Raw genomic sequence first — 230,686 nt, 5'->3', positions numbered from 1 at the left:
AATTTGCGGAATCATGGAAATGGATGCAGGATCATAAGAAGCCCCAGTTGCCGAATGCATCAGCATTAGTGAAATAATGAACCATAATGGTGAAAATCCACTAAAATAAAAAATTGGAATGATCAGCATCAATGAAGCCCTTGTTATATCTGCGGAGAACATCCAGAACTTAAGAGTTTTTGGCTTCATAAAAGGTGAAATCAACGGTGCTATTAAAGCTTGTGGAAGAAGGGTGACAGCTATTAGCATACCTGTTCCGACAGCCCCTTTTCCATCTAAAATGAGAAACCACAAAATAGAAGTAAAAGCAAAGCTGTCTGCGGTTATTTTCACCATTTTAGAGACAAACAGAAAGGAAAAATTTCTTTGCCACACAGTGGAGCCACTATTCATTCCTCAAAAAATCCCCCTTACAAAAATCCCTCATTTTTACAGGCTCTCACCAAAGCATATCCTATATTTGGTTTCTTGGTCAATGTAGGAGAGGAATAATTTAAGAAACATTAAGGTAAAAAAGGGAAAGATTTCATTACCCTCTTAAAAAGCTCTCTTTTACAGAGAGCTTGTTTGCAGGTGTTAAATCAATCTTTTAATAATTCATCATCTAACCAAATAGAAACAATTCCCTCGTCTCCATAAGGTTCAATTAGTTCGTCCTCCAGACTTAAAATAAAGTCCTCAAAAGAATTTGCTATAAGATAAAAATCTTTTTCTGGGTTTCTAAGCTCATGATCCCAAAATAATACTTTGCCATTGTCTAAATCTAAACAAATTTCATTCCCTCCGGGAGAACCAGCAATTGCAATGATTGTTTCAGGAAATCGATCAGAATATGTTTCAATGATATCCATGATATTGTCAATATCGTTTCGCAAGCCGTAAAAGGACTCTAATAATTGTGTCTCATCATTTATCCCCATCCATGGATCTTTTTCAATTGGTCTATAACAAACATCAAACTCCACGTCATCGTTTGTTTTTCTACTCTAATGAACATCCTCCGTATTTAGCTAAAAACTTTTTATAATTTGAATGAAGTTTTTTACCAAGCTTCTTTTCAAGATCTTCAATTTCAATATTAGAATTATTATTGCAATCCTCATTTATATTAATTGAAAACTCTTTCATTTTTTGTTCAATCTTTTCAAAACTCATTAAATGACCTCCTCTCAAATCTGATACTTAAACCTACAGTAGGAACTAAGCAAAAACCTCACCCTCTAATAAGGATGAGGCTGTTTTGATCACTCTTCATCGTCCCAATCTTCGTCTTCTTCCCAATTTTCTTTAGACTCCTTAAGATCTTCCATGAAAAACTCTAGAAAATTAGTTGCAACTACATCTCCGTAACCTGCATCATTAGCCCATACAATTACAGGACACTCTCCGTCTTCCATTTTATTTGTATCGAGGCAATAGGAGAACTCGTCAACATACTCTATTACAACTATCCCATCAGGTAAATCATAATACTTCCTATAATCTTCAGTTTGCTCTACAACATAGGCCCCCTCAAGGTCATATCCGATTATTTCCACACCGGAAATTCCACCTGAGCCATAGTTTTTTAAAAACCATTTATAACTCTCTGGAAGATCGACATTAAGTTCGTTTTCAATAATTTTAACTTTTTCTTCAGAAACTCCTCCAGTAAAAGTCGCATGATCTTTGTTGTCTTTTTCTTTTATGAATTTTTCCACCTTAGAATAATCCATTTTTTCATATCCTCTGCCAGGGGGAATTTCAACTCCCATTTTTCGTTAAGCTAAAACAATATAATATTTGTCGTCGTCCATAACTTTAATTAGAAATTCTTCCAATGAATCTGCTATCTTTATATCATCATAATAAATTGGATTGTTTTGCTCTTCACTTAATTCAATTAATAATAACGCACTTTCATTCGCCTCAAAAAATATTAACTTATCTTCTTCAAGATCCTCATAAACTTCGATGTCAGGATAAAATTCAAAATCATTAGTTTTCAATCTAGCATCTCGTATTGAAGATGGCCCCATAATCCGATTGATGTTATATTCTGATCTTTTTAGAAAACCATACCCTACTTCCAATAGAAACTTCCGTAATTCAATAGGCATCTTTAATCCCAATGTTTCTTCTACCTCTTGTATTTCTTCCTCACTTACCGGATAAAATTGATTTTCTTGATAATCTTTAATAAAATCGTATTTCATTTTATTTACCCCCTTTAAATAATTTATTCGCAGGTGACCCTGTACCATGGATACCAGATTGATGTTCATTTGGAAATTTAGCAGGGGGTATATTCCACCACTCATGTTCTCCGCGAAAGCTATTTTCAATTATATGATGTGTTCTTCTAACTGGCCATGATACGATTTCTAATCCCAGTTATCTATTGCTTCTTGAAAACTGTCTTGTAAATACTCATCAAAATTAGAATATCTTTCAATCTTCTTTTTGCTTATGGCATCCCACCTTATTACACAGTGATTTTCTTCAGTATTGAGACAATAAACAAATTCGTCCACATTTTCAATAACTAAGTATTTATCAGGCAGACCAAAATTTCTAAATCTTTCGGTAGCATCAACTACTGAAGCATATCAATTCCCCTCTACTCCTAAGACCTCAACCCCACATATACCTCCTGAGCCATATGCTTTAACAAACTCTTTATATTGCCGTGGAAATTTGCACCCTAGTTTTTCTTCAGCCCTCGAAATATCTTCATCGGGTATTGCTCCGAAAAAATCACCTTTTTCTACATATGCATTTATCATCATTGAAATTTGAGCATTCATTTTCAATTCTCACCTCAGTCATTATTCCCCGCTCTCCAGCTCCAATATTTTATTCTAAAGTTATTGAATTGTTTGTCTAATATTTTATCATTACTAAAACTATCACCATTTTTTTAATCCATGTAAAATCTTTTTGTATTCATCGTGTAGTGGCTATGATTTCAACCATGACGCTCGCTCCTTATGTGAAGATGATGACCATCATCATCGGATTTTTCTCGATTTAAACAAAAAAGCACTCAATCAAAGATTAAGTGCTTGAGATTTAATATATTATTCTTCCTCGTACCAATCTTCTTTAGCTTGATTTAAATATTCCCATAAAAACTCAAGGAAGTTAGGAGCCTTTTGGTGATCATATCCGCTTTGATAAACCCATGTAACTACAGGACATTCTCCGTTATCCATTTTTTGTGTATCTAAGCAATAAGCAAATGCATCTACATCAACGACTACTACAATGTGATTTGGTAAGTCATAGAGCTCCCTATAGTCTTTGGTGAACTCTACGACTTCAGGGGATACAAGTCCATGACCCAATATTTCGACGCCAAAAGAGCCGCCTGAGCCATAGTTTCTTAAAAACCATTTATAACTTTCAGGAAGAGTGGTTTGTAAGTCATTTTCAATTTTTTTGATTTTTTCCTCATTAATTCCTCCTGTAAAATCATGGGGAGTAGCATGTTTGTTTATAAAGTCTATAATTAATTCCTTAGTATTCATTGAGATCCACCTTTCAAGCTCTTTTCATATTGTTCAGCTCTCCACATCCAGTATTTTCTTCTGAAACTATCGTATTGTTGTTGCAGTTCAGGATTATTTCTAAAACTATCCCCCTTCTCCACTAATTGGTGTAGTACTTTATGGTATTTTTTATGAGTGGTATGAAGTATCTCCAACATCGTACCTGGCTCTTTTTGTATTAAATGATGTAAATTAATTGGTTTGCCATCTTCCCCTATGGGCGCTTTTCCGCTTTTCATTAATTCTAAATTAGTTATATTTTTATTTGGATGCTTCATGTTGAAGTCAATGTTTTTAAGTTGATAAATTCTTCTGTCAACATCTTTTAAGTTTCCTTTTGGTTTTACTTTACCTTTAACTTCAACTGCATTGTACTTCTCTTTATTTAACCATGGTACTGAGATTTTACCACCTGTAAACGGTTTTCTGCTTATATCAGAGACTTTCTTCGCAAACTGAATAAGACTGTCTTTTATTTGCTCCCCATTAAGTGCATGATAAGGAACTTTACCTCCGCCAGCAAACTGAACTTGCGGCGCAAAAGGGTTGTGTATTTGAATCCCTTTTATGTTTGAAGCAACCCTTTGCATCGATTTCTTGAAAGACGCTACGCTTTTTTCAAAAGCTTGTTTCGATACTTTTTTAGAAGCTTTAGTTGCTTTGGCAGCGACTTGCCCTACCTTCCCCGCCTTGGCAGCTTTTGCTGCTTTGTCAACGCCTTTAGAGCCGACAATCGATGTCCCGACCATTCCAACGGCATAGCTAAACCATCTGGCTTGGGTGTAAGAATCACCATTGACGACATCTCGCTGATACGAGTCTTCAATTCCCTTTTTTATAATATTGAATGTGACATCAGGATGATGAAGCGTAAAGTTAATGCCCTCAATCGTTTCGTCTGCGTGAACGACCATGTCCCATAGGCCTACAGCAGTGTCGACGGCTGCATTTTTAAGTCCTTCAGCACTTCCTTTTATTGCGTTGCCAAAATTACGAGCGCCTTCAATTTGATTGAAATATCGCTGTTGCCAAGGGGAAAGGTTTTCGTAGCCAATTTCCGTGGCCATCTCATAAAACTCTGAAGCTGTTGAAAAATTGTAATCATCAAGCTTCTTCTTTAGTTTAGAAATTTTATTATCCTGTTTGCTAACTTCGCTAACTTCTTTTTCGAGCTTCGATCTCTTATCCAGCTTATCCAACATGACGCCCATCGCTGTGTCTTGTCCACCACGCAAAGCATCCATTTCATCCGGTTTTAAAATCGAACCTTTTTGGTAGCCGGTAATTTCAATTTTAGGGCCTGTATACATTTTTTCAAGCCTGCTTATGTATCTCTGCATCGTTTCCAGGTCGTTTTCAGCGGTTTTAAGAGCGCTTGTTTGTTCGCGATCAAAAGTGTACAGCTTTTCAATTGTCTGACTGATTTCCTTTAATGCTTTTCGATTTTGTTCATGAAAATCGCTGTCATTCAAATCAGGCAAATCGACAATATGGCTGACCTTCGCAATTGTAGCGTTGGTCTTGGAAACCAAATGCTTGGTTGTTCGATCAGCAGCATTTAAGCCATTCTCCAGTTCGTGTTCGAGGAAGGTTTGCGAAATAAATCCGTTGTGGTTTGGTTCAAGAGAATTTAGTGCGCTTTTCAATTTCTTCAGCGTGGAACTGTATTCCTCTATAAAAGTATCATAGAACTGTAGAAAAGGAGTGTGGCACTCCTTATAAAATGCACGAATTGCGTCTCCGCCTTTTCCCTTTAAAGCATCATCAAGTGATGCGATATCCTCAACGCTTTTTTTGACTTGAGCAAATTCGTCTGATTGTTGTTTTAATTGTTCCAGGGTTTGATCAATGGCTTTGTGCAGCGCCTGAACATCCAGAGTCTTCATGGCACTCTCCTCTAATACTAAAGTTACAATCATTTTAGAGTTTACCACTTTATAGAAGGGAATTGGGGAATAAATCCTGATCATCCATGAAAATGAATCCTTGGAATTAGGATAAAAAACCTATTCAAAAAAGACGACCAGAAATCCGATCGTCATGTTCTATAATAATTTTCCGCTGTGTAATATCTCCACTCCCAAAATGGCTGCCCATGACACATAACATATCGGTCTAAAAATATCTCAAAATTTAAATCGAGAGGCTTATACTCAAGACCATCCTCAAGTAGATAAAGGTAGTTGGGATCTCCTTCCTTGAGCCTGTCTCTGTCAATCATTAGGTCGCACTCTTCCAGCAAATGTCCAATTGGAATACCGCTAACATCCTCATACAATTCTTCATCTTTTAGTTCTGTGTCGATTTCGTTGAGGTTAAATAAATGCAGACCTCCGCCAATATTCACTCCATCTAAAAGAATATCAAAAATTCTAGCCCCATTATGTAAAGTTAAGAATTTTTGATAATCATCAGGAAGAGTTAATTGATGATGTGATTCGAAAGCGCGTATATCGTTTTGGGAAGCTCCGCTGTCAGAGAATGTGACAAGAGCATCTGTAATTTCACCTTCAGAGCCAAGGCTCCTAATGACTCCATGCACCTCTATTTGTAGAGGAAACAAATTGCTCGGGATTCCGTAATCATCATAAGTTTCTATTAAGTATATCCAAAAATTAAGGTTATTTTTATTTAAAGGTTTAGGGGTAAACTGCAGCAAACCAATAGCTGCATGAAATAGCCTCCTTGCAAATCTCACCCCGACTTTCACGGTGCAGTCTTATCCTCAAATGTTTCCTCTGAAGCACAACTAAATCACTCCAGAAATATAATATCTTTTATTTTTGCTCTAAATCTTTGCTTTTCACTTCCTTTAATATCTCCCTAAGCAACTGTTGAGTTTCTTCGTTTTGTTTGCGATTTATCTTGTTTTCCTTTATCAATACGATCATGTAATATAAAAATAAAATGATAGCAGAAAGGATAAGCAAATTAGGCAGCAGCACACTTAACATTTAATATAAACCTCCTCTTAAAAGATGCCAGTCAAACGATATGAACACTTTTTTTCCATTGAATATCTGAACCCCTTTTTTGCTTGATGTGAACAGTTGCACTTTGCCGCATTTTAAAAACTTGTTTACATAAAACGACTTACTCAAGCGGCGGTTACTGATCACATCAATTTTTAAAATGGAGTTTTTTTATTTCTTCAAATTTTGACAAAAACAGGGCAGGTCTTGTTGAAACCTGCGCTTTCCCGAGAAATAATTGTGCGGTCAAACCAATTATTTATTTTTGTTTGCCTTTTCTGTAGATCAGCCATCCGGCCAGAATGATCAAAAGGCCTGATGCGTCATAGGCAAGGTCGAATAAGAGGCGGTTCGGGCTTAGCGGGTTGACGTGGTGAATCTGAAGAAGATGATGATTGATGATGCCCTCAAGGAAATTAAACCAGCCCGCCCCCAGCAAAGAGGCTCCCCAAAAGATGTGCTGCGGCCGGCTGCTGCTCAGGTCACCTCTGTTCCACAGCAGGATCCCGCCGATAAAAAGGATGACGAGCGAAAACAGATGGAACAGTCCGTCGCTCATAATTTGGTGAGAGCGGTCTGTGTCCATGTACACGCTGTGCCATTGAAGCAATTGGTGAAAAACGATGCCGTCGATCATGGCGATGATACCCACACCGAACAGAAAAGGTCCCCAAAACGCTTTTTTGTTTCTCATATGATTTGTCCTCCTTTTATTTGCTAATCTGTTATGTACCCGCCGGCTTAAAAGATCAAACCGGTTATGTTTACATTCTCTCCCGAAAGCGATTATCCTCTTTTTACCATATAAGTATTTAAAAAGCTGATCCGAAAAGGTGTCTTCATTCCTTTCAGATCAGCTTTTTTATTTATGAAAGGCGGGAAGCCCGCACACGTTTTGTTTCCATTTCGTTAATGGTAAGTGTCTCAGGGTCAATTACGACACCGTAATCTTGCAATGCTGATTCAATGCTGACAAACTCGTTGAAGACGTCGTCCAGCACCTTTTCCGGTTCACGTTCCAGCGGATTTCCCCAGCCTCCGCCGCCTGCACGGTAAAATTGGATGATGCCGCCCGCAGGCATTTTGACTTCAAAAGCGGTTTCCGCGATTTCTCTGGCTTCGTCTGTTCCATACCCGACGATCACCTTGTTGCTTGGTGCATCGCCAGCTCCGCAGAAGCCTTTTGTTGTATTTCGGACCCCTGCCATCATGACGCTTGTGCGGCTTTCCTTTAAGTGCTGGATCTGAACATCCAGCCCGGGGGTTCCTCTCCATCGGCCTGCACCCGTAAAATCGCTCGTATATTCATGCTTTAATACACGGCTCGGGTATTGAACTTCAGTCATTTCAATCGATGGAAGAATAACTCCTGTCATAACGGGAGGATAAAGCCCCCATCCGTCCGTTTCGTATGCAGCCCCCGCACCGCCGGTATAGCCGTAAAAATTCAGGTTCACCCACGGCTTCCCGTCGTCGTATTTTCCGTGAGAATAGGCGAGAGGAAGCTTATGGGCGTTCACTCCGACGCGTTTTGGCGCACATTGGGAAATGGCCTGAAGAACAGCTTCGGCTATTTCTGCTCCTACGCACGCAGTCGCGTGTCCGCACGGTGCCGGCAGCTGCGGGTTCACAACTGTTCCTACAGGCGCAGTTACTGTTACCGGATTCATATATCCTTCATTGATCGGAATATCCTCATCACAGCAAGTCGAAATACCGACAAAAGCAAAAGAAGTCGTATTTGAGAGCGGACTGTTGATGAAGCCCTTTACTTGCGGAGAGGAGCCGGTAAAGTCAATGTGAAGATCGCTGCCTTTGACAGTCACCGTTGCGCGAACCTTAATATCGCGGTTGCCTTGAAAGTCGTGGTCAGCAAATGTTTCACCGACATAGGTGCCGTCCGGCCAGCTGGTGATTTCATCGCGAACCCTGTTTTCTGTATATTGAATCCGGTTGTCAATGGCCGTAATCACCTTTTCGGCGCCATACTTATCCAGCATCGTTTGGATTCGGGAGGCAGCGACCTTGCATGCCCCGATCATCGCATTTAAGTCGCCTTCAAGCCAATGGGAAAGCCGGTTGTTTGCAACGATTAAATCGAACACATCCCTGCGCTTTTCTCCCCGCTCATAAATTTTTAATGGCGGAATCCGCAGGCCGTCATGCCAAATGTCTTTTGAGCGCGGATTGTACCCTCCGGCAACCGGACCTCCATTATCGGCCATATGGCTTCGGACAGCAGGGAGCAGGATCGGCTTGCGATTATAAAAAACCGGCATGACGATTGTCCAGTCAAGGCTGTGTGAGCCTCCATGATACGGATCATTCACCAGAAGAATATCTCCGGGGTGAAGATCGTACCGAAAGGCGTCCAATAAATGGTCAACTGCGCCTACTACCGCATAAAGGTGCAGCGTACAGCCCGGGGCTTGCGCGACGAGGCGCGATTTTTTGCCGGAAAGGTCAAAGACGCCCGTCGTAAAATCGTGCGCTTCGTTAAACAATGGGGAACGGGCCGTTCTCGTAACAGTGGCGCTCATTTCCCTGGCAACCGCATCAAGAGAACCGCCGACCACCTGTGATAGAATAAAGTCCTGATTAATCATAGCTGCTCCTCCTTTTGAGAGTACGTAAAGACGAGGAGCTCGCCTTTTTTCACATGTTGGTTTACCGTGCTTTCATAAAAGATTTCGTCATGATCTCCCGTTCTTGACAGAGACCCGTATTCTCCCCTTTCACTAAAAGGCAGAAGAAGGTTGAAATAAATATCGTCCTCCTGGTTAAGCAGAGACACTTTCATTTCCTCCCCACTGTCCGTCCACTCCCGGGAAACCATTTTAAAACCGTGGTAAAGCTCCAATTCCTCTGCAGAGACAAGCATCCGTTGGCCAAATAAAGCAGGCGGCCCGAAGCCATTTGAAGCTGAAGGATACCCGGGCGCCAGAACGATTGATTTCGTTTCAGCTTCCGCGCCAAGCTCCGGATAAAAAACGGCCTGCGGACCTGTCCCGTAAATCGGCGGAAATTCTTCATTCGTCCCTTGTCCGTTTTGAATGGCTTTATATACCGCTTCAGCGATGAAATGGCCGGTAATGCTTGGAGCTAATGCTGTCGCTGCAGGAAATTCCGGATCCAAAATCGTTCCCAGCCTCGTCTTCGTTTGAAAAGGTTGAAGCGTTCCCTCGTTGATCGGTATTTCATCGGCAATCCTCGCCAGGAACGGCCAAACGGCAAACGCCTTCGTTAAAGCGGCAGGCGAATTAACCGGCTTTACGGATTGCGCCGATGATCTGCTCAAATCGATCTCAACCGCATCGTCCTTCTTTGAGATTTGCACATGAATTGTACTCTTGCTTCCTTTGGAAACTTCAAACTCCTGGACAGCGCTCATTTCAGTTTCAGGCAGGTGAGAGACATGATGCTCAACCCTTTTGCGGCTGTATTCAAACATGCCGTCGATCGATTCGGTCACTGTTTTTTGGCCGTAGCTGCCAAGAAACGTTTTCAATTGCTGTTTGGCGCCATGCAAACATGTATACATCGCTTCCAAATCCGCTTTAAAAGAAGCGGGCACCCGGCTGTTTGATAATAAGAAACGAAGAATATCGGTCTGCAGAACACCTTGCTTATAAAGCTTCACCGGTGTAATTCTGATATTTTCCTGCCAAACTTCAAATGCATCGGGATGGAAGCCGCCCGGATACTCGCCGGCCAAATCGATCATCTGAGCGCGGACAGCGGGGAAGAGTACGAGCTCCCCTTCAAGGAATAACGGCGCCGCCATGGTGAGCGACTGTCCTTTCGTTCCGCCGCTGTATGGATCTGCGACGAGCAACACATCTCCATCTGCGATATCAAATGAAAAATAGTCGAACAGATTTTCCACGCTTTCTTTTAAGGCGAACAAATGTTCAGGCTCATATTGATGTTGAACCGCGATTTTCAGCTCATTCGTAAAAATCGCTGTAGCAAATGCCCGGTCTTGCGAAAGCAAAGGAGAACGGGAGATTCGCTGCAAATTATCCCCGACTTCTCTGCCGATCGATTGCAGCTTGCTATAAAGAATTTGAGCTTGGATCATGCATTTCCACCTCTAGTCGCCTGTTGAGAGTGCTTTACTTCAATGACACAGTTGCGGTAAGAATCGATTAGCGCCTCATGTCCCGGATAAACAACAATGGTCGTACCCCATTGCTCAATGATGGCAGGACCGACAATCAAGTTGCCCGGCTCAAGCATTGATCCGTTGAAAATAGGCGTCCTCGTCGGTTCGATGTCAAAATACATCTCGCGTTCACCTGTTTTCGCTTTTGAAGAGTCCTCCTGCTCAAACGGCTCCTCCTTAAGCTTTAACGGCTCTCTGACCCCAACCAGGTCAAGGCGGAGATTTAAAATTTCAATGTCGTGCTCGGGATCTTTATGGGCAAACATTCTTTCATGAAGGTCATGGAAATCTGCCGCCGTTGCTTCAAGATTCAATTCTGTAATTCTCCGCGTCCTCGATTTTACCGGTACGGTGACTTCATGGACTTCCCCGGCGTAGCGCATATCGATAAAGCGGCGGGTTTCATATTGATTGGTGACCGACTGGCCTCCAAGTTTTTCGCGGGCCGTCTGTTCCATCTTTTCAAAATCGGCATTCATCGCTTGCAGATCAACGTTTTTCAGACTTTCAAAGCGTGTCCTGAGCTCCGTTACTTTAAGGTTTGCTGCCACATCGCCGAGCGCACAGAAGACCGGGGCAAGGGACGGAACAATAACGGTTTTAATGCCGAGGTCTTCCGCCTGCTTGCCTGCATGGATGGCTCCGGCGCCGCCGACAGCCATTAGGGCGAAATTCCTTGGATCATGACCCCGTTGTGTCGTCACAAAGTGGACTGCATTTGACATATCGCTATTGACGATTTGTGAGATCGCAAGAGCGGCTTCCACTGTCGAAATTCCGAGCGGTTCGGCAATTCGTGTGCGGATCGCCTTTTCAGCCAGTGAACGGTCAAGCTTCATTTCTCCGCCTAGAAAGTTATCAGGGTTAATATAGCCTAAGAAAACATTCACGTCCGTAACTGTCGGTTCTTCTCCGCTTCTTCCGTAGCAGGCCGGCCCCGGATTGGAGCCTGCGCTTCGCGGGCCGACTTGTAAAGCTCCGCCGCTGTCAATCCAGGCGATACTTCCGCCGCCGGAGCCGATCGTGTGAATATCCATCATCGGCAAGGCAACCCGGTATCTGCTGATCCAGTTCTCAGTCGTGATTGCCGGATTTAACTTTTCGATAACCGAGACATCGTAGCTTGTTCCGCCCATGTCTACGGTAATGACGTTCTCGTAGCCCGATTTTTCTCCGATAAAGGAAGCAGCCGTCACTCCTCCGGCTGGACCTGAGAGAAGGCCTCCTGCGGCAAATTTTCCGCTTTGAATGACATTTTGCACCCCGCCGTTAGATTGCATGACAAACAGTTCTCCGGCAAATCCGGCTTCGCGAAGCCGTTCGTCAAGATGGTTCAAGTAGCTTTGCATGGAAGGGCCGGTAAACGCGTTGACAATGGTCGTGCTCACCCGTTCAAATTCCCGAATCTGCGGCAGCACTTCATATGATAACGATACAAACATGCCGGGAGCTTCCTCATGAATAATCTCTTTAACGCGGATTTCGTGCGAAGGATTCATGAAGCTGAACAGAAAGCAAACAGCAACCGCCTCGATCCCCTCTTGGATAAACCCGCGGACTGCCCGGCGGACGGCTTCTTCATCAAGCACAGTTACGATATTTCCCGTATGATCCAGTCGTTCAGGAATCCCCACACGATACCTTCTTGGGACAATTTGATAAGGGGCTTCCAAGCGCGGAGAAAACACGCTTTCTTTGTACGCGCGGCGGAATTCGATTTCGTCCCGAAAGCCTTCCGTTGTGAGAAGCCCCACCTTTGCTCCGTTATATTCCAGCAAAGCGTTAGTGGCAACTGTTGTTCCATGGACCACCAATGGACTGTTGGCTAACAGATCCTTTAAATCTATTCCGATGATTTCAGCCATTTTTTTAATCCCGTTCATGACACCATCAGACTGATCAGGGGTTGAAGGCGTCTTCGTCGAAACCATTTTCCCTCCCTTGTTGACAGCCACTAAATCTGTAAACGTCCCGCCGACATCAATTCCAAATACCCATTGGTTTTTTTCATTCATCATTGAAAACCTTTCCTCCTTATCCGCTTAAAAACCAGACGATTCCTCTGTCGCTTCTCCGATTTCGTAACGGAGATTTAATTTTGTGAAAATAAATGTAAAAACGATATAAATCAAAAATGCAAGTACAGTAGAGTTAATCGGTCCGATGCCGAACGTTACCTTTGAAGCGGTAAAACCTCCGATGATCACCGAAAGAATCGCCGCAACATTCAGCTTCGAATAAGTTGTTCCAGCCCCGAATCGATATTGTATTTTCTTGATGACAGGTGCTGTGATCCAATGATCGGCGATCATCACTCCTGCGATCGGCGGAACATACAAACCTAAAAATGTTAAGAATGGCACAAACATATTTTGGACACCTAATAATGCAATGATGATGCCGATCACGCCCATGATCGCCACAAGTGCTTTCTTAGGAATGTTCACAACATTGCGAAGCCCCAGAGATCCGGTATACAAATTGTTATCATTCGTCGTCCACTGTGCAAAAACGATGATGAAAAATGCCAAAAATCCAAGCCCGAGCTTGCTCATCGCGGCAGGAATATTCGGTGTTGACCCGATATCCGGAACATTCGCAGCAATGGCCATTGCCGCTCCTGCAACAAGACAGAAAACACCTCCAAGGAAATAACCGACAGACGCACCTATTCCTCCTGAAACCGCTCCTTTTGCATATCTCGTCACATCAGGAAAAACAACCGCACCTAATGCAGCATTTCCAACTACGATTGTAATTCCGGCAAATATCGTCATAGGGTCCCCTGTCGGATGAAACGTCAGCAAGTTATGCCAGCTTCCAGAATAATTGACAGCACTCACGATGCCCCATATAGAAAAGATGACGACTAAAGGTACAGCGATAAAGCTTAAAGCGGCAAGTCCGCGATATCCTATAAAAGCGGTAAGGATCATTAACATACCGCCCCAAACGATGGCGACTTCAGGCTTTGCAAGCCAAACACCCGGAAACATTTCAGAAATGGTCGTGCCGAAAAAAGCAACCTGCCAGCCAAACCAGCCGATTCCCAGCGTCAGCGCCAAGACGATTCCAAAAAGGCCCGATCCGTAGCGTCCAAATGCCTGACGGGCAAGAACAGTTGTCGATATTCCGTATTTTGCACCCATTACACCTTGAAAAAAGCCATAGACCGCAATAATCAGCATACCTAAGACGGCAGCCAAAACGGCATGCGCAAAATTCAATCCCTGGATCAGCGCTCCTCCAGTCACAATCGTCGACAATGAGATAATCCAGGCACAGCTTGTAATCGTAATATTAAAAATCGATTTTCTCTTATTTTCAGGCACTGATGTAACAGCAAAATCATCAGCATTTGTATAGGAAGGTTTTTTACTGTTGTTTTCCATTTTCATGCTCCTTCTTTTCATCATGTAGGTTGTTACACCATATTCGTATCAATCGTTACCCCTCGTTTTAACGTATTGCCGATTGTACATGCCCTTTCAGCAGAGGTGATTAATTTCTTTTTATAGTCGGTCGGAAGATGCTCGGGCAATTTGACGCTAACCGTACATTTTTCAACACGGGACGGGCCATCGGGCGCTTTAGCGGCGGAAACAGAAACTGAAAACTCATCCTCCTGCACCTCTATGCCGTCCCTTTCAAACATCCTTTGCAAAGAAATGGTGATACACATCCCTAATGAAGCTTCCAACAGTTCAATCGGCGAAAGGCCGTCTGAATTCGGAGTGAAAGATCCCTTGGCCTGCATACCGGCTTCATGAAAAATCCCAAACTCTCCATTCGTTTTTTGAATAATAGACAAATTTAATTCCTCCTTTGGCCAATCAGCCCGAAAAATTCAAAATGAACCAATTCTTCAGTCATTTCATCAACCGAAAACTTAGGAACATAATTCAGATCATGCTTTGGCCCAAACAGCCATTTTGATAGTGTGCCCAACACAAGACTTGTTAACATGGTGGCCTGCAGATCAGTATTATGGGAGGAATTTAGCATGCCAAGCTCTGTAGCCCTTTGGATATTCTTTTTAAATGCTTGTTCAACACTGATCAGCGCCTCTTCGATTGCCTCCCTGATTTCCGGATCGGCGCCTTGTCCCTTGACTAATAAAAACGTCATTAAGTGTCGGTTCTCCTGTGCAAACGTAAAAATTCTTTTCATAAGGGCTGTCGTGGATTGGATCATGTCATCTGTAAGAGCAAACGTCTGCCTGTAGCCTTGATGAATGGCTGCAAGAAGGTTTTCTTTCCCCTTGTCTATGATTTCCTTGGCGATTTCTTCTTTGCTTTTGAAGTGCCAGTAAAAAGTTCCCTGTGCAACGCCGGCCTGTTTTACGATGTCTGAAATTTTTGTCGCGTGATATCCTTTCGTAGCAAAAATCTCAAGCGCAATATGTAGCAATTCCTCTCTTGTATCCGTATTTCCCAAGTGTTTCCCTCCTTACCCTGAATCTCGATTGACAAGTCAGTCAGTTTTAGGGCCGTTATTCCTATTGGATTTGTAAGAATAATCTTATACAATGTTCTTTTCCTAGTCAAGTTGCTAACCTTTCCATTTTTCGCGCAATTGCAAAATATGAGCAAAGTAAAACCTCTATTTCATTCTTTCATCCCTCTCACGGCCACTGGATCAAACGGCTTTCGGTTTATTTTTTCAAGAGATTTGCAGTTTCATCGACTAATTCTAATAACGTTTTTTTATGATGTGATGATGAAACTTTTAGACAATCTAATTCCCGCAGCCTGGAATAAATGTCTTTCCGCTCATTTTGGAGTTCGCGTATGGCTTGTATCTCGGCATTGTTCAGTTGTTCCAGTCTTAATCGGAGCGCCTCTCTTTCGTTGAACACGTTCCCACCCCCTAACAAAATATTACTTGTAGTTTATAGGACTTTTTTCAGTTTAACAATTCTTCTTTCTTAAAAATTTGCGTGTTCGATTTGGATGAGCGGAATTTTGCCGGGATTCCAACTTACTTTTTATGGAGAGATTTTACGGCTTTGAACACGAGGAACCGGACTTGAAAAAACCAAAGAGAACTCAGCCGGAGCCCTCTTTGGTTTTTTTATCGCTACAAGATTATTTTCATAAAAGAAAAATGATATAGATACAAAGCTGCAAATTTTGAATTCTTTTCATCAATCAGCACTTGCATCATGAACTCCTTTTCGCCAAAATACAAAGTGTCCCTCAAAAACAGCAAGACTTTCAGCTTTGAAATAATCGTTCCAATTACCGCAAAAAGGAGTTTTTAAAAATATGATCATTTTAATACTAATAGCCGGCATTTTGGCCGGAATGGCCATTCCTGTTCAAACCTCAATTAATTCACGGCTGGGCATGAAGATCGGTTCGCCTTACGGGGCGGCGGCCATATCTTTTTTTGCCGGGACGCTTATCCTGCTCATTGTCGCCTTAGTGACAGAGCGCCATTTTTTGTCTATCATCGGACTTCTCCCTTCCATCCCCTTGTGGATCCTCATTGGAGGCGGATGTTTAGGCGTTTTTTATTTAACTTCAAATATTTTGTTGCTTCCGCGCCTTGGATCAGCACTGACGGTTGTTGTCACTTTGCTTGGGCAGATGGTGATGGCTCTGGCCATCGATCACTTCGGATGGTTTCATATTCCCGTTCATGAATTAAACTTTCCAAGAATCATCGGCATTTTGTTCATCATCTCCGGGGTTTTCATTATCAAAAAATATTAATAGCAAGGGAGTTTATCACCAATGAAAAACAACACTATGAACGTTTTTCTTTACATGATGCTCGGGCTTTTTGCCGGAATGGCATCACCGATTCAAACATCTATTAATTCAGAGCTGAGAAATGCTCTCCAATCACCTTTTATCGCTTCACTTATTTCGTTTTTGGTCGGAATGGTCATTCTTCTCTTTCTTACGTCGATCATTGAACATCGGCGGTTATTTCATTTAAACAATTTACATACAGCAAAAACCTTTATCACGGGCAGCCCTTGGTGGCTCTGGACTGGCGGAATACTTGGCGTCATCTTTATTACATCCAATATTTTACTTTTGCCGATTGTCGGAGCGTCGCTTACTGTTGTTTTGGCTTTAAGCGGCCAAATGATCATTGCCCTCATCATCGATCATTTTGGATGGTTCGGAACCCCCAAACACCGCTTGAATGTGCAGCGCATGCTGGGAATTGTCCTGATGATCACGGGAATTATCATCATTCAGCATTTTTGATGCCAGCCATTTTTGCACCTTCTGCCTGCTGGAATTCAGGCATTCGTTTTACTTGACAGCATTCACTTTAAAATGAATAAAAGGGCGGACACCGCCCTTTATTTACAGCAAGTTAGTTTACATAAAACATTTATAGTAAACCTATTTTAAGCAAATAAAAAAAGCCATTTTATTCAAATGACTTAAGTGAAGTGCTGCAATTGCCGTATGCAAGTAAGAAAGTTTTAAACCACACTCCTCAAAGTGGGTGTCTGCAGAAACGTTCCTGTCGTCCTTTCGAGGAAGGCATGACATTCCGGTTCCGATATAAAACTCCCTATTACAGCTTAAAGGTTAAAACTTAATTATCATTACGTACAATGCAGCGTAATTGAATTATATGATAAAAACATTCAAAATGCAACCTCTTGCCTGAAGAGAATATGACGCTCTATAATAAGTTGAATATTTACAAAATTCTGCAATCTTGTGGCGATCGTACAACCCTTCACGTCCATCTGTTCATAGACTGTCTATTGAGGTGATGTCTTGTGGTAAAAATTTTTATCGATCCCGGCCATGGCGGGACTGATACAGGTGCTTCAGCTAATGGTTTGCAAGAAAAACAGTTAACATTGCAAACCGCCTTGGCTTTAAGAAACATGCTGCTGAATGAATATCAAAATGTTTCAGTCCTGTTGAGCAGGACAAGCGACCAAACCGTCAGTCTGACGCAACGCACGAACGCCGCGAACAGCTGGGGAGCGGACTACTTTCTATCGATTCACATGAATGCCGGGGGCGGGACAGGTTTCGAGGATTACATTTATCCCGGCGTCGGCGCACCTACCACCACCTATCAGGATATCATGCATGAAGAGATTTTAAAAGTTGTCGATTTCAGGGATCGCGGCAAGAAAACGGCCAATTTTCATGTACTAAGAGAAACAGCCATGCCCGCACTCCTTACGGAAAATGGCTTTGTAGACAATACAAGCGACGCCGAGAAACTGAAGTCTTCCGCGTTTATTCAATCCATTGCCAGAGGCCACGCCAACGGACTCGCAAGGGCATTTAACCTTTCCAAAAACGCCGCAGCTCTCTATAAAGTGCAGATCGGCGCTTTCAGGACCAAAGCCAACGCCGATTCGCTTGCCGCTCAAGCGGAAGCGAAAGGGTTTGATGCCCTTGTGATTTACAGGGACAGCCTTTACAAAGTGCAAATTGGCGCTTTTTCTTCAAAAGAAAATGCCGAAGCGCTCGTTCAGCAAGCCAAAAACGCCGGATTTGACGCTTTCATTTACCAGGAATAGGGACAATCATCAAGAAAAGCCCGCGATCTGTCTCGTATAGATCGCAGGCTTTTTTCATGCTTTTGCAGCTTTACTTTGAACCGCCGGCTTTTGCGTTTGATTCGATGCATGGCTGTTCAACACCATTCCGATAATCACAAGAGCCATGCCGCTCCATGAGATGGCACCAGGAAGCGGACTTGAAAGAAGCAAAATTTCACCAGCGGCAGCAAACAGCACTTCAAACGATTGTGTGGCCTCGACAGCCCCTAATTTTCGCATATCCCCTTTTACAAGATCGGTTGCGGCAAAGAACAGCACAGTTGCGCATATTCCGGAAAAGACAGCCACCAAACCTGACTGAATGACTTGTCCCCGGCTGGGCGCACCCGCCGACGCCAGCCCGTACAGCGAGAGGATCAGCCAAAACGGAAGGCTTGCCAGCGTCATCCCCAATACCCGCTGGTAAGCATCAAGGCGCCCGGCGCATGCTTCCATCATTTTCCTGTTCCCAAGCGGATATGCAAATGAAGCCAACATAACCGGCACGACGCACAGCAGCATCTCATGCAAAGAAAGCTGTGCCGCATGCTCAGCCTGCATCAGCGCCACCCCGATTAAAATGATAAACGACATCGCCAGCCCTTTATAGGGAATTTTGCCCCTCATCTGTACGGGACCTGTTTTTGTTTGGATGGTTTCGTAAAAAAGCGGCGCCAAAAGGGAGCCGGAAATAATCGTGATTTGCCATGTTCCTGCGATCAGCCAGCCCGGCCCGTAAGCCGCCGCAAAACAGAGCGGCGCATAAAAGAGGCCGAAGCCGACGATGCTCCATCTCAGCCAAATGCCCGGTGCTTTTTTGATTTCCTGAAAAAGCTCTTTTACGTTCCCCCTCAGCCAAACAATGACAAATAAAAGAGGCGCCATAAAGATAAATCTTAGCGATGCGCTCCAGATCCAGCTTCCCCCTTCAAGCTCCATCGCCCTGTTTAAAACGAATGTAAAAGCAAAAAAGAAGGCTGCAAAAACGCCCAGTATAATCGGCCTCACAATCCCCTCACTCCTTTTCCTGATGTCCGGCCAATCGGTCTCCGAGACTGAGCCAGTTTTCCTCGGCAAGCCTGATGGCCGCATCCCGATCCCGCTGTCTGCAGGCATCGATGATGTTCTGATGCTGTTCGACAGATTTCAAGCTGCCGATCGAGGAAAACTGAGACATCTCAAGGCGGTAAATTTTTGAAGAAATTCTCTCCAATGCCCGGGTAATTTCCGGGTTTTTTGATGCTTGTAAAAACACCTCATGAAAAGCAGCATCCGATTCGATTGCTTCGATAATGTCTTCTTTTTGAATCGCTTGCTGCAACGTTTTGTTATGCGCCTCCAGTTGATCAAGGTCTGAATCCGTTAAAAAAGGAAACGACAGCTTGACAGCCAGCGCATGCAGTGCTGCAGTGACTGTAAAAGCATGTTCAGCTTCCTCGCGATTTAACGGTGCTACACGTGTTGCTGAACCCGGAACAGTTTCAACAAGTCCTTCATCTTCCAGTCGTTTGAGCGCCTCCCTGACAGGTGTGCGACTGATGCCAAACTGCTCTGCAAGCTCCTGATCATGCAGGCGCTCCCCCGGCTTAAGTTCTAAATGTACGATGGTGCGCTTCAGCGTTTGATACACTTCTTCCCGAAGCGAAATTCGTTTGATTCGTTTAATGTTATTTTTCATCATAAAACCAATATATCGGATTTTGGTTTTATGCACAACTAAAAAGAGGTTAGATTTTATCTAAGCTCTCAGATTGTTGACAAAATCCCAAAACGGCTTATAGTTTTAGGATTTTGTCATCCTTTAACCTCCTTCACTTTAGCGGCGTATTTTCTTTTCGCCTGGCAATCTTTGCAGATGCCGTACAGTTCCAATCGGTGATGTGTCACTTTAAATCCGGTCATCCGTGCCGCAACGTCTTTCACTTTCTCAAGTTGCGGACAATGAAAATCGACGATCTTTCCGCATACTTCGCATATGACATGCTCATGTTCCTCTAGAGCCAGATCAAAGCGAAGCGGTTCGGTAAACCCCATTTCTTTTATAAGGCCCTCTTGTTTAAAATAGCGGATAGTGTTGTATATCGTCGCTGTACTGACGGCAGGATATATCTCCCTCAATGATTGTTGAATTTCAGCTATTGTGGGGTGGTTCCTGTTTGCTAAAAAATAATGGTAGATGGCCAGCCGCTGCGGCGTCATTCGAATGCCTTTCCGTTTAAGCTGTGCCATCGCTTCCTGCTTTACATTCGTTTCGTTTTCCATACCTCTTTCGTCACTGCCCCTTTTTCCCTTGAATCTTCCGATATTCTTTACCCGGCGGCCTTAGAACCGGAGCGCTTTAGGTGTGATGTTCATTTAGTAAACGTTCTCCTTGATCCGATCGAGCGCCTGCCACGGCATCAGGGCACAGTTATGACGGGCACGCAACGGATGGACGCCAATCAGGGAAACGGCATCTCCCAGTAGATCCTCTGCCGGTTCTTCTCCTTTTCTGATCATATTCTCCATCGCTTCCCGCATTAGCCCGGCTTCTTTTAACGTCTTTCCTTTTATCAGTTCAGTCATGATTGATGAGGAAGCCATGCTGATGCTGCACCCATCTCCGATAAAAGCTGCGTCTTCGATCTTTTCATCTTTAATGTCGATAAACAAAGTCATCACATCACCGCACGTTGGATTTTTGTAGTGGACGTAATTCGCGCCGTGATTATCGATTTTTCGAAAATTTCGCCTGTATCTTGCATGATCCATAATGACGGACCGATACAGCTCTTCCAGTTTCGGCATGAAATGATGCTCCTTCCCTGTTGAACAGTTTATTTTGGTTGAAAGAACAAACGGATTCAGTTATACTCCTGTTGTTAAATCGTAATTATTACGATTTAATGATAACCGATCAAGCAGCTCATCGCAAATGAAAAGACACAATGAAGCTGCCTCTTCTAATAAAGAGGCAGCTTGGTCAAACGCAAAGGGGGAAGGATTTATTATGAAGGAGCCAGACCGCATTCAACTCGATTCTTTTCAAATGACAATTTTATCTGACGGAGCATTTCGAGTTTCAAGGGATTTCTTTTTGGCGGGAGGAGACCCTCATGAAGCAGAACATTATCCTGAAGAATTTGAAGTAGCGCTGAACTTTATCTATCTGGAAACGAACGGAAAACGGATGCTCATTGATACGGGATTTGGCGAAACAGGCGGACAAGAAAGCGGATACTTGATTCATCACCTGACACAGGCGGGAATCAAGCCTGATTCCATAGACTATGTCATTTTGTCACACAGTCATTTAGATCATACGGGAGGTCTTCTGAATAACGGGAAACCCGCTTTTCCAAACGCTGTTCATCTGATCAGTGAAGCAGAATGGCTGTACGCAAAACAAACGCCGGCTTCTGAACAGTTTCGCATTCTTTCCGCTGTCCGGCCGCTTCTGAAGCTGCTGATAGAAGATACCGAACTGCTTCCCGGACTGAAGCTGATCCATACGCCCGGACATACACCTGGACACCTGACGATTGAATTACAGACAAAAGACGGGGTCTGTCAGATCACCAATGACGTATTTCATATTCCCGAAAGCATTTCCAATCCAAAGCTGCGGGTTTCGCTTGAACATGACCCTATAGAGGGAGAAAAGACAAGAAGACTGCTGGCCCGGCAGGCTTATAACGGACAGGTCCTGCTCCACGGGTGTCATTTCCCCTACCCTGGTTTCGGGTTAATCGAAAAGCAGGGCTCACTTTTTCAATGGAAACCTGTCCAATATGAAAAGAAAACTCGCTGAATCAGCGAGTTTTCCAATTTAAACTAAGATATCAACGACAAACTGTGACCAAGATTCAAGTCTGTCATAGACGCTTTTTTCTTTCAGATCACTGGCTTTCATCCACCGGCCGGCAATCTGCTCCTTTTCTTTGACTTCAACGTGTGCACCCGGTTTTAACTCAAGCGCTGAAAGGATTCCGATATGTACTTTTCCGACGCTGTTTTCATCATCATTAATCAGTCCAAGCGTCACCATTTTTTCTTTATCTGATTCCTCAATCAGAAGCTCTTCATCAAGTTCACGGTCTGTGTTTAACTTCAGAATATCGGAAAAGTCAAGCCCTTCGGCAAAGTTCATGTGGCCGCCGAAGCCGAGTGACAGCTTGTTGTGAAGCCGCGCTTCCCCTCCGCCTTCGAGCCGCTCGTATACAAATATTTCGTCTTCTCTTTTGATGACAACATAAGGGATCGGCTGTTTAAACGCAGGATCTTCTTCGGCGTCTCCCCTTCTCATTTCACTGAAGTGCTGTTCAATATGCGCCATGATCTTCCCGACCTTCTCACCGTCGCTGTTGACGCCTTGGAAGGTCAGCGTTTCATTTGCAAATACGTTTTCCCGCGGGACCACGAGAATGATTTCATCCATTTTTCCCATTGTATCCGTTTCCTCCTCAAAGTGAAAAGAGCAGATTCGTTCTGCTCTCATTTTGCCGTGTATCTATAACTGAAAGGCGGGGCTTGGGCGCGGATGCGCCCTTTTAGCCCGGCCGGCTTACTTATCGTCAAAGTAAAAATCGTCGTCTCTTAACGGTTCAACTGTTGCTTTTTTGTAGCCGTTCCCTTTCATTGAGAAGAAGTCGTGTGACTTCGTTTTCGTATTCAACCCGTTCAACACGATCGGATTGATCTCTTCTTCTTCAAAATAAGCTTCAAAGCCAAGGTTCATCAGCGCTTTGTTGGCATTATAGCGGATGAACTTCTTCACGTCGTGTGAAAGGCCGACCTGGTCGTACAGATCTTCTGTATATTCAAGCTCATTTTCATAAAGCTCTTTCAATAGATCAATGGCAAACGCGTACAGCTCTTCTTTTTTCTCAGGTGTCTGCTGATTGTAAATCTCCTGAGCGAGCAGGCCGACATAGACGCCGTGAATCGCTTCGTCCCGCAAGATCAGGTTGATGATTTCGCCGCTTTGCATCAGCTTGCCCTGTCCGTAAAAATAAAGCGGGTAGTAGAAGCCGCTGTAGAACAGGAAGCTTTCTAAATAAACGGATGCGACCATCGCTTTAAACAGCGAGATTTTATCGCCCTGGCGGATTTTCTCATAGAGTCCGACAATGACCTGAGCTTTTTTCTGCAAATATTTGTTTTGTTTAACCCATTCAAAGACTTCGTTGATCGTCTCTGTCGGGGCAAGCGTCATGAAAATGTTTGAATAGGACTTGGCGTGGACCGCGTTTTCCATCATCGCCATGAAGTTCAGCACCGCTTTGCGCTGATGCCCTTCCACATGCTCAGCGACAAGGGGCATTCCCGTGTTCCCCTGCTCTGTATCGAGAAGCGTCAGCCCCGCGAGCACCTTCATATAAGTGTCCTGTTCATTTTTACCCAAGTACTTCCATGTCAGAAGATCTCCATTAAGCGCAATCTCTTCCGGAAGCCAAAATTGCTTCACATTTTGGTTGTAAAACATTTGGGTAAAATCATCTTCATGCTTTGACCAGTTTGCTGCATCATAAATTTTCGTCACTTTCGCATACTCTCCTTTAATCAAACGACACAAGAAAGGCAGCCTTCTTGCCCTGTATCCTTCGTTCTTGCATAGTAAAGTGTTTTGATTCCTTTATGGTGGGCATAAAGATCGATCCGGTTCAGATCGCGTGTCGTCATTGTATCTTTCAGGAACAATGTAAAGCTTATGCCTTGGTCAACGTGCTGCTGAATCGTCGAGATCATGTCGACAACTCTGAACATGTCCATATCATACGCTTCTTTATAGTAGAACCAGTTGCTTGGCGCAAGTCCAGGCATCGGATAGTACGTCTTGGAGTTGCCGTAGGTTCTTTCTTCAATCCGCTCCATGATCGGCATGACTGATGCCGTGCTTGACTGTACATATGAAATGGACCCGGTCGGTGCGATGCACAGTCTGTAGCTGTGGTACAATCCGTGTTCTTTGACAAACTGTTTCAGCTGCTCCCAGTCTTCTTTTGTCGGAATGTGCATGCCTTCAAAAAGCTTGGCCACTTTTTCGAATTTAGGCGAGAAATCTTGTGTCACATACTTTTCGAAGTATTCACCCGTTGCGTAAGCCGAACCTTCGTAGTTATGGTACGTCTCACCTTTTTCTTTGGCGATCTCGGCAGACCGTTCAATCGAGTAAAAGTTCATCATCATAAAGAAAGTGTTCGCGAAGTCCCTCGCTTCCTCACTTTCGTAGGCGATATTGTTCTGTGCCAGGAATCCGTGCAGGTTCATCGCTCCAAGGCCGATGGATTTCATCGCTTTGTTCGCTTTTTTGACCGCCGGTGCGTTCGTAATGTTTGTCGTTTCAGAAACGTGCGTCAGCGAGTCGGTTGCAAGCTTAACCGTCTGCTCAAGCGATTTGTTTTTCATGACGTTCAAAATGTTCAATGAACCAAGGTTGCAGGAGATGTCAAGGCCGATCTCATCTTCTTGACCGTAGTCTGTGTATGAAGAAACTTGTGAAGCCTGAAGAACCTCCGAGCAAAGGTTGGAAAATTTAACCTTGGAAATATGATTGTTCGCATGCGCGTTGTTGACATTGTCTTGGAACATAATGTACGGATACCCGGATTCCGATCTTAACATCGCAAGCTTTTCGAGCATCTTGCGCGGGTGGATTTTTTCTTTTTTGACGCGCGGATCTTCCACAAGCCGGTCGTACATCTCGTTCATGTCCATTTCATCGAGGTGCTCGCCGTACGCTTTATAAACGGTGTGCGGATAGAATACGTATGCCGCTTTATCCTCTCTTGCAAGCTCGATGAATTTATCTGGAATGACAACCCCGATGGACAATGTTTTCACCCGGACATCCTCATCAGCCGAAATCTTCTTCGTATCGAGGAAATCGTTGATGTCGCGGTGGAAAATGTTTAAGTACGCAGCGCCTGAGCCTTGTCTTTGTCCCATCTGATCAGCGTAGCGGAATGCGTTGTCAAGAAGCTTCATCACGCCGACGACGCCTTTTGTCGCGTTTTCGACGTCTTTGATCGCTTCGCCTTTCGCACGCAGTTTTGAAAGGTTTAACGATACGCCTCCGCCGAGCTTTGACAGCTGCATTGAAATATCAATCGCTCTCGAGATGTCGTTCAAGGAATCATTGACTTCCAGGAGGAAGCAGCTGACCAGCTCTCCGCGGCGTTTGCGGCCGGCATTTAAGAATGTCGGCGTGCTCGGCTGATACTCCTGGTTGATCATCATTCTGACGAATTCCTTCGCCTTCTCCTTATCCCCGTTTGCAAAAAATAAAGCTACGATAGAAATTCTGTCTTCATAGCGTTCAAGAATTTTTTTCTTGTCGTTTGTCTTCAGCGCATAGTCATTGTAAAACTTAAAAGCGCTCATAAAGGACGGGAATCTGAATTTTTTAGCGTAAGCCTCTTTGAACACTTCCTTGATTTCTTCGAACGTGTAGCGGCTTAAAAACTCTTCTTCATAGTAGTCATTCTTGATTAAGTAATCGATTTTCTCTTTCAGATCATGGAAAAATACCGTATTTTGGTTGATATAGTCTACAAAATAACTATGTACAGCTTCTTTATCTTTATCAAACTGGAATTTCCCGTCTTTTTGGATCATGATCTCATTGTTTAACTGGATCCATTTTGGCACTTGATTTTGTGACAACTCTTTCTACCTCCTGAGTAAACAGTTCAACGTCTTTGGCCGTCCCGCTGAGTTCAAATTTGCCGAGAATCGGAACCTGATACTGCTTCGAGATTTTTTCTGCGCTTTTCGCAAAATTGTCTCCCCACACTCTGTTTCCGCTTGCCGCAACTCCCAAAAGAAGATGGGCGTTTTTCTCAAGAAACATCTCAGTCGTTTTCGGAACTTCCCCAAACCCTGTCGTGTACGTGATCAAAACAAACGGTTCGTCTAGATACTCCTCTGTGCTGACTTTCCGTTTATTGCGAAAAGGCGTCTTATCCACAAAGCGCTGAACGTTTCCCGTTTTTGAATCAAATACGATCTGAATCATCATTATCACGACCTAGTAAAATTGTTTCCGAGTCTTTCAACTCGAACCTTACACAATATATAGTATACTATCATTCAAGAAAACACAATATATTGTGCTCAGGTTGATGAAAGTTCACAATTTGCTTCAGCTTAGGAGGCCTAAGGCCAAAGAAATATGAGTAGAATGAGAGCCGTTCGCTCATCCTACTCACAAACCGAAATCTATCATAACACGAAAAAAATTGAGTTAGTAGACTAGACTTTTTCGCTTATTTTTTGTAAGTGTCACAGCACTTGTTCTCGCATACCTCTTTAATATCGGCTTCGATGCCGAGTTCCTTAAGAACCGACTGAACAGCCGTCATGATCGACGCTTCCCTGACAAGTTCTTTTCCGTTGACGAGAATACTTGTGCCGTATTCATAGCAGGAATCATCTTCACACGTCTCTTCCCAATGGTTGATGACGATCTTAGGTTTCATTGTTCGCTCATTCCTTTTCATTTTCAAACTGAATTGATGTAAACACTACTTAGTTTAGCGATTAGATGCCGCTTTGTAAATTTGAATGCCTCGGTCTTTCACAGAACGTGATGACGGCGGCGTTTTAGACAGGATGTCCGGCAATTGGCCGCCGTTCCTTTTATTCCCTGACTCCTGCTCGGCAGGATCGGCAACGGCCGCGGTTGATTGTAAAGTCGCTTCGAAAACGACAAAATCCCAAAACAGTAAACTGTTTCAGGATTTTGTCAGGCAATCTGAAAAAACCATGCCAGGCATGGTCTTTTAGCCGTAAATCGCTATTCGAGTTCGAGTTGAACGTTTTTTTGCGGTGCAAACGTGGAAATGGCGTGTTTGTATATAAGCTGCTGCTTTCCTTCCGATTCAATCAACACTGTAAAGTTGTCAAATCCTTTTACTTGTCCGCGCAGCTGAAATCCATTCAGTAAAAAGACCGTGACAAATGTGCTTTCTTTCCGAATCTGATTCAAAAACTGATCTTGAATATTTATCGATTTCATGTTTCTGGTCCTCCTTGTTTCTCTATACCATACTGTTTCGATTAAAGTTCGAGCTTTCCTGCTATGTAAGTGAAAATTTCCTGTTTTTTCTGTTCGATATTGACAGGGGGCGTCATGTCATACCAGGCGACATCCATTTGATTTCTGAACCATGTCAGCTGTCTTTTGGCATAGCGTCTCGAATTCCGTTTCAACGTCTCAACCGCCTCTTCCAAGGACGCTCTGCCTTCAAGGTGCGCATAAAGCTCTTTGTACCCGATGGCCTGAACAGACTGGCAATTTCTTATGTTTTCATCATAAAGCTGTTTCACTTCATTCAGCAGCCCCTCATCCATCATCTGGTCTACGCGGCTGTTGATCCTGTCATACAGCACTTCCCGCTCCATCGTCAAACCGATGAGAGCCGTGGTGTATAAAAGCTCTTTCCGCTGTCCTTCCATATGTTCGGACATCGTTTTTCCTGTCGTATGGAAAATTTCAAGCGCCCTGATGACCCTGCGTTTATTGTTTGGATGAATGGCTTTAGCCGCTCCCGGATCGCGCTCTTTCAAAAGACAGTGAACATATTCGGCTCCCCTCTTGTCAGAGAGCGCCTCCATCTCCGCCCGGAACTCAGGGTCGCCCGCTTCCTCTGTGAATGAATAGTCATAAAGGACAGACTGGATATAGAGCCCGGTTCCCCCGACAATCATCGGAAGCTTCCCTCGCCTGCCAATCTCTGCGATTTTTTGTCTGACGATCTCTTGATATTCAGCAACCGAGAAAGATTCCGTCGGTTCTTTAATATCGATCAAGTGATGCGGAACCCCGTTCATTTCTTCTTCTTTGATTTTTGCTGTGCCGATATCCATTCTTTTGTAAATCTGCATCGAATCTCCGCTGATAATTTCCGCATTCAAATGCTCGGCCAGCATCACGCTTAATTTTGTTTTACCGACAGCGGTCGGTCCGATCAAAACGATGACCGGCGGTTTCGTTTTATTCACTGCTGATCACTCTCTTTAAACAAGCTCCTCCCATTATACCATTTCACGTTCAAAAACACCCATTTCATTTTACCCGTTTTCATTGTTTTCCAAACATTCCCTCACCACCCTATCGGCTCATTCCCCACGATTTCTCTTGTGGAACCCTTAAAAGTATGCCGGTGCCTCTCCTTTATACCATCGCTTACATACACGACTCCGCCAAATCTGATCGGGGGAGCCGAAGAATATGCCAGATAGGTCGTGCCCCCGATTTCATGATAGTGCGTGCCGTCCGCCCGCGGGATCGCGGGCCCCGTAATCCCGTAATACCTGTGGTAATGTCCCTTTTCGAAAGAAGTGATGCCGGAATAAAAATGAACGTGCCCATCTGTATTGCTCCCGTTTGCCGGCTGGGAAAAGCCTTCAATTAGGTGGTAATGGCCATTGGCAGTCGATGTTCTCGCCCTGTAGGCGTGGGCATGGGGAGGCGCTTTTGACCAATCCGACTGATACAGCGTCATGTTTCATTCACTCCTTTTTAAGGGCGGCTTCACTCAAAAATACGACGGGCGCCCAAGCAAAAACGGCTGGGCAGAATACAGTGATGTTAGTCAGGTTTCATTTTATTATTGGAGGGATTTTTTTATGAATCATTTCGAGCATTCTCATGTATATGGCGACGACAACCAGCGCATCATCGGCAGACCTTTCTTTGGCGGACCTTTTGGGCGCCCGTTTTTCGGCCCGCGTCCGTTTTTCGGTCCGGGCCCCTTCTTCGGAGGTTTTTTGGGCGGACTTACTGCCGGAGCGCTTCTCGGCCCTTGGGGATATCCGTATCGGCCGTATCCTTACTATCCTTTTTTCTGACAGATAAAGGCTCTTCCAGGGGCCTTTTTACATAACTTTTTTCTTGACTTAGAACTTTTGCATCAATTAAGATGGATTTTACCAACCGGTTAGTAATGCGGGTTTTTTTTATGTCTAAAAAAGAAGAAATCTTTGAAGCGGCCTCATGACGATTGCGGAATAAACCTTTAACACTTTAAAATCGTTTATGGGCTGCGTTTTTTGATATTCGAATGAAAACTGACTTTGTACAAGCGCCCTTGCTGCGGCAGCATTTCTTAAACCGCAGCGTGAGTTGTGTGAAAAGAGCGCTGGCAAATGGTCAAAGTCTTTTGTTTCAATTGGAACTGCTGGCTGACGAAGAGAAAGCTCTCCTTTTGAATCATGGAATAACATCGATAGAGGAGGATTTCGTATGATTGCAGGCTACATTTTTCTACTGATCGCCATCTTGTCAGAAGCGGCGGCAGCCGCCATGCTGAAAATATCTGACGGGTTCGCGCGCTGGCGGCCGTCGGTTCTCGTAGTGATCGGCTACGGTCTCGCATTTTACATGATGTCGCTCACATTGCAGGTCATCCCTCTAAGCCTCTCCTATGCGACTTGGAGCGGAGCGGGCACCGTTCTGACTGCAATCATCGGCGTCTTGTGGTTTCAAGAAAAGCTGAACCGGCGAAATATCGCCGGCATTATTTGTCTCGTGTCAGGCGTTGTCCTGATCAATCTGTCATAAGGAGGAGAATGTCATGAAAGGCATGATCTTTTTGGCGGCTGCCATTTTGTCCGAAGTATTCGGAAGCACGATGCTGAAGCTGTCAGAAGGCTTTAGCGCCCCCCTGCCCGCTGCCGGTGTCATGATCGGTTTTGCGGCTTCTTTTACGTTTCTGAGCTTTTCATTAAAAACACTGCCTTTATCTGCGGCTTATGCGACTTGGGCCGGCACCGGGACGGCTTTGACAGCTGCGATCGGGTATTTTATATTTCAGGAGCCATTCAATCTCAAAACTCTTATTGGGCTTGTATTGATCATCTGCGGCGTCTTTTTGCTCAATTCAAAGCATGCTGACGCCGCAGATCAAAAGGCTCAGCTCACGATCGAAATCTAATCCGCTTTGGAGACGACAATCTTCGGCTCTAATTCAATGGCGACATTGCCCTGAACCGCCCTTGATATCATACAGGATGTCTCCGCCTTTTCAGCCAGTCTTTCGGCAAGTTGGACTTCTTTTTCCGCCGCTTCTTTCGGAAGGCGGATCAGAGGTCTGTGAATGATTTTTTCGTACGTAAACACCCCGCCTGTCACATCGACAACAGCCTCGGATTCCATCGTCAGGCTCTCTTTTTCCAATCCGCTTCTTTCCATCATGGCTGCAAGCGTGATGATATAGCAAGTCGCAGCGGCACCGAGCAGCATTTCGTCAGGGTTTGTCCCTGCCCCCGGACCGTCCATTTCCTTTGGAATTGAAATTTCTGTTTTTAAATTCCCGCTTTCAATCCTTCCGATGTCGTTACGTTTTCCAGGCCAGTCTGCCTGAAGGTAAAAATGATGTTTAGCCATAAAAAATACCTCCTTTTTTTATCCTGCTTTAAAGTCTACCGGTATTTGACCTTTCTGTCTGTTGATTTGCCTAAAAAACCGGTAAACCGTGACAGCCGTCTAACACACGGGGTATGAGCGGAACATAGAATACAACGAAAATCCGCGCAAGAAAGGACGAAAAAAAATGGAGAATGCAGAACATTTACAGCAGACACCAGCTCCCGAACAGCATATGCATATCCCCCAGTATCAGCACGCCGAAACAGCCGTGCACCACATCAAATGTCCGTTGTTTCCGCACTTGAAACATAAGACGTTGTGCACAGTTGCGCCGTTTGTTCATTACGGTTTAAATGAAGCGCAAGCCACTTCCTATCACCACGCCATGGAGGAAGTAGCGGCAATGGCTTATTTAATGGGCATGGGTATGGACCCTCACTTGGCCTACTGTACAGTTGAGTCATGGGAAATCAACGAAACATTTTATTAATTAGACTGAACGGTCAAAAATAAAGAGAAAAGACCGTTCAGTCTCAGGAACGAGTTAAAGCAGACGCCAGCGTCCGGCGTGTTCATTGGCGAAATCAGCCAGTGAACGCGTTTTTTTCCCGTGATGCGTTCCACTGTATCTGTGATGCGGTTTTCTTTGCCATTCTTGATTTTCCTGTCTAATTCCGACATGAAGCCGGCATAATCGGGAGATAATCCTGCTTTTATATACCTTTCCCTCAAAGCGGACACTCCGACATTGACATGCCTGATGTCGCGGCCTGCCGCTCTGCCGATGATTGCCGCGGCTTCAGCATAACTCAAGGCTTTCGGCCCGGTCAAGATATGGCTCGTATTATGCGGCTTTTGATCAAGCAATGCGCGCACAGCCACTTCAGCAATATCGTCTGCATCTATAAACCCGACTTTGCCGCTGCCTGACGCCGTGACGATTTCATTTTTCTTCCGAATCGAAGCGCCATGCTGATGGTCAAAATTCTGCATGAAATATGAAGGCTCTAGCACCGTCCATTCAGGAACATATCGCCTGACCGCGTGATGAAGCTTCCCAAATACGGGTCCGTCTTCATCAATAATTGCAGCGCTGAGCAGAACAATGCGGCGGACGCCGAATGCCGCTGCCATTTCCAAAAACGGGACAACGAGCGGTGACGGTTCGAATACACCGACAGGCGCAACCAAATATAATGAGTTCGTGTTTTTTAATGCGTCTCTGTAAGTTTTTTGATCATTCCAGTCAAAATACACATGTTCCGTTCCGGCCATTGCAGGCATTCTCCGGCTTGCGATCCGGACGCCGGCCCCCCGAACGTACAAGCCGTTTGGCGATTCGGCTTCCAGTCGTGCCGGTTCCGCCGGTAATCAATATTTTTTTCTCCACTTTTATCACTCCTTGTTAGGTCATTAAAAAGCCTGCAGCCGTCCTCCGAGCGATTCGATGACAATCAAAGGATTCCAATAATCTTTGTAGTGGACAATTTTGCCCTCTTTCATGTTTACAAGGCTGATGTACTGTTGGTTATAAGGAAGACCCGTCTCGCACACCGTGCCTTCACATTCAAATTCGACAGCCGCATTGCCCGTATTTGCCATTTGATGAATAGTGGGTGCTGTGAAGCGGACAATATCGATCTTTTTGGGAAAATCCTTTATATATTCGTAAATCGCCGACTTTCCTTCTATTTTTTTAGGAAAACCTGGCGGTGCATATGGATGCTCAAACACCGCGTCTTGATCCCAAAGCTGTATCCACTTTTCCATATCCTTTTCGAGCATCGACTGCAAAAATTGTTCGGATCACACAAATTCTTTCCCCCATTCTTTTTTGACCATTCGGTCTAAAATAGTAATAAAAACGAGCGGCAGCCCATCTTCCCTTGACGAAAAAATTCTTTAATCAAGAACAGACAGGCTGACATCGATCAAATCCTGAAGGGCGTCAAAGTCCCCCGTTAACTTCGCCTGAAACGTGAGCGACAGCCGGGTTTGATTTAAAAAACGGGCAACTGCTGAAAGATCTTGGCCGCCCTTCTTTAGTTCCCCCTGTGACTCGGCCCGGACAAGCGCTTTGTAAAAGGCGGTTTCCAGCTGCTTTGTCTGCTTATCAAAGTATTCGGCAACCTCTTGATCACGGGGAATTTGTTCAATTGCGCTGTTGATGATATAGCATGCCTTTGAGCGCTCGGGGTCTTTCAGAGCTTTTAAGCTTTCCTGAAAGATCTGCCGAACCGATTGCTTCACTGAGCCGGGGCTTTCAAGCCTGGCGATCACTTGAGCATTTTTATCATCAAGATATCTTGTAAGAGCGGCTATAAACAGATCCCGTTTCGTTCCGAATGTATTGTACAGACTTTGCCTGGCAATTCCCAAGCGGCTGAGCAGCTCTTGCATCGATGCGCCTTCATAGCCGAATTGGCCGAAAACCTCCATTGCTTTATGAAGGACGAGGGCGGTATCGAATTCTTTGCTTCTTCCCAAGCCTTTATCACCTCCTTTATTTGAACAGTACACTTTTTAGATCGATCAGTCAAGAATTATCCGCTTCACGGACCTATTCACCGTTCCGATTGAGAAAATCGGCGCATGATCCTTCAGCGCCGGTCATAGACATAGCATAAAACCCCTGTCACATACAGAGGAACAAAAGGAAGTGTGCCCGTTGTTTATTTATACGGTTCAGCCGGGAGATTCATTATTTGTCATCGGTGCCAGGTTCGGAATTTCGATTGACCAGATCCGATTGGCAAATGGGTTGGTCGAAACAAACATTGTCCCCGGACAGGCTCTTTTAATACCGCTTTATACATATACTGTTCAGCCGGGAGACAGTTATAACTCGATCGCCCGCCGGACGTTTGTATCCGCCGAAGCATTGCAAAAAGCAAATCCGTCTGTAACGCCTGCCAATATGAGGCCGGGGATGAAAGTGAAATTCCGGAATTGCCGAAAAAACCGATCACCGCTTTAGGATATTACACATTGAGAAACCCCAGCTTAGACCAGGAATTGATTCATAATTTTGTCCCCTACGCCACATATCTGGCATTTTTTGAATACCACATTTCAAGCGACGGATCGTTAAGCGAGCTGAATGATTCACCGGCCGTACAAACGGCCTGGAGGCGGCGCGTTCCTCCCCTCATGACAGTCACCAATCTGACAGAAGCAGGCTTTAGTCCGTCTCTTGCGCACCGCGTATTAAATCAGCCTGCCGTAAGAAACCGACTCATCGACAATATTGTTCAAACGATTTCCAGAAAAGGATATGCAGGCGTCAATATTGATTTCGAACAGATTGTGGAGGAAGACAGAGATTTATTTTCAGGTTTTCTCCGCCTGCTGAAAGAGCGGCTGAAGCCTTCCGGTTATGTGTTGACGGTTGCCGTTCCGCCGAAAACAAATGAAAATATCGCCTGGCTGAAAGGATATGACTATGGCGGAATCGGCGCAGTGAGCGACCTTGTCTTTATCATGGCATACGACTGGCACCACGGAACAAGCGAGCCCGGCCCCGTCGCTCCCATCAATGAAGTCCGGCAGACGATTCAATTTGCCCTTCGCCATATTCCAAAAGAAAAAATCATTCTCGGCTTTCCGCTTTACGGCTATAACTGGACGCTGCCCTATCAGCCTGGTGCCGTATACCCGGGAATCGCCAACCAAGACGCCGTTCAGCTCGCCATGAAGCACCAGGTACCGATTCAATATGATACAAAGTCTGAGTCCCCTTTTCTCCAATACACAGATGAACAAGGCAGAAGGCACATCATATGGTTTGAAGACGCACGCAGCATCGGAAGAAAACTGCAGCTCATCATCGAATACGGACTTGGCGGCGGCGGTGTCTGGCAGCTCACGCTCAGTTTTCCGCAAGGAACCTGGCTCTTGACCAAATTCTTTCGCGTCAGAAAAGCCTGACAGCAACATGTAATTTATTGTAAAACAGCAAACAGAATAATCCCTCTAACAAACCTTGATACTAATGATGTGTCCTTCACACAATAACAAATCTGAAAGGAATGTTTGCAATTGAATAATGGGATTCATGAAACATTGGAACTGCATGAGCTGTTAATGTTTAAAAACCTTTGCCTGACTAAGTCATCAACAATGACGGGAATGGTGCAGGATCAAGAGCTTCGCGACATCTTGGAACGGGATGCTTCCCAAACAAAGCATCAGATCGAGCATTTGCAAGGTCTGCTGTCAGTTAGAGGTGAAAATATATGAACGAATTCATCCAAAACATGACAGGAATGGGTGCGATGACTGAACAAGTGATTGCCACCGATTTTTTAATCACGGCGAAAACCGGTGTCAAAAACATTGTCACAGCTATCACAGAAACATCTTCTCCAGAAGTGCGCGAAACGCTTAAGCAGTATTTAAACGACGCGATTGACACTCATGAACAGATTGCAAACTATATGATGTCAAAAGGTTATTACCATCCTGCCAATTTATCTGAACAAATTCAGGTTGATACCAAAGCTGCCGAAACGGCTAAAGACCTTCCGCAACTGTAATGAAAACGCGTGAATCCCCCGCAGTCCTACGCGGGGGATTCTTATTTAAACGGTTTCTTCTTTTTTCTCATCATAATCAATGACTGCCTTTGGCAGAGCCGTATATTTCGCCCAGTAAAATACCGCAATCGATCCTGCTGCGATCAAGATTAAATCGATCGGCGTTCTCAATAGGCCCAGGCCGTTACCGAATGAGCCGAGATACGACAAAAACAAGAGCATGACATAATAACCGACAATCCACCAGCTTGATTTAAGCTGCTGCGCAAACGAAACATCATCTTGGGGAACATATTTTTTACACGCACAATAAACGGCAAACATCACGAGCTGCGATCCGAGCAGCCATGACACGGTGTTCCAGCCTGACCAATAGACGATATACGACGCAAATATGAAGGAGACAGGAGCAATGACAGCCATCCCCTTGATTTGCAGAGGCTTGTTGAGCTGCTTGGCATTCACATTCAGCGCTGCGGCTGAAACCGGAGCGATCGCATAGGAAAGGATCAGGGCTACAGAGCAAACATTGACGAGCGCGTCCCAAGACGGAAAAGGAAGCGTCCAAAAAACGGCGAGTGCAAACGACAGCCACAACGACGGACGCGGAATTCCCGTCGATTTATTCACCTTGGCAAACACTTTGAACAATGTGCCGTTCCGCGCCCATGCATAAACCAAGCGCGACGTCGTATTCAGAAAAATATTGCCGTTTCCGCCGGGTGATAAGATCGCATCCAGAACGACAAGAGTGGCAAGCCAGCCCATCCCGAGAAGGACCGCGATGTCTTTGAATGGAAGAGAAAATTCCTTGCCGATCGCTTTCCAGCCGTCATTCAGCATATCAGTCGGAATGGCTCCGATAAACACCACTTGCAGTATCGTATAAATGCAAGCCGAAACAATGATGCAAATCAGCAGAGCAACCGGGATGTTCCGCTGCGGATTTTTCACTTCACCGGCGACCGAAACGATCGGATGAAGACCGAGGTACGCGAACATTACCCCGCCGGTCGAAATGGACGCCTGCACCCCGCCAAAGCCAAACGGGGCAAATTCTCCCGCAAAGTTGGCCGACTTAAAATGGAATATCAACACGACAATGATTGTCAAAGGAACAAAATATTTAAAAACCGAAATAATTAAATTTGATTTCGCAAACGCTTTGACACTCCAATAATTGAGTAAAAAGAACAAACAAAGCAGCACAAACTGCAAAAGCCAGCCGATAATCGTCGGCGATTCAGAACCTTTTATCGTCAAACCGGGAAACCAATAAGCCACGTATTGCCTGACAGCGGTCACTTCGATTGAAATCAGGCTTGTATAGGCAACGATCGTGATAAATGAAATCAAGTATCCGACAAGGTGGCCGTGGGTATAAACGGGATAGCGGATAATCCCGCCCGTCCGCGGCAAAGCAGCTCCAAGCTCGGCATAAACGAGTCCGATTAAAAGGATAATGACACCGCCGATAATCCACGAAAAGCTTCCCGCCGGCCCGGCTTTTGAAGCGACATTGCTGACGGCAAACAGCCAAGCCGAGCCGAATATCGCACCCATGCCGATCAAAATCAGGTCAAGCAGAGAGATCGTTTTTTTGAAATTGCCCTGATTTGACAAATCACTTCCTCCTTTTTAATACATTTAATAGAAGGTAGTATGTTCAAAAAGCGCCTCTGTATACTTTTCCCGCTTCCTTTCGGCTCAACAAAAAACCCGGGGATTTCCCGGGTTCCTTCATATGGTTATTTCACTCCTGCCGGTGCTAAAAATGCCTCAATTTCATCTGCGGCTTTCTCGGCCCCTCCTGCTTGTTTAATGTGCTCTTGCATGTCCTTTACGCGTTTCAGGACATCCGGGTTACCGTCCGTCTGGGAGACGGCTTCCCGCAATGAAGCAACTGTTGTGTCCTCCGGCTGCAAATGCTTGCCAAGCCCGAGTTCTTCGACGCGGCGGGCAGTGATTTCCTGTTCAGGCATTTGTGGGACCGCAACAAGCGGTACACCGGCATTCAATCCTTCCATCGTACTGTTCATACCCCCATGGGTGATGAAAAGCTCCGCTTTCTTCAGGATTTCAAGCTGTGGAACCCGCTGATGAATTGAAAAGTTATCAGGTATGTCGTCAAAGCTTTCAGGATCGATTGTCGTGCCGACAGCCATGATCACCTGCCACTTCGTGTCCCTGAATGCTTCTATGCACATATGATAAAATTCCGGCCAGGCATTGAACGCCGTCCCTAAAGAAATCAGCATGACAGGACGGCCGCTGTCCGAAATAACCGGCGTGTCTTTTTCCTGAAACTTGCGTTTGGCTAGAGAAGGACCGACAAAAGAGAACCGTTCATCAAACGTTTCGCCGTATGGCTGAAAAGCACGAGGCATAAAGACAATGTTCAATTTTGCCGGTTCGAACATCTCTTCAAAACTAAATGACGGAAGATTCTCATTTTTCAAAGCGGCTTCTTGCTCAGGCGTGAGCTCGATCTTAAACTCTTCAGACATTGATTTGAATGAAAAATGTTCGTTCTGTGCATATGTAGAACAAAGGCGAACCGCCTCTATTCCAAACTTCTCAGCCAGCATTTTTCCCGCCATGGCCATAAAGTCAAAAAGGATGAGGTCAGGCTTGTCATTCTCATAAAGCGCTTCAAGCTGAGGAAGAACCTCCTCCATTTCTTTCATAAACATCATCGGAGCCTGCGTCATATCTTTTTTATTTTTCATCAGCTCCCGAATTTGCTGCGGATCGATATTTAAAGTTGAGCGGTAGTTGAGCGGCTCTGCCCCAGTTTCCTCAACAGCTTTCACAAACTCATCCGTTACCGGATATGTTACCCGATAACCGCGTTTGACAAGGCTTGCAGTTAAAGCAAGCGTCGGATTAATATGCCCGTGAGCGGGAATATTAAAAATCGCGATATGTTTTTGGCCCATTTTTTAACCTCCCGTTATTTTTCGCTTCATAACAGTAACGATGATTTTAAATCTCTTTCACTATGTTAAACAACATATTATAGATAATAAAGGAAAAACCCTTCAAAATTAAATTAAAATTAAAAAATACTAATATAGTCCTTCTTCTCACAAAAAAACACCAAACTTTAGCCCTTAGTTTAAGGCCGCACTCGACTTTATTCCCCTTTTCGTTACTGCCGACTTATATTTCAATCGTTTTATAACAAAAAACATCCGTCAAAACAGCACTCGTTTTAACGGATGTCATGAAATTGCCATATTTTAAATTTAGTTTAAATTATTCTGTAAATGATGGTAAATACAAAAAAATTTTTATAATGTTATTTTGTCGCGTTTCCTGCTTCATTTCCTTTCAAAACTATCGTTTATCGTTTCCTTCTCATCATAATTAGATATGAAAGGACTGTTGTTATTGGTATATACAGCGGAACATCTTGATGATTATTTAATGGAACAAGCATCCAACAATCATTTTCACGGCAGCATTTTGCTGGCAGACTCAAACGGTATTCTGTTATCGCAAGGATACGGTTATGCTAATTGCAAGGACAAAGTGAAGAATAAACCGTCTACACGCTACCAAATTGCTTCGCTGACAAAGCAATTCACAGCCATAGCGGTCATGCAGCTGCAAGAAAAGGGGCTGCTTCGTACAGATGATCCGGTACAAAACTATTTAGAAGGCTATCCCAACGGCGACAGCATTACCATCAAACATTTATTAAGCCATACGTCCGGAATTCCTGATTTTCTAGAGGAAGAATTGCTCGATATTGAGCTGGAGCGCGCACCGTTAGACCAATTTATCGGCCGTTTTATCGACAAGCCGCTCGAATTTCGCCCGGGACAAAGGTTTAATTACAGCAATTCAGGATACATACTGCTCACAAAAATCATTGAAACAATCACAAATGAAGCTTATGGAGACGTCATTCAACAATTGATCTTTGACCCTTTAGGCATGAAAAACTCCGGTTTCTTCGCTTCTCCGGAAGATATTTCGCCCACAGTCGGATATTTATGCCTGAATCGCGAAATGATCAAAGCGCCTATCGTATACGGCTACGGGGAAAGACGGGCTCTATTCAACCGTTGAAGACTTGTACTTATGGGACAGGGCGCTTTACACTGAAAAGCTTGTCACAAAAGGCGCTTTGAAAGAAGCGCTTTACAGCAGTGTCAAAAAAACGGCTTTTGCAGCCGAAGGCCCTTCTCCGGCACTCATTCAAAACAATTCGATCGGATACGGATGGTTTATTAATCATCAAAACAAGTATAAAATATGGCATGATGGAGAAATCCACGGTTTTATCAGCTCGATTAACCGATACATAAACGAGAAAAAAGTGCTGATTATGCTCAGCAATTGCAACCTGTCAAAAACAGACGAGATTTTGGCAAACTTGGAACAAGCTTTATTGCAAATGTAGAAGTTAAAAACAAAGAAAGGCAGCGGGAGCGGTATGATCAGAAAACTATTCACTATCCTCATCATGGCAAGTATCATCGCGGTCGGATTCGTCTGCAAAGATTCCTGGCTCGGCGTCATCAGGGACGGAGGCGTTTATTCGGTGCTATTCAGCATGCTGCTTGTGGCGGCCTGTGTATTTTTCCCGATCGTCCCGTTTGCGCTCATTGCCGGATTAAACGGCGCTTTGTTCGGAATCGCAAACGGCGTGCTGATCACGCTGACAGGGTCGATGCTCGGCACCATGCTCTTGTTCTTTCTCTCACGTTACGGATTCAGAGATTTGGCTCGCAAACGCTTAACGAAATACCCGAAAATGAGCGAATATGAAGCCTATTTTAACCAAAATGCTTTTACAGCCGTACTATTGGGCAGACTGATCCCCGTTATCCCCGCCGTTGTCATGAATATTGTCTGCGGTTTAAGCAAGGTGAAATGGGCTGTCTTTTTCGCGGCTTCGACACTTGGAAAAATCCCTAACGTTCTCGTCGTCTCTATCGCAGGTGCCAATTTCAGTGAAAACAAGCTGATCTCTATCGGTGTCTACGGCTTATACATGGCGATCATAGCGCTTGTCATCTACAGAAAGTATCCCCATCTGACTCAAAAACATAAAGAGACAAAACAGACAGGGAAACCTTCTTGACCCGCTGAGGCGGCAATTATAGCCGCCTTCGTTTTTCGGTTGAACGTCAGCCGATTACAACAGCCGTACCATATCCGATTAGTTCGGAGGTACCCTGGCCTGCAGATAGTTCGAACCTTAGACCGACGATCGCGTTTGCTCCGAGTTCTTCAGCTTGATTCACGAGCCGTTCCCTCACAGCTTTTTTCGAATCCTCAAGCATTTGGGTGTAATTTTTTAATTCTCCGCCAATGACCGACTTCAATCCTGACAGAATATCTTTTCCGATATTCCGCGACTGAACGATGCTGCTGGTGACAAGCCCTTTGACTTCGACGATATTTTGATTCGCGATTGTATCTGTTGTGACGATGATCATTAATATCCTCCCTTTTCCTAAACTTACTAGCTACCATACCATATCCGCCGGAAGCGTGCAGTTATTTATCCATCATATCGGCTGGATTTTTAAAATGTTAAGTTTTTCATGCAAAGTTTCACCATGCTGCATAGAATTGAGGTAAACGATGTATAAAGAGCGGAAGAAAGAATGACAAGAGCACGCTCAGATACTAATATTTGTGATTACACAATTGATGAATTTACTGGAAATAACCATGTACTACTATGAAGTTAAAATAACCTTTCTGGAAGTTGATTATATCAATTGTCCAGTTTATTTTGATACAGATAGCAGGTTTGCATCAACTGAGGAAAGAGAAAAGTATAGGAGACAATACCAGCTTGAAAAAGAAGATTTAATGATTGTCTTTGATTTTGATGTTTCAAACACTTTTTATTATCTGTCAAGTTTCGAATTTGAAATGGGTCTGCATAAACTGCAGCTCAATAGAAGGATGATTCACAAAACTGAAGCTTCTATTCTTTTTTTCCTAACTCTCATTTATGTTCCACTTCAACACTCTTTCATCCCAGTTGATTCTTCTTCCACTTTCTTATTTTAGTCCTGAAGCTTTTAAATGGAGCCACAGAGTTGATGTGGATAAACCTTATAGCAGGCCACTTCGGGTTTTCACCTGTCCAATTCAAAGTACCTTGGGTGAATAATTCTTCATCCGTGAGCGTATCAATCCAAGACTGAAGTTGTGACTCTGCTTTCTTGAATTCTTGGCGAAGCTCGGTTAACGAAAAGTGAGCATACAGATCGTAAAAAGATTGATAAAGAGCCCCCAATTGGTTCCATTTATAATGAGGAGAGGGAGTTATAACGGTTTTCCCCAAGCGCTCATCCCTGTCCCAGCTCATCAACAGGTTTAACCATCCGAGCTGATAAGCAAGGATTTCCCCTGGCGTTCGATCTACATCTCGATCTCGAACATCTCTAAACTGATCGGGGATATCGTCAAACTCCCCATCTAGTAACAAATAGCGCTTATGAATTTCTTCTTTTAAATGTTTCTTGGACTCGTACACCCTAATCCCTCCTTGATATCAACTATAGTGTACACGAATTGTCCGCCTTATTTTAAAACAAATCATGAACTTTTAATAAATAGCAGTTTGCGAGATTTCCCTTACATTGCATGTATATTGAATTTATTCGACTGTTCCCGCTTCAATATGAGGTAATGTGAAGCAGCGCCCTTTCACCTGCTCGAGAATATGCAATAGTCAGTCCGTCAATTTCAAAGGTGCCGATGCTTCTTTTCATCCTGTTTCAGAAAATCCATACAACATAAAAAACGGCTGGGCTGTCCCGCCCAACCATTCGAATATGTTAAGATTTTTTGCGTTTGCAAGTCCATAAATATAGCAATCCGCCAGCCAATACAAAGACTGTGAATATGGCAAACGAGCGGCTGAATACAGCGCTTTCGGCATTGTCCATTGACGGAAGCGCAGAATAACCGAACCCGTGCATTGCCATCAAGCCTCCTGCAAATGCGACGCCTATTCCTTCAGATAAAAAACAGGCAAAATTCAGCATCCCCATTCCAGCGCCTGCAGCCTCTTCTTCCAAGCTTTCTGCGGTACTGTTGGAAATCGCCGTTTTTACAAATGAAAGACCGCCGAATATAAACACGAGCATCATCGTCATCAACCATGGTGTCCGGTCACCGAACTGTGCCGCGGCCGCCATGGTTGCTAAGATCAATAACCATCCAAGAGTAAAAACAAACCGGCTGCCGAAGCGATCTGTCAGGGCTCCCCCCGCGACACCGAAAAAGATAACGCCCACACTACCCGGAAGCATGATGCCGCTCCCGATAATATCGGCATTTAAACTGAACAAGACTCTCATCATATATGGAACGACAGAGACGATTCCCGCAATGCTTCCCAATACGATACATCCTGCCAAAACGACGCCTATATATCTGCGGTTCTTGATTAAAGACCGGTCAATAAAAGGATGTTCCGCATATCGGGTATGAACCGCAGCTCCAATCAAGCAAAAAATGCCCGCCGCTAAATAAAAGACATGATACAGCGATATATATACAGCGAACATCACAATGCTGATTGTCAGCAGTCCGATCCCAATGATATCCAGATTTGCTTTTGCAGCGGCTTCAGCAGGCATATTTCTGAGGAAGAAAGGAATCGACATCAGCACCGCCATCGGAAGAAGGAACAGAAACGACCAATGAATATGATGTACAATCATTCCGCCGATAGCCGGACCTATTCCTTCACCCATTGCCACCAGTGATCCGACAAGGCCGAACGCTTTGCCCCGGCCCTCCGGACGGACATAGCGTGTAATGATGACCAGGATAAGCGCGGGTACAGCGGAAGCCCCGGCTCCTTGAACAAAGCGCGCAAAGATCACGGCCGGGAAATAAGACTGAGCTGAAAGACCTATTAACGAACCTCCGCCATAGATGATTAGTCCGGCCACAAACAGCTTTCTGACACCGTACATATCAGAAAGCCTGCTGTAAACGACCGAACCGGCAGCAAAAGAAATGATAAAACTCGTATTCACCCAATTTGCCGCGGCAGGCGACACGCCAAATTGATTTTTTATATCCGGCAATGCAACATTAAATACGGTTTCGTTCATCACACTGAAGAAAGCGACAAAGCTAAGCCACCAAAACGCCTTCTTTTGATGCTTAAAGGACTGTATTTTATTGTTTTTCAATTGAATGATACCCCCAAAATTATAGGGGAATCACGCAGTTTATAGGGTTAATGATGCGCTTTCCCCTCAAATGTTAACCCGTTTATTTTTTTGCACTTCATCATTCATGCGCCTCCTCATATTTGATTTTTAAATTATACAATTGATCAACAAAGGGATCAATGTAAGGAACATAAGCTGAACTTTTACATTGCAAAAAAAGGCCAATGAAGAATACCGGTGCAGTACCCTTCATTGACCTTTATTCGTGACATACTGAGCAAGCCAGCCTTGTACTGTGCTTTTCCGAAAGCTTAATCAAATTCCCTGTTTAATAATTTTTTCAGTTCCTTTTTTTGTTTTTTCGATACGAGGATATACAAAATATCGCCTGATTTAATTTTTGTTTCTCCGTGCGGCGTGACCAAATCCCCGTTTCGAATGATCGCATTGATCAGGGCATCTTTCGGAAAGCTGATGTCTTTCAGTGCCTGCCCGGTGATGGCTGTTTGGTCATCGACTTCAAATTCGATAATTTCGGCGTTCGCCTTGCCGATGGAAACAAGCTCCAGCGAATGCGGCGCTTCGACTTTCTGCGGCCCGTTCAATTTTAATTTTTCTGCGAAGACCGATATGGTTGACCCTTGGATCAAAGCCGATGTTAAAACGACGAAGAATACGACATTGAAGACCAATTGGCTGTTTTCAAGCCCCATCGTCATGGGAAATGTTGCGAGAACGATCGGAACGGCCCCTTTTAATCCGGCCCACGACAAGAAGATTTTTTCGTTAAAATGAAAGCCCATTTTGATGGTCGACAGAAAAACGGCAACCGGCCTGGCGATAAAAATTAAAATCAGCGAAAGCAGGAAGCCTTTGAAAATGATGTCGAAAGATAAAAATTGGGCAGGAAAAACCAATAACCCCAGAATAATAAACATCAAAATCTGCATCATCCAGGCAAAGCCTTCATTAAACCTGAAAATAGAATGTCGGTAAGTCAAATCTTGATTTCCGATGACAAGCGCAGCAATGTAGACGGCAAGCAAGCCGCTCGCCCCGATGACATCTGTAAGACTGTAGGTAAGAAGCGCAAAAGCAAGAGCAAAGATCGGATAAAGTCCGCTTGAATCCAAGTTGATTTTATTGATGGCAAAGCTGGCGAACCGCCCGAGTAAATATCCGAGCAAAAGCCCCATTCCCATCTGCCAGAAAAATGAAATCACAAGCATGAAATAAGATGAATGATCAGCCGTCAGCAGCTGGATGAGCGATAAAGTCAAAAACATCGCCATCGGATCATTCGTCCCCGACTCTGCTTCCAGTGTGGAGCTCAATCTGTCTCTAATATTCTGGCCTTTCAAAACGGCGAATATCGCGGCCGCATCTGTAGAACCGACAATCGCTCCGAATAAAAAGCCTTCTATCCAGGAAACATTAAAAATCAGTTTGGCCGCAACCGCAACCACACAGGTGGTCAGCAAAACACCAATCGTTGCGAGCGACAATGAAGGAACGGCGACCGCTTTGATTGAAGACCACTTTGTTTGCAGACCGCCTTCAAAAAGGATGACGACGAGTGCGATAATTCCGATCAGCTGGGCTAGCTCGGGATTATTAAAATAAATAATTCCGAGACCGTCGCTCCCCATGATCATCCCGACAATCAAGAACAAAACGAGAGCGGGCACTCCGAGCCTAGTCGAAAATTTCGTTGTCAGTACACCGATAATCAGCAATAAGGCCGCTAATAAAATAAACTGCTCCATATTAATGTGTTCCAACCATTTATCCTCCTCCCAATCTTAACCGATACTGGTGCTGTTCCCCGTTCTTTTACCCGAACAGGCACCTTCATAAAACGTATGTAACAAACGATGTTCGTGTATGCTCGTGTATGGGACCGTCCTTCAGCCTTCACTCTGTCCGTGAAACTTTGTGCCTGCAATCGCAATAATCCCAATAATGATTGCGATTGGAATCCAAATCACGGCAAACGGATGCGCAGGCTCAGCAAGTGCGGCAATGACGGCCCCCAGGCAATAGAGCACAATCGTCAAAGCGCGAAGCCATGCGTCCTTATGGATGACCTTTTGGTCGTTTTTGCTGAGGAACCGTTTTGTCACATCTTCGAAAAAGTTTGCGAGCGTCCCCGTTAGGACAGTAGTAGAAATACCTGCAATGCCGAGCTTTCTGGCTGCTGTGGTCTGAAGCCCCATCGCCATGCTTAACAGCAAGATCAAAAAGTGTGGTGAACTTTCATAGAAAGTCAGACAAGCAAATAGAAGCAATACGGCTGCTTCAACAGCAAGTGCAATCGTGACGCCTGACGGCCAGAACGATTTTTCCTGTTTTCCGACAATGGCTGCTGAAATAATCACGCCGATGATAAATCCGAACAATGCGATCAGCGAGTACACGGCGGTCGCATGAAGAGAATTGCCGATTGATAATCCTAACAGTACGATATTCCCGGTCATATTAGCAGTAAATACGTGACCGATACTTAAGTACCCAATCACATCTACAATACCTGCTGTCAAACAGAGAAGTAAAAGCATGATGTTTCGATCATGAGCAGCATTCAATGTGATTCAATCCTTTCGAAGCTATTCTGCCCGGCGGCATGTTAAGCCATTCAATCCGGTATGTCATGAGCCTTTCCTAAGGGAAAACTCGTTTTGGGGGCTTTTTTATTGTTAGAAAAAGAGGGGTTCTTAACGAAAAAATGCGGGCGATCCGATCATGCACCTCAGCAAAACACTTATCGCTCATCGTGTTACATCTGCAATTCAATTGTATCATAAGCATTAAAATTTTTTATAAATGAAGTTCTTAAAAACTTGTTTTTAATAAATGGGAACTCATTTCTTACTGTTAAGAAAGCAGCCGACCGGCGTTTATTGCATGATCCGTCTGTTTGCCTAAATAAAAACGAACGAGCCGCCTTTTAAAAGCGACTCTTCCCCATTCCTTCAATACTTGCAAAGTTCATGTTACACGCGGGAGGACTGATTCACTTCATATGCCGCCCGTATTCCCGATTCAATCGCTCCCTGCATCCACCCGTGAGTGAGGGAAGCGTGCTCCCCGGCGAAATACACCCTTCCCTCAGGCATAGGAATATAAGGATACAGCTCCAATTCCTGACCAGGTTCGAAAGCTGTAAATGCTCCCGCTGAAAAAGGATTTTGTGTCCAGCTGAAAGAAGCGCCTGATACAAACTCAGAATACACGATATTTCCATATATTCTCGCTAAATTTTTCAGCGTATAGCGGATCCGCTCTTCTTCCGGCTGACTGTCCCATATCAGCGCTTCATCAGCCCACGTATAGCTCGCTAAAATAACAGCATGCCCGTGTGCCCCTATGCCGCTGCTTGGGTAATATGAAAAGCGAATCGGCAAATCGGTAATGGATCTGCCGCCGCGCTGCCCGACTCTTTCCCAAAACCTGCTCTTAAATTCAATTCCTATTTTTGTCGCGGCAATATAGTTAAGCTCCCGAATCGCTCTCCGCTTATGATAGGAAAACGAATCAAACGGCTCAAATGTTACAAATCGCAAAGCTGAAAAAGGAATTGTTACGATTACGAAATCACTTGTCAGCGCTGAATGTTCTGCCGACTGTTGGTGGATACAATGGGCTGTCACCTTGTTTTCAGTTTGAGATATTTTCATCAATTTTTGACGGTATAAAATATCGCCCTTCAATTGCGGAAGAAAAGCTTGCGTCAGCAGGTCCATGCCGCCTGTAATCTCATAGAAACGAGACGGCGATGTAAAAAAGATCGATTCCCTCAATACTTCGACAAGTGACAATCCCATGTACGCTTCCATGTCCAATAGCACACCAATCATATCAATGGCGCCGTGTGAAAAATGAGTGTTGAGAAAAGAGCCTAACGATTCGTTTCTGTATTGTTTTTCAACAATACGCCAATTTCTCGCCGGATCTTGGCTGATAAAATTGAGGATAGGCTGCAAAGCAGTAAGCATCAGCTGTTCAGCCGTTTTTCCCTGCTCATGGGGAGCAGCGGGGAATCTTAAAACACCCGGATGTCTTTCAAACTCATGAAGACGGGTTTTCACGCCGTTGACGTAAAGAATATCCATGGGGGTTCTGTTGATAAACTCATTAACAGGCAGATTAAATTTCTTAATGTATTCCATCGTTAAAGTATGAATATCGGGGATGCGCATCGGACCGGCATTGAAATACAGCCCTTCGCTAAAGGGCGCACGGGAAGTAAAAACACGTCCTCCCGCTCTGTCATTTCCTTCCACAATCGTCACTCTGTGCCCGGCACTCTTTAATAAAGACGCTGCGACAAGCCCGGACAGCCCGGCACCAACGATCATTATATGCTTAGGATACTGTGTTGTTTGAAGGCCGTTCCTGATGATATGAAGCATGTCTCCCTCAGTTAATTGAAAATTCAATTTACTCAGCGCCCTTTTAGGTGGATTTATTGCATTATATTCCGTTTAAAAGACGCCAATCACCATTTTCATCCTCTCTGCACGAAGACTCCGCATGAGGGCGCAGTTGCAAATGGATCAACTATTTTTAAAAATGTAAATCAATATCCTATACCGAATTTATAAAGTGACATAGGATAAACTATGTATCTTTAGGGAGGTGAAACATATGAGCGGAGGTTACGGATACGGAAGCGGTTTTGCTTTAATTGTTGTCCTGTTCATTCTCTTAATCATCATTGGTGCCAGCTGGTTCGGCGGTGGTTATGGAGGCTATTAAGTAAGTTCTAAAATAGTTCCGTTTTAAAAGCAATAACCTATGACCTTCTCCTTATTTTACATGTTCTCCCCTCTTGCTTATCGTTATTGACGCCATTATGAAAGGCTCTTTTTAAAAAGAGCCTTTTTTTAATACAACACAGGAAAACGCGCCTCTATTTAGCTTCACTTTGCTCCAAAGAAACCCTATTTTCCCCTATGCTTTTGTTTCGCTTTTTGCTTTCTGAGTAAATACTTTTGTTCTTTTTTCTTTTCCCGCTGCTCTTTTGTCAGCCGCTGTTTCTTTCGTTTTCTTGCATCCAGCTCTTGTTTTATCGCTTCTTGCGCCTTATGAGACACACCGGCATTTTTCAATTCTTTAGACACTTGCCGCTGCAGCCTTTTCGGATTTATTTTGCGCGGGCGGCGGGCGGCCAGCCCAACTCCTTCCTGTTCTGCATGTGACAGTGCCTGTAAAAGTTGATGATGAACAAAATGCAATACTTCCGAATCCTTCGGCTCTTTGCCAAACAAATGCCGGACGGCTCTCAGCTTACCTTCAATCACAACTTCAATGACTCCTATCCAAAACTGACCATCATAGTAAACCGTTAATTTCATAACGATTCCCTCCTCCATCAACATGTATTTCAGAGAATGACGGACATCCCGAGGAGGGGAAGGTTACTGGCATGATCAATCATGCATCCGGACTACCAACCGAATCGTGTTTTTTCATTCTCCGCTAAAAATTTTATCAATTTTTCCAGTTTAGGAAAAGGGGTAAAGTGCTTTTATATTCAGTACAATAATATAATGCAATCCCTCCCTTGAGCCAGATAGGCTCTCAGAACTTCTCACTGTAAAGGTGCGGCTGGATAGAAGCTGCTCAGATCTCATTGGCACCGTTTAACCTCTTCTATTTGCGTTTGACTTGAAAAAGAGATAAAATGATTTACAAATCGTAATAATTACGTTTTGTTCCGCCGTATTGAAAGAGAGACCATATAAATAAACAACCAAAGGCGGCAAGAGAAGGCTGAAATATAGAGAGCTTGCGAAAGGAGTGAAAAGCTCAAGGTGACGAAGAAATACTGCGGAGCTTATCCCACCGTCTCCCCGGTTATCGGTATCACCTTTCGGGACAGTTATCGACCGGGGCTTGCTTAGTTCTTTATCATTTTACCGTTTGCAAATCGTAATAATTCTGTTTTATTTGGAGGAAAGATACATATGGCGACATGGGATTTAAGTAATATGAAACATCATATCTTTATCTGCAACGGCAGCAGCTGCAATCGGGTCGGAGCTGAGGAACTGACTCAAGTGATTCGGCAAGAAATCTCCGAGCGGGAACTTGACGATGTCATTCATACAACGCGCACGCGGTGTAATGGAAGATGCCAAGATAAATGCGTGGTCATCCACTATCCGAAAGGAACATGGTATAAAGATTTAAAACCGGAGGATGTCCCCCTCCTGATTGACTCGCTTTTTACCAATGAAGATTATACAGAAAAAGCGAGCCATTTGTATGATGGCCAACGTTTCGAGCGTTCATCTGGCGTCATCGCCGGGATTCCAAAAGACAAAGAAAAAGTAATCAAAGTATCGAAAAAATTGTAAATGAGGTCGAATGATCATGCCTTTAACTAAAAAGAAAATTCCTATCACCATCCTCACTGGATATTTAGGCGCCGGGAAAACTACACTTTTAAATCGAATACTTACAGAAAAACACAATCAAAAGATTGCGGTTATTGTCAATGAGTACGGAGAAGTCGGGATAGACAATCAGCTCGTCGTTGATTCTGAAGAAGAAATTTTGGAAATGAACAACGGCTGTATCTGTTGCACGGTCCGCGGAGATTTGATTCGTATTTTGCGAACTCTCGTATTCTCAATGGATCAAGGGAAAGTTGCATTTGATCGGGTTTTAATCGAAACAACGGGACTGGCTGACCCAGCACCTGTAGCCCAGACTTTTTTCATGGATGAACTGCTGTCCGACATATTTGAAGTTGACAGCATCGTCACGGTAGTAGACAGCAAGCATGTCACCAGACATCTGGATGATCAGGATGAAGCTCAAGAACAAATCGCTTTTGCTGACGTCATCATCCTCAATAAAACAGATTTAGTATCAAAAGACGAACTTATATCCTTGGAGCAAAGACTTGTCAACATTAATCCTGCGGCTAAGAGGCTGCATGCCAGAGATTGCAAGATCAATTTAAAAGATATACTGGGGATCAATACGTTTGACGTCAATCGAAAACTTGAAATCGACCCTCATTTTCTAGAGGATCATCATCACCACCACCATGATGATAAAGTGTCTTCTATTGCTTTTCGGGAAGAGAAGCCTCTTGATTTGGCAAAAGTGGATCATTGGATGAGTTATCTCGTACGGGAAAAAGGAGAAGATTTATTACGTTATAAAGGGATCCTTTATATTAAAGGGGAAGAATATCGAATCGTATTCCAAGGGTTGCATATGCTGTTTTCAGGACGTCCGGATCGGAAGTGGAATGAAAACGAGACAAAACAAAGCGAACTTGTTTTCATTGGAAAGGACTTGGACAAAGAGGAACTGGAGCGGCAATTTAAAAATTGCATAGCGAAGTGATATTTCTCGCTTTGTTGGGTCTCTCTTTGCTTAATAGAAAGAGCCGAGATTTGATTTTGCAAGTCTTTTTCGAGGGCAAAATGAGTTTTTAAGCAGGTCATTGCCTGCTTTTCTTTTTGTTCTTATAAGGACTTGCCTGCGTTCCCGCAACTGTCGCGCGATAGTTTACAGCCGCCCTTCCTTTGAATCTGACGACACCTTCGATACATCCGGATAAAAACACTTAAGGTAAAGGTGCGTCTCACAGTTCTAGCCATTAAAAAAGCAGCTAACCAGCTGCACAATATTTGCAAAAAATCATCGTCCGTAGGCTCTCGTATAGGATTCTGGTATTCATGTCCATTTTTCTTGCTTTGTATGACAAAGGTGAAAGGATAAAAGCCCTCCATTTTGTCGGATTTTATTAAAAACCTTGAAAGATAGTTTCCTTTCAAGGTTTTTGAATTTTGCCTTATTCGGTTATTTCTATATAATGATTCATATTTTGAAGTTCTTCATACCTGATCTGTAGACCGTCAGTTCCTTCAAGTAGAGTAGACACATATCCAGTTATATCTACTTCTATTTCATCCGCATCATCTGGTTCAATAATTTCTGGATGTGAACGAACTTCCAGGGTATAGCCTTTTTCTCCTCCAAACCCCTGAATCACTACCTGAAATCCTAAAATTGGATTTTCTATAAAAACAGCGGGCACTTCTTCATAAATTTGTTCCTCCATACCGCCAAAGGGTATTCCTCCAAATAATTTAACTGAAATTATTCTTGCTAAATCATCTATATCCTTATTCGAAGTAATTGGAATTAAACATTTAAAATACGGATATTTTTTTTCCATCTAACATTCTCCTATTCATCTTTTAATATTTTGCTTCCTTTTGTAAATTTACTATTATATTCTTCTTGAGTAAATATTCTAAAGGTTAATTTATCAGGTCTCCCTTTTTTATCTGTTTTTCTTAATCCATCTAAAGAGTTTTTTAGAGTTTTATCTAACTCTTTTTGTATTTTCCTGATTTCCTTTATATCGGTACCAGCCCTCCATTTTGAACTTGATGGAAACTTTGAGGCTAATTTATCACTAACAATGAAAGCATCAATATCGAAATCCGTAGGGTCAAATGGAGCGTTTCCCTTATGCGGTCCTTTCTGCCCTGTAGCCAATGAGCCTCTATAACCAACTTTAGCATTTGGATCAATTTCTTTAATTTTCTTCACTGCAGGACTCATTTTGCTTTGAACGGTATTCATAATTTCTTTTCTAGTTTGAACCTTCTCCGCCCCTTTAACACCTTTTTCAGCCTTCGCAACTTTCTTTCCCGCTTCTTCACCTTTAAATAACTTGAAGCCGCGCTTTCCGTACTTAAATGCCTTTCCGAAAGGGGTGACATTCAATGCGGCCATCAAACGGTCACCATTACCTTTAACGATTTCACCTGTCGCAAGGTCGTATCCAAACGCTGCTCTTACTCCATCATACACACCTGTAAATTCCATCGCTGTATCGAAATATTTAGCAAAGTCGCTTTTTTCCACATTCTCTGGAAGGGTGTAGGCGGGTTCGATCTTAACGATTGTATCCCCATCTATGTATGCCCGGTAAAGCGTATCGTTAAATACTCTATAATCTTTTTTTAGTTCATTCAATTCCTCTTGAGTGTACTCTTTTTTGGAAACCTTTTGTGTCGCCAATTTTTTTAATCGATCTGGATCGGCGAGAGTGTTTACGTCAGCATCTTCTTTGTCTCCGACTTTTTTCAACATGGCACCCATCGCTGTTTCTTGATTTCCGCTCAGGTTATCCATCTCATCCGGCTTTAAAATCGAACCTTTTTGGTAGCCGGTGATTTCAATTTTTGGTCCGGTATACATCTTTTCGAGCCTTGAAATGTATTTCTGCATCGTTTCTAGGTCGTTTTCAGCCGTTTTGAGGGCGTTTGTTTGCTCGCGGTCAAACGCATGCAGCTTTTCAAGAGTCGTGCTGATTTCCTTTAACGCTTTCTGATTCTGTTCATGAAAACCGCTGTCATTCAAATCCGGTAAATCTACGATATGGCTGACTTTTGCGATCGTGGCGTTGGTCTTAGAAACCAAATGTTTCGTTGTGCGATCAGCAGCATTTAAGCCATTCTCCAGCTCGTGTTCGAGAAAGGACTGGGAAATAAATCCGTTATGGTTTGGTTCCAGGGAATTCAATGCGCTTTTCATTTTCTTCAGCGCGGAACTGTATTCCTCTATGAAAGTATCATAGAAATGTAGAAAAGGGGTGTGACATTCCTCGTAAAAGGCGCGGATCGCGTCGCCGCCTTTTCCTTTTAAAGCATCATCAAGTGATGTGATGCCGTTAACGGCCTTTTTGACTTTGGCGAATTCGTCTGATTGATGTTTTAATTGTTCCAGCGTTTGATCAATGGCTTTGTGCAACGCTTGAACATCCAGAGTCTTCATAGCATTCTCCTCTAATACTAAAGTGACATACCTCGAAATATTTTACCACTTTATAGAAAAGAATTGGTGAAAAAAACCTGTCAATCCATGAAAATGAATCTTTGAGATTAGGTCATTAAACCTATTTGTTAAGGGGGTGATATACATAAAAAAAGCCGCTAATTAAACGGCTAAAAGGATATTCCAAAAACTCATTTTTAGGTTAAACAACAAAATAATGATTGGGTGCGCTTGTGATGTTTCTTGAAGCTGTGTTCATATCATCGTTGTTCGAAAAATGACTGAGAAAGCCAAGTCCAATTATCATAATCCCTAAACCGACCTTCATTTTAGACTTCATACAAACATTCCCCCTTCAATATTTGCTTTTGAGCATAGACCATCTTTTTAAGACAGATGAGACTATCCTCTGTTTTTCCATTATAATCTAGATAGGTGCCGGCTAACAATGCCAGCTCTTCCAAATACGGAAATCCTTTGCTTGTTTCCAGTCGATTGAAAATTTTAAAAAGCGATGCAGTTTCACACCGCTTTATATAAAGTGACTCGAGAGCTTCAAAAAGGCTTATAAACAGATGATCTTTAAGCTCCACAGCACTTCTAAGCCCTGTTCGGTAATAATCCTTGGCTTTATCATACTTATTTTGTTTGAAATTGATTAGCGCCAAGTCGTGGTATGCTTGCGGCAAATTTTTTGATTTATATTGAATTAGAGCTTGTTCAATATATCTTGCAGCCTTATTTAAGTTGTCCATTTTGTGATAGCAGTTGCCAAGGTTATAAAAAGCAGAAGCGTATATCTGTCGATTTTTCTTTTTTAATAGTTCTGCGCCTCTAAGTGCTTGATTTAGATGTGGAAGAGCCTTTTCATGATTCTCTAAATCATCATAATTCCCAGCAATGACAAAATGACACTGAATTAGGCGAACAGAATAGAGTTCATATTTTTTGTAAATGTTATATGCACGCTCTGCAAAGTACATCGAAACGTGGGTCATTTTCATATGGTAATAGACTTCAGCCATTTTAAAGTAAAATTCCGCTTTTTCAATCGTATCTGATATAGCAGGAAATTGACGTTCCGCTTTTTTATAATAAGTAATTGCCTTCGTATATTTTCCATTCCTAAATTCGTACATCCCTCGAAAAAAATGATAATAATACGTAAGCATATGATCTAATTTTCGTTTATTCCCTTCAATTCTCTTCAAATATTCTGATAATTCCATCTGTTTTTCACCCGAAGGTGCTATATATTCAATCATTATACTGTGGCGGAAAGCCATCAATTGATAATAGATTAGTAAATCCTGATCTTCTTCCATAACCTCTATATCCCTTTCAATTTCAGCTTTAAGCATTTCGGCGTCTGTCACATTGAATTTTTGAATATGCTGGTGCCACTCCGTAATTTTCATCCCCACTTCTGCAGATGAGATTCTATCCAACCTTTTCACCCTTCCCTTAACTATACTAATGATGTAAATTTTAACAATATTTCATCATTCGAAAAAGACGTTCGGGCCACCGCAATTAAATTTTCGGTTCCTCCCGCAACAGCAATTTGAGAAAGGAGTTAGAACCATTGATTTAATGGGGGCGATTTTAGGAGATTAAAGTTAGATGCTATTGCGGCTTTTTAAAAGGGAGCGCTATATAATCCCAAGAGCTGTCGAAAAATTGTAAATGGCTCGCCGTTTGACCAGATAGTATTTGTCCTTTTTCAACCCCATCTCCATATCAATCTCAATGTCCTTTATTTTTTTGGAGAGCAACAGGCTGAGAATTCATATACTTCTACCTAATCATAAACTTTATATAATGGACTTTTTTAAACGGTGAAGATTGCACCACCTAGGCAAATATACAATTATGTATAGACAAACTTCCAGTCCAAAAATAGTTGAATATAATTCTTTATTATAATTCGTAAGATAAAAAGGAGTGATAGGGCTTGTTTTATGATCAATATCCTGTAAACCCGTTTTCCCTCCCATCTTTCCATCGTCCATTTGGAATTGAATCCAGTACCTATGTTCGGAATATGCGAGCATTTAGAGATCTTGACCACCTTCGCAGAAATATTGTTCGTTTATTAAGCAGGATGGGGTATGTATTAGTCAGAATTGGAGTGGATCAATTTAATAATCTAGGAGTTACAGGTCAAAGACCCGGTACAGCTTACCAAGAGCTATGTGAAATCTGGATTTATCATAAACACCTTGAGGGCAGAAGTTACGAGGAAACCGTTCTTGCTGAATGTACTACTGATGAAGAGGCTAAAAGACATGTCGATCAGGTTGTCGCCGCACTACAGGGAATGGTTCGCCCTATAGAGCCTTAATTGATATGTGATTCATTAAAGTAGAATTACATTCAAACCATACAACATTAGGGGAAAAGGGCCGACAAAGCAGAATAGAAAAAGTCCACCATTTTGTCGGCTTCAATCGAGTGCTGAAGCTGTTGAAAAAATGAAGAAAAATAGCAATGGGCTTTCAGTCTTCTACTATTTTTTTCATTTGACATCAGTAGAATTCTCATTAACCTAGCTTGAAACATCAGGAAGCCGCAATTATCACAGCACCCGCGATGAACATATCGTATCAATTACTGAATTCCATGCTGTTGAGGTAGGATCAATAATTTTAAAATGTTCCACATCTGGAAGCACAATTAATCTAACATTACTGCCTTGTTCGGTTGCCTTGAAATAGTAGTCCTTGCTTAACTTTATTGGAACATGGCGATCCTTCACTCCATGAATTAAAACATGATCGGTTTTTATCGGCAACAACTCAATTGGAGAAACAACTTTATAGCGTTCAGCTACCTCTTGTGGTGACCCACCCATTAGTGCGGATACATGACTTTTCATTCCTTTTTCTTCGTGAAATTTCCACATTTTTTTTAGGTCTGTTACTCCAGCCAAACTTATTACTTTGTTGATAGACACAAACAGCTTATTAAACATTTGATCTGATTTTGTTTCAGTTCGAGAGGCTAGCCAAAGTGCTAAATGAGCTCCTGCCGAATGACCAATAACAATTACACTTGACAGGTCTAAATGATAAGATTCCTTTACCTGTGACAGATGATTTATAGCATCAATTACATCGTTAAATGTCCCTTTCCAACCTCCTCCTTCTTCCCCTACTCTGCGGTACTCAATGTTCCAAGTGGCATATCCCCTACTAGTTAAATCCTCAGCGATAGGATTATTTTCTTCTAAGTCATATCTCGACTGCCAAAAACCCCCATGAATCATAACAACTACTGGGCAAGGCTCTTTCCTTTCAGGCACCCGTAATACACCATATTGCGAGTGATGTTGCCCATAAGATATTTTAACTTTATTAGACATCATTCTCCTCCCCCTTTACGTGAGGCATCTGCAAAAGATCCGAAAGCACCCCATCCGCTCGATGCGAAATCGAGCCGGGCTATAGCTGTAGATAAGCTCTTATACTAATGAGTTTCTATCTCCATCTTCAGTTAATTGCGCCATCTTCATAAACAGCAGGAACGATAATTCCTTTTTTAGTTAATCCTTATCTGTTATAAAACCATTCACTTCGTCTAACCATTCTGCGTCGTAATGTTCTTCCTGAAAGTCGTGATCTTCATCAATCAAGGCATCAAAAAACTATCTGAATTTTTCGATTTTTACATTTTGAAAAATGTCACCATATAGCCTAAAACCATCGATTATGTCATCTTCGACTAGATTTTCATCCTTAAAGTATCATCTCTACTTGGCCCTTTCTAAATTTGTTCATGAAATCCGCTTGGAACTTCGACTATAACTAAATATTCAATGTCGATTATAGTACTTTTAAAGCCATACGTCGGCTGAACTTATTTAGCAAATATGTTCTTTTCCAATCAAAAACTGGTATTGGAAAGGCCTTGAACATACAAACTCGAGTAACTTTGGGGAAGAACAAGGGTTTCACGTTGCCGAAAAAGCAATCACCGGCTAAAAAAATCAATCAGTGTTTCAGATTAATGACTGAAGCGGACTCCTAAAGAGTCTGCTTTTTTGTTCTTAACAGCCCTCAGATAAACCCGAGAGCTGTCGTGAGTTTGTAAATTGCCCCGCCGTTTTATTTGATAGTATTGATCATTTTAAGGCCACCTCTATATAAATCTCAAGGAGCCTTTTAATCCTTCACATTGCTTTTCATTAACCATTCTACTTCCGTTAATTCTTGTTTTTGAACGTCTTTTGTGTGTTTTTTTGTGAAATGGGCTTTAACAGCTTCTTCGTTTTCCCAAATCTCCCAGAGCATGATTTTACGTTCTGATGGTTCAAGGGGATAAGCATGGAATTGAATGCACCCTTCTTCTTTGTTCGTTTCTTCCTCAAGTTTTTTGAATTCCTTCATTATTTCATTGAGGTCTTTATCACTGATAATTTTTAAGCATGCCGTTATGTAATGCATACAAATTCCCCCTTCAAATCATTTCATAGCTTTTCATTATAACATTTTCTCGAAAAATGAAAACAACTGCGAAATTTGTCTAATGGCTGCCTTATGGGTTTCCACTAAAAAAAGGGCTTCATCTCAAAGAGAAGTCCTTTTTTATTTAAATCCCTATCTTGAGAATAACCGGACGAAATACGTGCCGCTTCTTAATGTTCTTCTTACAGACGGCAAGATTTAAAGCAACCCGTCTAAAAGTGGTCAAAATGTGGCCAATAAAATGAAAATCGCTCACAGCCGTTGAAGTATCAAGGGTTGTGAGCGATTGGAAATTACATGACCCGCTTAAACATCTTCTCCATTTCATATGTCGAGTAGTGAATGATGATCGGGCGGCCGTGCGGGCATGTGAATGGGTCGGATGTTCTGCGCAACTCATCGAGCAGGGCGGTGATTTCGTCGTCCCGCAGATGATGGTTGGCTTTGATGGAGCCTTTGCAGCTCATCATGATTGCGGCTTCTTCGCGCAGTTTTTTGATGTCGATCGTGCGGTCATCAAGGACTTGCTGAATGATGTCTTCAATGATCGTCGTTTCTTCCCCTTTTGGAAACCAAGTCGGGTGGCATCGGACGATATAGCTGCCGGCGCCGAACGATTCGAGAAAGACGCCGACTTTGGCTAAATCGTCCAAGTGCTGGTCGATCGTCAGCGCTTCATTTTTTGAATAATGGAATGTCAGCGGCACAAGCATGTCCTGGACTTCCGGTTCGACCTCTCCGACTTTTTCACGGAAATACTCGTATTTGATCCGCTCCTGTGCGGCGTGCTGATCGATGATGTACAGCCCGTTTTCATTTTGGGCGAGAATGTAGGTGCCGTGCATTTGGCCGATCGGATACATGATCGGCACCCTTTCTTTTGGCGTCTCTTCGTCTTGGACGTTTTCGCCTGCCTGTTCCGGTTCTGATTGTACAGTCGGTTCGGCTTCCGGCGTATACTCTTCAGCTCCGGGCCATTCAGGCTCGGTGTCTTGCATAATGCTTTCTTCTCGCTCTGCAGGAGCGGAAGGGGGCGGGTCTTTGACAACCGAGCTTAATTTCATCGCCGAAAACGATGGCTCTGGCTTATATTCTCGTTCAACATCAGGATCAGAAAGAGGTGCCGGCTCTCGTACCTGGTCGAAATCAAGCTTTTGCTGCTCTGGTTTATGGATCAGAGGTGCGGTTTTTTTCGGAACTTGCACGCTCGGAATGAGCTGCTGCTGTTTAAAGACGTCTTTGATGGCGTCGCGAATCAGTTCGTGAAGCTCCGTCTCTTTGCTCAGCCTGACCTCCAGCTTTGACGGATGCACGTTGACATCCACAAGCAGCGGGTCCATGTTGATTTCAATGAACGTAATCGGATGGCGGCCGATCGGAAGAAGCGTATGGTAGCCCTCGTGGATCGCTTTCACGAGCGGAAAGTTTTTAATGTATCTGCCGTTGACGACAGATGACATGTAATTTCGCGATGCGCGCGTAATTTCAGGAAGGGCGATATAGCCTTTCACTTCAAAATCAAGAGATCTCGCTTCAAGCGGGAGCATTTTTTTGGCAACCGCCGTGCCGTAAATCGCCGCAAGCACGTGGCGGACATCGCCGTTTCCGTTTGTCTGCAGAAGCGTTTTCCCTTGATGACGCAGCCTGATCGAAACTTCCGGGTGGGCAAGAGCGATTCTGTTGACCACATCTGTAATGTTTCCTAGTTCCGTATGGATCGTTTTCATGTATTTCAGCCTTGCCGGCGTATTGAAAAACAGATTGGTAACTGTAATTTCGGTTCCTCTGCGGCTTGACGCTTTTTGCTCGGAAATGATTCTTCCCCCCTGAAGCGTCAAATGGGTGCCTGCTCCTTCTCCGGTGCTCGTTTTAATGCTTAAGTGTGAGACAGACGCGATACTTGGCAAAGCTTCTCCGCGAAATCCGAGCGTTCTGACGCGAAACAGGTCGTTTTCGTCTTTGATTTTGCTTGTGGCATGACGCAAAAAAGCTGTTCTGCAGTCTTCTGCATCCATCCCTTCGCCGTCGTCAAGCACTTTAATCGAGGCGAGACCCGCTTCTTCAACATCGATTTCAATCACGGAGCTGTTCGCATCGATGGCATTTTCGACAAGCTCTTTGACGACCGACGCAGGCCTTTCCACTACTTCACCCGCCGCGATTTTATTCGATAAATCGTCAGGCAGCTGAACAATTTTTGCCAAGTTGGGTCACCTCTTTATTACTTTAATTTTTTTTGCAGCCTGTACAGTTCATTCATGACTTGTATAGGCGTCATATCGAGCAGATCCATCGTTTTAAATTCAGCTAAAACAGCCTGCTCTTTTTTAGAGAGCTTCGTCTCTTTTTCTTTCGGCTTGTCCGTTTCAAAAAATGACAGCTGGGCCGGTTGATCTGCAACAGTTGCCGCGACTTCTTCCGCCGCCTCTTTTACCGTATTCGGAGCCGTTGATGGAGCCGCTTCTTTGGCGCCGGATTCAAGCTCTTTCAGGATCGTTTTCGCCCTGCTGATCAAACCGTCGGGCAATTCGGCCAGCTGCGCGACATGGATACCGTAGCTTTTATCTGCTGCGCCTTCTTTTATCTGGTGAAGGAAAACGACCTTTCCTTCGTATTCTTCCGCACGAACGTGAATATTCTTCAAGTCGGCAAGCTTTTCTTCAAGGGACGTTAGCTCGTGATAGTGAGTGGAAAATAAAGTCTTCGCGCCGATGTGCTCGTGAACGTACTCGATGATCGCCTGCGCAAGCGCCATTCCGTCGTAAGTGGACGTACCCCGGCCGATTTCGTCAAATAGAATCAAGCTGTTTTTCGTCGCATGAACGATCGCATTTTTGGCTTCAAGCATTTCCACCATAAACGTACTCTGTCCGGATATAAGATCATCCGCAGCGCCGATTCTTGTAAAAATCTGATCAAAGATCGGCAGCACCGCTTTTTTGGCAGGAACAAAACAGCCGATCTGCGCCAAAATGGAGATCAGCGCCATCTGTCTCATATACGTGCTTTTTCCTGACATATTCGGCCCGGTGATTAAAAGCATTTGTCTGCCCTTGCCCATTTCGCAGCTGTTCGGGACGTAAGACTGGCTGTCCATCACCTTTTCTACGACTGGATGCCGTCCGTCGATCACCTGAACGACGTCCTCGGAAAACTCCGGTTTAACATAGTGGCGGTTTTCGCTGATCGTCGCAAAACATTGGAGCACATCAAGCTCGCTCATCATTTTTGCCAGCTGCTGCAGGCGCGGGATATATTCCTTCACCCTGCTGCGAAGCTCGGAAAACAGCTCATACTCCAGCTCGCAAATATTGTTTTCCGCTTCGAGAATCAGCGCTTCTTTTTCTTTCAGCTCCGGCGTGATGTAGCGTTCTGCATTGGTCAGCGTCTGCTTCCGTTCATAGCGGCCTTCTTCAAGCAGATGGATGTTGGCTTTCGTCACTTCAATATAATAGCCGAACACCTTGTTAAAGCCGACTTTTAAAGAGCGGATTCCCGTGTACTCGCGTTCCTGCTGCTCAAGCCTTGCGATCCAGTCCTTTCCGTTCTTGCTTGCGTCCCTGTATTCATCCAGCTTCGCGTGATAGCCGTCTTTGATCAAGTTCCCCTCTTTTAATGAAAGAGGCGGATTCTCGTATAGCGCATCTTCCAAAAGATTCAAAAGATCGCCGCACGGATCGATTTTCTCGGCGCGCGCTTTTGCTTTCGGATGGTCGAGGGAGCCGACAAGCTGTTTGATGGCCGGCACTTGTTTCAGCGATTCCTTCAGCTGGATCAAATCTCGGGCATTGACATTGCCGTAAGCGACCCTTCCGGCGAGCCGCTCGAGATCGTATACTTCCTTCAGCCGTTCGCGCAAATCTTCCCGCTCAAACAAATGGGCGATCAGCGTTTCGACAATTTCCTGGCGCTCTTCAATCTGTCCCTTTCTGATCAGCGGCCTGTCGATCCATTGCTTTAACAGGCGCCCTCCCATTGCCGTTTTCGTTTCGTCCAAAAGCCAAAGAAGCGAGCCTTTTTTGTTTTTCGAACGGATCGTTTCCGTCAGCTCGAGATTGCGTTTCGAATACAAATCGATTTTCATCGCTTCTTCGAGCTCGTAAGCCTGAACGTTTTGAAGGTGGTCAAGGCTTCTTTTCTGCGTCCGCTTCAAGTAGACGTAAAGCCTCATAAACGTATCGACAAGCTCTTTGGACGCCAGACCGTTCACAATGTCAGGCCATTCATCTGCTTGTTCATCCTCGAAAGAGATCGTGGCGCCGCAGCGCTCTTTCAACAGCGCGACGTCTTTCTCGTCAAGGTTGCGGCTGACGACGATTTCCCTTGCTCCGACAGAGTAAATCTCGGAAACGACATCATCAAGCCTTTCGATAATCGTCACTAAGTTCTCGCCCGTCGTCAAATCAGAAAAAGCGAGCCCGTATGTATGCTGAAATTCACTGACAGAGGCGATAAAGTTGTTTTCATTTTCATGAATTCCTTTTCCGTCCATCACGGTGCCGGGTGTGATCAGCTGCACGACTTCCCTTTTGACGACTCCTTTGGCCGATTTAGGATCCTCCACCTGCTCACAGATCGCGACTTTATAGCCTTTTTTAATGAGCTGTTCGATATACGAAGAGCATGAATGATAAGGAACCCCGCACATCGGGATTCTTTCGCTCGATCCTCCGTCTCTGCTCGTCAGCGTGATTTCGAGTTCCTGAGACGCCTTTTTTGCATCTTCAAAAAACATTTCATAAAAGTCTCCAAGACGAAAAAATAAAAAGGCATCCTGATACTCTGCCTTAATCTTTAAATATTGCTGTATCATAGGCGTGTAGCCTGCCATATTTAATCCCTCACTATGTATAAACGTTTCTATTGATTCCAACACTCATTATACCATAAAGATTCATGCTGAAAAAAAAAGAAACTAGGGCGGTGTTTCCCTAGCTTCCTTTTATTCTTCTGGATCTCCGACCAAAAACTCCGGATTGATGTCCTCAAGTTCTTCATCAAGTTCTTCTTCCCACGCTTCTTCCTCATCGCTTTCCGTCCAATCAGAATTGACCTCAACGACGACCTTTGTCTCGCCGACAACCTCTGATAAAAATTCCCTTTCCGCCTGTACCACCACTTTGTTTCCGTTCGGAGAAATGGTCACTTCAAGGCAGTTCGGCTGCTGAAGCACCTTCGCAATCACTTCGTGTTCATCATCTAAGTAATTTTTGTCGCGATACCGGAGCTTAATAACATCAACATAGGAAACGCGTTCTGTCACAACTTCGGTTTTGGTGTTGTCCGCATATGAATACCAGACGTTGATATCATATGTCCCTTCAATTTCCACGGTTTTTCCGATTTTTTCGGCGTCATACTTATGATTGATAATCCAACCGCCTAAAATACTGGTTGGCTTTTGCGAAGGAGAGATTGTATGAGTGGACTGAGTGAATTTCCGGCCTTTCGCGACCACCGCTTTGGTAATAATTTCCCTGTATTCAGACATTCGGTCATGCCTCCTTGTTTTTCCTCGTATTATCCTATGCTGGGCATTCGTCTAATGTGCGTTCCTTGAGAAATCAAAATAACATTCCCATATAATGAATCTGTTTAAGTGTATGCAGATAAAAGGATAAACTTGACTTAAATCAGAAAAGAAAAAGACAGACCGAAAACCGAATCTTTTCAATAAGCCGTCGCGGCGGGAAATTGTATAAAAAAATGGCGCCTTAAAAGGCGCCGCCAAATTATAGAGAACAGCTCGGTGATGAATTTTTTACTCTTGAACCGGTCTCGCCTTTCAGCAGGTCTCCCCCGGTTGATGTGATGATCTCGTTTGTCACTTGGTTTGATATTGTATGCGCGACGAGCTGCAGAAGGTCGTTGACTTCCATTTGGGAGTCTCTGAACTCTTGAATGATCGGAATCTCGTCAAGCTCTTCCTGAAGCGCGTCAATCTTTGCTTCCGTTTGTTTAAGCGCTTCGTGCTTTTCATAATGTTTAAAGTTGACGGCTTGCTTTTGCAGGGCTTTGATTTGATTGATAATACCCGTTATTTTGGCATTCTCATTAATCTGTGCCTCCGCTTTTTTGAAAAAGTCGACTTCTTCCGTTTCGGCAATCATTTTTGCGAGCTCCCGCGCTTTTGCAACAATCTCTTTTTTCGTATAAAGCGTCACTTTATTTCACCTCGATTGCTTCTCCTACCATTTCTCCGTCAAGCGACCAAGTTTTCGCCTGGTGGATTTTCACGTTGACAAGCTGGCCGATCGCTTCTTTTGGTCCTTTGAAGTTGACAAGCTTGTTTTTCCGAGTATAGCCGGCAAGGATATCAGGGTTGTTTTTACTTTCACCCTCTACTAACACTTCGACAACCTGCCCCTCATATTCCTTCATTTTCTTCGCGGAAATTTCGTTGACCACTTCATTTAATCGCTGAAGCCGTTCTTTTTTCACGCGCATCGGAACATTGTCTTTCATTTTTGCAGCAGGCGTTCCTTCGCGAGGCGAGTAGATGAACGTATAGGCGCTGTCAAATTCAACTTCTCTGTATAAGGAAAGCGTTTCTTCAAATTGCTCATCAGTTTCGTTCGGGAAGCCGACGATAATGTCTGTTGTTAAAGACGCGTTCGGCATCGCTTTTTTAATTTTGGCGACAAGCTCGAGATAGCGTTCCCGGTCGTATTTGCGCGCCATCAGTTTCAAGACATCCGAGCTTCCGGACTGAACAGGCAGGTGGATGTGGTCCAGAAGGTTCCCGCCTTTTGCGAGCACCTCGATCAGATGATCGTCAAAATCACGCGGATGGCTCGTCGTGAAGCGGATTCGCGGAATATTGATTTTGCGGAGCTCATCCATCAAGTGTCCGAGTCCGTATTCCATATCCTCGAAATCTTTGCCGTAAGCGTTGACGTTCTGTCCGAGAAGCGTGATTTCTTTATAGCCTTCAGCCGCAAGTCGTCTCACTTCCTGAATGATTTCTTCGGGACGTCTGCTTCGTTCTTTTCCTCTTGTGTACGGCACGATGCAGTACGTACAGAACTTGTCGCAGCCGTACATAATGTTGACCCAGCCTTTAATTTTGCCGGTGCGGACTTTCGGAAGGTTTTCAATGACATCGCCTTCTTTAGACCACACTTCGATGACCATTTCTTTTGACAGATAAGCTTCTGACAAAAGTTCCGGCAAGCGGTGGATATTGTGTGTGCCGAAAATCAGATCCACGAACGGATGTTTCTTTAAAATCCGGTTGACGACTGATTCTTCCTGGGACATACATCCGCATACGCCAAGGATCAAATCCGGATTGTCTTTTTTCAAAGCTTTTAAATGGCCGATTTCACCGAATACTTTGTTTTCCGCATTTTCGCGAATGGCGCATGTGTTTAACAGAATCACATTGGCATCTTCAGTCGAATCGGTCGGCTCATAGCCGAGGGTCATGAAAATACCGGCCATGACTTCTGTATCGTGTTCATTCATCTGGCAGCCGTATGTGCGGATGTAGAACTTCCGTCCTTCACCCATCCCTTTGTACTGCTCGGAAATTTTAAAATCGCTATGGTATTTAACCTCTTCTTTGCCGCGTTTTTTCGCATCTTTTAAGGAAGGCGGAACATAAACAGCTTCGAAGTACTTGCTGTAATCCTTCTCGGATTTTTTGTCCGATGGATTGACCTGTCCGCTTTCAATGCGCTGTTTCTCATTCATGTTTTTGATCTCCTTTCAAACAAAGCTCCACTCTTCAGTATAAAGGTTCTCGGTTGTCAGCACAACCCAGAACCCATCATTGTACACTAACTGAAAATGATTATCAATGGTTATTTGCTTTGTTGAAAAAGAAATCGACGAGTTTAAAGCAGACCCGCTTTTTTGGCGCCGGTTTCAATGATTTCAAGTGCTTTATCGAGCTCTTCTTTCGAATGCTGGGCGGTCATGATCGTTCTGATCCGCGCTTTGCCTTTCGGGACGGTCGGAAATACAATGGCCTGCGCAAATAAACCGAGCTCGAAAAGCGTGTTTGAAAAGCGGCATGCTTCGGCTTCATCACCGATCAAAATCGGCGTGATCGGCGTCTCGCTCTTAATCAGCGGGAGGCCGATTTTTTCAAGCTCTTTTTTGAAGTACGAAGTATTGTCCCAAAGTTTTTTAATCAATGAAGGTTCCTCCATCAGCACATTGACCGCTTCAATGCATGCCGCAGTGACGGCCGGCGGATGGGAAGTACTGAAGAGAAACGGTCTGCCTTTATGCTTTAAATAGTCGATCAGCACCTTGGAACCGGCCGCATAGCCTCCTAAAACACATATCGCCTTGCTGAGCGTGCCGACTTGAATGTGAACCTTCCCGTCCAGCCCGAAATGGTGAACCGTTCCGCGCCCGTTCTCGCCGAGAACGCCGGACGCGTGCGCATCGTCGACCATGACAAATGCGTCATACTGTTCAGCGAGCCGGACGATTTCGGGAAGCGGCGCGATGTCTCCGTCCATCGAAAACACGCCGTCTGTAACGATAAGCCGCATTCTGTAATTCATTGATTTTTTTAAAATCTTTTCTAAATCTTCCATGTCCGCATGCTGATATACTTTTTTGCCCGCTTTGGTAAGTCTGATGCCGTCAATGATGGAAGCATGGTTTAATTCGTCTGAGATGACGATATCATCTTTGGTGAGAATGCTTGAAAGAATGCCTTGATTTGCGGTGAAACCGGACTGGAATACGAGTGCAGCTTCAGTGTTTTTAAATGAAGCGAGCTTCTTTTCAAGCTCATCATGCATGGTGAATGTTCCGGCTATTGTCCGGACCGATCCCGTTCCAGCTCCGTACCGTTTGACCGCCTCTTCGGCCGCTTTTTGGAGGCGCGGATGAGACGTCAACCCGAGATAGTTATTGGATGAAAGCTGAATGATGTCTTTTCCTTTCATTTTGACAGTTGATCCTTGCAGCGATTCGATGATCGGCAGTTCCTGAAAAGTTCCGTTTTCTTTCATTGTATCAAGCTCGGAAGCTAAAAAATTAAATTCCTTCATATCTATCTCTCCTTTCACGGTATCAATACGACTTTTCCGCATTGCCCTTTTTTCATCAATTCAAAGCCTTTTTCAAACTCTTCCATCGGGAAACGGTGGGTGATGACAGGCTTGATTTGAATCGTACCGGACTGGAGAAGACCGCTGACCTGCCTCCACGTTTCAAACATTTTGCGGCCGGTAATTCCCTGAACCGTTAATCCTTTAAAGACGATATCATTTGTCATGTCGATGCATACGGGATGCTCAGGCAGACTTAAGACATGAACCCGCCCTCCGTTCGCAGCCATTTTTAAACTTTGGCGGATGGCCGTAGGATGGCCTGACATTTCGCAAACCAAGTCCGCCCCTTCACCGTCCGTTAAAGCGCTTACATTTTTGAGCGGATCTTCTTTTTCAACGGAGATGATATCGGTTGCCCCCATTTGCAATGCAAGGTCAAGCCTGTATTCGTTTTTATCGATGGCGATCACCTGTGATGCGCCTGACGCTTTTGCAACTGCCACGGCCATCAATCCGATCGGTCCGCAGCCGACGACAGCGACTTTCACTCCAGCCGTCATTCCCGTCAGAACCGTATGCACGGCATTTCCGAGCGGTTCTTGAATAGAAGCAAGATCCTCAGGCATGCCGGCCGGGTTTTTCCAAATGTTTGCGGCAGGCACTTTGACATATTCAGCAAAACAGCCGTCTGTATCGACACCGAGAATCAGCGTTTTTCTGCAGACATGCTCTTTTCCGGTCAAACACGGCAGGCACTTTCCGCAAACGATGTGCGTTTCTGCCGAAACATACTCCCCTTCTTGTACCGCAGTCACATTTTCCCCCACTAGAACAACCTCGCCGGAAAATTCGTGGCCAAACACATAAGGCGGTTTCACCCTGCTTTTCGCCCATTCATCCCAATTATAAATATGGACATCGGTTCCGCAAATCGATGCGGCTTTGACTTTGATCAGCACCTCGTGTTTGTCGATCTTCGGTATCAGGACGAGCTCGAAGCTGGCGCCCGGCTCCCCCGGCTTCTTGATAAGCGCTTTCATATTTCCGTCCAAGATGAACAGACCCCCTTTGCAAAATCGCTTTACAAAAGGATTGTAGCACGATAATTCATATTGGTAAACACCTGTGTCCTTCTGAGAAAAACAGATGAACACCCTCTGAAAAATGTATGATATTTTTTTAAAATGGGATGCGGCTGAAGAAATTTTGAAAGAGAAATCCGTCGACTTGACTTGGTGTATATGAGCGCTGCAGCGCTTCGATCAGATTCCCGTAATCTTTGTGGGCTTCCAGACCCGGAATGCCCCGGTCGATGCCGTCAAAATCAGATCCGAATCCGATATGCCGCTCGCCTCCCAAAGAACAGACATGGTCAATATGCGAGAGGATATCTTTGATCACAGGCGTTTTTCCGTTTCTCACGAATTCAGGGACAAATGTCAAGCCGATGACGCCGTTCTTTTCAATAAGCGCTTTAATTTGATCGTCTTTTAAATTTCTCGGATGAGGGCAAAGGCTGTGCGTATTCGAATGAGAGGCGATCGGATACGCTGCCGTTTCAACCGCATCCCAAAAGCTTTTCTCGGATAAATGGGAGAGATCGGTCCATGCCCGGTTTTTGTTCGCCTTGCGAATCAGCCTTTCCCCGTAAGAAGTCAAACCTGCGTTTCTTTCTTCTAAAGCGCCGTCTGCGAACGTATTGGCCCAGTTCCACGTCAGGCCGAAACTTCTGACTCCGAGCTGAAAAAAGATGTCAAACAGCCTTAAGTTTTTTGAGATCGGCTCACAGCCTTCCATCGTTAGAATGATGCCGGTTTCATCGCTTTTGAGCTTGTCGATATCGGCTTTATGTTTGATCAGTTTGATCCGCTTGTACTTTGCAATTTTTTCGTGAAACAGCCGGATCTGCACGAGCGCCATTTCAAGCCTTATTGTATCGGGTACGGTTTCGGGCAGAAAAATCGCCAGACACTGCACTTTCGCCTTTCCGTTTAAAAGCGCCTGAACCGGCGTTTGCAGCGACGGGTCGCTGTATTCATTGAGTTTCGGATTTTTCCAAAGCTTCAGCAGCAAATCAGAATGGGCATCAAAAATTTTCACGTTCATCCTCTCCCGGCTGCATTTTTCAAAAACGGCCAAACCAAAAACAACCCGCTTACGTGAAAGTAAGCAGGTTGAAGCATTTGAAAAAGAGTGATTTTTCTATCAGCGAGGCTCTACGATTAGCTTAATCGCTGTTCGTTCTTCACCGTCAATTTGAATGTCCGTAAACGCCGGAATGCAAATCAGATCGACACCGCTCGGCGCTACAAATCCCCGTGCAATCGCTACCGCTTTAACAGCCTGATTTAATGCTCCGGCTCCGATTGCTTGAATTTCTGCAGCTCCTCGTTCCCTCAAGACTCCTGCGAGCGCACCTGCGACCGAGTTTGGATTTGATTTTGCTGAAACCTTTAATATTTCCATTCCTGCTCCCCCTTAAGTTTACAATGGATAAGTGAGTGTTCATTAGAACAATCATTATTAGATGTTGCTATTTTCAAAGCCATCCCCTTTTAATTGCTTTTCAAAAATAGCAGGGTACCTTCCATTTTTACTATATTCACTATAGGACCGGGATATTCCTGCTTTCCTTTTAATATTTTTCTAAAATGATTTTCTGTTCAGTTATTCAAAAAACATGTGGTCATCATTGATTAATATCCGGTCAATTTTAACGGCTTTCTTGCTCTGTTCGTCGATGTCAATGACAACTCCGCTCAGTGTTGTGCGGCCTTCGGCAATTTCAAAACGGACGGGCAGGCTCGTTTTAAAACGCTTGATAATCGTCTCGCGGTCGACGCCGAGAATCCCGTCGTAAGGCCCTGTCATCCCCACGTCTGTTATATATGCCGTGCCTTTCGGAAGAATGCGGTTGTCGGCTGTCTGAACATGCGTGTGCGTTCCGACAACCGCTGACACGCGGCCGTCCGTATACCAGCCGATCGCCTGCTTTTCGCTTGTCGCTTCGGCATGAAAATCGATAAAAATGAACGGTGTTCTTTTTGACGCTTCTTCTATTAATTCATCAGCTTTTCGAAAAGGGCAATCGATCGCAGGCAGAAATGTGCGGCCTTGCAAATTGATCACAGCCAGTTCCTTTGAACCGTTTGTTTTTATGTATGTGATGCCTTTTCCAGGCGTGCCTTCGGGAAAATTGGCGGGTCTGACGATCTGCGGCGCGTCATCAATAAAATCAAATATTTCCCTTTTATCCCATGTGTGGTTTCCCATTGTGAGAACGTCGGCTCCCGCTTGAATGAGCTGGTGGTATATTTTTTCGGTAATGCCTTTTCCGTGTGCCGCGTTTTCTCCGTTGACGATGACGGCGTTCGGTTTATATTTCAGCTTCAGCTTCGGCAAATAGGTTTTGATCATGTCTCTGCCGGGCGAACCGACAACATCTCCAATAAATAAAATTCTCATAATTTGACCCTTTCTTTTTTAAAATAGGTTTTAATCATAGTGTTACACAAGGAAACAAAAAAATAAAGTGGCGCATTCGCACCACTTTATTTTGCGTATTCAACGGCTCTCGTTTCCCTGATCACGGTTACTTTGATGTGTCCAGGGTAGTCAAGCTCGTCCTCGATTCGTTTTCGAATATCACGCGCCAAACGATGGGCTTCAAGATCATTGATTGAGTCAGGTTTGACCATGATCCGCACCTCTCGTCCCGCTTGTATCGCGAATGATTTTTCAACACCTTCGTACGATTCAGAGATTTCTTCCAGCTTTTCAAGCCTGCGAATATAGTTTTCGAGCGTTTCGCTTCTTGCGCCAGGTCTTGCGGCGGACAGCGCATCGGCTGCGGCCACGAGCACGGCAATGATGGAAGTCGGCTCCTGATCTCCGTGGTGAGATGCGATACTGTTGATGACAACTGGATGCTCTTTATACTTGGTGGCCAGTTCCACACCGATTTCAACGTGGCTTCCTTCCACCTCATGGTCAATCGCTTTCCCGATATCATGAAGAAGTCCTGCCCTTTTTGCGAGCGTCACGTCTTCTCCGAGCTCTGAAGCCATCAAGCCTGTCAGAAACGCCACTTCCATTGAATGTTTCAGTACATTCTGTCCGTAGCTCGTTCTGAACTTCAAGCGGCCGAGGATTTTGATTAAATCGGGATGAAGACCGTGAACTCCAACTTCAAACGTCGTCTGTTCACCCATTTCGCGAATGTAATCATCCACTTCACGGCGGGATTTCTCAACCATTTCTTCGATTCTGGCAGGATGAATGCGGCCATCCTGAACGAGTTTATCAAGAGCGATCCTGGCTGTTTCACGCCTGATCGGATCAAATCCTGAAAGGATAACGGCTTCCGGCGTATCGTCGATGATCAGATCGATCCCCGTCAATGTTTCCAATGTACGGATATTACGTCCTTCACGTCCGATAATGCGGCCTTTCATCTCATCATTTGGAAGGTTGACAACTGAAACCGTTGTCTCGGCCACATGATCTGCCGCACAGCGCTGTAAAGCCAATGAAAGAATATTTTTCGCTTTTTTATCAGCCTCTTCTTTCGCTCGATTTTCACTTTCTTTCATCATGATCGCGATGTCATGGGAAAGCTCGTTTTCAACCCGTTCCAGAATGATTTGCTTCGCTTCATCTCGCGTCAGACTTGAAATACGCTCCAACTCTGACTGCTGCATACGAATCATTTCATCCACTTTGCTTTCCATCTCTTCAATATGTTGTTGTCGTTCATTCAGAGAATGATCTTTCTTCTCCAACATCGCTTCCCGTTTATCTAATGATTCATCTTTTCGGTCAAGGTTCTCTTCCTTTTGAAGTAAACGGTTTTCTTGTTTTTGAAGCTCATTTCGTCTTTCACGAACTTCTTGTTCAGCTTCTATCCGAAGCGTATGAATCTCGTCCTTTGCTTCAAGAAGGGCTTCTTTTTTCAACGCTTCAGCATCCCGCTTTGCGTCTCCAAGAATTTGTTCGGCTGCATTTCGCGCACCTGAAATTTTTGCTTCGGCAATGATTTTACGAACATAGTAGCCAACAACTAAACAGAATAGGCTCAGCAAAATGGAGATGAGAATTGCTAAAGGATTCATAACTTTCACCTCCTCTTGCTATGAACTTGTCTTGCTAAAAGTAAGTGTCGGCATGTACATTGTACTTCTTCTCAACATACAGAACCTTCACAGGGAGTGAAGCGGCTTCACAGCCCTTGTCAAGTTTAAATGTTTATCAATCATGTTAAGAAAAACAAGTGATACAATTTCATTGTAATTGTGTGGGAAATACTTGTCAAGCTTACGGTCTTAACGTTTCTGGATTAAACGCCTTTTCAAACCGCCCGGATGAAGGAGATGGATAAAGGAGCTGCGTCTGAATGCGCAGATGAAAGGAAAAGGCCGCCGATCGGGTCGGCAGCCTTTCACATGTTTCATGATTAAAATTCGAGTTCTTCCTGAGCTTGGGCATCGTCTTCCTGCGCAGGAGCAACGCCTCCAGTATCCAAACCGTAGTGCTCCCGGATCTGCTCTTGAATCATCAAAAGGATGTCCTTGTTTTCTTTCAGGAACTGTTTGGCGTTTTCACGGCCTTGTCCAAGACGTTCCTCCTGATAAGAGTACCATGCACCGCTCTTTTGAACGATGTCAAGCTCTGTTCCGAGGTCGATGATTTCCCCTTCTTTTGAAATCCCTTCCCCGTACATAATGTCCACTTCGGCCGTCCGGAACGGAGGTGCCACTTTGTTTTTCACGACTTTGATTTTCGTCTTGTTCCCCATGACATCGTTGCCTTGTTTCAGCTGCTCTGCGCGGCGCACTTCAAGACGGACAGAAGAGTAGAATTTCAGCGCTCTTCCGCCTGGTGTCGTCTCAGGATTTCCAAACATGACGCCGACTTTTTCACGAATCTGGTTAATAAAGATCGCGATGGTCTTCGATTTATTGATCGCTCCGGAAAGCTTACGAAGCGCTTGAGACATCAGTCTGGCCTGCAAACCGACGTGGGAATCCCCCATGTCTCCTTCGATTTCAGCTTTCGGCACAAGCGCTGCCACAGAGTCGATGACAACGATATCCACCGCTCCGCTTCTGACAAGAGCTTCGGCGATTTCAAGCGCCTGCTCGCCCGTATCAGGCTGTGACAGCAAAAGCTCATCAATGTTGACACCCAGCTTTTGTGCATAGACGGGGTCGAGCGCGTGTTCGGCGTCGATAAACGCCGCCTGTCCGCCCTGCTGCTGAACTTCGGCAATCGCATGAAGCGCCACCGTCGTTTTACCGGAGCTTTCAGGCCCGTATACTTCAATAATCCGGCCGCGCGGGTATCCGCCCACTCCAAGAGCCGTGTCGAGCGCTAAAGAACCGCTCGGAACTGTTGAAATTCTCGTTTCAGTTTGTTCGCCCAGTTTCATAATCGAACCTTTACCAAACTGCTTTTCTATTTGTTTAAGCGCCATATCTAAGGCTGCCTGACGATCACTCATTCTATTTTCCTCCTTTATCACTTCCGCTATATCTACTATACCTTGTTTGCACGGATTTGCCAAGAAAAAAGCGAACGCATATTCGATTTTTTAAGAGGAAAAAATCGATCTCCTAAAATGGAATGACCTTTTTCATAAGAAAGATATTCCGAAAATCCGGTTTCCGCTTATTTTTCCATCATTTTCAGCAACAGATGGCAGCCGTATTTGGCAGAACGCTTTCGCACCGCAGACCTGGATCCGGCGAACTGAAATTCGAACGCTTCTTCAGCCTGGTCCTTCACGGAGATGCCGATAAACACCTTTCCTGCCGGATGGCCTTCTTGCGTATTCGGCCCGGCTACTCCAGTAAAGCTGATGCCGATATCGCTTCCTGTTTTGACTCTGATGCCTGCGGCGAGTTCTTTTGCACATTGCGCGCTGACCGCACCGTAGCGCTGCAGCGTGTCTTCGGCAACGCCGGCCGCTGAAACTTTCAATTCGTTTGTGTAGCAGACGGCGCCGCCTTTGAAATATTCCGAAGCGCCGCTCATTTCCGTCAGCCAGCTGGAAAAAAGCCCGCCTGTAAAGCTTTCCGCAGCAGCCAGGGTCATTCCCTTGCTCCTGCATGCTTTCGCAAGCTCTTCTGCAAGCGATGTATCATCATACCCGTAAAAGAACTCTCCGACCCGCTCCATGATGAGGTCTTCCGTTTCTTTTAACAAGCGGTTTGTCTCCTCCGGATCCGCATGCTTTGCCGTGAGTCTGAGCGTGACTTCCCCGTCGGCCGCAAGCGGGGCGATTGTCGGATTAGTCTGCGCATCGATGAGATCTTCCAAATCGGTTTCAAGCTGGGATTCTCCGATGCCGAAGAACCGCAGCACCCTTGACACGATCTTTTCCTTCGAGCCGAGCTTTTCCAAAATCAGCGGCTTCGCTTCGTTTTCAAACATCGGCTCCAGCTCTTTCGGAGGTCCCGGCAGGAGCATATAAAAGCGCGATTCATGCTCAAGCAGCATTCCCGGCGCCATCCCGAAGCGGTTCGGCAGAACATCGGATCCTTCGAGGATCAGCGCCTGTTTGCGGTTGTTCGGCGACATCTCCCGGTTCGTTTTTTTGAAGTAATCCTGAATCGATTCGAAGGCTTCATCGTCGAGCTGAAGAGGGCGCCCGACAACTTCAGCGATCGTTTCTTTTGTCAAATCGTCTTTCGTCGGTCCAAGGCCTCCCGAAAAAATGATGAAGTCAGACCTTTGCTGTGCTGTCTGAATCACTTGTTTAAGGCGTTCCGGGTTGTCTCCCACCGCCGTGTGATAAAAGACGTTAATGCCGATTTCGGCCAAATGCCTGCTGATAAACTGAGCATTTGTATTAGCGATTTGTCCGAGCAGAAGCTCAGAACCGACAGCGATAATTTCCGCTTTTCTTTCCAACTTCATTGTTTCCACTTCCCCACGTTTAGTTCGATGTTTTTAAAGCATCCCAGTTTTTAGCGAAATAATCCCATCCTGATACGACTGTGAAAAAGACAGCCACCCATAAAGCAAGCGAGCCGAACGGGAAGGATACAAGCTCAAATGGAAGATTGTGAAGCAAAAGAGCAGAGATAGCGATGATCTGAGCCCATGTTTTCACTTTTCCAAGCATGTTGGCCGCGACAACTTCCCCTGTTCCCGCAAGGACGAGCCGCAGTCCCGTTACGGCAAATTCCCGGCTGATAATGACAATGGCCATCCAGGCCGGAGCAAGATGGTAATGCACCAGAATAATTAAAGCGGAAGACACGAGCAGCTTGTCTGCAAGCGGGTCAAGAAATTTTCCAAAGTTTGTGACAAGGTTCAGCTTTCTCGCATAATAGCCGTCAACCCAATCGGTGACAGAAGCAAAAATAAACAACAGTGCGCCGATCAAATGGGTGACCGGAATCGACTCGCTGCCGAAGGAGACAGCCCCCCAGTGAAACGGCACAAGCATGATGACCATAAAAACAGGAATTAATGCGATTCTAGAAAGCGTGATTTTATTCGGTAGATTAAACATAAAGGTTCCTCCAGATATGTATGTTTTCCTATTGATGATGAACGCAAGAAAAAGTCATCTGTGCAATTAAGATGACTTTTCCTCCTTTTTATTTTGAATCGTTATGTTTTGTGTCATCACAGTCTTAGGATCGAGCTTGTAAGAAAGAACTTCTCCGTTGATTTTAATTTCAACGCCCGGCGCATATCCGATCCGCAAATCAATTTGCGATTGATCGGTAATATTCTTTTGAAAGGTTTCTCCTTTTTTCATCATTCCTTCTTTAAGGGAGCTTCCTTTCTCGTCGCGCACCCTGACCCATGAGTTTTCGTTTGCCTTTACTTCAAGCTCCAGCTTGTCGGATCCTGATACTTCATAAGTTGTGGAAGAGCCTTCGCTTGCGGTCGCTTTCATGGTCAGCTTGTCGTTCTCATCAGACTGCTGATCCTTTTTTTCTTTGTCGCCTTCAGCGCTGTCTTTCTGCGCATCCGTGTTCTGTTGATTTCCCTTTGTCAGCGGGGAATCTTTTGAGACGTCATACTTGCTTTGCGATTCCTCTGTCTTAGGCTCTTCAGCCTGCTGGTTGCCTCCGCCGTTTACAGCCTGAACGATGACGTAAATGATCGCGATCACAACGATAACGCCGGCTGCCACAAGCAGGGTAGGCAAAAGTTCAAGCGCTTTTGAGGCAGACTTGGGCAGCTCTCTCTGCGGCTTGATTGAAGAAAGCTTCTCAGAAACCTCATCATTGTAAGAATTAGGGATATCTTTTTTAAACTCTTCAAACAAGAGCTCCGAGTCGAGGCCGACAGCTTCGGCGTACTGCTTGATAAAAGCCCGCACATAAAATTTTCCCGGAATGATATCATAGTTTCCTTCTTCAAGGGCCGTTAAATACCTTTTCTGGATCTTTGTGGCCGCCTGAAGATCGTCCAATGACATCCCTTTTTCCTCTCTGGCTTCTTTCAGCCGATTTCCTAGTTCAGTCACAACAAACACCTTCCATTTTAAAAATCAAAGCCGGAAAAACCTGAATGGTCAAACATCTGCGGTTCTTCAGCATGTTCATATGTAATCACCTCATCGGGGCTGTTACGCAATTCGATGATGTAATCAAAATCGTCCATCGTATATTCCGTATTTTGCACGAAAATGTCCGGATGCTCGACAACTTTGGTCGCCGGCAGCCGCATGATCTCACTGACGAGCTGCAAATGGCGTTCAGATCCTCTTCTCGTCGACACAATGCCGTCCAAAATGAAAACATTCTCCGGACTGTACTCATCGGCAATCAGCTGGCTTCTGATCGTTTGCTTCAGCAGTGTCGAAGAAACAAAAAGCCACCTTTTGCTTGCACAGACGCTTGAAGCGACAATTGATTCCGTCTTGCCGACGCGGGGCATTCCCCTGATCCCGATCAGCTTGTGCCCGTCTTTTTTAAACAGCTCAGCCATAAAATCGACAAGCAAGCCAAGCTCGTCGCGTTCAAACCGGAATGTTTTTTTATCGTCTGCATCCCGCTGGATATAGCGGCCGTGCCTTACAGCGAGACGGTCGCGAAGCTTCGGCTCGCGGAGCTTCGTCACTTTAATCGTATCCATCGTGTTCAGAATCGATTCCAGTCGCTTAATCTGATCTATATGACGGCATTTTAACAAGAGGCCTCTTCTTTGAGTATCGACGCCGTTAATGGTCACAATATTAATTGAAAGCATCCCCAATAAAGAGGATATATCTCCCAGAAGTCCGGGACGGTTGACTTGTATTTCATATTCTAAGTACCATTCGAGCTTTGCCAAATGATAACCTCCCTACCCATCATCGTGGCAAAAATTTACCTTCCTTTATCATAAAGCATTTTGTCTCAATTAGAAAGCAGAATGTTGTGATTAAATAAGAAAAACGTCCGTTTCCCAGAATCGGGAAAAACCTGCTGTAACAGCGCCTGGATGATGTTTACCCTATCGGGGTGGAAAGCAAACAACAAAAGCGGTGCCGCCGACAAAGCCGCGCCTATAAAAAAGAGAGAGTGAACACACTCTCTCCTTAATGCGAGCTGTTGTTTTCAACAAGCTTAACCATCACATTCGCAATGGCGCGCTGCTCTTCTTCTGAAGCCACGCTCCAAAGGTCCGCGAGCACTCGTTCTTGATGGTTTTTTGAATCAACCTCACCGGCCAAATAATCGCCGATCTCATATGCGAGATCTGAGATGGTTTCGTTTGACATTCCTCTTTCTTGGGCATAGTTCAAACGGTCGCCCAAAAAGTTTTTCCACTGATCCCAATTATCCAGTACGGACATATCAGGCCCCTCCATTCTCTTGAAGTTACAGCCTTATTATTCTCTGGGGAACCGCAAACTATACATGTTTTTAACAATGCCAGCCGCCATTAACTGACAAAATTTGACCCGTGATATAAGATGCCTTAGCAGAGAGCAGAAACAGCACGGCGTCCGCAACCTCTTCGGCTTCGGCGAGCCTTCCCATCGGAATCTCATCGGCGATCATCTCTTCTTCCTCTTTTGAAAACGAGCCCATCATCTTTGTTTTCACAGCGCCCGGAGAAACGGCGTTGACTCTGATGCCGCTAGGCGCAAGTTCTTTTGCGAGGGCTTTGACAAACACATTTTGCGCGCCTTTTGTCATGCTGTATAAAACTTCGCACGACGCCCCTGTTTCACCCCAAATAGAGCTGACGGCTACAATTGCGCCGGATTTTTTCCTGATCATCGCCGGCAGCAGATTCCTCGTCAGCAGAAACGGGCTTGAGACATGGAGCTGCACCATGTCCTGCACAGCCTCATCAGTCATGTCTGTCACAAGCCCGCGGAAGCTTTGACCGCTGTTTAAGACGATGCCGTCAAGCGCCCGCCCGCCGATGGAAGCGGAAACGGCTTTTGCGCCGCCGGGATCGGACAGGTCGCCGTGAATGATTTCGGCGTGAATGCCGTATGTATGTGACAGCCTTTCTGCAAGTGCTGCGGCTGCCTGCTCATTTGTATGGTAATGGAGGAGAAGATCATACCCGTTTTGCGCCAGCTTTTCGCTGATGCTTTGCCCGATTCCGCCGCTTGCACCGGTGATAAGAGCGAGTTTTGTCATACTATGTTTCCACCTTTCCGTTAAAAAGAAGAAAGGTTCAGCGTGCATCGGAAAATGTCCTGACACGCTGAACTTTCAGACCTTGCTTTATGATTTTGGAACGACTTTGCAGACGGTGATTCTGTCTTCTTCGATTTCTTCCTGGATGACGCGGTGAACGTCCTCAAGCGTAATCGATTCGAGTACGGTGACGATATCAAACAGACTCGTCTCCAGAAAAGCGTACCGTGTAAACTGGTTGGCGATATACTCAGGCGAATTCATCGATTTTAAGAAATTGCCGATTTTTTTCTTTCTAGCCAGCTCCAGCTTTTCGGCTGTGATCGTTTCTTTCGCCTTGAACAGCACTTGTTTCAGCTCCTCGGCAAGCTTGTCGGGCTCAGGCGTATCACCGCCGACAGAGACGAAGCCAAATCCGTGTTCTTCAGTATAGTCATAGCTGAATGTCTCATCGATATACCCTTTTTCATAAATTCTTTCATAATCGCTGGAGCTTTTGCCGAACAGGCACTCAAGGATGAGGTTGATGGTCAGCTCATGCTTCAGCAGGGCTTCTCCCGTATTCATCGGATGAGCGCTTTTTAAACCGACGAGGCATTTTGAGCTTTGAACATTCATTTTAATTTCCTGTTCTTTTTTGAATACGGCTCCAGGCTCTTTAACTTCTTTGCGGACGATTTCAGGCTGGTCTGTATACGGCTTTTTCTGCTGGTTTTCGCGGACCTGGCGGATGATCGCCTCGGGATCGACCGGACCGACGACAAACAGCAGCATATTGCTCGGGTGATAGAACGTCTCATAGCATTCGTACAAAAGGTCTTTTGTAATATGAGAGATGCTTTCGATCGTGCCTGCGATATCAATCCGGACAGGATGCTCCTGGTACATGTTTTCGATCAAGCCGAAAAACAGACGCCAGTCTGGGTTGTCGTCATACATGTTGATTTCCTGTCCGATGATGCCTTTTTCCTTCTCAACCGTTTTTTCCGTAAAGTAAGGGTCCTGCACAAAATCGACGAGCGTTTCCAAGTTTTCTTCCACGTTGGACGTGCTCGAAAACAGGTAGGCCGTTCTTGTGAAGGAGGTAAACGCATTTGCCGAAGCTCCCTGCCTGCTGAATTGCTGAAAAACATCGCCGTCTTCTTTTTCGAAGAGCTTATGCTCCAAAAAGTGTGCGATTCCGTCAGGCACACGGACCATTTCTTCTTTTCCGAGCGGGACAAACTGATTGTCAATCGATCCGTATTTTGTCGTAAAGACCGCATATGTCTTGTTAAATCCTTCTTTCGGAAGAACATAGACATCGAGGCCGCCAGGCATTTTTTCGTAATATAATGTTTCCTTCAGCTGTTTAAATTCGATCGTTTTCGTCAAGATGCTCCCTCCGTCCCTTTGAGAAAGTACGTTGTATCCAAATCGATTTTCTTCCCGACTTCGATGATCTCGTCTTTTGTGACGTTGTCGATTCGTCCCAGCCAGTCTTCCAGGGAAAATTCGGTTTGGGCGGCAGCCTGCTGATAAATAAATTCGACTAAGCCGTACGGTGTATCAAGCGTTTCAAGAATCTGGTTTTTAATGACGGCTTTCGTCTGGTCGATCGCTTCTTCTGTAAAGCTGCCTTTTTTCATTTCCTGGAACTGCTCCTTGATGATGTCGACGGCTTTTTGATAATTGCCGACTTCAATCCCCGACATCACCATCAACAGCCCTTTAAAGCTTTCGATTCTGGAAGCCGCATAATAGGCAAGGCTGGCCTTTTCCCTGACATTAATAAACAGCTTTGAATGTGAAAATCCGCCAAACAAGCCGTTAAACAGCTGAAGCGCCGGATAATCATCATCCGTAAAATACGTTCCCGTCCGAAATCCCATGTTCAGCTTGCCTTGCTTGACATCCGCATCCTCGACGACTTCCTGAGGCTCCTTTGCGCGGATTTGCTCAAGCTTGGGAACGGTTCTCAGCTCGCGCTCGTTTACTTCGAAGTATTTGGAAATGTACGAATTCACCTGCTGTTCATCCACATCTCCAACGACATAAATGTCGAGCTGGTCTTCTGTGACCGCTTTTTGATAAGCTTCATACAGGCTTTGAGACGTGATGCCGTCTACATCATCAAGCTCTCCGTTGACGTGAAGCGCGTATGGCTCATCTTTGCACATCACCTGAATCAGCCTCAAATTTGAATAGCGCATTTTGTCGTTATAAACCGCCTGTATTCTTTGCTTTAGTGTGCGTTTTTCCTGAGACACGTACAGCGGCAGAAAGGACCCGTCTTCAAGCGCCGGCGAAAAAATGATCTCTGATAAAAGCTCGAGCCCTTTTTCCAGAAGCGGTGTCTGATCCTTTAAAAATTTTTCGTTTGCGATATCGAGCCTGAATGTAATGACATGCATTTCCCCTTTTTTGGAGAGGTCGCATGATACGGAAGTGCCGTAAAGTTCATCAAGATACGTTCTGAGTTCTGAAGTTTTGGGGCGGGTGCCCGTTCCCCGCAAAAGCACATGCGGAAAAAGCGCCCTCTCTGTCACATCCTCCTTTGTTAAAGGAGCAAGCATTTTAAAAATAATCGAGACGGTTTTGAATTTTTCCGTTTTGACGATGTGGCTTGTCAATCCGCGGTGCTTTCCTTTTATTTCGTTAAGGTATGTCATATAGAACCTCCTTCGTCCTTGTTTATATTATGTATTATGACCACATTTCAGCATATGCGCTTGGACTGTATGGTTGTAATTATATCAACTGGAGGAGATTTAAGGAAACTAAAAACCTTATCAAAAAGACGGTGCAGATTTACACCGTCTTTGCCGCTTCACTTTCGTCTTCTTTCGGGTCGATATTAAACAGCACAAGCGCTAAGGCGGCTAAACCGCACAAAAGCGATACGATGAATATCAGCCAATCCGCATTTGTCATCATATAGGCGAAAACCGGCGGTCCGAGCGCAACCCCGATAAACCGCATACTGTTGTAAAACGAAGATATCGTGCCGCGTTCTTCTTTTTCAATTCCCTCGGTAATCAGCGCATCCAAAGAAGGGAGTGCAATCCCGATCCCGATACCGCCGATGGACATAAATAAAAACAGCGGGTAAAAGCTGTGGTTCCACCACAAACCGGCAAACGACAGAGACAGCAGGACCATGCCGGTCAGTACGCAGGCCTTCATCCTGATTTTGTCGTTTCCGATTAGCTTTCCGGCAAGGTAGGAGCTGACGGAAAGGAAAAGCAGCGGAATGCTGAGAAGCGCTCCTTTTGCAATCCCGTCAATTTGATGCTGCTTCTCCAAAGTATCCGACAGGTAGAAGAGAACCCCGAATAAAAGAAACATAATGATCCCGCCGATGACAAAAATGGAAACAAGCCATCGTCCTTCCCGTTTAAATATCTCCTGTACGTTTTTTGCGAAGTTTTTTAATGTTTGCTTTTCATCATCTTTGTCATTCGGTTTGGGAACAAAGAACAAGACGAGAAAAAAGCTCGCGAGAGACACGACCGGAATAAACCAAAATGGCATGTACCAAACCCAAGATGCTAAAAAAGCCCCTAATATCGGGCTTAATACTTTACCGGCAGTATTGGCCGTCTCTATATCTCCGAGTCCCGCGCTGATTTCTTCATCATTTTGAAAAAGATCGCCGATAAACGGCATGACGATCGGCGCTGCGCCGGCTGATCCGATTCCTTGAAGAACGCGCCCGGCTAAAATCATCGCAAACGGATCTTTGAAAAAAGTTGAAGCCAAACCTGCCAGAGCTCCTCCAGCTCCCGCGATCACAAGACATGGGAGCATGATCTTTTTTCTTCCGAACCGGTCTGACATATAGCCGGTAATCGGGATGCATAAAATCGCCACGATTGAGTAAACCGTGATGATCAGCGACACTTGGAACGAAGAAATGTTTAATTTTTTTTCGATCACCGGCAAAACCGGAATCAGCATCGAATTGCCTAGCGTCATCACAAGCGGGACCGAAGACAGCGCAACAATGCTTTTCATGTCTTTTTTTCTGCTCAACTTTTTTCACCCAATTCATCAGTATTTCCATCTGTTATTGTTCCGTGATGCGGGCTTATTTATGTATGGGCGCTAATGGGCAAAAAAAAACAGCCGCTCCTAATCGAGCGCCCGTATATCAAAAACGTTTTCTGACGACGTGAAATCTGAATTTATCGGCCCGAAAATAGTTTAAAGAATATAAAACGGGCTTATCGTTTTGGTCATAATGAGTCTGTTTGAGCAGAAGCAAAGATGTTTCAGGATCGCATTCGAGAATTTGAGAAATGGTGTCGTGATACCCGATCGGCACAATATCGGCAACAGCATAGCTGATCACGGCGCCGGATTTGTCCTCAAGCCATTCAAACATCGATTCCTGCTCGTGTGAAAAGCCTTCCGGGAGGATATCCACAGGTATTTTATCAAGACAGTAGACAACAGGCATTCCATTTGCCGTTCTCACCCGCTCAAGCAAAAAGATCTCGGTTTCTTCCGCATATTGAAACCGGAGCATATCTTCTTCGGTAGGAGCGGTAACCTGTGAAGACATAAAAATGGTTCCCGGTGTCATGCTTGCCTGCTCGATCATTTTTGTGACGCTGTTCAGCTGCTCAATACCAGATAGAAATAACGGTCTGGCATTTACAAAATGTCCGACTCCATGCCTTCTGATGATGACGTTTTCTTCTTCCAGCATTCTAAGCGCATCACGCAAAGCCGTTCTGCTCACACCAAGCATCCTTGATAGCTCAAACTCAGACGGGAGCCGTTCATTCTCGCAAAAGACCCCATTTTGAATATCATCTTTTATCCGATCAATCACTTTTAAACATAACCGTTGATTGTCAGCTTTTATCGACATGTTTTCCCTCCGTCTGACAGATCAGATTCAAATTATCTTTAATTGAGGATAACTATATCATGTTTTGTCAAATAAATAAATAGACGTTTTCCAGTTTACATAATGAAATTATGTAAAACAAGAACTCTCTTCTCAAGAAGAGAGTTCTTCGTATTGCTCTTTTGACAAGAGGACTTCACGGGGTTTTGAACCTTCATAAGGGCCGACGATTCCCCGCTCTTCCATGGCATCGATAAGCCGCGCCGCTCTTGTGTAGCCGATGCGGAATCTTCTTTGCAGCATGGACACGGACGCCGTCTGCATGCTGACGACAAGCGCAACCGCTTCGTCGTAAAGATCGTCTGTCACTTCGCTGACCGTTTCCTGCGTCTCTTCTGGAATCATTTCTTCTTGGTATTGGGCTTTTTGCTGGCTGATGACATGATCGACAACTTTTTCAACTTCTTCGTCTGACAGGAAGGCCCCTTGAACGCGAAGCGGTTTGTTGGCGCCGACAGGCAAGAACAGCATGTCCCCTCTGCCGAGAAGTTTTTCAGCGCCTCCCATGTCAAGAATCGTTCTGGAGTCGGTCTGTGACGATACGCTGAAAGCGATCCTTGACGGAATATTGGCTTTAATGACCCCTGTAATGACATCGACCGAAGGCCGCTGCGTCGCGATGATCAGATGGATTCCCGCCGCCCTGGCCATTTGCGAAAGCCTTGTGATCGAGTCTTCCACATCAGAGGAAGCGACCATCATCAAGTCGGCGAGCTCGTCCACGATCACAATGATATATGGCAGCTCCGGCTGCTTTGCTTCTTCTGCGGCATTCATCCGTTTAATATAGTCGTTATACCCTTCGATATTTCTCGTTCCCGTGTGAGAAAACAATTCGTAGCGCCGCTCCATTTCATTGACGACTTTCTTCAAAGCCTGCGATGCTTTTTTCGGGTCTGTCACGACGGGCGCGAGCAAATGCGGAATCCCGTTGTAGACGTTGAGCTCGACCATTTTCGGGTCAATCATCATCATCTTCACTTCGTGGGGCTTTGCCCTCATCAAAATGCTTGTAATAATCCCGTTGACACAGACGCTTTTCCCGCTTCCTGTCGCTCCTGCAACAAGAAGATGGGGCATTTTGTTCAGTTCTGCCAATACAGCTTCTCCGGAAATGTTCCGGCCGAGGCCGATCATCAGCTTTGCATCCGGGCGGTCATTCAGTTTCGATTCGAGCACTTCTTTCAAGGAAACCATCGCGACTTCCGCATTCGGAACTTCGATTCCAATCGCCGATTTTCCGGGAATCGGGGCTTCGATGCGGATATCTTTGGCCGCGAGCGCAAGAGCCAAGTCATCACTTAAATTGACAATTTTGCTGACTTTGACGCCCACATCAGGATAGACTTCATATTTCGTCACGGCCGGGCCGAGATGAACCTGGGTGACTTTCGCCTTAACTCCGAAGCTTTGAAACGTCTTTTCCAGCTTCCTGGCATTGTCGTAAATATTCTTTTTATCCGCCTGCTGCCCTGTGTGCTTCGGCTCATCGAGCAATTGAATTGACGGAAGCTGATAATCCTTGTTTTCAAGCTCTGTGAACGTGATCTCGGGCGCGGCTGTAGCCTGCATGTCCTCACTGGCTTCAGGCTCAGGAGAATGCTCGGCAGGGGCAGGCGCCTGAGCTTCGTACGCTTGAACTTCGGGCTTTTCATCACGGTCGGAAAAGCTTGAAATAATCGGTTCTGACTGAATCACCGGATCTGGATCAAGCTCCGCTTCTTGTACAGGCTCTTCAGACACTTTCGGTTTTCTCTGCGCCTTTTGTTTTTTTCCTGATTTCTTTTTGGGCGAGCTGCTTTTCAATTGTTTCATGTCTGCTAAAAAGGCCTGCCACTGGTTTTTAATGAAGGACGCGACCGGGGTCATCCATTTGATCAGCGTCTCCTGCAGCGAACGGTCCGTAATCAAAAGAAGGCCGATCAAGATCAGGAAGACGGCGATGATTTTAGACCCTGCAGATGCAAACAGAAAGTATGACGCCGCAAACAAAACGGCTCCAATCATTCCGCCTCCAAGATCAGGTGTTCCTGTCTCGCCTTTTACATCCATCAGAAACAGCTCCCACGTATTTTGGATCACGCTCGGAGACTGAACGATTCCCCTTTCGGTCAAATGCTGAAACAGCTGGACATGGGAAAGAAGCAGCATGCTTGCGATGATGCAGTAAAGGCCCGCTTTTCTCCTCGTCAAAAAACTGGGTGTTTTTTTCTTCCAAAATAAAGACACGCCCGTTAAAAAGAGGCCGAGAAAGCAAAGGATGAACCATTCACCGGCGAAAAAGCGGAACATGTAAATGAACGTTTGCCCTGCTACGCCAAGCTGCAAAACTGCAATAATCGAGATGGCGATACAGATTAATCCGTACAATTCAAATTTAAGATGAATCCGTTTTTTTCCTTGTTTTTGTTTCTTTGTTGATTTTCGTTTTCTTTTTGCCATGTTCCATCACCTTACTGCGTGTTAAAAAATGTAAAAACAAAGAGAAAGCAGCCTTTTTTCGGCTGCGATTTTCCTCTGGATTCCCCTATTATAGCATATTTATCCTTGCGACACTTCAGCTATTTATAAAATGTCAGTTTAAGCGTCTGCCCAGGTGCTGTTTCTTGTTTTAAAAAATCCATCGGGTTCGTGCTGAGAACTTGGACGACTCTTGCTTCCTCTCCGTTCATTTCGACTAAAAGGGGTACGCCGTTGACATCGATCTGTTTTAAGTTCGAATTTTCCGCCTGCCCTGCGAACACGATTTCCTGCGGCATTGTCGTATACAGAATCATTGGATCATCCCTTCCTGGGCGCCCTTGTTTTGTTCGATTAATTCATTCAGCTTTTGAATCGCCTGTCCGACTCCGCCGGTTTCATCGATTAATCCGTATTTAACGGCATCCTTTCCTACGACATTCGTCCCGATATCGCGGGTCAAATTGCCTTTTGAAAACATCAGTTCTTTAAATTTGTCTTCCGATATGTTCGAATGACTTGTCACGAAATTGATGACCCTTTCCTGCATTTTATCGAGATACTCAAATGTCTGCGGCACACCGATGACAAGCCCTGTCAGTCTGACCGGATGGATCGTCATCGTCGCTGTTTCAGCGATATAGCTGTGGTCGCAGGACACCGCAATTGGAACTCCGATTGAATGTCCGCCGCCCAGCACGATAGAGACCGTCGGCTTTGACAGAGACGCCAGCATTTCCGCAATCGCAAGGCCCGCTTCAACGTCTCCTCCGACCGTGTTTAAGATGATGAGCAGCCCTTCGATTTTAGGATTCTGCTCTACTGCAACGATCTGGGGAATCACATGTTCATATTTTGTTGTTTTATTTTGGGGAGGAAGCTGTACGTGACCTTCAATTTGCCCGATAATGGTCAGACAGTGAATGTTGGTATCCTGACCCATTTGCGGAAGTGTCGTTTCGCCGAGCTGCTGGATTTTGTTGACTAGATTGTCTTTTGCGTCCGGCTTAGCCGGCTGCTCCCCCTGGCTGTCCCCGTTTTGTATCCGGTTTGAGTCCATCTGGCTCACCTCTTTCTCGAGTTTCTTTTGTATTATGGACAATGGCGTTTTTTTCATTCAACGCAAAAGGGATGAAAAAAAACCAAGAGGAGTCTCTTGGTTTCAGCGTGTCGACAAACCCTCGCATTCGTTGTCAGGCCTGAAAGGGTTTTCAATCACGCTGAAAGGATGACAAAATCCCAAAACTAAAAGTCGTTTTGGGATTTTGTCAACAATCTGAACCAAGAGAAATCTCTTGGTTTTATACTTCCATGATGATTGGAATGATCATTGGTTTTCGTTTCGTTTTTTCGTATAGGAACTGGTTTAATGCGTCACGCATCGCCTGTTTTAAGGCGGACCATTCGACGACGGCGTTTTCTGTGCTTTCATTGACGAGTTCCCTGACAAGTTCCGTCGCTTCAACGATCAGCTGTTCAGATTCTCTGACATAGACAAAACCTCTCGTGATAATTTCGGGTCCTGATACAAGATGTTTTTTCTTTTTATCAAGGGTAATCACAACGATTAAGATTCCGTCCTGGGACAGAAGACGGCGGTCTCTGAGCACGATATTGCCGATGTCGCCGACACCGAGTCCATCGATCAAAATATTGCCTGAATGCACTTTATCGCCGATTTTCACGTTTTGTCCGCGGAATTCCACGACGTCTCCTTTTTCAATCAGGAAAATGTCGCTCCGTTTCATGCCGATTTCTTCGGCAAGCTTGGAATGCGCTTTTTGCATTCTGTATTCACCGTTTACTGGGATTAAATACTTCGGCTTCAGCAAGTTGAGCATCAGCTTCAGTTCTTCCTGACAGCCATGGCCTGATACATGGACGCGTTTTTGGGCGAATACGACCTGCGCGCCCGCTCTTGTTAAGAGGTCGACCGCTTTGGAGTAGACAAGCTCCTGACCTGGAATAGGGGAGGATGCGATCAGGACGGTATCCCCTTTCTCAATGTCGAGCTGCTTATGCCCTTGTTTTGCGATCCTGGTCAATGCGGCGAGCGGCTCTCCATGGTTGTCCCCTGTCAAAATCGCGACTTCTCTTTTCGGATACTTTTTAACTTCCTGGACAGGGATGAACAGATCCTCATCTGCCGTGACATACCCGAGTTTCATCGCCAGCTGGAGTATCGACGAAATATTTTTTCCTGAAACCGCAAGCTTCCTGCCGTTTTGGAGCGCGGCATCAATGACCTGCTGAATCCGGTTAAAGTTAGACGCGAACACGGCAATAATGACGCGGTTTTCAGCATTGTACATCACATCGGATATCTCTCCGCCGACGACTGCTTCTGAAGGCGTATAGCCCGGTTTCTCAGCATTGGCACTGTCGGAAAGCAGACACAGCACACCGCTGTTGCCGATTTTGGCAATTTCGCCGATGTCGCTTGTCTGGTTTAAAACAGGTGTCTGGTCAAATTTAAAATCGCCTGTGCACACGATGGATCCGAGGGATGTTTTAAAGCTGACACCGACGGAATCCGGAATGCTGTGATTTGTTTTAAAGAATGACACTTTTGTTGATTCAAATGTAATAACGGATTTTGAATGAATTTCTCTTAAATCGGGCTTTTTGTTTACACCGTACTGCTTCAGCGTTTCCTTTAAAAGGGCGAGCGTCAGCTTCGTTCCGTAAACAGGCACAGAAAGTTTGTTCAGGCAGTAAAATACGCCGCCGATGTTTTCCTCATGCCCGTGTGTGAGAAAAATCGCCTTTACGCGGTCAGATCGTTCAATTAAATATGAAATGTCAGGAATGACCACATCGATACCCAGCATTTCATTTTCTGGATGCATGAGACCGGCGTCAACCACGAATATGTCAGAATCGATTTCAATGACATAAAGGTTTTTTCCGATCTCTCCGACGCCTCCTAAGGCGATGATTCTAATATTTTCTGTATTTTTTTTCAAATTGTAATCCTCCTAATCTAAGTACCCGTCCATCATCACTTGTCCCTATTATACCTGAATCTAAATTTAGAAAACAAGAACCATTATGTATATGACAAACGGTCATCCCCTCCAAAAGAGAATGACCGTTTTCGTCCGTATTGTTTTTTACAGGCCGTTCATCAGGCTGCTTAAACGGAGTCGTTCATCTTCATTTAGCGGAATCAAAGGGAGCCGGACGGACCCGACGTCAAGACCCTTCAGCTGAAGAGCCGTCTTTAATGGAGACGGATTCGGTGCGGCAAAAAGCCCTTTCATCAGCGGAAGCAGCTTTTGATGAATCAAAGCAGCCTGAGCCGTGTTCCCCTCTGTATAATGTTTGATCATTTCCTGCATTTCCGGTCCGATGATGTGTGATGCAACGGAAACGATTCCTCTCGCTCCTACGGACAGCGCCGGCAGTGTCAGGCTGTCATCTCCTGAATAAACGGCAAAGTCCTCAGGGGTTTCAGCTACGATTTTTGTCATCGCATCTAAGTCGCCGCTCGCTTCTTTAATCGCAATGATATTCGGGATCTCCGCAAGGCGGATCGTCGTTTCCGGTGCGAGCGAAGCAGCCGTTCTTCCCGGTACATTATAAAGCATGACAGGCAGTGACGTTTCCTCCGCAATCGCTCTGAAATGGCGGTACATGCCTTCCTGAGAAGGCTTGTTGTAGTACGGAGTGACGAGCATGACGGCGTCAGCGCCGGCTTCTTCAGCTTTTTTCGTCAGCTTGATCGACGCTTTCGTGTTATTGCTTCCCGTGCCGGCGATGATCGGGACGCGGCCTGCCGCTTCCTTAACGGAATATTGAATGAGCGCTACCTTTTCTTCTTCGGAAAGCGTCGGCGATTCTCCGGTTGTTCCGGCAACAACCAGGGAATCTGTCCCATTGTTTATTAAATAATCGATCAGCTTTGACAGTTTTTGAAAATCGATATTTTCATTTTTGTCAAAGGGCGTAACCATTGCGGTTGCGATATTTCCGAAATTCATTTTTTTCACCTCATCATGATTCAATCATATTTATTTTGACAGTTCAAACACTTCATGCAGCGCATTCACGGCCGTCGCCATATTTTTCTCGTGCACGAGCACCCATATCGTCGTATGGCTGTCAGCAGACTGCAAGATCGGAATGCCTTTTTCTGATAAAGCGGTAACGATTTTTGAGGTAACGCCCGGAACGCCCATAATTCCCGCGCCAACTGCTGACACTTTCGCGCAGTTTCTCGTCACGGCCGGTTCATAGCCTAATTCTTTCAGGATGCCAGAGGCGCGGTCGGTCATGTTTCCAGCCACCGTGTAGACAATTTCACTTGGTGTAATATTGAAGAAGTCGACGCTGATGCCGGCATTCGCCATCGCTTTAAACACTTCAGTCTGTACGTTATATTGTCCTTCTTTTGCCGGGACTTTAAACTGTGTCACGTCTTTCACATGGGCGATGCCTGTGATAAGCCGCTCAAAAACGTCGCTTCCGGCTTTTGAGTTGTGATGGCTTGTGACGAGCGTACCCGTCTCGTTTGAATAGGTTGAACGCACGCGGATCGGCACTTTCGCCTGCATTGCGATTTCAACGGCTCTCGGGTGGATCACCTTGGCCCCCTGATAGGCTAAATTACAGATTTCCGTATAGGTAATCATAGGCAGCGGCTTCGCTTTTTCAACGATGCGCGGATCAGCGGTCATGACGCCTTCGACATCTGTATAAATATCGATAAATTCCGCGTCCAGCGCCGCGCCGAGCGCCGCGGCCGATGTATCGCTTCCGCCGCGGCCGATCGTTGTGATGTCCCCTTTTGCAGTCGCACCTTGGAATCCTGCGACGACAACCGCATCATGGTCGGCCAGCATGCTGACAAGCCGCTCCGGCTTCATTTCGAGAATCTTTGCATTCGTATGGTTGTTGTCCGTTAAAAAGCCCGCTTGCGCACCGGTTAAAGCAGCTGCTTTAATCCCGTTTTCCAAAAGCATGCTGGCGAACACAACAGAGGAAATCGTTTCTCCGCATGATAAAAGCATATCCTGCTCGCGCTCGGTAATAGTATCCTGTCCGCCGTAAAGCAGATCAAGCAATGAATCAGTCGCATACGGATCGCCTTTCCGGCCCATGGCCGATACGACGACAACCGCTTTGTATCCTTCATTGACCGCTTCCTGAATATGGCTTAAGGCAAGCTTTCTGCCGCGGTCATCTTTTACAGACGTTCCGCCGAATTTTTGAACGATGATTTTCACTTTATTTCACTCCAAGTTGATTTCGGACGTAACAGAAGAGAGCAGGCTTTCATTTTTGCCTCACTCTCTTCTCACATCCCGTTAGAAATCTTAAACTAAATTTAAAGCTTTTAGGCTTTCTGCGATTTGTACGGAATTCCATGCTGCGCCTTTCAGCAGGTTGTCGGAAACGATCCACAGATGGAAACCGTTCGGGCGGTCGAGGTCTTTTCTCACCCGGCCGACAAACACGTCTCTTTTCCCTACTGCATCTGCAGGCATCGGATAGACCTGTTCAGCCGGATCATCCTGCAGAACGACGCCTGGAGCTTCTTTTAACAGATTTTTAATATCTTCTGCTGTCACATCATCACGGTCTGTTTCGATGTAGACGGATTCTGAATGCCCTGTTGCAACCGGCAGTCTGACACATGTGGCTGAAACTTGAAGCTCAGGCATGTGCATGATTTTTTTCGTTTCATTTATCATTTTCATTTCCTCAAACGTAAAGCCGTTTTCCTGGAATTTATCGATTTGAGGAATAGCGTTAAATGCGATTTGGTAGTGTTTTTCATCACTCTTCACCGGCATGATCTCAGGCTCGAACGGTTTGTCGTTCAAAATGGCTTCGGTTTGCCCGTAGAGCTCTTTTACCGCTTCGTTTCCGGCTCCCGACACCGCCTGATAAGTCGACACGATGATTTTGTTTAAACCGAAAGCCTTGCGGATCGGTTCGAGCGCAACAACCATCTGGATTGTTGAACAGTTCGGATTTGCAATAATGCCGTTGTGCTTGTGCAAATCTGCCTCATTGACCTCAGGTACGACGAGCGGAGTGTTTTGGTCCATCCGGAACGCGCTCGTATTATCAATGACGATCGCCCCGCGTTTGACAGCCTCGTGAGCAAGCGCCTGCGAAACGCTTCCCCCCGCGCTGAAAAGCGCGATGTTGACGCCTTCAAAACTCTCTGGACGAGCTTCTTCTACAGTGTACTCTTCGCCTTTGAAAGTCTGCTTCGTACCTGCTGAACGTTTTGAGGATAATAAAGTCAGTTTATCCAGTTCAAAATTCCTGTCTTCTAGTGTTTTTAACATTTGCTGTCCTACAGCGCCTGTCGCACCAACTACTGCTACATGTAATCCTCTGCCCAATTGTAAAACTCCTTCCACCTTAATCGTCGTAAACGATTGGTTGACTATGCATTTTACATTTTATTTTAACATAGATGTGTGCCGTGGTGATTGATATTTTTTGTTACAACTTTATTTTCAAAAGATTTATTGATCATTGTGGACCAGGATAGGCTGCATTTGTTTATGGGAGAGCGCTTCTTCGACCGCCGGCACTAAAAGATCCATTTTGGCGACGAGCGAATTCGGCTTTTTATAAGGATCATCCTGGCCGAACGGAATAAAGTAAACGTTTTTTGCCGCCATCAGCCTCATCAAGTTGACGCCGTTCAAGCCGAGCGCGTCATTCGTTGAAATGCCGAGGACGACGGGACGGGAGTTTCTCATCGTCGCCTTAGCCGCCATGAGAACCGGACTGTCCGTCTGGGCGTTTGCGAGCTTGCTCATCGAATTTCCCGTCAGCGGCGCAACAACCATGCAGTCCAGCGGAGTTTTCGGTCCGAGAGGCTCCGCTTTCGGAATGGAATCAATGACTTTAAATCCAGTCAGTTCCTCTATTCTCCTAACCCATTCTTCCCCTTCTCCAAAGCGTGTGTCCGTCGACTTAACAGTATGCGTGACGACCGGTCTGACTTCAGCTCCTTTGTTGATCAGCGCTTCGATTTGCGGAAATACGGCATCATACGTGCAATGTGAACCCGTCAGACCAAATCCGATTCTTTTTCCTTTGATCGACATTTATGACAGCCCCTTTCGGTCAGTTGTTAATTCAGACAAAAGGTTGCACAAAACATTGGCAATGATCTGTCCCGCCGTTTTAGGCGCGACGATCCCGGGAAGTCCCGGAGCAAGCAGCGCTTTAATGCCTTGCTTTTCGGCAAAATCAAAATCGGTGCCTCCGGGACGGGTTGCTAAATCGAGAATTAATGTTCTGGGTGTCATTCGTGAGAGGACGTGTTTATCGAGAATCAGGCTTGGAATGGTATTGATGCAAATGTCGATATTTTCAACATGCTCTGCAAGTTCGTTTGTGTGGAAAGGAGTGAGGCCCATCTCCAAGATTCTGGCGAGGTGGGCGGAGTCGCGCGCTCCGACTTTTACGCGTGCGCCGAGCGCCGAGAACGTCCGGCTAATGCTCATTCCCGTCCGCCCGAGCCCGAGAACCATCACATTCGAGCCGTGAATCGTAAAGTCTGTATGCTGTATGGCCATCATAATGGCACCTTCGACTGTAGGTATCGAGTTGTAAATCGCAATATCGTCTCTTTCAAAGAGCTTGACAAGACGGCGGTTCGCCCCTTTGGCCATGCCGTCTAAATACTGATTTGAAATCCCTGAGTAAATCGCACAGTGAGGCGGGGTTTTTTCTAAATGTTCCTGTTTTAACACCACTTTTTCATTGGAAAAAACAGTCGCAACCGTCCCTTCCATCGATGTGCCCGATACAGGCAGAATAATGCTGTCTATTGCGCCAAAGTCAAGTTCGTTCAGCTTTAGTTTTGTAGCTCCGGTAAACCCGTGATCAAGCTGGTCAAAACCGATTAAAAAGACCTTTGCATCCTGTTCCGTCAGCTTGCGGATGATCTCGAGCTGCCTTGCATCGCCGCCGATGATTGCAATCGTCAATCCGGTTAACATGGCTCTAACATTCACCTTCTTTTTTGACAAGGATCTAATTCATAAGCTAATTTCATCATATGACAAAAAGGAAATAGCGGTGAATTGAAATCCAGAAAAACAAAAAGCCCGCCTCAAGGGACGGGCGGGTCCTTCCAGCCTTGCTTATTCTTCTTTTGTCACGCTGCTTTCCGGCACATCCAAAATGATCATATCCGATCCGATTTTTTGAATCTGCGACCAGGGCACCTTGATGTCATTCCCCTGTTTTCTGCCAAGTCCGAACCATTTAACAGAAGGGATGATAAGAGCGGTAATCTGTCCGTCCTGCTCATTGATCTCAAGATCCGTCTGCCCCAGTACGCCGAGCCGTTCGGCCCGCTTAACATCGACGATTTCTTTTCCCGAAAGTTCACTCAGCCTCATGAAAAAACCCCCTTTTGTTATGATGTATGAACCGATAACAAAAAACATGCCTGCCTAAAAAGACAAGCATGTTTTAACGAGGCATTATTTCGGCAGCTCACCCGAAGGGCTGATCAATGCAGACGAGTAATCATCGGTGAAAATCCGGTTGGCAAGATTGTTCACACGCTCGAGGCTGACGGCATTCAACTTTTCGATGATTTCATCAAGCGTCCGGTGTTTGCCGAGCAAAAGCTCATTTTTGCCGTTGCGGCTCATTTTGCTGTTTGTGCTTTCGAGACTGAGCATCAGGCTGCCTTTCATTTGCTCTTTGCTGTTTTCAAGCTCTTTCGGTGTGATTCCGTCGCTTTTCAGCACGCGCAGTGTTTCATGAATCGTTTCTGACAGAAGCTGAAGCTGATTTGCGCCGGTTCCGGCGTAGATCGTCATCATGCCGCTGTCTTCATAGGAAGTGTGGTAGCTGAACACGGAATATGCAAGACCTTTATCTTCCCGGACATCCTGAAAGAGGCGGCTGCTCATGCTCCCTCCCAAAATATTATTGAGAACGATCAAATCGTAGATTTCCGGGTGGCCTGCTTCCAGCCCGTTGAAGCCGAGGCAGAGATGAGCCTGTTCGGTTTCTTTTTTGCGCGTCATTTTCTCATGGTGAAAATCCGGTTTTGTCATGCCGGTTCTTTTGCCTTTGGCTTCATATGAGCCGAAATGCTTTTCAGCTTCTTTTATAAAAGCTTCCGGCACATTTCCGGCTATCGAAATGACGACACGGTCAGGCGTGTAATATTCGTCCATATATTTTCTGAGCGAATCTCCGTCAAATTCAGCAAGCGTTTCCTCTGTGCCAAGGATCGGATAACCGAGGGAATGGCTGCCGAATGACGCTTTGCTCAAGAGATCGTGGACGATGTCGTCAGGCGTGTCCTCATACATTTTAATCTCTTCATAGACGACGTTTTTTTCTTTTTTCAATTCTTCCTCGTCAAATGATGAATGAAAGAACATGTCAGAAAGCACTTCCAGAGCATAGCTTGCATGCTCATCGAGAACTTTGGCGTAATAGCACGTATATTCCTTTGAGGTAAACGCGTTGACCTGTCCGCCGATTCTGTCGAAAGACTCTGCGATGTCCCTTGCAGTGCGCGTTTTAGTCCCTTTGAAAAACATGTGCTCAAGAAAGTGCGAAATACCGTTAATTTCAGGTGTTTCATGTCTTGATCCGGTTCCAATCCAAACTCCGATGGCCACAGACCGGACAGTGGGATTGTTTTCGAATACGATTCTTACCCCATTTTGACAAGTATACCGTTTAATCAAATTTGTTCCTCCTATTCAAAGAACGGGCCGCACATCCTATTCTTCAACAAGCCTTTTTTCATTCATCAGCTGTGAGACAGTTCCGATTTGATAGCCTTTTTCATGAAGGTTCTGTATCAAAACGGCAAGACTTTTTGCAGTTGGATCTGTCGGATGCATTAATATCATGGCGCCGTTATGTACTTTGCTTAATACCCGTTGCTGTAAGACGGCCGGCTGCGGTTTCTGCCAATCGATCGTATCAACTGTCCACATGATCGTTCCCATCCCCATCTTGTGAGCCTGATCCACAACCTCTTTGCGGAAGCTGCCGCTCGGCGGGGCGAACCATTTCGGCTTGACGCCGAGCGTTTCCTCTATTTGTTCATTTGTCATCCGCAGCTGTTCTGAAATACGTTCTCTCGTCAGTTTGCTCATATCCGGATGATTGTATGAATGGTTTCCGATTTCATGCCCGCCGTTTTGGATGGCTTTTGCGAGCTCGGGATGATGTTTCACCCATCTGCCCTCCAAAAAAAAGGTGGCTTTGACACGATGCTTTTCTAAAACGGGAAGCATCTCTTGCAAATATTCATTGCCCCAAGCGACATTGATAATAAACGAGACCATCGGTTTATCCGGGTGTCCGCGGTAGATCGGCTCAGGCTTTAAGGATTCTAAATGAACGTCAGGTTTCACTTGATCATAAACGAGCAGCTTCTCATCAAATGCTCCGGCCCGTTTCATTTTTTTGTACGATTTTTCGATGTTTACTTTTAAGCCGTTGTAGCCGGGCATCGCTTTCCATATTTGATCAATTTTCGCATTCTGGGCCTTTACTTCATATTCAGGCGCTTTTTGCAAAAGCTCCTGGTACAATTCGTCCTTCTGAGCGGCAACCGTGACCGCATCTTTTTTCATCGCATCTATGTAATGTTGTGAATACGGACGGTTCATCATCTGATAGGACATCAGCAAAAGAAAGAAAAAAACGGAAACACGAACAATCGTTCTTTTCAATTGTATTCCTCCCTTCCCCACAAAATATGTGAGAAAAGGACAAGATAGAACCGGACCGTTTTCACGGCTTAAAACAAAGAAGCCGGGTTACCCAGGCTTCCTTTTGCTTTGAAGACGAAGACAGAAGCAAGATAAAACACCGTTTTTTTACGATTTTTGTTCTTCTTTTTCCTTCTGTTCACGCAGTACAGCTTTTCTTGATAAGTTGACGCGTCCTTGTTTATCGATTTCGGTAACCTTAACAAGGAGCTCGTCGCCGATTTTGACGACATCTTCGACTTTTCCTACCCGTTCGAGCGCAAGCTCTGAAATATGGACCAAACCGTCTTTTCCGCTGAACAGTTCAACGAAAGCTCCGAATTTTTCAATCCGCTTTACTTTACCTAAGTAAAGCTGTCCGACCTCAACTTCTCTGACAAGGTCTTCGATGATTTTCTTCGCTTTTTGGTTCATGCTTTCATCGGTGGAAGAGATGAAGATTGTGCCGTCTTGTTCAATATCGATTTTAACACCTGTATCTTCAATGATCTTATTGATTTGTTTTCCGCTTGGTCCGATGACGTCGCGGATTTTATCCGGATTGATCGACATCGTCAAGATTTTCGGCGCATAAGGAGAAAGCTCTTTTCTTGATTCAGCCAATGTGCTCAGCATGCTTTCAAGAATTTCCATTCTGCCTTTTTTCGCCTGCTGAAGAGCCTCTTCCAAAATCTCTCTTGATAGGCCTTCAATCTTAATATCCATTTGCAGAGCTGTGACGCCTTTGGACGTTCCCGCTACTTTAAAGTCCATATCTCCGAGATGGTCTTCCATACCTTGAATATCGGTTAAGACCGTGTAGTTGTCACCTGATTTGACAAGACCCATCGCGATTCCGGCAACCGGTGCTTTAATCGGCACCCCTGCATCCATCATCGCAAGCGTGCTTGCACAAATACTCGCCTGGGAAGTTGAACCGTTTGATTCAAGCACTTCAGAGACGAGGCGGATGGTGTACGGGAAGTCTTTTTCAGACGGAACAATCGGTTCAAGCGCACGTTCCCCGAGGGCTCCGTGCCCGATTTCGCGGCGTCCCGGTCCGCGCATCGGCCCTGTTTCCCCGACGCTGAATTGTGGGAAGTTGTAATGGTGCATAAAGCGTTTTGATTCCTCGACACCGAGACCGTCCAAAATTTGCACATCGCCAAGCGCACCGAGCGTACAAATGCTGAGCGCCTGCGTCTGACCCCGTGTGAAAAGGCCTGAACCGTGTGTTCTCGGAAGGAGTCCGACTTCTGAAGAAAGCGGGCGGATCTCATCGACAGCCCGGCCGTCAGGACGAACTTTTTCCTCCGTGATCAGACGGCGCACTTCATTTTTAACAAGCTGCGACAAGATGTCTTTCACTTGTTTCAGCGTGTCTTCATCGTGTTCCTCTTCTTCAAACTTGGCCAAAACCTCGTTTTTCACTTCGCTGATCGCGTCTTCGCGCGCGTGCTTTTCATGAACCTGGATCGCTTTTAAGAGGTTTGATTCGGCCATTCCCCGCACTTTTTCTTTCAGATCGGAATCGATCTCATACAGGGTGATTTCTGATTTTTCTTTCCCGACAGCGGCGACGATTTCCTCCTGGAACGCAATAAGCCGCTTGATCTCCTCGTGACCGAACATGATCGCTTCAAGCATGATCTCTTCCGGAACTTCGTCTGCTCCTGCTTCAACCATGTTGATCGCATCCTTCGTTCCCGCTACGACGAGGTGAATGTCGCTTTTTTCAAGCTGTTCAAGTGTCGGATTGATAATGAATTCGTTGTCAACCCGCCCTACCGTCACTCCGGCGATCGGCCCTTCAAACGGGATGTCCGATACGGACAGCGCAAGAGACGATCCGAACATTGCCGCCATTTCCGACGAACAATCCTGGTCAACACTCATGACGATGCTGACGACTTGAACTTCATTCCGGAAGCCGTCTGCGAACAGCGGACGGATCGGCCGGTCGATTAACCGGCTGGCGAGAATCGCTTTTTCGCTCGGTCTGCCCTCTCTTTTAATAAACCCGCCCGGAATCTTTCCGACGGCGTAAAGTCTTTCTTCATAATTCACGGTTAACGGGAAAAAGTCTACGGTTTTAGGTTCTTTTGAAGCCGTTGCGGTGCTGAGCACGGCGGTGTCTCCATAACGCACCATGACAGCTCCGTTTGCTTGTTTTGCAAGCTGGCCGGTTTCTACCGTCAGCTTGCGGCCGGCCCAATCTATGGAAAAGACATGTTTCTCTTGTCCCATTCTTATATGAACTCCTCTCTTCGGATAGTTTTTAGGTTACTCCTATTATGAACGAAATGAATTGAACATATCAATGGCAAAGTGCTATGTAAAGAATGAATCGGTGTCATTTAAAATCATTTATATGAACAACGCGTTTTGGAGTTGCCGGATATTCGTTCTTATACGATAAAAAAGCGGGAATCCTCCCGCTTTTCACGATTATCGACGTAATCCTAGTTTGTTGATCAACTCACGGTAACGAGTTACGTCTTTGTTACGAAGATACGTAAGAAGATTACGACGTTTACCTACCATTTTAAGAAGACCGCGACGTGAGTGATGGTCTTTCTTGTGAGTGCGTAAATGCTCGTTCAAGTTGTTGATTTGATCTGTTAGGATAGCGATCTGAACTTCCGGTGATCCCGTGTCAGATTCGTGGGTTTTGAACTCATTGATGAGTTGTGTTTTACGCTCTTGAGTAATTGCCATCCTGTTTCACCTCCATATAATATTAGCCCCGATTACCTAGCAAACGCCGGTGATTCGATTTGCCAAGTGAACGGTTTTAAAGCTACAGACAATATGATACTAGAAATGCGGGCCTAATGCAACCATTTATGATGAAGTTTAGCTATTATCACCATTGTTGACGCGTATTGCCGTTTCCATACATCTAGATTCCGGCCGGCTTCCGCTCTCTGAAGAAGCGGATCGCTTCTTCTTTGTCTCTGGAAATCTGTTCGACAAGCTCGTCAACGCTGCCGAATTTTTTTTCGCTCCTCAGCCGCTTATACCATTCAACCTTAATTTCGGACCCGTATATGTCACGGTCAAAATCGAATAAGTTGACTTCGATTGAAGGCTGCCCCGGCCGTTTTTCATAAAACGTCGGCTTGTATCCGACATTGCAGACGCCGTTGTAGACAGCGCCGCCGATTTCGGCTTTAACGGCATACACACCTGTCGGCGGGACGATGTATGTGTCTTTAAGGCCGATATTGGCGGTCGGAAATCCGATCGTTCGGCCCCTTTTATCGCCGTGGATCACAAAGCCTTTCACATGGTACGGCCTGCCGAGCAGTTCAGCGGCGTATTCGACGTCTCCGGCTCCCAGGACGGTGCGGATTCTCGTGGAGCTCACCTTTTGGTCCTGATTGGAATATTTTGCGACAGACGTGCTTTTGACACTGCCTTTCGCATACTCCTGGAAGTTTTCCATTGTGCCTTTGCCGAATTTCCCGAAGGTAAAGTCAAATCCGGCGACAACATGAGTAACGTGAAAGCCGAGTATATATTGATCGATAAATTCTTCAGGCGATAGAGAAGCGAATTCAGGGGTAAATGTGACAACGTATAAAAAATCGACCCCTAAATCTTCAATGATGCTGATTTTGTCCTGCAAAGGCGTGATTAAATCTTTTGGCTCCCGGCCTTTTTTGAGCACGGCAGAAGGGTGGGGGTGAAAGGTCATCACCGACGTTTTGACCCCTTCCCTTGCCGCGGTGTTTTTTGCAGTAAGAATCACTTGCTGATGTCCCAGGTGAACACCGTCAAAATAGCCTAATGCCATAACTGATGTCGGAAAATCCTCACGCTTCAAGTCGTGTGGGTGGGAAATATGTATCGTCTTCAAGAACGGTCACCTTTTCTATTGTTCGCTTTTTTGCACGAGTACTTTTGCCGGCTTCAACAGGCCGGTCTTGGTCGGATGCGGATAATAGACGGCTGTGCACCGGCCTGCTTCCGTAAAGACCGCAATTCGGTCTTCGCTCGTCAAATGAGAAAAGCTGCCGGGCGTTTCAAGCACCGCTCCATTTTCCACTTTCTTAGCTAATGTATCACTAATTATCCATTTCGGCAAATGATCAAGCGCACGTTCGATGGGGACGAACTTTTCGGACAATGTTCCGTCAGCAATCAAGCCTTCGACGTCTTCGAAGGTCAAGCATTCATCAAGGGTAAAAGGGCCTGATGCGGTCCTGACCAGGTGGGACATATGCGCGGGATATCCGAGCTTCTCCCCGATTGTTACCGCCAAGGTCCTGACATATGTGCCTTTTGAACATGTCACAACAAACCGAAAGCGGGCTTTATCCTGCTCGTGGCGAATCTCGGATGCCAGTTCGATATGATGGATGGTGATGGCCCGCTTCGGCCGTTCAACCTCGATTCCGGCCCGCGCGTATTCATACAGCTTTTTGCCGGCTACCTTGACAGCGGAATACATCGGCGGGACTTGCTCAATCGTTCCTTCAAGAGATCTCAGTACGCTCTGCACGGTCTGTTCATCAGGCGGCGCTAAGACGGGTTTCGTTTCCGTGACTTCTCCCGTCTGGTCTTCTGTCTCCGTGGAACAGCCAAGCGTGACCTCTGCATCATATGTTTTGGACTTTTCGGTCAAATACTCGACGATTTTGGTTGCTCTCCCGACGCAGATCGGGAGGACGCCCGACACCTCGGGATCCAATGTGCCGGTATGGCCGACCTTTTTTGTTTTCAACAGTTTGCGGATCTTCATGACGCAGTCGTGTGAAGTCATGCCGACCGGTTTATGTAACAGAAGGACTCCGTTATACATTCGTGTTTCTTCGCCCCTTTCTCATTTGGAGCTAAAAAGGACAGGCAGTCGCCCGCCTATCCTTTTTCAGCTTATGATTCTTCTTTGTTTGCGTTCAGCTCGTGAATCAATGTTTCGATACGGTTTCCGTAATCGATCGATTCATCGAACTCAAAATGGATTTCAGGTGTTTTGCGAAGCCTGATTCGGTTTCCAAGTTCGGAACGAATAAAGCCCTTTGCTTTTGCCAGGCCTTTGAGCGTTTCTTCCCGTTTCTTTTCATCGCCTAAAACGGAAATATACACTTTGGCAATTTGCAGATCACCTGAGACCCTGACATCAGTGACTGTTAAAAATCCGATCCGCGGATCTTTCAGCTTTCTACCGATAATGTCACCAAGTTCTTTTTTCATCTGCTCACCCACACGGGTAGCTCTCATCGTCATGACCATACCACCTCTACGTTAAAACCACTCTGTTCTCGTGATCGTCCGTTCAATTTCCGGAAAAGAGTCGATAAAGCTTAGAACCCGTTGCAGCTCTTTTTCCGTTTGCACGCGAGAGGAAGAAACGGCGGCGATACCAAAGCTTGTGCGCTGCCAAGTGTCCTGGTAGTCAATTTCTGAAACAGAAACGTTGAACTTTGCGCGGATTCTTGTGATCACCCGCTTCAGCACCGCCCGTTTTTCCTTGAGTGATGATGCATCGTAAATGATGCATTCGCATTCAACGAAACCGATCACTTTCTTTCAATTTCTTGCATAACATACGCTTCGATCATATCGCCTTCGCGTATGTCGTTGTATTTCTTAATGGTGATACCACATTCATATCCTTGTGAAACTTCTTTTACATCATCTTTAAAGCGTTTCAGCACATCGACTTCACCTTCATAGATGACGACGCCGTCGCGGATCAAGCGGATTCCGCTGTCACGCGTGATCGTACCTTCCGTTACATAGCCTCCGGCAATCGTTCCGATTTTAGAGACTTTGAATGTTTGACGGACTTCAACCATGCCGATCACTTTTTCTTCATACTCAGGATCAAGCATGCCTTTCATGGCTGCTTCGATCTCATCGATGACTTTATAAATGATGCGGTGAAGGCGGATATCCACATTTTCGGCTTCGGCGGTACTCTTAGCATTTCCGTCAGGTCTGACATTAAACCCGATCACGATTGCATTTGATGCAGAAGCTAAAATAATGTCTGATTCAGTAATCGCACCTACGCCTGTGTGGATGATTTTGACTCTGACGCCTTCGACTTCTATTTTTTGCAGTGCTGCAACGAGAGCTTCAGCAGAGCCTTGCACATCGGCTTTGACAACGAGATTAATGTCTTTGACATCGCCTTGTTTAATCTGTTCAAACAAGTCATCAAGGCTGAGCTTCGCTTTATCGCTGCGCTGTTCTTCAAGCTGTTTGGTAGCGCGCGCTTCTCCGACTGAACGGGCTGTTTTTTCGTCTTTGAACACAAGGAACTGATCCCCTGCGTTCGGAACTTCGTTCAACCCGGTGATTTCAACAGGTGTTGACGGCCCCGCCGATTTAACGCGTCTGCCGATATCATTGACCATCGCGCGAACGCGTCCGAATGTGTTCCCGACAACGATCGGATCTCCGACGTGAAGCGTTCCGTTTTGAACGAGCAGTGTTGCGACAGAACCTTTTCCTTTATCAAGCTCGGCTTCGATGACCGTTCCTTTTGCTCTGCGGTTCGGATTCGCTTTGAGCTCCTCGACCTCGCTGACGAGCAGGATCATTTCGATCAGCTCATCGATTCCCTCTCCTGACAGTGCTGAAAGAGGAACGAAAATCGTCTCGCCTCCCCATGCTTCCGGAACAAGACCGTGCTCTGTCAGCTCCTGCATCACCCGGTCAGGGTTTGCCGTCGGTTTGTCGATTTTGTTGACAGCGACGATGATCGGCACTTCAGCCGCTTTCGCATGGTTGATCGCTTCGACCGTCTGCGGCATGACCCCGTCATCTGCAGCTACGACGAGAATCGTAATATCCGTAACTTCCGCACCGCGTGCGCGCATCGTTGTGAATGCGGCGTGGCCCGGAGTGTCAAGGAAGGTGATCTTTTTGCCGTTTTCCTCGATCTGATAAGCGCCAATGTGCTGTGTGATGCCTCCGGCTTCGCCTTCGACGACCTTCGTTTTTCTGATGCTGTCGAGAAGCGTTGTTTTTCCGTGGTCGACGTGGCCCATGATTGTAACGACAGGAGGACGGATTTCAAGGTCTTCTTCTTGATCCGGCTCTTCGTATTTTTCGAACTCGGTTTCTTCAAGGACGATCACTTCTTCGACGTCGACGCCGTATTCTGAAGCGATCAGCTCAACGGTATCTTTGTCAAGATCTTGGTTGATCGTTGCCATAGTGCCGAGAAGCATTAATTTTTTAATGATTTCTGACGGTTCTTTTCCGAGCTCTTCGGCAAGCTGCCCGACCGACATTGAGTTGGTAAATTCGATTTTTTCAGGCAGTTCTTTTTTCGGCTTGAACTGCTTCTCCTGCGGAGATTGATGATTTTTACCGCGCTTGTTCTTTTTGTTATTGTTGTTGTTGTTTTTCTTCTTGTTTTTATTGTTAAATTGAGTATTCTGCACGTTATTCTTCTTTCCGTCTCGATTTTTATTTGGCTTACTTCCGGCATTCTGTTTTGCGGCTTCTTGCTGCGGCTTTTGTCCGCCTGTACCGGCATCCTTTTTATTTCCCGCAGGTTTAGCGCCCTTCTTGAATTTTTGATCGAGCTGTTTGATCGCATTTTCTTCGATCATCGCCATATGGTTATTGACTTCGATATTCATATCTTTCAATGCCGCGATAATATCCTTACTTGAAACATTTATGGCTTTTGCATATTCATAAACTCTCATTTTAGCCATTCGTTCACCCCCAAAAAAATTAATCGAGCTTTCGGAGCAACGTATTCGCAAAACCTTGATCAGTGACAGCAACAACCACACGGGATTCTTTGCCGATTGAACGGCCCAAAAGCATACGATCTCCGACTTTTTTCACCGGTACATCGTAGTGCCTGCATTTGTCGGTTACTTTTTTCTCCGTGTTAGCCGATGCGTCGTCTGCAAGCAAAACAAGCTTTGCGCGCGAATGCCTGATTTCTTTCACAACCAGGTCTTCTCCGGACACGACCTTTCGAGCTCGATTCGCCAGACCCAGCAAGGAAAACCATTCTGATTCCGACATTTATCTGTTCTCCTTTTCCGCCAGTTCCAGCAGTTCATCAAAAATCTGATCATCAATCTGTGCTTGAAGCTGATTTGCTAAGCTGTTTTTCTTTTTTGCAGTTAAAATGACGTCTTTATCAAGTGTAAGGTAGGCTCCCCGGCCGTTTTTCTTGCCGGTCGGGTCTACGGAAACTTCCCCTTCTTTCGAACGGACGACGCGGATGAGCTCCTTTTTAGGCTTCATTTCCCCTGTTACGACGCATTTTCTAAGCGGGATCTTCTTTCGGCTTTTCACCAAAGGTCACCTCTTATTCATCCGATTCTGGAGTTTCGCTTTCAAAGAAAAGCTCTTCCGGCTCCTCTTCTTCAAGCTCCCTTGGATAAATTCCAAGCTCTCTTGCATCTGTTTCGCTTTTAATATCGATCTTCCAGCTTGTCAGCTTGGCTGCCAGGCGGGCGTTTTGACCTCTTTTTCCGATGGCGAGCGACAGCTGGTAGTCGGGAACGACAACCGTTGTCGCCTTATCCTCTTCATTGACGATGACGTCGAGCACTTTTGAAGGGCTCAGCGCATTGGCGACGAATTCAACCGGATCGTTTGACCAGTGAACAATGTCAATTTTCTCGCCTTTCAATTCATTAACGATCGCCTGAACGCGCTGACCCTTCGGTCCGACGCAGGCACCGACGGGATCGATGTCGGGATTATCCGTGCGGACGGAAATCTTCGAGCGGTCTCCCGCTTCTCTCGCCACGGATTTGAGCTCGACCGTTCCATCGTAAATTTCCGGGACTTCGATTTCAAAGAGCCGTTTTAATAAACCTGGATGAGTTCTTGAAACGTAAATCTGCGGACCCTTCGTCGTTTTTTCGACTTTTGTAATGAACACTTTGATCCGGTCATGAGGCTTGTAGACTTCATTCGGCATCTGTTCTGAAACCGGCAGAAGGGCCTCGATTTTTCCTAAAGAGACATAGATGAACTTATTGTCGATCCGCTGAACGATGCCTGTCATGATATCTTCTTCGCGATCGATGAATTCGGAATAGATGACGCCGCGCTCCGCTTCGCGGACGCGCTGAGTCACGACCTGCTTTGCCGTCTGGGCAGCGATGCGGCCGAAATCCTTCGGTGTCACTTCGATTTCCACGACATCTCCGACAATGTAGTTCGGATTGATGTTTACGGCATCTTCAATCGAGATTTCAAGGCGCGGATCATACACTTCATCCACGACATCTTTGCGGGCGAAAACGCGGATTGAACCGGTGTCGCGATTTAAATCTACCCTGACGTTCTGCGCCTGGTTGAAGTTCCGCTTATAAGCGGAAATGAGCGCAGCTTCAATTGCTTCAATAATAATGTCCTTACTGATTCCCTTTTCTTTTTCAAGAACCGTCAGGGCATCTAACAACTCACTACTCATGTTTATGGTTTCCCCCTTAAACAGTCAAAAATTAATTGAACGAAACAGCCAGCCTTGCTTTGGCTACTTTATCATATGGAATATTGATCGTTTTCCGGCGCGTTTTGATCATCACCGCGACTTCCACGTTTTCACCGTCAAATGCGGAAAGCTCGCCTTCAAACTCTTTATTGCCTTCAATAGGTTCGTACGTTTTAATATATACGTTTTTTCCGAGCGCTTTCATGAAATCGGCTTCTTTCTTTAAAGGCCTCTCAGCTCCAGGTGACGATACTTCAAGAAAATAGTTTTGCTTGATCGGATCAGCCTCGTCGAGCTTTTCACTAAGAGCTTCGCTAACCTTGGCACATTCCTCGATGTCCACGCCGTCATCTGAATCAATAAACACGCGAAGAAACCAGCTCGGACCTTCCTTGACAAATTCGATGTCAACGAGCTCAAGCTGAAGATTGTCTAGTATAGGCTGGACCATTTCGCTGACGGTATCGATCACTTTGTTACTCATACTTTTCCTCCTTGTGCAGGCTCCCATTCATCAGCTCCCTCGTAAAAACCCTGCTTCAAAAGCAGGGGATTTTAGAAAAAACGATGAACATGTCGAGACAAAATTGCCTGTTCAATACAAAAGAGCGGGTTTCCCCACTCTTCGCCTCGGCTATCGTTAGCATTTCCAATAAAACTATACCATAACCATATTTTTATTGCAAATCATGACAGCGTTTAGTCTGACGCATTTCGGAAGGGGATGATTTTTCATTCATCCGCTTCGCATGTTCTGAAATGACAGAAGCGGCAGAGCTCGGATAAACGATCCGAAAACCGTCATAGTCCGGATAAAGGGTCCCGTCATCCTGAATACCGGTCAAAATCCAAAATTGGCTGCCCGCCCCGCCCTGCTTTTCTATGAGTTCAAGCCATGTTCTGTAGACGTCGTCCCTTCTGGACTTATCCTGATAGCCGTACTCTTCTAAAACGACCGGCTTGCCGATTTCTTTTCCATCGCAAATATGGTCTGTGATCCACTGATTCCCCCACTCGGCCGTTTTGCCCCAATGATCCGGATAGAGGTGATATGTGCCGTAATCAATATGCTTCAGAGCGGTCAGCCTTTTCCAATCCACACCCTCTCCGCCGTTGTAATGCCAATCAGGGTGCCCTTCTATATGATAAAATCCTTCATCTCCAACCGCTACAAGATGGTTCTGATCAATGGATTTAATAAATCCGCTCATCTCATCCGCCCATTCGACAAGTGTATTTCCGGTCCTGTCAGACTGGACCCTTGGTTCATTGGCAAGCTCCCACGCCATAATCGCGGGATCATCTTTATATTTGACGCCATTATATGTGTTGACTCGGTTCAGCATATAGGATACATAATTTTTATACGCCTCTTTAATGTCCGGATGAGTATAAAAGGCGTCATGTCCATCCGCCTGAAACCACCTGACATATTGATTCATTCCGCCGAAATCATCCCAGTTGTTCACAAAAGGGATGACTAGTTTTATCCCTGTCTGCCCCGCTTTATAAATGGCATAGTCAAGCTTTGAAAATCCTGATTCATCATATATGCCCGGCCTTGGCTGCATGACGGTATTTTCCTGCGGCTGGCCGTCAAGAAAACCCCAGATGCGGATCACTTTCAAATTCATCGCTTTCATATCTTCGAACACATCATCGACCATTTTTTTAGATTTATAATGGAAATAATAGTTATTCGCCCCGGCAAAATAAAAGTCTTTTCCATTTAAAGTGAACGATGTTCCGGATGTCTCAACAAAAGGAGATGCGGCTAGTGCCGGCCGGGGATTGCCAAACTGAATGGCGGAAAGCGCAAGCAAAAACGGCATCAGCAGTGTCAAAAAAACCTTTCTCGTCATCATTATGTTTTCCCTGCTTTCATAGAGAGGATCCATGGACGGCGCCATTCAGAGATTAGAAGGCCGTTCAAGGCGTGACTTTTACCTTCACGACCGTCTCGACGCCTTTCGGCCACAGTTCAAATGTAAAGGTGGAATTGCTTTTCAAATACTTTAAAACCCGCTCTCTCAAATACAAATCCCCGTCTAAAAATCCTCGTCATAGTTCAAGTAGGGCGTCCATGACCATACTTCTTCAAGAACCGGCCTTCCTGTAGAATCGACGACTCCTTTAACCGTAGCCAGCTTCGTTCCGTTCAGTGACGCCGGGATTTTGAGATCACCGCTGATTGCCGATTGACTGATGGTGAATTCGCTTTTTTCAAGCTTCGGGTCATCATAAAGAATGATATCCATAACCTGGCTGGCTCCTTTATGAAACGTAAAAGTGAGCTGCGCTTTTACCCCAGGCTGCCCGGACCCGTTCAGCAGCTTTGCCAAGCAGGATGCCTTAATAGAGACCGTTTTTCCGGCATTGTCAACTGTATAATCACTGCCTTCCTTTAATGGTTCGGATTTCTGATAAATGCCAGTCAGCACATTGCCGTTCAGCTGAATGTCCACCGTCTGATCGCTGAGGTTTTGACCTTTTTTTATAAAAAGATCTGCCGGTTTGATGATCGCATTGGGAACGCCGCGTCCCGCCTGAATGACAATCTCTTTAACAACAGGATCGCGCCACTGTCTCTCAGTCCGGTCAAACTGGTCATTCCCGTTGTCCCACCACATCGGGATCATTTGATATTTGTGGGCAAGGCGGACAAACGTATCATGATAGAGCCGCTTTGAATGCTTTTCATTGGCGCCGAGGGTACCGTATTCGCCGATGATAACCGGGTATCCTTCCCTTACAAATTTTTCATAAACCGGTTTGATATCCTCCTCCATCTCGGAGATTTCGGCTGCCGATCCCCAAGTTGTCCGGCCCCACCAGTTTGATACGTAATCCCACGGAGAATAATAGTGATATGTGAGGACAATCCGGTCATCATCAGGCGGTTCAAATGAATGAAGCAATTCATCTTTGTTATCTTCAAGCCCCCCGACGATCACAAACCGCTGGCTGTTGTTGCCGCCTGTTGAACGGATGATGTTCAGCATCTCGCGGTTAAGCAGATTCATTTGATATGCGTTCATTCCAGTCGGTTCATTGACGATTTCAAACAGGAGGCGTTCACTTTTGTTTTTAAAACGCTCGGCAATTTGCTTCCAGACTTTCCCCAGCTTATCTAATGTCTCCTGCTGGCTGTTTCCCATGCGGCTGATCCATAGCCAAGAATCGTGGTGAATATTTAACACGACATAAAATTCTCTTTCCAACGCCCAATCCGTCACTTCTTCCACCCGGTTCATCCAAGCGGTGTCGATCGGATACCCGGGAGCGCTGCCGATGTGGGAGTCCCATGTCACCGGAATCCGGACGCTTTTAAACCCCGCGTCGCGAATATCATCAAAAGTATGCTCGCGAACCGGCGGATTGTTCCAAGAGCCTTCTGTCGGAACAGCATCCAGCGTGTTGCCAAGGTTCCATCCGGGGCTCATGTTTTCCAAAAGGTCTGACGGGGTGATGATGCTCTGCTTTTTTTGCTTTGCTGGCCCGCTTGTTCCCGAAGCTTTCGGAACTGCGGATAAAAGAACGGTTCCCATGATCAAAACGAACAGAATGATCGACTTTAAACATAAGGCTAACCATTTTTCTCTCAAACTTTTGATCTCCTTTTTTAGATGATCGTGCAAAACACTCGCTAAAATCCCTAAATTTAAAAAAGGCGGCTGAACGCCGCCTTTTCCCAAACGTTCAAGCGCATATCAATCTGGCATTCTCTTACCGATTGTTATGCATTTCCGATTAAACGGTCATACTCAGCGTAAGCTGTCGCCATATCGACCTGAGACCAGAAACGGTGATACACAAAAGTCGGCAGACCGTTTTCCCATTTGCCTGTATTCGGATTCCACGAGGTCTGATATTTATTTTCCAAATAAGGCCACATCGGATCGTTTTTAATTTTCGGACGCAGGTCGGCATGACTGATATAGACGCCGTTACCGCCCTTTGCCGGATCAGACGGCACAGTGTTGGAACCAGGAATGGTGTTGCCCTGCCCGTTTCTGCCGCTCCAGCCATTCGGAAAATAGACTTCCTTCGTAAAGTAGCGGATATAATCTTCATGTTCTTCCTCTGCTGCGATACCGATTCCGTCATTTTTATTCCATGCTGCATCAAGCAGTTCTTTTGCCACGTTTTTGGCCTTGTTTCCAAGAGCGGTAAAGCCGCCGGTTTCGGCTTTTGTTCCGGCTGCAAAGAAGACAAGCGTTTTAATATAGCTGCCGAGAACGCCGACATCTTGAGAAGGATTCTTCGTCGTGACATGCAGTCCCGGATTTCCGGTAAATGAATCAAATCCCTTCCACGGATCAGGCTGGCCGCTCCATTCAAGGTTTGCCGGAATCCAAAACTCGCCTGGATCGGATTGTACGGCGATCTGCGGGTTTTGGCCGCCAAGGACGCGTTCTCCCGCTTCATTTAAATAATAGCCTTCTTCATCAGTAACAGGCCGTTCGCCCACAAACACATAATCAAGCGAGTACGCGATCCATTTTTCAATCACATGCTTTGCCATTTGGAAGTTTTCAGACGATTTGTCACCGTTCTCTGCGAAAATATAATACAGTTCCGCCACCCTTTCCAGCGGCCAGACTTGCATCCCGAACCAATTGTTAGAAGGCGGATCGTGATATACAGGCGCTTCTGTGTATGCCATTCCGTAAAATGTGCTGACATTCTGCGGATATGCGCTGTAGCTGCCGTTCCAGCTGTTCGTGGCGCCGCCTGCAACAGCTCCTTCTGAAGAAAGCAGCCACGTGTAAAGTTCCAGCTGCCTTTTCAGCGCCTTTTCCCAATCGCTGCGCGCGGTGGATGAATTTGGAACCAATCCGCCTTCAGCCGTCGACAGTGCATAAGAAGCGACAGGGTTTTGATAACCTTGGTGCACATGACTCGCACCGATCCGCCACGCCCAGTTGGCATACTGTCCCAATCCGCCTCCCCAAGCGGTGTACCATGCCATTAAATAATGACAGGCATTTTTTCCAGTTCCGCGGGAAGGCGAGCCGTCAGCAGCGCTTCCAATCTCTTGAAAGTATTTGTCATACATGCCGTAACGGAGAAAGTCCCCCATTTTTTTAGCTTTTTCTAAATACTTCGTATTGCTGTAGCCCCATTGCCTTGCCCAGTACATCGCCTGAACGGCGCGCGCATCGGCGTCGGTCGCATTAGTGTAGCGCCATTGCGGGGCAGGAGCCTGATTTTCTTTTGTAAACAGACTCATAAATCCTTCATTCGGTTTTCCAAACGTCTGATTATCCTGAGAGGGGTGCGGAACCGTTTCCCAAACAGACTCCTGTTCACCGCGCTGGTAAGTGTTCACATAAATGGCGGTGTGTGATGGGTTCAACAGGTTCCCAAATCCATACCAGTTATCGACATCAAGCAGCCAGTGCATTAAATACGTTTCATTGCTTCCGTATGTGGATCTAAGTTCACTGTCAAGCGGATCGTTTCCGGCCGGATATTGTCCGGTCAGAGACGAAGGATAAAGATCTGGGTGGCGGTGTTCGGCGGCATATGTGGCAGGGCTTGAGGGGTTATAATAGTTCATCGTCGGCTGTTCTTCGTTTCCATCGCCTTCATTGACCGGGATGATATATTTCTCCATATTATCCCAGGCGACTTCTAGCTTTGACCAGTCCTGTGTGTATCGGCCGTACATCGCTTCAAGCCACAGCCAATAACTGTATGCTTCAGATGTTGTCATATGGCCGTAATCAGGCGCTTCGCATATGAGCGTTTCAACTGAGTGATAAGGAATGCCTTCAGGCGAAAAATAACCGTTTTGCGGATTTTTAATTTGCTCATACAATTGCATAAAGCGTGTTTTATTGTCCATGATGCGTCCTCCTTTTGAAGCTTCAAGCTTTCGTTTTCATATGATGGGACTGCCGGGGATTGAATCCGGGTGTTTTTTAGTCGGGCTCATTTCCAAAAACAAGCCGGCCTTCATCATATACCGGCATATACCGGGTTTTTGCCAGCGTGTGTGACAGCCCCCGGTAAGAGTGGTCATTTTCCGGATTCCAAAAAGACGTCCCCGCCGGAGCCGCTAGGCGGAACTGAACTTCTTTCTTATGGGCGGATTGACCGCCGGGGTATATCATAACCCCGCTGAAGCTGATTTCCGTATAGTAAATGTGTTCGTCGATGTGATATGGCTTCAGCTGGGACACCGACGCCCCTTCGTTGTATCCGGTTGATACCTTTATATCTTCCGAAGAAAATCCGGCATTCACCGCTTCAGTCAGGTCCACGTAATAGCGGAACGACAGCTTATCGGTTTTCTTTGCCGGCCATCCTGATCGGTTATTAAGCTGCACTCTGATTTCTGAGTAGTTGTTTCCCGAGCTGTTTATGGATGCCTCTGCAAAAAATTCATCTTCTGGTGTTTCCTTTTCGGGAAAATGAGGCAGCGGTGATTGCCCGGCACCATACAGTTGAAACATTTTCGCTGCATTGCCCGTGAAAGCCGCATTGTAATCGATCGCAACTTCGTTTGACACATAATCATTTGTTTCGTCCCGGTACGAATCATCTCTTCCCGGTCCGCCTACTAACGCGCCGTAAAGGGTATGGCGGTGGTTTTCAGGGACATTCATATGATCGGCCCATGAACCGTGTGCGGTGCGGTGATGCGGGTGTTTCGGCGGGTTTGTTCCGTACCCGACGATAAAGCTGCGCTGTTGCGGATTATCCCCAAGCATATAGTTCATTTGCTGAACCGCAAAACCCCGATACCTTTTTGCTTTGCCGGCATCTTTTACCCAATCTGAATAAACAAAAGCGAGAAAAGCGGCGTTTGAAGCGTAGCGCAGCGATCCCCACTGCTCAAGCCACGCCAGCCCGCCTGGTGTATAAGTGATACGCTCTGTGCTTCCATTATGATTGTAGCCTGTCGACCAATAATCAAGATTGCGTTCGACAGATGCGGTAAATCGGGATTCGTTCATCAGACGAGCGAGCAGCAGCTGTGCTCCGTAAGTGACGTCATCCCAGGAAAGCGTCCAGCGGTAAGGCCAGCCTGCGGGATCGCCCCAATCTGAGACCGAAGCAAGCGCTTTATCCAAATATTTTTGTTCGCCGGTTGCCAAGTAGAGCCAGACGGCTCCCCATGTCAGCTCATCTTTATACCCGCTCCACGAATTATAATATTGCTGCGCGTCTGTAATGCAGTCTGAATATTTGCCGCGGTAGCGGTCGGCAAAATCGTACAATTCCTTGGCATGGGCCAATAGTTTATTTGAATAAGAAGCGTCTGTCGGCTTGAAAATGATTGATGCAGAAGCTAGGGCTGCTGCTGTACCGCCGGCAAGGTCTGACCCGGGACAGGCTGCATCTATCTTATAAGCCGGCCGCTTCATAGGCATTACTTCGGCCGGGCCCCACCAGGCATGATCTTGGGCCCCATTGCCGACTTGGCCCCAAAACTCATAAGGGCCTGTATGCGCTTTAATAAAATAGTCTGTCGCCCATCTGATATTGTCTAATATCGCATCAAGCTGTCCGGCCGCTTCATAGGCATCGCGGTACTCATAGACGGACCATGACAGAACGACCGCAGAATAAGCCATTGGAAGGCCGAACTTCACGTGATCTCCGGCATCATACCATCCGCCTGTCAAATCATGGCCGACATCTTTTCCATCCTCAAGCGCAGAGTCCCCTCTCCAATTCAGACGGCTGCCTTCCGGAAGCTTTCCCGAGCGCTGCGCCTCATAGAAAAGAATTGATTTTTGCAGCAACTCCGCATAATTTTGGTTCTCTTTCGCAAATGCAATGTCCGCCTTGCCGAAAGCCGGCATGAACAACATCGCAAACGCAAGCAGTAAAACAAGGAAAAACGCTTTCATTTTCAAAAAAGCTTTCTCTTTCAACTGACTCCTTCCTCCTCATTTTGTTTTCCTTCAAAACAGCCGATGTTTACATTACACTCACCTCCTTTAGTGACGGACAAATGGTGTCTTTCGGTAAGCGGAGAAGAGCCTGATTGAATTTTTGAAATTTGAGGATGTGCTGCTGATTCACCTATTTTGGTTCAACATGCAGGTTCAGTGTTTGACGGAGGAACGAAGAACTTTGTTTGTTTAATCAAGAAACTAACTTCTGTTCACTGAAAAAGCGGACTTCTTTATAGAATGATATCATTTTGAAAATATTAACATTAATGTATTTTTATTGTCAATCAATCTAACAAACTTTGATACCGCAATATTCGCGCCTCTGAATCTTTGAAGAACGCGCTGGGTTAGCAACAAAAAAGAGACTGCCGAATAAGTCGGCAGCCTTTAAAATAAAGACAGCTGGTTCTGATCTGGAAGCGACTCGAGACAGCCGTGGCGCTCCAAGTATTCCATGATCGTTTTTGACACCTTGCCTCTTTTTTGCAAATCTTCTTTTGAAAGAAATTCGCCTTCTTCTCTCGCTTTGACAATATTCAAGGCGGCGTTTGTTCCAAGCCCCGGTATTGAATTAAACGGCGGAATCAAGCTGTTTCCGTCAATGATGAATTCGGAAGCGCTCGATCTGTATAAGTCGACTTTTTGGAAAGAGAAGCCCCTTTCGCACATTTCAAGCGCCAGCTCAAGCACCGTGAGCAAACTTTTCTCTTTAGGAGAAGCGTCAAGGCCTTTAGAGTTGATGTCATCCATGACGGCTTTAATCGCTGTCGACCCTTTGATCATCGTTTCGATATCAAAGTCGTCGGCCCGCACCGTAAAGTATGCTGCGTAGTAGAGCAGCGGATGATGGACTTTAAAATAGGCGATTCTGACCGCCATCAAAACATATGCCGCAGCGTGGGCTTTCGGGAACATGTATTTGATTTTTTTACAGGAATCGATATACCAGTCCGGAACATTATTATTCTTCATTTCTTCTTCCCACTCAGGTGTCAGTCCCTTACCTTTACGGACAAATTCCATAATCTTAAAGGCGAGGGATGGCTCAAGCCCCTGGTAGATTAAGTACACCATAATATCATCACGGCAGCCGATCACTTCGCTCAGTTCACAAATATTATTGTGAATCAGCTCCTGCGCGTTTCCGAGCCATACGTCCGTGCCGTGTGACAGGCCGGAAATCTGAACGAGCTCGGAAAATGTCGTCGGCTTGGTGTCCTCGAGCATCTGTCTGACAAAGCGGGTTCCGAATTCAGGGATGCCAAGCGTTCCGGTTTTACAGCCGATCTGCTCCTCGGTTACCCCTAAAGATTCTGTCCCTTGGAAAATTTTCATCACTTCGGGATCATCGGTCGGTATTGTCTTCGGATCAATCCCGCTCAGATCCTGGAGCATACGGATGACCGTCGGATCATCGTGTCCGAGAATATCCAGCTTCAGCAGGTTGTCATGGATGGAATGGAAGTCAAAGTGCGTCGTCTTCCATTCGGAATCGGTGGCATCCGCCGGAAACTGGATTGGTGAAAAGTCGTAAATATCCATGTAATCAGGCACAACGATGATTCCGCCCGGGTGCTGTCCTGTCGTCCGCTTGACGCCTGTACAGCCTTGGACAAGGCGGTCGATTTCCGCCCCGCGCATATGCAAATTGTTGTCGTTAGCATACCCTTTGACATACCCGTAAGCCGTTTTTTCAGCGACTGTGCCGATCGTTCCCGCACGGTAGACGTTATCCTCTCCGAACAGGACTTTCGTATAGTTGTGGGCGTGCGGCTGATATTCGCCTGAGAAGTTCAAGTCGATATCAGGAACCTTGTCCCCTTTAAACCCTAGAAACGTCTCGAACGGAATGTCGTGGCCGTCTTTTCTGTAGGCCGCTCCGCACTTCGGACAGTCTTTGTCAGGCAAATCAAATCCAGAACCGACCGATCCGTCGTTGAAAAACTCAGAATGGCAGCAATCCGGACAGACGTAATGCGGCGGCAGCGGGTTGACCTCGGTAATTTCCGTCAATGTTGCGACAAGGGAAGAACCGACAGATCCCCTTGAACCGACGAGATAGCCGTCATCAAGGGAGCGTTTTACAAGCTTATGAGAGATCAGATAGATGACGGCGAATCCATGGCCGATAATGCTTTTCAGCTCTTTTTCGATCCGTTTTTCGACGATTTCCGGAAGGTCGTCGCCGTAAATGCTTTTTGCTTTCTCATAGCTCATGCGGCGGATTTCGTCATCTGCGCCTTCAATCTTCGGTGTGTAAAGATCGTCTTTGATCGGCTTGATTTCTTCGATTCGCTCGCTGATCAAGCGGGTGTTCTTGACCACGATTTCTTTCGCTTTTTCCTCACCCAAAAATGAAAAGGCCTCAAGCATTTCATCCGTCGAACGGAAATGAACGTTCGGCAGCTCGTGCCTGTTGAGCGGATTTGCGCCGCCTTGTGAGGATACCAGAATCTTGCGGTAAATTTTATCCTCAGGGTTCAGGTAATGGACATTGCCTGTTGCTACTACCGGAATATTCAGCTTCTCGCCGAGCTTTGTGATGTTGGCGATGATTTCTTTTAACGCTTTTTCATCCCTGACGAGTTCAAGCTGGAGCAGGTGCCGGTAAACTTCAGGCGGCATGACTTCAAGATAGTCATAAAATGAAGCGATGTCTTCTACTTCTTCCGGCGATTTCTGCATCATGCCTTCGAATACTTCGCCTTTGTCGCACGCCGAACCGATTAACAGGCCTTCTCTGTACTTTTCAAGCTGTGATCTTGGGATCCTCGGCACCCTGTAAAAATAATGGATATGTGAAAGCGAAACGAGTTTGAAAAGGTTTTTCAAACCTGTCTCATTGACCGCCAAAAGGGTCGCGTGATACGGCCTTGAACGCTGATAGGCATTGGACTGCCCCATATTTTCATTCAGCTGATCGTGGTACAGGATATTTTTTTCGGCCGCGTCTTTCAGCATTTTCACAAGGAGATAGCCCGTCGCTTCAGTATCATAAATCGCCCTGTGGTGCTGGGTGAGCTCGATGTCAAACTTTTTACAAAGCGTATTCAGCCTGTGGTTTTTGAATTCCGGATAAAGAAAACGGCCCAGCTCAAGTGTGTCAATGACCGGGTTCTGCACTTTCTCCGAATTCAGCAGACGCTTGTAGGCGACATTGATGAAGCCGATGTCAAAGCTTGCATTGTGAGCGACAAGCGTGTGATCTCCGACCCATTCTTTAAAATCTCGGATGACCTCTTCGGCTTCAGGCGCATCTTTCAGCATATCATCGGTAATCCCCGTCAGCTCGATGATCGTAGCCGATAAAGGGCGATGCGGGTTGGCAAACCTTTCAAAGCGTTCGATGATCTCCCCGCCTTTTACTTTTACTGCGGCCAGCTCGATGATCGTATCATAGACGGCCGACAGCCCCGTCGTCTCGACGTCGAACACGACATATGTCTCCTCTTCAAGCAGACGATGCACCGGATTGTAGGCAATCGGCACGCCGTCGTCGACGAGGTTGGCTTCAAGTCCGTAGATCATTTTCACGCCATGCTTTTTGCTCGCCGCGAATGCATCAGGAAACGATTGGACAACAGCGTGATCAGTGAGCGCGATAGCCGGATGCCCCCATTTTTTCGCCTGTTCGACAAGCTTGCCGATGCTTGATACGGCATCCATCTGGCTCATCGGTGAATGGAGGTGGAGCTCGACACGTTTTTCGTCCTCCGGTGCTGTATCCTCACGGGTTTTCGCTTTGATTTCATTGACATCGTTGGCGATCATCACCAAATCGCGGACGAACGTATCGTTTTGTATGCTGCCTCTCGCCTTTACCCACATCCCTTTTTTCAGGGACTTCATCAAAACAGCGTCCTCTTTTTCACGCGCGAACATTTTGACGAGAATGCTGTTTGTATAGTCGGTTATTTTAAAGATACAAAGCGTTCTGCCGCTTTTCAGCTCTCTTGTTTCAGCGTCGAATACATAGCCTTGCACCGTAATTCTCCGCTCTTCATCCATGATACTGTCAAGCGTTCTGATCTCTTCAGAGTCTTTAATCTGGTAGCCGATCTGAAGAGGGCCTGACGGCGCTTCATCGTCTTGGGCTTCCTTATCCTGCTTTTCCATTTCGATTAAAGCCTGAAGGGCTCTCTCTTGATCTTCGGCCATTTTTTGCTCTCTGAATTTCTGAATCTCTTGATCTGACACAAAGATTTCTGTGTCGAGCTGGAGCTCAGGAAAACCGAATGTGCAGTAGCTAGACTGGATGAGCGAGCTGTATTTCTTTTTTAAAGCGGATGCTTCTGTATCTGTTTTCGTTTTAAGCAGGATTTTGTTCCCCGTAAGCTTGGGCTTTTGGTCGTTCAAAAGCGTCAAAATCGGCGGGGAAATACCGTCGAGTTCCTGGATGCAGCGCGTCCAGTAATCCTGAACAAGCTGCTCGTCAATCGAAGGGTTTTCCGCCTCGATGGAACATGTGACCTGAGCGATATGGGAAAAGGTGCGGGTCAGCTGGGTGTGAAACCGTTCGAAGATTTGATAAGGCAGGACATTTTTCAATTTAAAGTGAAAGTGCCATGTCTTCTTGTTTTTATGAACGGTCAGCTTTATGATTTGTCCGCCTTCAAGATGGCGGATCATCGTATCTTCCGTTACATTCAGCTGCTGCAGAAGAATTTGAAACTGTCTTCTGTTGACAGAAAGCTGGTCTTCCAAGACAGATTCCTCCCTAAAAGAAAATCATAATTGAAGGTACCTTGGGACGATTCCCGAGGTACCTTCCTTTACTCTAGTTTAACATCTTTAAGCGTGAGAAGATAAGCTCTTGACTTGTTTTTCGATAAAGTCCAAAAGCTCTTCAGCGGCGACTTCAAATGATTCTCCGGTTTTGCGGATCTTCACTTCGACAACGCCTTCATCAGCTCTTTTTCCGACCGTGATGCGGATCGGCAGACCGATCAAATCGGAATCTGCAAATTTAACGCCTGCCCGTTCAGCACGGTCATCAAACAGTACGTCATAGCCGTTCGCTTTAAAATCTTCATACAGCTTTTCGGCAAGCTGAACCTGCGCGTCATTTTTCATGTTAAGCGCGAGGATGTGCAGGTCATACGGCGTCACTTCCAGCGGCCAGATCAAGCCTTTATCGTCATGATGCTGCTCAACGATGGCCGAAAGTGTCCGGGAAATCCCGATTCCATAGCAGCCCATCAGCATCGGCTGAGCGCGTCCGTTTTCGTCAAGGTATGTTGCGTCCATCGCTTCTGAATAGCGGGTGCCGAGTTTAAAAACTTGTCCGACTTCGATTCCTTTTGCAAAACGGATCGTTCCGTTTCCATCCGGTGAAGGGTCTCCTTCCTGGATAAAGCGGAGATCGGCGAATGTCACATTGTGCGCATCCCGGCTGATATTCACGTTTTGATAATGGTAATCTGTTTTATTCGCTCCTGCTGCTGCGTTTGCCATCGCCTTCACAGCAAAGTCTGCAAAGATTTCGATTTCACGGTCGAGCCCCACCGGTCCGACAAAGCCAGGCTCAGTACCTGTTATCTCAGCAACCTCTTCGGCGCTCGCGAATTCGATCGTTTCTGCTTGGAGCAGATTCTTCACCTTAATATCGTTGACTTCATGATCCCCTCTCGTCAACACGAGGACAAAACGTCCGTCTGCTTTCATGAGCATTGATTTCATGCAGTCTGACGGGGATATGCCAAGAAATGCGGCAACTTCTTCGATCGTTTTGACCGAAGGTGTGTGGACTTCCTGGAGCTCTTTCATTTCAGCCTGCTCGCCAGCACCGGCTTCCTTCACTTCAGCCATTTCGATGTTGGCAGCGTATGAAGACTGATCAGAGTACGCAATTGTATCTTCACCGACATCGGACAATGCCATAAATTCATGGGTATCCTTTCCGCCCATCGCGCCTGAATCTGCAATGACCGGTCTGAAATTCAGGCCGCAGCGCGTAAACACATTCGTATACGCCTGGTACATATCATTGTACGTCTCATCAAGGCTTTCGGCGGAAGAATGGAAGGAATACGCATCCTTCATGATGAATTCGCGGCCTCTCAACAGACCGAAGCGCGGGCGCTTTTCATCGCGGAATTTCGATTGGATCTGGTAAAGGGTCAGCGGAAGGCGCTTGTACGATTTCACTTCATCTCTGACGATGCTTGTGATGACCTCTTCGTGTGTCGCGCCAAGGGCAAATTCGCGGCCGTGGCGGTCTTTCAGCCTCATGAGCTCAGGACCGTACGTGTACCATCTTCCCGATTCCTGCCAAGTTTCCGCTTGCTGGAGCGCCGGCATCAGCATTTCGACGGCATTGATTTTCTCCATTTCTTCGCGGACAATGCTCTGGATTTTATGAATGACTTTATTGGCAAGAGGCATATAGCTGTATACACCGCTTGTGTTTTGTCTGATAAACCCCGCTCTGAGAAGAAGCTGATGGCTTTTCGCTTCAGCATCAGCCGGCACTTCGCGGAGCGTAGGAATTAAAGTCCTGCTCTGTCTCATTCGTTCGCACCTCATTTGTTTCAGTTGGTTACTTTTTGAGTCGGGAACGGCGTCCCTAAAAAAGAGCCTTTTAAAAGGCTTGGCTGCACTTAAAAAGGCAATTGGTTTTACAGAAATAAGCGCTGGATATCGTTCCATGTGACGACAAGCATTAAGAGCATCAAAAATGCGACGCCGACAAAGACGACAAACGCTTCTTTCTCTCGGTTGATCGGCTTTCCGCGGATCGCTTCAATAAACAGGAACAACAGTCTGCCGCCGTCCAGCGCAGGGATTGGCAGAAGGTTGACGATCCCGAGGTTGATGCTTAAAAATGCGGCCAGCTTCAGCAGGTTGATAACGCCTGTCTTGGCCACTTGGTCTGTCATGTCATAAATGCCGACAGGACCGGCCAGCATGTCGATTGAGAATTGTCCCGTGACGAGCTTTCCGAGATTGGTCACGATGCTCTGCGCCACTGTCGCCGTTTCGGTCGCACCGTAGGAAATCGATGTCAGGATTCCTGTTTTCACCGGGTTGTAAGCGCCGAATCTGCCGACGGTTTCATCCCCTGCCTTGACTGCTTCAGGTGTTACATATTTCGTCACCTTAACGTTGTCGCGCATCACAACGATTTTCAGTTCTTTTTCAGGGTGTTCCCTGACAGTGTTGACAATATCCGTCCACGATCTCATGTTCTCCCCGTTGATCGTTTGTATGCGGTCTCCTTCCTGGAGCCCCGCTTCCGCCGCCCGTCCGTTGTCTATCAACTTGCCGAGCACCGGCTCGTCAGACGGCACTCCCTGCATCAGGCCGAGCAATACGAGAATGACATAAGCCAAAATAAAGTTCATGATCGGGCCGGCCGCAATCGCCTTTATACGCTGCCAAACCGTTTTTGAATGGAATTGGCGGTTGTAAGGAGCGATCTGGACTTCTTCCCCGTCTACGATGAAAAAGGACGTTTCACTGACAGAAAAGGAAGAGAGATGATCTTCATTGCCGTGCTCATAGCCCGTAATCCTCATCTGGTGCTCCAGGTCAGCCTGCTCCACTTCGATGACCAATGCGTCAGGATACTTTTCTTTTTGGTTAATAATGATCTTTTCGACTTTGTTTTCGCTGTCGAACAACAGCCCGACCGTATAACCGGGCTTCACTTCAATCATCTCAGGATCTTCACCGGCCATTCTGACAAAGCCGCCGATCGGAAGAAGCCTGATCGTATAAACGGTCTCATTTTTCTTAAACGAAAAGATTTTCGGACCGAAGCCGATAGCAAACTCCCGGCACAGTATTCCGGCTCTTTGAGCAAGGATGAGATGACCAAGCTCATGGAAAAATACGAGCGTTCCAAAAATAAGAATAAACGCGATCACAGTATTCACGAACATACCACCTTATGTGAGTAATGTTTGGACAAACTTTCTGGCGTCTTTGTCCACTTCACGGATCTCTTGAAGGCTCGGCTTTGCGATCACCTGATGGCGTTCCAAAGCTTTTTCAATGATGTCTTCAATCCCGAGAAAGGAAATCCTGCCTGAAAGAAATGCCGCAACGGCTTCCTCGTTGGCCGCGTTTAAAACAGTCGGCATTGTACCGCCTATTTTACCTGATTCATAAGCGAATTGTAAGCAGCGGAACCTTTCAAAATCAGCTTGGGCAAAATTCAGCTGTCCGACTTCCCAGAGTTCGAGTGATTTGGCTTCATCAAACGGCAGGCGTTCCGGATAGCTGAGCGCATATTGAATCGGCACTCTCATATCAGGTGTGCCAAGCTGGGCGATGACGCTTCGGTCATGGAATTCCACCATTGAATGAATGATGCTTTCTTTGTGAAGGAGGACATCGATCCGGTCATAAGGCAGATCAAACAGCCAGTGCGCTTCAATGACCTCGAGCCCTTTATTCATCATTGTAGCCGAATCGATCGTGATTTTTGCACCCATCGACCAATTTGGATGATTGAGGGCTTCTTCCACTGTGACGCCTTCAAGTTCCTGCCTTGTTCTGTCCCTGAAGCTGCCGCCTGAAGCCGTGACGATCAGCCGTTTAATATGCTTCGGATTTTCCCCTTGGAGCGCCTGGAAAATCGCGGAATGCTCGCTGTCGACGGGCAAGAGCGGGACATCGTATGTTTGGGCGTGTTCTTTCACTATATGACCGGCTGTCACGAGAGTTTCCTTATTTGCAAGCGCGACTGTTTTTTTATGCTCCATCGCCTTTAAAGTCGGCAGAAGACCGACGCTGCCGACGAGAGCGTTGACGACGACATCCGCTTCCGGACTAACGGCCGCTTCGATTAAAGATTCCTCCCCGATCCCTGTTTTAAAGGTGTAAGAAAAAGAATGCTGTTTTAATGCTTCATATGTATGCTCATCCCCTACGGATACATACTTCGGTTTAAATGTTTCAATGATTTCTGCCGCTTTTTCGGCGTTTTTTCCGAAAGACATGGCGGTCAGCTGAAACTTATCGTCATGCGCTTTGATCACATCAAGCGTCTGTTCTCCTATGGAGCCTGTCGCCCCCAATAGACATATGTTCTTCAAAATTGCCGCACCTCTGTTTCTTTCTAGCTATCAGTACCCTTTTCTATCATAGCCCGAACGGCTGAAAAAGAACAAGCAGGAAGTATAGAACCGGCATGACAAATAAAAAGCTGTCAAAGCGGTCCAGCATTCCGCCGTGTCCCGGAAGGATCCGGCCCGAGTCTTTCACTTTGTAGTGCCTTTTGAACGCAGACTCGGCCAAATCGCCGATCTGACCGACGATTGATAAAAGCACGGTAATGATCAGCACAAACAGATAAGCGTGCGGAAAACCTGTGGCAGCCTGATAAATCGCGGAAAAAACGACCGCTGTCAAAATTCCGCCCCAAAAGCCTTCAACCGTTTTGTTAGGGCTGATTTCAGGCCAGAGCTTCCGCTTTCCAAACGCCTTTCCGATAAAATAAGCGCCGGAATCCGTTGACCAGACGACGCCGATTGCAAAAAAGACATAGCTGAGTCCGATGTTTCTGATTTCAATAAAGTAATAAAACCCGAATCCGATATAAACTGCTGCCAGCGCCATGAATGCCGCTTCGTCAAAGGTAAACGAGTTTTTGCTGAGCACTGTGTATGCCAAAAGCAAAAGGACGGCCAAAAAGACGACCTCCCCTTTGGTTATGCCCAGCCCCGCGTCTTCTGCATATTGGCTTGGATACAGCAAAACCGCCAAAAGCAGCAGGCTGATGATACCCGGAGCGCTGATAAGCTTCAGGCCTTTCATTCTTAAAAGTTCAAATAGAGCGAGTATACCTATTGCATAAACTAGCAGGGTGAACGGCAGCTTGCCGAAAATCACGAGCGGCAGAAAAACCGCTGCCGCGATCACACCCGTCAATATTCTCTGTTTCATTTACACCATCCTCTAAATTCCGCCAAACCTTCTCCCGCGACGCTGATATTCTCCGATAGCCTGAAGCAAGTGAACGTCTTTAAAATCAGGCCATAATACATCGGTAAACAAAAATTCGCTGTAGGCAAGCTGCCAAAGCATGAAGTTGCTCAGCCTGATCTCGCCGCTAGTGCGAATCAGCAAATCAGGGTCCTGCAAAGCTTCTGTCATTAAATAATCGGAAAATAGCTTTTCATCGATTTCCTCGGTATTCAATGTGCCTTTTTTCGCTTCTTCGGCGATTCTCTTTGCGGCTCTGACGATTTCTGCACGTCCCCCGTAATTCAATGCAAAATTAAGAATAAGACCGTCATTGTTCTCCGTATCACGGATGGCTTTTTCAACCGCGCGGATCGTGTGGGGCGGCAGTCCTTCCCTATCGCCTGTCAAGCGGACCCGGACATTTTCTTCGACCAGCTCCGGGAGATACGTTCCCAGGAACTCTTCAGGCAGCTTCATTAGAAAGTCAACCTCAAACTTAGGACGCTTCCAATTTTCCGTCGAGAAGGCATACAGCGTCAACGCTTTGACACCGAGCTCATTGGCAAGCTTTGTCGTCTGTCTGACCACCTTCATGCCTTCGTGATGACCCGCGATGCGGGGCATCGCCCGTTTCTTTGCCCAACGGCCGTTTCCGTCCATAATAATGGCGATATGTTCAGGAATTTCTCCTTTTAAAATATTTTCTTTTGTGTAACATTCCATGTTGGAAGCAGCTGAATGCTGATTCTTCCAATTTTTGAGTATATTGAGCATGAGAGTCCTCCATCACCCAAAAGGTTGCTTTCCTGTTATATCGTTCTAGATAACAACAGTATTAACAAAAAAACCCCCTGTAAACATGAGAGGGTCTTTTCACTATTATCTATTGTACAGAGTTTTTCATTAAACTTCCATGATTTCTTTCTCTTTATCTTTTGTGATCTCATCAATTTTTGACACATATTCATCTGTCAGCTTTTGTACGTCTTCCGTTGAAGAGCGCAATTCATCCTCAGTCATTTCACCATTTTTCTCTAGTTTTTTCAGATCGTCATTGGCATCGCGGCGGATGTTGCGGACCGCGACTTTAGCATCTTCCGAATATTTTTTCACGAGCTTGGCAAGCTCTTTTCTGCGCTCCTCAGTTAGAGGAGGGATCGTGATCCGGATGATGTTGCCGTCGTTTGACGGAGTTATGCCGAGGTCGGCTTTTTGAATCGCTTTTTCAATATCGCCGAGCGCTGTTTTGTCATATGGTGTGATGAGGAGCATGCGCGCTTCCGGAACCGTAATGGACGCGATCTGGTTTAAAGGCGTCTGCGCTCCGTAGTATTCAACTGTCACTTTGTCCAGCAAAGACGGATTTGCACGTCCTGCACGTACAGTGGCCAATTCACGCTGATAAGCGCCTATTGCTTTTTCCATCCGTTCTTTTGTTTCATTCATCACTTGAGTTGACACGTTATTTCCCCCTTACGATTGTACCGATTTGTTCGCCTAAAACGGCTTTTTTAATATTTCCTTCTTCCATAATAGAAAAGACGATCAGCGGGATGTCGTTATCCATGCAAAGTGAAGAGGCGGTTGAATCCATGACGGCCAAACCGTCTTTTAACACATCGAGATAAGACAATTTTTCATATTTTACGGCTGTTTCGTCAGTTCGAGGATCGGCATTGTATACACCGTCGACATTATTTTTAGCCATTAAGATGACGTCGGCTTCGATTTCAGCCGCTCTGAGCGCTGCTGTCGTATCCGTTGAGAAGTATGGATTGCCTGTACCGGCAGCGAAGATGACGACGCGCTTCTTTTCAAGATGGCGAATCGCTTTTCTTCTTATGTATGGCTCAGCGACCTGCCTCATTTCGATGGATGTCTGAACTCTTGATTGAATGCCGAGCGTTTCAAGGCTGTCTTGCAGCGCAAGGGAATTCATGACCGTTGCAAGCATTCCCATGTAGTCCGCTGTTGCGCGGTCCATTCCGAGATCGCTGCCCGTTTTTCCGCGCCACAGGTTGCCGCCGCCGACGACGACCGCCACTTCAACATCAAGCTCGGCGATTTCTTTCACCTGTTTGGCGATGGACTGGATCACGGTCGGGTTGATGCCGTTTCCCTGTTCACCCGCAAGGGCTTCTCCGCTAAGCTTTAATACGATACGATTATACTTTGGTTTTTCCATAATAACCTCCAAGTGCATGCTTGCCGTTATTTATTATGCAAGAGAAAAAAAGGTTTGTAAACTGTTTTAAAAATAGGGACACAAATTGTGTCCCCTATTTTCTTTGAAAAGATCCTGCCGTGTGTTTTAAGGCAAGCGGCTTTTCAATCTTATTTTTTCACTTGGTTCATAACTTCTTCAGCAAAGTTTTCTTGGCGTTTTTCGATACCTTCTCCAACTTCGTAGCGGACGAATGTTTCAACTGTTGCATTTTTCGCAGCAACAACCTGTTTCACTTTTTCATCCGGGTTTTTAACGAATGCTTGATCAAGCAGGCAGATTTCTTCGAAGTATTTGTTCAGGCGGCCTTCAACCATTTTTGCGACGATGTTTTCAGGCTTTCCTTCTTGAAGCGCCTGCTGAGTCAAGATTTCGCGCTCGCGGTTCGCTTCTTCTTCTGACACTTGGTCACGGGAAATGAAGCGAGGGTTTACAGCTGCAACGTGCATCGCGATGTCTCTTGCTGTTTCTTCGTCAGTTGTGCCGTTAAGGACAGTCAATACGCCGATTTTTCCGCCCATGTGCAGGTATGCGCCGAATGCAGCGTCATCGCCTTTTGTCAGGACAGCGAAGCGGCGAAGCGTGATTTTTTCTCCGATTTTAGCAACCGCGCTTGTGATGTATTCTTCTACAGTTGAACCGTTAGCCATTTTTTGAGCCATAGCAGCTTCAACGCTTTCAGGTTTTTCAGCAAGAATGTGGTCAGCCAGGTCGTTCAAAAGCTCTTTGAAGCCTTCGTTTTTCGCAACGAAGTCCGTTTCGGAGTTCACTTCAAGAATAACGCCTGTGTTGCCGTCGGTTTTGATCAAAGTCAAACCTTCAGCCGCGATGCGGTCAGCTTTTTTGGCAGCCTTTGCGATTCCTTTTTCTCTTAGAAGATCGATCGCTTTATCCATGTTGCCGTCGGTTTCAGTTAACGCTTTCTTGCAGTCCATCATGCCTGCGCCAGTTTTTTCACGAAGCTCTTTTACCATTTGTGCAGTAATTGCCATTTTTGATTTCCTCCTTATATATCAAACAAAATATGTAAGTGTTGATCTGGTGAAAAAAAAGGTGATAAAAGGCAGACCCCCTTATCACCTTTTGACCAGGTTAAGCAGTTGTTGTTTCAGTTGTTTCTGCTTCTTTCGCTTCTGTTTCAGCTGCTTCTTCACCTTGTTTTGCTTCAAGGATGGCGTCTGCCATTTTAGAAGTCAGCAATTTAACAGCGCGGATGGCGTCATCGTTCGCAGGGATGACAACATCGATTTCATCAGGATCACAGTTTGTGTCAACGATTCCGATGATCGGAATGTTCAGCTTGCGCGCTTCTGCAACCGCGATGCGCTCTTTGCGAGGATCGATGATGAACAGTGCGTCAGGAAGCTCTTTCATTTCTTTGATTCCGCCGAGGAATTTTTCAAGACGCTCTAATTCTTTTTTCAATTGAACGACTTCTTTTTTAGGAAGTACGTCAAATGTGCCGTTTTCCTGCATTTTTTCGATATCTTTAAGGCGTTTGATACGCTTTTGGATCGTTTCAAAGTTTGTTAACGTACCGCCAAGCCAGCGTTGGTTGACATAGTACATTCCAGAACGTTCCGCTTCTTCTTTAACAGAGTCTTGAGCTTGCTTTTTCGTACCGACGAAAAGGATTTTTCCTCCGTCAGCTGCAAGGTTTTTCGTGAAGTTGTATGCTTCTTCAACTTTTTTGACTGTTTTTTGAAGATCGATGATGTAGATTCCGTTACGCTCCGTGAAGATGTAACGCTTCATTTTTGGGTTCCAGCGGCGCGTTTGGTGGCCGAAGTGAACACCAGCTTCAAGCAATTGCTTCATAGAAATGACTGACATGTGTTATTTCCTCCTAATATAATGGTTTTTTTCCTCCGCTTAGGTCATTTTTATGCAGGACTGCACGCGAGAATCGCACAGCACCGCTTGCATAAATCGTTAAGCGTGTGTAATTAACACCAAGAAATAATATAACATAAGCTTTCTCGACAATCAAGAATCGTTTTTCAGCTTTCCGCGAAATTTTAAGAAAAGCTCGATTTCTGTTTTCCCGCTTTTCAGCTGTCTTGCGATTTCCTCCGGAGAGAGCCCCTTTTCATATAATGCGAGAGCTTCTTCTTCATAGGATACGGATGCTTCCTGTTCCTTTTGATTGAGCTCATCTTCTTCCTGCTCCACCTCATTGATCATCGCTTCGATGTGAAGCGGCAGATCGCGCGATTCGTCCGCTTCCGGAAGGGCGTGGGTTTGAGCAGGAATGTCAGGCTGTGTTTGCGCTCTTTGCGGCTCTTCTTCGGCATTCGCCCGAATCTCGCGAACGAGTTTTTCATTTTCGTCTTTTAGCTCCATCAAAAAAGCGGTCAATGTATTCTCGGTTTCTTCCAAAAGCTGTTTTTGCTCTTTCTCCGCGGCCTTAAAAGCGCTGAGCCTCGCATTCAGAATGATGACGAAATAAATCAATATACCGTGGAGCGTAAAGCTCACAAGCCATAATATTGTTGACATATTTTTCACTCGCTAACCATGAAATTTAATCAAAAAAAGACTTCCCTGTCGGACGCTTAAAAAATGCTGCCGGTTTCATGCCGGCAGCTTACATGTTATTGTACCACTTTATCGAGCAGATGCTTCAGTTTCAAAAGCGCCTTGGAGTGAATCTGTGAAATTCGGGAAGTCGACAAATTCAAAACCTGGCCGATTTCCGTCAGGGTCAGCTCTTCTTTATAGAATAAGCTGATCACGAGCTGTTCTTTTTCTGAAAGCTCGTTTATTTTTTCCGCAAGCTGGGAGATCAGTTCGTCTTTGAGCATTTTTTCTTCCGGCGTGCTCGTTTTGTCGTCCCTGATCATCACTTGGACGTTCTCCCCGTCTTCATGGTCGTGAAGCTTCTCATCAATTGAAAGGAGATTCGCAAAGAAACCTTCATTGATTGTGGTCACGACGTCTTGCTCGCTCATTCCCAGCTCAGCGGCGATTTCACTCGGCGAAACATTTCTTAAGTAACGCTGTTCGAGCTTTTCGATCGCAGCTTCCACTTTCTTCGTTTTTTCACGGGATGTTCTCGGAAGCCAGTCTTCTTTGCGAAGGCCGTCGATAATAGCGCCTCTGATTCTGAAGGAAGCGTATGTATCAAACTTCAAATCCCTTCCCGGATCAAATTTTTCAAGGGCGTCATACAAACCCAGCATGCCAAGGCTGACCAAATCGTCTTTATGAACGGACTTGGGCAAGCCGACGGCTATCCGGCCGACATGATATGTCACAAGCGGCATATAGCGGCGGATTAAATCATCGCCTGCCTGAGGATCTTTCCATTCTTTCCACCGCGACCAAAGCATCTGATCTTCATAGTTCAAGGATTGCATCTTTATCCCCCTATATTGCATATTAAATCGTCGTTACACCTTGTTTAACTGTCCGGATGACAAGTTCTGCTGACTGCGGATCGAACTCGATCGTTCTTCCGCTGTTTCCGCCTGTATCCTCGCTTACAATCGGAATGTTTAAGAGAGATAGATGTTTTTTAATCGCAAGCACATTTCTTGGCCCGACTTTCATCAAATCATTTGTCATCTTAAATTTAAACATTTCGGCTCCTCCGGCCATTTTCGCTTTCAAAGCGTATTTTCGGCATCCGGCTTCAAGCAGCATCTTGACCGTCGCTTCGACAGCTGTGTCCGCGTACTTTGCCACATTGATGTCCGGTGTCTTGGATAAGGAAGAGTCGGGAAGCATGACGTGGACGAGACCGGCCGTCTTCGCTTCCAAATCATAGAGCACGAGTCCGACGCACGAACCGAGACCCGATGTCCTGATCTTGTCGGGAGTGCGGACTATTTTCACATCGGCAATTCCCACTCTGATAATCGATGTTTCTTTTTCTAAGATTTTCATAGCGCTGCACCCAATGCATGAAAGAGCTTTTCAAAAGAATCATAGTCCGGCAGAAGGAACAAATGCGCTTTTACTTTCCGGTTGTGTTCCTCGTCAAAAATGGAGTTGTCGATCACGATAACCTGGTCTCCGACTTGGCTGAGCTCGATCAGCCCTTCGCTGATGACAGCTCCGAACATATCAAGCGTCAGTTCAGGGACGCTCGGGTACATTTGCCGGTTTGTCAAATCAGCGAGAGCGGTCAAATAAGATCCCGCCATAATATTCCCGAGTTCGTGCAGGGCGGAGGCTCCGATATCGTTCGGCGTCATGCTGTCAATCTCGAATTCCGGATTGCCGACAAGCTCCCTGATCAGCTGCTCGGCCTCTGAAAAAGGCATGATCACGAACATAGAGCCGGGAAAATCCCCTTCCATGCGCAAAAAGATGCTTGCGACAGGAAGGTCTGCACCGCCGAATAGGTTGACAAGCTCATCAAACGACATCAGCTTGACAAACGGCACTTCCATTTCGATTTTCCTGTTCAGCAATAGAGCCAGGGCAGAAGCGGAATGACCCGCTCCGATATTCCCGACTTCCCGCAATATATCAAGATGCTCTTCTCTAATTCCGTTAAATACGCTCATCATAGGCTCCTTATTTCTTCACATTTTCAGAAGCGGCGGCAAGGCTCGACTTCCGGTTTAAAACAGCTTCAGAGTCAATCAGATTGAGAAGTCTGGACCCTTGCTTGACGATGCCTTTAATCCATTGCCTGCCGTCTTTTCCTACCGTTTCGGGAGCCGATTCAATTTCCTCTTCCTCGACGGTGATGACATCGTTCGCCTCATCCACCACCCAGCCGACTTCAATGTCCTGATGGGTGATGATGATGATTCTCGTTTCATCTGTAATCGTATCTCCAGGCGCTTCAATCCGCTTTCTTAAATCGATGACAGGCGTGACAACACCTCTCAAATTAATGACGCCGCAAATATACGGTTCCACTCCCGGCACCCTTGTTGGCTGCTGCCATTTTTCAATGGACATCACTTCGGATACAGAGATGGCATACTCTTTATGATTTACTTTGAACACAATCATTTTTTCACCGGTGGTAGTCTGTGTGGTCAAGAGGATCGCTCTCCTTTCGCTTTCTATTTGATAAGGGCGTTGCAGTCGATGATCAGGGCTACTTGTCCGTCTCCCAAAATCGTCGCGCCGGAAATGGCAAAGACGTTTGTTAAATAATCGCCGAGTGATTTTAGTACGACTTCCTGCTGGCCGATAAAGGAGTCGACAACAAATGCCGTCAGCTTGTCTCCTTTTTTCACGACGATGGCGTGAAGCTGATCAAGATCATCCGAAGAATCCTCAACATTAAACTGTTCTTTCAGGTAAACCACCGGTACGATATGGCCCCTGAAATCGATCACTTCGCGGTCGTGCGTCTGAAGAATATCTTTCTTATCGATGACAGCCGTTTCTATAATAGAAGAAATCGGAATCGCAAACGTTTCGTTTTCAAGTTTGACTAGCAGCACGGATATGATCGACAGTGTAAGCGGAAGCTGAATGGAGAAAAGCGAACCTTCGCCTTCGCTCGATTTGATGCTGACAGAACCGCCCAAAGATTCCAGCTTGCTTTTGACAACGTCTAAGCCGACCCCGCGTCCTGAAATATCCGAGATTTGATCTGCGGTTGAGAATCCCGGTGCAAAAATGAGTGCGTCGATTTCATGATCTTCGATCGTTTCGGCGTCGCGTTCGGTAATGACGTTGCGTTCAAGCGCTTTTTCAAGCACCTTTTTGCGGTTGATGCCGGCTCCGTCATCCTCGACCTCGATAAAGACGTGGTTCCCGCTGTGATATGCTTTCAGACGGACTTGACCCGTTTCAGGCTTACCGTTTTTCACCCTGACTTCAGGCGCCTCGATCCCGTGATCAAGGCTGTTTCTCAAGAGGTGGACAAGCGGGTCGCCGATCTCGTCTATTACCGTTCTGTCAAGCTCTGTTTCCGCCCCGAAAATCGATAGTTCGATCTTTTTATTTAATTCTTTTGTCAGCTGGCGAACCATGCGCGGGAAGCGGTTGAACACCGTTTCTACCGGAACCATTCTCATATTGAGGATGATCGATTGCAGGTCGCCTGAAATTCTTGTCATCCGTTCGACGGTTTCTGTTAATTCGCCGTGTTCAAGCTCTTTGGCGATCTGCTCTAAGCGCCCCCTGTCAATGACCAGCTCCTCAAACAGGTTCATTAATGAATCGAGGCGGTCGATGTTGACGCGGATCGTCTTCGTTCCGCCGCCTGCTGCAGGTTTCGCCGCTTCTTTTTTGCCGTCCGGCTGCTTAGCCGGTTTTTTCTCCGCGTCTTTCGGTGCGGTTTCTTTTTCAGGCGCGGCAGGCGCGGCTTCTTCCTGTGCCGAAAAATCGTTTTTCAGCTCGGTTACTTCTATTTTTTCGATTTCAGATACGCCGTTGATTTTGTTGAAAATCTCTTCTTCCCCGTGTTTGCTTAAAAAGCAAACGACGAATTCGGAATCAAAATCTTCCGATTCAAGGACTTCCGTTTCCGGAATCGTTTTGACGACTTCGCCGATTTCGTTTAGCTGCTCAAATACCATGTACACCCGAACGCCTTTCAACAGGCAGTCCTCTTTCAACGCAACATTGATTTCGTAACATTTAAAGCCTTGTTCCTCAGCTTCGGCAATGACCGTCCGCTGAAATTCGTCATAGGCCCATTTCGTTTCGGAAGACCCCGCTTCAGGCGCTTCTGCCGATGCGGCCGCCTCCTTGTTTGCGCCTGTCACGTCAAGCTTGGCGCAGACTTCTGAAACGTCTCTTTTGCCGTCGCCCCCATCGATGATCGAAAGGACAATCGCTTCAAGGTCATCGAGCGCTTCAAACATGACGTCCATCCACTCTGACGTAATGGTCATTTCTTCATTCCGGATCGCGTCCAGCACGTTTTCCAGACTGTGCGTTAAATGAGCCATATCTTCATAGCCCATCGTTGCACTCATCCCTTTCAAAGTATGAGCCGCTCTGAAAATATCATGGACAAGCTGCAGGTCTGTCGGATTTTTTTCGAGTTCGAGCAATTTTTCGTTACAGGTTTGCAAATGTTCTCTGCTTTCTTCAATAAAGACGTCTAAATATTGATTCATATCCATATGAGTCACGCCCTCTCTTTTTTCATATACGTCATAATGGCTGCGGCAATCTCATCAACATGCTTGATGTCGTTTGCAAGCCCGTTGTTAATGACCGATTTCGGCATTCCGAAAACGACGGACGACTCGGCTGCTTCGGCGATCACCGTTCCGCTTCCATGTTTCAAAAGGCCTTTTACGCCTTCTGTTCCGTCGCTTCCCATCCCCGTCATAATGACGGCGATTTTTTCAAACTCCCGAAGTGAGGCCAGGGAATGGAACAAATAGTCAACAGAAGGCTTGTGACGGCTCTCTGTGTCGCGGTCATCGAGCGTGATCACCAATTCGCCCTTTTCAAGGCCGACTGCCATGTTTTTCCCTCCGGGTGCAATGTAAACCCAGCCGTCTTTCGCTCTCTCACCGTTTTCAGCCTCCTTCACGGTTACTTCTGAGAGGTGGTTCAGCCTGTTCGCTAATGAGGCTGTAAACCCCTTTGGCATGTGCTGAACGACAAAAACAGGCGCCTTCAACGTTTTGGGAAGCTTGGGAAGCACTCTTTGCAGCGCCCTCGGTCCCCCTGTCGATGTACCGATGCAGATGAGCTGTTTTCCAGCCCGAAAGCGGACTGAATCGCTGCCGCTCACTGGCGGCCGCTTTGCCGTCCCGATGACGGGCTTTGAAATCGGAACAGGCCGGCCTTTCAGTTTCACCCGCCCTGCTGTCAACACTTTCTCAATCAGCATGTCTCTTACTTTATATAAATCAATTGAAATCGAACCCGACGGCTTTGCGACGAAATCGATCGCCCCCAGCTCAAGACATTCGATCGTGATATCAGCCCCCTGCTGCGTCAGACTCGATACCATGACAACCGGAAGCGGATCGCTCGCCATGATCCTTTTCAATGTTTCTTTTCCGTTCATCACAGGCATTTCAATATCCAATGTGATCACATCCGGGCGGAGCTCCTTGATTTTTTGGAGCGCTTCCTCGCCGTTTCTTGCCGTTCCTGCTACAGCAATCTCGTGATTGGATGTTAAAAACTTGGTGATCATGTTTCTCATAAAAGCAGAGTCGTCAACGACAAGAACACGAATCATAATGTATTGCCCCTCCTCAGGAATGAAGATAATTTATCGATAAAGGACCGGTTTTCGCCCATTTCCCTTCTGCCGTTATCAAGCAGCGATTCTGCCAGCAGGTAAACCGCCCTGCTCGGCTTGGAGCGCGGGTTCTTCATCAGAAACGGCTGCTGCTCCACAACGGCTCTTGATACCAGGGGATCCTCAGGAATCGGCCCTGCATATGCAAGCTTTTGCTGTAAAAAAGCGTTTACCGTGTTGGAAAGGCGGAGAAAGGCAGAAATTCCGTCTTTTTGGGTTGTACAGCGATTGACAGCGACTTTCAGCTGAAGATCGCGTCCGGTTAATGCCAAATGCTTGATCGCGCTGTAAGCGTCCATGATGGATGTCGGCTCCGGCGTGGTGACGACCAGAATTTCATCCGCTGACAGGACGAATGGCAGCTGATCTTTTGACAGCCCCGCTCCCATATCAAAGATGACATAATCGAAGCTTGTCAAAGCCCGCGTTAATTCTTTCAGAAAGAACGCCCAGTTTTCCCCGTTCAATTCGAACATCGCATCCAGTCCCGTTCCGCCCGAAATGTATTGAAGGCCACGCGGACCGGCTGACAAGGCGCGCTCAAACGGCATTTTTTGCTGGAGGAGATCCATCACGGTGTAAAGCGATTGCCGGCCGATCAAAATATCGATGTTCCCCATACCGACATCAAGATCGATCAAAAGCACGCTCTTTCCTTTTTCCAAGAAGGCGAGAGCCGCATTCAGCGATATATTCGACTTCCCTACGCCGCCTTTTCCGCTCATAACAGCGAGCGTTTTCGCTTTTGGCTGAGCGACAGGGGCGGGCGGTTCGGCGAAGCGCTGCCCCATCCGCCTTCGTAAGCTTTCTGCCTGATCCATGTTCAACACCCCGTAAGCAGTCTGACAAATGATGCATTTGACAAGTAGCGGATATCTTCCGGAACATTTTGTCCGTTTGTCATATAGCCGAGGCCGATTCTCGATTCGGCGAGCAGATTCATGACGCTTCCCAATGAATCGGTTTCATCCACTTTCGTGAATATCAACTGATCGATCGGAATGCTTGAGAACTGCTTAATGAGCTCCTTCATATCCTCGTACTTGCTCGTCGCGGACATGACGAGAAACGCCTGTATCTTACGCTCAAACGGAATGATTTCCTTCAGCTCCCTGACATATTGCCCGTCTTTGAAATTCCGGCCCGCCGTATCGATGAAGACGTGGTCAAAATCGGCGAACTTTTGCTGGGCCGCTTTAAATTCTTCTTTCGTGTAGCACACCTCGAGCGGCGCATTCAGAAGCTCGGCATATGTCCTGAGCTGTTCAACCGCTGCAATCCTGTACGTATCCGTCGTGATAAAAGCGATTTTTTTCTGCTTTTCCAGCACGGAAGAAGCGGCAAGCTTTGCCAATGTCGTCGTTTTGCCGACTCCGGTCGATCCGAAGAGCACGACATATTGGGAATGAATCGCCGCGTCCTGTTCCCGATTATCGGGCAGAAGATCCGCCAAAGCATCTGTTAAGCGGGCCAGCGCCTTTTCATCCGTCCATTCTTCGCCGTTTTTTAAAGAAGTGCTGATCAACCGGCCGAGCGCTTTCGTACGGATGGCCGGCGATACCCCTTGCTTTGCCAGAAGCTGGTCCGCCTTTTTCAGCGGCTCAGGCAGCACATCAACAGGCTGCTCATGATGCCGCATTTCCAGCAGTTCTTTCAGCTCTTTCACTTGGCTTGCCAAATCGAGGTGGTCCGGCTGCGGGACAGGTGAAGGGCTTTGTTCACGTAAAACAGGCTTTTGCCGCTCCGGTTTCCTTGCGTCGGAAGAGTCCTGGTCGACAACCGCAATCACTTCAACCCCGGCTTTTTTCACAAAGCCGAGAAATTTTCTCGTTTGAATTTTTTTAGAATTCAAGATTACGGCGTCATTCCCGAGCTCTTGTATAATTTGCTTTGTGGCTTCCTGCATAGAACCAGCTACAAATTTTTTAATTTTCATTGAATATCCACCACTCCGATGCTTTGAACTTCTACATTGGCTTCCAGTTCGTTATAAGAAAGAACCGGCAGATCAGGGAAATAGCGCTCTAACAGCTGTTTGACATACATTCTGACAGGAGGCGAACATAGAAGGATCGGTACTTCCTGCCTTAATGAGAGCTGTTCGATTTCTCTTGCTACAGATTGAATGATATTTTCGGATAATACAGGTTCAAGAGATAAAAAGTTGCCGTGTTCAGTCTGCTGAATTCCTTCCGCCACGGCCTTTTCGACACGGCCCGAACACGTCACCACTTTCAGCGTCTCATTTTCCTTCGCATATTGGGCAGTGATCTGCTTGGCAAGCGCCTGTCTTACATACTCGGTCAGCATATCTGAATCCGTTGTCAGCTTTCCGTAGTCGGCCAGTGTTTCAAAGATTGTCACCAAGTTCCTGATCGATACTTTTTCTTTCAGAAGTTTTGCCAGCACTTTCTGAATATCACCGACAGACAGCGGATTCGGCGAGACCTCTTCGACCAGTACAGGATAAGATTCTTTCAAGTGGTCGATCAGCTGTTTTGTTTCCTGTCTTCCGATCAGTTCATGAGCGTGCTTTTTCACTTGCTCTGTAATGTGGGTCGACACGACTGAAGCCGGATCGACAACCGTATATCCGAGCATTTCGGCTTGATCTTTCTGAGATTCCGGTATCCATTTAGCCGGGAGACCGAAGGACGGTTCGATCGTGTCAATACCTTCGATCTGATCGTCTTCGCCTGTCGGAGACATCGCCAAAAAGTGATCGAGGAGAAGCTCGCCCTTTGCGACTTCGTTTCCTTTAATTTTGAGCCTGTACTCGTTCGGCTGAAGAGCGATGTTATCCCTGATTCTGACGACCGGAATGACGAGACCGAGTTCAAGCGCAAGCTGACGCCTGATCATAACGATTCTGTCTAAGAGGTCGCCGCCTTGATTTGCATCTGCAAGCGGAATCAATCCGTAGCCGAATTCAAATTCGATCGGATCAATATCGAGCAGATGAACGACGCTTTCGGGACTTTTTAATTCGTCCACTTCAGCTTCTTCCTCAAGGATATCCTCCACTTTTTCCTTCTCTTCACCGGCTTTGGAGAGCGTATAGCCGCCGATGGCGAGAAGAAGTGCCAGAGGGCCTGTCAGGAGAATGCCGATCGGTGTGAAAATCCCGAGCAGGAAAATCGTTCCCGCCGTCACATACAAAAGCTTTGGATAAGCAAACAGCTGGCCTGTAATATCGTGGCCCAGGTTTCCGTCCGATGCTGCTCTTGTGACGACGATACCCGTCGCCGTTGAGATCAAGAGCGCAGGCAGCTGAGATACGATCCCGTCGCCTACAGACAAGAGCGTAAAGTGTGAAGCGGCTTCCTGAATGCTCATTTGTTTTTGCAGCATGCCGATGACAATTCCGAAAAGGACGTTAATGAGGACGATGATGATCCCTGCGATCGCATCCCCTTTCACGAATTTGCTCGCACCGTCCATCGCGCCGTAGAAGTCGGCTTCACGGGCCACTTTCTCACGGCGCACTTTCGCTTCCTGTTCGGTCACCATTCCGGCATTCAAATCGGCATCAATGCTCATCTGTTTCCCCGGCATGGCGTCGAGCGTGAATCTGGCAGCAACTTCAGATACCCGTTCCGCCCCTTTCGTTATGACGATAAATTGGATAATGATCAAAATGATAAAGACAACGAGACCGACCAAAACGTTTCCGCCGACAACGAAAGACCCGAACGTCTCGACAACTTTTCCCGCATCTCCGTTGGACAGAATCGAACGCGTCGTCGATACATTCAGCCCGAGGCGGAACAGCGTCAAGAGGAGCAGCAAAGAAGGAAATATCGAAAATTGCAGCGGTTCTTGCATGTTCATTGTGGTGAGAAGCACGATTAACGCAAGAGAAATATTCACGATAATTAAAACGCTCAACAACCATGGTGGAAAGGGTATGATAAGCATTGCCACAATGAGGACAACGCCTGATAAAACTGATAAATCTCTTGCTGACATGCTGTTTCTCTCCTTTTAAAACTGAAAAATTCACTAGATTTTTTGCTTTGTTTTGTAAACATAAGCCAGGATTTCGGCTACGGCCTTAAAGAATTCTTCCGGAACGGCCTGGTCAATCTCAACCTGGTCATAGAGCGCCCTCGCCAAAGGTCTGTTCTCGACTGTCATGACATCGTGTTCTTTGGCGATCTGCCTGATTTTCAGAGCCATCAGATCGACCCCTTTTGCGATGATAAACGGCGCATCCATTTTGTTTTCGTCATATTTCAGCGCGACGGCGTAATGGGTCGGGTTTGTGATGATGACATCCGCTTTTGGCACTTCCTGCATCATGCGGCGCATCGCCATTTCCTTTTGCTTCTGCTTGATCTTCGACTTAATCAGAGGATCGCCTTCGGTTTTTTTGTATTCGTCTTTAATGTCCTGTTTTGACATGCGAATATTTTTTTCATAATCAAATTTTTGATAGAGGTAATCGAGCACCGCGAGAAAAATCAGGGCGACTGCAGCGGAAACCCCCATTAAAAAGGTGAGCCAGCCGACATATGACAAAGCCTCGCCCGCAGACAGCGCCGGGATTCTGAGAATTTTGTCAAAGTTCAGCCAGAGAACGGCGAATGTCACGCCGCCGACAATCACGATTTTTAAAATCGATTTAAGCAGTTCAACGATCGCTCTGATGCTGTAAATCCGCTTGAATCCTTTAAGCGGGTCAAGCTTTTTCAAATCAGGCTTGATCGCTTCAGGGGCAAATAAAAACCCGACTTGCAGATAGTTGCTCAAGACCCCGGAGACGACGGCTGTCAGCAAAAGCGGTGCCATGATGAAGCCCGATTCAAGCACAAGACTTTGAAACAGGCCGGGAATATTGGCGACTGACACCTTCATCGTGATCAACTCTTTGTAATACTTTTCGATCAAGGCGAGCAGGCGGTCTCTCATAAAAGGTCCGATGAATAAAAATGATAAAAACACGATAAGAAGCGTGATCGCTGTATTGACATCTGCGCTTTTGGCAACCTGTCCTTTTTTTCTGCTTTCCCGCCGTTTTTTCGGCGTCGCTTTTTCCGTTTTTTCACCTGCGAAAAATTGCAAATCCAACGTCAGCTTCATCATGCCACCCCAAGCAAAGTTAATAGATCTCTCATTGTCCGAATGGCAAATTCGAAGACGTGCTGCATCATGCTGAACATAACGGCCATGCAGATGATGAGCATGATAAAGGTGATCGCGATTTTCAAAGGAAGCCCGACGACAAACACGTTGAGCTGCGGCACCGTTCTCGCCACAATCCCCAATGCCAGATCGACTAAAAACAAACAAGCCACAACAGGCGCAGACAATTGAAATGCTGTTATAAACATCGTGTTGAAGCTCTTTGCAATAAACTCGGCAAATCCTTCGCTTCCAAACGACAGCGCCATCTTGTCGACCGGGATGTATTGATAGCTGTAATAAATCCCGTCAAGCAGGAGATGGTGCGCATTCAGGCTTAGCATGAGAAGCAGCGCCATCGTGTATAAAAACTGGCCGACAAGCGGGCTTTGCGCCCCTGTCTGGGGATCGATCACATTCGCCACCGCAAATCCCATTTGAAAATCAATGAATGATCCGGCGATTTGAACGGCCGAGATCATCATGTAGGCGATCAGCCCAAGGAGAAGCCCGATCAGCGCTTCCTTCATGGCCAACATCATGTAAACTCCGTCAACATCAAGCTGAGGAGGCTTTTCAATCGCCTGAAAACTGACGAGCGCAAGAAAAAATGCAAAACCTATTTTATGAACGGCCGGAATTGTCCGATAAGAAAATAGAGGCACCGTTACATAGAATGCTGTGATTCTGACAAATACAAGTAAAAAGGCTGGAAATGATTCGATTATTGACATGTTAAAACTACCCTGCAAAACGGTTTAAATTAGAGAACAGCTCAGTCGCGAATGACAAAATCGTCGACAGCATCCACGGGCCAAAAATGACGAGTCCGACCAAAACGGCGACAATTTTCGGAATGAATGCAAGAGTCTGTTCCTGTATTTGGGTGGTTGCCTGAAAAACGCTGACGATCAGCCCGACGAGAAGAGCGAGCGCCAAAAGCGGCCCGCTGATAAGCAATGTAACGTATACAGCCCTTTCAGCCATCGATATAACAAATTCTGAATTCATGTATTAGCACCTACTCTAAAAGCTTTGCAGCAAAGATTTAACGATTAAATACCAGCCATCTACAAGCACAAACAGCAAAATTTTAAACGGCAGTGAAATCATGACCGGCGGAAGCATCATCATCCCCATCGACATCAAAACACTCGCCACTACCATATCGATAATTAAAAACGGAATAAAAATCATAAATCCCATTTGAAACGCGGTTTTTAATTCCGAGATGACAAACGCGGGAACCATCGTTGAAAGCGGAATATCATTAATGGATTCAGGCGTCTCCATCTTTGCGTAATTCATAAATAAAGCCAGATCTTTCTGTCTTGTATGTTTGCTCATAAAGGTTTTGATCGGGGCTTCCGCTTTTGTGTAAGCTTCATCCAAGGTGATTTTATTGTTCATTAATGGCGTCAGCGCTTCTTTATTAATCTCTGAAAAAGTCGGCCCCATAATGAAAAATGTCAGGAACAGTGCAAGTCCGATCAGCACCTGGTTTGGGGGCATTGACTGTGTTGCCAGCGATGTCCGGACAAAGGACAATACGATGACAACCCTTGTGAAACACGTCATCAGGATCAAGATCCCCGGAGCGATCGAAAATACTGTCAAAAGCAGCAAGAGCCGGACGCTGGCGCTGACATTTGCCGCATCGCTTGAATTAAATAAATCCATAAACTCATTCATGTTGATTTTGGCCTTTCTTTCTGCCTTCTGCGCGATTTTGTTTCAGTTCCGCGAGCTGTGCTTTTAACGACTCGGAAAAAGATGCCGTGCCGCTTTGCTTTTGCACGCCTGGAACTTTGACTTGATCCATCCATTTCTGCCATTCAATCTTGCTGTTCATCGCAGCTTCATGCTGCGTGAGAATTTCTTTATATTCCTTTTCATCATCGATCTCTTTCAGCAGCTGGATATTCTCGCCGACACCGACGACCAGCACCCTGTTCCCTACTTTAATCAGCTGTACGGATTTGTTTTGCCCGAGCGAAGTTCCGCCGATGTTTTCGACATACTGGAAGGGTTTTAACAGGCGGTTGCGTTTATTCATGAATTTGACCAAAGCGTAGATTAGAAAAATGACGAACAGTAACGCGCCGATCATTTTCACAAAATCAAATATGGAAACGGAAGGAGACGGGGGTTCGGCCTCCGCCTCTTCCTTAAGAGAACTTTTTTCCTCGGTTTTGTCTTTGTCTTTTGCTTTTTCTTTTTCTTTGCCCGCACCTTTTTGCTCAAACAGATGGTCAACGGTCTGATCCCCCGATTCCTCTGCGAGAGCCGGAGCGTACGGCAGTACGAGAAAGGCAAATAGACAAAGGCCGGCTATGAAAATAAGAGGTTTCTTAAACAAGTTGTACACCCTTTAGCTTAGCGTTTTATTGATCGCTTCCATGACGCGGTCAGCCTGGAACGGTTTGACGATAAAGTCTTTCGCTCCCGCCTGAATGGCGTCGATAACCATCGATTGCTGGCCCATTGCCGAACACATGATGATTTTTGCTTGCGGATCGATTTCCTTGATTTCTTTAAGAGCCGTGATTCCGTCTTTTTCCGGCATCGTGATATCCATTGTGACAAGATCAGGTGAATGCTCTTTATATTTTTCAACAGCCTGCGCTCCGTCTTGCGCTTCTGCGACGACTTCAAAGCCGTTTTTCACTAAAATGTCTTTAATCATCATTCTCATAAATGCTGCATCATCAACTACTAAAATCTTGTAAGCCATTATTAATCTCTCCAATCAATCTGTTATTATCGTAATTTGCTGATTCGTTCCGCCTGACTTAAAATGTCTGTCACCCTGACGCCAAAGTTTTCGTCGATGACGACGACTTCGCCTTTGGCAACGACGCGCTGGTTGACCAGGATGTCGACAGGCTCGCCTGCGAGTTTGTCAAGCTCAATGATACTGCCGGTTGACAGTTCAAGCACCTCTTTGACGCTGCGGTTTGTCCTTCCCAGCTCGACCGTGACGGATAAAGGAATATCCATGAGCATGTCAAGGTTTTGAAGGTGCGGCTGCGCATCAGTCTGAGGGGCAAAAGATTGAAACTCTGCCGGTGCCACCTGCACAGGCTCTGAAACTTTTGCCGTCCCTTGCCGTTTAGGCGCAGGCTCCTGTCTTTGTGTCTGAGCAGGTGCCGGACTCGGACTAGGCGCAGGCTCCTGTCTCTGTGTCTGAGCAGGTGCCGGACTCGGACTAGGCGCAGGTTTTTCCTGTACGGGCGGCTGCTTTGCCTCTTCAGTCTGCACTGGCTCTTCTCCGCCGTCCTGATTCGTTAATTCATCGATCAGGTCTTTTGCAAAGGTCAGCGGATAAAGCTGCATAATATGCGAATCGATCAGTTCTCCGACTTTCAGTCTGAAAGATACTTTGACGAGCGGGTCCTCTTTCGGAATTTGCTCTGTTCCTTCCCCTTCATTCACATCAAGGAGGTCAACTTCCGGCGGAGAAATATCAATCTTCTTGCTGAAGACGGTGGACATCGACGTCGCTGCGGAACCCATCATTTGGTTCATCGCTTCCTGAACGGCGCTTAGATGAATTTCGCCAAGCGACGGATCTGCGTTCGTCCCGTCTCCACCCATCATCAAATCAGCGATGATCGCGGCATCTTCCTGCTTGATGACGAGAAGATTATTTCCTGAAAAACCTTCCGTATAGCTCACACCAATTGAAACATACGGGTGCGGGAACTCATCATTTAAATGGCTTTTTTCAATCACCGAAACAGTCGGCGTTGTAATTTCGACTTTTTGATTCAATAAAGTGGACAAAGCTGTTGCAGAGCTCCCAAAGGAAATGTTTCCGATTTCCCCGATCGTATCCTGTTCCATCAGGGACAACCCTGATTCCGGCTGCTCTTGAGCCGTATCATCGCCGCCTTTAAGCAGCGCATCAATTTCATCCTGTGATAACCTATTGTTATTCTCCATATTCTTCACCTCTTATGTCGTGATCTAGAATTTGAATCGCAGTCTTTCGATTCATTCGGCCGGCTTGTGCTAGAAATTTCGGTTTATCTCCGACCAAAACAGTAAGAGGTTCTGCTACTGATTTGTCCAAAGTGATACAATCTCCAATTTCTAAATTTAAAAACTCTTCAATGGTTAATTCCGATGATCCGAGTTCTGCGACAATTGGAATTTGCGCCGTCATAATCCGCTTTTCTATCGACTTTGTTTCCTCCGGTTTTGGTTCAATTCTGTCTGATTGCATCCAGTAGTGAACGGAAAGCTTAGGAATGATCGGTTCCAGGACGACGTGCGGGATGCACAGGTTGATAACCCCGCTGATGTCTCCTATTTGCGTGTTCAGCGAAATGACAACGACCGTCTCATTCGGCGATACCATTTGCACAAACTGCGGATTCACTTCAAAATCGGACATTTCCGGCTCGATTTCCGTGATGGATTCCCACGCATCTTTATAATTCGAGAGGCAGCTTTCAAATAAATTGGACATGATTTTCGTCTCAATTTCCGTCATGCTGTCAATTTTGTTGTGGCTCGAACCGATCCCGCCCATCACCCGGTCCATCATCGTATAGGCGATGTTCGGGTTGATCTCCATCATGATTCTTCCTTCAAGAGGGCGAACCTCAAACAGATTGAGGATCGTCATATTCGGAATGGATCTGATGAATTCCTCATAAGGAACCTGATCAACCGAGCTGACCGAGATCTGGATATAGGTTCTCAGCTGAGCCGAGAAATAAGTCGTTAGCAGCCTTGCAAAGTTATCGTGAATCCTTGTCAAGCTGCGGATCTGATCCTTTGAAAAGCGGAGCGCCCGTTTAAAGTCATAGACTTTTACTTTTTTAACGGACTCTTCTTTTTTCAGCTCGTCGGCGTCCATTTCACCGGTCGATATCGCTGAAAGCAGTGCATCGATTTCATTTTGGGAGAGTACTTCTCCTGCCATCTGTTTTCACCTCCATGGTTCTGTCATCTATGTTCCTACTGCAGATTAAAGGAGGTAATGTATACAGTTTTCACTTTTCCCTCTTTCATGTAGTTCGTGTTCAGCTTTTCTTTCAGCTGCTCTTTAAATTTTTCTTTTCCTTTTTGTCCTTCAAGCTCATCTGCGTTCGTGTTTGCCAAAAGGGAGATGACTGAATCTTTAATTTGGAAATCCCGCTTTTCAAGCTCTTCTTTCGCCTCTTTCGAATCGGTTTCAAGCTTGATTGACAAACGGACCACATTGTCCGACTTCAAGTTTGTCGTGATTTCGGCGACTTCAACTGATGATTCGACCACTTCATCGATCGAAGGTTCTTTCGTTTGATCTTTTTCACTTGCGCTTCCCTTGATGACAAAGAACGCAGCGGTTCCTAACACAGCAATTGCCAGAATAATCGTCAGCATAATTCCTAGAAGTTTTTTATTCATTCAGATTCCTCAATTCTTTGGTCACAAGAAAGTATTTGGATTTTTTGATAGAATGACACGATTGTATCCACAACTGTATCTTCATCTTCTTTGACAACAAACTTTTTTCCGTTGGACAGCGTAATTGTCGTATCCGGAAAACATTCAATTTGCTCAATGAATAGCGCGTTCAGAATAAAGGGCTGTCCGTTTAATCGCGTAACTTTGATCATGTGTTATCAAGAGGCGCCTTCACGAGGGCGCCTCCTTCCCTCCTATCGCTTCAGATTGACGAGTTCCTGAAGAATTTCATCAGAGGTTGTAATGATTTTCGCATTGGACTGGAAGCCGCGCTGCGCGATAATCATTTCGGAAAACTCTTCTGAAAGGTCGACGTTCGACATTTCAAGCGCACTCGTTTGAATCTTTCCTGAGCCGCCTTCTCCAGGCACAACGACTTGCGGAGCTCCAGAACTCAATGTTTCGCGGTAAAGGTTGTCTCCCGCTTTTGACAAGCCGGATGTGTTGCTGAATGTCGCAAGCGAGATTTGGCCGGCGGTCTGGTTCTCGTTGTTTTGATCGACATAAGACACGGTTCCGTCAGGTGCGATGCTGAAGCTTTGCGCGTCTTGCGGGATATTGATTCTTCCGTTGTTGGCCGTTAAGACGAACAGTCCGTCAACAGTGACGAGGTCACCTTCATCAGAAAGGTAGAAGTTTCCAGATCTTGTGTAGTATTCTTCTTCTCCTGTTCCAACTCGGAAGTAGCCGTCTCCTGTAATGGTCATGTCAAGCTGGCGGCCTGTTGTTGAAGGCGCAGCGTTTGTGTGAATGATATCGATCGATCCGATCGTTGCACCGAGCCCGACCTGCTGGCCGTTGACAGAGCCGCGATTTGCAGTAGACGACGACGCACCGGAAAGCTGTTGGCTGACAATATCTTTAAACGTAACCCGGCTTTTCTTATAGCCTGCCGTATTGACATTCGAAATGTTGTTTGCAACGACATCAAGCTTTGTCTGAAAGTTTTTCATGCCGCTGATTCCTGAGTATAGTGAACGTAACATAATTATTCCTCCCTGAATTATCTGTTTTTATTTGTCAGAATGGCTTACCGCCGTCACATTCCACGGATTGACTTCGGTTCCATCGTCAAGGACAAGCAGATACTGTCCGTCTGAGCTTTTAACTGATTTGACAAGCGCCGTTTTCTCTTCGCTTTCTTCGCCTTCATAGGTGACTTCTTTTCCGATCCAGCTGACATACATCGTCATCGGGTCCTGAAGTCCGACGAACGTCGACATCGTTGTGTTCAGATTCGTTAGTTGCTCAAGGCTTGAAAAGGTCGCCATTTGCGCAATGAATTCACGGTCTTCCATCGGATTTAAGGGGTCTTGGTACTGCAGTTGTTTCATGAGCAGTTTCAAAAATTCATCCTTGCCAAGATTGGAGCCGCTCCCTGCTTTCTCGGCTTTTTTTGCCTCGGACAAATAATTGGATGTCGTTGATTTCGTGTTTGTTGTCCCTGTGGCAGTTCTTGTATCAATTGAAGTGTCAGGCATTAGATCTCCTCCTCGCTGTCCTGTGATCGAGTCTCGATAAGATCATCCAAAAACTCCTGAAAACCCTCATTTTCCTGCTCTTTTTGCTGATCTTGCTTCGCCTGCTGCTGGTTTTTCTGTTCGTCCGCCAGCTGTCCGAAGGTCTGATCACCGTTTTGAAGCGGTACACCGAAGCGGTCAATTTGTACAGACATGTTGGGCAGCGCCTGTTTAAGATGCGCGAGATTGTGTTCGAGCAGCTCTTTAGCCGACTGGGTCGATGCGATGATTTTGCTCGAAAACATCCCGTGCTGTTTGACGAGCTTGATCGTGATAAAGCCAAGATTTTCAGGATTCAGTCGGATCGTGAAACTGCCTGTCGATCTGCCGAACGGTGTATACTTCATCTGTTTCCATGAGCTGAGAATTTGTTCTGAAAAGCTTTTCGGCTGAGCGGAAGATTCCTCTGCCGCCGAGGTCTGGAGACCCTGGATCAACACTGCGCCTGTCCGATGATTGGCCAGTACAGAGGATTGAATCGGCTGTTCCTTTTGGCCTTGCTTTCCTTCAGTTTGAATTTCCCTTCCGTTCAAAACAAAGGACAACGGCTTCTCAGAAAGAGAGACATCATTTTTTTTGCTCATGAGCATTGCCTTCAGTTCGCTTTCCGCCATTTTCCACTCTTTTTGATCCGGTTCAGCGTTTGCGTTCATCATCTGTTCCATTACACTTTTCAAGCTTTTCAGCTCGGCGTTTGACATGGACAAAAGCTGCGACTCGCCCGGATCTTTCGTGAAAAATTGACGTTTAAGTTCATCAATCAGCCCTTCTGTTCCCGCCTTTGTCTGAAGAGCGGCGAGAAATTCCGGCGCCTGTTTCAATATTTCTGCGATTTGCGAAGTTTTGAGTGCCGGTTGATTTTCATTTACGATCACAGCGAGCAGCTGCTGAATCTGACCAAGAATTTGCAGGTCAGGCAGTTTCGGCTCTTCTGTCCCGCTTTCGACAGCAGGCAAAGCTTCAATAGCATCAGCTGTTTTGCCTGATTGTCCAGGCAGAGCGGCATTTTCAAGCAGCTCTTTTATTTGCTGTAACAGCTGTTCTGCCAATGCGAGTTCATCCGGAGATGGATTCAGCTCTTCAACATGCTGGAGGGAATTCAGCCAGTCTTCATTGAAGGAGCCGCCTTCATTATTTGAAAGCCATTGCTTCAGTTCATGCAAAAGCCCTTCCAATGACGTGTCCTGAGAAGGATCTTCTCCCTTTTGAAAAGGGGAAAGTGAGCCGTTTTCCTTTTGGAGCACATTCTGAAAGAGTCCGCCCAGAGGCGTCCTGCTCGTTTTTGCAGTTGCGGTATCCGCCGCAGGCTTGGCATCAAAAGAGATTGCGTCAAAAAGCCTCAAGCTATTCCCCCCCTTCTTTTTTCTTTTCGTTTTTCGCTTCGTTTTTCACAAGCTTTTCTGTGAATACAGCCGCTTTGTCAGGAGACATTTTGGAGAGGATCTCAGTCACTTTCTTTTTGCTTAAAGAATCTAAAATGTTGATTGCCTCTTCTTCTTTTAATTCGCTTAAAATTTTTGCAGCTTTATTGCTTTGCATGCTTTCATAAATTTTGACGACTTTTTTTCCGTCTCCTTGACCTTCGGCGTTCTTTTCTTTCTGCTCTTTTTCATCTTTTTCCGTTTTTTCGAGCGAGCTGATTTTTTGTTTCAGCCTTTTAATCTCTTGATCACTCGTTTTCAAGTCACTCGTCAGCGTTTCGATTTCGCTTTTTTGTTCATCGATCGTCTTTTGGAGCTTTTCTGCTTTGTTCTCCTGCTGCTTTGCTGCGTGATCTATGTCCTGATCCTCGCCGTTTTTCACAAGCTCTTTAACGACGGGGATTTTGGAGGCTGCATCCTGGAAATTGACGCCCAAAAGCCACATGCCGACAAACGCTACAACGATTAAAAAGATCAGCGGAATGACGATGACAAACAAAAATGTCTGAAATTTACCGGCTTTTTTTTCTTCGGTCATCGTTTTTCTACCCCTAGCTTCCTTGAGTTATGTACTGGGCAATGGAGATATCGTCCATTTCCTTTAACTCATTTGCTTTGTTTTGCAGTGAATACATTTCAAACTGCTTTTCTTTCATTTTTTCAAATTTTTTCAGCTCGATATTTTTTTCCGTCAGATCATGCTGTTTTTCATTCATTTCATTTCTCTTCATCATGACGAGCTTTTGGTAATGGTAGATAGTCGTTTCAAGATTTGTGACAAATTGCTGATAATGCCGCATTTCCTGAACGCTCATTCCCGTCTGCATCTTGATTTCCTTGTTTTTTTCTAGCGTTTCTTTTTGGTTCATGCTATCATACAGCTTTTCCGCGACCTTTTCGAATTCGGAAACTGAGTGCTGATATTCAGCGAATGATTGGTCTTTTTCATTTTCTTTAAGCTCGAGGAGCTTTTGAAATTTAAATGAATAAGCCATTCTTAATCCTCTCTTCCTGTAAGACTCTTTAATAAAGAAATGCTCTCTTCCAGCGACGCCGCTTCATCCACTTCCTGCTTGAGGAAGCTGATCAGCTTCGGTTGGAATTGTATGGCCTCATCAATTTCTCTGGAAGATCCTTTTTTATAGGCTCCTATGTTGATCAGGTCCTCTGAGTTTTGATAGGTTGACAGCATTTCCCTGAACCGGTTCGCTGCTCTTATATGGTCTTTCCCGGCGATGTTTGACATCACCCTGCTGATGCTTTTTAAAATGTTGACTGCCGGAAACTGGCCTTTATTCGCAAGGCTCCGGTCAAGAACGATATGACCGTCCAAGATTCCCCTGACAGTATCGGCGATCGGTTCATTCATATCATCACCGTCGACAAGAACCGTATAGAAAGCAGTTATTGACCCGTTTTCCGTCGTTCCTGTTCGTTCTAGGAGCTTAGGTAAAATAGCGAACACTGAGGGTGTATAACCTTTCGTCGTCGGCGGTTCGCCCGTCGCCAGGCCGATTTCCCTCTGAGCCATGGCGACCCTTGTCACCGAGTCCATCATGAACATCACGTTTTGTCCTTTGTCGCGGAAGTACTCGGCAATCGCTGTTGCAGTATAGGCAGCTTTCAGCCGCATCAATGCCGGCTGGTCAGATGTAGCCACTACAACGATCGTGCGCTTCAGCCCTTCTTCGCCGAGATCTTTCTCAATGAACTCTCTGACTTCCCGGCCCCGCTCTCCGACAAGAGCGATGACATTCAAGTCCGCGGCCGTCTCTCTTGCAATCATGCCCATGAGCGTGCTTTTTCCGACGCCGCTTCCGGCGAATATCCCGACACGTTGTCCTTTTCCGACGGTCAGCAGACTGTCGATTGATCTGACGCCGACCGCCATTTTTTCTCTGATTGGCGGCCTTTTCATCGGATTAGGCGGCGCCTGGTCTGTCGAAACTTGAGCCAGACCTTTCGGAAGCGAGCTGCCGTCGAGCGGATTGCCGAATGCATCGACAACTTGCCCGATCAAGCCGGAGCCGACTTTGACTCTGAGCGATTCGCCCGTCGCTTCGACAATGCTGCCGGGTGCAATATTGGCCGCTTCCAAATATGGCATCAGAAGAATATTTTGGTCTTTGAAGCCGACGACCTCAGCTTTGATGGCCTTTGGCCCGTCACCTTTTGTATAGATTTTGCAGACATCGCCGATTGAGCATTCAGGTCCTTTGGATTCAATCATCAGGCCGACCGCTTGTTTGACTTTTCCGTATCGTTTGTAGGAGTCTGCGGTTTCTATACATTCAAGCAGCTGCTCGAGCATCACTGGACAACACCTGCCGTTTCAAGCAGGCTGAGCAGTTTTTGTTTCAGCTGCTGTAATTGAGTGTCGATTCCTGCATCGATTCTTCCGAAAGCCGTTTCAACATAGCATGTTCCTTTCGGCGCTTTTTCATCGGCGTATATCGCGAGATGTGCGCCATATTGGAGGAGCTGCTCAAGTTCGTTTTTGTGGCTTTGAACCTCCGTGTAATACTCCGGATCCACATAGACGGCAATGTCATCGAACTCTTTCATTTCGGACAGCACCTGTTTGACGAGGGCTGAAAAAGCTTCTTTGTCGTCAGCCTTTTGATTCCAAACTTTTTTAGCCAGCGTCACGGCAAGTTCGACAATTTCTTCGGAAGATTGTTCGATTTTTTCTTCATAGTCACGCCTCGCCGCTCCGACGATGGCGTTGGCTTCATCCAAATAGGATTGATAAGTGCTTTGGGCCTCGGCCTTTCCCTGTTCAAACCCCGCTTGAAAGCCTTCTTGTTTCGCCTGGTCTATCAGTGCTTCGCGTTCTGTTTCCCAGCTTATCCTTTCCTCTTCGATTTGCCGTCTGACCTGTTCGAGTTCAGCGCTCGCTTTTTCGTATATTTTCCCGGCTTCCTGTCTGGCATGATCGAGGAGGAATTCCGGATCCTGTCCGGTATCAAGTTCGGTTTCTGTTTCAGGAAGTTTGACTTCCTTTAATGAAATCGTCCGCCTTTCTTTTGGCGGTATTGATGATAATCGCTGTTTAATAATGTTAGACAATGATATCATCTCCTCCGCCTCTGGCGATTACGATCTCACCTGCTTCTTCAAGTCTTCGGATGACGCTTACGATTCTGGATTGAGCTTCTTCTACGTCACGCAGACGCACAGGACCCATGAATTCCATTTCTTCTTTAAATGTTTCAGCCATACGCTGCGACATATTGCTGAAGACGATGTCTTTGACCTCTTCACTGGCCACTTTGAGGGAGAGAAGCAGATCGTCGTTTTCCACATCGCGGATAACCCTTTGAATGGCGCGGTTATCAAGCGTAACGATATCTTCAAAGACGAACATCCGCTTCTTAATCTCGTCGGCAAGCTCAGGATCCTGGATTTCAAGGGCGTCAAGGATCGTTTTCTCCGTACCTCTGTCAACTCCGTTCAACACTTCGACAACGGCTTCGATGCCGCCGGTCTGCGTGTAGTCCTGAGTGAATGTGGAGGATAGCTTTTGCTCCAGAATCTGTTCGACTTCATTGATGATTTCCGGTGACGTCCTGTCCATGACAGCGATCCGTCTTGCAACCTCTGCCTGCACATCCTGATTCAGCTCTGACAATATCTGACCGGATTGCACGGGATCGAGATAAGACAGAATCAATGCGATCGTCTGCGGATGCTCATGCTGAATAAAGTTCAGAATCTGCTCGGGATCCGCTTTTCTGGCAAAATCGAACGGTCTGACTTGAAGAGACGATGTCAGCCTGTTGATAATGCTGGCGGCTTTGTCTTCGCCGAGCGCTTTGTCAAGCACCTGCTTGGCATAGTGAATGCCGCCTTGTGATATATATTCTTGAGCAACAGCCGTTTCATGAAATTCCTGAATAATTTCGTCTTTTTTCTCTGGTGATACAGCTCTGACATTTGATATTTCAAGCGTCAGCCTTTCGATTTCTTCATCTGTTAAATGCTTGTAAACGGAAGCTGACACATCAAGCCCTAAGGATATCATGAGAATGGCCGCTTTTTGTTTGCCTGTAAGCCTGTCTTGTTTCATTTTTGCCATTTCAATACTCCTCCTAATCCTCGGTCAGCCAGCTGCGCAGCAATTTGGCGAATTCTTCAGGCTTATCTTTCGCCATTTTTTCAAGCTGTTTTCGTCTGACAGTTTCTTCCGTCTCTTTTTCATTGTTCACATCAGCAACACGAATCGGTTCCTGAGGCGTTTCATACCATTCTTCCTCGTATTCGTCATCTCTATTTTTACGTCTTCTGACAAGCCAGATGATGAGGCCGATTACAGCAACAAGCGCTGCTCCGCCTGCGATGTAAATCCACATCGGTATGCCGCCTGTTTCCGTTCCTTCATCGATTGTCTGCTTGCCGTCGAACGATTGGACAGAAACTACGATTTTATTTTCAACATCCTCATCTGTCAGCGGTTCTTCTTCATAGTTCTTGTCGATCGATGTTTTCACAATGGTTGAGAGGATCTTTTTAATATCGTCTTCCCTTTCAGCGGGCAGTGACTGCGGGTTCTTCGCATCAGGCGGTTCAACCATGACCTGGACGCCCAAATCTCTGATTTTGTACGGGCTCTCAGCGATTTCTTTATGGATTCTGTTGACTTCATTGTTGATCCGTTCTTCGCTTTTCTCATAGTCTCCGTTGCCTGTTCCGCCTTCTGTTTCCGCATAGTTCGTTACATCGTTTTCACCTGTTCCGTTGACGCCTCCCGCTTGCGCTCCCTGTCCGGAATAAGTTTCACTGACGCGCTCTGCGCTGACCGTGATCCCTTCCATATTTTCTTTGTCGACAGGTTCTACCAGGTCTTCAGTCCTGTTTTCTTTTGTGAAATCGATGTCGGATGTGACGGATACAACCACTTTATCCTGTCCCATCATCGTGCCGAGCATGGTTTGGATTTGTCTTTGCAGATCCTTTTCGATCTGGGCTTTGACTTCCCTCTGGGAAGAATAGCTGTCAGCGTAAGAACCGGATTCTTTTCCTGTTTGATCGTAATATGTGGAGTTTTGATCCATGATCACGATGTTTTTCGGGTCAAGGTTCGGCACGCTTTTCGATACGAGATGATAAAGGCCGTTGATTTCATTTTGATCAAGCGTGTGGCCGGGCTTCACCTGAAGAACAATCGAAGCGGATGCTTCCGGCTTTTCCTCACCGACAAAGACGGATTCCTTCGGCAGGTTAATCATGACCTTCGAATCTTTAATCCCGTCTATTCCTTTGATGAGGTTGGTAAGCTCGGTTTGCGTCGCTTTCACTTTCAAAACATCAAATTCGTTGTCCGTCATGCCGAAACCGGCATTTTCGCCAAAGAACGAGTAATCGATGCTTCCGCTTTTCGGAAGCCCCTCTGCCGCAAGATCGACTTTCAGCCCGTCGACTTTTTCTTCCGGAACTTTGATGACTGAACCGTCAGCTGCAACTTCAGATGGTATACCTTTTTCATCGAGCACTTGTTTGATTTGGCCGGTTTCTTCAGCTGACAAGTCTTTATAGAGCGGCACCATTTTATTTGACGAAGCAACTATTCCAATGACGATTGACAGGATCACTGCCAGAGCGACGATGCCGATCATCAAAAACTTCTGCAGCTTTGATCTGTTTTTCCAAAAATCTGTTATTTTCGTTTTGATTTGCAATAAAGTACGATTCATCTTACTCCCCCGGTAGTTACACTAATTCTCTTCGCTTTCAGACTCCTTTCTTACATTTGCATTCTCATGATTTCCTGATAAGCTTCAACCGCTTTGTTGCGGAATTCCGTCGCAGCCGTCAATGTAATATTTGCCTTCTGGGCTGCAACCATCACTTCATCAAGGTTGACATCCTGACCGAGAGCAAGCGCGTTTGTCAGTTTATCAGATTCATTTTGAGATTGATTCAAAGCATTGATAGAATCTTTCAGCACGTTGGAAAAGCTGACTTGGTTCTCTGAACCGTCCTGCTTGTTCGTGATCTGATTTGTTGCATTCGTTCCCGCCTGCACGGATTGAATTCCAAATGGAGAGATTCCATTAACCATTCGTGTCATCACCCTACTTTCCGATTTCTAGTGCTTTCATCAGCATTCCTTTTGTCGCATTCATCGCTGTGACATTCGCTTCATATGACCTTGTGCTGCCCATTAAATCAACCATCTCTTTTAGCGGATCGACATTCGGCATCTGCACGTATCCGTCTTCGTTTGCGTCGGGATGCGTCGGATCATAAACGAGTTTAAACGGTGTTTTGTCTTCGCTGATCTTGGTCACCTTTACCCCTTCACCGACTCTCGCCGATGCATTCATCGATGACTGGAGCACTGATGAAAAAGATTCGCCTTTCGGAGCCGTCGATACAAGCTTTCTTCTATACGGCTGCCACTGTCCGTCGACCAGCTTCGCTCTCGTTGTGTCCATGTTTGCCAGGTTGGAAGAAACGGTATCCATTCTGACTCTCTGTGCAGTCAACGCCGAAGCTGAGATGTTGATGCTATTGAATACCCCCATTATTTACCTCCTGTAATCGCGGTCCGCAGTGAGTTGAATTTACCGCTTATTCTTTCAACCAGCGCTTGATACTGGATTTGATTTTTCGCCATTTCACTCATTTCCTGATCAACGTCCACATTGTTCCCGTTTTCTTGATAACTTGTATTCTTTCTCGACACAACTGAATAATTTGACTCATTCCCTTTGAAGTCAATGTGTCTATAGTCTGTTTTTATAGCGTTAATTCGGGAGGACTCCTCATTCAGCACATTTTTGAAGGATACTTTTTTCGCCTTGTAGTTCGGTGTGTCTACATTGGCCAGATTGTTCGTTATGACTTTTTGCTTAATGTCCGCTTGATTCAAGGCTCCCTCTAGTCTATGTATTGTTCCTGAAAATATATCCATCGCCAAATACCTCCAATCTTTTTCCATCTGTCTCAAAATCTTGTCGAGAATTGTAAAAACCATAAGCCTATTGTAAGGAATAATAGGCTTAAAGTCTATGATCTGGACGCAAAAAAAAATCGTAATAAATATCTATTTTATGAATAGGTATTTTGACCTAGATTGTAAGGACTATGTAATGTTACGTTTGTTAAAGTTTCAAAACATTATGTTAGTATATTTTTTATTCAAGTGACGCATTGATTTAGCACCGCATTTTAGTTATTTTTTGATATGAAAAAATTACGATAATATAGTTTAAAACGTGAAATAAAAAAAGCCGCAGAACGGCATGTTCTGCGGCTTTCGCCTTTTAATGAGACTTTAGTTTTTCTAATTCCATTAAAAATTTGTTGTTCAGCACTTTAATGTATGTGCCTTTCATCCCTAATGACCTTGATTCAATGACACCGGCGCTTTCAAGTTTGCGCAGCGCATTGACAATGACCGAGCGGGTGATGCCGACGCGGTCTGCAATTTTACTTGCGACAAGCAGGCCTTCATTTCCGTCAAGCTCTTCAAAAATATGTTCAATTGCTTCAAGCTCGCTGTAAGATAATGAACTGATCGCCATTTGAACGACCGCTTTGCTGCGCGCTTCCTCTTCGATCTCTTCAGCTTTCTCTCTCAGAATTTCCATTCCTACGACCGTTGCGCCATATTCGGCAAGGATCAGATCGTCATCCTCGAATTTCTCCTGAAGGCGGGACAGAATCAAAGTGCCGAGTCTTTCGCCTCCTCCGATGATCGGAACGACTGTGGTCAGACCCGCTTGGAACAAATCGCGGTTTTCCACAGGGAAAGCCGTATATTCGCTGTTAATGTCAAGGTTGGATGAAGTTTCCGGAATGTTGAACAGACTTTTTGTATAGTCTTCGGGAAACTGGCGCTCTTCAAGCATTTTTTTCATCCGGTCATTTTCGATCTGCTGGTTGATCGAGAAACCGAGAAGCTTTCCTCTGCGGCTGACGACGAAAATGTTCGAATCAATCACATCGCGAAGCGTTTCGGCCATTTCTTTAAAATTAACCGGCTTCCCTGCCGCATTTTGCAGCATTGCATTAATCTTTCTTGTTTTTTGTAATAAAGCCATAATAAATTGATCCTCCTAAATTACTCTTATTTAATTGTTTATAAAATAAACTGGCTTAAATCCTTATTCTTAGCGATCGAACCAAGCTTTTCTTCAACATATTGAGGCGTGATGACCACTTCCTCCATCGTCACATCCGGAGCCTCGAATGACAGTTCTTCCAAAAGACGTTCCAAAATGGTGTGAAGCCTTCTCGCCCCGATATTGTCTGTGTCCTGGTTCACATGATAAGCCACTTCTGCAATCTTACGAATAGCATCGTCAGAAAATTCAAGAGATATACCTTCCGTCTTCAATAAAGCCTTATACTGCTTAAGAAGAGCGTTGTCAGGCTCAGTTAAGATTTTCACAAAATCATCGATGCTCAGCTTTTGAAGTTCAACGCGGATCGGAAAGCGTCCCTGCAGCTCTGGAATTAGATCTGAAGGCTTCGCCATATGGAATGCACCTGCAGCGATGAACAGCACGTGATCCGTTTTGACCGCACCGTACTTTGTCATGACGGTAGAGCCTTCTACAATCGGAAGAATATCGCGCTGCACACCCTCTCTTGAGACGTCGGCCGATGAAGAAGCACCGCTCTTTTTGGCGATTTTATCGATCTCATCGATAAAGATGATTCCCGACTGTTCGGCTCTCAGGACGGCTTCCTGGGCAGCTTCGTCCATATCGATGAGCTTTGCCGCTTCTTCATTCGTCAGCACTTTTCGCGCTTCCCTGACCGTAAGTTTGCGGCGCTTTTTCTTTTTCGGCATCAGGCTGCTGAGCGCATCCTGCATGTTCATGCCCATCTGTTCCATACCCGAGCCTTGGAGCATATCAAACATGGACGGCTGCTGCTCCTCCACCTCAACGGTGACATAATGGTCTTCAAGCTCGCCGAGAGCAAGCTGATGTGCAATCCGCTTCCGGTTGTTTTCGATATCCGTGTCTTCATGCTTTTCCGCTTCATTCGTCTCTTGATCCTGATTTCCGCCAAACAGCATTTCAAAAGGATTTTTTGCACCCGACTGTTTTTTTCTTCCCGGTACAAGCAGGCGGACGAGGCGTTTATTTGCGTTTTCTTCGGCGATGCCTTTCACTTCGTTCATTTTTTCCTCTTTGACGAGGCGGATTGACGTTTCCACAAGATCCCTGACCATCGATTCTACATCTCTGCCCACATAACCGACTTCCGTGAACTTCGTCGCTTCGATTTTGACGAACGGAGCGCCGACGAGCTTCGCGATTCGTCTTGCAATCTCGGTTTTTCCCACACCTGTCGGACCCATCATCAATATGTTTTTCGGAACGATTTCTTCGCGCAGTTTTTCATCAAGAAGACTTCTTCTGTAGCGGTTCCTCAATGCCACGGCGACCGCTTTTTTCGCATCGAGCTGGCCGACGATGTATTGATCAAGCCTTTCGACGATCTGCCTAGGAGTCAGCGGCTTTTTTTCCATATGCCTCATATCCTTTCTATTCAAGTTCTTCTACAATGATCTGATCGTTCGTATACACACAGATTTCGCCCGCGGTTTCAAGTGAGGCCCTCGCAATCGCTCTTGCGTCAAGCTGGCCGCCTGCATGACGTTTCAGCGCCCTTCCGGCTGCCAGGGCGTAGTTTCCGCCTGAGCCGATCGCCAAAATGCCGTCGTCAGGTTCAATCACCTCGCCTGTTCCGGAAACGAGCAGCATGCTGTCAGCATTCATGACAATCAGCATCGCCTCAAGCTTTCTGAGGACTTTATCGCTTCGCCACTCTTTTGCAAGCTCGACTGCCGCCCGCTGCAAATTGCCGTTGTACTCTTCAAGCTTCGCTTCAAACATTTCAAAGAGCGTGAAAGCGTCCGCAACAGAACCGGCAAAGCCGGCAATGACTTTCCCGTTGAAGAGCTTTCTTACCTTTCTAGCGGTATGCTTCATGACGACAGCCTGACCGAACGTAACCTGGCCGTCTCCCGCCATCGCGCTTTTTCCGTTGTGCTGGACGGCGAATATCGTCGTTGCGTGAAAAGATGACATAAAAGAACCTCCTTTATTTCCCTTTATGTGCCCGAGGGTGATGAGACATATATGTCTTTCTGAGCATATCCTTAGATACATGCGTATACACCTGGGTTGAAGAAAGGTTTGAATGCCCAAGCAGTTCCTGAACGCTCCTGAGATCCGCACCCTCATTTAACAAATGGGTGGCAAAAGTATGGCGGAGCATATGCGGATGTATATGTAATGTACCCGAAGTCTTCTTGACCAGTTCTCCCAAAATGTAACGAACCCCCCTCGGGGTTAAGGGCCCGCCCCTTTGATTCAAAAAAATAAAAGGGCAGGGCTCTTTCGCTTTTAACAGAAGGATGCGTCTTCCATTTTGCAAATACAGATCCAAAGCCTCCCGGGCGAATGAACCAAATGGAATATACCTTTGCTTCCTGCCTTTCCCGTGAACCAAAACCGTATCTAAAAACAGATCCAAATCAGATTCCTTCAGGCTGCAAAGTTCGCTTACCCGCATGCCCGTTGCGTAAAGAAGTTCCAAGAGCGCCTGATTTCTTTGGCCGAGCGGTGTACTCAGGTCCGAAACCTCAAACAGTTCTTCAAGTTCTTTTTCATATAAAAACTTTGGAATCCGTTTATCCTGTTTCGGAAGACTGACAAGCAGAAACGGGTTTTCTTTTACCATCTTTTCCCTTAATAAAAATTTATAGAAGCTTCGCAGAGCCGAAATTTTCTTGCTGATCGTCCTGCGAGTAAGCCCTTTTTCATGCGCTTCCGTCAAGAAAATTCTCACATCCGGATAAGTCACGTCTTCAAAACCTTTTATTCCCTGAACTTGTAAAAAGCGTTCAAAGTCTTCAATGGAAGAAATGTAACCCACAATTGTATATTTTGAATAATTCTTTTCTATTTGTAAATATTCAATGAATAAAGTTAAAAAATTCTTAACATTTGCCATCATTACACCTCTTCGAAAAGGGCTTTTAAATGTTATCACATAACAAGTTCATCTGGCAATGAATAACTATAGCATTTTCGAAATATTTTGAATTGTCTCCAATGCGCGCGAAGCATACTGTTCGTTTCGTTCCTGCTTGTTTTTAATTTTAACCCCCAATTCCTTGAACAGACCGAAGTTCGCATTCATCGGCTGGAAGTTTTTCTTGTTTGTTTCCGTGATGTAATGGGCCATGCTGCCGATCGCTGTTTCATTTGAAAAAGTGACCGGTTCTTTTCCCTGGATGAGCCGAGCCGCATTTATTCCGGCAACAAGACCTGAAGCCGCTGATTCAACATACCCTTCAACACCTGTCATTTGGCCGGCGAAAAACAGATCGTCCCGTTTTTTAAACTGGTAGGTCGCTTTTAAAAGACTCGGCGAGTTGATGAACGTATTTCTGTGCATTACGCCGTAGCGGACGATTTCAGCTTGTTCCAGTCCCGGAATGAGGCGGAGCACTTCCTTTTGGTCGCCCCATTTGAGGTGGGTCTGAAAACCGACGATATTGTAAAGCGTGCCGGCTGCATCATCTTGGCGCAGCTGCACAACGGCGTATGGACGCTTTCCTGTTTTGGGATCTTCGAGTCCGACAGGCTTCATCGGGCCGAACAGCATCGTTTTTTTGCCGCGCTTCGCCATGACTTCAATCGGCATGCAGCCTTCAAAGAAGATTTCCTTTTCAAATTCTTTCAATGGAACGGTTTCCGCAGACACAAGGGCGTCATAAAACCTGTCAAACTCTTCTTCTGTCATCGGACAGTTCAAATACGCTGCCTCCCCTTTGTCATAGCGGGATTTCAAATAGACTTTATCCATGTCAAGGCTGTCTTTCTCAACAATCGGCGCAGCGGCGTCATAAAAGTACAGATAGTCTTCGCCTGTCAGCTCCCGGAGCTTTGCGGAAAGCGCTTCTGACGTCAGCGGTCCTGTCGCAATAATTGTCGGCCCTTCCGGTATTTCCGTGACTTCTTCATTGAGCACGGTCACATTCGGATGATTCTTTACTTTTTCGGTAACGTTTGCGGCAAATTCATGCCTGTCTACGGCAAGCGCACCGCCGGCAGGAACAGAACATTCGTCAGCAGCAGCGATGATGGCCGAGTCAAGAACCCGCATTTCTTCCTTTAATACACCGACAGCGTTCGTTAATGAATTCGCCCGTAGCGAGTTGCTGCAGACAAGTTCTGCAAATTTATCTGTATGGTGTGCCGGCGTTTGCTTAACAGGCCTCATTTCGTATAAACGGACATTGATACCTCGCTTGGCAAGCTGCCATGCCGCTTCGCTTCCGGCAAGTCCTGCACCGATGACATTTACTGTTTGATTCATATTCACATCTCCTAATTTATGAGTTGACTTCATCTTTTAACACAACAAAGAAGGTGAGCAAAGCCCTGCTCACCGCTACTTTTGTTGTTCTTCCTTATAATCGCAATTCACGCACTGCACTTGAACGCCTTTTTTGAGCTTTTTCTCCACAAGCATGTCCTCGCATTTCGGACATTTCCGTTCAAGCGGTTTATCCCATGATACGAATTCGCATTCAGGATAGCGGTCACAGCCGTAAAAAATGCGGCGTTTTTTCGATTTTCGCTCGACGATGTTGCCGGTTTTGCATGAAGGGCATTTGACGCCGATCTCTTTTACAATCGGCTTGGTGTTGCGGCAGTCGGGAAAATTGGAGCAGGCCATAAATTTGCCGTAGCGGCCCATTTTATAGACCATCGGATGGCCGCACTCTTCACAGTCCACACCCGCATACTCCGGTTCGATTTCCACTTCCTGCATCTCGGCTTCCGCTTTTTCAACGCGTTTTTCAAAGTCCTTGTAAAAGGAATCGATGATCTGCACCCATTGAATGTTTCCGTCTTCAACGTCATCGAGCTCTTTCTCCATTTTGGCGGTGAACTCGACATTAATGATCTCAGGGAAAAACTCCATGATCAAGTCAAGCACGATCTGACCGAGCTCAGTCGGGATAAAGCGTTTGTTATCAAGGGCGACATACCCGCGCTTTTGAATTGTGTCAAGCGTCGGCGCGTATGTGGACGGACGGCCGATTCCCAGCTCTTCAAGCGTTTTGACCAGCCTTGCTTCCGTATAGCGCGGAGGCGGCTGTGTGAAGTGCTGTTCGGGCTCGATATCTTTTGAAAGAACGGTGTCGCCTTCAGCGAGATCCGGAAGCATCTTATTCTTCTCTTCCATCTGATCGTCTTTTCCTTCAACGTACACCTTCATGAAACCTGAAAACTTGACTTTACTGCCGTTCGCCCGAAATGTCAACCCGTTGTTTTCAAGATCGACGCTCATCGTATCGAGTGTCGCCGGAGCCATCTGGCTTGCGACAAAGCGCTCCCAGATCAGCTTGTATAGCCGAAGCTGGTCTCTTCCCAATACCGCCTTCAGATCGGAAGGCTTTCTGAGCACCGAGGTCGGCCTGATCGCTTCGTGGGCATCCTGGGCGTTTTCATTCTTTTTGGCAGGCTTTCGCTTGCTCCCCAAAAATTCTTTTCCGTACTGTTCGCCGATGAATGATGCCGCTTCTTCTTGAGCTGTATTCGAGATGCGGGTTGAATCCGTTCTCATATAAGTGATTAACCCGACAGTTCCTTCTTTGCCGAGATCGATTCCTTCATAAAGCTGCTGGGCGATCATCATTGTTTTCTTTGCCCGGAAATTTAATTTACGCGCCGCTTCCTGCTGAAGCGTCGATGTCGTAAACGGGAGCGCAGGGTTCCGCTTACGTTCTTTTTTCGTAACCTTTTTAACCTCAAATTTGTTCCCTTTGATCTGGGAGAGGATTTGCTTTACATCTTCTTCGCTTTTCAACTGGTGCTTTTCGCCGTTTATTCCGAAGAAGCTCGCTTCAAATGTTTCTTTGCCTTTGAGAAAAGACCCTTCAATGGTCCAATATTCTTCAGGTTTAAAATCGTTGATTTCTTTTTCCCTGTCAATGATAAGGCGGAGCGCAACAGATTGGACACGTCCCGCACTCAAGCCTTTTTTTACTTTTTTCCATAAAATCGGGCTGATTTTGTACCCTACAAGGCGGTCCAGAATTCTTCTCGCCTGCTGGGCGTCGACAAGATCCATATTGATCATGCGCGGATGCTTAAATGAATCTTTGATCGCATCTTTTGTAATTTCATTAAATACGACGCGGCAGTCGGAATTCAGGTCCAGATCAAGGCTGTGCGCCAAATGCCACGCGATCGCTTCCCCTTCCCTGTCGGGGTCGGCTGCGAGATAGACTTTTTTTGCCTTTTTGGCGGCCGTTTTTAATTCTTTCAACACGGGGCCTTTCCCGCGGATCGTAATGTATTTTGGTTCAAAGTTCTGCTCGATGTCAACGCCCATCTGGCTTTTCGGCAAGTCTCTGACGTGTCCCATCGAAGCTTTCACTTTATATTTTTTTCCTAAGTATCGCTCAATCGTTTTTGCCTTTGCAGGCGATTCCACGATGACTAAGTATTCGGACATAACATTATCCCCCTCAAGAGGTGTTCTCTCTCTTTTCAATTTAGCCTTTTTATTGTATTCAGCATAATCGTCGTCTATATAATCATTATTTTTACGAAAAGTGTCTGATTTAATCCTTCTATATGTTGAACGCCGATTAAAGCGTTTAAACTTGAAATCCTCACTATTATTAAATATTACAATACGGTTTGTCAAACGATAATTCTAAACAGGTTCCGGATATTGAGTCCGTGAAGGCGACAGTTCGCTCAAAATATCTTCAATATTCAATACGAGTTTCGCCCCTTCCTGGATCAGCCTTGAAGGACCGAAAGAGTTGGCGTCAAAGATCGGACCCGGCACGGCGAACACCTCCCGCCCCTGCTCAAGGGCCTGATATGCTGTGATGAGCGACCCGCTCTTTTCCTTTCCTTGGACGACAACGATTCCTTCCGTTAATCCGCTGATCAGCCGATTTCGCATCGGAAAGTGCCATTTTTGAGGTTTAACGTCGGGAGGGTGCTCTGATACCAGCAGGTGGTTTTCGGCCATTTGACCGGCGAGCTGGCGGTGTTCACGGGGATATATGTTATTGAATCCGCCCGCGATGACGCCGATTGTCCTTCCCTTTGAACGGATGCTCTCCTGATGGGCGAGGCCGTCAATTCCTTTTGCAAGGCCGCTGACGATCGTCCAGCTTTTTTTGCAAAGCTCACTGACAAGGTGAACCGCTGCTCTTTTTCCGTATAATGACGGGCTACGGGTTCCGACGATTCCGATCAGTCTTTGTTCATGGAGAAGTTTAACGTTGCCTTTAAAAAAAAGGACGGGAGGCGGGTCATGAATGGTTTTCAGGCTGGCTGGATAATCGGGGGAACATATGGCGGTCATGCGGACACCGGCCGCTTCGTAAGAACGGATGAGCCGTTTAACATTAGACAGTTCTTGTTCCGCCAGTTTTCGTATGGAGCACAAGTCTGATCTTTTTAATGAATGCTTCGTTAAAAGATGGTTTTTTTCGCCCGTAAGAGACAAGGAAGGATCCTGCTTCCACCACTTGGTCAGCAGAGAAGGGGAGAGTGTGCCGCGAAGGCGGAGCAATATCAAAAGATCGCTGCTGTCGTTCATTCAAAAACCTCCAAACATTTTTAAAACAAAACAATCTGAAAGTACTAAACGATTTAACCAGTTATGAAAAAGCAGGAATAGACCAATCGGACTATTCCCGCTCATGTTAAGATCAGTGTGTTTTACATGTTTCGTAAAGGCCTTTTTCCTTCAGCACTTTAATCAATGTTTCTCCCATGACAGAAGGCGTTTCAGCCACTTCGATACCGCAGGCATTCATCGTTTTGACCTTTTCGTCCGCCGTACCTTTTCCTCCGGAAATGATGGCGCCGGCATGCCCCATGCGCTTGCCGGGAGGCGCTGTTTTTCCTCCGATGAAACCGACGACAGGTTTGGTCATGTTGGCTTTCACCCATTCGGCCGCTTCCTCTTCAGCTGTTCCGCCGATTTCGCCGATCATGATCACCGCATGTGTATCAGGGTCTTCATTAAACGCCTTCAGTACATCGATGAAGTTTGTCCCGTTGACAGGGTCTCCGCCGATCCCCACTGCAGTCGACTGGCCGACTCCTGCTTCTGAAAGCTGATGAACCGCTTCATATGTAAGGGTTCCTGAACGCGACACAACGCCGACATGGCCTTTTTTATGGATATATCCGGGCATGATCCCGATTTTACACTCCTCAGGCGTAATGACTCCCGGACAGTTCGGACCGATGAGCCTTGTTTTCTTGTCTTCCATATACCTTTTCACTTTTACCATATCCAGCACCGGAATGTGCTCAGTAATACAGATGACAAGATCAAGCTCAGCATCTGTCGCTTCCATAATCGCATCGGCCGCAAAAGCCGCAGGAACGTAAATGACAGACGCATTTGCCCCGGTCTGCTTGACTGCCTCTTCGACCGTGTTGAACACAGGCACCCCTTCGACCTCTGTTCCGCCTTTGCCCGGTGTGACTCCGCCGACAATTTTCGTTCCGTATTCAAGCATCTGCTTTGTGTGAAACAAAGCGGTTGAACCCGTTATCCCCTGAACAATGACTTTTGTGTCTTTATTAATAAATACACTCATTTTGGTCCCCTGCCTTTCTTACTTCACTAAGGATACGATTTTCTGCGCGCCGTCAGCCATTGATTCCGCAGACGTAATATTGAGTCCTGAATCATCGAGGATCTTCTTGCCGAGATCGACATTGGTGCCTTCAAGGCGAACGACAAGCGGCAATGTCAGACCGACTTGTTTCGTCGCTTCAACAACGCCTTCTGCAATGACGTCGCATTTCATGATGCCGCCGAAAATATTGACAAAGATCCCTTTGACGTTTTGATCAGACAAAATGATCTTGAACGCTTCCGTTACCTTTTCAGCTGTCGCGCCGCCTCCAACGTCAAGGAAGTTGGCCGGTTCCCCTCCGTAGTGCTTGATAATGTCCATGGTCGACATCGCAAGCCCCGCTCCGTTGACCATGCAGCCGATGTTTCCATCGAGCGAAATATAGCTTAAATCATACTTGGATGCTTCGATTTCCTTCGGATCTTCTTCATCGAGATCTCTGTACTCCAAGATGTCTTTTTGTCTGTATAGCGCATTGCTGTCAAAGTTCAGCTTGGCGTCAAGGGCCATGACTTTTCCGTCCCCTGTGACGACGAGCGGATTGATTTCAGCAATGGAACAGTCTTTTTCAGTAAACGCCTTGTACAGTCCCATCATAAACTTAACGGCTTGGCCGACAAGCTCTTTCGGGATATTGATGGCGAAGGCGATTTTTCTCGCCTGGTAACTCTGCAGTCCGACAGCCGGATCGATCACTTCTTTGACGATTTTTTCCGGCGTTTTTTCAGCGACTTCTTCAATTTCCGTGCCGCCCTCTTCGGATGCCATCAGCACGATGCGTGAAGTCGCCCTGTCAAGAACCAGACCGACATAGTATTCTTTTTTGATATCGCAGCCTTCTTCAATAAGTAAGCGTTTTATTTGTTGGCCGTCGGGACCTGTCTGGTGAGTGACAAGCGTCTTCCCCAACAATTCTTCCGCATAGGCTTTGACTTCTTCTTTTGATTTTGCAATTTTAACCCCGCCAGCTTTACCGCGTCCGCCGGCGTGAATTTGAGCTTTCACGACATAAACCGAGCTGGACAGCGCTTCCGCTGCTTTGACCGCTTCATCTGCTGTAAATGCCACTTTACCTTCCGGAACAGCCACTCCGTATTGTCTGAGTACTTCTTTCCCTTGGTACTCATGGATATTCATTTCCCATCCTCCTAACTTATGTAGCAAAAATAAAAATAGACTGCGCTTTCATTTTATATAATCATAGATCGATTGTCTAGGTTTCGATGAGAAATCGTAAAATCCTTCTAAACATTCACACTTTTATTTTATTAAAAATATAAAATTAATAGAGGAAACGGCTTTTTTTCAAAAGTCATTCCCTCTTTTTCATTTTTTCATCAAGCGTATAGACAAATGAAAAGATCTCGGCGACGATTTCGTAGAGCGCTTCAGGAATGTGATCGTCAAGCTCCAAGTGGCGCATTAATTCGACAAGCGTCGCATCTTCCTGAATCGGAACACCGGCTTTCTGCGCCTCTTCAATGATCTTCTCCGCCGTGTATCCCGATCCTTTGGCAACCACCTTCGGCGCCTTATCCTTCATTTCATCGTAATGAAGCGCAACAGCTCTTCTTAATGGAACAGATTCTTCCTTCATATTTTCACATCCACTGCGCTCTCTGTAATTTGTTCAAAACGGGCGTCCAGAAAAGGAGCAAGCTTCATGTTTTCCCGTTTTTTTGCCGTGACGCCTGACAAGCTGTAGCCCAGTTCTTTCAGGTTTTCCTTTAAAGCGGGGACCAGCGGTGCAAGCAAAGGCTCCAAGTCGAACCCTGTTTCAATTGTAACCGTCATGACGTTTTGCTGGATTAAACAATCGATCACCGTCTCTTCCAAGGCCTCCAACTGAAGGTAAAACATGAGGCGGCACTGGGAAGGGTCGATCTTTCCGTCGTCCTTTTTTTGCCCTTTTAAGAAAACGGTCAAATCCTGGACGCCGTTCTTTGAAAACAAAGGGTACGACAGAAAAAGCTGGCTTTGGGCAGGCTGATCATTCTGCAAAAACAGCTGTCCGTTTAAACGGTGAAAGATTTGGTCCGCTTCCTGTTTTACAGGAGCCGGAAGATCGGAAGCATGCCTCATTTCATTCAGCACGAGCTTTAAAGATTGAAGGCCCTGCTCTTTGAGGACAGCTCCGTTTTCCATCGCTCTCAACAATGAGAGTTCATCTCTGACGCCTAAAAGGTCTTTGATCTTGAGGAGAACGGAAAATACATCGGCTTTATTCGTTAATGCAGGCGCTGTTTCTTTCATGATATGCTGCAATAATTCCGTCTCTTTTGGCGTGAATCCGCCCGGAACGGCCGGAGCTTGTCCCAGAGATCCGCGCGATTCAAGCGCTCTGATGACGCCTGCCGCTTCTTTTACAATATGCGTCCCGTTCGTTTCGGCTTGTGCCGCCAATTTAGCGAACAGGTCTTTAGCTGCCGCGATTTCTGCGATTTGCGGCTTCTGCTGAACAGCTTTTGCTTCTTGTCCTTGGGTGCCGTCGGCGTCAGCTTTTTGCAAAGGATTCCCGACTTCTGACTGAACCTGCGGCTTTAATGGCTGAACGCCCTGCAGTTCTCCTTTTTCGAGTGACCTGACGTGTTCTGCAAGCTTTTGAATCAGCCTTTCGGCATGCACCTCGGTCTCCGCTTGTAAAACAGGCAAAAGCGCCTGCTTCAGCTTTTCCATGCCTGCGGATAGCTGAGCGGCGTTCGTGATCATATCAAACGTTTTCGCAATCTGCTCGTTCAGCGGTACGGGGTTTTTGACGGCCAAAATCGAATCGAGCACGCCGGGATGGACGGGAAGTTCGCGTTTAAGAGCGAACATGACGGCATCGGCGCCTTTTTGGGCGTCAGACTTCGGCAGATTTTCAAGCCACTTGATGGCGGCTCTTAAATCGTTTTCCCTGATCGGCTGCTGCTCCTTCAGCAACGCTCCGACCAGAAAGACAGCTTCCTTCGTCCGCTTCAAAGAAAGCCCGTTCAACAGCTTAAAAGCGGCATCCTGCACTGTCTTCGGGTTTTTGTCAAACGCTTCAACGACCTGAAGGCGGCCTGTCGCTTCATCAGGCTTCTTTTCATACGAAAACCAGTAATGAGCGCCCACTTTCAGGGGTACCTCAAGCTTCCCCTGCCATTTCGTATTGCCGATTTGTATTTCGGCGAACTGCTCGCTGATAAAGCGGAGCACTTTGCCGAGCATCAGTCTTTTCTGATCCGTCTCCGTCCCGCTGATCCGCTGGAGAGGATCAGCTTGTTCAAATTGTTTTCTTAAGCTGTTATGTACATCGTTCAGCATCATCAAAGTCATTCTTCCTCCGGAACGTTATTCATGTGCTTTAACAGGGGCGAACGATCTTCGGTGTATCGGCGACGGGCCGTATTTGGCAAGGGCATGCAGATGCTCTTTTGTTCCGTAGCCTTTATGCTTTTCAAACCCGTAGAGAGGATACTTTTCGGCGTATTCATCCATCAGCCTGTCTCTCGTCACTTTTGCGATGCATGCGCCTGCCGCTATCGATGCGCTTTTGGCATCCCCTTTAATGATCGATGACTGCTCTGTATCGACTGCAAGCGACATGGCGTCGATAAGAAGATAATCCGGAGCGACGTCCAGCGCTTGGACCGCTTTCAGCATCGCCGCTTTCGAGGCTTCATAAATATTCAGCTCATCGATCTCATGGGCGTCCGCGATCCCGACGCCGACTGCTGCGGCTTCTTCCATTATGTATGAATAATAGTCTTCTCTTTTTTGCTTTGACAGTTTTTTCGAATCTGTCAGCCCTAATATTTCACAGTCTTCTTTGAGAATGACAGCGGCGGCAACAACCGGCCCTGCGAGAGGCCCTCTGCCCGCCTCGTCGATTCCGGCGATATATTGATAGCCCCGCGCTCTCAGCGACCGTTCGAAAGACGTCATCACCTGCCACTCTTCCCGCATGGCCGAAAGCCTTTCATTTTTCTTCAGCCAGGCGTCGACAAGCGCTTGGACGCTTTTCCGCCCATCATTTTTGCACTGCTCTATAAAAGGGTCTTTTTCATCACTCACCGATTGAAGATGTTCTTTAATTTCTTTGACGGTTAATGTTTTCACTTTCTCTTCTCCCCTAATGTTCTTATCGGCGCATCTCCTGCAAAAATAAAGGCCCGCTCTTTTAAAAGCGCGCCTTTTTACATATCCTCCGGCTTTTCAAAAGAAAGCGGACCGAACTTTTCGGTGCGGATATCGCGGATGATGACTTCTGTCGTCTTGTCGTAATTAATCTCGCCTCCGGCCATGAGACAGCCGCGTTTTTTTCCGATCTCATCAAAAAGCGCTGCAATCTCTTCTGGAATCTCCTCCAGATCATAGCGCTTTTTTAAGCGCTCAGGGTAATTCTCTTCCAAAAAGCGCAAACCGTAGACGGCGACATCCTGCAAGTTGATAATCGAATCTTTAATTGCGCCTGTTGCCGCAAGCCTCAGCCCGACAAGCTCGTCCTCAAACTTCGGCCATAAAATCCCCGGGGTATCGAGAAGCTCGAGCTCTTTTCCGACCTTCACCCACTGCTGCGCCGTTGTGATCCCGGGTCTGTCGCCCGTTTTGGCAATGTTTTTTTTCGCCAGCCGGTTGATTAAAGTCGATTTGCCGACGTTCGGAATGCCGACGATCAGCGCTCTGATCGCGCGCGGCTTTACACCTTTTGCTTTCATTTTATCAAACTTTTCTTTCAGCAGCTCTTTTGAAGCGGGAAGAATTTGATTGAGCCCCTGCCCGTTGACCGAGTTGATGGCGAGGGAAGGAATTCCGTCTTTTTCAAAGTGCTGCTTCCAAGCCTTTGTCACGGAGGAATCCGCTTTATCCGCTTTGTTGAGCAGCATGATTCTCGGTTTGTTCTTTAAAATCTCTTCAATCATCGGGTTTCTTGAAGACATCGGAATTCTGGCGTCGACCAGTTCGTATACAATGTCGATCAGCTTGAGTTTCTCCGTTACTTCCCGCCTCGCTTTGGCCATATGCCCTGGGAACCATTGGATCACCATTTGTCTGACACCTACTTTCTGTTATTGCTATTCTTTTAATGGTGCGGTGCATATATACTTGTTTGACAAAAAAAGAGCTTGTTATGGTTAACAAGCTCTTTTCGTTCGTTATCATTATCGTCTGATTTCTTTAATACGAGCCGCTTTTCCACGAAGTTCGCGCAAGTAATAAAGTTTCGCACGGCGTACTTTACCATGACGGACAACTTCGATTTTCGCGATTTTCGGTGTGTGCAATGGGAATGTACGCTCAACTCCGACACCGTAAGAAATCTTACGAACTGTGAAAGTTTCGCTGATTCCGCCACCACGACGCTTAATCACGACACCTTCAAAAACCTGGATACGCTCACGGTTACCCTCGACAACTTTAACGTGTACACGTAAAGTATCACCAGGACGGAACGCAGGCAAATCAGTGCGCAATTGTTCTTTTGTGATTTCTTCAATCAATTTTTGCATCGTCTTCAACTCCTTCCAACAGATGCTCTTGCGCGAGTTAACCGGCACAGCGGAACATCGTTTTCAAACTTAAACGAGCGTTCCCGTTCAAGTCACAAGTAGTATCATACCACACCTTTTTCCCGGGTGCAATAGAATCTACCGGTTTTTCCATTCAGAAATCCATTTTCGTTCTTCTTCAGATAAAGGATAGTTTTCCAGAAGGTCGGGCCGCCTTAAAAAAGTGCGCCTGAGAGACTCCTTCCGCCGCCATTCTTTGATTTTCGCATGGTTCCCGCTTGTCAGAACGTCCGGCACCTTCAGGCCTTTGTAATCTGCCGGCCGCGTGTAATGGGGGTGTTCAAGAAGCCCCGTGCTGAAAGAGTCTTCAAGATGCGATTCTTCCTTGCCGAGCACGCCCGGCAAAAGCCGCACAACGCTGTCTGCGATCATCATCGCCGGCAGCTCTCCCCCTGTCAAAACGAAATCTCCGATCGAAATCTCGTCTGTAGACAGGTGCTCTCTGATCCGCTCATCATACCCTTCATAATGCCCGCAAATGAACATTAAATGCTCTTCCTGCGCCAGTTCTTCCGCCTTCTGTTGGGTATAGCGTTCCCCTTGGGGGCAGACGAGGATGATTCTTGGAGACCCTTCGGCTTCAGCCGTCAGCTTTTCGACCGCATCAAAGACAGGCTGCGGTTTCAGCACCATTCCTGCTCCCCCGCCGTATGGATAATCATCAACGGTTTGATGCTTGTTGTCGGAAAAGGCCCGAAAGTTCACCACGCGAAAGCGGACAGCGTCCTTATCCTGGGCTTTTTGCAGAATCGACGAGCCGAGCACGCCTTCAAACATTTCCGGAAAAAGCGTTAAAAAATCGATTTTCATTCGTCAAGTAACCCTTCCATGATATGAATCTTGATCGTTTGATCCGCCACATTAATCTCTTTGACAACGGCGTCGATATAAGGGATGAGCGCGTCTTTCTTTCCCGGTCTGGCCACGACCCAGACATCGTTGGCGCCCGGCGTTAAAATTTCTTTCACCTTGCCGATTAAATCCCCGTCTTCCGAGAAAACATCGCAGCCGATGATTTCGTGAAAGTAGTATTCGTCTTCCGCCAACTGGCTTAATTGGTCTTCGGGAACTTTAATCAAGGCATTCTTGAATTTTTCGGCTTCGGTGAGCGTTTCAACCTCTTTAAACTGCAAAAGGTGGAACTGTTTATGAAGCCTGTGGGCGCTGACGGTCACCTGGACAGGCTCGTCTGTTCCTTCACGAAACAAGTAGAGCGCGTTTCCGGGCTTGTACCGTTCCTCAGGAAAGTCGGTTCTTGAAATGACGCGGACTTCGCCTTTTACCCCATGAGTATTAACAATTTTCCCTACATTAAACCATTGTTTCAGCATTTCTTCACCTCGGACGAATTTCAATGACGATCCCGTCTTTAATCACGATTGTTTTTCCCGTCGTCATATCATGCCAATTATCCCCGACTTCAATGTTCATTAAAGCGTCGATTTCTTTTTCCTTTACTTCGCTGCCAAGCGGCAGTGTGTGGATTTGATTGATTTGAAAAACGATCATTTTAATCTTGTCCTGGCGTTTTTCAATTTCTTTTTTAAATGATTCAGTCGCTGCCGGATTGTGGTGTTCCTTTTCGTGTTTCCTGAGCTGAAAATAGAGCTGGTTGCATTCGCGCTCAAGGATTTCCTTTCGTTCTTCAAAAGAAGCCAGCAGCTTTTTTTTGCTGTTTTCAGTCAAAACCTGCATAACGGTAACACGTTGGATAATTTGCATGGCATCATCACCTACTGTCCCGTGATTTTCCTTTCCCTGAAATCCGGCAGCCTGGCATAAGCTGACAATCGGAATCGTTCATCTGTTTCGATTTTTTCTTACATGTTAAAAAAGGGGGAGGTTTTCACCCTCTCCCCTTAGTCTGCGATCTCAAGTTGAACTTTCTTAGAAGACTGTGCGCCTGCCGCAAATACGACAGAGCGTATCGCCCTTGCAGTGCGCCCTTTTTTGCCGATGATCTTGCCGGTATCCTCTCTGTTGACAGACAAGCGGAACATCGTCCGCTCTGGATTTTCCTCTCTGAAAACCTGAACGTCATCCGGATGATCCACAAGCGGTTTGACCAGTGATACAATCAGCTCTTCCAAGTGCAGATCACTCATTATTTGCTTTGTTTAGCGTTGTGGAATTTTTCCATAATGCCTTCTTTAGAGAACAGGTTGCGAACCGTGTCAGACGGTTTAGCTCCTGTTTGAAGCCATTTAAGCGCAAGCTCTTCGTCGATTTTGACTTCCGCTGGTTTTGCAACCGGGTTGTAAGTTCCGACTGTTTCGATGAAACGGCCGTCACGCGGTGAACGAGAATCTGCTACAACAATACGATAGAAAGGAGATTTTTTTGCTCCCATACGTTTTAAACGAATTTTTACTGCCATTTTACTAGCACCTCCGAAAATATTTCAACAAGATAGTATATTAACAATGATAAAAGTGTTTGTAAAGTGTTTTTTCTTAACAACGTTTTTATCATCTGAAAACAGGTTACATGAAGGGGAGTTTAAACCCTTTTTTCTTGCCTTTTGTCATGTTTGTCATCTGTTTCATCATTTTTTTCATTTCTTCAAATTGCTTTAAAAGACGGTTCACTTCCTGTACGGATGTCCCGCTTCCTTTCGCAATCCGTTTGCGCCTGCTTGCATTGATGATCTCAGGCTGCTCTTTTTCCTTCCCGGTCATCGACTTGATGATGGCTTCGATATGGCTGAGCTGTTTTTCATCAACCTTAACGTTTTTTAAGCCTTTCATTTTGCCTGCGCCGGGCATCATTTGAATCAGATCTTCAAGCGGCCCCATATTGCGGACCTGTCCGAGCTGTTCCAAAAAGTCGTCGAGCGTAAAGCTCATATTTTTCATTTTTTGCTCGAGTTCTTTCGCCTTTTCTTCGTCTACGTTGGCCTGGGCTTTCTCGATAAGGGTGAGCACATCGCCCATTCCGAGAATTCGCGAGGCCATCCGTTCGGGATGAAACGGCTCCAGCGCATCAAGCTTTTCGCCCATTCCGGCAAATTTGATCGGCGTGTTTGTCACGGCGCGGATCGACAAGGCCGCCCCGCCTCTTGTATCACCGTCAAGCTTCGTCAGAATGACACCCGTCACACCGAGCTGTTCGTTGAAGCTTTTGGCAACATTGACCGCGTCTTGACCCGTCATGGAATCAACGACAAGGAAAATCTCTTCCGGCTGAGCTGTTTCTTTTACCTGCTCAAGCTCATCCATCAGGTCTTCATCAATGTGAAGACGCCCCGCCGTATCGATCAGAACGTAGTCATGATGATCTTCTTTCGCCTTTTCGATGGCCTGCTTGGCAATCTCCACCGGACTGACCTTGTCACCCAGCGAAAATACGGGCATATCGAGCTGCTTGCCGAGCGTTTCCAGCTGTTTGATCGCCGCCGGGCGGTAGATGTCTGCTGCCACGAGCAGCGGATTGCGGTTATGTTTTTTGCGAAGCAGGTTGGCAAGCTTTCCGGTCGACGTCGTTTTACCGGCCCCTTGCAGACCGACCATCATGATAACGGTCGGCGGACGCTTTGCAGCGGCAATCTTGCTTTCCTCGCCGCCCATCAGCTCCGTCAGCTCTTCTTTTACAACTTTAATGACCTGCTGTCCGGGCGTCAGGCTTTTCATGACGTCTTGTCCGACAGCTCGTTCGCTTACCTTTTTCACAAAATCTTTCACGACTTTAAAATTGACGTCCGCTTCAAGGAGTGCTAAACGGACTTCGCGCATCATGTCTTTGACGTCTTGCTCCGTTACTTTTCCTTTTCCGCGGATTTTTGAGATCGTTTGCTGCAGTCGGTCGGCTAATCCTTCGAATGCCATATTAAGTGCCGCCTCCTAATCTAATTTCTCAAGCGCGTCGATCAGGGATTCCGCTTCGGGCTGACCGTCAGTCAGCTTTCTCAGCTCTTCAAAAATCTTCTTGCGCTCTTGAAATTTTTTAAACAAAAGTAGCTTTTCTTCATATTGCTCAAGCATGGCTTCGGTTCGTTTGATATTGTCATAGACCGCCTGCCTTGAGACATGATATTCTTCAGCTATTTCGCCAAGGGAGAAATCGTCTAAGTAGTAAAGCGACATGTAGCTTTTTTGTTTTGATGTCAACAACGACTGATAGAAATCGAATAAGTAATTCATTCTCGTTGTTTTTTCAAGCGTCATGAGACTCTCCCCTTTGTTAAGTCAAATCCCTTTACGATACATTAGTTTACGCTGAAATATTTGATCTGTCAAGTTTTTATCTTGTCATACATAACGGCGAAAAAGAAAACCCCGGCGAAGGGGTTTTCCGCGCCTACTCTTCTTTCTCGATCAGATCGGAAAACAGGCCGTATACATATGACTCTGCTTCAAACGGCTGCAGGTCATCCATTTTTTCTCCCAGTCCGACAAACTTGACCGGAATCTGGAGCTCGTGGCGGATGGCGAGGACGATGCCGCCTTTTGCCGTTCCGTCGAGCTTCGTCAGCACGATGCCGGAGACATCAGTCGCTTTGGAAAATTCGCGCGCCTGTGTCATCGCGTTCTGTCCTGTCGTCGCGTCCAGTACGAGCAGCACTTCATGAGGTGCATCAGGCACTTCGCGCTGAATCACGCGCTTTACCTTTTCGAGTTCTTTCATTAAATTCACTTTATTTTGGAGACGGCCTGCCGTGTCGCAAAGCAGGACATCGGCGCCGCGCGCTTTCGCGGCTTGAACGGCGTCATAGATAACGGCCGCAGGATCCGAGCCTTCCGCCTGTTTGACGACATGCGCGCCGACGCGCTCTCCCCACACTTCAAGCTGATCGATCGCGCCGGCTCTGAATGTATCTCCGGCAGCAAGGACGACATTTTTGCCTTCTTTGATGAATTGATGGGCAAGCTTGCCGATCGTCGTCGTTTTGCCGACGCCGTTGACGCCGACGAATAAAATGATGTTTAAGCGGCCGTCTTCGACGCGGAGCTCTGCTGCTTCCTGCTCCCCGCCTTCATAGATTTCGACGAGCTTTTCAGAAATGACGGACTGAACCTCTTTCGGGTCCTGAATATTTCTTCGTTTGACCTCGCTTTTCAGTTCGTCAATCAGCTCCATCACCGTTGCAACGCCGACATCAGCGCTGATCAGAACCTCTTCAAGCTCTTCAAAAAAATCCTCGTCCACTTTCCGGTAGCGGGAGACAAGCTCATTGACCCGCTCCTGAAACGTATTTCTCGTTTTCGCCAGGCCTTCTTTAAATTTGCCTGAAACCGAATCGGTCTGCTGTGTGATTTTTTCTTTCAGTTTTTTAAAAAAGCTCATGTCCTGTAACCTCGCTTTATTGAACTAGTTCTTTTGTTTCTTCAAGCTTGACTGAGACCAGCTTGGAAACGCCTGATTCCTGCATCGTCACGCCGTAAAGAACATCGGCTTCTTCCATCGTTCCTTTGCGGTGGGTGATGACGATAAACTGGGTTTCATGGCTGTATTTTTTCAAGTATTGGGCAAAGCGGAACACGTTCGCTTCGTCAAGCGCCGCCTCGACTTCATCCAGCACGCAGAACGGAACCGGTCTGACTTTGAGGATCGAAAACAGGAGCGCGATCGCCGTCAAGGCCCGTTCCCCGCCGGAAAGCAGGCTCAGGTTCTGCAGCTTTTTGCCCGGAGGCTGAGCGATAATATCGACGCCCGATTGGAGCAGGTCATTCGGATCTGTCAGCTTGAGTTCGGCTCTTCCGCCGCCGAACAGCGCCCGGAAGACGTCTTCGAAATGAGAACTGATCTGTGCAAATGTTTCCGCAAAACGCTTCGTCATTTCCTCATCCATTTCCTCGATAACCTTAAAGAGCGTATTTTTCGCTTCGAGCAGGTCGTCTTTCTGCTCCGAGAGGAAGAGGTAGCGTTCATTGACCCTTTCGAATTCCTCTATGCTGCCGAGGTTTACCGTTCCCAGCTCTTCGATTGCAAGCTTGATCAGCTTGACGCGCTTTCTCGCTTCTTCAGGGGAAAGCTCCAAAGGATATTTTTCCCTCGCCCCTTCAAATGAAAGTCCATACTCTTCCCGCAGGAAAGAGAGCAGGTTGTCGAGTTCGACTTCCATGCGGCCGAGCTTGACTTCTTCGTCTTTTAATAGGCCTGCCATCTGCTTATACTGGCGCTTCATTTCTTTCAGTTCCAGCTCTTCGGTTTCAAGGCCTTTTTGCAGTTTCATCCGCTGCTCTCTTCTTGATGCGATCAGCTCTGCGGTTTTATTTTTGTCGTTCAGCTTCTTTTTCGCAGCTTCTTCAAGTTTTTCCTCGCCGGAAGTATTCGAGGACATTTCTGTCGTCAAGAAAGAGAGATCCTCTTCGGCAATCTTGAGCGCTTCCGCATTCTCGGCATACTCTTCTTCAAGTCTTGCGAGCTTTTCCCGTTCATTTGCACACGACTGTTCGGTTTTCGCCAGCACCACTTTCAAATCGGTCAGCTCGCTTTGCAGCGCTTCTTTCGTCGAGGTCTGCGTCTGCTTTCGCTCCGTCATGGCTTCGATTTCGGAATCGAGGCGCTTCAGCCCGCCGGCGATCGATGTGAGCTTTTCTTCAAGCTCTTTTTTACGCCGTTTCCTGTCTTCGTCCCCTTCCAGCAGAGCCGATTTTTCCTGGTCGTAGAGCTCCAAATGGCTGTTGACGTTTTTCTCGGCGATTTCGAGTTCGTACAGACGCCCTTTGATTTCCTGCTGCTCGGTTCTTAAGCGTTCCCCGTCCTCGCGGAGTGACTGAAGTTTGGCATCAAGCTCTTGCATCGTCTGCTTCAGGGCTTTCACTTCTTTTTCGAGCAATTCGGTTTTCTCTTCCATCTCGGCGAGACGTTTTGTCTGGGCTTCCAGCTCCCTGTTGCGTCCCAGAAGCGAGCTGCTTTTTTTCTTAACGGCTCCTCCCGTCATTGAACCGCCCGGATTGACGACATCCCCTTCAAGGGTGACGATCCGGTATCTGTGGCCGAGCCGTTTGGCAAGATCGTTGGCGCCTTTTAAATGCTCGGTGATCAGCACGGTGCCAAGCAAGTTTTGCACAACGGTCCGGTAGGCCGGATCAAACGAAACAAGCTCGCTGGCGATGCCGATGAACGACGGATTTTCTTTCGCCGCTTCGATGTCTCGCGACTGGATGCGGCGCTCTTTGATGACGGACAGCGGGAGAAAGGTCGCCCTTCCGAACGAATGCTTTTTCAAATATTGAATCGCCCGTCTGGCAGCGTCTTCATCGTCTGTGACAACATGTTGGGCCGTTGCGCCGAGCGCGATTTCAATCGCTGTTTCATACCGCTCGTCCGTCTTTAACAGCTCTGCAATCGCGCCGCGAATGCCCGGAAGCTCGCTCTTGGCCTTTAATACTTCTTTGACGCCTTGATAAAACCCTGAGAAGTCCTCCTGCATCGCTTCAAGCATTTCTTTTTTGGAGCGCGCCTGCTGAACGTATTGATAAGCCTGGTAAAGGGCGGATTCCTTTTTCTCATACTGGCTTTTTTTCTGTTCATAGCTTTTTTGCGCGTCCCTGAATGCTTGAATCTGGCTGTGAAGGCGCTCGTCGACGAGGCTGAATTCGTGTTCGGTTTTCATCTTTCGGTCGGCGATTTCCTTCCGCTCGCTTAAATATTTTTCATTGTTTTGCGCGAGCCGTTTTTGCTGCGCCGCGGATTGGGACATTTGGTCTTCAAGAAATTGAAGCTCGTTCCGGACGGATGCCTGTTCGTTCAAGAGTTCGAAATAATCGCTTTTCAGCTGTTCGATTTCTTCTTCTACATTTTCGCTGTATCCGGAGAGAGCCTGATTCTTTTCTTTCACCTTTCGGGCAAGCTCTTTTGCTTCGGCCTCGAGCTTTTCAAACACAAGCTTCTGCGCGGCGATTTTTTCTTTCAGGCTGCACTCTTTTTCACTGCGCTGGACGAGCGCTTCTTCAAGCTGAGCTCTGTTTTGCGTCGCGTTTTTTTTGCGTTCCTTCAGCACTTCTTTCCGGCCTTCGAGCTTCTCCAGTTCCTCGCTTGTCAAAAGCAGCACTTGCTGAAGCTCATCGACCGATTCGTCGAGCGCTTGAATTTTGTCTCTTGCCTCTTCGATTTTGGCTTCCTTTGCCTGGATGGCCGCAGACGAGGACATTTCTTCGTCTTTCGCCTTTTCGACTTTTTGCTGAAGGGCTTCCCATTTTCCGTGAAACTCTTCGATATCATACGCCGTTAACGCGATTTCGATTTTTTCAAGCTCATCCTTTTTTTCAAGGTAGTCTTTGGCGATCGACGCCTGCACTTTCAGCGGCTCCACCTGCCCCTCGAGCTCGTGGAGGATGTCTTCGACCCGGTTCAAATTGTCCTGTGTCTCAAACAGCTTGTTTTCGGCTTTTTTCTTTCTCGTTTTATATTTTAATACGCCGGCCGCTTCTTCAAAGATGCTTCTCCGCTCTTCAGCCTTGCTGCTTAAAATCTCTTCGACTTTGCCTTGGCTGATGATGGAAAACGCTTCTTTTCCAAGCCCCGAATCCATAAAAAGATCGATGATATCTTTCAGGCGGCACGGCTGGTTGTTGATGAGAAATTCGCTTTCCCCCGATCTGTAGACTCTTCTCGTCACACTGACTTCGTGAAAATCGATCGGCAAAAAGCGGTCGTCATTGTCAAGCGTCAGCGTCACTTCGGCAAGATTCAGCTTTTTCCGCGAATCGCTGCCGGCAAAAATGATGTCTTCCATTTTGCCGCCTCTGAGCGATTTTGCGGACTGTTCACCGAGCACCCAGCGGATCGCGTCGGTAATGTTGCTTTTTCCGCTGCCGTTCGGACCGACGACAGCTGTCACGCCTTTTACAAAATCTACAGAAATTCGTTCTGCAAACGATTTAAATCCTATCACGTCTAAACGTTTGAGGAACATGGTGATCCTCCTTATGTATTAAAGTATTACAATTCTATCATAACCCCATCGAAAAGGCTTAAAATACATTGAAATCCCCCTGAGTTTTGCAAGGGGGATTTATTGTTTCATATGGTGTTTTTGCAGCTTCGCGAGCGCTTCTTGAGCGGCATGCTGTTCTGCTTCTTTTTTGGAACGGCCGCTTCCCACCCCAAGTACTTCTCCTTTTAGCGATACGTTTGCTTCAAATTCGCGGTTGTGCGCCGGTCCTTTTTCCTGAAGGATTTTATACTCCAGAATACCTCGTCCGTCGCGCTGTACAAATTCCTGCAGCTGGCTTTTAAAATCCATCACATGAGAAAAAGCACCATCGTCGATTTTAGGGAAAACGTACGCTTTCAGAAAGGCCACGACAGCTTCGAGCCCCTGATCCAGATAGAGCGCACCGATAAAAGCTTCAAACACATCGGCTAAAAGCGCCGGACGCTTTCTTCCTCCAGTCATTTCCTCTCCTTTTCCCAATAGAACTAGCTCTCCGAAAGAAAGCTCGTGGGCCAGGGAAACCAAAGAAGGCTCACATACGATCGCCGCTCTCAATTTCGTCAAATCACCCTCGCTCATCGCCGGGTATTTGGCGTATAAAAATTGAGAAATCGTCAGTTCCAAAACGGCGTCTCCTAAAAATTCAAGCCTCTCATTATCTTCATATGGCTTCTTTCGATGCTCATTCACATAAGATGAATGTGTAAATGCTTGATATAAAAGCTTCTCGTTTTGAAATTGAACCGAAATCCGCTCCTGAAACTTTTTAAACTGCTCCGCTTTCTTTTGAAACATTTTTTTGTCTCTGAAATGTGAATGTTTTGACATAGCAACCTCCATATGGGCACATCAAGTTCACCTCACCTCCTATGAAAAGGCAGGTTCGTGTATCATTGGGCAAAACATTAAAATTAAAGCCGCATTTATAAAGGGATAAAGCCCCGTCTTTAAACGGGACTTTAAAAGAGCTTACTGCTTACTATTTATGTAGTTCACAGCGTCACCGACTGTTGCAATCTTTTCAGCATCTTCGTCAGAAATCTCCATATCAAACTCGTCTTCAAGTTCCATGACAAGCTCAACTACATCAAGGGAATCAGCGCCTAAATCCTCTTTAAAAGAAGCTTCAAGAGTGACGTCGGCTTCATCCACGCCGAGGCGGTCTACGATGATTTTTGTTACACGCTCTAATGCGTCTGCCATAGCTATTCACCTCCCCTCAAGTATTATAGTTGATTCGTTTTTAAAAAACCAGAGATAATTCAATTTTTGATTTCGTTTAAACCATAGCCATTCCGCCGTTGATGTTCAGCGTCTGGCCGGTCATGTAGCTCGCATGGTCAGATGCGAGGAAAACAACGGCGCTGCTGATGTCAGACGGATCGCCGAACCGTGCAAGCGGAATCTGCTTCAGCATTTCGTCTTGAATGTCTTTTGTCAGCTTGTCCGTCATTTCCGTCGAAATAAACCCCGGAGCGATTGCATTAACGGTGATGTTTCTAGACGCAAGCTCTTTCGCCAGCGTTTTCGTCAAGCCGATCACGCCTGATTTAGCCGCGACATAGTTGGCCTGTCCGGCGTTACCGACGACGCCTACAACCGAGGTGATGTTGATGATCCGGCCGCTTCTTTGTTTCATCATCTGTCTTGTCACGGCTTTTGAACAATTGAACACACCTTTTAAGTTTATGTTAATGACGTCGTCCCATTCATCTTCTTTCATTCTCATGAACAGATTGTCTTTTGTAATGCCCGCATTGTTGACAAGGATGTCAAGCGTGCCGAAGCGTCCGACCGCTTCCTTCATCATCGCCTGAACCTCATCCGCATTTGAAACGTCCGCTTTAAAAGCAAACGCATCGCGGCCGAGCGCTTTGATTTCGTCTACGACTTCGTTCGCTTTCGCTTCATTTCCCGCGTAGTTGACGACGACATTCGCTCCGTTTTTCGCCAGGTCCAGGGCGATCGCGCGGCCGATCCCTCTTGAGGCTCCTGTAACAACGGCTGTTTTATTTTCCAGCATTTTCGTTTTCCTCCTTCAACGTTTGAACGGCAAGTTCAATTGTGTTCGGGTCTGACACAGCAATCGTTTTGACTCTGCGGTTCACTTTCTTCACAAGCCCTGACAAAACCTTACCGGGACCGATTTCGATGAACGTCGTCACGCCTTCGTCAATCAGGCGGCTGATTGTTTCTTCAAATCGCACAGGGGAATACAGCTGTTCAATCAGTTTATTCTTAATGTCGTCTTTATCCGTTACAAAGTCGGCTGTTACGTTGGAGACGACCGGAATGGCTGCATCTTTGATCTTGCACGCATCAAGAACTTCACGAAGCTTATCAGCTGCCGGCTTCATCAGTTCGGAATGGAACGGCCCGCTGACTTCAAGAGGGATCGCGCGTTTTGCGCCCTTTTCTTTGGCAAGCTCTGAAGCGAGCTCGACGCCTTTAGCTGTTCCCGAGATGACGATCTGTCCGGGGCAGTTCAAATTGGCGAGCTGAACAAGGTTTCCTTCTTCAGAAATTTTGTCCGTCACTTCTTTCAGCGCCTGGCTGTCCATGCCGAGAATGGCCGCCATCGCGCCTTCTCCTGCCGGCACGGCTTCATTCATGAATTCGCCGCGCTTTCTGACGGCATAAACCGCGTCTTTAAACGACAAGGCGCCGGCAGCTACCAATGCGCTGTACTCGCCGAGGCTGTGCCCTGCCGCATAGTCGGCTTTAATGCCGTATTCCTTCAGTTTTTGAAGCGCTGCTGTGCTCGCCGTTAAAAGGCTTGGCTGCGCGTTGTATGTAAGCGTCAGTTCCTTTGCATCCCCTTCAAACATGAGGCTGCTCAGTTTTGTTTCAAGCGTTTGATCCGCTTCTTCAAAAATCTTCTTTGCATTCGGTTCTTTTTTATACAATTCGTGTCCCATGCCGATATGCTGCGAACCTTGGCCCGGGAATAGAAAAGCAATCTTGCCCATATGTTAAAACCTCCAGACTATTCATCTGCTTTTTGTTGAATTTTTTCTTCGATAAATGCTGCGACATTTTGGCTGACCATCTCTCTGGCCTGGCGGATCGCGTGATAAACGGCGCGTCCGTCAGATGATCCGTGCGCTTTGATGACGGGCGCCTTTAAGCCGAACAATCCGGCTCCGCCGTATTCAGAGTAATCCATTTTCGTTTTCATTTCTTTCAGCTTCGGCTTCAGCGCAGAGGCAGCGAGCTTCGCCGTGAAGCTCGAAGTCAGCGTCGTTCTCAGCATTTTAAAAATGGACAGCGCCGCACCCTCGACCGTTTTCAAGGCAACGTTACCGGTAAAGCCGTCTGTCACGATGACATCAGCGACTCCGTCCAGCATGTCGCGCGCTTCCACATTGCCGATGAAGTTCAAATCGGTTTCCTTTAATTTTTGAAAGGTCTGCTTGGCAAGCTCATTTCCTTTTTTGTCTTCAGTTCCGACGTTTAAAAGTCCGATGCGCGGATTTTTGACGCCCAGCACCTGTTCTCCGTAAACAGATCCCATAATGGCGTATTGAACGAGATGTTCGGGCTTGGCGTCCACATTCGCTCCGACATCAAGAAGGAGAAAGCCGTCTCCGGAGACAGTCGGCAATGTCGGCGCCAACGCAGGCCTTTCAATCCCTTCAATCCGGCCGACGATAAAGAGCCCGGCCGTCATAAGCGCTCCGGTGTTTCCGGCGGAAATGCAGGCATCCGCCCTGCCTTCTGCGACTTCCCCGGCCATCAGAACCATCGATGAATTCTTCTTTCTTCTGACGGCTCTGACTGGTTCGTCTGTCGCCTCGATGACTTCTTCCGCGTGTTTAACAGTGATCCGCCCGTGTTCCGTTAAATGGGCGGCTATTTTTTCCCGGTCGCCGATCAGCGTGATCTCGAGGTCTTCGAAATCTTCGACCGCTTTCATCACGCCTTCAATAACCGCTTTGGGAGCATTGTCTCCTCCCATGGCATCTACAGCAATTTTCATGACTTACGCGCCACCTTCTATGATTGTTTTGAACGATACATGACAAATTCGCCTGAAAACACAGGCTCTTCGGCAACATAGCTGTTCACTTCAACAACCGTTCTGCCTTTATCTTTATCAAGCTTTACGACTTTCGCTTTTGCAACGACCCGTTCGCCTTGCTTGACCTGCCTGGTAAAGCGGATGTCCGCTTTGGCCGTCAATGCGAGCTCATCGTCGATAAGGGCGACGGCGAGCGAGTTGGCCTGGGCAAACAAATGGTGCCCCCTGGCGATTTGATTTCGGCTGAACACGTGCTCCGTTCTGATCTCCAGAATGGAAATCGCATGCTCATCCAGCTCCAAATCAATGATCTCGCCAATGACCTCGTCGAGCGGGAGAGACTTGACTTCATCTTCAAGAGATTTCTCGGCAACACTTTTGATTCTTTCTCTCAGTTCAGGTATGGAAAGTTCCAAACGGTCCAAGCGAATCGTCTGAATGCTGACGTTAAATTTCTCCGCTAACTCCTCGTCCGTAATAAACGGGGTCGTACGAATCGTCTGCTGCAGCAATTCTTGGCGTTCTCTCTTACTTTTTCTCATGTTTTTAAACACCATCCGCGCAATTATGACTAGGTACTAATAGTAGTATATAATTTCATAGATTGGAATGCAATCTTTCTTTACCCGCCGACGATAAATTTTCACAGGACTTCCAGGTCAGCTCAGCTTTTCTCCGTCCATCACCCCGCTGTTTTGCAAGTGTTCCCGCAGGCTTTCATATTCGGCATCCGTCCAGAACGCCTTTGAAGAGACAAGTTCTGCAGCGTCTTTTCTTGCCGTTTCCAGCGCGCGGTAGTCGTGAACCATGTCAGCGACTTTAAACTCCGGCATCCCGCTCTGTTTTTTGCCGAAGAAGTCCCCGGGTCCTCTCAGTTCAAGGTCCTTTTCAGAAAGCTCAAAGCCGTCGGTCGTCTCAGACATGATGCTCATGCGCTCTTTGCCCGTTTCAGATTTCGGGTCTGCCATCAGGATGCAATACGACTGGTGGTCGCCCCGCCCGACCCGACCGCGAAGCTGGTGCAGCTGAGAAAGTCCGAACCGGTCGGCATCATAGATCAGCATGACCGTCGCATTCGGAACGTTTACTCCGACTTCAACGACGGTTGTGGAAACGAGAATCTGGCATTCGTTTTTGCTGAACTGCCTCATCACCTGTTCTTTCTCGTCATTTGACAGCTTTCCGTGCATGAGGCCGATCTGCCACCTTCCTCTGAAAGCATGGGTCAGCATGCTGTGCACATCGATCGCGTTTTGAACGTCAAGCTTGTCCGATTCTTCAATCAAGGGACAAATCACATACGCCTGTCTGCCTTTTTTCAGTTCTTTTTCGATAAACGCGAGAATCCGTTCGAGCATGTCGTGCTTCACCCAATAAGTCTCGATCCGCTTTCGCCCAGCCGGCATTTCATCGATGACGGACACATCCATTTCCCCGAAAACCGTGATCGCCAGTGTTCTCGGAATCGGCGTCGCCGTCATAAACAAGACATCGGGATCTTTCCCTTTGCTTCTCAGTTTTTTTCTTTGCTCGACGCCGAAGCGGTGCTGTTCATCGGTGATCACGAGTCCGAGCTGTTTAAAGTGGACATCGTCCTGAATAAGGGCGTGCGTCCCCACCAAAATATCAATTTCTCCTTCTTTTAATCTTTCTAAAAGCTCTCTTCTCCTTTTCCCTTTCACAGAGCTTGTTAAAAGCGCAACATTGACATCGTGCTGCTCAAAGAGGGATACCAATGAATCGGCGTGCTGTTCCGCCAGTATTTCGGTCGGCACCATCATCGCTCCCTGGAATCCTGAAAGCAGCGAGGCGTATAACGCAATCGCGGCGACGGCCGTTTTGCCTGAACCGACGTCTCCTTGCAAAAGCCGATTCATTTTATACCCTGAAGCCATGTCCTTTAATATGTCGTCGAGCGCTTTCGCCTGCGCGTTTGTCAAAGGAAACGGAAGGCTTTTGACAAACGAATTGACGTCTTCCGGCCGAAAGGTGTGGCTGATTCCGTCGGACGCTTCCCGCTCGAACTTCCGCAAAGCCTGCATTTTCAGCTGAAACAGTAAAAATTCTTCATATACAAAGCGGCGCCGTGCATGTTTTAAAGCTTCCCTCGACTCGGGCTTGTGCATCGCCTTCACCGCCTCCTGGTAAGACAGAAGTTTATAGGCGGTCCGAAGCTTTTCCGGAAGGGGATCTTCGGCGAACGGCAAATGGCTGCGGACGGCTTCCTGAATCAATTTTCTCATCGTCTTTACGGTGATGTTTTCTTTGACGGAGTAAACGGGTTCAATCGACTGGTCACCTTGGTGCGGCCCGTTTTTCAGCTCCTGCACCATCACGGATTGTCTGTGCTTGTCCCATTTTCCGGTTACGGTAACTATCGAGCCGATCGCAAGCTTTTTTTTCAAATAAGGCCTGTTAAAACAAACCGCTGTGATCAAATAGTTTCCGACCAATAGCCGGAGCGTGAGGCGGCTCCGCTTTTTCCCGTAATAGGCAAGAGAAGGCTCGCTGTGAACCTTCCCTTCCACCGTCACTCGTTCGTCGTGTGCCACTTCTTCCAAATCGCGCAATTCATAATCGTCATATCGGTACGGGAAGTAGTTTAAAAGATCAAGAACCGTATAGATTCCGAGCTCATTTAACGTTTTTTCCGTTTCCGTCCCGACGCCTTTTATAACAGATATACTAAGTTGCAGATTGTGTTCCACGTGCAGCTGACGCTCCTCCGAATATTTTTTTCTCCAATTCTTTGCCCGTCGGTGTTGCGGCAAGACCGCCCCGGCCTGTTTCCCTCAGTGCCGTCGGCATCGTCTGCCCGATTTTGTACATCGCATCGATCACTTCATCGCATGGAATGCGGCTTGTAATGCCGGCAAGCGCCATATCAGCCGCGACCATCGCGTTGGCTGCGCCCATCGCGTTCCGCTTCACACACGGCACCTCAACGAGCCCTGCGACAGGATCGCAGACTAGACCGAGTACGTTTTTTAAAGCGATCGCCATTGCTTCGGCGCACTGTTCAGGGGTTCCGCCCGCCATTTCGACGATGGCGGCAGCCGCCATGCCCGAGGCCGAGCCGACTTCAGCCTGACAGCCTCCCGCGGCTCCCGAAATGCTCGCATTGTTGGCAACGACGAATCCGAACGCTCCCGATGTAAATAAAAAGCGGACCATCTGCTCTTTCGTCGGCTGAAGTTTCTCTTTTACCGCAAAAAGCGTCCCCGGGACAACGCCGGCCGATCCCGCAGTCGGCGTTGCGCAAATCGTTCCCATCGCTGCGTTGACTTCATTTGTCGCAACCGCTTTGCTGACAGCGTCAAGGATGACATCCCCTGACAGCCCTTTGCCCGATTTGAGGTAGGCTTGAAGCTTAACGGCGTCTCCCCCCGTCAATCCGGAGTGCGACACGACGCCTTCAACACCTTTTTGCACAGCATCTTCCATCACGGCCAAGTTGGCTTCCATCTGCTCGAATATTTCTTCCCGCGTCCGGCCTGACACCTCGATCTCCTGCGCGATCATGATTTCAGAGATGGACACGTTTTTTTCTTTTGTCAGCTGAATTAATTCTTTAACATTTCGAAACATATCGTCTCACCCTCCTTTTAGTCAGCGATCTGGGTCACCTCAATGATGTTCGGCAGCGCTCTCAATTCTTCAAAAACAGCCGGATCGATCGTTTGATCGACCTCAATCGTCATGAGCGCTTCCTGGCCGACGTCTTTCCGAGCCACTTCCATATGGCCGATGTTGATTGCGAACTTTGCAAGCACATTGGCTACGCCTGCAATCGTTCCGTAGCGGTCGTTATGGACGACTAAAATAGCGGGGTGATTTCCCGACAATCTGAGCTCAAAGCCGTTCAGCTCAATGATTTCGATTTTCCCTCCGCCGATTGAGATGCCTGCGAGTTCAAGGGAGCCTTCATCATCAGAGATGAGGATGCGGGCTGTATTGGGATGCGTTGGAACAGCTTCTTCTTCCCGGAACTCGATGGCGATTCCCTTTTCTTCGGCTAGGCGGATCGAATCTTTGATTCTTTCATCAAATGTATCAAAATCCAAAAGGCCGCCGATGATCGCAACATCTGTTCCATGTCCTTTATACGTCTCGGCAAAAGAACCGTACAATGACACAACGATTTGTTTCGGCTCCCTCCCAAACACGCTTCTGGCGACTCTGCCGATTCTGGCCGCGCCGGCCGTATGAGAACTTGACGGACCGATCATGACGGGCCCGATAATATCAAACACACTTCTGTACTTCATCCTTATCCCCCTTTTACACACAGATTCCCCCGCTGTACGGAGGAAAAAAAGCCGTTTTTTTTAGACTAATCGATCATTCCCGAATTGGCAAGCAGACAACGCCCGAGCGGGCTGATGCTTTAAAAAAAGCCAAAAGAAGAGAAGGGCTTTTATCAACATGCCCTTCTGCCTTTAATCCTTTATTCAACAGCCAGAATGTAGGAATACAGCGGCTGTTTACCGTCGTGCACTTCTACTTCAACGTCTTCGTACGTCTCGCTGATGAAGGCTGCGAGTTCTTCGGCCTCTTCTTCCGGCGCGTCTTCCCCTTTGATCACAGTGACGATTTCACTGTCTTCATCGATCATGCCTGCGAGCAGCTTTTTCGCTGCTGTTAACTGGTCAGATGCCGTCTCAACGATTTTCCCGTTTAAGATGCCCATAAAATCGCCTTTTTTAATATCGATGCCGTCAATGTTTGTGTCTCTGACCGCATAGGTGATTTGTCCGCTTTTCACCTCGCCGATCGCACCGAGCATAGCGGCTTCATTCTCGTCCGCTCCAAGGGCCGGGTTGAATGCGAGGAGCGCGGCCATCCCTTGAGGAACGGTCTTCGTCGGGATGACAATCACATCTTGTCCGGCAACATCCGCGGCCTGGTTCGCCGCCATGACAATGTTTGAATTATTCGGCAGGATCACGACCGTGTCCGCATTGGCGTCTTTGATCGCCTGAACGATGTCTTCCGTGCTCGGATTCATCGTCTGGCCGCCTTCTATGACCTTTGTGGCGCCGATGCTTTCGAAAAGCTCGGCAATTCCTTCTCCCATAGCAACTGTGACGATGCCGTACGGCTGTTTTTCTGCCGGCGCTTTTTCAGCCGGTGCAGCTGTCTCCTGTTTGTTCTGACTGAGAATCGCGCTGTGCTGTTCTCTCATATTTTCGATTTTCATGTTGATGAGGCTGCCGTATTTTTGCGCATAAGTCATGACTTCCCCCGGATATTCGGCGTGGATGTGCACCTTGGCGATATTTTCGTCTGAGACGACGAGCAGCGAATCACCGAAGCCGCTTAAATCCTGGCGGAACGCATCTTCATTAAAGTTTCTTTTGCCGCTGTCGAGCTTCACCATAAACTCCGTGCAATAGCCGAATTCGATGTCTTCTGTGTTCATGTGGCTTTGAGCGTTTTTATGGTGCTCCGCGCTGACAAGATCATCCAATGACGGAAGAGCGGCCGCTTTTTCAGAAAGCTTTTCTCCCTTTAAAGAAGCGAGAAACCCTTCATACACGTAAAGAAGCCCTTTTCCGCCGCTGTCGACCACACCGACTTCCTTTAAAACCGGAAGCAGCTCAGGCGTGCGCTCCAATGAAGCCTCCGCTTCATTCACGACGGCTTCCATCACCTTGATGATATCGGTTTCAGTTTGAGCGGTGAGCACTGCTTTTTTTGCCGCATCTTTGGCAACCGTCAAGATCGTGCCTTCGACAGGCTTCATGACGGCCTTGTAGGCGGTGTCCACTCCGGCCTGGAACGCGGCGGCAAATTCTTTCGCGTTAATTTCCGATTTCTGTTCAATCGATTTGCCAAAACCTCTGAACAGCTGGGATAAAATGACACCCGAGTTTCCCCGCGCTCCCATCAGAAGCCCCCTTGACAGGCTTTGTGCCACTTTGCCGATATTAGCGGCATCGATCTGCTCCACTTCTTTTGCACCGGATGTCATCGACAGATTCATGTTCGTTCCTGTATCTCCGTCCGGAACCGGAAATACATTTAACGCATCAACTACATTTGCGTTTTGGGACAGATGGCGTGCGCCGTACAGAACCATTTCTGCAAAAGCTTTTCCATCCAGATTTCGTATAGACACTCTTGTTTTCCTCCTAACTACGGGTTCGTCACTCGTACTCCTTGAACGTAAATATTTACGGAATCTACTGCAAGACCTACTGTATGGTCGAGCGTATATTTGACTTTTGTTTGAACATTATGTGCCACTTCTGAAATTTTTGTTCCGTAGCTGACAATGATGTACATGTCAATATGAATACGATCTTCTTCCTGGCGGACGATGACGCCTCTTGCAAAGTTTTCTTTTCTGAGGATTTCAGTCAGTCCGTCTTTAATTTGGTTCTTGGATGCCATACCTACGATCCCGTAGCAGTCGATCGCTGCGCCTCCTGCAACCATGGCGACCACTTCGTTTGATATATCAATCTGTCCGTATTTTGTTCGGAATTCAATGGACACGTTGGTTCCTCCTTTTCGAGTCTCGCTTTTGACCTCTGGTTATCATCATTCTACTATAAGGACCTTCTTTTTAAAAGAACAGGCAGGCTTCTCTCCAAACCTAACCCTACTTATACTACAGCGCGTTCATTTTTTCAAGATGTCAAGGAATTTTTCTTGAAAGCAGAGTAATCAATAGTTGCAAACGGTTTTTAGCTGTGGTAAATTATTAAAGTATCTGAAGCATCACAGGTGATCAACTGATAAAGAATGATGATGTTTTTTTTGATAGTTAGGAGGGAAACAAATGGCACGTAAATGCGTTATTACAGGCAGAAAATCACGTTCTGGCAACTCTCGTTCTCACGCGATGAACGCTTCTAAACGCACATGGGGCGCTAACGTTCAAAAAGTGCGCATCCTTGTGAACGGCAAGCCTAAAAAAGTATATGTATCTGCTCGAGCTTTGAAATCTGGAAAAGTTGAGCGTGTATAAGAAAAAATAAACGCCTGCCAAGAGCGACTGTACGCTTTAGGCAGGCGTTTTTTCGTTCTTTTGCCATCCGGGGAGAGCCCTTTGACCCGCTCCGCAAAAAAAGCGCACCCGGCGCTTCTTAGTCTTTGCGAAACGAGCCAAGCATCGCCCGGACGATTCCCCCTAAAAACTTCGGTAATTTAATGGTGTAAAATTTCATTCCCTTCCCTCCTCAAAGAGTCCGCAACCGCACCCACCTTCAACATCGGATCCCAAACACAGAGCGAGCGGAAGCGCCAGGATATTTAATCAGTGCTTCTTATCATTATTAATATGCCTTCAGAAAACGAAAAAGCACCTTGTGAATGGATGAGTTCGTTACTAATACATAGTGTCGAACCGAGAGCAATATGACACTTATTTAAAGAATACTTAAATCCTTCGAGGGAAAGGTTTTTTACCGTCTCCGTAAACGGCAGGAATGAAATATACGGTTTTGTTTGATCATGCATGACGATGTAGGAACCTGGGGGGTGCATGCTGATCGTATTTTGGCGGTCGATCATGACGGTCTTGACGTTTTGCTTCATCGCGGTATAAAGAAGGTGCAGATTCCCGAGAAAATGGTCTGCTCTGCCTCCCGAAATGCCGAACATTCTGATGATTGAAGGCCGCTGTCCGACGGCCCAGCTCAACGCAAGATCCAAATCCGTCTGATCTTTTTCCGCCTGGTAAATATGGAGGCGGGGAGCGGCCTTTTCAATGGCTTTTTTTTGCTCGTCTGTGATGCTGTCAAAATCCCCGAACGCTTCATCAGGCACGATCCCCGCTTTCAAAAGGGTGACAGCGCCTCTGTCAACCCCGACCCAAAGCGCATCCCCGTCCTGATACTGCAGCAAGTCGGGAATCAGATGATCGGGACCTCCCGCTACAATATTGATCGTTTTCATCGCATTGTCCTTTCTGTGAACGCCCTAAAAAAAGAGCGCAGCTTGAGAAAGCCGGCTCTTTTTCATCGGGAAACCTTACCCAAGCGCACCTTTTATATCGGAAATGGCTTTTTTCCGGTCTTTTTCGTTATAAACGGCAGAGCCCGCAACAAGCAGATTTGCCCCTGCTTCGATACACTGTCTTGCCGTCATTTTGTTGACGCCGCCGTCCACTTCAATCAGCAGGTGGGCGAGCCCTTTTTGCTCGGCCATCTCCTTGACCTGCCTGATTTTCGGCAGAACTGAGGAAATAAATGACTGTCCGCCGAAGCCCGGATTCACTGTCATCAATAGTACGAGATCGAGGTCTTCAAGCACATGCTCGATCTGCTGCACAGGGGTATGCGGATTCAAGACGACACCCGCTTTCACTCCTTGCTCTTTGATGAGCTGGATCGTCCTGTGAAGGTGCGGGCACGCTTCAACATGGACGGACAAAATATCGGCGCCCGCTTTTGCAAAAGCAGGTATATAGCGGTCAGGCGCTTCAATCATTAAATGAACGTCGAGCGGAAGTTCAGTGATCGGTCGGACGGCTTCCACTACAAGCGGCCCGATGGTCAGATTGGGAACGAAATGGCCGTCCATCACATCGATGTGGATGAAATCGGCGCCGCCTTGTTCAACATCCCGAATCTCTTCCCCTAGACGGGCAAAATCGGCTGAAAGAATCGAAGGAGCAACATATACCATATCTTAATACCTCGGCTTTCTATCTTTGATCTCTGTTAAAAATTCAACATAATGGTCGTAGCGATACTGGGCGATTTCGCCGTTTTCCACGGCGCGTTTGACGGCGCAGTTCGGCTCTTTCATATGCAGGCACCCGCGGAACTTGCATTCGGCGCTTTTTTCGCCGATTTCCAAAAACGCAGACCCTAAATCTTCAGCTTCAATACCGGCAAACTCAAGCGAGCTGAAGCCCGGGGTGTCCGCGACGAGGCCGCCGTTTATATCGATCAGCTCGACATGGCGGGTCGTATGCTTTCCCCTTCCCAAGTGGGCGGAAATCCCGGCGGTTTTCAGTTCAAGGTCGGGGCTGATCGCATTTAAAAGCGAAGACTTGCCCACGCCGGACTGGCCGGCGAATACGGTGATTTTATCTTGAAAATGGGAGACGATGTCTTCGATGCCGCTTCCGTTTTTCATCGATGTCAGATAGACGCTGTACCCGATGTTCCGGTAGTCTTCGGCATATTGGTGAATCCGCTCTTTGAGTGCGTCATCATCCACGAGGTCCATTTTCGTAATGCAGATGATCGGCCTGATGTCACCCGCCTCAACCAGCACTAAAAAACGATCCAATAGCGACGTGCTGAATGTCGGCTCCTTTGCAGAAAACACGAGAACCGCCTGATCCACGTTGCTGATCGGAGGTCTGACCAATTCATTGAATCTGTCTTTAATCTCGAGAATGTAGCCTTCTTTATCGTTATCGGCCTGGTAGACGACATCGTCGCCGACGAGAGGGGTGATCTTATTTTTTCTGAAAACCCCTCTTCCCCTGCACTGAATGATCTGATCGCCATCCAAAACATAGTAAAATCCGCTTAATGCTTTAATGATTTTGCCCTCAGGCATATCGCACCTCCCTTATTCATCCTCAGGATATTCAATCGTTTTTGACCTGACCACTTTATCGTTGATCGTTACTTGATAATACCCTTTTTGCCCGGGCGCAATCCTGAATTTGATCGTCCGCTCTGCCGGCGCCGTGATTTTAAAATTTTCATAGACGTCGGAAATGCTGTGTTCTTCATCATCGATCGAAATTTGGACGTTTTGTTCTTCGCCCTCCGCTCCCGGTTCATAAGGGATATCAATTTTCTCGGTCACCGTTTTGACGGGTTTTTTCTCAGGTCCGAGCGAAAACGTAACCTCGACTTTGTCTCCCGGCTTGACGGATGCCCCCGCCCCCGGCTTTTGTTTGATGACCTGACCTTCCGGCACATCTTCAGAATGCGCCTCTTTTTCGACAAGGACAAGCTGATGGTCGTCCAAATAGCCCGAAGCCGCCTGTTTGCTGTATGTTTTTAAATCCCTTAAAGTAATGGCTTCCGGACCGAGGCTGACCGTTAATTTGATCTCGTCGTCGGCGGCAACGATTTCGGTGCCGGCTGCAGGGTCCTGTTCGATGATGGTGCCTGCTTCTTCTTCATGGTGCACTTCTTCTGTCTTGATGTTTTTAAAGCCTTTTTGCTCGAGAATCTTTTTGGCGGCGTTGACTTTCTGGCCGACCACATCATCCACTTCTGTTTTCTCTTTACCTGAGCTTTTATAAAGCTTGACAGTTGAGCCTTCCTTTACAATATCGCCGGCTGCAGGGTCCGTTTTCACGATCAGCCCTTCTTCAATTTTATCGTCGGCAATGTCTTCAGCATTCGGATCAACTTCAAACCCTTCGTCTTCAAGCTTGACGACGGCTTCTTCATACTCGAGGCCGGCTACGTCGGGAACGGCTACGTCTTTTGGAATAAAGAGAGACGGAAACACCGTTAAAGCCAAGACGGCTGACACAGCGAGAACGAAAAACACCGTCAGCAATATAAGCGGCCATTTCTTTCTTTTTTTCTTCTTGTTTGCTTTTGCCTGCTTCTTCTTTTCTTTTTTTGATAACGGAGCCGCTTCCGCTTCTCCGTCGCCGGACTTGTGGCCGCTCTCGTCTTCCGGCAGGTTTTTGATGATCGGAACAGCTTTCGTCATCTCATCATCAGATGGAATCGTGAATCGCTTTTCGTTGAGCCTGTCCGGGTCGAAAGCCGTTTTTAAATCGGATTCCATCTCTTCGGCCGCTTCATAGCGGTGGAATGGATCTTTTGCCATCGCTTTCAGGACGATGTTTTCTATGCTTTGCGGCACGGCCGGGTTCCACCTTTTTACCGACGGCGTTTCTGATTGCAGATGCTTCAGCGCGATGCTGACCGCCGATTCTCCTTCAAACGGCATACGCGCCGTCAGCAGCTCGAAAAGCACGATGCCGAGCGAGTAGATATCGGATTTTTTCGTAGACAATCCGCCTCTCGCCTGTTCGGGCGACAAATAATGGACAGAGCCCAAAACCGAGTTGGTGTGCGTGATGGTCGTCGAGCTGAGCGCCATGGCGATGCCGAAATCGGTCACTTTAATGTGGCCCATATGGTCGATCAAAATGTTGTGGGGCTTAATATCCCGGTGAATAATCTGGTTATCATGGGCGTGTGCGATGGCGGATACGATCTGCTCCATGATTTGGACCGCTTCTTTCGGATGAAGCGGGCCTGTTCGGTTTATGTATTCTTTCAGGGTCATCCCCTCGACGTACTCCATCACGATATAATAGATGTCATCTTCTTCTCCGACATCGTAAATGCTGACGATATTCGGGTGGTCGAGGCTTGCAGCGGACTGCGCTTCCCTTCTGAACCGCCTGATAAAATCGGCATCGTGAACGAAGTCAAACCGCAGCACTTTTATCGCGACTTCACGGTCGAGGATGATGTCCAGCGCTAAATAAACGTTCGCCATCCCCCCGCCGCCGATGGCGCGCAGGATTTCGTAACGTCCGCTGATCCGTCTGCCGATTAACACTTGTTTTCACCTTCTTCTATTTGAGAAGGAAGTTCCAATAGCGCGACGGTGATATTGTCTTCGCCGCCGTTGTCATTGGCCAGCTGAACGAGCTGTTCCGCTTTCTCCTCCGCAGAAGAAAGAGCTGTGAGCATATCCTTCAGTGACTCATCATCTACTTTATTCGTCAGCCCGTCAGAGCATAATAGAACTTGATCGCCCGGTTCGATTTCAAAAGTATGGGCTTCAACCTTCACTTCCGGATCTGTGCCGAGCGCTTTTGTCAGCACGTTCTTCCGCGGATGGTGTTCGGCATCCTCCTTCGAAATCCCCCCTGTCCGCACGAGTTCATTGACAAGCGAGTGATCTTCCGTCAGCTGTATGAAATGGCCGCCTTGCAGGAGATAGCAGCGGCTGTCTCCGATATGGGCGACCGTCAGCGTTTTTCCCGTGTATAAAGCGCAGACAACCGTTGTTCCCATTCCCTGACACTCTTCATGCGCCCTCGCATGGTCGAAAAGTTTTTGGTTGACGGCTGAAATCTGCTCTTTCAGCCACGCTTCGCATTCAGCCGGCGAAGCCGGGACTTCTTCGGTTTCCTCCCAGATATCCCGAAGGGCTGAGACGGCCATCCTGCTGGCGACATCGCCGGCCAGATGACCTCCCATTCCATCGCAGACAACAGCTAAAACCAGTCCGTTTTTTTCTGTGAAAATGCCGGCATCGTCTTCATTGTGCTGGCGTATTTTTCCCCTGTCCGTTTTTAAGGCTGTTTTCAACCTTGATTCACCTCGTCTCTTCCTGGCGCTCCTTTGCACGAAGCTGTCCGCAGGCAGCGTCAATATCATGGCCTTGCTCTCTTCTGATCGTGACATTTACTCCATGAGACTTTAATGTTTTTTCAAAGGCGAAAATCTGTTCTTTCGGTGTTCTGACATAGTCTCGTTCAGGTACATAGTTGACCGGAATCAAGTTGACGTGGCATTTGATTCCTTTTAGCAATTCAGCCAGCTCTTCCGCGTGTTCAACCTGATCGTTGACACCGCCGAAAAGCCCGTATTCAAACGTAACCCTTCTGCCGGTTTTCTTAATGTAGTAATCGACCGCTTTCATCAGCTCCGGCAGCTTGTAGGCTCTGTTGATCGGCATCAGCCGGCTTCTGATTTCAGTGTTCGGCGCGTGCAGGGAAATCGCAAAGTTGATCTGCAGCTTCTCATCTGCAAACTCATAGATTTTCGGAATGATCCCGCTCGTTGATACGGTGATATGGCGCGCCCCGATATTCAGCCCTTTATCATGGTTGACGATTTTCAGGAATGCAAGCATTTCCTGAAAATTATCGAACGGCTCGCCGATTCCCATAATGACGATTGAACTGACGCGTTCATCTGTTTCATCAAGCGCCTGCTGCACTTTGACAACCTGGGCGACGATCTCTCCGGCTTCCAGGTTCCGCTTTAAGCCGCCGAGGGTCGACGCGCAAAACGTACAGCCGATTCGGCAGCCCACCTGTGTCGTTACACAAACAGAATTGCCATATTCGTGCCGCATTAATACGGTTTCGATCGTGTAGCCGTCATGAAGCTCGAATAAAAACTTCATCGTTCCATCTTGTGAAGTCTGCTTGACGGCCGTTTTCAGCGTCGTTAATACGAAATGCTCGTTCAGCTTTGTCCGCAGCTCTTTTGAAAGGTTTGTCATCTTTTCAAATGACGTGACTCTCTTTTCGTAAAGCCATTCGAATATTTGCGCGGCGCGGAAAGGTTTTTCGCCGTTTTCCGAAAGCCAGCTTTTCAGTTCTTCTATTTCAAAAGAATAGATGGACGGTCGTTCTGTCCGCAATTCTTTTCTTACTTTTTGTTTCGATTCCATTATTGTGATCCCTTCTTTCTCATGCTGCAAATAAAGAAGCCGTCCGTTCCAAAGTAGTGGGGAAGGATTTGAATGCTTCCATCCTTGACATACGGCGCCGCTTTTTCGGGCAGCCGCTCGGCGAGGGTAGGGTCTGCTTCAAATTCGTCGTGTTCTTTCAAAAAAGCATGCATGACTTGTTCATTTTCGGTTGGGTCCATTGTGCATGTGCTGTAGACCAATGTCCCGCCTGTTTTCAATAAAGGTGCGATTTCGTTTAAAATCGCCAGCTGAATCCCGGCGAGACGCACGCTGTCTTCGGGCGTTTTGCTGTATTTGAGATCCGGTTTTCTGCGGATGACACCGAAGCCCGAACACGGAGCGTCGACAAGAATCCGGTCAAACTGCTCCGGTTCGAAGGCTTCGCCGGCTTTTCTGGCATCCAGCGCCCTTGCTTCAATGTTGGAAAGCCCGATCCGGCCTGCAGCTTCTTTGATCAGCTTTACTTTATGCTGATGAAGGTCAAGGGAAACGATCTTTCCCGTATCTTCGAGCAGTTCGCCGATATGAGTGGATTTTCCTCCCGGCGCTGCGCAGGCGTCCAGCACCGTTTCACCCGGTTCAGGACCGAGGGCTCTCGCTACCAGCATTGAGCTTTCATCTTGTATGGTGACTTCGCCTTCTTTGAAAAAAGGAGTGGATGCAATCGTTCCTTTTTGCAGTTTGACAGCATCTTCGGACAAGTCGCCTTCTTCCGCCTCAATCCCCGCTTCATTCAGGCGGGAAAGAAGCGTATCCCGGTCGTGTTTCAGCCTGTTGACGCGGATCGTCTGCTTCGGCGGGATCATGTGAATCCGGCAGATTTGTTCTGCCGCTTCGAACCCGTAGGCATCCGTCCATTCCCTGACAAGCCATTCCGGATGGCTTGTCTCAACCGCTAGGCGTTCAACCGGGTCGGATATATCAGAAAAAGAAGGCACGCCTTCCCTCTGAACGGAGCGCAGAACGCCGTTAACAAATGAAGAAATTCCTTTATGCCCGCGTTTTTTAGCGATTTCAACTGCTTCAAAAAGGGCGGCCCGGTCAGGGATTTTCTCCAGGTATTCCATCTGGTACAGCGACATTCTCAACAGATGGATGACCCAGTCTTTCACCTTTTCCGGCTTTTTAATAAACGGCTTCAGCATATAATCGAGCGCCAGCTTGTTTTGAAGGGTGCCGTAAACGAGTTCTGTCAAAAGGCCTCTGTCTTTGTCGCTTAAATCGTTCGCTTTCATGACAGACTGAAGCAAAAGATTGCTGTATGCCTGATTCTGGTCAAGCTTAATCAGTGCATCAAGCGCGACTTCCCTCACATTATTTTTCATCGTTTTGACCCAATTTCATTCCGGCTTGAAGACCCGCGCCCCTGACAAAATCTTCGGCCTTCATTCTTTTTTTGCCCGCAGGCTGCACTTCCGTTAATTTTAACGCGGTGTCATTTCCGGTAGCGACGACAATGCCGTCTTTTTCAACGGAGACGACCTCTCCCGGCTCTGCCTGTTTTAAGGCTTCGCATTTTTTCGCAGCCCATACTTTCAGCGTCTGGCCGTTTAAAACCGTGTATGCGACAGGCCAAGGATTCAAGCCCCTGACTTGGTTGTACAGGACTTCGCCGGTCTTTGACCAGTCGATCAGTTCCTGTTCGCGTTTAATGTTCGGTGCGTATGTCGCTTCCCGTTCATCCTGTTTTTCAGGGGTTGCCGAACCGTCAATGACTTTCGGAACCGTTTCGGAAAGAAGCTCAGCCCCGGCCTTGCTCAGCTTGTCGTGGAGCGTGCCGACATTATCGGTTTCTTCGATGTCAACTTCAACTTTGGCAAGCATATCGCCTGCATCCAATTTTTCGACCATGTACATGATCGTCACGCCAGTTTTCTCTTTGCCTTCCAGAATGGCGTAATGGATCGGGGCTCCTCCGCGCAGCTCGGGCAGAAGAGAGGCATGGACATTGATACAGCCGTATTTCGGATAATCGAGGAGCTTTTTCGGCAGGATCTGCCCGAATGCCGCCGTTACAATTAGATCGGGTTCAAGCGCCAAAATCCTGTCCGTCTCCGCTTCTTCCCTCACTTTTTCAGGCTGGAGCACGGGAATGCCGCGGCGCAGCGCTTCCTCCTTGACAGGCGGAGGGGTCATCACTTTTTTTCTGCCTTTCGGGCGGTCAGGCTGGGTGACGACACCCACCACCTCATAGCCGTCATCAATCAATGTACTGAGCACCGGGACGGAAAAATCCGGCGTTCCCATAAAAACGATCCTTGTCATCCAATCATCCTTCCATTTCCTCAAGTTCTTCCGCATCATAATAGCGTGTTACTTTTGATGTGAATAAAATACCGTCCAAATGGTCGATTTCATGCAGCAGCGCCCGCGCCAAAAAGCCTTCAGCTTCAATCGTGAACGGTTTTCCGCGGCGGTCGAACGCCTTGACCTTTACATAATCCGAACGCTTCACTTCACCGTATAGATCGGGAAAGCTCAAACAGCCTTCAGGACCCGTTTGTTCACCGCTCTCTTCGATGACCTCCGGGTTGACCAGTTCAATTCTGCCCGTGTCATCGCCGATATCGACAACTGCCGCTCTTTTTGAAACGCCGATTTGCGGGGCGGCAAGTCCGACTCCGTCCAGCTCAAGCATCGTATCATACATATTGTCGAGCAGTTTCTTTAATGATTTATCAAAAGACGCAACGGGTTCGGCAGGGGTTTCAAGAACCTCCGCCGGATACGTTACGATCGGTTTTACTGCCAATCTAGAAGCCCTCCATCACACTGTTATTTTTACATCATCATATATGGATTCATGTCGATCGAAATCATCAATTGCTTTTGTTCAATATCTCGTTTGTAATGATCCATAATGTTTTTAAGCAACGATGTAAGCTGGTTTTCCTGTTTGTATTTTATCACGCATTGATAGCGATATCTATCTTTGATCCTGGCGATCGGCGACGCGACTGGGCCGAGAATCTTCGCCTCGCTTGAAATGTTCTGTTTTAAATAGTTGGCGATTTTTTCAGTCACGAGCGCCGCCTTCGTCACTTCCTCGTGCGATACGCTGACGAGCGCCAAATAATAATAGGGGGGATAGGCCTGTTCCCTTCTGTGCAGCATCTCCTGCCGGAAGAATGTTTCATAATCGTGCGTTTTCGTGAGCTGAATGCTGTAATGGGACGGGGTGTACGTCTGAATGATCACCTTGCCCGGCTTTTCGTGGCGCCCTGCTCTTCCGCTCACCTGCGTCATCAGCTGGAACGTTTTTTCAGCTGCTCTGAAATCGGGGATGTGAAGCATCGTATCCGCGCTCAAAACACCGACGAGCGTGACGTTTTCAAAATCGAGCCCTTTGGCGATCATCTGTGTTCCGAGCAGAATATCGGCTTCGCCTTTGCCAAAGGATGTGAGCAGCTTTTCATGCGCTCCTTTTCTTGAGGTTGTATCGACATCCATGCGGATCACCCTTGCAGCCGGCAGAACCTTCGTCAATTCTTCTTCGACCCGCTGTGTGCCTGTGCCAAAGTAGCGGATATGCTCACTTCCGCATTCGGGGCAGCTTGACGGCATGCCGGTTTCATAGCCGCAGTAATGGCACTTCAGACGCTGTCCATACCTGTGGTACGTCAATGAAATTTCGCAATGAGGGCACTGGATGACATATCCGCAGTCTCTGCACATGACAAATGAGGAATATCCCCTTTTGTTTAAAAACAGAACGGCCTGCTCTCCTTTTTCAAGGGTTTTCTCAAGTCCGGCCATTAAGTCTTTGGAAAACATCGAGCGGTTTCCGCTGCGCAGTTCCTCCCTCATATCGACGAGAGACACGTCAGGCATGACTTGGTGATTGACGCGGTGCTTGAGGGAAAGAAGCTTGTACACGCCTTTTTTCGCCCTTGCGAACGATTCGAGCGTCGGCGTGGCACTGCCGAGGACGACCGGACAGCGGTGGTATTCGGCCCTTTGAATCGCCACTTCTTTCGCATGGTATCTCGGCATCTCTTCCTGCTTGTACGATGTTTCGTGCTCTTCATCGATAATAATCATGCCGAGATTTTCAAACGGCGCAAAAAGCGCCGAGCGCGCCCCGACGACAAGCCGGACTTCTTTGCGGTGGATTTTCCGCCATTCATCATATTTTTCTCCTGTTGAAAGCCCGCTGTGCATGACGGCTACCTGTGAGCCAAAGCGGCCTTTAAAGCGGTTGACCATCTGCGGCGTCAGCGAAATTTCCGGAACGAGAATGATCGCTTCTTTGCCGGCTTCCAGCACCTTTTCGACCGATTGCAGATAGACTTCCGTTTTTCCGCTTCCGGTCACTCCGTGAAGAAGAAACACATCGTGCCGCTTGTCTTCGATCGCCTCTGCTATCGCCTCGTACGCCTGCGCCTGCTCTTCAGTCAGCGGAAGCGGTTCGGTTTTTTTGAACATTCTGTCCTGATAAGGATCCCTGTAAACCTCCTCTTCGCTTTCCTTTAACAGCCCCTTGTCGATCAGCGCTTTTACGGACGCGGAAGAGCCTCCCGTTTTGCCGATCAGATCTTTTGCCGGAACAGCACCGGCTTCTTTGCGGTCGATGAAAAACTGAAGGACCGCTTTTTGTTTGACGGCTTGCGGGGAGAGGCCGTCAAGCGCTTCTTTTAAATGCTCTTTCGCGCAAAGGGGGGCGATCATTCTCCGCGTTTTTTTGTTTGTTTTCTGCTTTACTTTATACGCCACTTCAAGGTTGCCCTCTTGAACCTGGCGCTGAACCAGCTTTAATGTCCCATGGTCATCTATATCGGAATAAGAAAGTGTTTCTTTTTGTGAAAACAGGGTTTTAAGCGGTTCGGGAAGCGGCTTATCGCCGATCACCTTGATTTCTTTGCCGTATTTTGCTTTCATAGCCGGGGGGAGCATCGCCTGCAAAGCTGTAATTTTAAAAGAAAGTGTTTTTTCTGTCAGCCAATCTGACAGCTCGAGCAGCTCCTCCGTCAAAACAGGCGTCAAATCAAGGATATCCTCGATATCCTTAACCGAACGGCCGGCGAGCTCAGACGATTCTTTCACGCCGGTGACAAATCCCTGGATTTTGCGGGCGCCGAACGGAACAATCACGCGCATCCCTTTTTTAATCATCCCTTTGAATTTGTCGGGAATGCGGTAGTCAAACGGCCTGTCGATATTTTTGGTTGTAACATCGACGATCACTTCAGCGAAATTCATGAGGACGTTCCGCTCCTGCCGGCAAGCTCAGCGGCTTCCTTCAAGACTTCGGCGGCAACCTCCCGTTTTGACATCAGAGGGTGCGCCGTCTTTTTGCCGTCTCGGTGAAACACCGTCACGATGTTGGTTTCCGTTCCAAAACCGGCGCCTTCAGCTGTGATATTGTTGGCGACAATCAGATCGAGATTTTTTTTCTCCAGCTTTTGTTTGGCATAGTCTTCGACGTGCTGCGTTTCGGCTGCAAAGCCGACCAAGATTTGCTTTGTTTTCCGCTCTCCCAGCGCTTTTAAAATATCCTTCGTCCGCTCAAGCTCAATGACGAGACCGCCGTCCTTTTTCTTCATTTTTTGATCGTGAATATGCTTTGGCCTGTAATCAGCCACAGCTGCCGTTTTGATGACGATGTCGCTCTCATCGAAAACGGATAGAGCCGCTTGATACATATCTTCTGCAGACTGAACATGAATAACGTCAACTCCTGCGGGATCATCAAGCGATGTCGGGCCGGCAATCAGCGTCACGCGCGCTCCCATTTTTGCCGCTTCCTCAGCGAAAGCATAGCCCATTTTCCCTGTCGAACGGTTGGAGAAAAAGCGGACGGGATCGATTTGTTCTCTTGTCGGGCCCGCTGTAATTAAGACACGCTTTCCTTCAAGCAAACCGCTGTTTTCGTTTGAAAAGTACGACTCGGCCAACTGGACGATCCGTTCGGGCTCTTCAAGTCTGCCTTTGCCGATATAGCCGCACGCAAGGTAGCCTTCACTCGGCTCGATAAACCGGCAGCCGTCTTTGTAAAGAACGCTGATGTTCCGCTGAACGGCCGGGTGGTCGTACATATGGACGTTCATTGCCGGAGCAATCCAGACCGGCGCAGTCGTCGCCAAAAGCGTCGTCGTCAGCATGTCATCGGCAATGCCTGAAGCGAGTTTTCCGATCACATTGGCCGTTGCCGGAGCAACGATCACAAGATCCGCCCAATCCGCGGCATCGATATGGGCGATGACACGGGGATTCGGTTCTTCGAACGTGTTGGTATATACTTCATTGCGCGAAAGCGCTTGAAAGGTGAGCGGAGACACAAATTCACAGGCGGATTTTGTCATGATGACTTTCACATTGGCTCCTGCCTGTACGAGCTTGCTCGTCAAGGCGGCCGCTTTGTATACTGCGATTCCTCCGCTTACTCCCAGCAGGATGTTGCGATTTTTCAGCATCGTTTTTTCTCCCCCTTATGTTCTGTTCGCCGGCCCTGAAAAAAATAACAACCTAGTGTATAGGTTGCTATTTTTAAGGCTATTAGCGATTTTCCTTTTCGAATGTAAGCAGTCCGGCATCAATTTCTTCCAGCGCTTTGCCTACAAATTTATGCGACTTCGGATTTTCGATCTGCGCGTCTTTGTTGATCTGCATTTCGCGGGCGCGTCGTGCCGATACGGTAACGAGCGTGTATTTTGAATCCAGTTTATTCATTAAAGAGTCAATTGACGGATCTAGCATAATTATTCAACCTCCAGCATTTTCTTATATCTTGGAGCAATGCGGTCGCGCCGTAAATGTTCAGCGAGAACGATTGCTTTGATTCTTTCGCACGCAAGCTCAATGCTGTCATTTTCGACAACATAATCGTAGGCGTCCATCAGTTCGATTTCTTCCTTTGCCGCTTTCATCCGGTTTTCAATCAGGGCTTCTGTTTCTGTCCCTCTTGTGACAATCCGGTTTTTCAATTCGGCGAGACTCGGAGGCGCCAAAAAGATAAACAAGCCTTCAGGAAATGCCTTTCTGACTTGCAGCGCACCTTGGACTTCGATTTCGAGAAAAACGTCCCTGCCGCTTTCAAGAGTCTGTTCGACGTAGTCAACGGGTGTTCCGTAATAGTTGCCGACATATTCGGCCCATTCGAGCAGCTTGTTGTTCTCGATCATCTCTTCGAACTCTTCGCGCGTCTTAAAAAAGTAGTCGACGCCGTCTCTTTCGCCCTGCCGCGGTTTTCTTGTCGTCACCGAAATCGAATATTCAAATTTTGTGTCCTCCTGAGCAAACAGCGCCTGCCTGACTGTTCCTTTTCCGACGCCGGAAGGGCCGGAGAGAACGATTAATAAACCTCTTTCTTTCATAAAGCTCTTATCCCTGCCCTTCATCCATAATTTCTTCTTTAACGGAAAGCCTTTGTGCTACTGTCTCAGGCTGGACGGCAGATAAGATGATATGGTCACTGTCCATAATGACAACCGCACGGGTTCTTCTTCCATATGTAGCATCTATAAGCATGCCGCGGTCTCTGGCATCCTGAATCATCCGCTTAATAGGCGCGGACTCCGGACTCACAATCGAGATCAGCCGATTCGCGGATATGATATTACCAAAGCCGATATTGATCAGTTTAATCGTCATCCTATACGTTCCCCCTGTACTTGGACGTCTCTAGTTTAACCTGCAGAGAACATCCGTAAACAATACGCACAATCGCTATTCTATATTTTGCACTTGTTCTTTTATTTTTTCAATAGAGCTTTTCATTTCGACCACATGTTTTGTGATCTGGTGATCATTCGCTTTTGAACCGATCGTGTTCGCTTCACGGTTCAGCTCCTGGACGAGGAAGTCGAGCTTTCTCCCCGCGGCCCCGCCCGCTTCGCAAATATCGCGGAACTGGCGGAAATGGCTTTTCAGCCTCGTCACTTCTTCCGTGATATCCGAACGGTCTGCAAACAGAGCGACTTCCGTAAGCAGACGGCTTTCATCGAGACCGTCTGTTGACCATTCTTCAAGGCGCGCCTCAAGGCGTTCCCGATAGTGGCCGACGACCTTGGGAGCAAGCTCTGCGATGTCGTCTGTCAGCTTTTCAAGCCTTTCAATATGCTGAAGGCAGTCATCCTTCAACCTCATCCCTTCTGCTTCGCGCATGCTGCACAATTCAAGAACGGCAGCCTCGACCGCTTCAAGAAGGACTTCTTCAAGCTTGTCGTTTTGGATCGGCTCTTCTTCAACTTGGATGACATGGTCAAACTGAAAGGCGTCTTGAAGCGTGATCTCTCCTGAAAGCCGGCAGCGCTCTTTCATTTCGCGCGCGGCTTTCTGGTACTCTTCAAGCAGCGGCCAGTCAACCTGGATTTTCCGGGTGACCAGAGCCTCGTCGTCAACGGAAACGAACAGCTCCAGCCGACCCCTTTGTATATGTCTAAAAATCGTTTGCTTTATTTTGTCTTCTAAATAGAGCAAAGGTCTTGGCATGCGTGCGTTTACTTCTTTAAACCGATAGTTGACAGATTTCAGCTCAACAGCTGCTGTCAGCCCATCCTTCGTTTTGCTCGCGCTGCCGAAACCGGTCATACTCCGTATCATAAAACACACCCAATTCCGTTTAAGTGAAAAAGACTTTCTTTGATTTAAATTTACGCAAGATGAAAAGGCAATAGAAACCTCTATTACCTTTAAGATTATATCATACAAGCCTATTTTTTTCTTGTCAAAAGTGACCCGGCCAATAAAAAAGTTGGAATCGCTGACATTCCGACAATCAGGAGCCAGTCTGCCATTAAAATCGGAACCGTATGGAAAATCGGCTGCAGCGGCGGATAATAAATAACGACAAGCATTAAAAGAATCGAAGATAATACTGCGCCGAGCAAATAAATGTTTTCAAACGGATTGCGGTCAAAGATAGACCGCTCGCTCCGGCAGTCGAACACATGGATCAGCTGCGCAAGGACGAGCGTTGCAAAAGCGACCGTCTGAGCATACTCAAGCGCTTCCGGGTTGCGGTTGTAAATGAACATAAACGCCCCGAGTGTGGCAATTCCGATTAAAAAGCCGCGCGATACGACCTTCCAGCCGAGCCCCCTTGCAAACACGCCTTCTTTCGGACTTCGCGGCTTCCTCTGCATCACATCGTCTTCAGGCTGATCCATGCCGAGCGCCATGGCAGGCAGGCCGTCCGTCACAAGGTTGACCCATAGAATCTGTATCGGAACAAGCGGCAGCGGCAGAGCGAGCAGCATCGCAAACAGCATGACCAAAATTTCGCCGACATTGGATGCGAGCAAATATCTGATGAATTTTCTAATATTTTCATAGATATTGCGTCCTTCCTTGATGGCCGATTTAATCGTCGCAAAATTATCATCGACAAGAATGAGCGATGATGCCTCCTTGGCGACATCCGTTCCCGTAATCCCCATCGAAATGCCGATATCCGCCTGTTTAATCGCAGGGGCATCATTGACTCCGTCTCCGGTCATCGCGACGATGTGCCCGTTTTCCTGGTAGGCGGTCACGATCTTCAGCTTATGTTCGGGCGACACCCTTGCAAACACGTAAACATCGTCAACAATTTCCGCCAATTCTTCCTGCGAGAGCTCGTTCAGCATTTGGCCGTCCATGACCTTTCCGCGCGGCGGCAATAACCCGAGATCTTTTGCGATGGCTGTTGCTGTTATTACATGATCGCCGGTGATCATCACTGTTTTGATCCCCGCTTCCCGGCACTCTTTAATCGCTGTTTTCACTTCAGGCCGCGGCGGATCGATCATCCCTAACAGCCCGATGAAAGTTAAGCCTGACTCCGCTTTTTCGAGCGAGAGATTTTCTGTTTCTTTGATCGGTTTATACGCGACAGCAATCGTCCTCAGCGCTTGGGACGCAAGCGTTTCCAGCGCCGCGCTTGTTTCGGCGAGCCTTGCCTTTGTGAAGATTTCGCGCTTTTCGTCTGTCAGCGTATGCGACGAACGCTTCATCAATACATCAGGCGCGCCCTTTGTGATGACAAAGCGCTTGCCGCTCTTATCTTCCGCAATGACAGACATCATTTTCCGCGTCGAATCAAACGGAAACTCCTCGATGATTTTAAAATGTTCGTCAACATATCTGTCCGTAAAACCCGCTTTTCGAGCCGCCGTCAGCAAAGCGCCTTCGGTGGGATCGCCGTCAAGACGAAACTCCCCGTCTTTTTCAATAATCGAAGATGAATTGCATAATGCGCCGAACAGAAGGACCTGTTGGAGCGGTTTATGATGCCTGGCTTGCACGTCGCGCCCGTTCATGGTGAAGGAGCCTTCGGGTTCGTAGCCGATCCCTGACACGTTCCACGTTTTCCCGCCTGACCAGACATGGGTGACCGTCATTTTGTTCTGCGTCATCGTTCCGGTTTTATCGGAGCAAATAATGGACGCGCAGCCGAGCGTCTCAACCGCGGGCAGCTTTCTGACGATCGACTTTTGCCTGATCATCCGCTGTACGCCGAGAGACAGAGCGACCGTGACAATGGCCGGCAGCCCTTCAGGTATGGCAGCGACGGCAAGGGAAACGCCCGCTAAAAACATGCTGTACAGGTCATGCCCCTGGATGACCCCGGCAGCAACGACAAGCAGCGTCAGGAACAAAGCGGCGACAATCAAAATTTTGCCGAGCTCTTCAAGCCTTCTTTGCAGCGGGGTCGCCGTATTCCCGGCAGATTCGAGCATATCGGCGATTTTCCCCATCGCGGAGTTCATTCCCGTGCCGATAACGACGCCGGTGCCGCTCCCCCTTGTGACCAGCGTTCCCATGAAAGCCATATTCTTCAGATCGCCCAGCGATACGTCGGACGCCTGAAAAGCCTCTGCCTGTTTAGACACGGGAAGCGATTCACCCGTAAGAGCCGATTCTTCTATTTCAAGGCTCTTTGTCTCGACAAGCCTGAGATCGGCGCCGATTCTGTCTCCGCTTGCAAAACGGACAACATCTCCCGGAACGAGCTCTTTGGAAGGGATCTTCACCCATTCCCCCTCCCGGAGCACAGCCACTTGAGGAGCCGACAGTTCTTTCAAAGCCTCGAGCGATCTTTCCGCCCGTCTCTCCTGAAAGAAGCCGAGAATGCCGTTAACAAAGATGATCGCGATGATCGCGATAGCGTCAATATACTCCCCGAGGAAACCCGAAATCAATGTGGCCGCAAGCAAAACAAGAACCATGAAGTCCTTGAATTGAGAAAAAAACAATGCGACCGCTGATGTTTTTTCCCCTTCCTGAAGTTCGTTTGTTCCGTGTCTTTCCAGCCGCTTTTCGGCCTCTTTTTCTGTTAAACCTTTGCCGATGGACGTTTTTGTTATGTTTAACAATTCGGTTTGTCCCATCTCGTGCCATTTCATTGAATCGTCCACTCCTCCTGCCCTAAAGGTTGCTCTTGGTTTATCCATCTCTATAAGTCAATTTATTCAGACTCGTCCCAAATCATGCTATAATTATTGAATGGACGCTTTACGAAGAGGATTAACGAGAAAAGGGAGTTTTTCATATGTCTTTTGACGGCATTTTTACATACGGAATGATCGAAGAATTAAATGAAACGATTCGAGGGGGACGAATCGCAAAAATCCATCAGCCGTTTAAGCACGAGCTGGTGTTTCATATCAGGGCGAACGGGCAGAACCGCAAATTGCTGCTCTCCGCCCACCCGAGTTATGCGCGGGTTCACCTGACAAACGAAACCTATGACAACCCGAGCACCCCTCCGATGTTCTGCATGCTCCTTCGGAAGCATCTGGAAGGCGGCTTTATCGACCGAGTCGAGCAAATCGGCATGGACAGAATGATGGTCTTTCATATCAGGAGCCGGAACGAAATCGGCGACACGCTGACAAGAAAGCTGATGGTTGAAATCATGGGAAGACACAGCAACATCGTGTTAACCGACGGAGAAAAAGATGTCATCATCGACAGTTTGAAGCACCTGTCACCTTCGGTGAACAGCTACCGCACCGTGCTTCCGGGATACGATTACATTCTCCCTCCCGCCCAGAACAAATTGTCACCGCTGGAAGCGGAGACTGAAGATATTCTCCGCCATTTGAATTTCCAGGAAGGCAAACTGGACAGGCAGATCGTCGATACCTTTTCCGGCGTCTCGCCTCTGTTTGCGAAAGAAGCCGTCTTTCGCGCGGGCCTTGCCAACAGGGCGACCCTGCCAAGCGTCTTGACGAAGATGTTCAGCGAAATCAAAAACCGGCGTTTTCAGCCCCAGCTTGTCACGACAGAAGATGGAAAAGAATATTTTTACCTTCTTGAGCTGACCCATATAAAAGGCGATAACAGACCCTTTCATACGCTGAGCGAACTTCTTGACCGCTACTATTTCGGAAAAGCGGAGCGGGACCGCGTCAAACAGCAGGCTCATGATTTAGAGCGTTTCGCGGCAAACGAAAAGAAAAAGAACGAAAACAAAATCAAAAAGCTGAAAAAAACGCTTGAGCAGTCCGAACACGCGAAGGATTATCAGCTGTACGGAGAGCTGTTGACAGCGAACCTGTACCAGCTGAAAAAAGGAGACAAAGCGGCGAGAGTCATCAACTACTATGATGAAAACGGCGGAGAAATCACGATTCCGCTCAATCCGAATAAAACGCCTTCCGAAAACGCGCAAAGCTATTTTACAAAATATCAAAAAGCGAAAAATTCGGTGGACGTCGTGAAGGAGCAGATCAGATTGGCAGAAGAGGAAATCGCTTATTTCGACCAGCTGATTCAGCAGCTTTCGTCTGCCTCTCCGAAAGATATAACCGAAATCCGCGAAGAGCTCGCCGAAGGAAAGTATTTGCGGGCCAAACAGCAAGGGGGCCAGAAAAAACAGAAGAAACAGGCGCCGACGCTCGAAACATACGAATCCAGCGCAGGAGAAACGATTCTCGTCGGCAAAAACAACAAGCAGAACGAATATTTGACGATGAAACTTGCCGCCCGCGACCACATCTGGCTTCACACGAAAGATATTCCGGGGTCGCACGTCGTCATCCAATCGAGCGATCCGGACGAGCAAACCATCCTTGAAGCGGCGCAGATCGCTGCCTATTACAGCAAAGCGAAAAACTCGGCTTCGGTACCTGTCGACTATACAAAAATACGACATGTCAAAAAGCCGAATGGCGCAAAGCCCGGTTTTGTCACCTACGACAGTCAGCAAACCGTTTTTGTAACACCTGACGAAGACTTGATCATCAAGCTGAAAAAATAATTGCCAAAAGGCCTGAACCTCAAAGGTTCAGGCCTCTTCTTTTACGGAGAAGCTCGTCGATCTCTTGGACGAGCTCATCATCGATCAAATCATCAATCTGTCCGGCCAGCTTGATCGTGTGACGCGGGCTGGCTCCGTTTGTCGAGACGGATATGGTTATGTTTCCTCTGTTGATGATTTTCGGAACATATACATTTCCAAGCTCCGCTTCACTCGCAACATTGACAAGCTGATCAGGAGCGGCTGATGCGGCGATCCGCTTGTTCGCCTCGTGATCATCGGTCGCGAGAATGATCAGAAATGCATCCTTGAAATCGCCGGGTTCCGCTTTTTTCTTCTTCCATTCGATGCCGTGCTCTTCGATCAATCCGAGCATCTCTTCTGATGCTTCGGGGCTGATGACGGTTGCGGCTGCACCTTCTGCCAGCACCGTTTTCAGCCGCCGCGCCGCGATCTCCCCCCCGCCTGCAATGACTGCGGATTTGCCTTTGATGTTAATGTGCAGCGGCAGCATCTGATGCTCCTGTAAAATCAAAGCGGCCGGCTTTGTTGATAACCGCTTCCTCCACACGGTGCAAAAAGGCGTTTTTTACATGAGGGTGGAAGCCGAGGTAATCCGTCAGCACGACATCCGGATTGGTTTCTTTCAGCTTGGCGGTTTCCCTTTCAATCTCGTTCATCAGCATACCGGTAAACAGCAGATACGGCACGATGAATGTCGTTTTTCCGTCCCGTTCTTTCAGCTGTTTAAACACTTCCAGGTAGTGCGGTTCACAGGCTGTCATAAAGCAGGGAATGACCTCGTCAACGGGCGCGAGGTCTCTCAGCCGCTCGCAAATGTCACAGACATCCCGTTTGACATCGGGATCAGAGCTCCCCCTTCCGATCACTACGACTCTTGCATGTTCATATGGCGTCCCCGTTTCTTCGATCCTTGTAAAAACCGCTTTGACGACTTCCTGATCGACGCCGATCGGCTTTCCGTAAGTGACGCTGACGGCAGGATACTGCGAGGAAGCACAGGCAAGCTCCTCAGGGATGTCCCTCTTGGCATGCGCGGCTGTCAAGAGGAGAAGCGGCACAGCCGCGATATGCGTCGCTCCCTTTTCCACACAAGCTTTAAAGCCGGTTTCGATATCCGGTGCCGCCAGTTCCAAAAAAGAAATTTCCTGAATGGGGGCGGACATGTTTTCTTTGCAGCTCTCCAAAAAAGCGGCTGCCTCTGTTTGGGCTCTTTTCAGACGGCTCCCGTGGCCGATATATAAAATCGCTTGTTTCATATTAAAGCGCCTCGCTTAATGCCGGATCTTTCAGCTCGGGTTCAAACCAGCTTAACTGTGAGCTGAATTGAACGACATCCCCGATGACAATCAGGCTCGGGTTTACAATTTTTTCGCTTTCGACTGTACCGGCAAGCGTTTCAACCGTGCAAAGCACCGTTTTTTGTTTGTCCGTCGTCCCCCAATGAATGAAAGCGGCAGGTGTAGACGGATCTCTGCCGTTTTCAATCAGAAGCCTTTCAATTTGCTTCACGTTTTTAATCCCCATATAAATGACAAGCGTATCAATCCCTGTGGCTAGCGCTTTCCACTTCTCTTCAAAATGTTCTTCTTTTTGATAATGGCCTGTCACGAAAGCGACGTTTGAACTCGCTTCCCGGTGTGTCACCGGAATGCCCGCATAAGCAGCGGCGGCAATCCCCGAGGTGATTCCCGGCACGATTTCATAAGCAACTCCGTGTTCAGCGAGGGTTTGCGCTTCCTCGCCGCCTCTGCCGAATACGAAAGGATCGCCGCCTTTCAGCCTGACAACGGTTTTCCCTTTTTTCGCATACTTGACGAGAAAATGATTGATCGTTTCCTGTTTCATCATGTGGTAGTCCGGAAGCTTTCCGCAGTAGATGAGATCCGCTCCCTCCTTGGCGTGCTGTAAAATCTGTTTATTCACAAGCCTGTCATACAAGATGACATCGGCTGTCTGGATGGCTTTTAAAGCTTTGATCGTCAGTAAATCGGGGTCTCCAGGACCTGCCCCAACGATATATACTTTCCCCATCTTAGATCTCCCCCCGATCTGCTCAACGTCTTCTTCAATTCATTATAAATCATAAAGAAAGCGTTTGGTGCCTGAAAATATCACAAAAACCAAACGTTTTCTTTATGAAATAGGAAAGTGCATGTGCAGCACTTTCCTATTACCCGCATTTTATTTCGTTTGATCTTTCACGTATTGGACGAGCTGATTTTTGCACTCTTCCCGGTTATGTGCGCCTGTATCAAGGACAAGCTCAGGCGTTTCAGGCTCTTCATAAGGCGAATCGATCCCCGTGAAAAATGGAATTTCTCCGTTTCTCGCTTTTTTGTACAAGCCTTTCGGGTCGCGCTCCTCGCACGTCGCCAAATCGCATTTCACATAGACCTCGTGAAACTCATCTTCCTCGACGAGCTGTCTGACAAGCCCTCGGTCTTCTTTAAAAGGGGAAATGAACGCCGTAATGACGATCGTCCCCTGTTCGACAAAGAGCTTCGCGACCTCGCCGATCCGGCGGATGTTTTCCTTCCGGTCTTCATCGGAAAACCCGAGGTCCTTGTTCAGCCCGTGCCTGACGTTGTCGCCGTCGAGCACCGTGACCTGGTAGCCTTGTTCAAACAACTCACGCGCTGCAGCGTTGGCAATCGTTGATTTTCCTGAACCGCTCAAGCCCGTCAGCCAAACGATCGAGCTTTTATGTTTATTTTTCTCATGATATTCCCGTTTTGTAATGGACGCTTCATGCCAGACAATATCTTTATTTACCAAGAGATGCTCCCCCTTAAGAAACCCCGGCCGTTAAGCCTTTGATTAATGTTTGAATGACTTCTGGACGGCTGAATGTGCTCGGCGGGAACTCGCCGTTTCTCAGCATGCCCCTCACCTTTGTGCCGGACAAAATGACATGATGTTCTTTGCTGTGAGGGCACGTTTTCGCCGTCGCCATTGAACCGCAGACATTGCAGTAGAAGCTGTGTTCGAATTTCAGCGGCGTAATGCCGATCTCTTCCGGTGCGAACTGATCGAACAGCTCCTGCGCTTCATATGTGCCGTAGTAATCGCCGACTCCGGCATGGTCTCTTCCGACGATAAAGTGCGTGCATCCGTAGTTCTTTCTGACAAGCGCATGGAAGATCGCTTCCTTCGGCCCCGCATAGCGCATCGCCGCCGGAAAAACGCCGAGAAAGACGCGGTCTTTCGGATAGTAGCCGTCAAGCAGCACCTGATAGCTTTCCATGCGGACATCAGCCGGAATATCGTCTGATTTTGTTTCCCCGACGAGCGGATTGAGGAAAAGGCCGTCTACCGTCTCGAGCGCCGTTTTTTGAATGTATTCGTGCGCTCTGTGAACCGGATTTCTCGTCTGGAATCCGACAATCGTTTTCCAGCCGAGTTCTGCGAATTTTTTTCTTGTTTCCAGAGGTTCGAATGTGTGCGCCGGGAATTGCTTGACGCTCCGTTTAATGAGAGTGATCGGCCCGCCCACATAAACGCTGCCGCGGTCAAACAATTTTTTGACGCCCGGATGTTCGAGTTCGTCGGTTTTATAGATATTGACGGCTTCCGTTTTCTTGTCCGGCGTATAGATGTCTTCGATCTCAATGACGCCGTATGTTTCCCTATTATAGGTGAGGCGGGCGGTGTCCCCCGCTTTTAAGCTTGAAGCTTTTTGCTCGTCAACAGGCAGAGCGATCGGAAGCGTCCATACTTCGCCGCTTGACAGTCTCATATTTTCGACAACAGACAGATAGTCTTTCTCTGTCATAAAGCCTTGGATCGGGCTGTACGCGCCGATTCCGATCAGCTCCAAATCTGAAAAAGCCATTAAATCAAGCTCAATTTCCTGTGCGATGTGTTGAAAATCGTATGCTTCATTGATGCGGTTAACCAATACACCGCCGTGTGGTGCTAAACTCATAAACTTGTTTCCCCCTACTTTGTGTTTAAATTCCTCCGCCTTGTTCATGGACGGAGCTGTGCTCTTTTTTGACCGCTCTCATCAGGCTGATCGTTCCGACAGATGCCAGAAGGACGCTTGTGACGACGATGAGAGCGTAATAGTCTCCTTTTAATAAAAGGCTGACCAGCATATAAGACAGGCTTAATGAAAGGAACGGCGAGACGATCCATACTTTCAGCATCGTTTTGACCACTTGTTTATGAAAGACGTTGCCGCCGTTTTTTGCCATTCCCATCCCTATAATAGAAGATGATGTGACTTGCGCAAGCGGAACCGGCAAACCGAAAATCGAACTGATGATGACAAGCCCGGCTCCCGTTCCGGAAAGGATGATCCCCTCTCCTTTTGAAAATTTCGTAATTTTTTTGCCGTTTGTTTCAAGAACGCGCCTGCCCAGTAAAAGGGCGCCCAGCGCGACAAACAGTCCGCCGTAGAGCGTTCCTTCCCCGACTGTCAAAACATGCGCCGCCACCAGAGGTCCGACAGCATTTGCGACATTGTTCATGCCTGCTGAGAAGGCTTCAAAAAACCCGGTGATCAACAGAATCACCGCCAAAACCTTTGCTTTCTTTCCCGAGGCTGGACGTTTGATCGTTTTTTTCATGATGTTTGCCACCGCAAATGTAAATGTAAAAGCGACGATTGGTACAACGACCCAAAATGAGACGATGACAAGCAAAGATTTCACATACAAAACCTGGTAAGCGACACCTACTCCGACAACAGATCCGACCGTCACTTCACTTGTCGAAAGCGGGATGCCGAGTACATTTGCGATAAAGAGCGACAGTGCCGCCGATCCGATAATAATGCAGACGATTTCAAGCGAAATCACCCGTTCGGGAATGATGCCTGAGCTGATCGTTTTCACGACGTTTCCTCCGCCGATGACAGCGCCCGAGAGAACGCCTGCTGCACAGATTATTAGTGCGTGAAACTTCTTTTTGACGGCTTCAGATCCATAGGCGATTCCCATTGAAGCAGCTGCACCGCTCGCTCCGATATTCATCGCAAAAAACATGCTAAATAAAATGGCGGCAAGTTCCATGACTCATCTCCTTACTCGTGTAATCCACATTCTGTTTTAGCCGATCCGTTCCAGCGGCCTGATCGAAGATCATCCATTGTGAAGGCCGGAGAGGTGCACGGAGCGCAGCCGATGCTCGGGTAGCCTTGATCATGAAGCGGATTGTACGGGAGATCGTGCTTTGTCACATATCTCCAAATATCCTTCCACGTCCAATGAATGAGCGGACAAACTTTGATAGACTTGAATTTTTCGTCTTTGTTCAAAAAGTTCGTTTTGCTCCGCCCGGGCGATTGCTCGCGGCGCAGGCCCGACAGCCACGCCGGGTAGCCTGAAAGCGTCTCGCGGAGAGGAATGACCTTCCTCATTTCACAGCAGGAATTCGGAGCGGTCTTCCATAGTTCGTCCCCATATTCTTTCGCCTGCTCTTCGACGGTAAGCTCCGGTGTTTTCATGATAATCTGAAGGCCTGGATATCGTTCTTTGACAGCGTCGATCGTTTCATACGTTTCTTTAAAATGAAGTCCCGTATCAAGAAAAACGATGACCGCATCTTTTTTCACCTTATAAATCAAATCGATCAGGACGATTCCCTCAATTCCGAAGCTGCACGCATATACAAGCTGATTTCCGTAATGTCCGTACGCCCATTTCAAGACGGACAGCGCTCCTTTATAAGAGTCATCTTCCTGAAAAGAGATATTCGGTTCCTCCCATGTGCTGTAAGTAAAAATTTTCGGTTCCCCCTTTTTTCGCCAACAAAAAAACGGCTTCCAGCAGAAAAAAACTGTGAAAACCGCCTCTAGTTTGTCTAGTCAGCTATTTCAATCTTATTTTTTCATTTTTTTCGATTTGAATGACTTTGCCGTCCTGAACAACGAATGTGATCGATCCGTAATTCATGTCTTTCAGCATGTCTTTCATTTTGATGATCACCTTTTCAAGCTGTTCATCTGTCTTCACTTCTAGCTCCTCCTCTGCCCCTAAAAATTAAAATCTTTCTTCCAAATTTGAAAGAAAGACGAGGAACTCCGCTATTCCTTATCTCTCAAAATGAGGGCATTTTGCTGGAAGTAGCACCTTACGCTTCACACGCAGGTTGCCGGGTTTCATCGGACCAGTCCCTCCACCGCTCTTGATAAGTTTGCTTTTGTTATTTTAAAATTTTAGCACAATTCGAACAAAAGTCAACCCGACTTTTTTTATAGGATTAATAAAAAATAAAAATAATCCGTTTTTACTATTTTTAAATCTGTAAAAAGACGCAAAAAAGCCGTTCTCCCATTAGGAGAATACGGCTTTTTTCATTAGTCCATCCAAGACTTGCTTTCAGGGTCTGTCTTCCATTCTTTCAGTTTGGCGGCATCCTGTTCGCTGATATATCCGCCGGCAAGCGCAGCCTCTGTCAATGTATCGTAATCAGTCAGCGTGCGGTATTCAACGCCCGCTTCGCTGAAGGCGGCGGCGGCTTTAGGAAGTCCGTAAGTGAAAATGGCGGCGACACCGAGCACTTCGCATCCCGCTTCTGTGAGAGCGGCTGCCGCTTCAAGGACGCTTCCTCCCGTTGAAATTAAATCTTCAATCACAACAACTTTCTGTCCTTTTACAACGGCGCCTTCAATTTGGTTTCCTTTGCCGTGCGCCTTCGGTTTGCTTCTGACGTAGCACATCGGCAGGCTCAGCCTGTCGGCGGCAAGCGCGGCATGGGGGATTCCCGCAGTTGCCGTACCGGCGATCATTTCGGCTCCGGGAAACTTGTCTTGAATCAGTCCGGCAAGCCCTGAAGCTATATCATCCCTTACTTCCGGATATGAAAGCGTCAAACGATTGTCGCAGTAGATGGGCGACAGGATGCCGCTCGCCCATGTAAACGGCTCGTTCGGGCGCAGGAAAACCGCTTTGATTCTTAATAAATGGTTTGCAATGTCTGTTTTCATGCCTTCGTTCCCTCCCACTCATGTCCTATTCTTCTGTAGGCTGACACAGGATCTTCCGCCTGTGTAATCGAACGGCCGACAACGATCGCCGACACGCCTTTTTCCCTTGCGTAGCCAGGCGTCGCCACCCTGACCTGGTCGTTGTTTTTGTCATCCGCCATGCGAATTCCGGGTGTCACGGTCAGAAAATCTAAAGACGCGGCCCGGTAAATGTGTTCGGCTTCATGGACGGAGCAGACGACTCCGTCAAGTCCGCTTTTTTCAGCCAGCCGGCTGTAGTGAACAACTGTATCGAGAAGCGGCGTTTCAATCAGCAGCTCATGCTGAAGCATTTCAGAAGAGGTGCTTGTCAGCTGGGTCACAGCAATTAATGAAGGGCGTTTCCGGCCTGCCGGAGTCCCCGCTTCAAGGCCTTCAAGCGCCGACTCCATCATTTGCTTTCCGCCTGCTGCGTGCACATTGACAAGGCTGACGCCAAACCCCGCCAGCCTTTTCATCGCCTTGTATACGGTCGTTGGAATGTCGTGGCATTTTAGATCGAGGAAAATGCGGCAGCCGCGCTCCTGCAACTTTTCAAGGATGGCCGGCCCTTCCTGATAAAAAAGCTCCATGCCCACCTTCACGAAAAGCTCTTCTCCATGAAACCGGTCCAAAAACGCATATGTTTCCTGTGCTGATGCAAAATCAAGCGCGATGATGGGCGGCGTATGTTTCATCCTTCCAGCTCCTTCCGATACACTCGTTCAACGAACGGTATCCGTATTTTTCTAAAACGCGCGGCAAGTCGGCGATGATTTCGAGACAAACAAACGGATTAACAAAGTTTGCCGTACCGACGGCGACTGCGCTCGCACCCGCCAGCAAAAACTCAAGCACATCTTCCGCTGACTGGACACCGCCCATGCCGATGATCGGAATGCTGACTTTCTGGCTGACTTCATGCACCATTCTGATGGCCACCGGTTTAACGGCAGGGCCTGATAATCCGCCGGTTTTGTTCGCCAAGATCGGCTTTCCCGTTTTTAAGTCGAGCCGCATCCCGATCAGCGTGTTGATCATCGTCAAACCGTCCGCTCCCGCTTCTTCTATGGCAAGAGCGATGTCGGTAATGTTCGCGACATTCGGCGACAGCTTCACATAGACGGGAACGCTCGCAACCTCTTTCACCGCTTTCGTCAGCTCACTGGCCATTTCCGGCTGCGTACCGAAGGCGATACCTCCCGTTTTCACGTTAGGGCAGGAAATATTCAGCTCGAGCGCATGAACGTTCGGCGCTTTGCTGATTTCTTCAGCCACTTCAACATAATCGTCGATCTGCGAGCCGGCGACATTGGCGATAATCGGTGTATCGAACTGTTCGAGCCACGGCAATTCGCGTTCCATGACAGCCTCTAATCCCGGATTTTGCAGACCGATGGCATTTAGCATGCCGGCTTGTGTCTCGGCGACGCGCGGCGTCGGATTCCCGAAGCGCGGTTCGCTCGTCGTCGCTTTAATCATGATCGCACCGAGACGTGAAAGATCGTAAAAGCTCGCAAATTCTCTCCCGAATCCGAAGCAGCCTGAAGCCGGCATGATCGGATTTTTTAATTGAAGGCCCGGCAAATTGACTTCAAGGATCATAACAGCACCTCCTGAGCTTTGAAAACAGGGCCGTCAAGGCATACCTTCACATAAGACGTTTCGCTTTCTTCCGTATGGCAGACACAGGCAAAGCAAGCGCCGATCCCGCATCCCATGCGCTCTTCCATCGACAGATAAACCTCTTTATCCGGATAGCGCTGTTTTAAAGCTTTCAGCATCGGCGTCGGTCCGCAAGCCATTATGCAGTCAAACTGAAGCCCCTCGTTTTCAATGATATCTGTAACAAACCCCTTTGAACCGCGGGTGCCGTCTGCGGTTGCCACATACACCCGGCCGAAACGGCTGAATTCCTGTTCGTAAAAGACATCTTTTGCAGAAGCAAATCCTAGCACATGGATCGCGTGCACCCCTCTATTTGTCAGCTGTTTGCTCAGCTCGTATAGCGGCGGAACACCGATCCCCCCTCCGACGAGAAGAGCCGTTTTCCCCGGTTCAAGCGATTCAGCCGGAAAACCGTTGCCGAGCGGACCAAGGACATCGATCTGATCTCCTTCCTGTTTTAATGACAGGAGGCTCGTGCCTTCCCCATCCTTGCGAAAGATGATGGTCACCTGCCGTGCGGCTTTGTTGACAGCGGCGATACTGATCGGCCGCCTCAAAAGCGGCGTGAGGGAATCTGAGACCTTGATGTGAAGGAACTGGCCGGGAGCGCCGCAAACTTCGGCAATCTCCCCTTCCAGCACCATTTGATAAATATGATCCGCGATACACTTGTTTGAACGGACTGTCATATACCCTTTTCTCATCTGACGGCCGCCTTTTGCTCGATTTTAATCGCCGGCATATGATCGGCGCGGAAGCTCATGCTTTCAAGCACCCGCAAAATCGCTTCCGCCGTATCAAGGGATGTCAGGCAGGCCACGCCGTTTTCAACGGATTCGCGTCTGATTCTGAAGCCGTCCCTTGCCGGCTGCTTCCCTTTTGTCAGCGTATTGACGACGAACTGCGCTTCTCCGTTTCGAATGACATCAAGGAGATTTGTACCTTCTTCGCCGATTTTCCCGACAGTTTTAACAGGTACGGATGCGTCTCTTAAATAGCCGGCCGTTCCTTCCGTAGCCAATATTTTATAGCCGATCGCATGGAACCGCTTGGCGATCAATAGTCCTTCCTCTTTATCTTTATCAGCAACTGTCAGGAGAACGGAGCCGTAGTTCGGAATTTGGATGCCTGAAGCGATCAGCCCTTTGTATAGCGCTTTTTCCAAAGTGCTGTCTTTGCCCATGACTTCCCCGGTCGATTTCATTTCCGGTCCGAGCGTGATATCCACTCTTCTCAGCTTTGCAAACGAGAAGACCGGCACTTTCACATATACGCCTTCCTGCTCTTTTTGGAGGCCTTCTGTATAACCCATATCAGCAAGCTTCCCGCCGAGAATCACTTTTGTTGCGAGATTGGCCATCGGTATGCCGGTGATTTTGCTGAGAAACGGCACCGTGCGGCTCGACCTCGGGTTGACTTCAAGGACGTAAACCTCATCTTTTGAAAGGACAAACTGAATGTTGAGCAGGCCGACGATGTTTAAGCCTTTTGCAAGCGTAATCGTGTATGCTTCAATCTTTTTCTTGATGTCCTCTGAAAGGGATTGCGGCGGGTAAACGGCAATCGAATCCCCCGAGTGGACGCCCGCCCGTTCGATGTGCTCCATAATCCCCGGAATGACGACCGTTTCACCGTCAGAAATGGCGTCCACTTCAATTTCTTTTCCGGTCAAATATTTATCGATCAGGACAGGGTGCTGCGGATTGATTTTCACTGCATTCTCCATATAATGGAGAAGCTCTGCTTCCTGGTAGACAATTTCCATCGCACGTCCCCCAAGTACATACGATGGGCGAACAAGCACCGGATAGCCGATGTTTGCTGCGATTTCAACGGCGCCTTCCACAGATGTCGCCGTTTTTCCGAGCGGCTGAGGTACATGCAGCGTTTCAAGCGTCTGTTCGAACTTGTCGCGGTCCTCGGCGCGGTCCAAATCTTCAAGGGATGTTCCGAGAATAGCAACGCCCCGCTCCGCGAGCTCGTCGGCAAGGTTGATCGCAGTCTGTCCGCCAAACTGAACGACGACGCCTTTCGGCTGCTCCAAATCGATGATATGCATGACATCTTCAACAGTAAGCGGCTCAAAGTAGAGCTTGTCGGAGATGCTGAAGTCCGTTGAAACCGTCTCAGGATTGTTGTTGATAATGATTGCTTCATAGCCGGCTTCTTTGATCGCCCAGACCGAATGCACGGTCGCATAATCGAATTCGACCCCCTGGCCGATCCGGATCGGACCCGAGCCAAGAACGATAACGCTGTTTTTGTCCGTTCTGACCGATTCGTTTTCTTCTTCATACGTACTGTAGAAATACGGTGTCTCCGATTCAAATTCAGCCGCGCATGTATCAACCATTTTATAAACAGGCATAATGCCTGCTTCTTTTCTAAGATCATAAAGCTTTCGTTCAGACATCTCCCAGAGAAGGCTGATAAAGCGGTCTGAAAAACCGAGCTCTTTCGCTTCTTTTAAAAGACCGAGGTCGCCGCGCCCGGCTTTCAGCTTCTCTTCAAAGCGAATGATTCCCTCAAGCTTGTGCAGGAAGAACACGTCAATTGCCGAAAATTCGTGGAGATCGCTGACTGTGTATCCTCTTCTAAACGCTTCGGCCAAGTAAAAGAGCCGTTCGTCTCCCGCTTTTTTAATCCGTTTTTCAAGCACTTCATTCGAGATCTCACCGGCATCTTTCAGTTCCAAGTGGTAGACATCCGCTTCAAGAGAACGGACCGCTTTAAGGAGAGATTCCTCCCACGTTCTTCCGATCGCCATCACTTCGCCCGTCGCTTTCATCTGTGTGCCGAGCCTGCGGTTTGCCGATTCGAATTTATCAAACGGCCAGCGCGGTATTTTTGAAACGACATAGTCGAGTGCAGGTTCGAAAGATGCGTACGTTTTTCCTGTAACAGGATTCATCATTTCGTCAAGAGACAAACCGACGGCAATTTTGGCGGCAAGCTTTGCGATCGGATAGCCCGTCGCTTTTGAGGCAAGCGCTGATGAACGGCTGACCCGCGGGTTTACCTCGATGATGTAGTACTGAAAGCTGTCCGGGTCAAGCGCCAGCTGAACGTTACAGCCGCCTTCGATTTCAAGCGCGCGGATGATTTTCAGCGATACATTGCGAAGCATTTGGTATTCGCGGTCGCTCAGCGTCTGGCTCGGCGCGACAACGATGCTGTCCCCGGTATGAATCCCGACCGGATCGATGTTTTCCATATTGCAGACGACGATTGCGTGATCGCTCGAGTCTCTCATGACTTCATACTCGATTTCTTTGTAGCCGGCGATGCTCTTTTCAAGCAGACATTGATGAACCGGGCTCATTTTTAAGCCGTTTTCAACGATTTCCTTCAGCTCGTCTTCGTTTGAGCAGATGCCTCCGCCTGTTCCGCCAAGCGTGTATGCCGGCCGGACGATGACGGGGAAGCCGATGCGCCCGACAAACTCGCGCGCTTCCTCGAGCGAGTGGATGATCTCGCTTTCCGGAACCGGTTCATTCAACTCATTCATCAGAGTTCTGAACAAGTCGCGGTCCTCCGCTTGTTGGATCGCCGCCAATTTCGTGCCGAGCACTTCAACACCGCACTCAGCCAGAATGCCGTGCTCGGACAGTTCGACCGCCAAGTTGAGGCCCGTCTGCCCGCCCAATGTCGGCAAAATGGCGTCCGGCCGCTCTTTGCGGATGATCCGTGTTAAAAATTCAAGCGTCAGCGGTTCGATATAAACGCGGTCGGCCATTTCCGTATCCGTCATGATTGTCGCAGGATTCGAGTTGACGAGAATGACTTCATAGCCTTCTTCTTTTAAAGCGAGGCAGGCCTGTGTACCCGCATAATCAAATTCCGCCGCCTGCCCGATAATAATCGGCCCTGATCCGATCACCAAAATCTTTTTGATATCTACGCGTTTAGGCATACCGCTTCCCCTTCTTTCTCTGTAGTTTCAATCATGTGTAAAAATTGATCAAATAAATGGTTGGCGTCTTCCGGTCCCGGTGAGGCTTCCGGATGGTATTGAACCGTGAAAGCCGGCTCGTGTTTATGTTTAAGCCCTTCGATTGTGTCGTCATTAATCGCCACATGCGTCACTTCAAGCGGCGTGTTTTCAACGGACGATACGGTATAGCCGTGGTTTTGAGCCGTAATTGATACTCTCCCGGTTGCAAGCTCTTTAACCGGATGGTTTGAACCGCGGTGTCCGAATTTCATTTTCGCCGTCTTTGCTCCGCAGGCGAGGGCAAACAGCTGATGGCCGAGACAGATGCCGAACAATGGAACCTTGCCGAGAATGTTTTGAATCATCGCAATCGCTTCAGGTACGTCCGTTGGATCTCCGGGTCCGTTTGACAGCATTACACCGTCAGGCTTCAGCTGCATCACTTCTTCTGCCGTTACATTGTGAGGAACGACGATCACATCGCATTTGCGCTTGTTCAGCTCTCTTAAGATGCCGTGCTTCATTCCGAAATCGACAAGCACGATTCGCTTCCCTCTCCCAGGGCTCGGATATGCCGTTTTTGTTGAAACTTGGCTGACCTGATCGGTCGGAAGGTTCGTTTCTTTCAGCTTTTGAACCAAAGTCTCAGCATCTTCTTCCGGGCCGGCAAATACCCCTTTCAGCGTACCTGCCGTTCTGATCATTCTTGTCAGCTTTCTCGTGTCAATCCCTGAGAGTCCCGGGATGTTCTTCATTTTTAAATATTCATCAAGTGTATAAGCAGAGCGCCAGTTTGACGGAAGTTGACATAACTCTTTTACGATAAACCCTTTCACATAAGGGGTGATGGATTCAAAGTCGTCTCTGTTGATCCCGTAGTTCCCGATCAGCGGGTAGGTCAGTGTGACAATTTGTCCGCAGTATGACGGGTCTGAGAGGATTTCTTGATAGCCTGTCATCCCCGTGTTGAAGACGACTTCTCCCATGGTGTTTTCCAGGCTGCCGAATGCTTCCCCTTCAAAAATCGTTCCGTTTTCTAGTACAAGACGTCTTTTCATTTTACAAGTCTCCCCTCTTGGTAAACGAGTTTTCCCTTTGCCATTGTCATAACCGGCCAGCCGAAGCAGCTGATGCCGTCAAACGGCGTGTTTTTCCCTTTAGAAAGAAAGGTGCTTTTGTCAATTTTTTCTTCGCGTTCAAGATCAATGAGCGTAATATCCGCAGACCGTCCGGCTTCAAGCTTCCCGTAAGGAAGTCCGAACGCCTCGCAAGGTTTGACCGTCATATAATCGTGCAGCTGTTTCAGCGTCCATTTCCCCGTTTTGACAAAGTGCGTGTAAAGGAGCGGAAAAGCCGTCTCCAAGCCGACAATTCCAAATGGCGCAAGGCTCATGGTCTGTTGTTTTTCTTCTTCTGTATGAGGGGCATGATCCGTTGCGATAAAATCGATTGTTCCGTCTCTAAGCCCCTCAAGGAGCGCTTCCCTGTCTTCCGGACTTCTGAGCGGCGGATTCATTTTATAATTTGTATCAAGACCGGGAATGTCGCTGTCTGAAAGGAGCAGATGGTGCGGCGTCACTTCCGCTGTCACGCGGATTCCCGCTTTTTTGGCATCGCGGACGACCCTGACCGATTCCTTCGTGCTGATATGACAGACGTGGTAATGGCAGCCTGCCGCTTCGGCAAGAAGCACGTCCCTTGCGATGTGAACCGCTTCGCACACTGAAGGAATCCCGTTTAAACCGTTGGCTTTGGCAAATTCCCCATCGTGTACACTGCCGCCGTAGATCAGTGAATTGTCTTCACAGTGAGCGACGATCGCTTTATCGATCGAAGCCGCTTTTTTCATCGCTTCATACATCATCCCCGCCGTTTGAATGCCGACGCCGTCATCGGTAAACGCGAACGCACCTGCGTCTTTCAGCCCTTCGAAATCGGTCATTTCCTGGCCTGTTTGTCTGATGGTGATGGAAGCATACGGGAGCACTCTGACAGATGCCGTTTCGTCAATGCGGTTGACGAGCCACTCCATCTGCTCTTTCGTATCGGGGACAGGCCGCGTATTCGGCATTGCGGCGACAGTTGTAAATCCGCCTCTCGCCGCGGCTTTTGCACCTGTTTCGATCGTTTCTTTCTTCTCGCCGCCCGGCTCTCTGAAGTGAACGTGAAGGTCAACAAGCCCCGGCGAGACGAAAAGCCCATCCGCATCGATGACCGTTTCTCCCAAAGCGGCCTCAAGGCTTCCGATTTCGCTGATTGCATCGCCTTCAATCCTGATATCGCGCTGTACTTTTTCACCTTTTTCGTCGAGTATGAAGCCGTTTTTAATTAAATAAGACATAAGCCTGTTCTCCCCTTTTTTTGTTTTCGCCGTTTAGAAGCGCTCTTTTTAAAACCGCCATTCTGATATATACACCGTTTTCCATTTGTTTGAAAATTCTCGACTGAGCTGATTCGACCAGTGCACTGTCAATCTCGACACCTCTGTTGACAGGCGCAGGGTGCATGATGACCGCGTCTTTTTTCAGGAGCTCCGCCCGCTTGAGCGACAATCCGAAAGTTTCAAGATAATCCCGTTCTGCCGCCTTTTTCTCATGGCGTTCGTGCTGAATTCGGAGAAGCATCACCACATCCGAATTCGCGACCGCTTCGTCAGGCGACACGTATGTCCCGTAGGGATTGTCTTCATCCCGCCATTCGTCCGGACCTGAGAAAAGAACCTTTGCTCCGAGCCTTGTCAGCACTTCGGCATTCGATCTTGCCACTCTGCTGTGTTTGATATCTCCGTGTATAGATACCGTCAGTCCGGCAAATCCGCCCCATTCCTCATGAATCGTCAGCAAATCGAGCAAAGATTGAGTGGGATGCTGACCGCAGCCGTCTCCGGCATTGATCACCGGAATGCCGACGTGTCCGATAAGTTCATCATAATAATGATCCTGAGAGTGTCTGATCACACATACATCGGCGCCGATGGATTCGAGTGTCTTGACGGTATCGTACAATGATTCTCCTTTTTGTACGCTTGTTGAAACACCGTCCAGGTTCAACACATTCATGCCGAGTTTCTTTTCAGCCACTTCGAAGCTGAAGCGCGTTCTTGTGCTCGGTTCAAAAAACAGATTGGCAGCAAATTTTCCGGAGAGGACGGACTCGGACTTTCCTTTTTTCAGCTCTCTCGCCTCTTCAATCAGCTCGTGAATATCCTCAAGACTAAGCTCATTCATTGCGGTCAAGTGTTTCATTTTTACTCCCCCTCAGGCTTTAAATTTCCCGTAAAAAACCCCAAGCCACAACGGCTTGGGGTACAGTGAACCAGAGAATGCGCTTTTTTGCACTTCTCTCTCCGCAACCCTTTCAAGCCTCTCTGGACTTCATTTAAAAGGTTTTTAAATATGTTCTTCTATTTCAATCCCGTCCTGATCTCCCTTTGATTCAGGCAGGACAAGGTTTAAAACCACTCCGACGATCGCTGCAAGCGCCATGCTTGACAGCTCGAACCCTGAGATTTTGATAAATGCGCCGCCCACTCCGATGACGAGAATGACGGATGAGATGATCAGGTTTCGCTTGTTTTCCAAGTCAATTTTGTTATCGATCAGCATGCGCAGTCCGCTTGATGCGATGATGCCGAACAGCAGGAAGGAAACGCCTCCCATGACTGCAGAAGGGACAGAGCTGATCAGGGCCGAAATTTTGCCGATAAACCCGAAGCACAGTGCAATGACAGCCGCTCCGCCGATGACAAATACGCTGAATACTCTTGTGATAGCGAGTACGCCGATGTTTTCTCCGTATGTCGTTGTCGGCGGTCCGCCGATGCATGATGCCAGCATCGTTGCGACGCTGTCGCCGAAAATCGAGCGGTGAAGCCCGGGCTTCTTAATGAAATCCTGACCGACGACTTTGCTTAATACCATTTGGTGGCCGATATGTTCTGACATTGTCACGAAAGCAACGGGCACCATGGCGATTCCGATTCCGACAGCCGCCGCGCTCGGTGTATAGTCGACAAACGGAAGCACGAAATCAGGAACAGCAAACCATTTGGCGTCAAGAACCATCTGGAAGTCGACAATTCCCTGGGTCAGGGCGAACAAGTATCCGCCGATAATTCCGATCAAGACCGGAATCAGGCTGAAAAACCCTCTTAAGAAAATCGCGCAGATTATGGTGAGCGCGAGTGTGAATCCTGCGACGCCAAAATGTTTTGCGCTGTAGACGAGCTCTTTTGCTCCAGAATCTTCATACATGGCCATATTGACTGCCGTGCTTGCCAGCCCGAGGCCGATGACGATAATAACCGGACCGACGACAACAGGCGGCAGGAGCCTCATCAGCCAGTCCGTTCCAAGCTGCTGGATGAGAAGGGCGATCAGCCCGTAGGCGATGCCTGCCATAAATGCGCCGATCATGGCCGCACCAGGGCCTCCGGCGGCTTTTGCCGCGATAATCGGTGCAATAAATGCAAAGGATGAACCTAAGTAAGCCGGGATCTGTCCTTTTGTAATCAAGAGATATGCAAGCGTTCCTAGCCCGCTTGTAATAAGGGCCACGCCCGGGCTTAAGCCTACAAGCTTTGGCACGAGGATCGTCGCCCCGAACATGGCAAACAGATGCTGCAGGCTGAAAGTTATCCAATTCAAAGGTTTTGGTACTTCTCTGACACCGAGGTTCACTTTTTTCTGACTCATATTTTTTCCTCCTGATGGTTGACTCACTGTCTATGATGTCTTCATATCCTGAAAAGATTGCGCCCATTAAAAAAGCCTCTTTGCTTAAATTTGCGCAAAGAGGCAGACAAAGATCCGCCGCATAGTGAGGCGGCTATCTTTCGTTCTATCCCTCTTTGCAAACTCACTGGAATGCATTTAAAAAAGGATTGTCATTCACTTTTTATAAATCGCCGCAAGGTCGCGTCCGTCAACTTCTTCCAATTGAACCATGACCTTTTCGGTTTTCGATGTCGGGATGTTTTTCCCGATATAGTCGGCTCTGATCGGCAGCTCTCTGTGGCCGCGGTCGACAAGCACCGCGAGCTGGATGGATGAAGGCCGCCCGACATCGACGAGCGCATCCATGGCCGCTCTGACCGTCCGTCCAGTGTAAAGCACGTCATCGACGACGATCACCTTTTGATCGGTGATGTCCGCCGGAATGTCCGCTCCTTTGACAAGCGGCTCTTCATTGGACGTTTTTTTGGAGAGATCATCCCTGTAAAGGGTGATGTCAAGCTCTCCTACGGTGACTTTGTTTCCTTCGATTTGCTCAATCCGTTCGGCAAGCCGTTTGGCCAGATAAATGCCTCTCGTTTTGATTCCGACTAGGATACAGTTGTTCATTCCCTTGTTTCGTTCAATCATTTCGTGGGCGATTCTTGTGAGCGCCCTTCTGATCGCCTGTTCGTCAAGCACAACAGCCTTTTCTTGTTCTTGCATGGCCAGCACCCCGTATCTTTTAAAGGATAAAACAAAAACCCCTTCTGCATAAAGGCAGAGAGGGGTCTTTAAACGAATTCATTGATTCGCTTGTCCGGTATCCTTCTCAGCCTCTCTGGACTGTGTTAAAGAATCTGATTTAACTGCATTTATTATTTCAAAAAAGAAAACGTCTGTCAACGTTTATTTCGAATTTTGTCGAGGAGATTTTTCATGTCGTCAGGCAGAGGCGCCTCAAATTCAACATATTCTCCCGTACGCGGATGGTCAAATCCCAATACGCCCGCATGCAGCACCTGGCCGTTGAAATCGACCGTCTTTTTCGGGCCGTATTTCGGATCTCCCGCCAGAGGAAAACCGATATATTTCATATGCACGCGAATTTGATGGGTTCGCCCCGTTTCAAGCTGGCATTCAACAACAGTGAAATCGTCGAACCGTTCGATCACTTCAAAATGAGTGACGGCATGCTTTCCATTTTCCCTTGTGACCGTCATACTCTGCCTGTCTTTTTTATCCCTGCCGATCGGCGCGTCGATCGTCCCGTGGTCATGCGGGATGACGCCGTGGACAAGCGCGGTGTATTTTCTCGTCACCGTTTTGTTGACAAGCTGATTCACGAGCGACTCATGCGCCATGTCGTTTTTGGCAACCATCAACAGGCCTGAAGTGTCCTTGTCAATCCGGTGGACGATGCCCGGCCTCATCACGCCGTTGATGCCTGACAGATCGTCACAATGCGCCATCAAACCGTTGACAAGCGTCCCCGTCAGATGGCCGGGAGCCGGATGAACCACCATTCCGCGCGGCTTGTTGACGACCAGGACGTCCTGATCCTCGTAATAAATATCAAGATCCATCGGTTCAGCCGTGACATCCAGCGGTTCCGGTTCGGGAACATGGACTGACACCGCATCCCCTTCCTGAACTTTATAATTGGCTTTGACCGCATTTCCGTTCACCAGCACGCGGTCTTCTTTAATCCACTGCTGCACCTGAGTCCGCGACCAATCCGCTTCAACTGCGGTCAAGTACTTGTCAATCCGTTCACCTTTATGTTCTTCATGAACGGTCATATCAAAATGCTCCATGTTACAGCTCCTTCTTCTTCTTTCCGTCTAACAGCATTTGTATAAATAAGAGCAGGACACCGACACATAAAGATGAATCGGCAATGTTGAAAATCGGATAATGATAATTGACGATCGTCACGTGTATAAAATCGACAACTTCTTGCCTGAACACGCGGTCGATAAAATTGCCGACAGCACCGCCAAGCATCAATCCGAGAGCGGTTCCGAGCAGGATTTGTCCTTTGGCATGTTTTTGAATGTAGTAAACAATGCCGATGATAACCGCCGTGGTAATGATGTAAAAAAACCACATCTGTCCGGCCAAAATGCCCCATGCCGCGCCTGTATTCCTGTGCGACGTAATTTGAAAGAAACCGTCGATGACGGGGATGCTTTCACCGTACTCCATTTTGCTGACGACCAGCCATTTTGTAAATTGATCGATACCGATAATGAGCACTGCAATTATGTAATAAGGCACAAACCGTTCCTCCAGTTTCTGTTTCTCTTCATTTAAGCATTTTAACAAGAAAAAGAAAAGGAGTAAAGGAATATTCATTGACATCCTGAAAGAGGGCAAAAGCCCTCCCCTCTTGCAGAATGTTATGAGTAGAGCGCCCGGTTGAACGTCTCATCCGTCTCAGCCCAAATAGGAAGCGTCTTTTTTTCAAACTGGGCATGATATAAAAAATCGTTCGCGGTGCGCGCCGTCGGCAGAATAGCCATTTTTTCCAGCGGAATTGCCTGATTCGTTTCTTCGCAAATGCCGTATGTTCCGTTTTCGATTTTTGAAAGGGCCAAAAGCACATCCTGAAGCTCTTCTTTGACATGATACATAAGTGTTGCCTGCTGATACGAATTGATGCCTTGAGAATCCTGCTGAAAAAAGGAGTATTCAAAAAGCCTTGCTTCCAGTTCTTCCTTCATTTGAAGAAGTTCGGTATGAATTGCCGCCAGCTGATCGTTCACGCCTACATCAACTCCTGCTCTTATCGTTTGTGACCTTAGTGTTACCGACAAAGCCGGTATCCAAGCCCAAAAGATTTTTCCTGACGTACAAAACGATGTCAGCAATGGCATCCTTTCTCCGGCCTTTCACAGGATGTGATGGCGGCAGCGTTCAGGCAGGACGCCTGGCGGTTAGCTGCCATCCTTTTTATATTCGCGAACACTTACTTAGCAGGCCTGATAGGGTTTGGCGGCATACTAAAAGCGGTTCGGAAAAACTCCGAACCGCTTCGTGGTTAATTTTGATAATACGTCTTCACAATTCCGGCACAGCGAGGGCAAAGCTCCGGATGATCGGCATCCTGGCCGATTTCTTTGGAAACCATGCGGCACCGCTCACAAGTCTCGCCTTCTGCCTGAGCAACGACGATTTTTCCTGTTTCAAATGTCTGCGCATCTTCAGGCGCTTCGGCTTCCGTTCCGCCGATGGCAAGCTCTGACACGATGAACAGCTGTTTGACGTCTTCCTTGATCGAAGAAAGCAGCGCTTTTGCTTCTTCATTTGGATACAGCGTCAAGCTCGCAACCGAAGATTTTCCGATGATCTTTTCATTACGCGCTGTTTCAAGCGCTTTAAGAACATCGTCGCGAAGCTTCATGAAGCTGTCGAACTTTTCTTCCGTCTCTTTTGCATTTGGAATGTCTCTTGTTTCCGGCATATCGGTAAGCTGCACGCTTTTTTCCGATACGAATGTGAAGTGGCTCCACATTTCGTCAGCAGTATGCGGCAGGATCGGCGCGATCAGCTTGACAAGCGCAAGCAGCGTTTCGTAAAAAACGGTCTGCATGCTGCGGCGGTCTTTATGATCGGCGTGTTCAATATAAACGACGTCTTTGGCAAAATCCATATAGAACGAGCTGAGCTCGATCGCGCAGAAGTTGTGGACAGCATGGTAGATGACCGCAAAATCGTATTCTTCATATGCTTTTTTGACTTTTTCAATAAGGCTGTTCAGTTTGATCAAAATGTACTGATCGACTTCGCGAAGTTCTTCCACAGCGATTGCATCTTTCGCCGGGTCAAAATCGGCAATGTTTCCGTGAAGGAAACGGAACGTGTTGCGGATCTTCCGGTACACTTCTGCGACTTGCTTTAAGATCGCGTCAGATACGCGGACATCTGCTTGATAGTCGACAGACGCAACCCACAGCCTTAAAATATCGGCCCCGAACTGATTCATGATTTTTGCCGGAACAACGACATTGCCGAGCGATTTGCTCATTTTGCGGCCTTCTCCGTCAAGGGCAAAACCGTGTGACAGCACACCTTTATAAGGTGCTTTACCCGTTACGGCAACGGCTGTCGAAATCGATGAGTTAAACCAGCCGCGGTATTGGTCAGAACCTTCCAGATACAAGTCCGCAGGTCTTACAAGATCATCGCGCTCTTCCAGTACGGCCTGATGTGACGAACCTGAATCAAACCAGACATCCATGATGTCCTGTTCCTTTGTGAACTTGCCGTTCGGACTTCCCGGGTGAGTAAAGCCTTCCGGAAGCAGTTC

Annotated in this window: 226 protein-coding genes, 1 other RNA gene, 8 pseudogenes and 1 riboswitch (2 of these 236 running past the window's edge); of the genes and pseudogenes, 20 read left to right on the top strand and 215 right to left on the bottom strand. The window is 46.9% G+C overall.

Annotated features, from left to right (window positions below; all coding sequences use genetic code 11):
* The 19 genes and pseudogenes from MHI30_RS09625 to MHI30_RS09535 form a co-directional block, all read right to left on the bottom strand.
* On the bottom strand, nucleotides 1–393 hold the 5' portion of the coding sequence (locus tag MHI30_RS09625) for an MFS transporter (RefSeq protein WP_075754480.1). It extends 861 nt beyond the left edge of the window; the window shows 393 of its 1,254 coding nt (coding positions 1–393); it begins with the start codon at nucleotides 391–393; the stop codon falls past the left edge of the window.
* A 188-nt stretch (nucleotides 394–581) separates the two neighbouring features.
* A pseudogene (locus MHI30_RS09620) lies at nucleotides 582–1,155 on the bottom strand (SMI1/KNR4 family protein).
* A gap of 89 nt (nucleotides 1,156–1,244) precedes the next feature.
* Nucleotides 1,245–1,715 (bottom strand): SMI1/KNR4 family protein, encoded by a 471-nt coding sequence (locus tag MHI30_RS09615; RefSeq protein WP_075754478.1) that lies wholly within the window; start codon nucleotides 1,713–1,715, stop codon nucleotides 1,245–1,247.
* Nucleotides 1,716–1,760: 45 nt separating this feature from the next.
* The gene (locus MHI30_RS09610; protein WP_075754476.1) at nucleotides 1,761–2,195 is read right to left on the bottom strand and encodes an SMI1/KNR4 family protein; all 435 of its coding nucleotides are present in this window, start codon (nucleotides 2,193–2,195) and stop codon (nucleotides 1,761–1,763) included.
* A 1-nt stretch (nucleotide 2,196) separates the two neighbouring features.
* A pseudogene (locus MHI30_RS09605) lies at nucleotides 2,197–2,334 on the bottom strand (hypothetical protein); the annotation flags it as partial.
* 29 nt (nucleotides 2,335–2,363) lie between these two features.
* Nucleotides 2,364–2,765 (bottom strand): annotated as a pseudogene (locus tag MHI30_RS09600) (SMI1/KNR4 family protein).
* A 35-nt stretch (nucleotides 2,766–2,800) separates the two neighbouring features.
* Nucleotides 2,801–2,869 (bottom strand): hypothetical protein, encoded by a 69-nt coding sequence (locus tag MHI30_RS09595; protein ID WP_075754714.1) that lies wholly within the window; start codon nucleotides 2,867–2,869, stop codon nucleotides 2,801–2,803.
* Nucleotides 2,870–3,059: 190 nt separating this feature from the next.
* On the bottom strand, nucleotides 3,060–3,509 hold the full coding sequence (locus tag MHI30_RS09590; protein WP_026579690.1) for an SMI1/KNR4 family protein: 450 nt from the start codon (nucleotides 3,507–3,509) through the stop codon (nucleotides 3,060–3,062).
* Entirely contained in the window at nucleotides 3,506–5,416 is a 1,911-nt protein-coding gene (locus MHI30_RS09585) for a T7SS effector LXG polymorphic toxin (protein WP_075754474.1), read from the bottom strand. Before MHI30_RS09585 ends, MHI30_RS09590 begins: the two co-directional genes overlap by 4 nt.
* 152 nt (nucleotides 5,417–5,568) lie before the next feature.
* Nucleotides 5,569–6,105 (bottom strand): SMI1/KNR4 family protein, encoded by a 537-nt coding sequence (locus MHI30_RS09580; protein WP_081379942.1) that lies wholly within the window; start codon nucleotides 6,103–6,105, stop codon nucleotides 5,569–5,571.
* Nucleotides 6,106–6,307: 202 nt separating this feature from the next.
* Complete coding sequence (locus MHI30_RS09575; protein ID WP_167564593.1) at nucleotides 6,308–6,484, bottom strand: hypothetical protein; 177 nt, start codon at nucleotides 6,482–6,484, stop codon at nucleotides 6,308–6,310.
* Nucleotides 6,485–6,761: 277 nt separating this feature from the next.
* Complete coding sequence (locus MHI30_RS09570; protein WP_075754472.1) at nucleotides 6,762–7,196, bottom strand: DUF2243 domain-containing protein; 435 nt, start codon at nucleotides 7,194–7,196, stop codon at nucleotides 6,762–6,764.
* 172 nt (nucleotides 7,197–7,368) lie between these two features.
* Nucleotides 7,369–9,108, bottom strand: coding sequence for a hydantoinase B/oxoprolinase family protein (locus MHI30_RS09565; RefSeq protein ID WP_075754470.1), 1,740 nt, complete (start codon nucleotides 9,106–9,108; stop codon nucleotides 7,369–7,371).
* Complete coding sequence (locus MHI30_RS09560) at nucleotides 9,105–10,583, bottom strand: hydantoinase B/oxoprolinase family protein (protein ID WP_075754468.1); 1,479 nt, start codon at nucleotides 10,581–10,583, stop codon at nucleotides 9,105–9,107. Before MHI30_RS09560 ends, MHI30_RS09565 begins: the two co-directional genes overlap by 4 nt.
* On the bottom strand, nucleotides 10,580–12,685 hold the full coding sequence (locus tag MHI30_RS09555; RefSeq protein ID WP_075754466.1) for a hydantoinase/oxoprolinase family protein: 2,106 nt from the start codon (nucleotides 12,683–12,685) through the stop codon (nucleotides 10,580–10,582). Before MHI30_RS09555 ends, MHI30_RS09560 begins: the two co-directional genes overlap by 4 nt.
* Before the next feature lie 24 nt (nucleotides 12,686–12,709).
* Nucleotides 12,710–14,059, bottom strand: a complete 1,350-nt coding sequence (locus tag MHI30_RS09550) for a cytosine permease (protein WP_075754464.1) — start codon at nucleotides 14,057–14,059, stop codon at nucleotides 12,710–12,712.
* Nucleotides 14,060–14,091: 32 nt separating this feature from the next.
* Nucleotides 14,092–14,478: an OsmC family protein gene (locus MHI30_RS09545; protein WP_020451518.1), complete on the bottom strand. Its 387-nt coding sequence runs from the start codon at nucleotides 14,476–14,478 to the stop codon at nucleotides 14,092–14,094.
* A gap of 2 nt (nucleotides 14,479–14,480) precedes the next feature.
* Nucleotides 14,481–15,104, bottom strand: coding sequence for a TetR/AcrR family transcriptional regulator (locus MHI30_RS09540; protein WP_075754462.1), 624 nt, complete (start codon nucleotides 15,102–15,104; stop codon nucleotides 14,481–14,483).
* 298 nt (nucleotides 15,105–15,402) lie between these two features.
* Nucleotides 15,403–15,525, bottom strand: a pseudogene (locus MHI30_RS09535) (hypothetical protein); the annotation flags it as partial.
* A gap of 409 nt (nucleotides 15,526–15,934) precedes the next feature.
* Between MHI30_RS09535 and MHI30_RS09530 the strand changes: the two are divergent.
* Nucleotides 15,935–16,384, top strand: coding sequence for a DMT family transporter (locus MHI30_RS09530; RefSeq protein ID WP_075754458.1), 450 nt, complete (start codon nucleotides 15,935–15,937; stop codon nucleotides 16,382–16,384).
* A 21-nt stretch (nucleotides 16,385–16,405) separates the two neighbouring features.
* Nucleotides 16,406–16,891: a DMT family transporter gene (locus MHI30_RS09525; protein ID WP_020451514.1), complete on the top strand. Its 486-nt coding sequence runs from the start codon at nucleotides 16,406–16,408 to the stop codon at nucleotides 16,889–16,891.
* A gap of 187 nt (nucleotides 16,892–17,078) precedes the next feature.
* On the opposite strand, the gene ssrS is transcribed toward MHI30_RS09525, so the two are convergent.
* Nucleotides 17,079–17,262: non-coding RNA, 6S RNA (gene ssrS, locus MHI30_RS09520), on the bottom strand.
* 159 nt (nucleotides 17,263–17,421) lie between these two features.
* On the opposite strand from ssrS, the gene MHI30_RS09515 reads away from it, so the two are divergent.
* On the top strand, nucleotides 17,422–18,183 hold the full coding sequence (locus MHI30_RS09515) for an N-acetylmuramoyl-L-alanine amidase (RefSeq protein ID WP_075754456.1): 762 nt from the start codon (nucleotides 17,422–17,424) through the stop codon (nucleotides 18,181–18,183).
* Between the two features lie 54 nt (nucleotides 18,184–18,237).
* Here MHI30_RS09515 and MHI30_RS09510 read toward each other — a convergent pair whose 3' ends face one another.
* The 4 genes from MHI30_RS09510 to sufU form a co-directional block, all read right to left on the bottom strand.
* Entirely contained in the window at nucleotides 18,238–19,212 is a 975-nt protein-coding gene (locus MHI30_RS09510; RefSeq protein WP_075754454.1) for a multidrug resistance efflux transporter family protein, read from the bottom strand.
* A 7-nt stretch (nucleotides 19,213–19,219) separates the two neighbouring features.
* Nucleotides 19,220–19,885 carry a GntR family transcriptional regulator gene (locus MHI30_RS09505; RefSeq protein ID WP_075754710.1) on the bottom strand — a complete coding sequence of 222 codons (666 nt, stop codon included), beginning with the start codon at nucleotides 19,883–19,885 and terminating at the stop codon, nucleotides 19,220–19,222.
* A gap of 113 nt (nucleotides 19,886–19,998) precedes the next feature.
* Nucleotides 19,999–20,466, bottom strand: a complete 468-nt coding sequence (locus MHI30_RS09500) for a Fur family transcriptional regulator (RefSeq protein ID WP_075754452.1) — start codon at nucleotides 20,464–20,466, stop codon at nucleotides 19,999–20,001.
* Nucleotides 20,467–20,559: 93 nt separating this feature from the next.
* Nucleotides 20,560–20,991 (bottom strand): Fe-S cluster assembly sulfur transfer protein SufU, encoded by a 432-nt coding sequence (gene sufU / locus MHI30_RS09495; RefSeq protein WP_075754450.1) that lies wholly within the window; start codon nucleotides 20,989–20,991, stop codon nucleotides 20,560–20,562.
* A 127-nt stretch (nucleotides 20,992–21,118) separates the two neighbouring features.
* Here sufU and MHI30_RS09490 point away from each other — a divergent pair, with 127 nt between their 5' ends.
* The gene (locus MHI30_RS09490) at nucleotides 21,119–21,994 is read left to right on the top strand and encodes an MBL fold metallo-hydrolase (RefSeq protein ID WP_237562717.1); all 876 of its coding nucleotides are present in this window, start codon (nucleotides 21,119–21,121) and stop codon (nucleotides 21,992–21,994) included.
* Nucleotides 21,995–22,012: 18 nt separating this feature from the next.
* On the opposite strand, the gene MHI30_RS09485 is transcribed toward MHI30_RS09490, so the two are convergent.
* The 8 genes from MHI30_RS09485 to MHI30_RS09450 form a co-directional block, all read right to left on the bottom strand.
* Nucleotides 22,013–22,630, bottom strand: coding sequence for a hypothetical protein (locus MHI30_RS09485; protein WP_075754446.1), 618 nt, complete (start codon nucleotides 22,628–22,630; stop codon nucleotides 22,013–22,015).
* 117 nt (nucleotides 22,631–22,747) lie between these two features.
* Nucleotides 22,748–23,725: a class 1b ribonucleoside-diphosphate reductase subunit beta gene (gene nrdF, locus MHI30_RS09480; protein ID WP_075754708.1), complete on the bottom strand. Its 978-nt coding sequence runs from the start codon at nucleotides 23,723–23,725 to the stop codon at nucleotides 22,748–22,750.
* A gap of 20 nt (nucleotides 23,726–23,745) precedes the next feature.
* A complete protein-coding gene (gene nrdE, locus MHI30_RS09475) occupies nucleotides 23,746–25,848 on the bottom strand; it encodes a class 1b ribonucleoside-diphosphate reductase subunit alpha (RefSeq protein ID WP_020451504.1) in 2,103 nt (700 codons plus the stop codon).
* Nucleotides 25,805–26,200, bottom strand: a complete 396-nt coding sequence (nrdI, locus tag MHI30_RS09470) for a class Ib ribonucleoside-diphosphate reductase assembly flavoprotein NrdI (RefSeq protein WP_011197997.1) — start codon at nucleotides 26,198–26,200, stop codon at nucleotides 25,805–25,807. The genes nrdE and nrdI overlap by 44 nt, the downstream gene beginning before the upstream one ends.
* Before the next feature lie 250 nt (nucleotides 26,201–26,450).
* Nucleotides 26,451–26,663, bottom strand: coding sequence for a hypothetical protein (locus MHI30_RS09465; RefSeq protein WP_020451502.1), 213 nt, complete (start codon nucleotides 26,661–26,663; stop codon nucleotides 26,451–26,453).
* A 317-nt stretch (nucleotides 26,664–26,980) separates the two neighbouring features.
* On the bottom strand, nucleotides 26,981–27,202 hold the full coding sequence (hfq, locus tag MHI30_RS09460; protein WP_020451500.1) for an RNA chaperone Hfq: 222 nt from the start codon (nucleotides 27,200–27,202) through the stop codon (nucleotides 26,981–26,983).
* Between the two features lie 41 nt (nucleotides 27,203–27,243).
* Nucleotides 27,244–28,188, bottom strand: coding sequence for a tRNA (adenosine(37)-N6)-dimethylallyltransferase MiaA (miaA, locus tag MHI30_RS09455; RefSeq protein ID WP_020451499.1), 945 nt, complete (start codon nucleotides 28,186–28,188; stop codon nucleotides 27,244–27,246).
* A 101-nt stretch (nucleotides 28,189–28,289) separates the two neighbouring features.
* Nucleotides 28,290–28,691 carry a YmaF family protein gene (locus MHI30_RS09450; RefSeq protein ID WP_075754444.1) on the bottom strand — a complete coding sequence of 134 codons (402 nt, stop codon included), beginning with the start codon at nucleotides 28,689–28,691 and terminating at the stop codon, nucleotides 28,290–28,292.
* A 124-nt stretch (nucleotides 28,692–28,815) separates the two neighbouring features.
* Here MHI30_RS09450 and MHI30_RS09445 point away from each other — a divergent pair, with 124 nt between their 5' ends.
* From MHI30_RS09445 to MHI30_RS09435, 3 genes are all read left to right on the top strand, one after another.
* Nucleotides 28,816–29,037 (top strand): hypothetical protein, encoded by a 222-nt coding sequence (locus MHI30_RS09445; protein WP_075754707.1) that lies wholly within the window; start codon nucleotides 28,816–28,818, stop codon nucleotides 29,035–29,037.
* Between the two features lie 373 nt (nucleotides 29,038–29,410).
* Nucleotides 29,411–29,749: a multidrug efflux SMR transporter gene (locus tag MHI30_RS09440; protein ID WP_075754440.1), complete on the top strand. Its 339-nt coding sequence runs from the start codon at nucleotides 29,411–29,413 to the stop codon at nucleotides 29,747–29,749.
* Between the two features lie 13 nt (nucleotides 29,750–29,762).
* Nucleotides 29,763–30,122 carry a multidrug efflux SMR transporter gene (locus MHI30_RS09435; protein WP_023857656.1) on the top strand — a complete coding sequence of 120 codons (360 nt, stop codon included), beginning with the start codon at nucleotides 29,763–29,765 and terminating at the stop codon, nucleotides 30,120–30,122.
* Here the strand turns inward: MHI30_RS09435 and MHI30_RS09430 are convergent.
* Nucleotides 30,119–30,574, bottom strand: a complete 456-nt coding sequence (locus MHI30_RS09430; protein WP_075754438.1) for an OsmC family protein — start codon at nucleotides 30,572–30,574, stop codon at nucleotides 30,119–30,121. The two genes, MHI30_RS09435 and MHI30_RS09430, sit on opposite strands and share 4 nt — an antisense overlap.
* A 166-nt stretch (nucleotides 30,575–30,740) precedes the next feature.
* Here MHI30_RS09430 and MHI30_RS09425 point away from each other — a divergent pair, with 166 nt between their 5' ends.
* Nucleotides 30,741–31,046: a hypothetical protein gene (locus tag MHI30_RS09425; RefSeq protein ID WP_075754436.1), complete on the top strand. Its 306-nt coding sequence runs from the start codon at nucleotides 30,741–30,743 to the stop codon at nucleotides 31,044–31,046.
* A 54-nt stretch (nucleotides 31,047–31,100) separates the two neighbouring features.
* Here MHI30_RS09425 and MHI30_RS09420 read toward each other — a convergent pair.
* From MHI30_RS09420 to MHI30_RS09410, 3 genes and pseudogenes are all read right to left on the bottom strand, one after another.
* A pseudogene (locus tag MHI30_RS09420) lies at nucleotides 31,101–31,952 on the bottom strand (NAD(P)H-binding protein).
* 17 nt (nucleotides 31,953–31,969) lie between these two features.
* Nucleotides 31,970–32,350: a nuclear transport factor 2 family protein gene (locus MHI30_RS09415; RefSeq protein WP_256700744.1), complete on the bottom strand. Its 381-nt coding sequence runs from the start codon at nucleotides 32,348–32,350 to the stop codon at nucleotides 31,970–31,972.
* A 108-nt stretch (nucleotides 32,351–32,458) separates the two neighbouring features.
* Nucleotides 32,459–33,043: a TetR/AcrR family transcriptional regulator gene (locus MHI30_RS09410; RefSeq protein WP_075754434.1), complete on the bottom strand. Its 585-nt coding sequence runs from the start codon at nucleotides 33,041–33,043 to the stop codon at nucleotides 32,459–32,461.
* Nucleotides 33,044–33,224: 181 nt separating this feature from the next.
* Here MHI30_RS09410 and MHI30_RS09405 point away from each other — a divergent pair.
* The 3 genes and pseudogenes from MHI30_RS09405 (at nucleotide 33,225) to MHI30_RS09395 (ending at nucleotide 35,091) form a co-directional block, all read left to right on the top strand.
* Nucleotides 33,225–34,483 (top strand): annotated as a pseudogene (locus tag MHI30_RS09405) (glycosyl hydrolase family 18 protein).
* 111 nt (nucleotides 34,484–34,594) lie between these two features.
* On the top strand, nucleotides 34,595–34,795 hold the full coding sequence (locus MHI30_RS09400) for a hypothetical protein (RefSeq protein ID WP_075754432.1): 201 nt from the start codon (nucleotides 34,595–34,597) through the stop codon (nucleotides 34,793–34,795).
* Nucleotides 34,792–35,091 carry a spore coat protein gene (locus MHI30_RS09395; protein ID WP_075754430.1) on the top strand — a complete coding sequence of 100 codons (300 nt, stop codon included), beginning with the start codon at nucleotides 34,792–34,794 and terminating at the stop codon, nucleotides 35,089–35,091. The genes MHI30_RS09400 and MHI30_RS09395 overlap by 4 nt, the downstream gene beginning before the upstream one ends.
* A gap of 45 nt (nucleotides 35,092–35,136) precedes the next feature.
* On the opposite strand, the gene MHI30_RS09390 is transcribed toward MHI30_RS09395, so the two are convergent.
* Both MHI30_RS09390 and yjiC read right to left on the bottom strand, forming a co-directional pair.
* Nucleotides 35,137–36,714, bottom strand: coding sequence for an APC family permease (locus tag MHI30_RS09390; RefSeq protein WP_075754428.1), 1,578 nt, complete (start codon nucleotides 36,712–36,714; stop codon nucleotides 35,137–35,139).
* A gap of 125 nt (nucleotides 36,715–36,839) precedes the next feature.
* Nucleotides 36,840–38,030, bottom strand: a complete 1,191-nt coding sequence (gene yjiC / locus MHI30_RS09385) for a UDP-glycosyltransferase YjiC (RefSeq protein WP_075754426.1) — start codon at nucleotides 38,028–38,030, stop codon at nucleotides 36,840–36,842.
* A gap of 454 nt (nucleotides 38,031–38,484) precedes the next feature.
* Between yjiC and MHI30_RS09380 the strand changes: the two genes are divergently transcribed.
* Genes MHI30_RS09380 through MHI30_RS09370 form a run of 3 tightly spaced genes read left to right on the top strand, consistent with a single transcriptional unit; the run spans nucleotide 38,485 to nucleotide 40,186 of the window.
* Nucleotides 38,485–39,168 (top strand): serine hydrolase domain-containing protein, encoded by a 684-nt coding sequence (locus tag MHI30_RS09380; RefSeq protein ID WP_272914563.1) that lies wholly within the window; start codon nucleotides 38,485–38,487, stop codon nucleotides 39,166–39,168.
* A 4-nt stretch (nucleotides 39,169–39,172) separates the two neighbouring features.
* Nucleotides 39,173–39,502, top strand: coding sequence for a hypothetical protein (locus tag MHI30_RS09375; RefSeq protein WP_272914562.1), 330 nt, complete (start codon nucleotides 39,173–39,175; stop codon nucleotides 39,500–39,502).
* A 33-nt stretch (nucleotides 39,503–39,535) separates the two neighbouring features.
* Complete coding sequence (locus MHI30_RS09370; protein ID WP_075754422.1) at nucleotides 39,536–40,186, top strand: TVP38/TMEM64 family protein; 651 nt, start codon at nucleotides 39,536–39,538, stop codon at nucleotides 40,184–40,186.
* Nucleotides 40,187–40,232: 46 nt separating this feature from the next.
* Here MHI30_RS09370 and MHI30_RS09365 read toward each other — a convergent pair whose 3' ends face one another.
* The 6 genes from MHI30_RS09365 to MHI30_RS09340 all read right to left on the bottom strand — a co-directional run bounded on the left by MHI30_RS09365 (nucleotide 40,233) and on the right by MHI30_RS09340 (nucleotide 47,668).
* Nucleotides 40,233–40,544, bottom strand: coding sequence for a YbjQ family protein (locus tag MHI30_RS09365; protein WP_003182008.1), 312 nt, complete (start codon nucleotides 40,542–40,544; stop codon nucleotides 40,233–40,235).
* A 548-nt stretch (nucleotides 40,545–41,092) separates the two neighbouring features.
* Nucleotides 41,093–41,605, bottom strand: a complete 513-nt coding sequence (locus tag MHI30_RS09360) for a ClbS/DfsB family four-helix bundle protein (RefSeq protein ID WP_075754420.1) — start codon at nucleotides 41,603–41,605, stop codon at nucleotides 41,093–41,095.
* Between the two features lie 298 nt (nucleotides 41,606–41,903).
* Complete coding sequence (locus tag MHI30_RS09355) at nucleotides 41,904–43,274, bottom strand: MFS transporter (RefSeq protein WP_154495879.1); 1,371 nt, start codon at nucleotides 43,272–43,274, stop codon at nucleotides 41,904–41,906.
* Between the two features lie 293 nt (nucleotides 43,275–43,567).
* Nucleotides 43,568–45,037 (bottom strand): potassium/proton antiporter, encoded by a 1,470-nt coding sequence (locus tag MHI30_RS09350; RefSeq protein WP_075754418.1) that lies wholly within the window; start codon nucleotides 45,035–45,037, stop codon nucleotides 43,568–43,570.
* Nucleotides 45,038–45,163: 126 nt separating this feature from the next.
* A complete protein-coding gene (locus tag MHI30_RS09345) occupies nucleotides 45,164–45,841 on the bottom strand; it encodes a YoaK family protein (RefSeq protein ID WP_075754416.1) in 678 nt (225 codons plus the stop codon).
* Between the two features lie 408 nt (nucleotides 45,842–46,249).
* Nucleotides 46,250–47,668, bottom strand: coding sequence for a flavin monoamine oxidase family protein (locus tag MHI30_RS09340; RefSeq protein WP_142238640.1), 1,419 nt, complete (start codon nucleotides 47,666–47,668; stop codon nucleotides 46,250–46,252).
* Nucleotides 47,669–47,903: 235 nt separating this feature from the next.
* On the opposite strand from MHI30_RS09340, the gene MHI30_RS09335 reads away from it, so the two are divergent.
* A complete protein-coding gene (locus tag MHI30_RS09335; RefSeq protein WP_020451477.1) occupies nucleotides 47,904–48,014 on the top strand; it encodes a YjcZ family sporulation protein in 111 nt (36 codons plus the stop codon).
* A 185-nt stretch (nucleotides 48,015–48,199) separates the two neighbouring features.
* Here the strand turns inward: MHI30_RS09335 and MHI30_RS09330 are convergent.
* Nucleotides 48,200–48,686: pseudogene (locus MHI30_RS09330) on the bottom strand (YjdF family protein).
* A 539-nt stretch (nucleotides 48,687–49,225) separates the two neighbouring features.
* Here MHI30_RS09330 and MHI30_RS09325 point away from each other — a divergent pair.
* Together MHI30_RS09325 and MHI30_RS09320 are read left to right on the top strand one after the other, a co-directional pair.
* Nucleotides 49,226–49,618 carry a (2Fe-2S) ferredoxin domain-containing protein gene (locus MHI30_RS09325; RefSeq protein WP_075754410.1) on the top strand — a complete coding sequence of 131 codons (393 nt, stop codon included), beginning with the start codon at nucleotides 49,226–49,228 and terminating at the stop codon, nucleotides 49,616–49,618.
* 10 nt (nucleotides 49,619–49,628) lie between these two features.
* A complete protein-coding gene (locus tag MHI30_RS09320; protein WP_075754408.1) occupies nucleotides 49,629–50,621 on the top strand; it encodes a GTP-binding protein in 993 nt (330 codons plus the stop codon).
* A gap of 451 nt (nucleotides 50,622–51,072) precedes the next feature.
* Here MHI30_RS09320 and MHI30_RS09315 read toward each other — a convergent pair whose 3' ends face one another.
* The 4 genes and pseudogenes from MHI30_RS09315 to MHI30_RS09300 form a co-directional block, all read right to left on the bottom strand.
* Nucleotides 51,073–51,459: a hypothetical protein gene (locus MHI30_RS09315; RefSeq protein ID WP_075754406.1), complete on the bottom strand. Its 387-nt coding sequence runs from the start codon at nucleotides 51,457–51,459 to the stop codon at nucleotides 51,073–51,075.
* A gap of 11 nt (nucleotides 51,460–51,470) precedes the next feature.
* The gene (locus MHI30_RS09310) at nucleotides 51,471–53,069 is read right to left on the bottom strand and encodes a T7SS effector LXG polymorphic toxin (protein ID WP_342410013.1); all 1,599 of its coding nucleotides are present in this window, start codon (nucleotides 53,067–53,069) and stop codon (nucleotides 51,471–51,473) included.
* A gap of 329 nt (nucleotides 53,070–53,398) precedes the next feature.
* Entirely contained in the window at nucleotides 53,399–54,517 is a 1,119-nt protein-coding gene (locus MHI30_RS09305) for a tetratricopeptide repeat protein (protein WP_142238604.1), read from the bottom strand.
* 204 nt (nucleotides 54,518–54,721) lie between these two features.
* Nucleotides 54,722–54,835, bottom strand: a pseudogene (locus MHI30_RS09300) (ArpU family transcriptional regulator); the annotation flags it as partial.
* Between the two features lie 188 nt (nucleotides 54,836–55,023).
* Between MHI30_RS09300 and MHI30_RS09295 the strand changes: the two are divergent.
* Nucleotides 55,024–55,413 (top strand): hypothetical protein, encoded by a 390-nt coding sequence (locus tag MHI30_RS09295; RefSeq protein ID WP_075752737.1) that lies wholly within the window; start codon nucleotides 55,024–55,026, stop codon nucleotides 55,411–55,413.
* Nucleotides 55,414–55,647: 234 nt separating this feature from the next.
* Here MHI30_RS09295 and MHI30_RS09290 read toward each other — a convergent pair whose 3' ends face one another.
* The 127 genes from MHI30_RS09290 to MHI30_RS08660 form a co-directional block, all read right to left on the bottom strand.
* Entirely contained in the window at nucleotides 55,648–56,436 is a 789-nt protein-coding gene (locus MHI30_RS09290) for an alpha/beta hydrolase (protein ID WP_075752739.1), read from the bottom strand.
* A 796-nt stretch (nucleotides 56,437–57,232) separates the two neighbouring features.
* Entirely contained in the window at nucleotides 57,233–57,514 is a 282-nt protein-coding gene (locus tag MHI30_RS09285) for a putative quinol monooxygenase (RefSeq protein ID WP_075752741.1), read from the bottom strand.
* A 314-nt stretch (nucleotides 57,515–57,828) separates the two neighbouring features.
* Nucleotides 57,829–59,739, bottom strand: a complete 1,911-nt coding sequence (gene mutL, locus MHI30_RS09280) for a DNA mismatch repair endonuclease MutL (RefSeq protein WP_075752743.1) — start codon at nucleotides 59,737–59,739, stop codon at nucleotides 57,829–57,831.
* A gap of 17 nt (nucleotides 59,740–59,756) precedes the next feature.
* Nucleotides 59,757–62,366: a DNA mismatch repair protein MutS gene (gene mutS / locus MHI30_RS09275; protein WP_075752745.1), complete on the bottom strand. Its 2,610-nt coding sequence runs from the start codon at nucleotides 62,364–62,366 to the stop codon at nucleotides 59,757–59,759.
* Between the two features lie 111 nt (nucleotides 62,367–62,477).
* Nucleotides 62,478–63,026, bottom strand: a complete 549-nt coding sequence (cotE, locus tag MHI30_RS09270) for an outer spore coat protein CotE (protein ID WP_020451464.1) — start codon at nucleotides 63,024–63,026, stop codon at nucleotides 62,478–62,480.
* A gap of 241 nt (nucleotides 63,027–63,267) precedes the next feature.
* The gene (locus MHI30_RS09265) at nucleotides 63,268–63,699 is read right to left on the bottom strand and encodes a RicAFT regulatory complex protein RicA family protein (RefSeq protein WP_020451463.1); all 432 of its coding nucleotides are present in this window, start codon (nucleotides 63,697–63,699) and stop codon (nucleotides 63,268–63,270) included.
* A 1-nt stretch (nucleotide 63,700) separates the two neighbouring features.
* Nucleotides 63,701–65,230, bottom strand: a complete 1,530-nt coding sequence (gene miaB, locus MHI30_RS09260; protein WP_020451462.1) for a tRNA (N6-isopentenyl adenosine(37)-C2)-methylthiotransferase MiaB — start codon at nucleotides 65,228–65,230, stop codon at nucleotides 63,701–63,703.
* A gap of 143 nt (nucleotides 65,231–65,373) precedes the next feature.
* Nucleotides 65,374–66,549: a glycine C-acetyltransferase gene (locus MHI30_RS09255; RefSeq protein ID WP_075752747.1), complete on the bottom strand. Its 1,176-nt coding sequence runs from the start codon at nucleotides 66,547–66,549 to the stop codon at nucleotides 65,374–65,376.
* Between the two features lie 14 nt (nucleotides 66,550–66,563).
* Nucleotides 66,564–67,607 (bottom strand): L-threonine 3-dehydrogenase, encoded by a 1,044-nt coding sequence (tdh, locus tag MHI30_RS09250; protein ID WP_128739513.1) that lies wholly within the window; start codon nucleotides 67,605–67,607, stop codon nucleotides 66,564–66,566.
* A gap of 124 nt (nucleotides 67,608–67,731) precedes the next feature.
* A complete protein-coding gene (locus MHI30_RS09245; protein ID WP_075753444.1) occupies nucleotides 67,732–68,652 on the bottom strand; it encodes a dipeptidase in 921 nt (306 codons plus the stop codon).
* Between the two features lie 105 nt (nucleotides 68,653–68,757).
* Nucleotides 68,758–69,018 (bottom strand): stage V sporulation protein SpoVS, encoded by a 261-nt coding sequence (gene spoVS / locus MHI30_RS09240; RefSeq protein WP_003181955.1) that lies wholly within the window; start codon nucleotides 69,016–69,018, stop codon nucleotides 68,758–68,760.
* Nucleotides 69,019–69,219: 201 nt separating this feature from the next.
* Nucleotides 69,220–70,017 (bottom strand): TIGR00282 family metallophosphoesterase, encoded by a 798-nt coding sequence (locus tag MHI30_RS09235; protein ID WP_003181930.1) that lies wholly within the window; start codon nucleotides 70,015–70,017, stop codon nucleotides 69,220–69,222.
* 86 nt (nucleotides 70,018–70,103) lie between these two features.
* Nucleotides 70,104–71,663: a ribonuclease Y gene (gene rny, locus MHI30_RS09230; RefSeq protein WP_075752751.1), complete on the bottom strand. Its 1,560-nt coding sequence runs from the start codon at nucleotides 71,661–71,663 to the stop codon at nucleotides 70,104–70,106.
* A 341-nt stretch (nucleotides 71,664–72,004) separates the two neighbouring features.
* Nucleotides 72,005–73,051 carry a recombinase RecA gene (gene recA / locus MHI30_RS09225; protein WP_075752753.1) on the bottom strand — a complete coding sequence of 349 codons (1,047 nt, stop codon included), beginning with the start codon at nucleotides 73,049–73,051 and terminating at the stop codon, nucleotides 72,005–72,007.
* A 167-nt stretch (nucleotides 73,052–73,218) separates the two neighbouring features.
* A complete protein-coding gene (locus MHI30_RS09220; protein ID WP_075752755.1) occupies nucleotides 73,219–74,469 on the bottom strand; it encodes a competence/damage-inducible protein A in 1,251 nt (416 codons plus the stop codon).
* Nucleotides 74,470–74,488: 19 nt separating this feature from the next.
* Nucleotides 74,489–75,070 (bottom strand): CDP-diacylglycerol--glycerol-3-phosphate 3-phosphatidyltransferase, encoded by a 582-nt coding sequence (gene pgsA, locus MHI30_RS09215; RefSeq protein ID WP_075752757.1) that lies wholly within the window; start codon nucleotides 75,068–75,070, stop codon nucleotides 74,489–74,491.
* Nucleotides 75,071–75,136: 66 nt separating this feature from the next.
* Complete coding sequence (locus MHI30_RS09210) at nucleotides 75,137–76,039, bottom strand: RodZ domain-containing protein (RefSeq protein ID WP_075752759.1); 903 nt, start codon at nucleotides 76,037–76,039, stop codon at nucleotides 75,137–75,139.
* Between the two features lie 17 nt (nucleotides 76,040–76,056).
* Nucleotides 76,057–76,848: a YmfK family protein gene (locus MHI30_RS09205; RefSeq protein ID WP_003181917.1), complete on the bottom strand. Its 792-nt coding sequence runs from the start codon at nucleotides 76,846–76,848 to the stop codon at nucleotides 76,057–76,059.
* Between the two features lie 247 nt (nucleotides 76,849–77,095).
* Nucleotides 77,096–77,353, bottom strand: coding sequence for a DUF3243 domain-containing protein (locus MHI30_RS09200; protein WP_075752761.1), 258 nt, complete (start codon nucleotides 77,351–77,353; stop codon nucleotides 77,096–77,098).
* 70 nt (nucleotides 77,354–77,423) lie between these two features.
* Nucleotides 77,424–78,155 (bottom strand): SDR family oxidoreductase, encoded by a 732-nt coding sequence (locus tag MHI30_RS09195; protein WP_075752763.1) that lies wholly within the window; start codon nucleotides 78,153–78,155, stop codon nucleotides 77,424–77,426.
* 87 nt (nucleotides 78,156–78,242) lie between these two features.
* Nucleotides 78,243–79,529, bottom strand: a complete 1,287-nt coding sequence (locus tag MHI30_RS09190; protein WP_025811427.1) for a pitrilysin family protein — start codon at nucleotides 79,527–79,529, stop codon at nucleotides 78,243–78,245.
* Nucleotides 79,526–80,806 (bottom strand): pitrilysin family protein, encoded by a 1,281-nt coding sequence (locus tag MHI30_RS09185; RefSeq protein WP_075752765.1) that lies wholly within the window; start codon nucleotides 80,804–80,806, stop codon nucleotides 79,526–79,528. Before MHI30_RS09185 ends, MHI30_RS09190 begins: the two co-directional genes overlap by 4 nt.
* A 139-nt stretch (nucleotides 80,807–80,945) precedes the next feature.
* The gene (locus tag MHI30_RS09180) at nucleotides 80,946–82,151 is read right to left on the bottom strand and encodes an MFS transporter (RefSeq protein WP_154495686.1); all 1,206 of its coding nucleotides are present in this window, start codon (nucleotides 82,149–82,151) and stop codon (nucleotides 80,946–80,948) included.
* A 136-nt stretch (nucleotides 82,152–82,287) separates the two neighbouring features.
* Nucleotides 82,288–83,013: a GntR family transcriptional regulator gene (locus MHI30_RS09175; protein ID WP_075752769.1), complete on the bottom strand. Its 726-nt coding sequence runs from the start codon at nucleotides 83,011–83,013 to the stop codon at nucleotides 82,288–82,290.
* Between the two features lie 132 nt (nucleotides 83,014–83,145).
* Complete coding sequence (locus MHI30_RS09170; protein WP_075752771.1) at nucleotides 83,146–85,494, bottom strand: DNA translocase FtsK; 2,349 nt, start codon at nucleotides 85,492–85,494, stop codon at nucleotides 83,146–83,148.
* Nucleotides 85,495–85,613: 119 nt separating this feature from the next.
* Entirely contained in the window at nucleotides 85,614–85,829 is a 216-nt protein-coding gene (locus MHI30_RS09165) for a YlzJ-like family protein (RefSeq protein ID WP_003181904.1), read from the bottom strand.
* Nucleotides 85,826–86,572 (bottom strand): ClpP family protease, encoded by a 747-nt coding sequence (locus MHI30_RS09160; RefSeq protein ID WP_075752773.1) that lies wholly within the window; start codon nucleotides 86,570–86,572, stop codon nucleotides 85,826–85,828. Before MHI30_RS09160 ends, MHI30_RS09165 begins: the two co-directional genes overlap by 4 nt.
* 241 nt (nucleotides 86,573–86,813) lie before the next feature.
* A complete protein-coding gene (rnjB, locus tag MHI30_RS09155; RefSeq protein WP_075752775.1) occupies nucleotides 86,814–88,478 on the bottom strand; it encodes a ribonuclease J2 in 1,665 nt (554 codons plus the stop codon).
* A gap of 147 nt (nucleotides 88,479–88,625) precedes the next feature.
* A complete protein-coding gene (dapA, locus tag MHI30_RS09150) occupies nucleotides 88,626–89,495 on the bottom strand; it encodes a 4-hydroxy-tetrahydrodipicolinate synthase (protein WP_075752777.1) in 870 nt (289 codons plus the stop codon).
* Between the two features lie 30 nt (nucleotides 89,496–89,525).
* Entirely contained in the window at nucleotides 89,526–90,740 is a 1,215-nt protein-coding gene (dapG, locus tag MHI30_RS09145) for an aspartate kinase (protein WP_075752779.1), read from the bottom strand.
* A 90-nt stretch (nucleotides 90,741–90,830) separates the two neighbouring features.
* Entirely contained in the window at nucleotides 90,831–91,871 is a 1,041-nt protein-coding gene (gene asd / locus MHI30_RS09140) for an aspartate-semialdehyde dehydrogenase (protein ID WP_025811420.1), read from the bottom strand.
* Between the two features lie 126 nt (nucleotides 91,872–91,997).
* Entirely contained in the window at nucleotides 91,998–92,588 is a 591-nt protein-coding gene (gene dpaB, locus MHI30_RS09135; RefSeq protein ID WP_043926412.1) for a dipicolinate synthase subunit B, read from the bottom strand.
* Nucleotides 92,589–93,488, bottom strand: a complete 900-nt coding sequence (dpaA, locus tag MHI30_RS09130) for a dipicolinic acid synthetase subunit A (RefSeq protein WP_075752781.1) — start codon at nucleotides 93,486–93,488, stop codon at nucleotides 92,589–92,591.
* A 144-nt stretch (nucleotides 93,489–93,632) separates the two neighbouring features.
* A complete protein-coding gene (locus MHI30_RS09125; protein WP_003181887.1) occupies nucleotides 93,633–93,893 on the bottom strand; it encodes a YlmC/YmxH family sporulation protein in 261 nt (86 codons plus the stop codon).
* An 84-nt stretch (nucleotides 93,894–93,977) separates the two neighbouring features.
* Entirely contained in the window at nucleotides 93,978–95,207 is a 1,230-nt protein-coding gene (locus MHI30_RS09120) for a pitrilysin family protein (RefSeq protein ID WP_025811414.1), read from the bottom strand.
* 36 nt (nucleotides 95,208–95,243) lie between these two features.
* Nucleotides 95,244–96,158, bottom strand: coding sequence for a polysaccharide deacetylase family protein (locus MHI30_RS09115; protein WP_237562687.1), 915 nt, complete (start codon nucleotides 96,156–96,158; stop codon nucleotides 95,244–95,246).
* Nucleotides 96,159–96,353: 195 nt separating this feature from the next.
* Complete coding sequence (pnp, locus tag MHI30_RS09110; protein ID WP_020451436.1) at nucleotides 96,354–98,471, bottom strand: polyribonucleotide nucleotidyltransferase; 2,118 nt, start codon at nucleotides 98,469–98,471, stop codon at nucleotides 96,354–96,356.
* A gap of 201 nt (nucleotides 98,472–98,672) precedes the next feature.
* Nucleotides 98,673–98,942 (bottom strand): 30S ribosomal protein S15, encoded by a 270-nt coding sequence (gene rpsO, locus MHI30_RS09105; protein WP_003181879.1) that lies wholly within the window; start codon nucleotides 98,940–98,942, stop codon nucleotides 98,673–98,675.
* Nucleotides 98,943–99,126: 184 nt separating this feature from the next.
* Nucleotides 99,127–100,086, bottom strand: a complete 960-nt coding sequence (ribF, locus tag MHI30_RS09100; RefSeq protein WP_075752785.1) for a bifunctional riboflavin kinase/FAD synthetase — start codon at nucleotides 100,084–100,086, stop codon at nucleotides 99,127–99,129.
* A gap of 15 nt (nucleotides 100,087–100,101) precedes the next feature.
* Complete coding sequence (gene truB / locus MHI30_RS09095) at nucleotides 100,102–101,031, bottom strand: tRNA pseudouridine(55) synthase TruB (protein WP_075752787.1); 930 nt, start codon at nucleotides 101,029–101,031, stop codon at nucleotides 100,102–100,104.
* A 71-nt stretch (nucleotides 101,032–101,102) separates the two neighbouring features.
* Entirely contained in the window at nucleotides 101,103–101,456 is a 354-nt protein-coding gene (gene rbfA, locus MHI30_RS09090) for a 30S ribosome-binding factor RbfA (RefSeq protein WP_003181873.1), read from the bottom strand.
* Between the two features lie 18 nt (nucleotides 101,457–101,474).
* On the bottom strand, nucleotides 101,475–101,753 hold the full coding sequence (locus MHI30_RS09085; RefSeq protein WP_020451433.1) for a DUF503 domain-containing protein: 279 nt from the start codon (nucleotides 101,751–101,753) through the stop codon (nucleotides 101,475–101,477).
* Nucleotides 101,750–103,906, bottom strand: coding sequence for a translation initiation factor IF-2 (gene infB / locus MHI30_RS09080; RefSeq protein WP_075752789.1), 2,157 nt, complete (start codon nucleotides 103,904–103,906; stop codon nucleotides 101,750–101,752). The genes MHI30_RS09085 and infB overlap by 4 nt, the downstream gene beginning before the upstream one ends.
* 19 nt (nucleotides 103,907–103,925) lie before the next feature.
* Nucleotides 103,926–104,228 carry a YlxQ family RNA-binding protein gene (locus tag MHI30_RS09075; protein WP_020451431.1) on the bottom strand — a complete coding sequence of 101 codons (303 nt, stop codon included), beginning with the start codon at nucleotides 104,226–104,228 and terminating at the stop codon, nucleotides 103,926–103,928.
* Complete coding sequence (locus MHI30_RS09070) at nucleotides 104,229–104,504, bottom strand: YlxR family protein (protein WP_029327011.1); 276 nt, start codon at nucleotides 104,502–104,504, stop codon at nucleotides 104,229–104,231.
* 13 nt (nucleotides 104,505–104,517) lie between these two features.
* Entirely contained in the window at nucleotides 104,518–105,636 is a 1,119-nt protein-coding gene (nusA, locus tag MHI30_RS09065; RefSeq protein WP_020451429.1) for a transcription termination factor NusA, read from the bottom strand.
* 31 nt (nucleotides 105,637–105,667) lie between these two features.
* On the bottom strand, nucleotides 105,668–106,141 hold the full coding sequence (gene rimP / locus MHI30_RS09060; RefSeq protein ID WP_023857195.1) for a ribosome maturation factor RimP: 474 nt from the start codon (nucleotides 106,139–106,141) through the stop codon (nucleotides 105,668–105,670).
* A 193-nt stretch (nucleotides 106,142–106,334) separates the two neighbouring features.
* Complete coding sequence (locus MHI30_RS09055; RefSeq protein WP_075752791.1) at nucleotides 106,335–107,522, bottom strand: cellulase family glycosylhydrolase; 1,188 nt, start codon at nucleotides 107,520–107,522, stop codon at nucleotides 106,335–106,337.
* A 183-nt stretch (nucleotides 107,523–107,705) separates the two neighbouring features.
* Nucleotides 107,706–109,262: a cellulase family glycosylhydrolase gene (locus MHI30_RS09050; RefSeq protein WP_237562669.1), complete on the bottom strand. Its 1,557-nt coding sequence runs from the start codon at nucleotides 109,260–109,262 to the stop codon at nucleotides 107,706–107,708.
* Nucleotides 109,263–109,393: 131 nt separating this feature from the next.
* Entirely contained in the window at nucleotides 109,394–111,508 is a 2,115-nt protein-coding gene (locus MHI30_RS09045) for a glycoside hydrolase family 48 protein (protein WP_075752793.1), read from the bottom strand.
* 76 nt (nucleotides 111,509–111,584) lie between these two features.
* Nucleotides 111,585–113,546, bottom strand: coding sequence for a glycoside hydrolase family 9 protein (locus MHI30_RS09040; RefSeq protein ID WP_075752795.1), 1,962 nt, complete (start codon nucleotides 113,544–113,546; stop codon nucleotides 111,585–111,587).
* Between the two features lie 411 nt (nucleotides 113,547–113,957).
* Nucleotides 113,958–118,274, bottom strand: coding sequence for a PolC-type DNA polymerase III (locus MHI30_RS09035; protein WP_075752797.1), 4,317 nt, complete (start codon nucleotides 118,272–118,274; stop codon nucleotides 113,958–113,960).
* An 87-nt stretch (nucleotides 118,275–118,361) separates the two neighbouring features.
* Entirely contained in the window at nucleotides 118,362–120,080 is a 1,719-nt protein-coding gene (locus MHI30_RS09030) for a proline--tRNA ligase (protein ID WP_075752799.1), read from the bottom strand.
* A gap of 107 nt (nucleotides 120,081–120,187) precedes the next feature.
* On the bottom strand, nucleotides 120,188–121,453 hold the full coding sequence (rseP, locus tag MHI30_RS09025) for an RIP metalloprotease RseP (RefSeq protein WP_142238606.1): 1,266 nt from the start codon (nucleotides 121,451–121,453) through the stop codon (nucleotides 120,188–120,190).
* Between the two features lie 6 nt (nucleotides 121,454–121,459).
* The gene (gene dxr, locus MHI30_RS09020; protein ID WP_026579731.1) at nucleotides 121,460–122,611 is read right to left on the bottom strand and encodes a 1-deoxy-D-xylulose-5-phosphate reductoisomerase; all 1,152 of its coding nucleotides are present in this window, start codon (nucleotides 122,609–122,611) and stop codon (nucleotides 121,460–121,462) included.
* 46 nt (nucleotides 122,612–122,657) lie between these two features.
* Nucleotides 122,658–123,461 carry a phosphatidate cytidylyltransferase gene (locus MHI30_RS09015; RefSeq protein ID WP_075752803.1) on the bottom strand — a complete coding sequence of 268 codons (804 nt, stop codon included), beginning with the start codon at nucleotides 123,459–123,461 and terminating at the stop codon, nucleotides 122,658–122,660.
* A 12-nt stretch (nucleotides 123,462–123,473) separates the two neighbouring features.
* On the bottom strand, nucleotides 123,474–124,256 hold the full coding sequence (locus MHI30_RS09010) for an isoprenyl transferase (RefSeq protein WP_020451418.1): 783 nt from the start codon (nucleotides 124,254–124,256) through the stop codon (nucleotides 123,474–123,476).
* A 129-nt stretch (nucleotides 124,257–124,385) separates the two neighbouring features.
* Nucleotides 124,386–124,943 carry a ribosome recycling factor gene (gene frr, locus MHI30_RS09005; protein WP_020451417.1) on the bottom strand — a complete coding sequence of 186 codons (558 nt, stop codon included), beginning with the start codon at nucleotides 124,941–124,943 and terminating at the stop codon, nucleotides 124,386–124,388.
* Between the two features lies 1 nt (nucleotide 124,944).
* A complete protein-coding gene (pyrH, locus tag MHI30_RS09000; RefSeq protein ID WP_020451416.1) occupies nucleotides 124,945–125,667 on the bottom strand; it encodes a UMP kinase in 723 nt (240 codons plus the stop codon).
* Between the two features lie 149 nt (nucleotides 125,668–125,816).
* The gene (gene tsf / locus MHI30_RS08995; RefSeq protein ID WP_075752805.1) at nucleotides 125,817–126,698 is read right to left on the bottom strand and encodes a translation elongation factor Ts; all 882 of its coding nucleotides are present in this window, start codon (nucleotides 126,696–126,698) and stop codon (nucleotides 125,817–125,819) included.
* Between the two features lie 100 nt (nucleotides 126,699–126,798).
* Nucleotides 126,799–127,539 (bottom strand): 30S ribosomal protein S2, encoded by a 741-nt coding sequence (rpsB, locus tag MHI30_RS08990; protein ID WP_025811393.1) that lies wholly within the window; start codon nucleotides 127,537–127,539, stop codon nucleotides 126,799–126,801.
* A gap of 153 nt (nucleotides 127,540–127,692) precedes the next feature.
* Complete coding sequence (locus MHI30_RS08985; RefSeq protein ID WP_145653999.1) at nucleotides 127,693–128,205, bottom strand: Swarming motility protein SwrB; 513 nt, start codon at nucleotides 128,203–128,205, stop codon at nucleotides 127,693–127,695.
* A 95-nt stretch (nucleotides 128,206–128,300) separates the two neighbouring features.
* Entirely contained in the window at nucleotides 128,301–129,065 is a 765-nt protein-coding gene (locus MHI30_RS08980; RefSeq protein ID WP_003181822.1) for a FliA/WhiG family RNA polymerase sigma factor, read from the bottom strand.
* 22 nt (nucleotides 129,066–129,087) lie between these two features.
* Entirely contained in the window at nucleotides 129,088–129,594 is a 507-nt protein-coding gene (locus tag MHI30_RS08975; protein WP_003181820.1) for a chemotaxis protein CheD, read from the bottom strand.
* On the bottom strand, nucleotides 129,591–130,220 hold the full coding sequence (locus tag MHI30_RS08970) for a chemotaxis protein CheC (RefSeq protein WP_003181818.1): 630 nt from the start codon (nucleotides 130,218–130,220) through the stop codon (nucleotides 129,591–129,593). Before MHI30_RS08970 ends, MHI30_RS08975 begins: the two co-directional genes overlap by 4 nt.
* Before the next feature lie 10 nt (nucleotides 130,221–130,230).
* Nucleotides 130,231–130,707 carry a chemotaxis protein CheW gene (locus MHI30_RS08965; RefSeq protein ID WP_003181816.1) on the bottom strand — a complete coding sequence of 159 codons (477 nt, stop codon included), beginning with the start codon at nucleotides 130,705–130,707 and terminating at the stop codon, nucleotides 130,231–130,233.
* A gap of 23 nt (nucleotides 130,708–130,730) precedes the next feature.
* The gene (locus tag MHI30_RS08960; RefSeq protein WP_075752809.1) at nucleotides 130,731–132,752 is read right to left on the bottom strand and encodes a chemotaxis protein CheA; all 2,022 of its coding nucleotides are present in this window, start codon (nucleotides 132,750–132,752) and stop codon (nucleotides 130,731–130,733) included.
* A 5-nt stretch (nucleotides 132,753–132,757) separates the two neighbouring features.
* A complete protein-coding gene (locus MHI30_RS08955) occupies nucleotides 132,758–133,831 on the bottom strand; it encodes a chemotaxis response regulator protein-glutamate methylesterase (RefSeq protein WP_075752811.1) in 1,074 nt (357 codons plus the stop codon).
* Nucleotides 133,828–134,715, bottom strand: coding sequence for a MinD/ParA family protein (locus MHI30_RS08950; RefSeq protein ID WP_075752813.1), 888 nt, complete (start codon nucleotides 134,713–134,715; stop codon nucleotides 133,828–133,830). Before MHI30_RS08950 ends, MHI30_RS08955 begins: the two co-directional genes overlap by 4 nt.
* 2 nt (nucleotides 134,716–134,717) lie before the next feature.
* Complete coding sequence (flhF, locus tag MHI30_RS08945; protein ID WP_075752815.1) at nucleotides 134,718–135,830, bottom strand: flagellar biosynthesis protein FlhF; 1,113 nt, start codon at nucleotides 135,828–135,830, stop codon at nucleotides 134,718–134,720.
* Nucleotides 135,827–137,863 (bottom strand): flagellar biosynthesis protein FlhA, encoded by a 2,037-nt coding sequence (flhA, locus tag MHI30_RS08940; protein WP_075752817.1) that lies wholly within the window; start codon nucleotides 137,861–137,863, stop codon nucleotides 135,827–135,829. Before flhA ends, flhF begins: the two co-directional genes overlap by 4 nt.
* 33 nt (nucleotides 137,864–137,896) lie before the next feature.
* Complete coding sequence (flhB, locus tag MHI30_RS08935) at nucleotides 137,897–138,976, bottom strand: flagellar biosynthesis protein FlhB (RefSeq protein WP_075752819.1); 1,080 nt, start codon at nucleotides 138,974–138,976, stop codon at nucleotides 137,897–137,899.
* Entirely contained in the window at nucleotides 138,976–139,752 is a 777-nt protein-coding gene (gene fliR, locus MHI30_RS08930) for a flagellar biosynthetic protein FliR (protein WP_043926383.1), read from the bottom strand. Before fliR ends, flhB begins: the two co-directional genes overlap by 1 nt.
* A 7-nt stretch (nucleotides 139,753–139,759) precedes the next feature.
* A complete protein-coding gene (fliQ, locus tag MHI30_RS08925) occupies nucleotides 139,760–140,029 on the bottom strand; it encodes a flagellar biosynthesis protein FliQ (RefSeq protein WP_020451404.1) in 270 nt (89 codons plus the stop codon).
* A 15-nt stretch (nucleotides 140,030–140,044) separates the two neighbouring features.
* The gene (gene fliP / locus MHI30_RS08920) at nucleotides 140,045–140,710 is read right to left on the bottom strand and encodes a flagellar type III secretion system pore protein FliP (protein ID WP_009328512.1); all 666 of its coding nucleotides are present in this window, start codon (nucleotides 140,708–140,710) and stop codon (nucleotides 140,045–140,047) included.
* Complete coding sequence (fliZ, locus tag MHI30_RS08915; protein ID WP_025811387.1) at nucleotides 140,703–141,377, bottom strand: flagella biosynthesis regulatory protein FliZ; 675 nt, start codon at nucleotides 141,375–141,377, stop codon at nucleotides 140,703–140,705. The genes fliP and fliZ overlap by 8 nt, the downstream gene beginning before the upstream one ends.
* A 12-nt stretch (nucleotides 141,378–141,389) precedes the next feature.
* Nucleotides 141,390–141,752 (bottom strand): response regulator, encoded by a 363-nt coding sequence (locus tag MHI30_RS08910; RefSeq protein WP_003181796.1) that lies wholly within the window; start codon nucleotides 141,750–141,752, stop codon nucleotides 141,390–141,392.
* A 26-nt stretch (nucleotides 141,753–141,778) separates the two neighbouring features.
* Nucleotides 141,779–142,963, bottom strand: a complete 1,185-nt coding sequence (gene fliY / locus MHI30_RS08905; RefSeq protein WP_075752821.1) for a flagellar motor switch phosphatase FliY — start codon at nucleotides 142,961–142,963, stop codon at nucleotides 141,779–141,781.
* Nucleotides 142,953–143,951: a flagellar motor switch protein FliM gene (gene fliM / locus MHI30_RS08900; RefSeq protein ID WP_065644137.1), complete on the bottom strand. Its 999-nt coding sequence runs from the start codon at nucleotides 143,949–143,951 to the stop codon at nucleotides 142,953–142,955. The genes fliY and fliM overlap by 11 nt, the downstream gene beginning before the upstream one ends.
* Nucleotides 143,952–143,986: 35 nt before the next feature.
* Nucleotides 143,987–144,418 (bottom strand): flagellar basal body-associated protein FliL, encoded by a 432-nt coding sequence (gene fliL, locus MHI30_RS08895; RefSeq protein ID WP_075752823.1) that lies wholly within the window; start codon nucleotides 144,416–144,418, stop codon nucleotides 143,987–143,989.
* Nucleotides 144,415–144,630 (bottom strand): flagellar FlbD family protein, encoded by a 216-nt coding sequence (locus tag MHI30_RS08890; RefSeq protein WP_003181786.1) that lies wholly within the window; start codon nucleotides 144,628–144,630, stop codon nucleotides 144,415–144,417. The genes fliL and MHI30_RS08890 overlap by 4 nt, the downstream gene beginning before the upstream one ends.
* A gap of 42 nt (nucleotides 144,631–144,672) precedes the next feature.
* Complete coding sequence (gene flgG, locus MHI30_RS08885; RefSeq protein ID WP_075752825.1) at nucleotides 144,673–145,464, bottom strand: flagellar basal body rod protein FlgG; 792 nt, start codon at nucleotides 145,462–145,464, stop codon at nucleotides 144,673–144,675.
* 27 nt (nucleotides 145,465–145,491) lie between these two features.
* Nucleotides 145,492–145,959, bottom strand: coding sequence for a flagellar hook assembly protein FlgD (gene flgD / locus MHI30_RS08880; RefSeq protein ID WP_075752827.1), 468 nt, complete (start codon nucleotides 145,957–145,959; stop codon nucleotides 145,492–145,494).
* On the bottom strand, nucleotides 145,959–147,341 hold the full coding sequence (locus MHI30_RS08875; RefSeq protein ID WP_075752829.1) for a flagellar hook-length control protein FliK: 1,383 nt from the start codon (nucleotides 147,339–147,341) through the stop codon (nucleotides 145,959–145,961). The genes flgD and MHI30_RS08875 overlap by 1 nt, the downstream gene beginning before the upstream one ends.
* A 1-nt stretch (nucleotide 147,342) precedes the next feature.
* Nucleotides 147,343–147,957 (bottom strand): MotE family protein, encoded by a 615-nt coding sequence (locus MHI30_RS08870; protein ID WP_075752831.1) that lies wholly within the window; start codon nucleotides 147,955–147,957, stop codon nucleotides 147,343–147,345.
* 13 nt (nucleotides 147,958–147,970) lie between these two features.
* Nucleotides 147,971–148,414, bottom strand: coding sequence for a flagellar export protein FliJ (fliJ, locus tag MHI30_RS08865; RefSeq protein WP_075752833.1), 444 nt, complete (start codon nucleotides 148,412–148,414; stop codon nucleotides 147,971–147,973).
* Between the two features lie 2 nt (nucleotides 148,415–148,416).
* Nucleotides 148,417–149,733, bottom strand: a complete 1,317-nt coding sequence (fliI, locus tag MHI30_RS08860; RefSeq protein WP_142238607.1) for a flagellar protein export ATPase FliI — start codon at nucleotides 149,731–149,733, stop codon at nucleotides 148,417–148,419.
* Complete coding sequence (gene fliH / locus MHI30_RS08855; RefSeq protein ID WP_154495680.1) at nucleotides 149,730–150,497, bottom strand: flagellar assembly protein FliH; 768 nt, start codon at nucleotides 150,495–150,497, stop codon at nucleotides 149,730–149,732. The genes fliI and fliH overlap by 4 nt, the downstream gene beginning before the upstream one ends.
* Nucleotides 150,481–151,497 carry a flagellar motor switch protein FliG gene (gene fliG, locus MHI30_RS08850; RefSeq protein WP_043926372.1) on the bottom strand — a complete coding sequence of 339 codons (1,017 nt, stop codon included), beginning with the start codon at nucleotides 151,495–151,497 and terminating at the stop codon, nucleotides 150,481–150,483. The genes fliH and fliG overlap by 17 nt, the downstream gene beginning before the upstream one ends.
* Nucleotides 151,498–151,510: 13 nt before the next feature.
* Nucleotides 151,511–153,112: a flagellar basal-body MS-ring/collar protein FliF gene (fliF, locus tag MHI30_RS08845; protein ID WP_075752839.1), complete on the bottom strand. Its 1,602-nt coding sequence runs from the start codon at nucleotides 153,110–153,112 to the stop codon at nucleotides 151,511–151,513.
* Nucleotides 153,113–153,162: 50 nt separating this feature from the next.
* Complete coding sequence (fliE, locus tag MHI30_RS08840; RefSeq protein ID WP_075752841.1) at nucleotides 153,163–153,480, bottom strand: flagellar hook-basal body complex protein FliE; 318 nt, start codon at nucleotides 153,478–153,480, stop codon at nucleotides 153,163–153,165.
* 13 nt (nucleotides 153,481–153,493) lie between these two features.
* Nucleotides 153,494–153,946, bottom strand: a complete 453-nt coding sequence (gene flgC / locus MHI30_RS08835) for a flagellar basal body rod protein FlgC (RefSeq protein ID WP_020451388.1) — start codon at nucleotides 153,944–153,946, stop codon at nucleotides 153,494–153,496.
* Nucleotides 153,946–154,335 carry a flagellar basal body rod protein FlgB gene (gene flgB, locus MHI30_RS08830; RefSeq protein WP_075752843.1) on the bottom strand — a complete coding sequence of 130 codons (390 nt, stop codon included), beginning with the start codon at nucleotides 154,333–154,335 and terminating at the stop codon, nucleotides 153,946–153,948. The genes flgC and flgB overlap by 1 nt, the downstream gene beginning before the upstream one ends.
* A gap of 352 nt (nucleotides 154,336–154,687) precedes the next feature.
* Complete coding sequence (codY, locus tag MHI30_RS08825) at nucleotides 154,688–155,467, bottom strand: GTP-sensing pleiotropic transcriptional regulator CodY (RefSeq protein ID WP_003181756.1); 780 nt, start codon at nucleotides 155,465–155,467, stop codon at nucleotides 154,688–154,690.
* A 38-nt stretch (nucleotides 155,468–155,505) separates the two neighbouring features.
* Nucleotides 155,506–156,918 carry an HslU--HslV peptidase ATPase subunit gene (gene hslU / locus MHI30_RS08820; protein WP_256163786.1) on the bottom strand — a complete coding sequence of 471 codons (1,413 nt, stop codon included), beginning with the start codon at nucleotides 156,916–156,918 and terminating at the stop codon, nucleotides 155,506–155,508.
* A gap of 7 nt (nucleotides 156,919–156,925) precedes the next feature.
* The gene (gene hslV / locus MHI30_RS08815; RefSeq protein ID WP_020451384.1) at nucleotides 156,926–157,471 is read right to left on the bottom strand and encodes an ATP-dependent protease subunit HslV; all 546 of its coding nucleotides are present in this window, start codon (nucleotides 157,469–157,471) and stop codon (nucleotides 156,926–156,928) included.
* Nucleotides 157,472–157,484: 13 nt separating this feature from the next.
* Nucleotides 157,485–158,399 (bottom strand): tyrosine recombinase XerC, encoded by a 915-nt coding sequence (gene xerC / locus MHI30_RS08810; protein WP_020451383.1) that lies wholly within the window; start codon nucleotides 158,397–158,399, stop codon nucleotides 157,485–157,487.
* A gap of 66 nt (nucleotides 158,400–158,465) precedes the next feature.
* Nucleotides 158,466–159,770: an FADH(2)-oxidizing methylenetetrahydrofolate--tRNA-(uracil(54)-C(5))-methyltransferase TrmFO gene (gene trmFO / locus MHI30_RS08805; protein ID WP_075752845.1), complete on the bottom strand. Its 1,305-nt coding sequence runs from the start codon at nucleotides 159,768–159,770 to the stop codon at nucleotides 158,466–158,468.
* A gap of 75 nt (nucleotides 159,771–159,845) precedes the next feature.
* The gene (topA, locus tag MHI30_RS08800; protein WP_020451381.1) at nucleotides 159,846–161,921 is read right to left on the bottom strand and encodes a type I DNA topoisomerase; all 2,076 of its coding nucleotides are present in this window, start codon (nucleotides 161,919–161,921) and stop codon (nucleotides 159,846–159,848) included.
* Between the two features lie 204 nt (nucleotides 161,922–162,125).
* Nucleotides 162,126–163,028 (bottom strand): DNA-processing protein DprA, encoded by a 903-nt coding sequence (gene dprA, locus MHI30_RS08795; RefSeq protein ID WP_075752847.1) that lies wholly within the window; start codon nucleotides 163,026–163,028, stop codon nucleotides 162,126–162,128.
* A gap of 112 nt (nucleotides 163,029–163,140) precedes the next feature.
* Complete coding sequence (sucD, locus tag MHI30_RS08790) at nucleotides 163,141–164,043, bottom strand: succinate--CoA ligase subunit alpha (protein ID WP_020451379.1); 903 nt, start codon at nucleotides 164,041–164,043, stop codon at nucleotides 163,141–163,143.
* An 18-nt stretch (nucleotides 164,044–164,061) separates the two neighbouring features.
* Entirely contained in the window at nucleotides 164,062–165,222 is a 1,161-nt protein-coding gene (gene sucC, locus MHI30_RS08785; protein WP_075752849.1) for an ADP-forming succinate--CoA ligase subunit beta, read from the bottom strand.
* Between the two features lie 175 nt (nucleotides 165,223–165,397).
* Nucleotides 165,398–165,682 (bottom strand): FlhB-like flagellar biosynthesis protein, encoded by a 285-nt coding sequence (locus tag MHI30_RS08780; protein ID WP_025811381.1) that lies wholly within the window; start codon nucleotides 165,680–165,682, stop codon nucleotides 165,398–165,400.
* The gene (locus tag MHI30_RS08775) at nucleotides 165,679–167,376 is read right to left on the bottom strand and encodes a hypothetical protein (protein WP_075752851.1); all 1,698 of its coding nucleotides are present in this window, start codon (nucleotides 167,374–167,376) and stop codon (nucleotides 165,679–165,681) included. Before MHI30_RS08775 ends, MHI30_RS08780 begins: the two co-directional genes overlap by 4 nt.
* A 24-nt stretch (nucleotides 167,377–167,400) precedes the next feature.
* Nucleotides 167,401–168,168 (bottom strand): ribonuclease HII, encoded by a 768-nt coding sequence (locus MHI30_RS08770; RefSeq protein ID WP_075752853.1) that lies wholly within the window; start codon nucleotides 168,166–168,168, stop codon nucleotides 167,401–167,403.
* Between the two features lie 77 nt (nucleotides 168,169–168,245).
* Nucleotides 168,246–169,097, bottom strand: coding sequence for a ribosome biogenesis GTPase YlqF (gene ylqF / locus MHI30_RS08765; protein WP_020451374.1), 852 nt, complete (start codon nucleotides 169,095–169,097; stop codon nucleotides 168,246–168,248).
* Between the two features lie 114 nt (nucleotides 169,098–169,211).
* Nucleotides 169,212–169,559 (bottom strand): 50S ribosomal protein L19, encoded by a 348-nt coding sequence (gene rplS / locus MHI30_RS08760; RefSeq protein WP_003181728.1) that lies wholly within the window; start codon nucleotides 169,557–169,559, stop codon nucleotides 169,212–169,214.
* Nucleotides 169,560–169,697: 138 nt separating this feature from the next.
* The gene (gene trmD, locus MHI30_RS08755; protein WP_075752855.1) at nucleotides 169,698–170,429 is read right to left on the bottom strand and encodes a tRNA (guanosine(37)-N1)-methyltransferase TrmD; all 732 of its coding nucleotides are present in this window, start codon (nucleotides 170,427–170,429) and stop codon (nucleotides 169,698–169,700) included.
* Nucleotides 170,426–170,950 (bottom strand): ribosome maturation factor RimM, encoded by a 525-nt coding sequence (gene rimM / locus MHI30_RS08750; protein ID WP_075752857.1) that lies wholly within the window; start codon nucleotides 170,948–170,950, stop codon nucleotides 170,426–170,428. Before rimM ends, trmD begins: the two co-directional genes overlap by 4 nt.
* A gap of 4 nt (nucleotides 170,951–170,954) precedes the next feature.
* The gene (locus MHI30_RS08745) at nucleotides 170,955–171,341 is read right to left on the bottom strand and encodes a YlqD family protein (protein WP_075752859.1); all 387 of its coding nucleotides are present in this window, start codon (nucleotides 171,339–171,341) and stop codon (nucleotides 170,955–170,957) included.
* A 137-nt stretch (nucleotides 171,342–171,478) separates the two neighbouring features.
* Entirely contained in the window at nucleotides 171,479–171,724 is a 246-nt protein-coding gene (locus MHI30_RS08740; protein ID WP_023857213.1) for a KH domain-containing protein, read from the bottom strand.
* Nucleotides 171,724–171,996 carry a 30S ribosomal protein S16 gene (gene rpsP / locus MHI30_RS08735; RefSeq protein ID WP_006638197.1) on the bottom strand — a complete coding sequence of 91 codons (273 nt, stop codon included), beginning with the start codon at nucleotides 171,994–171,996 and terminating at the stop codon, nucleotides 171,724–171,726. The genes MHI30_RS08740 and rpsP overlap by 1 nt, the downstream gene beginning before the upstream one ends.
* A gap of 106 nt (nucleotides 171,997–172,102) precedes the next feature.
* Nucleotides 172,103–173,443: a signal recognition particle protein gene (ffh, locus tag MHI30_RS08730; protein WP_020451368.1), complete on the bottom strand. Its 1,341-nt coding sequence runs from the start codon at nucleotides 173,441–173,443 to the stop codon at nucleotides 172,103–172,105.
* Nucleotides 173,444–173,458: 15 nt separating this feature from the next.
* On the bottom strand, nucleotides 173,459–173,782 hold the full coding sequence (locus MHI30_RS08725) for a putative DNA-binding protein (protein ID WP_043925936.1): 324 nt from the start codon (nucleotides 173,780–173,782) through the stop codon (nucleotides 173,459–173,461).
* 133 nt (nucleotides 173,783–173,915) lie between these two features.
* Nucleotides 173,916–174,902: a signal recognition particle-docking protein FtsY gene (gene ftsY / locus MHI30_RS08720; RefSeq protein ID WP_065644117.1), complete on the bottom strand. Its 987-nt coding sequence runs from the start codon at nucleotides 174,900–174,902 to the stop codon at nucleotides 173,916–173,918.
* A gap of 16 nt (nucleotides 174,903–174,918) precedes the next feature.
* Nucleotides 174,919–178,479, bottom strand: a complete 3,561-nt coding sequence (smc, locus tag MHI30_RS08715; protein ID WP_075752861.1) for a chromosome segregation protein SMC — start codon at nucleotides 178,477–178,479, stop codon at nucleotides 174,919–174,921.
* Nucleotides 178,480–178,578: 99 nt separating this feature from the next.
* The gene (gene rnc / locus MHI30_RS08710) at nucleotides 178,579–179,328 is read right to left on the bottom strand and encodes a ribonuclease III (RefSeq protein WP_075752863.1); all 750 of its coding nucleotides are present in this window, start codon (nucleotides 179,326–179,328) and stop codon (nucleotides 178,579–178,581) included.
* Between the two features lie 141 nt (nucleotides 179,329–179,469).
* Nucleotides 179,470–179,703 (bottom strand): acyl carrier protein, encoded by a 234-nt coding sequence (gene acpP / locus MHI30_RS08705; RefSeq protein WP_003181706.1) that lies wholly within the window; start codon nucleotides 179,701–179,703, stop codon nucleotides 179,470–179,472.
* Nucleotides 179,704–179,779: 76 nt separating this feature from the next.
* A complete protein-coding gene (fabG, locus tag MHI30_RS08700) occupies nucleotides 179,780–180,523 on the bottom strand; it encodes a 3-oxoacyl-[acyl-carrier-protein] reductase (protein WP_023857217.1) in 744 nt (247 codons plus the stop codon).
* The gene (gene fabD / locus MHI30_RS08695; protein ID WP_075752865.1) at nucleotides 180,510–181,469 is read right to left on the bottom strand and encodes an ACP S-malonyltransferase; all 960 of its coding nucleotides are present in this window, start codon (nucleotides 181,467–181,469) and stop codon (nucleotides 180,510–180,512) included. Before fabD ends, fabG begins: the two co-directional genes overlap by 14 nt.
* Nucleotides 181,470–181,486: 17 nt before the next feature.
* Nucleotides 181,487–182,479 carry a phosphate acyltransferase PlsX gene (gene plsX / locus MHI30_RS08690; protein ID WP_003181700.1) on the bottom strand — a complete coding sequence of 331 codons (993 nt, stop codon included), beginning with the start codon at nucleotides 182,477–182,479 and terminating at the stop codon, nucleotides 181,487–181,489.
* Between the two features lie 17 nt (nucleotides 182,480–182,496).
* Nucleotides 182,497–183,063 (bottom strand): transcription factor FapR, encoded by a 567-nt coding sequence (fapR, locus tag MHI30_RS08685; RefSeq protein WP_020451360.1) that lies wholly within the window; start codon nucleotides 183,061–183,063, stop codon nucleotides 182,497–182,499.
* Nucleotides 183,064–183,180: 117 nt separating this feature from the next.
* Complete coding sequence (recG, locus tag MHI30_RS08680) at nucleotides 183,181–185,229, bottom strand: ATP-dependent DNA helicase RecG (RefSeq protein WP_342410002.1); 2,049 nt, start codon at nucleotides 185,227–185,229, stop codon at nucleotides 183,181–183,183.
* Entirely contained in the window at nucleotides 185,207–186,109 is a 903-nt protein-coding gene (gene sdaAA, locus MHI30_RS08675) for an L-serine ammonia-lyase, iron-sulfur-dependent, subunit alpha (protein WP_075752866.1), read from the bottom strand. Before sdaAA ends, recG begins: the two co-directional genes overlap by 23 nt.
* 17 nt (nucleotides 186,110–186,126) lie before the next feature.
* On the bottom strand, nucleotides 186,127–186,789 hold the full coding sequence (sdaAB, locus tag MHI30_RS08670; protein ID WP_020451357.1) for an L-serine ammonia-lyase, iron-sulfur-dependent subunit beta: 663 nt from the start codon (nucleotides 186,787–186,789) through the stop codon (nucleotides 186,127–186,129).
* Nucleotides 186,790–186,968: 179 nt separating this feature from the next.
* The gene (locus tag MHI30_RS08665) at nucleotides 186,969–188,642 is read right to left on the bottom strand and encodes a DAK2 domain-containing protein (RefSeq protein ID WP_075752868.1); all 1,674 of its coding nucleotides are present in this window, start codon (nucleotides 188,640–188,642) and stop codon (nucleotides 186,969–186,971) included.
* A 17-nt stretch (nucleotides 188,643–188,659) separates the two neighbouring features.
* The gene (locus MHI30_RS08660) at nucleotides 188,660–189,022 is read right to left on the bottom strand and encodes an Asp23/Gls24 family envelope stress response protein (protein ID WP_003181687.1); all 363 of its coding nucleotides are present in this window, start codon (nucleotides 189,020–189,022) and stop codon (nucleotides 188,660–188,662) included.
* Between the two features lie 286 nt (nucleotides 189,023–189,308).
* Here MHI30_RS08660 and rpmB point away from each other — a divergent pair, with 286 nt between their 5' ends.
* Complete coding sequence (gene rpmB / locus MHI30_RS08655; protein ID WP_003181685.1) at nucleotides 189,309–189,497, top strand: 50S ribosomal protein L28; 189 nt, start codon at nucleotides 189,309–189,311, stop codon at nucleotides 189,495–189,497.
* Between the two features lie 118 nt (nucleotides 189,498–189,615).
* Here rpmB and spoVM read toward each other — a convergent pair whose 3' ends face one another.
* From spoVM to MHI30_RS08570, 17 genes are all read right to left on the bottom strand, one after another.
* A complete protein-coding gene (gene spoVM / locus MHI30_RS08650; RefSeq protein ID WP_003221545.1) occupies nucleotides 189,616–189,696 on the bottom strand; it encodes a stage V sporulation protein SpoVM in 81 nt (26 codons plus the stop codon).
* An 85-nt stretch (nucleotides 189,697–189,781) separates the two neighbouring features.
* Nucleotides 189,782–190,426: a thiamine diphosphokinase gene (locus MHI30_RS08645; protein ID WP_075752870.1), complete on the bottom strand. Its 645-nt coding sequence runs from the start codon at nucleotides 190,424–190,426 to the stop codon at nucleotides 189,782–189,784.
* 75 nt (nucleotides 190,427–190,501) lie between these two features.
* Nucleotides 190,502–191,158 carry a ribulose-phosphate 3-epimerase gene (gene rpe / locus MHI30_RS08640; protein ID WP_075752872.1) on the bottom strand — a complete coding sequence of 219 codons (657 nt, stop codon included), beginning with the start codon at nucleotides 191,156–191,158 and terminating at the stop codon, nucleotides 190,502–190,504.
* A gap of 3 nt (nucleotides 191,159–191,161) precedes the next feature.
* Nucleotides 191,162–192,046: a ribosome small subunit-dependent GTPase A gene (rsgA, locus tag MHI30_RS08635; protein WP_075752874.1), complete on the bottom strand. Its 885-nt coding sequence runs from the start codon at nucleotides 192,044–192,046 to the stop codon at nucleotides 191,162–191,164.
* Nucleotides 192,047–192,058: 12 nt separating this feature from the next.
* A complete protein-coding gene (pknB, locus tag MHI30_RS08630) occupies nucleotides 192,059–194,032 on the bottom strand; it encodes a Stk1 family PASTA domain-containing Ser/Thr kinase (RefSeq protein ID WP_075752876.1) in 1,974 nt (657 codons plus the stop codon).
* Nucleotides 194,026–194,790: a Stp1/IreP family PP2C-type Ser/Thr phosphatase gene (locus tag MHI30_RS08625; RefSeq protein WP_075752878.1), complete on the bottom strand. Its 765-nt coding sequence runs from the start codon at nucleotides 194,788–194,790 to the stop codon at nucleotides 194,026–194,028. Before MHI30_RS08625 ends, pknB begins: the two co-directional genes overlap by 7 nt.
* A 7-nt stretch (nucleotides 194,791–194,797) precedes the next feature.
* Nucleotides 194,798–195,886 carry a 23S rRNA (adenine(2503)-C(2))-methyltransferase RlmN gene (gene rlmN / locus MHI30_RS08620; protein ID WP_095290536.1) on the bottom strand — a complete coding sequence of 363 codons (1,089 nt, stop codon included), beginning with the start codon at nucleotides 195,884–195,886 and terminating at the stop codon, nucleotides 194,798–194,800.
* Nucleotides 195,883–197,229 carry a 16S rRNA (cytosine(967)-C(5))-methyltransferase RsmB gene (gene rsmB, locus MHI30_RS08615; protein WP_075752880.1) on the bottom strand — a complete coding sequence of 449 codons (1,347 nt, stop codon included), beginning with the start codon at nucleotides 197,227–197,229 and terminating at the stop codon, nucleotides 195,883–195,885. The genes rlmN and rsmB overlap by 4 nt, the downstream gene beginning before the upstream one ends.
* Nucleotides 197,219–198,169 (bottom strand): methionyl-tRNA formyltransferase, encoded by a 951-nt coding sequence (gene fmt, locus MHI30_RS08610; RefSeq protein WP_075752882.1) that lies wholly within the window; start codon nucleotides 198,167–198,169, stop codon nucleotides 197,219–197,221. The genes rsmB and fmt overlap by 11 nt, the downstream gene beginning before the upstream one ends.
* A gap of 4 nt (nucleotides 198,170–198,173) precedes the next feature.
* Entirely contained in the window at nucleotides 198,174–198,656 is a 483-nt protein-coding gene (gene def / locus MHI30_RS08605) for a peptide deformylase (RefSeq protein WP_009328532.1), read from the bottom strand.
* Between the two features lie 29 nt (nucleotides 198,657–198,685).
* Nucleotides 198,686–201,103 carry a primosomal protein N' gene (priA, locus tag MHI30_RS08600; protein WP_075752884.1) on the bottom strand — a complete coding sequence of 806 codons (2,418 nt, stop codon included), beginning with the start codon at nucleotides 201,101–201,103 and terminating at the stop codon, nucleotides 198,686–198,688.
* On the bottom strand, nucleotides 201,100–202,317 hold the full coding sequence (coaBC, locus tag MHI30_RS08595; protein ID WP_075752886.1) for a bifunctional phosphopantothenoylcysteine decarboxylase/phosphopantothenate--cysteine ligase CoaBC: 1,218 nt from the start codon (nucleotides 202,315–202,317) through the stop codon (nucleotides 201,100–201,102). Before coaBC ends, priA begins: the two co-directional genes overlap by 4 nt.
* Before the next feature lie 82 nt (nucleotides 202,318–202,399).
* Complete coding sequence (gene rpoZ, locus MHI30_RS08590; protein ID WP_020451344.1) at nucleotides 202,400–202,600, bottom strand: DNA-directed RNA polymerase subunit omega; 201 nt, start codon at nucleotides 202,598–202,600, stop codon at nucleotides 202,400–202,402.
* A 2-nt stretch (nucleotides 202,601–202,602) separates the two neighbouring features.
* A complete protein-coding gene (gene gmk, locus MHI30_RS08585; RefSeq protein ID WP_075753448.1) occupies nucleotides 202,603–203,217 on the bottom strand; it encodes a guanylate kinase in 615 nt (204 codons plus the stop codon).
* A 7-nt stretch (nucleotides 203,218–203,224) separates the two neighbouring features.
* On the bottom strand, nucleotides 203,225–203,494 hold the full coding sequence (remA, locus tag MHI30_RS08580; RefSeq protein WP_003181657.1) for an extracellular matrix/biofilm regulator RemA: 270 nt from the start codon (nucleotides 203,492–203,494) through the stop codon (nucleotides 203,225–203,227).
* A 75-nt stretch (nucleotides 203,495–203,569) separates the two neighbouring features.
* Nucleotides 203,570–204,445, bottom strand: a complete 876-nt coding sequence (locus tag MHI30_RS08575; protein ID WP_075752888.1) for a YicC/YloC family endoribonuclease — start codon at nucleotides 204,443–204,445, stop codon at nucleotides 203,570–203,572.
* Nucleotides 204,446–204,555: 110 nt separating this feature from the next.
* A complete protein-coding gene (locus MHI30_RS08570) occupies nucleotides 204,556–207,228 on the bottom strand; it encodes a calcium-translocating P-type ATPase, SERCA-type (protein ID WP_075752890.1) in 2,673 nt (890 codons plus the stop codon).
* 146 nt (nucleotides 207,229–207,374) lie between these two features.
* Between MHI30_RS08570 and MHI30_RS08565 the strand changes: the two genes are divergently transcribed.
* On the top strand, nucleotides 207,375–209,087 hold the full coding sequence (locus tag MHI30_RS08565) for an NFACT RNA binding domain-containing protein (protein WP_075752892.1): 1,713 nt from the start codon (nucleotides 207,375–207,377) through the stop codon (nucleotides 209,085–209,087).
* Nucleotides 209,088–209,106: 19 nt separating this feature from the next.
* Here the strand turns inward: MHI30_RS08565 and MHI30_RS08560 are convergent, their stop codons facing one another.
* The 22 genes from MHI30_RS08560 to ileS form a co-directional block, all read right to left on the bottom strand.
* The gene (locus tag MHI30_RS08560; protein ID WP_075752894.1) at nucleotides 209,107–209,601 is read right to left on the bottom strand and encodes an NAD(P)-dependent oxidoreductase; all 495 of its coding nucleotides are present in this window, start codon (nucleotides 209,599–209,601) and stop codon (nucleotides 209,107–209,109) included.
* Nucleotides 209,582–210,367 carry a sirohydrochlorin chelatase gene (locus tag MHI30_RS08555; protein ID WP_075752896.1) on the bottom strand — a complete coding sequence of 262 codons (786 nt, stop codon included), beginning with the start codon at nucleotides 210,365–210,367 and terminating at the stop codon, nucleotides 209,582–209,584. The genes MHI30_RS08560 and MHI30_RS08555 overlap by 20 nt, the downstream gene beginning before the upstream one ends.
* Before the next feature lies 1 nt (nucleotide 210,368).
* The gene (cobA, locus tag MHI30_RS08550; RefSeq protein ID WP_075752898.1) at nucleotides 210,369–211,142 is read right to left on the bottom strand and encodes a uroporphyrinogen-III C-methyltransferase; all 774 of its coding nucleotides are present in this window, start codon (nucleotides 211,140–211,142) and stop codon (nucleotides 210,369–210,371) included.
* A gap of 150 nt (nucleotides 211,143–211,292) precedes the next feature.
* The gene (gene cysC / locus MHI30_RS08545; protein ID WP_020451337.1) at nucleotides 211,293–211,886 is read right to left on the bottom strand and encodes an adenylyl-sulfate kinase; all 594 of its coding nucleotides are present in this window, start codon (nucleotides 211,884–211,886) and stop codon (nucleotides 211,293–211,295) included.
* Nucleotides 211,887–211,899: 13 nt separating this feature from the next.
* Nucleotides 211,900–213,036: a sulfate adenylyltransferase gene (gene sat, locus MHI30_RS08540; RefSeq protein WP_075752900.1), complete on the bottom strand. Its 1,137-nt coding sequence runs from the start codon at nucleotides 213,034–213,036 to the stop codon at nucleotides 211,900–211,902.
* Between the two features lie 25 nt (nucleotides 213,037–213,061).
* Nucleotides 213,062–214,126, bottom strand: a complete 1,065-nt coding sequence (locus MHI30_RS08535; RefSeq protein ID WP_075752902.1) for an inorganic phosphate transporter — start codon at nucleotides 214,124–214,126, stop codon at nucleotides 213,062–213,064.
* A gap of 11 nt (nucleotides 214,127–214,137) precedes the next feature.
* On the bottom strand, nucleotides 214,138–214,839 hold the full coding sequence (locus MHI30_RS08530; protein ID WP_075752904.1) for a phosphoadenylyl-sulfate reductase: 702 nt from the start codon (nucleotides 214,837–214,839) through the stop codon (nucleotides 214,138–214,140).
* Nucleotides 214,840–214,924: 85 nt separating this feature from the next.
* Nucleotides 214,925–215,068, bottom strand: a complete 144-nt coding sequence (locus MHI30_RS08525) for a YezD family protein (RefSeq protein ID WP_003181635.1) — start codon at nucleotides 215,066–215,068, stop codon at nucleotides 214,925–214,927.
* A 75-nt stretch (nucleotides 215,069–215,143) separates the two neighbouring features.
* Nucleotides 215,144–215,250, bottom strand: a riboswitch (SAM riboswitch).
* Between the two features lie 162 nt (nucleotides 215,251–215,412).
* Nucleotides 215,413–216,042, bottom strand: a complete 630-nt coding sequence (pyrE, locus tag MHI30_RS08520; RefSeq protein WP_075752906.1) for an orotate phosphoribosyltransferase — start codon at nucleotides 216,040–216,042, stop codon at nucleotides 215,413–215,415.
* Entirely contained in the window at nucleotides 216,039–216,758 is a 720-nt protein-coding gene (pyrF, locus tag MHI30_RS08515) for an orotidine-5'-phosphate decarboxylase (protein WP_075752908.1), read from the bottom strand. Before pyrF ends, pyrE begins: the two co-directional genes overlap by 4 nt.
* Nucleotides 216,727–217,662, bottom strand: a complete 936-nt coding sequence (locus MHI30_RS08510; RefSeq protein ID WP_075753450.1) for a dihydroorotate dehydrogenase — start codon at nucleotides 217,660–217,662, stop codon at nucleotides 216,727–216,729. The genes pyrF and MHI30_RS08510 overlap by 32 nt, the downstream gene beginning before the upstream one ends.
* A complete protein-coding gene (locus MHI30_RS08505; protein ID WP_075752910.1) occupies nucleotides 217,662–218,432 on the bottom strand; it encodes a dihydroorotate dehydrogenase electron transfer subunit in 771 nt (256 codons plus the stop codon). The genes MHI30_RS08510 and MHI30_RS08505 overlap by 1 nt, the downstream gene beginning before the upstream one ends.
* Nucleotides 218,429–221,641, bottom strand: coding sequence for a carbamoyl-phosphate synthase large subunit (gene carB, locus MHI30_RS08500; RefSeq protein ID WP_075752912.1), 3,213 nt, complete (start codon nucleotides 221,639–221,641; stop codon nucleotides 218,429–218,431). Before carB ends, MHI30_RS08505 begins: the two co-directional genes overlap by 4 nt.
* Complete coding sequence (locus MHI30_RS08495) at nucleotides 221,626–222,720, bottom strand: carbamoyl phosphate synthase small subunit (protein WP_075752914.1); 1,095 nt, start codon at nucleotides 222,718–222,720, stop codon at nucleotides 221,626–221,628. The genes carB and MHI30_RS08495 overlap by 16 nt, the downstream gene beginning before the upstream one ends.
* On the bottom strand, nucleotides 222,717–224,003 hold the full coding sequence (locus MHI30_RS08490; protein WP_075752916.1) for a dihydroorotase: 1,287 nt from the start codon (nucleotides 224,001–224,003) through the stop codon (nucleotides 222,717–222,719). Before MHI30_RS08490 ends, MHI30_RS08495 begins: the two co-directional genes overlap by 4 nt.
* Nucleotides 223,987–224,907 carry an aspartate carbamoyltransferase catalytic subunit gene (locus MHI30_RS08485; protein ID WP_075752918.1) on the bottom strand — a complete coding sequence of 307 codons (921 nt, stop codon included), beginning with the start codon at nucleotides 224,905–224,907 and terminating at the stop codon, nucleotides 223,987–223,989. Before MHI30_RS08485 ends, MHI30_RS08490 begins: the two co-directional genes overlap by 17 nt.
* A gap of 144 nt (nucleotides 224,908–225,051) precedes the next feature.
* Complete coding sequence (gene pyrP, locus MHI30_RS08480; RefSeq protein ID WP_075752920.1) at nucleotides 225,052–226,356, bottom strand: uracil permease PyrP; 1,305 nt, start codon at nucleotides 226,354–226,356, stop codon at nucleotides 225,052–225,054.
* 195 nt (nucleotides 226,357–226,551) lie between these two features.
* Nucleotides 226,552–227,100 (bottom strand): bifunctional pyr operon transcriptional regulator/uracil phosphoribosyltransferase PyrR, encoded by a 549-nt coding sequence (pyrR, locus tag MHI30_RS08475; protein ID WP_020451324.1) that lies wholly within the window; start codon nucleotides 227,098–227,100, stop codon nucleotides 226,552–226,554.
* Between the two features lie 176 nt (nucleotides 227,101–227,276).
* Nucleotides 227,277–228,191 carry an RluA family pseudouridine synthase gene (locus tag MHI30_RS08470; RefSeq protein ID WP_075752922.1) on the bottom strand — a complete coding sequence of 305 codons (915 nt, stop codon included), beginning with the start codon at nucleotides 228,189–228,191 and terminating at the stop codon, nucleotides 227,277–227,279.
* Nucleotide 228,192: 1 nt separating this feature from the next.
* The gene (lspA, locus tag MHI30_RS08465; protein WP_223254792.1) at nucleotides 228,193–228,732 is read right to left on the bottom strand and encodes a signal peptidase II; all 540 of its coding nucleotides are present in this window, start codon (nucleotides 228,730–228,732) and stop codon (nucleotides 228,193–228,195) included.
* A gap of 44 nt (nucleotides 228,733–228,776) precedes the next feature.
* Nucleotides 228,777–229,142: a hypothetical protein gene (locus tag MHI30_RS08460; RefSeq protein ID WP_075752924.1), complete on the bottom strand. Its 366-nt coding sequence runs from the start codon at nucleotides 229,140–229,142 to the stop codon at nucleotides 228,777–228,779.
* 275 nt (nucleotides 229,143–229,417) lie between these two features.
* Nucleotides 229,418–230,686: the 3' end of an isoleucine--tRNA ligase gene (gene ileS, locus MHI30_RS08455; RefSeq protein WP_075752926.1), read on the bottom strand. It continues 1,500 nt past the right edge of the window; the window shows 1,269 of its 2,769 coding nt (coding positions 1,501–2,769); its start codon lies beyond the right edge, outside the window; the stop codon is at nucleotides 229,418–229,420.

Origin of the sequence: Bacillus sp. FSL L8-0528 (assembly GCF_038593085.1) — a bacterium.
In the GTDB taxonomy this organism is placed as follows: domain Bacteria; phylum Bacillota; class Bacilli; order Bacillales; family Bacillaceae; genus Bacillus; species Bacillus paralicheniformis.
The sequence above is the reverse complement of the archived record's forward strand: the minus strand, read 5'-3'. Positions and strand labels throughout refer to the sequence as shown.

Bases quoted from the DNA above. Each gene is read 5' to 3' on its own strand.
- fliE (WP_075752841.1), bottom strand. From the start codon at position 153,480: ATGGTTAATGGAATCTCTCCATTTGGAATTCAATCCGTGCAGGCGGGA.
- MHI30_RS08980 (WP_003181822.1), bottom strand. From the start codon at position 129,065: ATGCAATCCTTGAACTATGAAGATCAGATGCTTTGGTCGCGGTGGAAA.
- MHI30_RS09075 (WP_020451431.1), bottom strand. From the start codon at position 104,228: ATGTCGGAATCAGAATGGTTTTCCTTGCTGGGTCTGGCGAATCGAGCT.
- fliJ (WP_075752833.1), bottom strand. From the start codon at position 148,414: ATGGCTTATTCATTTAAATTTCAAAAGCTCCTCGAGCTTAAAGAAAAT.
- cotE (WP_020451464.1), bottom strand. From the start codon at position 63,026: ATGTCTGAATACAGGGAAATTATTACCAAAGCGGTGGTCGCGAAAGGC.
- MHI30_RS09310 (WP_342410013.1), bottom strand. From the start codon at position 53,069: ATGAAGACTCTGGATGTTCAAGCGTTGCACAAAGCCATTGATCAAACG.
- MHI30_RS08740 (WP_023857213.1), bottom strand. From the start codon at position 171,724: ATGAGTGATCTGCACTTGGAAGAGCTGATTGTATCACTGGTCAAACCG.
- MHI30_RS09560 (WP_075754468.1), bottom strand. From the start codon at position 10,583: ATGATCCAAGCTCAAATTCTTTATAGCAAGCTGCAATCGATCGGCAGA.
- MHI30_RS09125 (WP_003181887.1), bottom strand. From the start codon at position 93,893: ATGAGGCTGAGTGAACTTTCGGGAAAAGAAATCGTCGATGTTAAGCGG.
- topA (WP_020451381.1), bottom strand. From the start codon at position 161,921: ATGTCCGAATACTTAGTCATCGTGGAATCGCCTGCAAAGGCAAAAACG.
- rpoZ (WP_020451344.1), bottom strand. From the start codon at position 202,600: ATGCTAGATCCGTCAATTGACTCTTTAATGAATAAACTGGATTCAAAA.
- MHI30_RS08775 (WP_075752851.1), bottom strand. From the start codon at position 167,376: ATGATGCTGAACGATGTACATAACAGCTTAAGAAAACAATTTGAACAA.
- MHI30_RS09220 (WP_075752755.1), bottom strand. From the start codon at position 74,469: ATGAAGTTGGAAAGAAAAGCGGAAATTATCGCTGTCGGTTCTGAGCTT.
- fliL (WP_075752823.1), bottom strand. From the start codon at position 144,418: ATGAATAAAAAACTTCTAGGAATTATGCTGACGATTATTCTGGCAATT.
- rpe (WP_075752872.1), bottom strand. From the start codon at position 191,158: ATGGTATATGTTGCTCCTTCGATTCTTTCAGCCGATTTTGCCCGTCTA.
- MHI30_RS09395 (WP_075754430.1), top strand. From the start codon at position 34,792: ATGAACGAATTCATCCAAAACATGACAGGAATGGGTGCGATGACTGAA.
- MHI30_RS08495 (WP_075752914.1), bottom strand. From the start codon at position 222,720: ATGAAAAGACGTCTTGTACTAGAAAACGGAACGATTTTTGAAGGGGAA.
- rnc (WP_075752863.1), bottom strand. From the start codon at position 179,328: ATGTCAAAACATTCACATTTCAGAGACAAAAAAATGTTTCAAAAGAAA.
- acpP (WP_003181706.1), bottom strand. From the start codon at position 179,703: ATGGCAGACGCATTAGAGCGTGTAACAAAAATCATCGTAGACCGCCTC.
- fliG (WP_043926372.1), bottom strand. From the start codon at position 151,497: ATGGCAAAAATGAAACAAGACAGGCTTACAGGCAAACAAAAAGCGGCC.
- recA (WP_075752753.1), bottom strand. From the start codon at position 73,051: ATGAGTGATCGTCAGGCAGCCTTAGATATGGCGCTTAAACAAATAGAA.
- MHI30_RS08725 (WP_043925936.1), bottom strand. From the start codon at position 173,782: ATGACGCTTGAAAAAACAACGAGAATGAATTACTTATTCGATTTCTAT.
- MHI30_RS09045 (WP_075752793.1), bottom strand. From the start codon at position 111,508: ATGGACAATAAAACACGCTTTATGCAATTGTATGAGCAAATTAAAAAT.
- MHI30_RS09290 (WP_075752739.1), bottom strand. From the start codon at position 56,436: ATGATGTCTAATAAAGTTAAAATATCTTATGGGCAACATCACTCGCAA.
- MHI30_RS08970 (WP_003181818.1), bottom strand. From the start codon at position 130,220: ATGAGCGTATTTAACGGAATTAGAGAAGAGCATCTTGATATATTGCGG.
- MHI30_RS09570 (WP_075754472.1), bottom strand. From the start codon at position 7,196: ATGAGAAACAAAAAAGCGTTTTGGGGACCTTTTCTGTTCGGTGTGGGT.
- remA (WP_003181657.1), bottom strand. From the start codon at position 203,494: ATGACGATTAAACTGATCAATATCGGCTTTGGTAATATCATATCCGCG.
- trmD (WP_075752855.1), bottom strand. From the start codon at position 170,429: ATGAAAATCGATTTTTTAACGCTTTTTCCGGAAATGTTTGAAGGCGTG.
- MHI30_RS08470 (WP_075752922.1), bottom strand. From the start codon at position 228,191: ATGGAGCATTTTGATATGACCGTTCATGAAGAACATAAAGGTGAACGG.
- MHI30_RS08780 (WP_025811381.1), bottom strand. From the start codon at position 165,682: ATGAAGGAAGAATCTGTTCCATTAAGAAGAGCTGTTGCGCTTCATTAC.
- MHI30_RS09500 (WP_075754452.1), bottom strand. From the start codon at position 20,466: ATGGAAAACGAAACGAATGTAAAGCAGGAAGCGATGGCACAGCTTAAA.
- rseP (WP_142238606.1), bottom strand. From the start codon at position 121,453: ATGTTCGTGAATACTGTGATCGCGTTTATTCTTATTTTTGGAACGCTC.
- MHI30_RS09565 (WP_075754470.1), bottom strand. From the start codon at position 9,108: ATGATTAATCAGGACTTTATTCTATCACAGGTGGTCGGCGGTTCTCTT.
- cobA (WP_075752898.1), bottom strand. From the start codon at position 211,142: ATGGGGAAAGTATATATCGTTGGGGCAGGTCCTGGAGACCCCGATTTA.
- flhF (WP_075752815.1), bottom strand. From the start codon at position 135,830: ATGAAAATTAAAAAATTTGTAGCTGGTTCTATGCAGGAAGCCACAAAG.
- MHI30_RS09315 (WP_075754406.1), bottom strand. From the start codon at position 51,459: ATGGAAAAAAAATATCCGTATTTTAAATGTTTAATTCCAATTACTTCG.
- rimP (WP_023857195.1), bottom strand. From the start codon at position 106,141: ATGAGTAACAAAGTGATCGATACCGTCAGCGAAATGGTCCAGCCTATA.
- MHI30_RS08890 (WP_003181786.1), bottom strand. From the start codon at position 144,630: ATGATCAAAGTTACGCGATTAAACGGACAGCCCTTTATTCTGAACGCG.
- fliM (WP_065644137.1), bottom strand. From the start codon at position 143,951: ATGGCAGGAGAAGTACTCTCCCAAAATGAAATCGATGCACTGCTTTCA.
- MHI30_RS09590 (WP_026579690.1), bottom strand. From the start codon at position 3,509: ATGAATACTAAGGAATTAATTATAGACTTTATAAACAAACATGCTACT.
- pgsA (WP_075752757.1), bottom strand. From the start codon at position 75,070: ATGTTTAATCTACCGAATAAAATCACGCTTTCTAGAATCGCATTAATT.
- MHI30_RS09430 (WP_075754438.1), bottom strand. From the start codon at position 30,574: ATGGCTAAACATCATTTTTACCTTCAGGCAGACTGGCCTGGAAAACGT.
- carB (WP_075752912.1), bottom strand. From the start codon at position 221,641: ATGCCTAAACGCGTAGATATCAAAAAGATTTTGGTGATCGGATCAGGG.
- MHI30_RS08960 (WP_075752809.1), bottom strand. From the start codon at position 132,752: ATGGATATGAATCAATATTTAGACGTCTTTATTGAAGAAAGCAGAGAA.
- coaBC (WP_075752886.1), bottom strand. From the start codon at position 202,317: ATGCTGAAAAATCGCAACATCCTGCTGGGAGTAAGCGGAGGAATCGCA.
- lspA (WP_223254792.1), bottom strand. From the start codon at position 228,732: ATGAATATTCCTTTACTCCTTTTCTTTTTCTTGTTAAAATGCTTAAAT.
- MHI30_RS09055 (WP_075752791.1), bottom strand. From the start codon at position 107,522: ATGATGACGAGAAAGGTTTTTTTGACACTGCTGATGCCGTTTTTGCTT.
- MHI30_RS08910 (WP_003181796.1), bottom strand. From the start codon at position 141,752: ATGGCTTACAAGATTTTAGTAGTTGATGATGCAGCATTTATGAGAATG.
- pyrF (WP_075752908.1), bottom strand. From the start codon at position 216,758: ATGAAACATACGCCGCCCATCATCGCGCTTGATTTTGCATCAGCACAG.
- hslU (WP_256163786.1), bottom strand. From the start codon at position 156,918: ATGAGGCATATGGAAAAAAAGCCGCTGACTCCTAGGCAGATCGTCGAA.
- MHI30_RS08560 (WP_075752894.1), bottom strand. From the start codon at position 209,601: ATGCTGCCGCTGCACATTAACATCAAAGGCAAATCCGCAGTCATTGCA.
- flhA (WP_075752817.1), bottom strand. From the start codon at position 137,863: ATGTCAGCAAGAGATTTATCAGTTTTATCAGGCGTTGTCCTCATTGTG.
- fliR (WP_043926383.1), bottom strand. From the start codon at position 139,752: ATGTCAATAATCGAATCATTTCCAGCCTTTTTACTTGTATTTGTCAGA.
- MHI30_RS09490 (WP_237562717.1), top strand. From the start codon at position 21,119: ATGAAAAGACACAATGAAGCTGCCTCTTCTAATAAAGAGGCAGCTTGG.
- miaB (WP_020451462.1), bottom strand. From the start codon at position 65,230: ATGAATGAGAAACAGCGCATTGAAAGCGGACAGGTCAATCCATCGGAC.
- MHI30_RS09255 (WP_075752747.1), bottom strand. From the start codon at position 66,549: ATGAAGGAATTTAATTTTTTAGCTTCCGAGCTTGATACAATGAAAGAA.
- fabD (WP_075752865.1), bottom strand. From the start codon at position 181,469: ATGGGCAAGATTGCTTTTCTATTCCCGGGCCAAGGTTCGCAGCATATC.
- ffh (WP_020451368.1), bottom strand. From the start codon at position 173,443: ATGGCATTCGAAGGATTAGCCGACCGACTGCAGCAAACGATCTCAAAA.
- dpaB (WP_043926412.1), bottom strand. From the start codon at position 92,588: ATGTCGATCAAAGGAAAAAGAATCGGATTTGGTCTGACGGGTTCACAT.
- truB (WP_075752787.1), bottom strand. From the start codon at position 101,031: ATGTATAACGGAGTCCTTCTGTTACATAAACCGGTCGGCATGACTTCA.
- MHI30_RS08505 (WP_075752910.1), bottom strand. From the start codon at position 218,432: ATGAGAAAAGGGTATATGACAGTCCGTTCAAACAAGTGTATCGCGGAT.
- MHI30_RS09175 (WP_075752769.1), bottom strand. From the start codon at position 83,013: ATGTCGATAAAAGCTGACAATCAACGGTTATGTTTAAAAGTGATTGAT.
- MHI30_RS08985 (WP_145653999.1), bottom strand. From the start codon at position 128,205: ATGTCAACAATATTATGGCTTGTGAGCTTTACGCTCCACGGTATATTG.
- MHI30_RS08645 (WP_075752870.1), bottom strand. From the start codon at position 190,426: ATGAAAACGATCAATATTGTAGCGGGAGGTCCCGATCATCTGATTCCC.
- gmk (WP_075753448.1), bottom strand. From the start codon at position 203,217: ATGAAAGAAAGAGGTTTATTAATCGTTCTCTCCGGCCCTTCCGGCGTC.
- rimM (WP_075752857.1), bottom strand. From the start codon at position 170,950: ATGCTGAAACAATGGTTTAATGTAGGGAAAATTGTTAATACTCATGGG.
- sucC (WP_075752849.1), bottom strand. From the start codon at position 165,222: ATGAATATCCATGAGTACCAAGGGAAAGAAGTACTCAGACAATACGGA.
- MHI30_RS09485 (WP_075754446.1), bottom strand. From the start codon at position 22,630: ATGGGAAAAATGGATGAAATCATTCTCGTGGTCCCGCGGGAAAACGTA.
- plsX (WP_003181700.1), bottom strand. From the start codon at position 182,479: ATGAAAATTGCTGTAGATGCCATGGGAGGAGACAATGCTCCCAAAGCG.
- rplS (WP_003181728.1), bottom strand. From the start codon at position 169,559: ATGCAAAAATTGATTGAAGAAATCACAAAAGAACAATTGCGCACTGAT.
- sucD (WP_020451379.1), bottom strand. From the start codon at position 164,043: ATGAGTGTATTTATTAATAAAGACACAAAAGTCATTGTTCAGGGGATA.
- MHI30_RS09465 (WP_020451502.1), bottom strand. From the start codon at position 26,663: ATGAAACCTAAGATCGTCATCAACCATTGGGAAGAGACGTGTGAAGAT.
- dapA (WP_075752777.1), bottom strand. From the start codon at position 89,495: ATGAATTTCGGAAATATCGCAACCGCAATGGTTACGCCCTTTGACAAA.
- MHI30_RS09115 (WP_237562687.1), bottom strand. From the start codon at position 96,158: ATGTCCTATCAGATGATGAACCGTCCGTATTCACAACATTACATAGAT.
- MHI30_RS08485 (WP_075752918.1), bottom strand. From the start codon at position 224,907: ATGAAACACTTGACCGCAATGAATGAGCTTAGTCTTGAGGATATTCAC.
- rpsB (WP_025811393.1), bottom strand. From the start codon at position 127,539: ATGTCAGTCATTTCTATGAAGCAATTGCTTGAAGCTGGTGTTCACTTC.
- fliF (WP_075752839.1), bottom strand. From the start codon at position 153,112: ATGAATCGTACTTTATTGCAAATCAAAACGAAAATAACAGATTTTTGG.
- MHI30_RS08565 (WP_075752892.1), top strand. From the start codon at position 207,375: ATGTCTTTTGACGGCATTTTTACATACGGAATGATCGAAGAATTAAAT.
- xerC (WP_020451383.1), bottom strand. From the start codon at position 158,399: ATGGCAAATGTTAAGAATTTTTTAACTTTATTCATTGAATATTTACAA.
- fliY (WP_075752821.1), bottom strand. From the start codon at position 142,963: ATGGAGAATAACAATAGGTTATCACAGGATGAAATTGATGCGCTGCTT.
- MHI30_RS09015 (WP_075752803.1), bottom strand. From the start codon at position 123,461: ATGAAACAGAGAATATTGACGGGTGTGATCGCGGCAGCGGTTTTTCTG.
- MHI30_RS08555 (WP_075752896.1), bottom strand. From the start codon at position 210,367: ATGAAACAAGCGATTTTATATATCGGCCACGGGAGCCGTCTGAAAAGA.
- MHI30_RS09370 (WP_075754422.1), top strand. From the start codon at position 39,536: ATGATCAGAAAACTATTCACTATCCTCATCATGGCAAGTATCATCGCG.
- pyrE (WP_075752906.1), bottom strand. From the start codon at position 216,042: ATGAAAACAGACATTGCAAACCATTTATTAAGAATCAAAGCGGTTTTC.
- sat (WP_075752900.1), bottom strand. From the start codon at position 213,036: ATGAGTTTAGCACCACACGGCGGTGTATTGGTTAACCGCATCAATGAA.
- MHI30_RS09320 (WP_075754408.1), top strand. From the start codon at position 49,629: ATGATCATGCCTTTAACTAAAAAGAAAATTCCTATCACCATCCTCACT.
- codY (WP_003181756.1), bottom strand. From the start codon at position 155,467: ATGGCTTTATTACAAAAAACAAGAAAGATTAATGCAATGCTGCAAAAT.
- rpsP (WP_006638197.1), bottom strand. From the start codon at position 171,996: ATGGCAGTAAAAATTCGTTTAAAACGTATGGGAGCAAAAAAATCTCCT.
- MHI30_RS09285 (WP_075752741.1), bottom strand. From the start codon at position 57,514: ATGCATTACATAACGGCATGCTTAAAAATTATCAGTGATAAAGACCTC.
- MHI30_RS08870 (WP_075752831.1), bottom strand. From the start codon at position 147,957: ATGACCGAAGAAAAAAAAGCCGGTAAATTTCAGACATTTTTGTTTGTC.
- MHI30_RS09170 (WP_075752771.1), bottom strand. From the start codon at position 85,494: ATGGCAAAAAGAAAACGAAAATCAACAAAGAAACAAAAACAAGGAAAA.
- spoVS (WP_003181955.1), bottom strand. From the start codon at position 69,018: ATGGAAATATTAAAGGTTTCAGCAAAATCAAATCCAAACTCGGTCGCA.
- mutS (WP_075752745.1), bottom strand. From the start codon at position 62,366: ATGGCAGGCTACACGCCTATGATACAGCAATATTTAAAGATTAAGGCA.
- dprA (WP_075752847.1), bottom strand. From the start codon at position 163,028: ATGAACGACAGCAGCGATCTTTTGATATTGCTCCGCCTTCGCGGCACA.
- priA (WP_075752884.1), bottom strand. From the start codon at position 201,103: ATGAATTTCGCTGAAGTGATCGTCGATGTTACAACCAAAAATATCGAC.
- dpaA (WP_075752781.1), bottom strand. From the start codon at position 93,488: ATGTTAACCGGATTGACGATTGCAATCATCGGCGGCGATGCAAGGCAG.
- rbfA (WP_003181873.1), bottom strand. From the start codon at position 101,456: ATGACGATGAGAGCTACCCGTGTGGGTGAGCAGATGAAAAAAGAACTT.
- flgB (WP_075752843.1), bottom strand. From the start codon at position 154,335: ATGGATATATTTTCAGGAACAATACATAGACTAGAGGGAGCCTTGAAT.
- MHI30_RS09585 (WP_075754474.1), bottom strand. From the start codon at position 5,416: ATGAAGACTCTGGATGTTCAGGCGCTGCACAAAGCCATTGATCAAACC.
- tsf (WP_075752805.1), bottom strand. From the start codon at position 126,698: ATGGCAATTACTGCACAAATGGTAAAAGAGCTTCGTGAAAAAACTGGC.
- MHI30_RS09340 (WP_142238640.1), bottom strand. From the start codon at position 47,668: ATGCTTCATATCATCAGGAACGGCCTTCAAACAACACAGTATCCTAAG.
- MHI30_RS09445 (WP_075754707.1), top strand. From the start codon at position 28,816: ATGAATCATTTCGAGCATTCTCATGTATATGGCGACGACAACCAGCGC.
- MHI30_RS09335 (WP_020451477.1), top strand. From the start codon at position 47,904: ATGAGCGGAGGTTACGGATACGGAAGCGGTTTTGCTTTAATTGTTGTC.
- pyrP (WP_075752920.1), bottom strand. From the start codon at position 226,356: ATGAGTCAGAAAAAAGTGAACCTCGGTGTCAGAGAAGTACCAAAACCT.
- pyrR (WP_020451324.1), bottom strand. From the start codon at position 227,100: ATGCAAGAACAAGAAAAGGCTGTTGTGCTTGACGAACAGGCGATCAGA.
- MHI30_RS09575 (WP_167564593.1), bottom strand. From the start codon at position 6,484: ATGTTAAGTGTGCTGCTGCCTAATTTGCTTATCCTTTCTGCTATCATT.
- MHI30_RS09325 (WP_075754410.1), top strand. From the start codon at position 49,226: ATGGCGACATGGGATTTAAGTAATATGAAACATCATATCTTTATCTGC.
- MHI30_RS09450 (WP_075754444.1), bottom strand. From the start codon at position 28,691: ATGACGCTGTATCAGTCGGATTGGTCAAAAGCGCCTCCCCATGCCCAC.
- MHI30_RS09610 (WP_075754476.1), bottom strand. From the start codon at position 2,195: ATGAAATACGATTTTATTAAAGATTATCAAGAAAATCAATTTTATCCG.
- MHI30_RS09200 (WP_075752761.1), bottom strand. From the start codon at position 77,353: ATGTCCGTACTGGATAATTGGGATCAGTGGAAAAACTTTTTGGGCGAC.
- MHI30_RS09555 (WP_075754466.1), bottom strand. From the start codon at position 12,685: ATGATGAATGAAAAAAACCAATGGGTATTTGGAATTGATGTCGGCGGG.
- MHI30_RS09195 (WP_075752763.1), bottom strand. From the start codon at position 78,155: ATGACAAAACTCGCTCTTATCACCGGTGCAAGCGGCGGAATCGGGCAA.
- MHI30_RS09365 (WP_003182008.1), bottom strand. From the start codon at position 40,544: ATGATCATCGTCACAACAGATACAATCGCGAATCAAAATATCGTCGAA.
- rpsO (WP_003181879.1), bottom strand. From the start codon at position 98,942: ATGGCAATTACTCAAGAGCGTAAAACACAACTCATCAATGAGTTCAAA.
- MHI30_RS09180 (WP_154495686.1), bottom strand. From the start codon at position 82,151: ATGAAAAGCATTGTTGCGCTGTCTTCGGTCCCGCTTGTGATGACGCTA.
- MHI30_RS09435 (WP_023857656.1), top strand. From the start codon at position 29,763: ATGAAAGGCATGATCTTTTTGGCGGCTGCCATTTTGTCCGAAGTATTC.
- MHI30_RS09160 (WP_075752773.1), bottom strand. From the start codon at position 86,572: ATGGACTCAAACCGGATACAAAACGGGGACAGCCAGGGGGAGCAGCCG.
- fliH (WP_154495680.1), bottom strand. From the start codon at position 150,497: ATGATATCATTGTCTAACATTATTAAACAGCGATTATCATCAATACCG.
- MHI30_RS08570 (WP_075752890.1), bottom strand. From the start codon at position 207,228: ATGAAATGGCACGAGATGGGACAAACCGAATTGTTAAACATAACAAAA.
- MHI30_RS09505 (WP_075754710.1), bottom strand. From the start codon at position 19,885: ATGATGAAAAATAACATTAAACGAATCAAACGAATTTCGCTTCGGGAA.
- MHI30_RS09425 (WP_075754436.1), top strand. From the start codon at position 30,741: ATGGAGAATGCAGAACATTTACAGCAGACACCAGCTCCCGAACAGCAT.
- MHI30_RS09165 (WP_003181904.1), bottom strand. From the start codon at position 85,829: ATGATTCTGTATACGACAATGCCGCAGGAAATCGTGTTCGCAGGGCAG.
- sufU (WP_075754450.1), bottom strand. From the start codon at position 20,991: ATGCCGAAACTGGAAGAGCTGTATCGGTCCGTCATTATGGATCATGCA.
- flgG (WP_075752825.1), bottom strand. From the start codon at position 145,464: ATGTTACGTTCACTATACTCAGGAATCAGCGGCATGAAAAACTTTCAG.
- flgC (WP_020451388.1), bottom strand. From the start codon at position 153,946: ATGGGGGTATTCAATAGCATCAACATCTCAGCTTCGGCGTTGACTGCA.
- MHI30_RS09525 (WP_020451514.1), top strand. From the start codon at position 16,406: ATGAAAAACAACACTATGAACGTTTTTCTTTACATGATGCTCGGGCTT.
- hslV (WP_020451384.1), bottom strand. From the start codon at position 157,471: ATGTCATCTTTTCACGCAACGACGATATTCGCCGTCCAGCACAACGGA.
- fapR (WP_020451360.1), bottom strand. From the start codon at position 183,063: ATGAGAAAAAGTAAGAGAGAACGCCAAGAATTGCTGCAGCAGACGATT.
- rpmB (WP_003181685.1), top strand. From the start codon at position 189,309: ATGGCACGTAAATGCGTTATTACAGGCAGAAAATCACGTTCTGGCAAC.
- rny (WP_075752751.1), bottom strand. From the start codon at position 71,663: ATGAATCCTTTAGCAATTCTCATCTCCATTTTGCTGAGCCTATTCTGT.
- MHI30_RS08975 (WP_003181820.1), bottom strand. From the start codon at position 129,594: ATGAAAATCTTAGAAAAAGAAACATCGATTATCAGAGTGGGAATTGCC.
- sdaAA (WP_075752866.1), bottom strand. From the start codon at position 186,109: ATGTTTCGAAATGTTAAAGAATTAATTCAGCTGACAAAAGAAAAAAAC.
- trmFO (WP_075752845.1), bottom strand. From the start codon at position 159,770: ATGAATCAAACAGTAAATGTCATCGGTGCAGGACTTGCCGGAAGCGAA.
- pyrH (WP_020451416.1), bottom strand. From the start codon at position 125,667: ATGGAAAAACCAAAGTATAATCGTATCGTATTAAAGCTTAGCGGAGAA.
- MHI30_RS09615 (WP_075754478.1), bottom strand. From the start codon at position 1,715: ATGGATTATTCTAAGGTGGAAAAATTCATAAAAGAAAAAGACAACAAA.
- rsgA (WP_075752874.1), bottom strand. From the start codon at position 192,046: ATGCCTGAGGGCAAAATCATTAAAGCATTAAGCGGATTTTACTATGTT.
- MHI30_RS08575 (WP_075752888.1), bottom strand. From the start codon at position 204,445: ATGATACGGAGTATGACCGGTTTCGGCAGCGCGAGCAAAACGAAGGAT.
- MHI30_RS09235 (WP_003181930.1), bottom strand. From the start codon at position 70,017: ATGAGAATTTTATTTATTGGAGATGTTGTCGGTTCGCCCGGCAGAGAC.
- fliP (WP_009328512.1), bottom strand. From the start codon at position 140,710: ATGAATGAGTTTATGGATTTATTTAATTCAAGCGATGCGGCAAATGTC.
- MHI30_RS09010 (WP_020451418.1), bottom strand. From the start codon at position 124,256: ATGCTCAATATACTCAAAAATTGGAAGAATCAGCATTCAGCTGCTTCC.
- MHI30_RS08745 (WP_075752859.1), bottom strand. From the start codon at position 171,341: ATGCAAATTATCCAACGTGTTACCGTTATGCAGGTTTTGACTGAAAAC.
- MHI30_RS08535 (WP_075752902.1), bottom strand. From the start codon at position 214,126: ATGGAACTTGCCGCCATTTTATTTAGCATGTTTTTTGCGATGAATATC.
- MHI30_RS08955 (WP_075752811.1), bottom strand. From the start codon at position 133,831: ATGATTCGTGTTCTTGTCGTTGACGACTCTGCTTTTATGAGAAACATG.
- MHI30_RS09030 (WP_075752799.1), bottom strand. From the start codon at position 120,080: ATGAGACAGAGCAGGACTTTAATTCCTACGCTCCGCGAAGTGCCGGCT.
- MHI30_RS09550 (WP_075754464.1), bottom strand. From the start codon at position 14,059: ATGGAAAACAACAGTAAAAAACCTTCCTATACAAATGCTGATGATTTT.
- fabG (WP_023857217.1), bottom strand. From the start codon at position 180,523: ATGCTGGAAAATAAAACAGCCGTTGTTACAGGAGCCTCAAGAGGGATC.
- ylqF (WP_020451374.1), bottom strand. From the start codon at position 169,097: ATGGTGATCCAATGGTTCCCAGGGCATATGGCCAAAGCGAGGCGGGAA.
- flgD (WP_075752827.1), bottom strand. From the start codon at position 145,959: ATGCCTGACACTTCAATTGATACAAGAACTGCCACAGGGACAACAAAC.
- MHI30_RS08490 (WP_075752916.1), bottom strand. From the start codon at position 224,003: ATGTCTTATTTAATTAAAAACGGCTTCATACTCGACGAAAAAGGTGAA.
- nrdI (WP_011197997.1), bottom strand. From the start codon at position 26,200: ATGATTCAGATCGTATTTGATTCAAAAACGGGAAACGTTCAGCGCTTT.
- fmt (WP_075752882.1), bottom strand. From the start codon at position 198,169: ATGACAAGGATCGTTTTTATGGGAACGCCGGATTTTTCCGTCCCGGTG.
- MHI30_RS09185 (WP_075752765.1), bottom strand. From the start codon at position 80,806: ATGACATACCTTAACGAAATAAAAGGAAAGCACCGCGGATTGACAAGC.
- fliQ (WP_020451404.1), bottom strand. From the start codon at position 140,029: ATGAATTCAGAATTTGTTATATCGATGGCTGAAAGGGCTGTATACGTT.
- MHI30_RS08950 (WP_075752813.1), bottom strand. From the start codon at position 134,715: ATGGATCAGGCAGAAAGCTTACGAAGGCGGATGGGGCAGCGCTTCGCC.
- flhB (WP_075752819.1), bottom strand. From the start codon at position 138,976: ATGAAGCTGACGTTGGATTTGCAATTTTTCGCAGGTGAAAAAACGGAA.
- pnp (WP_020451436.1), bottom strand. From the start codon at position 98,471: ATGGGACAAGAGAAACATGTCTTTTCCATAGATTGGGCCGGCCGCAAG.
- rsmB (WP_075752880.1), bottom strand. From the start codon at position 197,229: ATGAAAAATAATGTGAGGGAAGTCGCGCTTGATGCACTGATTAAGCTT.
- spoVM (WP_003221545.1), bottom strand. From the start codon at position 189,696: ATGAAATTTTACACCATTAAATTACCGAAGTTTTTAGGGGGAATCGTC.
- MHI30_RS09530 (WP_075754458.1), top strand. From the start codon at position 15,935: ATGATCATTTTAATACTAATAGCCGGCATTTTGGCCGGAATGGCCATT.
- sdaAB (WP_020451357.1), bottom strand. From the start codon at position 186,789: ATGAAGTACAGAAGTGTGTTTGATATTATCGGGCCCGTCATGATCGGT.
- hfq (WP_020451500.1), bottom strand. From the start codon at position 27,202: ATGAAATCGATAAATATTCAAGATCAGTTTTTGAATCAGATTCGGAAA.
- infB (WP_075752789.1), bottom strand. From the start codon at position 103,906: ATGGCTAAAATGAGAGTTTATGAATATGCAAAAGCCATAAATGTTTCA.
- smc (WP_075752861.1), bottom strand. From the start codon at position 178,479: ATGTTCCTCAAACGTTTAGACGTGATAGGATTTAAATCGTTTGCAGAA.
- nusA (WP_020451429.1), bottom strand. From the start codon at position 105,636: ATGAGTAGTGAGTTGTTAGATGCCCTGACGGTTCTTGAAAAAGAAAAG.
- yjiC (WP_075754426.1), bottom strand. From the start codon at position 38,030: ATGGGCCAAAAACATATCGCGATTTTTAATATTCCCGCTCACGGGCAT.
- ftsY (WP_065644117.1), bottom strand. From the start codon at position 174,902: ATGAGCTTTTTTAAAAAACTGAAAGAAAAAATCACACAGCAGACCGAT.